General features: G+C 48.2%; 200 protein-coding genes, 8 pseudogenes and 1 riboswitch (2 of these 209 running past the window's edge). Of the genes and pseudogenes, 137 read left to right on the forward strand and 71 right to left on the reverse strand.

The genetic code is table 11. The features are described from left to right. From ABID47_RS06990 to ABID47_RS07035, 11 genes and pseudogenes are all read left to right on the forward strand, one after another. Positions 1-1,218: the 3' portion of a glutaminase domain-containing protein gene (locus ABID47_RS06990; protein WP_354495437.1), read on the forward strand. Its footprint begins 711 nt before the window's first position; 1,218 of the gene's 1,929 nt are visible here — the last part of the coding sequence; its start codon lies beyond the left edge, outside the window; it ends in the stop codon at positions 1,216-1,218. A gap of 150 nt (positions 1,219-1,368) precedes the next feature. Next, positions 1,369-1,617 (forward strand): hypothetical protein, encoded by a 249-nt coding sequence (locus tag ABID47_RS06995; RefSeq protein ID WP_354495438.1) that lies wholly within the window; start codon positions 1,369-1,371, stop codon positions 1,615-1,617. A 222-nt stretch (positions 1,618-1,839) separates the two neighbouring features. Continuing rightward, positions 1,840-2,139: an IDEAL domain-containing protein gene (locus ABID47_RS07000; protein WP_354495439.1), complete on the forward strand. Its 300-nt coding sequence runs from the start codon at positions 1,840-1,842 to the stop codon at positions 2,137-2,139. A gap of 221 nt (positions 2,140-2,360) precedes the next feature. Then, positions 2,361-2,843: a DUF2975 domain-containing protein gene (locus ABID47_RS07005; RefSeq protein ID WP_354495440.1), complete on the forward strand. Its 483-nt coding sequence runs from the start codon at positions 2,361-2,363 to the stop codon at positions 2,841-2,843. 1 nt (position 2,844) lies between these two features. Then, positions 2,845-2,919, forward strand: a pseudogene (locus ABID47_RS33575) (helix-turn-helix domain-containing protein); the annotation flags it as partial. Positions 2,920-3,012: 93 nt separating this feature from the next. Beyond that, the gene (gene rarD / locus ABID47_RS07010; RefSeq protein WP_354495751.1) at positions 3,013-3,891 is read left to right on the forward strand and encodes an EamA family transporter RarD; all 879 of its coding nucleotides are present in this window, start codon (positions 3,013-3,015) and stop codon (positions 3,889-3,891) included. Between the two features lie 285 nt (positions 3,892-4,176). Continuing rightward, positions 4,177-4,635 (forward strand): MarR family winged helix-turn-helix transcriptional regulator, encoded by a 459-nt coding sequence (locus tag ABID47_RS07015; protein ID WP_354495441.1) that lies wholly within the window; start codon positions 4,177-4,179, stop codon positions 4,633-4,635. 78 nt (positions 4,636-4,713) lie between these two features. Beyond that, positions 4,714-5,697, forward strand: coding sequence for an aldo/keto reductase (locus tag ABID47_RS07020; RefSeq protein ID WP_354495442.1), 984 nt, complete (start codon positions 4,714-4,716; stop codon positions 5,695-5,697). A gap of 34 nt (positions 5,698-5,731) precedes the next feature. Further along, complete coding sequence (locus ABID47_RS07025) at positions 5,732-6,610, forward strand: SDR family oxidoreductase (RefSeq protein WP_354495443.1); 879 nt, start codon at positions 5,732-5,734, stop codon at positions 6,608-6,610. A 259-nt stretch (positions 6,611-6,869) separates the two neighbouring features. Next, the gene (locus ABID47_RS07030; protein ID WP_354495444.1) at positions 6,870-7,394 is read left to right on the forward strand and encodes a GNAT family N-acetyltransferase; all 525 of its coding nucleotides are present in this window, start codon (positions 6,870-6,872) and stop codon (positions 7,392-7,394) included. A 126-nt stretch (positions 7,395-7,520) separates the two neighbouring features. Then, positions 7,521-8,063, forward strand: coding sequence for an SDR family oxidoreductase (locus tag ABID47_RS07035; protein ID WP_354495445.1), 543 nt, complete (start codon positions 7,521-7,523; stop codon positions 8,061-8,063). Between the two features lie 263 nt (positions 8,064-8,326). Here the strand turns inward: ABID47_RS07035 and ABID47_RS07040 are convergent, their stop codons facing one another. After that, positions 8,327-9,682 carry an MFS transporter gene (locus tag ABID47_RS07040; protein ID WP_354495446.1) on the reverse strand — a complete coding sequence of 452 codons (1,356 nt, stop codon included), beginning with the start codon at positions 9,680-9,682 and terminating at the stop codon, positions 8,327-8,329. A 356-nt stretch (positions 9,683-10,038) separates the two neighbouring features. Between ABID47_RS07040 and ABID47_RS07045 the strand changes: the two genes are divergently transcribed. Both ABID47_RS07045 and ABID47_RS07050 read left to right on the forward strand, forming a co-directional pair. Next, the gene (locus ABID47_RS07045) at positions 10,039-10,461 is read left to right on the forward strand and encodes a hypothetical protein (protein WP_354495447.1); all 423 of its coding nucleotides are present in this window, start codon (positions 10,039-10,041) and stop codon (positions 10,459-10,461) included. A gap of 252 nt (positions 10,462-10,713) precedes the next feature. Next, the gene (locus ABID47_RS07050; protein ID WP_354495448.1) at positions 10,714-12,204 is read left to right on the forward strand and encodes an alpha/beta hydrolase family protein; all 1,491 of its coding nucleotides are present in this window, start codon (positions 10,714-10,716) and stop codon (positions 12,202-12,204) included. A 138-nt stretch (positions 12,205-12,342) separates the two neighbouring features. Here the strand turns inward: ABID47_RS07050 and ABID47_RS07055 are convergent, their stop codons facing one another. Beyond that, positions 12,343-13,053, reverse strand: a complete 711-nt coding sequence (locus ABID47_RS07055) for an SDR family NAD(P)-dependent oxidoreductase (RefSeq protein ID WP_354495449.1) — start codon at positions 13,051-13,053, stop codon at positions 12,343-12,345. Positions 13,054-13,156: 103 nt separating this feature from the next. On the opposite strand from ABID47_RS07055, the gene ABID47_RS07060 reads away from it, so the two are divergent. After that, positions 13,157-13,516 (forward strand): MerR family transcriptional regulator, encoded by a 360-nt coding sequence (locus tag ABID47_RS07060; RefSeq protein ID WP_116230310.1) that lies wholly within the window; start codon positions 13,157-13,159, stop codon positions 13,514-13,516. Positions 13,517-13,817: 301 nt separating this feature from the next. On the opposite strand, the gene ABID47_RS07065 is transcribed toward ABID47_RS07060, so the two are convergent. After that, on the reverse strand, positions 13,818-14,426 hold the full coding sequence (locus tag ABID47_RS07065) for a TetR/AcrR family transcriptional regulator (protein WP_354495450.1): 609 nt from the start codon (positions 14,424-14,426) through the stop codon (positions 13,818-13,820). A gap of 123 nt (positions 14,427-14,549) precedes the next feature. On the opposite strand from ABID47_RS07065, the gene ABID47_RS07070 reads away from it, so the two are divergent. From ABID47_RS07070 to ABID47_RS07090, 5 genes are all read left to right on the forward strand, one after another. Next, entirely contained in the window at positions 14,550-15,110 is a 561-nt protein-coding gene (locus ABID47_RS07070) for a cysteine hydrolase family protein (protein ID WP_354495451.1), read from the forward strand. Positions 15,111-15,126: 16 nt separating this feature from the next. Further along, the gene (locus ABID47_RS07075) at positions 15,127-16,329 is read left to right on the forward strand and encodes a multidrug efflux MFS transporter (protein WP_354495452.1); all 1,203 of its coding nucleotides are present in this window, start codon (positions 15,127-15,129) and stop codon (positions 16,327-16,329) included. A 167-nt stretch (positions 16,330-16,496) separates the two neighbouring features. After that, positions 16,497-17,147 (forward strand): MBL fold metallo-hydrolase, encoded by a 651-nt coding sequence (locus ABID47_RS07080; protein WP_354495453.1) that lies wholly within the window; start codon positions 16,497-16,499, stop codon positions 17,145-17,147. A 429-nt stretch (positions 17,148-17,576) separates the two neighbouring features. Then, positions 17,577-18,554, forward strand: a complete 978-nt coding sequence (locus tag ABID47_RS07085) for a hypothetical protein (protein WP_354495454.1) — start codon at positions 17,577-17,579, stop codon at positions 18,552-18,554. Then, positions 18,551-20,230: an ABC transporter ATP-binding protein gene (locus tag ABID47_RS07090; protein ID WP_354495455.1), complete on the forward strand. Its 1,680-nt coding sequence runs from the start codon at positions 18,551-18,553 to the stop codon at positions 20,228-20,230. The genes ABID47_RS07085 and ABID47_RS07090 overlap by 4 nt, the downstream gene beginning before the upstream one ends. 631 nt (positions 20,231-20,861) lie before the next feature. Here the strand turns inward: ABID47_RS07090 and ABID47_RS07095 are convergent. After that, complete coding sequence (locus ABID47_RS07095; protein ID WP_354495456.1) at positions 20,862-21,230, reverse strand: MerR family transcriptional regulator; 369 nt, start codon at positions 21,228-21,230, stop codon at positions 20,862-20,864. Between the two features lie 42 nt (positions 21,231-21,272). Next, positions 21,273-22,172, reverse strand: coding sequence for an NAD(P)-dependent oxidoreductase (locus ABID47_RS07100; protein ID WP_354495457.1), 900 nt, complete (start codon positions 22,170-22,172; stop codon positions 21,273-21,275). Positions 22,173-22,860: 688 nt separating this feature from the next. On the opposite strand from ABID47_RS07100, the gene ABID47_RS07105 reads away from it, so the two are divergent. Continuing rightward, complete coding sequence (locus ABID47_RS07105; RefSeq protein ID WP_354495458.1) at positions 22,861-23,784, forward strand: alpha/beta hydrolase; 924 nt, start codon at positions 22,861-22,863, stop codon at positions 23,782-23,784. 202 nt (positions 23,785-23,986) lie between these two features. Here the strand turns inward: ABID47_RS07105 and ABID47_RS07110 are convergent, their stop codons facing one another. Then, entirely contained in the window at positions 23,987-25,483 is a 1,497-nt protein-coding gene (locus tag ABID47_RS07110; RefSeq protein ID WP_354495459.1) for a monooxygenase, read from the reverse strand. Positions 25,484-25,507: 24 nt separating this feature from the next. Further along, a complete protein-coding gene (locus ABID47_RS07115; RefSeq protein WP_354495460.1) occupies positions 25,508-25,909 on the reverse strand; it encodes a RidA family protein in 402 nt (133 codons plus the stop codon). A 457-nt stretch (positions 25,910-26,366) separates the two neighbouring features. Between ABID47_RS07115 and ABID47_RS07120 the strand changes: the two are divergent. Further along, a pseudogene (locus ABID47_RS07120) lies at positions 26,367-26,498 on the forward strand (ATP-binding protein); the annotation flags it as partial. Positions 26,499-26,856: 358 nt separating this feature from the next. Here ABID47_RS07120 and ABID47_RS07125 read toward each other — a convergent pair. From ABID47_RS07125 to ABID47_RS07135, 3 genes are all read right to left on the reverse strand, one after another. Beyond that, positions 26,857-27,255, reverse strand: coding sequence for a DUF4267 domain-containing protein (locus tag ABID47_RS07125; RefSeq protein WP_354495461.1), 399 nt, complete (start codon positions 27,253-27,255; stop codon positions 26,857-26,859). 160 nt (positions 27,256-27,415) lie between these two features. Continuing rightward, a complete protein-coding gene (locus ABID47_RS07130) occupies positions 27,416-27,967 on the reverse strand; it encodes a DUF6022 family protein (RefSeq protein ID WP_354495462.1) in 552 nt (183 codons plus the stop codon). Positions 27,968-28,049: 82 nt separating this feature from the next. Beyond that, positions 28,050-28,637 carry a TetR/AcrR family transcriptional regulator gene (locus ABID47_RS07135; protein WP_354495463.1) on the reverse strand — a complete coding sequence of 196 codons (588 nt, stop codon included), beginning with the start codon at positions 28,635-28,637 and terminating at the stop codon, positions 28,050-28,052. Positions 28,638-29,074: 437 nt separating this feature from the next. Between ABID47_RS07135 and ABID47_RS07140 the strand changes: the two genes are divergently transcribed. Beyond that, complete coding sequence (locus ABID47_RS07140; RefSeq protein WP_354495464.1) at positions 29,075-30,013, forward strand: phosphotransferase; 939 nt, start codon at positions 29,075-29,077, stop codon at positions 30,011-30,013. A 319-nt stretch (positions 30,014-30,332) separates the two neighbouring features. After that, positions 30,333-30,452 (forward strand): annotated as a pseudogene (locus ABID47_RS07145) (IS3 family transposase); the annotation flags it as partial. Between the two features lie 64 nt (positions 30,453-30,516). On the opposite strand, the gene ABID47_RS07150 reads toward ABID47_RS07145, so the two are convergent. Further along, positions 30,517-31,188: an ArsR/SmtB family transcription factor gene (locus ABID47_RS07150; RefSeq protein ID WP_354495466.1), complete on the reverse strand. Its 672-nt coding sequence runs from the start codon at positions 31,186-31,188 to the stop codon at positions 30,517-30,519. A gap of 141 nt (positions 31,189-31,329) precedes the next feature. Here ABID47_RS07150 and ABID47_RS07155 point away from each other — a divergent pair, with 141 nt between their 5' ends. Then, positions 31,330-32,727 (forward strand): MFS transporter, encoded by a 1,398-nt coding sequence (locus ABID47_RS07155; RefSeq protein ID WP_354495467.1) that lies wholly within the window; start codon positions 31,330-31,332, stop codon positions 32,725-32,727. Between the two features lie 670 nt (positions 32,728-33,397). Here the strand turns inward: ABID47_RS07155 and ABID47_RS07160 are convergent. After that, positions 33,398-33,790 (reverse strand): MerR family transcriptional regulator, encoded by a 393-nt coding sequence (locus tag ABID47_RS07160; RefSeq protein ID WP_354495468.1) that lies wholly within the window; start codon positions 33,788-33,790, stop codon positions 33,398-33,400. 117 nt (positions 33,791-33,907) lie between these two features. On the opposite strand from ABID47_RS07160, the gene ABID47_RS07165 reads away from it, so the two are divergent. Together ABID47_RS07165 and ABID47_RS07170 are read left to right on the forward strand one after the other, a co-directional pair. Next, entirely contained in the window at positions 33,908-34,762 is an 855-nt protein-coding gene (locus tag ABID47_RS07165; protein ID WP_354495469.1) for a patatin-like phospholipase family protein, read from the forward strand. Between the two features lie 379 nt (positions 34,763-35,141). After that, on the forward strand, positions 35,142-36,203 hold the full coding sequence (locus ABID47_RS07170) for a DUF4037 domain-containing protein (protein WP_354495470.1): 1,062 nt from the start codon (positions 35,142-35,144) through the stop codon (positions 36,201-36,203). Between the two features lie 290 nt (positions 36,204-36,493). Here the strand turns inward: ABID47_RS07170 and ABID47_RS07175 are convergent, their stop codons facing one another. The 3 genes from ABID47_RS07175 to ABID47_RS07185 all read right to left on the reverse strand — a co-directional run bounded on the left by ABID47_RS07175 (position 36,494) and on the right by ABID47_RS07185 (position 39,428). Then, a complete protein-coding gene (locus ABID47_RS07175) occupies positions 36,494-37,411 on the reverse strand; it encodes an AraC family transcriptional regulator (RefSeq protein WP_354495471.1) in 918 nt (305 codons plus the stop codon). A gap of 118 nt (positions 37,412-37,529) precedes the next feature. After that, the gene (locus ABID47_RS07180; RefSeq protein ID WP_354495472.1) at positions 37,530-38,312 is read right to left on the reverse strand and encodes a phytanoyl-CoA dioxygenase family protein; all 783 of its coding nucleotides are present in this window, start codon (positions 38,310-38,312) and stop codon (positions 37,530-37,532) included. A gap of 279 nt (positions 38,313-38,591) precedes the next feature. Next, a complete protein-coding gene (locus ABID47_RS07185) occupies positions 38,592-39,428 on the reverse strand; it encodes an SDR family NAD(P)-dependent oxidoreductase (RefSeq protein WP_354495473.1) in 837 nt (278 codons plus the stop codon). 176 nt (positions 39,429-39,604) lie between these two features. Here ABID47_RS07185 and ABID47_RS07190 point away from each other — a divergent pair, with 176 nt between their 5' ends. The 26 genes and pseudogenes from ABID47_RS07190 (at position 39,605) to ABID47_RS07315 (ending at position 71,317) form a co-directional block, all read left to right on the forward strand. Beyond that, entirely contained in the window at positions 39,605-40,516 is a 912-nt protein-coding gene (locus ABID47_RS07190) for an AraC family transcriptional regulator (RefSeq protein ID WP_354495474.1), read from the forward strand. A 141-nt stretch (positions 40,517-40,657) separates the two neighbouring features. Further along, on the forward strand, positions 40,658-41,383 hold the full coding sequence (locus ABID47_RS07195; protein ID WP_354495475.1) for a phosphotransferase enzyme family protein: 726 nt from the start codon (positions 40,658-40,660) through the stop codon (positions 41,381-41,383). Further along, entirely contained in the window at positions 41,361-41,675 is a 315-nt protein-coding gene (locus ABID47_RS07200) for a hypothetical protein (protein ID WP_354495476.1), read from the forward strand. The genes ABID47_RS07195 and ABID47_RS07200 overlap by 23 nt, the downstream gene beginning before the upstream one ends. Positions 41,676-41,854: 179 nt before the next feature. Further along, positions 41,855-43,726 (forward strand): heparinase II/III domain-containing protein, encoded by a 1,872-nt coding sequence (locus ABID47_RS07205; protein WP_354495477.1) that lies wholly within the window; start codon positions 41,855-41,857, stop codon positions 43,724-43,726. Between the two features lie 395 nt (positions 43,727-44,121). After that, positions 44,122-44,586, forward strand: coding sequence for a hypothetical protein (locus ABID47_RS07210; RefSeq protein WP_354495478.1), 465 nt, complete (start codon positions 44,122-44,124; stop codon positions 44,584-44,586). A 129-nt stretch (positions 44,587-44,715) separates the two neighbouring features. Then, on the forward strand, positions 44,716-44,943 hold the full coding sequence (locus tag ABID47_RS07215) for a GNAT family N-acetyltransferase (RefSeq protein ID WP_354495753.1): 228 nt from the start codon (positions 44,716-44,718) through the stop codon (positions 44,941-44,943). 142 nt (positions 44,944-45,085) lie between these two features. Continuing rightward, positions 45,086-45,721, forward strand: a complete 636-nt coding sequence (locus tag ABID47_RS07220; RefSeq protein ID WP_354495479.1) for a TVP38/TMEM64 family protein — start codon at positions 45,086-45,088, stop codon at positions 45,719-45,721. A 249-nt stretch (positions 45,722-45,970) separates the two neighbouring features. After that, entirely contained in the window at positions 45,971-46,801 is an 831-nt protein-coding gene (locus tag ABID47_RS07225; RefSeq protein ID WP_354495755.1) for a helix-turn-helix transcriptional regulator, read from the forward strand. Positions 46,802-47,059: 258 nt separating this feature from the next. After that, complete coding sequence (locus tag ABID47_RS07230; protein WP_354495480.1) at positions 47,060-48,211, forward strand: Gfo/Idh/MocA family protein; 1,152 nt, start codon at positions 47,060-47,062, stop codon at positions 48,209-48,211. Between the two features lie 199 nt (positions 48,212-48,410). Beyond that, on the forward strand, positions 48,411-49,580 hold the full coding sequence (locus tag ABID47_RS07235) for a dihydrodipicolinate synthase family protein (RefSeq protein WP_354495481.1): 1,170 nt from the start codon (positions 48,411-48,413) through the stop codon (positions 49,578-49,580). 38 nt (positions 49,581-49,618) lie between these two features. Then, a complete protein-coding gene (locus tag ABID47_RS07240) occupies positions 49,619-50,440 on the forward strand; it encodes a sugar phosphate isomerase/epimerase family protein (RefSeq protein WP_354495482.1) in 822 nt (273 codons plus the stop codon). A gap of 76 nt (positions 50,441-50,516) precedes the next feature. Beyond that, positions 50,517-51,758 carry a Gfo/Idh/MocA family protein gene (locus ABID47_RS07245; RefSeq protein ID WP_354495483.1) on the forward strand — a complete coding sequence of 414 codons (1,242 nt, stop codon included), beginning with the start codon at positions 50,517-50,519 and terminating at the stop codon, positions 51,756-51,758. A 405-nt stretch (positions 51,759-52,163) separates the two neighbouring features. Next, complete coding sequence (locus ABID47_RS07250; protein ID WP_354495484.1) at positions 52,164-53,114, forward strand: ABC transporter permease; 951 nt, start codon at positions 52,164-52,166, stop codon at positions 53,112-53,114. Further along, on the forward strand, positions 53,108-54,004 hold the full coding sequence (locus ABID47_RS07255; protein ID WP_354495485.1) for a carbohydrate ABC transporter permease: 897 nt from the start codon (positions 53,108-53,110) through the stop codon (positions 54,002-54,004). The genes ABID47_RS07250 and ABID47_RS07255 overlap by 7 nt, the downstream gene beginning before the upstream one ends. Before the next feature lie 86 nt (positions 54,005-54,090). Then, on the forward strand, positions 54,091-55,692 hold the full coding sequence (locus tag ABID47_RS07260; RefSeq protein WP_354495486.1) for an extracellular solute-binding protein: 1,602 nt from the start codon (positions 54,091-54,093) through the stop codon (positions 55,690-55,692). After that, positions 55,670-57,241, forward strand: a complete 1,572-nt coding sequence (locus ABID47_RS07265) for a response regulator (protein ID WP_354495487.1) — start codon at positions 55,670-55,672, stop codon at positions 57,239-57,241. Before ABID47_RS07260 ends, ABID47_RS07265 begins: the two co-directional genes overlap by 23 nt. 398 nt (positions 57,242-57,639) lie before the next feature. After that, positions 57,640-59,091: a sensor histidine kinase gene (locus ABID47_RS07270; protein WP_354495488.1), complete on the forward strand. Its 1,452-nt coding sequence runs from the start codon at positions 57,640-57,642 to the stop codon at positions 59,089-59,091. Between the two features lie 260 nt (positions 59,092-59,351). Beyond that, positions 59,352-63,977 (forward strand): family 43 glycosylhydrolase, encoded by a 4,626-nt coding sequence (locus ABID47_RS07275; RefSeq protein ID WP_354495489.1) that lies wholly within the window; start codon positions 59,352-59,354, stop codon positions 63,975-63,977. A gap of 966 nt (positions 63,978-64,943) precedes the next feature. After that, positions 64,944-65,432: a sigma-70 family RNA polymerase sigma factor gene (locus ABID47_RS07280; protein ID WP_354495490.1), complete on the forward strand. Its 489-nt coding sequence runs from the start codon at positions 64,944-64,946 to the stop codon at positions 65,430-65,432. Beyond that, complete coding sequence (locus ABID47_RS07285; RefSeq protein WP_354495491.1) at positions 65,429-66,505, forward strand: anti-sigma factor; 1,077 nt, start codon at positions 65,429-65,431, stop codon at positions 66,503-66,505. The genes ABID47_RS07280 and ABID47_RS07285 overlap by 4 nt, the downstream gene beginning before the upstream one ends. Continuing rightward, positions 66,487-66,822: a hypothetical protein gene (locus ABID47_RS07290; RefSeq protein ID WP_354495492.1), complete on the forward strand. Its 336-nt coding sequence runs from the start codon at positions 66,487-66,489 to the stop codon at positions 66,820-66,822. Before ABID47_RS07285 ends, ABID47_RS07290 begins: the two co-directional genes overlap by 19 nt. Positions 66,823-67,123: 301 nt before the next feature. After that, positions 67,124-67,990, forward strand: a complete 867-nt coding sequence (locus ABID47_RS07295) for a class I SAM-dependent methyltransferase (protein ID WP_354495493.1) — start codon at positions 67,124-67,126, stop codon at positions 67,988-67,990. A gap of 99 nt (positions 67,991-68,089) precedes the next feature. Continuing rightward, positions 68,090-68,971: a fumarylacetoacetate hydrolase family protein gene (locus tag ABID47_RS07300; RefSeq protein WP_354495494.1), complete on the forward strand. Its 882-nt coding sequence runs from the start codon at positions 68,090-68,092 to the stop codon at positions 68,969-68,971. Positions 68,972-69,693: 722 nt separating this feature from the next. Continuing rightward, the gene (locus ABID47_RS07305; protein ID WP_354495495.1) at positions 69,694-70,047 is read left to right on the forward strand and encodes a MarR family winged helix-turn-helix transcriptional regulator; all 354 of its coding nucleotides are present in this window, start codon (positions 69,694-69,696) and stop codon (positions 70,045-70,047) included. A 64-nt stretch (positions 70,048-70,111) separates the two neighbouring features. After that, positions 70,112-70,598: pseudogene (locus ABID47_RS07310) on the forward strand (NAD(P)H-dependent oxidoreductase). Positions 70,599-70,633: 35 nt separating this feature from the next. Then, positions 70,634-71,317, forward strand: a complete 684-nt coding sequence (locus ABID47_RS07315) for a short chain dehydrogenase (RefSeq protein ID WP_354495496.1) — start codon at positions 70,634-70,636, stop codon at positions 71,315-71,317. A 575-nt stretch (positions 71,318-71,892) separates the two neighbouring features. On the opposite strand, the gene ABID47_RS07320 is transcribed toward ABID47_RS07315, so the two are convergent. Continuing rightward, positions 71,893-72,813, reverse strand: coding sequence for an MmyB family transcriptional regulator (locus ABID47_RS07320; RefSeq protein ID WP_354495497.1), 921 nt, complete (start codon positions 72,811-72,813; stop codon positions 71,893-71,895). Between the two features lie 126 nt (positions 72,814-72,939). Here ABID47_RS07320 and ABID47_RS07325 point away from each other — a divergent pair, with 126 nt between their 5' ends. From ABID47_RS07325 to ABID47_RS07350, 6 genes are all read left to right on the forward strand, one after another. Further along, positions 72,940-73,881, forward strand: a complete 942-nt coding sequence (locus ABID47_RS07325; RefSeq protein WP_354495498.1) for a zinc-binding dehydrogenase — start codon at positions 72,940-72,942, stop codon at positions 73,879-73,881. Between the two features lie 713 nt (positions 73,882-74,594). Further along, entirely contained in the window at positions 74,595-75,788 is a 1,194-nt protein-coding gene (locus tag ABID47_RS07330; protein ID WP_354495499.1) for an aminotransferase-like domain-containing protein, read from the forward strand. A 96-nt stretch (positions 75,789-75,884) separates the two neighbouring features. Then, the gene (locus ABID47_RS07335; protein WP_354495500.1) at positions 75,885-76,853 is read left to right on the forward strand and encodes an iron-containing alcohol dehydrogenase family protein; all 969 of its coding nucleotides are present in this window, start codon (positions 75,885-75,887) and stop codon (positions 76,851-76,853) included. Positions 76,854-77,014: 161 nt separating this feature from the next. Continuing rightward, positions 77,015-78,043 (forward strand): ABC transporter substrate-binding protein, encoded by a 1,029-nt coding sequence (locus ABID47_RS07340; protein ID WP_354495501.1) that lies wholly within the window; start codon positions 77,015-77,017, stop codon positions 78,041-78,043. Between the two features lie 79 nt (positions 78,044-78,122). Next, entirely contained in the window at positions 78,123-78,917 is a 795-nt protein-coding gene (locus ABID47_RS07345; RefSeq protein ID WP_145019001.1) for an ABC transporter permease subunit, read from the forward strand. Between the two features lie 40 nt (positions 78,918-78,957). Beyond that, the gene (locus ABID47_RS07350; protein WP_145163973.1) at positions 78,958-79,701 is read left to right on the forward strand and encodes an ATP-binding cassette domain-containing protein; all 744 of its coding nucleotides are present in this window, start codon (positions 78,958-78,960) and stop codon (positions 79,699-79,701) included. A 277-nt stretch (positions 79,702-79,978) separates the two neighbouring features. On the opposite strand, the gene ABID47_RS07355 is transcribed toward ABID47_RS07350, so the two are convergent. Next, a complete protein-coding gene (locus tag ABID47_RS07355; RefSeq protein WP_354495758.1) occupies positions 79,979-80,293 on the reverse strand; it encodes a winged helix-turn-helix transcriptional regulator in 315 nt (104 codons plus the stop codon). A gap of 179 nt (positions 80,294-80,472) precedes the next feature. Here ABID47_RS07355 and ABID47_RS07360 point away from each other — a divergent pair, with 179 nt between their 5' ends. The 8 genes from ABID47_RS07360 (at position 80,473) to ABID47_RS07395 (ending at position 87,422) form a co-directional block, all read left to right on the forward strand. Further along, positions 80,473-81,378 carry an NAD-dependent epimerase/dehydratase family protein gene (locus tag ABID47_RS07360; RefSeq protein ID WP_354495502.1) on the forward strand — a complete coding sequence of 302 codons (906 nt, stop codon included), beginning with the start codon at positions 80,473-80,475 and terminating at the stop codon, positions 81,376-81,378. Positions 81,379-81,878: 500 nt separating this feature from the next. Further along, on the forward strand, positions 81,879-82,607 hold the full coding sequence (locus tag ABID47_RS07365; RefSeq protein ID WP_354495503.1) for a YheC/YheD family protein: 729 nt from the start codon (positions 81,879-81,881) through the stop codon (positions 82,605-82,607). A gap of 34 nt (positions 82,608-82,641) precedes the next feature. Further along, positions 82,642-83,541, forward strand: a complete 900-nt coding sequence (gene aepX / locus ABID47_RS07370) for a phosphoenolpyruvate mutase (RefSeq protein ID WP_354495504.1) — start codon at positions 82,642-82,644, stop codon at positions 83,539-83,541. Continuing rightward, positions 83,541-84,701 (forward strand): phosphonopyruvate decarboxylase, encoded by a 1,161-nt coding sequence (aepY, locus tag ABID47_RS07375; protein WP_354495505.1) that lies wholly within the window; start codon positions 83,541-83,543, stop codon positions 84,699-84,701. Before aepX ends, aepY begins: the two co-directional genes overlap by 1 nt. Further along, entirely contained in the window at positions 84,698-85,810 is a 1,113-nt protein-coding gene (locus ABID47_RS07380; RefSeq protein ID WP_354495506.1) for a 2-aminoethylphosphonate aminotransferase, read from the forward strand. The genes aepY and ABID47_RS07380 overlap by 4 nt, the downstream gene beginning before the upstream one ends. 13 nt (positions 85,811-85,823) lie before the next feature. Next, positions 85,824-86,624, forward strand: coding sequence for a YheC/YheD family protein (locus tag ABID47_RS07385; RefSeq protein WP_354495507.1), 801 nt, complete (start codon positions 85,824-85,826; stop codon positions 86,622-86,624). Between the two features lie 221 nt (positions 86,625-86,845). After that, the gene (locus ABID47_RS07390) at positions 86,846-87,040 is read left to right on the forward strand and encodes a hypothetical protein (protein ID WP_354495508.1); all 195 of its coding nucleotides are present in this window, start codon (positions 86,846-86,848) and stop codon (positions 87,038-87,040) included. 133 nt (positions 87,041-87,173) lie between these two features. Then, positions 87,174-87,422, forward strand: coding sequence for a glycosyl hydrolase 115 family protein (locus tag ABID47_RS07395; RefSeq protein WP_354495760.1), 249 nt, complete (start codon positions 87,174-87,176; stop codon positions 87,420-87,422). Between the two features lie 338 nt (positions 87,423-87,760). On the opposite strand, the gene ABID47_RS07400 is transcribed toward ABID47_RS07395, so the two are convergent. After that, positions 87,761-88,324: an RBBP9/YdeN family alpha/beta hydrolase gene (locus tag ABID47_RS07400; RefSeq protein ID WP_354495509.1), complete on the reverse strand. Its 564-nt coding sequence runs from the start codon at positions 88,322-88,324 to the stop codon at positions 87,761-87,763. 315 nt (positions 88,325-88,639) lie between these two features. Continuing rightward, positions 88,640-89,137 carry an arsinothricin resistance N-acetyltransferase ArsN1 family A gene (locus tag ABID47_RS07405; protein WP_354495510.1) on the reverse strand — a complete coding sequence of 166 codons (498 nt, stop codon included), beginning with the start codon at positions 89,135-89,137 and terminating at the stop codon, positions 88,640-88,642. A 66-nt stretch (positions 89,138-89,203) separates the two neighbouring features. On the opposite strand from ABID47_RS07405, the pseudogene ABID47_RS07410 reads away from it, so the two are divergent. From ABID47_RS07410 to ABID47_RS07435, 6 genes and pseudogenes are all read left to right on the forward strand, one after another. Beyond that, positions 89,204-89,391 (forward strand): annotated as a pseudogene (locus ABID47_RS07410) (class I SAM-dependent methyltransferase); the annotation flags it as partial. 314 nt (positions 89,392-89,705) lie between these two features. Next, positions 89,706-90,032 (forward strand): NIPSNAP family protein, encoded by a 327-nt coding sequence (locus ABID47_RS07415; RefSeq protein ID WP_354495511.1) that lies wholly within the window; start codon positions 89,706-89,708, stop codon positions 90,030-90,032. Positions 90,033-90,372: 340 nt separating this feature from the next. After that, a pseudogene (locus ABID47_RS07420) lies at positions 90,373-90,486 on the forward strand (IS1595 family transposase); the annotation flags it as partial. Between the two features lie 22 nt (positions 90,487-90,508). Beyond that, positions 90,509-91,087 carry a DMP19 family protein gene (locus ABID47_RS07425; RefSeq protein WP_354495512.1) on the forward strand — a complete coding sequence of 193 codons (579 nt, stop codon included), beginning with the start codon at positions 90,509-90,511 and terminating at the stop codon, positions 91,085-91,087. A gap of 622 nt (positions 91,088-91,709) precedes the next feature. Further along, positions 91,710-91,961, forward strand: coding sequence for a YolD-like family protein (locus ABID47_RS07430; RefSeq protein WP_089547439.1), 252 nt, complete (start codon positions 91,710-91,712; stop codon positions 91,959-91,961). 60 nt (positions 91,962-92,021) lie between these two features. After that, complete coding sequence (locus ABID47_RS07435; RefSeq protein ID WP_354495513.1) at positions 92,022-92,324, forward strand: hypothetical protein; 303 nt, start codon at positions 92,022-92,024, stop codon at positions 92,322-92,324. A gap of 421 nt (positions 92,325-92,745) precedes the next feature. Here ABID47_RS07435 and ABID47_RS07440 read toward each other — a convergent pair whose 3' ends face one another. Beyond that, the gene (locus ABID47_RS07440) at positions 92,746-93,132 is read right to left on the reverse strand and encodes a response regulator (protein WP_354495514.1); all 387 of its coding nucleotides are present in this window, start codon (positions 93,130-93,132) and stop codon (positions 92,746-92,748) included. 289 nt (positions 93,133-93,421) lie between these two features. Between ABID47_RS07440 and ABID47_RS07445 the strand changes: the two genes are divergently transcribed. Both ABID47_RS07445 and ABID47_RS07450 read left to right on the forward strand, forming a co-directional pair. Then, entirely contained in the window at positions 93,422-93,991 is a 570-nt protein-coding gene (locus ABID47_RS07445; RefSeq protein ID WP_354495515.1) for a TetR/AcrR family transcriptional regulator, read from the forward strand. A gap of 147 nt (positions 93,992-94,138) precedes the next feature. Further along, positions 94,139-95,053 carry an NmrA/HSCARG family protein gene (locus ABID47_RS07450; protein ID WP_354495516.1) on the forward strand — a complete coding sequence of 305 codons (915 nt, stop codon included), beginning with the start codon at positions 94,139-94,141 and terminating at the stop codon, positions 95,051-95,053. A gap of 566 nt (positions 95,054-95,619) precedes the next feature. Here the strand turns inward: ABID47_RS07450 and ABID47_RS07455 are convergent. Then, positions 95,620-96,171 (reverse strand): TetR/AcrR family transcriptional regulator, encoded by a 552-nt coding sequence (locus ABID47_RS07455; RefSeq protein WP_354495517.1) that lies wholly within the window; start codon positions 96,169-96,171, stop codon positions 95,620-95,622. 187 nt (positions 96,172-96,358) lie between these two features. Between ABID47_RS07455 and ABID47_RS07460 the strand changes: the two genes are divergently transcribed. Then, a complete protein-coding gene (locus tag ABID47_RS07460) occupies positions 96,359-97,213 on the forward strand; it encodes an SDR family NAD(P)-dependent oxidoreductase (protein ID WP_354495518.1) in 855 nt (284 codons plus the stop codon). A gap of 515 nt (positions 97,214-97,728) precedes the next feature. Here ABID47_RS07460 and ABID47_RS07465 read toward each other — a convergent pair. Further along, a pseudogene (locus tag ABID47_RS07465) lies at positions 97,729-98,055 on the reverse strand (winged helix-turn-helix transcriptional regulator); the annotation flags it as partial. A gap of 200 nt (positions 98,056-98,255) precedes the next feature. Between ABID47_RS07465 and ABID47_RS07470 the strand changes: the two are divergent. From ABID47_RS07470 to ABID47_RS07485, 4 genes are all read left to right on the forward strand, one after another. Next, positions 98,256-98,984 carry an SDR family oxidoreductase gene (locus ABID47_RS07470; RefSeq protein ID WP_354495519.1) on the forward strand — a complete coding sequence of 243 codons (729 nt, stop codon included), beginning with the start codon at positions 98,256-98,258 and terminating at the stop codon, positions 98,982-98,984. 786 nt (positions 98,985-99,770) lie between these two features. Then, entirely contained in the window at positions 99,771-100,478 is a 708-nt protein-coding gene (locus ABID47_RS07475) for a response regulator transcription factor (RefSeq protein WP_200633409.1), read from the forward strand. 71 nt (positions 100,479-100,549) lie between these two features. Continuing rightward, entirely contained in the window at positions 100,550-101,902 is a 1,353-nt protein-coding gene (locus tag ABID47_RS07480) for a sensor histidine kinase (RefSeq protein ID WP_354495520.1), read from the forward strand. A gap of 114 nt (positions 101,903-102,016) precedes the next feature. Continuing rightward, positions 102,017-102,739 (forward strand): hypothetical protein, encoded by a 723-nt coding sequence (locus ABID47_RS07485; RefSeq protein WP_354495521.1) that lies wholly within the window; start codon positions 102,017-102,019, stop codon positions 102,737-102,739. A gap of 208 nt (positions 102,740-102,947) precedes the next feature. Here the strand turns inward: ABID47_RS07485 and ABID47_RS07490 are convergent, their stop codons facing one another. Then, positions 102,948-103,634, reverse strand: a complete 687-nt coding sequence (locus ABID47_RS07490; protein WP_354495522.1) for an SDR family NAD(P)-dependent oxidoreductase — start codon at positions 103,632-103,634, stop codon at positions 102,948-102,950. Between the two features lie 155 nt (positions 103,635-103,789). On the opposite strand from ABID47_RS07490, the gene ABID47_RS07495 reads away from it, so the two are divergent. The 28 genes from ABID47_RS07495 to ABID47_RS07630 all read left to right on the forward strand — a co-directional run bounded on the left by ABID47_RS07495 (position 103,790) and on the right by ABID47_RS07630 (position 140,450). Further along, positions 103,790-104,368 (forward strand): TetR/AcrR family transcriptional regulator, encoded by a 579-nt coding sequence (locus tag ABID47_RS07495; RefSeq protein WP_354495523.1) that lies wholly within the window; start codon positions 103,790-103,792, stop codon positions 104,366-104,368. Between the two features lie 829 nt (positions 104,369-105,197). Next, positions 105,198-105,968, forward strand: a complete 771-nt coding sequence (locus ABID47_RS07500) for a nucleotidyltransferase domain-containing protein (protein ID WP_354495524.1) — start codon at positions 105,198-105,200, stop codon at positions 105,966-105,968. Between the two features lie 461 nt (positions 105,969-106,429). Then, on the forward strand, positions 106,430-107,395 hold the full coding sequence (locus ABID47_RS07505) for an ABC transporter permease (protein WP_354495762.1): 966 nt from the start codon (positions 106,430-106,432) through the stop codon (positions 107,393-107,395). 31 nt (positions 107,396-107,426) lie between these two features. Next, positions 107,427-108,305 (forward strand): carbohydrate ABC transporter permease, encoded by an 879-nt coding sequence (locus ABID47_RS07510; RefSeq protein WP_354495525.1) that lies wholly within the window; start codon positions 107,427-107,429, stop codon positions 108,303-108,305. 47 nt (positions 108,306-108,352) lie between these two features. Continuing rightward, positions 108,353-109,876: an extracellular solute-binding protein gene (locus ABID47_RS07515; RefSeq protein ID WP_354495526.1), complete on the forward strand. Its 1,524-nt coding sequence runs from the start codon at positions 108,353-108,355 to the stop codon at positions 109,874-109,876. 177 nt (positions 109,877-110,053) lie between these two features. After that, a complete protein-coding gene (locus ABID47_RS07520; protein WP_354495527.1) occupies positions 110,054-112,405 on the forward strand; it encodes a helix-turn-helix domain-containing protein in 2,352 nt (783 codons plus the stop codon). Between the two features lie 608 nt (positions 112,406-113,013). Continuing rightward, on the forward strand, positions 113,014-115,470 hold the full coding sequence (locus ABID47_RS07525; protein ID WP_354495528.1) for a cellulase family glycosylhydrolase: 2,457 nt from the start codon (positions 113,014-113,016) through the stop codon (positions 115,468-115,470). Between the two features lie 230 nt (positions 115,471-115,700). Next, positions 115,701-117,053, forward strand: coding sequence for an FAD-dependent oxidoreductase (locus tag ABID47_RS07530; protein ID WP_354495529.1), 1,353 nt, complete (start codon positions 115,701-115,703; stop codon positions 117,051-117,053). A gap of 59 nt (positions 117,054-117,112) precedes the next feature. After that, positions 117,113-118,081 (forward strand): ABC transporter permease, encoded by a 969-nt coding sequence (locus ABID47_RS07535; protein WP_354495530.1) that lies wholly within the window; start codon positions 117,113-117,115, stop codon positions 118,079-118,081. A gap of 2 nt (positions 118,082-118,083) precedes the next feature. Then, positions 118,084-118,953 (forward strand): carbohydrate ABC transporter permease, encoded by an 870-nt coding sequence (locus ABID47_RS07540; RefSeq protein ID WP_354495531.1) that lies wholly within the window; start codon positions 118,084-118,086, stop codon positions 118,951-118,953. A 64-nt stretch (positions 118,954-119,017) separates the two neighbouring features. Next, the gene (locus ABID47_RS07545; RefSeq protein WP_354495532.1) at positions 119,018-120,553 is read left to right on the forward strand and encodes an extracellular solute-binding protein; all 1,536 of its coding nucleotides are present in this window, start codon (positions 119,018-119,020) and stop codon (positions 120,551-120,553) included. Positions 120,554-120,627: 74 nt separating this feature from the next. Further along, positions 120,628-122,484: a sensor histidine kinase gene (locus ABID47_RS07550; protein ID WP_354495533.1), complete on the forward strand. Its 1,857-nt coding sequence runs from the start codon at positions 120,628-120,630 to the stop codon at positions 122,482-122,484. Next, on the forward strand, positions 122,459-124,060 hold the full coding sequence (locus ABID47_RS07555; protein ID WP_354495534.1) for a response regulator: 1,602 nt from the start codon (positions 122,459-122,461) through the stop codon (positions 124,058-124,060). The genes ABID47_RS07550 and ABID47_RS07555 overlap by 26 nt, the downstream gene beginning before the upstream one ends. Before the next feature lie 1,094 nt (positions 124,061-125,154). Then, positions 125,155-125,523 (forward strand): MBL fold metallo-hydrolase, encoded by a 369-nt coding sequence (locus ABID47_RS07560; RefSeq protein WP_354495535.1) that lies wholly within the window; start codon positions 125,155-125,157, stop codon positions 125,521-125,523. 183 nt (positions 125,524-125,706) lie between these two features. Continuing rightward, positions 125,707-126,879 (forward strand): FAD-dependent oxidoreductase, encoded by a 1,173-nt coding sequence (locus ABID47_RS07565; protein WP_354495536.1) that lies wholly within the window; start codon positions 125,707-125,709, stop codon positions 126,877-126,879. Further along, positions 126,860-127,141: a TetR/AcrR family transcriptional regulator gene (locus tag ABID47_RS07570; protein WP_354495537.1), complete on the forward strand. Its 282-nt coding sequence runs from the start codon at positions 126,860-126,862 to the stop codon at positions 127,139-127,141. The genes ABID47_RS07565 and ABID47_RS07570 overlap by 20 nt, the downstream gene beginning before the upstream one ends. Before the next feature lie 413 nt (positions 127,142-127,554). Beyond that, complete coding sequence (locus tag ABID47_RS07575; RefSeq protein WP_354495538.1) at positions 127,555-128,388, forward strand: diaminopimelate epimerase; 834 nt, start codon at positions 127,555-127,557, stop codon at positions 128,386-128,388. 31 nt (positions 128,389-128,419) lie between these two features. Beyond that, positions 128,420-129,211 carry a nicotianamine synthase family protein gene (locus tag ABID47_RS07580; RefSeq protein WP_354495539.1) on the forward strand — a complete coding sequence of 264 codons (792 nt, stop codon included), beginning with the start codon at positions 128,420-128,422 and terminating at the stop codon, positions 129,209-129,211. Positions 129,212-129,238: 27 nt separating this feature from the next. Continuing rightward, positions 129,239-130,540: an opine metallophore biosynthesis dehydrogenase gene (locus ABID47_RS07585; protein WP_354495540.1), complete on the forward strand. Its 1,302-nt coding sequence runs from the start codon at positions 129,239-129,241 to the stop codon at positions 130,538-130,540. Positions 130,541-130,586: 46 nt separating this feature from the next. Beyond that, positions 130,587-132,212: a staphylopine-dependent metal ABC transporter substrate-binding lipoprotein gene (gene cntA / locus ABID47_RS07590; protein WP_435530591.1), complete on the forward strand. Its 1,626-nt coding sequence runs from the start codon at positions 130,587-130,589 to the stop codon at positions 132,210-132,212. 32 nt (positions 132,213-132,244) lie between these two features. After that, positions 132,245-133,180 (forward strand): nickel/cobalt ABC transporter permease, encoded by a 936-nt coding sequence (gene opp1B / locus ABID47_RS07595; RefSeq protein ID WP_354495541.1) that lies wholly within the window; start codon positions 132,245-132,247, stop codon positions 133,178-133,180. Beyond that, entirely contained in the window at positions 133,177-134,064 is an 888-nt protein-coding gene (gene cntC / locus ABID47_RS07600) for a staphylopine uptake ABC transporter permease subunit CntC (RefSeq protein ID WP_354495542.1), read from the forward strand. Before opp1B ends, cntC begins: the two co-directional genes overlap by 4 nt. Further along, the gene (gene cntD, locus ABID47_RS07605) at positions 134,045-134,863 is read left to right on the forward strand and encodes a staphylopine uptake ABC transporter ATP-binding protein CntD (protein WP_354495543.1); all 819 of its coding nucleotides are present in this window, start codon (positions 134,045-134,047) and stop codon (positions 134,861-134,863) included. The genes cntC and cntD overlap by 20 nt, the downstream gene beginning before the upstream one ends. Then, positions 134,857-135,606, forward strand: coding sequence for an ABC transporter ATP-binding protein (locus ABID47_RS07610; RefSeq protein ID WP_354495544.1), 750 nt, complete (start codon positions 134,857-134,859; stop codon positions 135,604-135,606). Before cntD ends, ABID47_RS07610 begins: the two co-directional genes overlap by 7 nt. 46 nt (positions 135,607-135,652) lie before the next feature. Then, on the forward strand, positions 135,653-136,873 hold the full coding sequence (cntE, locus tag ABID47_RS07615) for a staphylopine family metallophore export MFS transporter CntE (protein WP_354495545.1): 1,221 nt from the start codon (positions 135,653-135,655) through the stop codon (positions 136,871-136,873). A 271-nt stretch (positions 136,874-137,144) separates the two neighbouring features. Beyond that, on the forward strand, positions 137,145-138,701 hold the full coding sequence (locus tag ABID47_RS07620; RefSeq protein ID WP_354495546.1) for a copper amine oxidase N-terminal domain-containing protein: 1,557 nt from the start codon (positions 137,145-137,147) through the stop codon (positions 138,699-138,701). Between the two features lie 359 nt (positions 138,702-139,060). Then, a complete protein-coding gene (locus tag ABID47_RS07625) occupies positions 139,061-139,249 on the forward strand; it encodes a hypothetical protein (RefSeq protein WP_354495547.1) in 189 nt (62 codons plus the stop codon). Between the two features lie 58 nt (positions 139,250-139,307). After that, positions 139,308-140,450 carry a copper amine oxidase N-terminal domain-containing protein gene (locus ABID47_RS07630; RefSeq protein ID WP_354495548.1) on the forward strand — a complete coding sequence of 381 codons (1,143 nt, stop codon included), beginning with the start codon at positions 139,308-139,310 and terminating at the stop codon, positions 140,448-140,450. A gap of 384 nt (positions 140,451-140,834) precedes the next feature. Here the strand turns inward: ABID47_RS07630 and ABID47_RS07635 are convergent, their stop codons facing one another. Continuing rightward, positions 140,835-142,229, reverse strand: coding sequence for an MFS transporter (locus tag ABID47_RS07635; protein ID WP_354495549.1), 1,395 nt, complete (start codon positions 142,227-142,229; stop codon positions 140,835-140,837). Positions 142,230-142,345: 116 nt separating this feature from the next. On the opposite strand from ABID47_RS07635, the gene ABID47_RS07640 reads away from it, so the two are divergent. The 7 genes from ABID47_RS07640 to ABID47_RS07670 all read left to right on the forward strand — a co-directional run bounded on the left by ABID47_RS07640 (position 142,346) and on the right by ABID47_RS07670 (position 151,858). Then, positions 142,346-143,233 carry a LysR family transcriptional regulator gene (locus ABID47_RS07640; RefSeq protein ID WP_354495550.1) on the forward strand — a complete coding sequence of 296 codons (888 nt, stop codon included), beginning with the start codon at positions 142,346-142,348 and terminating at the stop codon, positions 143,231-143,233. Between the two features lie 149 nt (positions 143,234-143,382). Further along, positions 143,383-143,532, forward strand: coding sequence for a hypothetical protein (locus ABID47_RS07645; RefSeq protein WP_354495551.1), 150 nt, complete (start codon positions 143,383-143,385; stop codon positions 143,530-143,532). 261 nt (positions 143,533-143,793) lie between these two features. After that, positions 143,794-145,272 (forward strand): amidase family protein, encoded by a 1,479-nt coding sequence (locus ABID47_RS07650; RefSeq protein WP_354495552.1) that lies wholly within the window; start codon positions 143,794-143,796, stop codon positions 145,270-145,272. Between the two features lie 524 nt (positions 145,273-145,796). Continuing rightward, on the forward strand, positions 145,797-146,666 hold the full coding sequence (locus tag ABID47_RS07655) for a phosphotransferase (protein ID WP_354495553.1): 870 nt from the start codon (positions 145,797-145,799) through the stop codon (positions 146,664-146,666). A 126-nt stretch (positions 146,667-146,792) separates the two neighbouring features. Continuing rightward, a complete protein-coding gene (locus ABID47_RS07660) occupies positions 146,793-147,305 on the forward strand; it encodes an AAA family ATPase (RefSeq protein ID WP_354495554.1) in 513 nt (170 codons plus the stop codon). Positions 147,306-147,569: 264 nt separating this feature from the next. Continuing rightward, on the forward strand, positions 147,570-148,307 hold the full coding sequence (locus tag ABID47_RS07665; RefSeq protein WP_354495766.1) for an alpha/beta hydrolase: 738 nt from the start codon (positions 147,570-147,572) through the stop codon (positions 148,305-148,307). Between the two features lie 887 nt (positions 148,308-149,194). Beyond that, positions 149,195-151,858 (forward strand): FIMAH domain-containing protein, encoded by a 2,664-nt coding sequence (locus ABID47_RS07670; protein ID WP_354495555.1) that lies wholly within the window; start codon positions 149,195-149,197, stop codon positions 151,856-151,858. Between the two features lie 241 nt (positions 151,859-152,099). On the opposite strand, the gene ABID47_RS07675 is transcribed toward ABID47_RS07670, so the two are convergent. Then, positions 152,100-152,924 (reverse strand): AraC family transcriptional regulator, encoded by an 825-nt coding sequence (locus ABID47_RS07675; RefSeq protein WP_354495556.1) that lies wholly within the window; start codon positions 152,922-152,924, stop codon positions 152,100-152,102. 124 nt (positions 152,925-153,048) lie between these two features. Between ABID47_RS07675 and ABID47_RS07680 the strand changes: the two genes are divergently transcribed. Both ABID47_RS07680 and ABID47_RS07685 read left to right on the forward strand, forming a co-directional pair. Then, the gene (locus ABID47_RS07680) at positions 153,049-154,863 is read left to right on the forward strand and encodes an alpha-galactosidase (RefSeq protein ID WP_354495557.1); all 1,815 of its coding nucleotides are present in this window, start codon (positions 153,049-153,051) and stop codon (positions 154,861-154,863) included. A gap of 109 nt (positions 154,864-154,972) precedes the next feature. After that, positions 154,973-155,626 (forward strand): rhodanese-like domain-containing protein, encoded by a 654-nt coding sequence (locus tag ABID47_RS07685; protein WP_354495558.1) that lies wholly within the window; start codon positions 154,973-154,975, stop codon positions 155,624-155,626. 330 nt (positions 155,627-155,956) lie between these two features. On the opposite strand, the gene ABID47_RS07690 is transcribed toward ABID47_RS07685, so the two are convergent. After that, complete coding sequence (locus ABID47_RS07690) at positions 155,957-157,696, reverse strand: HAMP domain-containing sensor histidine kinase (protein ID WP_354495559.1); 1,740 nt, start codon at positions 157,694-157,696, stop codon at positions 155,957-155,959. Then, entirely contained in the window at positions 157,693-158,427 is a 735-nt protein-coding gene (locus ABID47_RS07695; protein WP_354495768.1) for a response regulator transcription factor, read from the reverse strand. The genes ABID47_RS07690 and ABID47_RS07695 overlap by 4 nt, the downstream gene beginning before the upstream one ends. A 245-nt stretch (positions 158,428-158,672) precedes the next feature. On the opposite strand from ABID47_RS07695, the gene ABID47_RS07700 reads away from it, so the two are divergent. From ABID47_RS07700 to ABID47_RS07725, 6 genes are all read left to right on the forward strand, one after another. Beyond that, positions 158,673-159,932, forward strand: a complete 1,260-nt coding sequence (locus ABID47_RS07700) for a TraB/GumN family protein (protein ID WP_354495560.1) — start codon at positions 158,673-158,675, stop codon at positions 159,930-159,932. Between the two features lie 477 nt (positions 159,933-160,409). Further along, positions 160,410-160,721 (forward strand): YbjQ family protein, encoded by a 312-nt coding sequence (locus ABID47_RS07705; protein ID WP_354495561.1) that lies wholly within the window; start codon positions 160,410-160,412, stop codon positions 160,719-160,721. A gap of 90 nt (positions 160,722-160,811) precedes the next feature. Beyond that, a complete protein-coding gene (locus tag ABID47_RS07710) occupies positions 160,812-161,609 on the forward strand; it encodes a CPBP family intramembrane glutamic endopeptidase (protein WP_354495562.1) in 798 nt (265 codons plus the stop codon). 435 nt (positions 161,610-162,044) lie between these two features. Beyond that, positions 162,045-162,899, forward strand: coding sequence for an ankyrin repeat domain-containing protein (locus ABID47_RS07715; protein WP_354495563.1), 855 nt, complete (start codon positions 162,045-162,047; stop codon positions 162,897-162,899). A 364-nt stretch (positions 162,900-163,263) separates the two neighbouring features. Continuing rightward, complete coding sequence (locus ABID47_RS07720) at positions 163,264-163,443, forward strand: hypothetical protein (protein ID WP_354495564.1); 180 nt, start codon at positions 163,264-163,266, stop codon at positions 163,441-163,443. A gap of 105 nt (positions 163,444-163,548) precedes the next feature. Beyond that, positions 163,549-163,815 carry an NUDIX domain-containing protein gene (locus tag ABID47_RS07725; RefSeq protein WP_435530592.1) on the forward strand — a complete coding sequence of 89 codons (267 nt, stop codon included), beginning with the start codon at positions 163,549-163,551 and terminating at the stop codon, positions 163,813-163,815. Positions 163,816-163,925: 110 nt separating this feature from the next. Here ABID47_RS07725 and xerS read toward each other — a convergent pair whose 3' ends face one another. From xerS to ABID47_RS07800, 15 genes are all read right to left on the reverse strand, one after another. Then, positions 163,926-164,996, reverse strand: a complete 1,071-nt coding sequence (gene xerS, locus ABID47_RS07730; protein WP_354495565.1) for a tyrosine recombinase XerS — start codon at positions 164,994-164,996, stop codon at positions 163,926-163,928. Positions 164,997-165,469: 473 nt separating this feature from the next. Next, positions 165,470-167,734, reverse strand: coding sequence for a glycoside hydrolase family 3 N-terminal domain-containing protein (locus ABID47_RS07735; protein ID WP_354495566.1), 2,265 nt, complete (start codon positions 167,732-167,734; stop codon positions 165,470-165,472). Positions 167,735-168,020: 286 nt separating this feature from the next. Then, on the reverse strand, positions 168,021-169,844 hold the full coding sequence (locus ABID47_RS07740) for an APC family permease (RefSeq protein ID WP_354495567.1): 1,824 nt from the start codon (positions 169,842-169,844) through the stop codon (positions 168,021-168,023). 134 nt (positions 169,845-169,978) lie between these two features. Beyond that, a riboswitch (cyclic di-AMP (ydaO/yuaA leader) is annotated at positions 169,979-170,142 on the reverse strand. A gap of 205 nt (positions 170,143-170,347) precedes the next feature. Next, positions 170,348-171,379 (reverse strand): phosphotransferase enzyme family protein, encoded by a 1,032-nt coding sequence (locus ABID47_RS07745; protein WP_354495568.1) that lies wholly within the window; start codon positions 171,377-171,379, stop codon positions 170,348-170,350. 126 nt (positions 171,380-171,505) lie between these two features. Next, a complete protein-coding gene (locus tag ABID47_RS07750) occupies positions 171,506-171,835 on the reverse strand; it encodes a hypothetical protein (protein ID WP_354495569.1) in 330 nt (109 codons plus the stop codon). 1 nt (position 171,836) lies between these two features. After that, positions 171,837-174,008 carry a PrsW family glutamic-type intramembrane protease gene (locus ABID47_RS07755; RefSeq protein WP_354495570.1) on the reverse strand — a complete coding sequence of 724 codons (2,172 nt, stop codon included), beginning with the start codon at positions 174,006-174,008 and terminating at the stop codon, positions 171,837-171,839. 222 nt (positions 174,009-174,230) lie between these two features. Beyond that, positions 174,231-174,554 (reverse strand): hypothetical protein, encoded by a 324-nt coding sequence (locus ABID47_RS07760; protein WP_147306261.1) that lies wholly within the window; start codon positions 174,552-174,554, stop codon positions 174,231-174,233. 537 nt (positions 174,555-175,091) lie between these two features. Continuing rightward, positions 175,092-175,292, reverse strand: a complete 201-nt coding sequence (locus ABID47_RS07765) for a hypothetical protein (protein ID WP_354495571.1) — start codon at positions 175,290-175,292, stop codon at positions 175,092-175,094. A 38-nt stretch (positions 175,293-175,330) separates the two neighbouring features. Next, complete coding sequence (locus ABID47_RS07770) at positions 175,331-176,443, reverse strand: ABC transporter ATP-binding protein (protein ID WP_354495572.1); 1,113 nt, start codon at positions 176,441-176,443, stop codon at positions 175,331-175,333. After that, positions 176,440-177,438, reverse strand: coding sequence for an ABC transporter ATP-binding protein (locus ABID47_RS07775; RefSeq protein ID WP_354495573.1), 999 nt, complete (start codon positions 177,436-177,438; stop codon positions 176,440-176,442). The genes ABID47_RS07770 and ABID47_RS07775 overlap by 4 nt, the downstream gene beginning before the upstream one ends. Before the next feature lie 24 nt (positions 177,439-177,462). Continuing rightward, on the reverse strand, positions 177,463-178,317 hold the full coding sequence (locus ABID47_RS07780) for an ABC transporter permease (protein WP_076165305.1): 855 nt from the start codon (positions 178,315-178,317) through the stop codon (positions 177,463-177,465). 3 nt (positions 178,318-178,320) lie between these two features. Further along, complete coding sequence (locus ABID47_RS07785) at positions 178,321-179,322, reverse strand: ABC transporter permease (RefSeq protein WP_354495574.1); 1,002 nt, start codon at positions 179,320-179,322, stop codon at positions 178,321-178,323. Between the two features lie 39 nt (positions 179,323-179,361). After that, positions 179,362-181,335: an ABC transporter substrate-binding protein gene (locus ABID47_RS07790; protein ID WP_354495575.1), complete on the reverse strand. Its 1,974-nt coding sequence runs from the start codon at positions 181,333-181,335 to the stop codon at positions 179,362-179,364. A gap of 253 nt (positions 181,336-181,588) precedes the next feature. Further along, entirely contained in the window at positions 181,589-182,428 is an 840-nt protein-coding gene (locus ABID47_RS07795) for an AraC family transcriptional regulator (protein ID WP_354495576.1), read from the reverse strand. A gap of 175 nt (positions 182,429-182,603) precedes the next feature. Continuing rightward, entirely contained in the window at positions 182,604-184,391 is a 1,788-nt protein-coding gene (locus ABID47_RS07800) for an ABC transporter substrate-binding protein (RefSeq protein ID WP_354495577.1), read from the reverse strand. Positions 184,392-185,491: 1,100 nt separating this feature from the next. On the opposite strand from ABID47_RS07800, the gene ABID47_RS07805 reads away from it, so the two are divergent. The 4 genes from ABID47_RS07805 (at position 185,492) to ABID47_RS07820 (ending at position 190,637) form a co-directional block, all read left to right on the forward strand. Beyond that, a complete protein-coding gene (locus ABID47_RS07805; protein ID WP_354495578.1) occupies positions 185,492-187,264 on the forward strand; it encodes a sensor histidine kinase in 1,773 nt (590 codons plus the stop codon). Then, positions 187,257-187,994, forward strand: a complete 738-nt coding sequence (locus ABID47_RS07810) for a LytR/AlgR family response regulator transcription factor (protein WP_354495579.1) — start codon at positions 187,257-187,259, stop codon at positions 187,992-187,994. Before ABID47_RS07805 ends, ABID47_RS07810 begins: the two co-directional genes overlap by 8 nt. 265 nt (positions 187,995-188,259) lie before the next feature. Next, positions 188,260-190,053 (forward strand): carbon starvation protein CstA, encoded by a 1,794-nt coding sequence (gene cstA, locus ABID47_RS07815; protein ID WP_354495580.1) that lies wholly within the window; start codon positions 188,260-188,262, stop codon positions 190,051-190,053. A 206-nt stretch (positions 190,054-190,259) separates the two neighbouring features. Next, on the forward strand, positions 190,260-190,637 hold the full coding sequence (locus tag ABID47_RS07820; protein WP_163874752.1) for a hypothetical protein: 378 nt from the start codon (positions 190,260-190,262) through the stop codon (positions 190,635-190,637). 73 nt (positions 190,638-190,710) lie between these two features. Here the strand turns inward: ABID47_RS07820 and ABID47_RS07825 are convergent, their stop codons facing one another. After that, complete coding sequence (locus ABID47_RS07825) at positions 190,711-191,124, reverse strand: nuclear transport factor 2 family protein (RefSeq protein ID WP_076165324.1); 414 nt, start codon at positions 191,122-191,124, stop codon at positions 190,711-190,713. A gap of 132 nt (positions 191,125-191,256) precedes the next feature. On the opposite strand from ABID47_RS07825, the gene ABID47_RS07830 reads away from it, so the two are divergent. Beyond that, a complete protein-coding gene (locus ABID47_RS07830; protein ID WP_354495581.1) occupies positions 191,257-191,847 on the forward strand; it encodes a CGNR zinc finger domain-containing protein in 591 nt (196 codons plus the stop codon). 204 nt (positions 191,848-192,051) lie between these two features. Here ABID47_RS07830 and ABID47_RS07835 read toward each other — a convergent pair whose 3' ends face one another. Beyond that, positions 192,052-192,441, reverse strand: a complete 390-nt coding sequence (locus tag ABID47_RS07835; protein ID WP_354495582.1) for a MerR family transcriptional regulator — start codon at positions 192,439-192,441, stop codon at positions 192,052-192,054. Positions 192,442-192,598: 157 nt separating this feature from the next. Between ABID47_RS07835 and ABID47_RS07840 the strand changes: the two genes are divergently transcribed. Further along, entirely contained in the window at positions 192,599-192,955 is a 357-nt protein-coding gene (locus tag ABID47_RS07840; protein WP_354495583.1) for a VOC family protein, read from the forward strand. 367 nt (positions 192,956-193,322) lie between these two features. Here ABID47_RS07840 and ABID47_RS07845 read toward each other — a convergent pair whose 3' ends face one another. Then, complete coding sequence (locus ABID47_RS07845) at positions 193,323-194,279, reverse strand: acyltransferase domain-containing protein (protein WP_354495584.1); 957 nt, start codon at positions 194,277-194,279, stop codon at positions 193,323-193,325. Positions 194,280-194,389: 110 nt separating this feature from the next. Next, positions 194,390-195,520: a Gfo/Idh/MocA family protein gene (locus ABID47_RS07850; RefSeq protein WP_354495585.1), complete on the reverse strand. Its 1,131-nt coding sequence runs from the start codon at positions 195,518-195,520 to the stop codon at positions 194,390-194,392. Between the two features lie 161 nt (positions 195,521-195,681). Here ABID47_RS07850 and ABID47_RS07855 point away from each other — a divergent pair, with 161 nt between their 5' ends. Continuing rightward, positions 195,682-196,089: a winged helix-turn-helix transcriptional regulator gene (locus ABID47_RS07855; protein WP_354495586.1), complete on the forward strand. Its 408-nt coding sequence runs from the start codon at positions 195,682-195,684 to the stop codon at positions 196,087-196,089. A 32-nt stretch (positions 196,090-196,121) separates the two neighbouring features. Here ABID47_RS07855 and ABID47_RS07860 read toward each other — a convergent pair whose 3' ends face one another. Next, positions 196,122-197,762 (reverse strand): catalase, encoded by a 1,641-nt coding sequence (locus ABID47_RS07860; RefSeq protein ID WP_354495587.1) that lies wholly within the window; start codon positions 197,760-197,762, stop codon positions 196,122-196,124. A 314-nt stretch (positions 197,763-198,076) separates the two neighbouring features. Between ABID47_RS07860 and ABID47_RS07865 the strand changes: the two genes are divergently transcribed. Further along, positions 198,077-199,801 (forward strand): glycoside hydrolase family 2 protein, encoded by a 1,725-nt coding sequence (locus ABID47_RS07865; protein ID WP_354495588.1) that lies wholly within the window; start codon positions 198,077-198,079, stop codon positions 199,799-199,801. Between the two features lie 66 nt (positions 199,802-199,867). Here the strand turns inward: ABID47_RS07865 and ABID47_RS07870 are convergent, their stop codons facing one another. Next, positions 199,868-200,524, reverse strand: coding sequence for a carboxylesterase family protein (locus ABID47_RS07870; RefSeq protein ID WP_354495589.1), 657 nt, complete (start codon positions 200,522-200,524; stop codon positions 199,868-199,870). 22 nt (positions 200,525-200,546) lie between these two features. Continuing rightward, positions 200,547-201,077 (reverse strand): GNAT family N-acetyltransferase, encoded by a 531-nt coding sequence (locus ABID47_RS07875; protein ID WP_354495590.1) that lies wholly within the window; start codon positions 201,075-201,077, stop codon positions 200,547-200,549. Between the two features lie 262 nt (positions 201,078-201,339). Here ABID47_RS07875 and kduI point away from each other — a divergent pair, with 262 nt between their 5' ends. From kduI to kduD, 3 genes are read left to right on the forward strand one after another with little or no spacing between them, the layout of a single operon-like run. Then, a complete protein-coding gene (gene kduI / locus ABID47_RS07880; protein ID WP_076165337.1) occupies positions 201,340-202,173 on the forward strand; it encodes a 5-dehydro-4-deoxy-D-glucuronate isomerase in 834 nt (277 codons plus the stop codon). Between the two features lie 31 nt (positions 202,174-202,204). Next, positions 202,205-202,969 carry a DeoR/GlpR family DNA-binding transcription regulator gene (locus ABID47_RS07885; RefSeq protein WP_354495591.1) on the forward strand — a complete coding sequence of 255 codons (765 nt, stop codon included), beginning with the start codon at positions 202,205-202,207 and terminating at the stop codon, positions 202,967-202,969. Positions 202,970-203,006: 37 nt separating this feature from the next. Next, complete coding sequence (kduD, locus tag ABID47_RS07890; RefSeq protein ID WP_089547374.1) at positions 203,007-203,753, forward strand: 2-dehydro-3-deoxy-D-gluconate 5-dehydrogenase KduD; 747 nt, start codon at positions 203,007-203,009, stop codon at positions 203,751-203,753. A 561-nt stretch (positions 203,754-204,314) separates the two neighbouring features. Here kduD and ABID47_RS07895 read toward each other — a convergent pair. From ABID47_RS07895 to ABID47_RS07910, 4 genes are all read right to left on the reverse strand, one after another. Next, a complete protein-coding gene (locus ABID47_RS07895) occupies positions 204,315-205,145 on the reverse strand; it encodes a sugar phosphate isomerase/epimerase family protein (protein WP_354495592.1) in 831 nt (276 codons plus the stop codon). Between the two features lie 274 nt (positions 205,146-205,419). Beyond that, a complete protein-coding gene (locus ABID47_RS07900; protein WP_354495593.1) occupies positions 205,420-206,133 on the reverse strand; it encodes a 2OG-Fe(II) oxygenase in 714 nt (237 codons plus the stop codon). Then, the gene (locus ABID47_RS07905; RefSeq protein ID WP_354495594.1) at positions 206,123-206,695 is read right to left on the reverse strand and encodes a methylated-DNA--[protein]-cysteine S-methyltransferase; all 573 of its coding nucleotides are present in this window, start codon (positions 206,693-206,695) and stop codon (positions 206,123-206,125) included. The genes ABID47_RS07900 and ABID47_RS07905 overlap by 11 nt, the downstream gene beginning before the upstream one ends. Then, on the reverse strand, positions 206,661-207,299 hold the full coding sequence (locus ABID47_RS07910; RefSeq protein ID WP_354495770.1) for a bifunctional transcriptional activator/DNA repair enzyme AdaA: 639 nt from the start codon (positions 207,297-207,299) through the stop codon (positions 206,661-206,663). The genes ABID47_RS07905 and ABID47_RS07910 overlap by 35 nt, the downstream gene beginning before the upstream one ends. 169 nt (positions 207,300-207,468) lie before the next feature. On the opposite strand from ABID47_RS07910, the gene ABID47_RS07915 reads away from it, so the two are divergent. Continuing rightward, positions 207,469-208,587: an Ada metal-binding domain-containing protein gene (locus tag ABID47_RS07915; protein ID WP_354495595.1), complete on the forward strand. Its 1,119-nt coding sequence runs from the start codon at positions 207,469-207,471 to the stop codon at positions 208,585-208,587. A gap of 132 nt (positions 208,588-208,719) precedes the next feature. Here ABID47_RS07915 and ABID47_RS07920 read toward each other — a convergent pair whose 3' ends face one another. The 12 genes from ABID47_RS07920 to nirB all read right to left on the reverse strand — a co-directional run bounded on the left by ABID47_RS07920 (position 208,720) and on the right by nirB (position 222,327). Then, positions 208,720-209,241, reverse strand: coding sequence for a GNAT family N-acetyltransferase (locus ABID47_RS07920; RefSeq protein ID WP_354495596.1), 522 nt, complete (start codon positions 209,239-209,241; stop codon positions 208,720-208,722). Positions 209,242-209,417: 176 nt separating this feature from the next. Continuing rightward, positions 209,418-210,716 (reverse strand): CehA/McbA family metallohydrolase, encoded by a 1,299-nt coding sequence (locus ABID47_RS07925; RefSeq protein ID WP_354495597.1) that lies wholly within the window; start codon positions 210,714-210,716, stop codon positions 209,418-209,420. Positions 210,717-210,741: 25 nt separating this feature from the next. Continuing rightward, entirely contained in the window at positions 210,742-211,617 is an 876-nt protein-coding gene (locus ABID47_RS07930; protein ID WP_244169143.1) for a carbohydrate ABC transporter permease, read from the reverse strand. Continuing rightward, entirely contained in the window at positions 211,618-212,496 is an 879-nt protein-coding gene (locus tag ABID47_RS07935; protein WP_105442891.1) for an ABC transporter permease subunit, read from the reverse strand. Between the two features lie 45 nt (positions 212,497-212,541). Further along, positions 212,542-213,963, reverse strand: coding sequence for an extracellular solute-binding protein (locus tag ABID47_RS07940; protein WP_105442892.1), 1,422 nt, complete (start codon positions 213,961-213,963; stop codon positions 212,542-212,544). A gap of 165 nt (positions 213,964-214,128) precedes the next feature. Then, positions 214,129-215,151, reverse strand: a complete 1,023-nt coding sequence (locus ABID47_RS07945) for a LacI family DNA-binding transcriptional regulator (RefSeq protein WP_354495600.1) — start codon at positions 215,149-215,151, stop codon at positions 214,129-214,131. 261 nt (positions 215,152-215,412) lie between these two features. Beyond that, positions 215,413-215,727 (reverse strand): DMT family transporter, encoded by a 315-nt coding sequence (locus ABID47_RS07950; protein WP_354495602.1) that lies wholly within the window; start codon positions 215,725-215,727, stop codon positions 215,413-215,415. Beyond that, a complete protein-coding gene (locus tag ABID47_RS07955) occupies positions 215,727-216,107 on the reverse strand; it encodes a DMT family transporter (protein ID WP_212983820.1) in 381 nt (126 codons plus the stop codon). The genes ABID47_RS07950 and ABID47_RS07955 overlap by 1 nt, the downstream gene beginning before the upstream one ends. Continuing rightward, on the reverse strand, positions 216,100-216,915 hold the full coding sequence (locus tag ABID47_RS07960) for a MerR family transcriptional regulator (RefSeq protein ID WP_354495772.1): 816 nt from the start codon (positions 216,913-216,915) through the stop codon (positions 216,100-216,102). The genes ABID47_RS07955 and ABID47_RS07960 overlap by 8 nt, the downstream gene beginning before the upstream one ends. 164 nt (positions 216,916-217,079) lie before the next feature. Beyond that, positions 217,080-217,934, reverse strand: coding sequence for an NAD-dependent epimerase/dehydratase family protein (locus ABID47_RS07965; RefSeq protein WP_354495604.1), 855 nt, complete (start codon positions 217,932-217,934; stop codon positions 217,080-217,082). 152 nt (positions 217,935-218,086) lie between these two features. Further along, the gene (nasC, locus tag ABID47_RS07970) at positions 218,087-220,204 is read right to left on the reverse strand and encodes an assimilatory nitrate reductase catalytic subunit NasC (RefSeq protein WP_354495606.1); all 2,118 of its coding nucleotides are present in this window, start codon (positions 220,202-220,204) and stop codon (positions 218,087-218,089) included. Next, positions 220,201-222,327 (reverse strand): nitrite reductase large subunit NirB, encoded by a 2,127-nt coding sequence (gene nirB / locus ABID47_RS07975; protein ID WP_354495608.1) that lies wholly within the window; start codon positions 222,325-222,327, stop codon positions 220,201-220,203. The genes nasC and nirB overlap by 4 nt, the downstream gene beginning before the upstream one ends. Before the next feature lie 410 nt (positions 222,328-222,737). Here nirB and ABID47_RS07980 point away from each other — a divergent pair, with 410 nt between their 5' ends. Then, positions 222,738-223,982 (forward strand): nitrate/nitrite transporter, encoded by a 1,245-nt coding sequence (locus ABID47_RS07980; RefSeq protein ID WP_076169287.1) that lies wholly within the window; start codon positions 222,738-222,740, stop codon positions 223,980-223,982. Positions 223,983-224,009: 27 nt separating this feature from the next. On the opposite strand, the pseudogene ABID47_RS07985 reads toward ABID47_RS07980, so the two are convergent. Then, positions 224,010-224,132: pseudogene (locus tag ABID47_RS07985) on the reverse strand (dihydrofolate reductase); the annotation flags it as partial. Positions 224,133-224,180: 48 nt separating this feature from the next. On the opposite strand from ABID47_RS07985, the gene ABID47_RS07990 reads away from it, so the two are divergent. Continuing rightward, positions 224,181-225,086, forward strand: a complete 906-nt coding sequence (locus ABID47_RS07990; protein ID WP_354495611.1) for a helix-turn-helix transcriptional regulator — start codon at positions 224,181-224,183, stop codon at positions 225,084-225,086. A 31-nt stretch (positions 225,087-225,117) separates the two neighbouring features. On the opposite strand, the gene ABID47_RS07995 is transcribed toward ABID47_RS07990, so the two are convergent. The 5 genes from ABID47_RS07995 to ABID47_RS08015 form a co-directional block, all read right to left on the reverse strand. After that, positions 225,118-225,912, reverse strand: a complete 795-nt coding sequence (locus tag ABID47_RS07995) for a GNAT family N-acetyltransferase (RefSeq protein ID WP_354495613.1) — start codon at positions 225,910-225,912, stop codon at positions 225,118-225,120. Between the two features lie 12 nt (positions 225,913-225,924). After that, positions 225,925-226,422: a helix-hairpin-helix domain-containing protein gene (locus tag ABID47_RS08000; RefSeq protein ID WP_309545742.1), complete on the reverse strand. Its 498-nt coding sequence runs from the start codon at positions 226,420-226,422 to the stop codon at positions 225,925-225,927. A gap of 187 nt (positions 226,423-226,609) precedes the next feature. Next, a complete protein-coding gene (locus tag ABID47_RS08005) occupies positions 226,610-228,025 on the reverse strand; it encodes a DHA2 family efflux MFS transporter permease subunit (RefSeq protein WP_251677578.1) in 1,416 nt (471 codons plus the stop codon). Positions 228,026-228,158: 133 nt separating this feature from the next. Then, positions 228,159-228,773: a TetR/AcrR family transcriptional regulator gene (locus ABID47_RS08010; protein WP_116230413.1), complete on the reverse strand. Its 615-nt coding sequence runs from the start codon at positions 228,771-228,773 to the stop codon at positions 228,159-228,161. A 177-nt stretch (positions 228,774-228,950) separates the two neighbouring features. Further along, positions 228,951-229,574, reverse strand: a complete 624-nt coding sequence (locus ABID47_RS08015) for an FMN-dependent NADH-azoreductase (RefSeq protein ID WP_354495615.1) — start codon at positions 229,572-229,574, stop codon at positions 228,951-228,953. 455 nt (positions 229,575-230,029) lie between these two features. Between ABID47_RS08015 and ABID47_RS08020 the strand changes: the two genes are divergently transcribed. Further along, positions 230,030-230,686 carry the beginning of a lytic polysaccharide monooxygenase gene (locus ABID47_RS08020; RefSeq protein WP_354495617.1) on the forward strand. It continues 699 nt past the right edge of the window, so only the first 657 of its 1,356 coding nucleotides appear in the window; it begins with the start codon at positions 230,030-230,032; the stop codon falls past the right edge of the window.

Here is a 230,686-nt window from a genome sequence, read left to right on the forward strand (position 1 = left end):
CACGAAAAGCTGGATGCCTATTGGAGAAAAGACGGAGAGACGATTGAAGAGGCGATAAAGCAGGCGCTAAAAGAATATGATACATTGTATGAAAAATGCGAACGGTTTGCTGAAAAATTGTATCAAGACGCCTCGGCATCGGGAAGCGAAAAGTATGCAGACCTGGTATCCCTCGCTTACCGGCAAGCGATTGCCGCCCATAAAATCGTAGCGGGTCCGGATGGAGAAGTTCTGTTCATTTCCAAGGAGAACTTCAGCAATGGCTGTGCGGCTACGCTTGACGTGACTTACCCATCCATTCCACAATTTTTGCTATATAATCCCGAATTGGTGAAAGGGATGCTTCGGCCGATATTTAAGTACGCATCAACCGATGTTTGGCATTTTGACTTTGCTCCCCATGATGTGGGCACCTACCCGCTTCTGAATGGGCAAGTATACAGCAACGGAACTACGCCCGACTGGCAAATGCCGGTTGAAGAATGCGGCAATATGTTAATATGCGCTGCGGCTGTCGCGATAGCGGAGCAGGATGTTTCATTTGCGCAAGAAAACTGGGGACATCTTGAAACTTGGTGTCAGTACTTAATCCAAAACGGCATCGATCCGGATAACCAGCTGTGTACGGACGATTTTGCAGGGCACTTGGCCCATAACTGCAACTTGTCGCTTAAAGCGATTATGGGTATTGCCAGCTTTTCTATCTTGAACCGCATGGCAGGAAACGAGGAAAAAGCAGAGGAACTCATGGAACTCGCCCGATCGATGGCGGAGCAATGGAAGTCCATGGCTGCAAACGATGACGGTACGTTCCGTCTGGCGTTCGATCGCCCCGGCTCTTTTAGCATGAAGTATAATGCCATCTGGGATAAAATCTTCGGCCTGAACTTATTCCCTGAAGATACGTTCAAGGCAGAGACGCAAGCCTATATCGAGAAGCATTCGGGTGCCTACGGCCTTATGCTGGACAATCGCAACACCTACACCAAATCCGATTGGATCGTGTGGAGTGCCGCGCTCTGCGAAGACAAGGATGATTTCAATACGATCGTCGATCGGTTATGGCTCGCTTACGATCAATCGGAGAGCCGCGTTCCGATGACCGATTGGTTCCAGACGACGGACGCGAAGATGGTTGGTTTCCAGAACAGATCGGTACAAGGCGGGTTATTTATCAAGCTTCTTATGGATAAGGAGATTTGCAAGCTTCAATCGTAGTCAACGACTTGCATTAGAATAGCGAAATAGTCAAATCCCCCTTTGAGTATTTATTCTGAAGGGGGATTTACTGTCTTCAGAGGACAAGGTAGATATCAGCTGAAATTGCATGCCTGGATGATGAGAGAAATAATTATGGAGGTGTGCTTCATGAAAGTTGAAATTGAAGTGAGGGCATTTGGGAAAGTGGAAGTTCAAGGTACAGAAGAGGCTTATCAGAGTACGGAAATAGCACGTGTTTTCAAGCTACCAAAAGAAACAACCCTAGGTGAGCTTGAGTCATTATTAACCAAGTTATTTGGTGAAGTTGAAAATGGGTATTCGAATCCAAAACAGTGTTTAGGTAAAATCACCATGCGTGCCAAGAAGGCCAATGGTGAAAACGTTTATTTGAGTTAGATTACATTAAGCTAAAGGGGAACCGATAGCTCAATGAATACAGGTGAAGGTTACAGCGAACATGATGATCCGCGATCCAATAATATAAACTGACCAGACGCTAACCAAAGGTAACTAGGAATATTCAGGCGCTTTTTTCTAATTTGATGACATGAAGCATAAACATAAACAAAGGCGATCCTTTAATTCTAAGTAACAGACTCATTGGAGGCTGATGGGATTATGACCGAAGGAGATTGGGTATTTGCCTGCTACAGAGGGCAGAAGGTAACCGGCTTTTTGTTGCTGATGCGGGAATCCACGGTTTTGGTTCAAGCCACAATTCCACATGATTTGGGAATTATCGAAGTTTCTACGGATCGGGTTTCTTGGAATAACGACGCTGTAATATGTATGGACGATTTACCGGAACTTATAGATCTCTCCTTGGATTGGAAAGATAAAGAATGGTTTGAGAAGTGGACACACGAACTATCGTTATGGAAGCGGTTAACGGATCAAAATGTATCGTTGAGGTCGTGAATGAGCAGGCCTGGTGTTAAACCGATACTATATCTGGGCTGCAGTCGTTAAGCTAACGGACAGTTTTGTTGAACGAGTTGTCAATTTAACATTTTAAAGGAAGAGCATTTCTTTGTAATAAGAAATGCTCTTTATTTTTATATATAACGATATTAATTTATTGTAAAACAATAAATTTTGTGGCAAAGTAAAAACTGACATTAAATAAGTGAGGTGCACTTATGAAACGAGGAACAACACTCTTTTTGAAGATGGTTGTTATTATGATTGGAATACCAGTTCTCGCATTGTGCATATTTTTAGTGCCTAAGATCGGGAATTTTGCTGGAGAATTGTATCCCAAAATAGCTTATATGAAATCTCTCGTTTTAATGGATATGTACGCAGCAGCGATTCCTTTTTACTTTGCTCTGTATCATGCCTTTAAACTTTTAAGCTATATCGATAAGAACCAAGCGTTCTCGGAATTATCGGTAAAAGCATTAAAAAGTATAAGATACTGTGTCATCACAATCAGTACCCTGTACCTGTTAGGTATGCCACTCTACTATCTCATGGGAAGGAGAGTTGACCCTCCAAGTTTCATACCGATGGGATGGGTCATTATTTTCGCTTCTATGGTGATCGCCGTTTTTGCTGCTGTTCTCCAAAGACTTTTACAAGAAGCTATTACTATTAAATCAGAAAATGATTTAACGGTCTGATGTGGAGCATATGGCGATTATTTTTACTATTGATGTGATGTTAGTAAAACGAAAAATGAGCGTAACCGAGCTTTCGGGGATTTGGGCTAAAATATTAATCCCTTTACTAAAACGATGATCGAGGCGTATAATCCGTTAAGACATCGGAGTAAGGAGAGGGAAAGTGATGATGAACAACGGGTTGGTTAATGCTATTATCGCGTATATTATGTGGGGGGTTCTCCCGCTTTATTGGAAGTTGTTTAATAATGTGCCGGCAGGCGAGATACTGTCACATCGGGTTGTCTGGTCGTTCGTCTTTATGGGAATTTTCGTCGCAGCCCAGCGTCGCTGGGGTGACATAAAGCGGATTGCGGCTAGCCGCTCGCTCCTGCTGTCGCTTACCACTAGCGGACTGCTGATCGCTGCCAATTGGCTCATCTTCATCTGGGCGGTCAACAACGACCATGTTGTTGAGACAAGTCTCGGCTATTATTTGAACCCGTTGGTGAACGTGCTGCTTGCGGTTGTCTTCCTTCGTGAGAAGCCAAACCGTGGTCAATGGCTCGCGATTGCCATCGCTGCCGCCGCGGTTCTCATCATCGCCATCGACTACGGACGGTTCCCATGGATCTCAATCTCACTGGCCGCGACGTTTGGCTTGTACGGCCTCGCGAAGAAGAAGATCGGACAAGACGCTTCTGTAGGCTTGCTGTCGGAGACGGCTGTAGTCCTGCCCGTTGCGCTTGGCTACTGGATCTATTTGGCCGCCGTGGGAAAAACGACGGCATGGACGCTGCCTATGTCCACATTCGTCGAACTGCTTCTTTCCGGCGTGGTAACCGCGCTACCGCTGCTTTTCTTTGCGCGAGCGGCAGCCCGGATGGCGCTGTCCACACTCGGCTTCGTACAATATATCGGGCCGACGATCATGCTGTTACTGAGCGTATTCGTGTTCAAGGAATCGGTCTCGCCGGTTCTTCTCATCGGCTTTGCGCTCATCTGGACAGCGCTTGTCGTATATGCTACGGCATCGGTTCGCGGCACGAAACTCGCGAAGGCGCGCTGACGGCGGCAAAACGTCTACCCGGTACCGTTATATCAGCCATTTCCGTCCGTTGGGGGGAGATGGCTGTTTTCTGTTCGGGGTTAAACTAACGGGCAGGATAGTTTAAGGTTCATGTGCGGTGAACGTTATCCTAAGTAACTGCGAAAAATTCAGTGAATAAAAGGTTAAAGAGGCCCTGCAGGAGAGCAGGAATGAGGGCAGTGGCGTACAATACATACGAGTTATTGACAAAAATAACTACCCCATATATAGTGTAGTCATCTACATAAATGAAAGGAGAAACCTATGCCAAGCTTTTTCGATATGTACCCCTATAGCCTATACATCAAAGTTATTGCACAACGGGTCCGGGAAATCATCGACCAGCTTCTGAAGGACCATGGCTTGAATAGCTCGCAAGCGATTCTTCTCTCGCATATTCATCAATCCATTGAGGAGCATATAGAGATCAATCGAAAGTATCTTGAAAAAACAATGGCTTTAAGCGGTCCGTCTGTGACGAATTTATTGAACGGTTTGGAAAAGTCCGGATTTATCACGCGAAGTAGCAACCCTAAGGATGGACGCAACCTTCGTATTGACATAACAGATAAAGCCAAACAATTTCTTAACGAGAGGAGTGATGCCTTCTCGAAATCTGAAGAATTGATCACACAAGGGATGTCGGATGCCGAAAAAGCTATGTTTGTTTCTTTGCTGACCCGTGCATTTGAAAACGTCGAAAAACTGCCGCCGAATGGATGAATTTACCACATTTGATTATTTTTTTAAACAAATATGTAGACGGCTACACGATTTTATTTTAAAGCTCAGGAGGTTTCCATGATTAATGATCAACCAAACGGACTAGGGTTATCCAGAATCGGACTCGGCTGCGGCCATATGTCAAATGTCAATGTAGCTGTCAAAAGTGCAGGCGTTGCTGCCATTCATACCGCTTTTGAGAGCGGAATCAATCATCTCAACACAGGGGACTTTTACGGTGCCGGCCGAAGCGAGATGGTCATCGCCGAAGCGCTCAAGGGGTACAAAAGGGATGACTATTTTATATCGCTGAAGTTCGGAGCAATGAATACGCCGAGCGGCTCCTTGTACGGACTGGATGTTTCCCCCCATCATGTTAAAAACTATCTTGCCTATTCGCTCACACGACTCAATCTTGACTATATTGATCTGTATCAGCCCGCAAGAATTGATCTGGATATTCCTGTAGAAGAAACGATCGGCGCTATTTCCGATTTGGTTAAGGCCGGCTATGTCAGACAGATTGGAGTCAGCCAGGTTGACGCAGAGACGTTGAGAAGAGCGCATGCCACGCATCCGATCAGCTGGGTGGAAGTCGAATACTCGCTTTTTAACCGAAGTATCGAGAAAGAACTTTTGCCAACTGCAAGGGAATTGGGCATCGGCGTAGTTGTTTTTGGAGCATTGGCTCATGGTCTTCTTGCCGGCCATTGGACAGATGAGCGGATCGAAAAGAGCAAGGGCGGCTATGTTCCGTTGTTTTTTGAAGAGAATATAGGAAAGAACGTTGCCCTGGCCAAAAAACTAGAAGAGATCGCCGTAAACAAACAAATGACGTTATCCCAACTGGCGTTTGCATGGATATTATCCAAAGGCGAAGATATCATACCGCTTATCGGTACCGTATCGCCGGTTCATCTTCAAGAAGCTTTGCAATCACTCGATATTCAATTGACCGAAGAAGATATCAGGGAAATAGAAGATGCAATACCAGAACAGGAGATTGCCGGCGCTTCGTTTCCCAATATGCAATTTAGAAACGGGAAGACTGTTCGCGTTTAAACACGGTCATACAAATGAAAGGATGTTGTTTGTTATGATTATCGTTACCGGAGCCAATGGGAAATTGGGGCGGGCCGTAGTAGAACAACTACTCCAGCGTGTACCTGCTGAGGAGATCGGTGTCAGCGTCCGTGATCCGAATCAAGCACAAGAGCTTCGGGAACGTGGAGTTCGTGTCCGTCGGGGAGACTACGACGATGCCGAGAGTCTGTACCACGCTTTTGAGGGGGCGTCACAGGTTCTTATCGTTTCGTCCGGCATCATGGGCGAGGCTGACATCCCGCATGGCATTCAGCAGCATCAAACCGCGATTGACACGGCAAAGAGGGCAGGAGTTACTCGGGTGCTATACACAAGTCATATAGGTTCTTCCCCAACATCACACTTCGCCCCTATGATTCATCATGCGGCTACGGAAAAACTGCTGAAAGCTTCAGGTATGGCCTTCACATCGCTCCGTAATGGCTACTACGCCGCATCGGCACTCCTGTTGATCGGTGGAGCCATAAAAACAGGGGAACTGATCGCACCTGAGGATGGTCCGGTTGCCTGGACAGCCCACTCCGATTTGGCCGAGGCTGCGGCGGCAATCATCAGCGAGCAGAAACTGGATGGCATAACCCCCAATCTTACGGGATCCGAGGCCATTGACATGGAAGGGATTGCGTCAATCGCTTCCGAGGTCTTGGGGCGAACCATCCGCCGAATCGTTGTGTCGGACGAAGAATTTCGAGACCGCATGATGGCTCAAGGCGTGCCGGAAGCGAGTATAAATATGCGGATGGGGATGTTTCTGGCAAGCCGTCAGGGCGACTTCGCACAAGTCGATCCGGCTCTGGCTGATTTGATCGGCCGGCCTCCGAAAAGTTTTAGAGAGGTCCTGAAAGAGTCGATTTCTCAACTGCAAGGTTGATTGCGTTAAAACCTGCTTATAGGTGTAAGACAACAAGAACATATACGCTTAATAGCCGCGTAACTGCGGCTTTTTTTGTTTTAACGATATATGTTCTTGTCAAACCCGACGACAAGAACATTACGGTTTAATTATAACCATTCTTGACCCACCTATTTTTTAAACCAAAGTATATACTAATGTTAATATGCACGTGTACAGTACTAAATATAGTTTGCACTAGGTTAATGCCTTTATTAGTAAAGGAGATAAGGAAAAGATGACTGATATCAATAAAATATTTATTCGAAATGCTGTGGAATCTGAGCAAGACATCATAAGAGCAATAGTGGAAGAGGCGTATGAGGAATATGCCCGAACAATGAGTGATTCAATGCGCGAAGAGTATAATCGGAGATTAGTGACAACGATTGGAATAAAAGAATCTGTCGAGCGAATTGTCGCTGAGTCTGGCGGAAATATCGTGGGTTGTGTTCTTTTGTATCATTCGACATCTAGTGCAAGTGAAAGGGTAGTTCGTAATCCTGGTTGGGCTGAGTTACGATTGCTTGCCGTGCATCCGTCGACGCGTGGCCATGGAGTAGGAGCTTTGCTTGTACAGGAATGTATACGGCGTGCTCAAGTTAATGGCGAGAGGGCAATAGGATTGCACACAAAGGACGAAATGCATTCTGCTGTTCGTCTCTATGAGCGTCTTGGCTTTACTCGCTTTCAAGATCTTGATTTTAGTCCAGCCTCAGGGGTACTATTAAAGGGATATTGCTATAATTTGGATAATCGATAAGTCAGTCTCATGAATCCATGACGGTTTTTTGTAAGAACACAAGTAAATTTACGTTTAAAAGCCGCATGTCAGCGGCACTGTGCTGTCTCACGTTTGCCTGAAGGTACCCAGGGATATGCGGTTGTTATGACAAATGAGGAACAAGTTCGTCAATTTTTCAGCGAAATCGGGGAATTCGATCACTTGGTCTTTACTGCCGGCGATACATTGATGGTTGAAAGTCTGGACGCCACCGACGTCGACACAGCGCACCGATGGTTTAACGTGCGATACTGGGGAGCGTTTATGGCCGTTAAATACGGCAGCCGAAATATCAGACGGGGAGGGTCAATCACGTTGACTTCCGGTGTTGCCGGAGTTCGTCCACAGAAGGGGTTTACTATCCCAGCCAGCATATGCGGCGCCGTTGAGTCCCTCACCAGGGCGTTGGACGTCGAGCTGAGCCCGCTTCGTGTCAACGCCGTTTGCTTCGGACTTATGCGTACCGAGTTGTGGGATGGTGTTCCTGAGGAACAACGGAACGCAATGTATGAACATACTGGGAAATCATTGCCGGTTGGGCGAGTCGGTGAACCGGAGGACGGCGCTGAGGCGTTTCTCTACTTAATGCGCGAGAAATATTCCACCGGTCAGATCATTGTCGTAGATGGCGGTTCTACTCTGGTTTAAGTTTCTTGAAATATGAACGGTGAACGTAAGTCACTTCCATCAAAACCCACCGGAAGAGGCTCTACCTCACAAATATCTCCGCTTTACACTTACACAAATTGTTAATTCCATACGATGTATTGATAGCTAGAGGGCTCCTGGAATGTAATCGAAATAAGCATTCAGTGTTACATGAACTTTCAGGCAAGAGCATAAGCTGGAGGGATACATCGGGTCACAACAAGAAGAGCTCCGGGAACACCCGGAGCTCTTCTTCATCACTGTCAATTCCGCTTATAAAGCACAACGAAGAGTATGCCGCCAAACACACTAAGCGCTATAAAAATCAGCATCATATTGCTGTACAGCGCGGCCGTTTGGCTCGTTAAGGTCCCAACTATCGGAGCTTTCAACCACGGCTTCGTCAGCAGTCCGCCGACACCGGCTATGCCGATCCCTTCCGCGAGGAAGCAGGTGAAGTTGAGCATGCCAATACCGGATCCCGTTTCATTTTCTTCCAGCGTATTTGCGACACTTGCGGAAACCGCGGTTTTTACAAACGATAGGCCACCAAATGTCAGAATCATCGATGCTGAAATAACCCATGGTGTCCGATCCGTCAAGAACAGGACGACTAGAAAACCCGTGCTAATCATGCACAATCCGGTCAGCATCGCAGCTATATGACCGCGGCGGTCAGCAAGCATCCCGCCAAGCACCCCGAACAGAATGACGCTCAGAGTGCCTGGGAACAATATTGCGCTTCCGATGAGGCGCGTCGGCATATTGTACACTGAACTCATCAGATAAGGCACCATGGAAATAAAGCCTGCGACTGTGCCGAGAAGCAGTGCGCCTGTAAGCACGGCCGAAAGGTACCTTTTCTTCCGGAACAGGAACGGTTCCAAGAACGGCTCCCGGTGCCGACGAATATGACAAGCAAGAAGCGCAAACAAAACAATAGTTGTAGTCAAGTAGATCCAATGAAGCAGCGTCATAAACAGCGCAAAAGACAAAATGCCTGAAGACAACAAGATCGCTCCAGTTATATCAAATGCTTTTCCCTCTGTCGGCTCGTCAGGCAGCGTTCGAAGTACGAACGGCAGGGCCAGAAGCGACAGCAGCGGCAGCGCAAACAACAGCGACCAATGCATGTAGCCGGAAACCGTGCCTCCGATGACCGGGCCGAGTCCCTCGCCAAAGGCAACGACTGAGCCAATCAGGCCGAAAGCTTTGCCCTGATTTTCCGCTTGAACAACCTTGACGATCATCACCATAATGAGCGACGGAATGGCCGATGCCCCGATTCCCTGAAAAAAACGCGCGGCCAGCACGCACGGATACCATCCATAACCCAGCAGGCCGAGTAACGAACCGAAACCGTAGGTTAGCATACCGAACAATAGCAGCTTCCGAATGCCTGCGTGCTCTGATATTTTGCCATACACAGCGACGCCAATAGCGAAAGAAATTGAAAAGCAGGTGTTGGTCCAATTTGCAGCTGAAGGTGCGATGTGGAAATAAGTGGCGATTTCCGGTAACGATACGTTAAACATGGTCTCGTTCATGACACTGAAAAACGTCAAAATGCTCAACCACAGGATGAATCGCGACACTTGAACTTCGTTTCTGTGTTGCACTTGAATATAACCCCTTTGAATGAAGGGGAATCGCAGTTTATAGGGTCAATGATGCGCTTTCCCCTAAATGTTGTACCCTTGCTAAATTGTATTGCCGCATGATACGCTACGCCTCCAAATTAGAAAAAATGTAAAAAAACAGTTCAATTATATCATAACCGCTCAAACGACATAAGCGTTTTTGTGCCAGGGATAAGTTGATGTTCCTGTTGACGGAGTTACATCGCTAGATCTGCACAGCAGGAGTTACGCTAACGGGCAGGATAGCGTGATGACTTTCTCGAAATACATCATCTAAGATTATCTGCCCATATTTTTGAAGCAGAGTGAACAAGGAGGAAAAGATAATAGAGTTTATGAAAAATCGACTAGAACAAGACATCATTTCAACAGCGGAGAGCTTTGCGGAAAATTTTTCGGATCGGGGTCATTTTGATTTTAGTATTCAAAGTCTACGGATACTAGACGATATTCTCGAAGAATTACGTGATTACAAACTAGATAACGACGCATTGAATTCTGTTTCATCTATGGCTGGAAGTTACATCTTTGAAGTGGCAAGAAGGAATTATGGAGGCCAGTACTATTGGGTACAGGATAGAGAACAACCTGTTTTGGTTACCGGTGAGCCTGATTATTCAATTTCTATATTTGCATTTGATAAAGTTAAAGGCAGAATCCAGAACGGTAATGAGGATGAGATTCCATATTATTTTGACGGCTATATTGAGGCAGTTACAAAAGGTAAGAAAACCGGGTACCGTGCTATTATAGTTTAGATGATATGAGATGAAGCGAACGAGCAGTCGTAGCAAAAAGCAGGAAAAACAAGCACCACTTTACATTCAGGGCTTTTACACTGACCCCGACTCATCATCGGGGCTTTTTTTGTTTTGTATGGATGATTGCTTAGAAGTTAGCGTCTTACTAAATTGAAAGGGAGATGTAAGGAAAGTCGATAGCTTAGGCCAGCCTCGCAGGATAACATTGGAGCAAACGAAAACCGCGATTTTCTATAAGGAGGAATCGAGATGAGGCTGTTTGAACTGTTGCTTTTGTTGTCGAATATCGGCTTATTTGCCTTAACAGTCCTATTGAAAAAAGAACGGCGTAAAGTTCCAGTATTCGTTGTAAGCGGGATCGCCACACTTTTACTGGTCATTCATTGGACGGTGGAAGGATACAGAGTTCAGCTCCTATTCTCATATGGTATTACGATCATATATTTAGCCATTTCAGGTTATCGCTATTTTAATAAAAAAGGCCCCAGAAAAATCCCTCGATTCATGTTGGGTTCAGTTTATACCGCAATAGTGATCATGCTGGTCATCACAGCGGGTCTCATGTATGCTTTCCCGGTGTTTAAACTACCTGAGCCGACAGGCAATTTTAAGGTGGGTACTCAAACACTTCATCTCGTGGATACAAAAAGGGAAGAGATTTTCGACGAAACCAGAGATCGTAAGAGAGAGTTGATGGTTCAGGTATGGTATCCAGCTCAAGCAGGTACTGGTAAATACGCTCCCTTTATTCCTGATACCCCGATTTTACGTTATATGGCTGCGAACTATGGCCTTCCCGGGTTTACATTTCAACACCTGAAGTTTGTATCCAGTCATGCCTATTCGGGGGCTGAAATCTCATCGGCACAGACATCATACCCGCTGATCCTTGCGAATCCCGGCAACGGCTCTTCCAGGTTCCTCCACACGTCGCAAGCCGAAAATCTCGCGAGTCACGGATATATCGTAGCCGTGATCGACCACACCTTCAATACAATTGCAACCGAGTTTCCGGACGGTCGAATCACGACTAGCACAACCGACCATTTATTCTCGCCCGACCATGATTACGCGACGGAAAGAGAGAGTCGCGACAAGTTGGGAAAAGTGTTAACCGACGATGTGGCTTTTGTGCTGGACCAATTCGAGCTCATCCAATCTGGGCAGATTCCAAGTCAACTACATGGGAGGATTGATCTCGATCATGTCGGAGTGTTCGGTCATTCCATCGGCGGAGCGACGGCCTATGATGCTGCTTACGATCCGCGCATTGCGGTGGGAATAGACCTTGATGGAGGGCTTTATCGTCTGCGTGACAAAGAGGGGCTGCGAAAGCCTTTTTTATTCATCAACTCGGAAAGCTATTTCGAACAATTAACAAGGGTGAAGAATAACCAAGTCTACTCGGATGAAGAGCTTAAACGTATGGGGTCAACAAGAGAGTGGGAGGATCAAGTAGCGGCGGATAAAAAGGTGGAGCTTGAACGGATGCGCGAAACGGTCGATGAGGGGGGACAAGTCCTCTATATCGAGAATACGGAGCATTTGAATTTTACGGACATACAGTTCATTTCTCCGATTTTTAAGATCCTGGGCATTACAGGGAAAATGGCGCCGGAAAGAGCGAACACCGTTATCAATGCCTATATGCTGGATTTCTTCGATATGTATCTGAAAAATCAAGGCGGATCCTTAATGAAAGGAGAGGATAGCCGCTTTCCGGAGGTGAACCGGATGTGATAATGAAACCAGTAAAATTTATAACGAGGAGAATGGCATCCTAAATAATACGAAGAAGGGAAATCCCTCTAGGATCTCCCTTCTTTGAACTACATGTTTTAGACCAGGAGCCTGCTAAACGCAAGGCTTAGAAGTTGATTACCAAGCGTAAATACCTTTCTCATCCAGAAACTCGCCGTTATGACGTTTGCCATCTATGGCATAACCCACGATAATGGCAGCAGCGGCTTCCTTGGATTTACCGCCTGCGGCATTGCCGTTGAGATCAGTGGTTGTGAACCCTGGCGTTACCGCAAAGACTTGAGCGCCGCTGTTTCTAACTTCATAAGCCATCGATAATGTCATGGCATTGTTTGCCGTTTTGGAGGAATTATAATCAAAAGCGTTTAGAGTGGATTCCGCATTTTGCATATGGTCCAAGGAGGCCATGTCGGTTGAGACGTTGATGATGGTTCCTTCGTTGTCCTTGATCAACGGGAACAGACGCTGGTTCAATCGGAAGGTGCCGAAAAAGTTAACTTCAAAGGCGTTCCGCAAATTCTCCTCTTTAGTATCCATAAACGAGCGGGAGAATGCACCAGGCATGCCAGCGTTGTTAATCAGCAGCTTCAGGTCAGGATAGTTTTGTTTGATCGTATTGGCAGCTTGTTCAATAGACTCTAGGGATTCCATGTCTACTTGTACAAATTCTACGTCGAGCCCTTTGGAAGTCAACCCGGATACGGCTGCTTCGCCGCGTTCGGTGCTGCGGGCGCCTAGAATGACTTTCCAGCCGGCTTCACTCAGCTGCTTAACGATTTCAAATCCGATTCCTTTATTTGCTCCGGTTACAAAAGCGGTTTTTTTCATGCAAATCCCTCTTTCTTTATAATGGTTATGTTACCTGATTTATAAGTTACTATGCTACACTTAGTGTAGGTCAACAGAAACTTTTTAATAAGTGAGGGGTTATATGCTTACAATCGGAGAAGTAGCGAAATCAGTCGGAATCAACATTGGTGCGATCCGTTTTTACGAGAGAAAAGGATTGCTGGAACCGGCTGCGCGCAGCGAGCAGAATAACCGTTTATATACGGAGAACGAGTTGAATTGGCTGGTGTTTATCAAATGTCTGCGTGAAACCGGAATGAGTGTGGATGATATCAAAATGTATTACGACAAGGTCAAAGAGGGTACCTCGACCCTTCCGGAACGAATTCAGCTGATTCAAGACCAGAAGCAAAAGCTGCTGGATGACATTGAAGCGAAAAAAAACCAGCTCGTCCATTTGGAACGAAAGCTTGAACGGTATTATCGCGGGGAAAATTACTAGAACACTGGGGTGAAAATCGGTATAGGTAAGATACCAAGAGCAGACACACTTGTAGCGATGTTATCGATTAGGCACCGAAAGAGCTTCTGCTGCTGCTTGGGCGATGCACTCCTCAACAGCGAACGGATCGACATATCGATGTAAATGTCTTCACTCGAATCACGTTGATATTTTGAGGAAAATAAATAAGGGATTGATACGAGTTTTAGATAAACTGCCCCTAGACTTGAACGTAACTGTTCGAGCGCTAGGGGTTGTTTATTAGGGAGAGCTATTCGGACGGTTCTTAAGAGAGTCTTTATCACAAGTGGAAAATGAAGCAGATTTTTTCAAATATCGACTCGGGCGAAAGGCCGCGGACATCTCTTTGGATAGAATAGAAGTCACGGCTCAGCACCATCTGGAGCATATCGGCTTTAAAAACACTGTCGCTGTTTGCACTTAATGTTTCGGAAGCCGCCATTTTGTCGAATAACGACACAAAAATTTTGTTCAGCTCATTGTAGATGGGGCTGCTTGTCCGCGACTTGGGTCGGCTTGTCTGCGAGGAGTCTTCGACGCCGATCAAGAGCTGCGATTTCTTCTCCCTGAACTGGATGAACAATCGGATAAAATATTTCAACTGCTCTTGCGCCGGCTCCATTCGGTGTTGCTCCAAGTAGGACTCGTATTCCTCGAATAGAAGGTCGGCGCTGTCGCGGATCAAATCCAGGCACAATTCGCTCTTGTTCTTGTATCGGCGATAGAGCGTTCCGGGCCCGACCTGCGCTTCCGATGCGATCTGGTTCATGCTGACGGCTTCTACACCATGCTGTTCAAACAGCCGAAGCGCCGCATCCAAGATGCGCTGACGATTCGCCGCCGCGTCGCGGCGTTCGGACCGGGCTGGGGATGTATCGGTTTCTTTCATATGCACATCACGTCCCTTGAATTTTAATTTCGATCACGGTTGACAAGTGGAGACATCTCCGCTTAATATGAAGTGGAGGGTTCTCCGCTTAATCATATCATATGGATTAGGAGTGTTCAACGAATGACACAAATCAATTCTGCTTTGTTAATTATGGACTTGCAGAACGCTATTGCCGGGCACCTCGGCGACAAGCAAGCGCTGTTCCCATATAAGATGGCGCTGGAAGCAGCACGCAATCACAGCATTCCGGTCATCTTCGTTCGAGTCGCCTTCCGCGAAGGCTATCCGGAGATCAGCCCGATGAACCAAATGTTCGCGAGAGCGGCTCAATACGGCGGCATGACGCTGAACGACGAGACGACGCAAATTCATCCGGAGCTGGCTCCTCAGCCAGGAGAGCCGATCGTTACCAAGAAGCGCATCAGTGCCTTCACCGGCAGCGATCTGGAGATGATTCTTCGCGCTAAGGGCATCAATAAGCTTATTCTGAGCGGCATCTCCACGAGCGGTGTTGTACTGTCGACGTTGACGGAAGCAGCGGACAAAGATTATCAGCTTACCGTTCTATCCGATGCTTGCTTCGATCCCGATCCAGAAGTCCACCGCGTTCTGCTCGAGAAAGTGTTCACCAAACGGGCGGATGTTATGACGGTAGACGGGTGGGTCGATACTTTGGTGTAAAGAAGGCGCATTTGTAATGCAGATATGGAAAAGAAATTTATGGGTCTGCTGGTTCGGCATGTTCATGACGGGTGTAGGCATGAGCCAGATCGCGCCTGTCTTGCCTCTCTTCATTAAGCAGCTCGGCGTTGAGAACGCATCCTGGATCTCCCAATTGTCCGGCGTCGCATTCGGTGTGACTTATATTATCTCCGCCATATTCTCGCCAATCTGGGGACGCGCGGCTGACAAATACGGTCGCAAGCCTATGTTGCTCAGAGCCAGCCTTGGCATGGCTATCGTCATCGGCTGCATGGGCTTCGCGCCGAATGTCTACTGGCTGATCGGCTTAAGGTTGTTGCAAGGCGTCATTACGGGCTATGGCACGGCCTGCACGACGCTGATCGCGACCCAGACGAGCAAGGAACATTCGGGTTGGGCTCTGGGCACGTTATCAACGGCCAACATCGCGGGCTCCCTGCTCGGACCGTTGATCGGCGGCTTAATCGAAGAGCATTTCGGGATGCAGAACATTTTCTACATCACGGGTGGCTTCATGTTCATCGCCTTCCTGACGACCTTATTCTTCGTGAAAGAGACGTTCGTCCGTACGGAAAAAAAGGTGCCGAGCTTAAAGGAAGTCTGGGCTCAAGTTCCGCAGCCAAGCTTAACGATCACCTTGTTCATTACGTACTTCGTAATGTCGATCGCCACGTATTCGGTCCAACCGGTGCTTACGGTCTTTGTCGATCAAATAGCACATCATCTGGGCCACGTCGCATTGATCTCAGGAGCGATCTTCTCGGCTTCGGGATTGGCTAATATCATTGCTGCTCCTCGGTTGGGGAAGCTGTCAGATAAGATCGGGGCACATCAGATCATGCTCTTCACGCTGATCGTGGCAGGTATATTGTTCATCCCGCAGGCGTTCGTCCATAATCCTTGGGAACTGATGGCGCTTCGCTTCCTGCTAGGATTGGCGGCAGGCGGGCTAAATCCTTCGGTCAACGTCTTACTGAAGAAGATCACCCCGTCCAATCTGACCGGCCGCGTGTTCGGATTGAATATGTCGGCTGCCTATCTCGGCGTCTTTGGCGGTTCGGTGCTTGGCGGTCAAATCGCAGGGCATTTCGGCGTCCGATATGTTTTCCTTGTCACTGGCGCATTGCTGTTGATGAATGCCTTTTGGGTTTACTTCAAAGTGTACGGCAAGCTGCAGAGGGAGAAATTGCTAGAATAACGCCCAGAAACAAAGCAAGGAACAAAGCTTAGAAACAAAGCTTAATGTACAAATTGCATGCACAGCCAAAGCTAAAAACGCCCCAAAGTGAAATATATTTACTTTCTGTTGCTGGGGAACAAGGGGCCGGAGTCGCGACCCGATAAACGAAAGGAGCGCATCAAATCATGCAGATCAAGTGGTATGGCCATTCGTCATTCCAGCTCACCTCGGACGCCGGAACCAGGATTCTTATCGATCCCTACTACAAGTTCCTCGGCTACCGCATGCCGGTCCCGATCCAATCGGACATCGTCGTCGTGACCCACGATCACGGCGATCACAATAAGATTCAAGCCGCCTCAGGCGATTACTTGGTCGTGAACGAGCCGAAGGAGTACAGCGTAGGAGACGTGGATATTAGCGGCTTCCGCACGTTCCACGACAAGGTGAACGGTCAGAAAAGAGGCCCGAACATCGTGTTCCGCTTCCGGATGGACGGGTTGACGATCTGCCACTGCGGGGATCTGGGTCATCTGCTAACGGAGGAGCAAGCGAACGCCATCGGCCCGGTGGATGTCCTCCTCGTTCCCGTAGGCGGAAGGATGACGCTGGACGGGGCGGAGGCGGCACAGGTGATGCGGCAATTGCAGGCGACTGTGGCGATTCCGATGCACTACAGCACGAAGGCGCTCGGCCTACTCGGACGATTGTTCTTCGCCAAGGAGGATAAGTTTCTCCAGGCTGTAGGGGCGAAGACGACCCACGTTCAGGCGCTGAATTTGTCCAAGGAAAACGTGCCCCAATATGCCGGGACCGTGACGATGGATTATAAATAGCAGCCAACCAGCTTCCGCGCGGAAGCTGGTTTTTAACTTTTCTCCTCAAGCTTGGCTGCTGCCTCCGAATGAACTCTGCGAAGAGCGGGGGCAAACTTTTAAGCCGATCGGTCTCCCTTATCCTGGCTTTGTTTGAGCTCGATCCAAGTTGAAGCAAGAATTGTGGATGCGTCGTTCGGTTTAATCAAAGTTTCATATTAGTTGATTTTTTTAACTGAAATAACTTACGACTCCATTGTCATCATTCCACACCTTTCGTTAGACTTAATAACGGAAGGTGATGATAATGAGAGAAATCAATATAGCCGAGGTGCTTGCTCGAAAACGAAAAGAAAAGGGCATGACCCAGGAGGATGTCTCCAATTTTATAGGAGTATCGAAAGCCCGGTCTCCAAATGGGAAACAGGCCAAAGTTACCCGGATATTACAATGCTGCCGCTTCTTGCCTCATTCTTTAATACAACCATTGATGATTTAATGGATTATCGACCGCAATTAGAACCGGATGATATTCGAAAACTATGCGATCAGTTATCCAGTGCTTTCGATTCACAACCATTGGATGAAGCTTTGAACCAATGCCGTGAAATAACGAAGAAATACTGCGCCTGCTTTCCGTTGCTAAAAAAAGTGGGAATGTTGATCCTAAACCACAGTACACTTTTGCAAGATGTTTCTGAGATGAATGTGTTGATCCAAGAGGCAAAGAGGCTTTTTGTACGAGTGAAAGAAGAAAGTGACGACATAGAGCTCATCCATCAAGCCGTGTATTTGGAAGCAAGCTGCTGCATGGCCCTTGGCGATCCTAATAAGGCACTGGACCTGCTCGGGGAAATGAACCCGCCACTCATGCCCGTCGAATGGATCAAGTCTTACGCATACCAAATGCTGGGTAACACAGACAGCTCGAAAGCTTTCCTGCAAATGGGCATGTACCGGCATGTCGTTACATTGTTCGGACTTATGATCTCTTACTTAATGTCTTCGGCGGATCATATTAAAACATTCGAGGAGATCTATCGAAGAGCACTTGCCATAGCGGAAGCTTTCGATTTTAAGCATCTAAACCCTAACCTGTATGCAAACCTTTTTCTTACAGCTGCTCTAGGGTATACGACTCTAGGAGATAAAGAGCAGGCGCTGGATAACCTCAAACGATTCACGGAACTCGCAGCTCGTCATCAGAAGCTGACTGCAGCAGGCGGGGACTCCTTTTTTGACTTGATCCATGGTCAGTTAGCAGAGTGGGGTTCGGCGATGTGGTTCATGGGCAATACACAGCACCAGCGAAAAAAGATGTACGAAATGATTGCGAATCATCCCGAGCTATCTGCGTTTCTGGATGATCCCCGTTTCAAAAAAGTATTGGAGAAGCTCATCTGCAACGTTTGGGGGGAATTCCGTTGAATTTGACGATCCCTGCAAATGTCATGAGTAGAATCGGACCGTGGAAGAATCTTTTTAAACTAGTTCCCTTTATCGGAAAGTACCGATTGTCCTTTATGTTTGGGGTAGGCGCTGTTTTGGCGAGTTCTATTTTAACAGTTCCCATCCCGTATCTAACAGGGATATTGCTTGATCGGGTTTTATTAAAAGATAAGAACATCAACGACATGTTTTTGTTGTTAGGCATGATGGCTGTTCTATATCTGGTGCAGTATGCATTTTCTCTTTTATCTGGATGGCTGTTTGTTAAAATAAGTTATTCGATCGTTAACGAGTTAAAGTATTCGGTCATGTCAAAAGTATTATCATTGCCAATGAGTTACCTCTCAACCACCGAAAAAGGATACCTCCAAGGGCGAGTGGCCGAATGCAATTCAGTTGGAAATGCCTTTTCGCCAGTCATTATCAGTATGGTGCTTAGCGTATTAAATGCAATGTTTGCTGTGATCACGATGTTTGCGATTAATTATAAAATATCTTGCGTAGTTATTGTTTTAGTACCTATCTTTATTTTTTTATCCAAATCATCCAACAAAAAATTTTTGAACAGCACAAGGGAAATGATGGAGTCGTCCGCCGTTTTAAGCGGGGAAGTCTTTGAATCCATGAATGGCATTGAGGACATTAAAATTCTCGGCGGCAAAGAGACGCAGCTCTTCAAATTTAAATCCAAGATGAATGAGCTGTTTCACCATAGCGTCAAACAAAACAAGTCATTGATTTTTTTAACCGAAAACGTCAGCTTATTAAACAACATGTTCACCCTAATCATATTGTTAATCTCCGGCATCCTTATCTTTAAAGGGCAGTTTACTGTCGGCATGTACACATCCTTTTCCCTATACACCACGAAAGTGTTTGCCAGTGCACAAAGTATCACATCCTTAAATACGATCTTGAAACCGGTTTGCTTGAGTGTCGAAAGAATTTACCAGCTATTGGACATGGAGGACGAAAACAGCGGTAAGGTTGTCAAGTTGGATTCAAGGATTGAAACGATAGAATTCCTCCGTGTAGGTTATCGATATCGAACGGATCTGCCTCTGGTCTTTAATGACTTGACGTTCTCGTTCATGAGGGGGGATAAGGTTCTTCTTCTTGGGGATAACGGTACGGGAAAAACGACGCTTATTAAACTTTTATTAGGGTTGTACCAGCCTGCTTACGGAATCATTTCCTATAACGGAATCCATGCCTCATCGATTCAAAGCGACTCCTTAAGGCAAAAAATTGGTGTGGTATCCCAGAGTACCTTTCTCTTCCGCGGGACTGTGTTGGACAATATTCTATACGGGCAAAATTGTAACCGCAGCACTGTTGAAAACCTGATTGACGAACTTGGGTTGAAAGAGTATATAGACAGGATGCCCAAAGGGCTGGATACCGAAATCAATCAAAACACTTCAGGTGTCTCGGGTGGTCAGGCTCAAATCATCGCTTTTATACGAGCCATGCTTGCCGAAAAGGATGTATTAATATTAGATGAACCCACTGCTAACGTCGACGAAGAGACTCGTCGCACCATCATTCACGCCTTACGGGAACAGCGATATATGGGTATATTGATTGTGATCTCGCATCAAATGGACGGAATGGACTTTTTTAATAAAACCATTCATTTGACGAAGACCTTATAGAACCCAGAGAACTCCTTAATGGGGCTCATCTACAGAATCACGGTAATTGGTCAAACGAGCAAGTGCCGTTAATAGCCGCGTAAAAATGCGGCTTTTTCCGTAGCCAATAAAGCTACCGTCCAATGAAATGACAATAACGGTAAATTATAGAAAATGTCCATCGACTGAGCAGAGGCGAAAGAAGAACCGAGTGCGATCAGCTGATATCCGCATAAACCGAGTTACAAAGCTAAACTGGCCTCAGGCGTAAAGATAACCGGACAGGATAGTTCAGGCCGAACTATTTGAGAATTTTATGGAGAAGTACATAGCATTGTTATCGTTATCATGATATGGCACCATACATTGTAAATCAAGGAGGGATTAATCAATTCTAGAACAGGAGCTGGCAAAAAATTGGCTGCTGTTTTTGTTGCTAACGGGGAGGATAGTTCAAGACCATATAGGTAAAATATCCGAACATATCGTGGGAATCCTGATGTGGTGGGGAAGTGATCATATGATTTTTTTCAATGGGTGGAACTGAAACAAAAACAAAAAATCCTTTCGGAAGCGAGCTCCGAAGGATTTGACGTCTGTTCTATCGAAGCCTAATTCAACATTATATCAAAGCGAATGCAATCAGTAATGTTTAGCTATATAAGCTATCCTTCATTTGCCGGACTTGATCTTCCATCTCTTGCTTGACGACAGCCAATGCATTCATTTTTCTGTTGACTTCTAACAGCATTTCTTCATACATTTGGATCATTTCCCGACAAACCTTCTCTGCTTCATCTTTATAATAACCGTCCGTACACTTTAAAGTTTTTTCTATTTGTTTTGTCGTCAATCCTAAGTTCAAGTAAGTTTTGATCGTTTTGATGCGCTCTATGGAAGCTTCATCGAACTCCCGAAAACCATTTTTTAGACGGGAAGCAGTGAGTAAATTGGTTGCTTCATAATGTCGGATTGATCGGATACTAGCGCCGGTTATTTTAGACAATTGGCTTATTTTCATAGAAATGGCTCCTTTCAAGTGGTATGCTCGGACTAACGTTAGTTATCGCGGTTTACGAATCAGCTCTGCTAAACACGAGAAATCTTGCTTGCCGTAGCCCAAATCGATCGCCTGACGGACAAGATTTTTCGCGGCGACTAGTACTTCAACTTCGATGCCGCGGGCTTTGGATGCATGGATAATGTTATCCATTACAGCCTCAGTGGAGATGAGGTTGGATTCAATTCCTGGATAATGGCTGTTATCGACCTGATTTGCAAATTCAACCATTATATCGGGCATCATGCCGATAATGTTTCGAGCATAAGGCACGAGATCCGTCGCCGTGATATTCTCCGCATTGGCAATGGCAAGGGCGTGGATGTAACCGGTCATCGATGTCCAGAAAATATCCAGTAATGCTACATCGTATGCTGCTGCACGGCCTGGATCAATACTAAGATATGAGGCAGTGCCTCCCAGACTCATTAGTGTTCTCTGGTGTGTAAGATAGGCATTCTCAGAACCGCTGTACAAAATAGACGCTTCCGGTTGACCAACTGCAGGGACTATAATCGCACCGTCGAGGTAGTTAAATCCGCCTTTTGCAGCCCATGCAGCCATTTGCCTTGCTCCATCCGGGGAACCGCTGGTGAGATTTACCAAAGTTCGCCCTTTCAGAGAAGCAGCCGAATACTCAAGAATAGAGTATACGGCATTGTAGTCGAGCACACAGACGATTACCAACGGGCTTGCCGCAACCGCATCGGCAACCGTATCTGCAACAGTCGCTCCTTGGCTGACAAGCTCGTCTGCTTTACCATTTGTGCGGTTCCATACCGTAGTCGGATGGCCATTTTGTAAAAAAGCAGCAGCCAACATTCGGCCCATTGGACCAAGACCAATGACCGTAACCGGAGAGCGATCAGCAGGGGGGTTCATAGTTTGGTTATTATCATACATACAAATATCTCCTCTCCAACTATTGTTCAGAGTTAATTTTAAATTATGACACTAATGTAATAGCAACGGTAAAGTTCGATGTGAAATATCTATCTCAATCAAAGAGGATTATTGGGCCAATGCCTTCTGAAGTAGCTTTAATTATTTCTGAGGCAATAAGACAAGGATGGAAACCCAAGGAGCAAGGTGCTTTATTAAGTTCAAACTTTCTGAAAACAAGCTTATGGCCTAAACTAAGGGGAAAAGTTAGCTGTAGTCCGTTACGCTAACGAAATACGATTACTGAATAATAAACCATTAAAGAGCAGGCTGTGGTAGCTGCTCTTTTTTATTAAACTAACGGGCAGTTTAGTTTGGTTATAGTCATCTTTTTCGACGATAAATGTGGTAAAGTTACCCAAGTATGTGAAACCACTGAAAGTAAAGGCGGTACGTGATATGTTTGAATTGTCTCGAAATCAGTTTTATAAAGCAATACCCCTTCTCGAAAACCACCACACGGGAACCGCTAATCCAAGGATAACATTGGAGGCTGCTGGCTTTTTGGTCAGCTTCACTTCGCTCCCTTTAATCGAACATACATTTTGTGTATATTTAACACACACCAATAAAAGGAGGTTAAATATGAGATCAATTGATTTAACAAGAGTTTCCTTCAACAAGCAATAGTTAGAGGTGTAGAAAATCTATGAACGTATTTTTTAAAGAAACAAAAATGGTTTTTATATTGCTCATTTTGTTAGTAACTATTACAGGATGCACCACTAAAAAGCCTATATCTCCAGATGAAAATCAATCTCTATCTAATCAACCTCAAAATACGAAACCTATAGAAAATGCTGTAAATGAAACACCGGTTTCCGAAGTGAAGAACATACCATCAAACCCACCGGTTGAGTATGATCCTGCCTGGCCAGATCAAGCGGTACGCTCTTCTAGCGGGCATCTTGTGAACAGTTGCGTTCCAGAAGAGCTACGCGATAAATCCACTACGTTGACAACTAGCGATGGGGTGCATCTGTCTGCACTTGTGCTTGGAAGCGGAAATAAAGGAGTCTTGCTTGCACACGAGCAAGGGTATAACATTTGCTCTTTTCTTGACACGGGAACTGAACTGGCAGACAGCGGATATCTGGTTATTATTCCTGAATATCGTAATCATGGTGCCTCACAGAATATTCCGGAGGATAATCAGAATATAGATCGTGATGCAGATGCTGCCTTAAGCGAACTCAAACGATTGGGTGCAAAAAGAGTGTTTTTGGCCGGAGCATCATGTGGCGGTAGTACAGCAATCATTGCAGGTGTTCGTCAAGCGCTGCCTATTGAGGGGCTGATTATTCTTTCTTCTCCTGCACAATGTGGGCCCCTTGATGCCATTCCAAGCGTCGAGAAGATTAAAGCACCATCCATGTTTGTTTTTTCACCTGGCGATTATGGAGGCTCAATTGAAAAAGAAGTGCGCAAATTATATCTAGCATCCGGAGCAACGGATAAAGAGCTGATTGTGGATGAGAGTGGTTATCACGGAACAGATATGTACCAAAGGGGAGAGCACGGTGATGTATTAAAGTCCAAGCTTATTGACTTTGTTAAAAAGGTATTTAATTAAAGTAAATCAGGCGGAGTGTTGTAAGACGACAAGAACATACACGCTTAAAAGCCGCATAAAAGCGGCTTTTTTTGTTTTAACGATATATGTTCTGGTCAGAACCCGAAAACAAGAACATATATATTCTGCCGTTCTGAGTGGGCCTCATCCTAAAGAAGTGGGGGACAGGGTCTCAGTTGGCAGATTTATGATGCTCGTATGGCTAATCCGTAATGTCTCCGCACCAGCGAGTGATACCTTCATTTATTTTTTGTATTGGATTCGGATCAGATAGAGAAATCGCCCAGGCAATATGTCCATCCGGACGAATAAGTGCCGTGTGGACGTCGTTCCAATCCGCGTCTGCCTCAGCCAAAGATGCATGTAACACTTGAAGGTTGCTATACGTTTCCCATTGGCCACTATTCTGTTCATTAGAATGGAAATACAACAGAAGAAAAGTACCTTTGTGCAGGAGCGGATAGGAGTTCATCCATTGCCCGTCTTTCAGTTTTAAGCGGAGATCTTTGAACCGTTTCCCGTTTAAAGGATGGGAAGGCACTTCGGCATCGGGAGTATAGTGCACATCTATTGCGGAAATTTGTGCAGCGATTTGATAATTAGCCTCTGGTATTTGAATCAGATCAGCCAGCATGCTTCGCAGTTCCGTGATGGGAGGAGTCACGTCCAGAAGCAGGGTTTGGACCTCGGTATTCCGGAGCAAGGCCGTATTCCATGGAAAACGTTCGGTATGATAACTGTCCAAAAGCCAGTCCGGAGCCCAGCCTTTGATCGCTCCTGCAAGCTTCCAGCCTAAGTTCATCGCTTCTTGTAAGCCGACGTTCATTCCCTGTCCACCCGCTGGAAAATGAATGTGCGCCGAATCTCCCGCTAAAAACAATCGACCATTTCGATAACTTCCCGCTTGCCGCGTAGCATTTCCGAAACGGGACATCCATTTCACATCGTTCAATCCCAGGTCGCTTCCGGTCGTTCGGATGAGCGATGAACGAAACTCTTCCAATGTAACGGGCTCATCCTTAGAGATATTACGTCTCTCCATATCGATAATTAAGACCCGATAAATATGATCATTGATCGGCATGATGCTGACCAAACCTTTTTCTGTAATTCGGGATACGACACTCATAGGAGCCAAATCAGATAGAACAGCATCCCCCAAAATTGCCGTGAAGGTTGCGTTTGTACCTTCAAAGGATATATTTGCATGTTTGCGAACCAAACTTCTGGCTCCGTCCGTACCTACCACATAAGCTGATCTTAACGTTGTTTCTCCATGAGGTCCCGCGATCTTAACGTCAACCCCATCCTCATCCTGATGCACAGATAGAGCCTCAAACTCTCTCCAGACCTCTGCGCCAAGACTAAGAGCCCATTCCTCCAGCACCTTCTCCGTCTCACTCTGAGGTAAAAAGAGAGTGTGATTGGAAGAAGAATCCAACACAGAGAAATCCAAAGGAGTTTCTAATCCGGCAAAATGTCCTCTCGAAAGTAAGCGGCCTTTACTAATTAATTTTGATTTCACTCCACGCATATCTAATATTTCAAGGGTTCGTGGATGTACGGTAAGCGCACGTGAATATGGGGTTGTCTCATTTAATCGCTCAATGACGCAGACCTTTACACCGGCTAATGCCAATTCTCCAGCTAACATCATGCCGACAGGTCCGCCACCGATAAGGATGACTTCATATTTCATATCAATAACCTCTTTTCTTAAACATTATGGGAAGATCACGATAGCGTCTATTTCGATAAGCCATTCAGGATCGGCTAGTGCTTGAACGCCTATATAGGTGCTTGCTGTCTTCGGCCAGTTAGGGCCAAACACATGAAATCCGGCGTCAAAAATAATCGAAATCAATTCCGAGTGGTGGTTTACCACAAAAATATTCATTTTTGCAATGTACAATGGATCCGCTCGCACGGCTTCCAGTGCATACTTAAGATTGGTGAACACTTGAATCGCTTGCGCGTAATAGTCCCCTGAACCGACCAAAACGCCTGTTTCATCTACAGCAACCTGACCTGAGATGAAGGCCAGTTTAGAGGCAGTAGTTACTACGACATGGGAAATGACAGATGTAACCTTATCCGTCAATGTCCTGGGATTCACGATTTCCATAGGCAGGCATGAACCTCCTTCATTAATTATTGTTTCACTTGAACCTTTTTTGGTATTTATAAAAAAAGGGGGTATTAAAATTATATATAATTATTGTTTCAAATGAAACAATGTAATTGTACGTGGTCACTCTTTATCCTGTCAACTCCAATCTCAATATATGAGTATACCTTTATTTCTCTGGAAACAATCTGTGATATGATGAGGCAAATTAGTCGAGGAGCCAGCATAATCATGGATACTGCCAGTAAGAACAAAACTTCCATTCATGAAATTTTCGTTCAGTTTCTTGAGCAATAAGAGCAGCCCAATCGCTGGCCCGGAGACAGGAGCAAATCGCTTCACACCCGTTCGCCTGGATCTAGCTTCGCTGGAATCGGTCCGACAGTTCGCGGAGCAATAGCCGTTACAGGGTCTTCCTCCTTTGCATGCATTAATCTGCAATGCCGGAGTCCAAAAGGAACAGGGGACAGGGCTTGGATTGATGATGTGCTATAAAATTATTCATGACCACAAAGGGAACTTGAGCATTCGAAGCGCCGTTAATCAAGGAACCACGGTCGATATCAAATTGCCTGTTACGGACTAACTACTCTGGAATATCGATGCGGTGGTTTAAGTGTAACAGTAAAAATAGTCTAAGGAAAATAGAGGCGAGAACTATAGCTGAAGTGTATTACGACAAGAACCTCCATACAGTCTCGCCGTGGGAAGAGAGGCTGAGGTTCGACGTCTTCTCCAAGTGCTGGGGCCAAGCCCCAAGCATGTTACATTAGAAAAGACGACGATGGACGAGATCATCCGACCCATTAACCCAAGCCAAAAGATTCCTAAGCTAAATAAAGCTATTCTTTCTTTGGGAACAAAAGGAAGGATTGCGCATGAAAAATGCGAACTCATGTAGAAAATCAGGAGATTATCCTCCTGCTTTCTTATTCATTGGAGTATTAAGCCTTTTTCTCTTGTTGGTACAACATCCAACTCACGATCAACATGTACACTACTGTTACAATGTGAATCCATGATGGCGTTTTATCTAATGCATGTTGCAGCACTACAGTCGCATCCACAACAGGCATACCTGTTGCGGCTAATAAAAATACCATGGATGCTTTTCTCATCCGGAGCCCCATCAAAGCTAGTAAAAATACCCCCATAAATAAATCACGGTCTGCTTTAATCCAAACAACGGATTTGTCCGAGGCATCTTGCAATGGCAGGCCAAAACTTTGTATTGCCGTTTCTGGAGTAAGAAACCCTTCTACTCCTATATACAACATCAATAGTGTGACAACGCCAACCAACCAAAACGTTACAGCCTTTGGCCCCCAATAGGATGGACTCATTTTATCGATCTCCTTTTTCAGCTTTATGAAAATCCATCTTCTTTTAAGCGTTGATTGATCTGATTCACATGCTTCTTTGCTTTCTTGGCCGAACCCCAATGCAAGTTTTAGGATATTGAACCGATGACTCACCCGTTAGAGTGAGGTGAAGGTTAAACTATTATTTCTTTGATCGGCCTCTTAACTGAGCGATATAAACATGGAATTCAGGAAGATTAGTAAAATCAAATGCTGCATACCGTTTGGACAGAGTTGCTACAACTTCTTCTTTGGTTGTTTCTGCTAAAGCGAAGACAGGCGGTTTTGTGGGTACGCGAAACTGTGTATGATCATGCGGCAAAACAGTAACGATGGTTCCAAGTGGCTCATCCGTTTCATGTTCATACAATGTACTCCACATGCAGCGATACTGATCTGTTTCCTCTGGGTTTGTTCCCCATTCTCTCGAAATTTCCATATCACCAGGGAGTCGGGTAGAGACTCGCAGTCCAGCATCTTTCAACTGGGAATGGATATTTTGATAAAGGTAGTTTAAATAGGTTCCATACGAAGGTTCACCTGCGATTGCAAATGCATGCTCCAACCGTGCTTTCTTCTCTGTTAAGATAACATCCCAGTTTGCGGTTACATGATCTTCTAGAAATTGGCCAACAGTAAAAATCTTGGCTCTATCTTGATTGTTTTCAAGATAGGAAACAAGTGTTGCAGTCATGACACATCACTCCTATAAGGGATTGGTTGACAGCAGGAATAAGTGATAGTTATTAGTAACTAACATTTTCGAGTAAAAAAAATTATGTGATCCCACGACAATAAGTTTGCACACAATGTTGAATAAAATCTTCCTTTGAATCCGTAATAAATTGGTTTCCAAGGAATGTTAGAGAAGAAAAATATCCAAATAAGAAAGTTAAGAAAGAGATGGCTTGTTTATCTGGGTCTTCGATCTTTGCTTTCTTTTTTTCACTCATAACTTGAAAATAGTGAGCTAAGAATTGTTTTAGTTTCTTTGGATTATGTGATACGTGATGACTTAACTCAGGCATTGTCGTTCGCTCTTGGACAGAAATAAGGAAAATAGAACGGTTTGCTTCCATTTGATCCAAGTAAGTCGAAGCGATGAGATACAGATCTTTTTCCAGATCCCACGTAATTTGGGTTTCAAAAAGATTTTGGAATGACGTTACAATGGAGTGTTTTTCAATGGCGGTCTCCAATAGCCTTTTTTTCGTCTCAAAATGCCGAAAAATTGTCATTTCGCTTACTTGTGCACTTTGTGCAATTTCTTTAATGGTAACAGCTTTAAAACCTTTGTCCTTCATCAGCTCTATGGCTGTCTGTAAAATGCGGTCTGCGGTTCCCGCTTCTGATTTCTGCATCATTTCCACCACCCTTCAATGTTAGTTATTGGTAACTATCATAATGTTAGCATAATTTGGAAAGAAGTCAAGATGCTGAATTGAAATTGCTGCCAAAGCAACAAGTCGAACGTTTTAATAAAAACATGGCCCAACACGCCCAACTGGAGCCTGAGGCGTTGGAATAGTGGTCGAAGAATCAGCCGCGGAGCTTGCGGCTCTTGCTTTTTGTGTTTTAACGCCGAAAATGCAAGAACTTGTATGGTTACCCGTGGTTGATGTGCAGGGTTAAAAGAAGAACCGAAGCCGATAAGTTGATGCCTGCAAAACCGGTTTTACAAAGCTAAACTGGCTTCGGGCATTAAGCTAACGGGCAGTATAGTTTAGTTATAAACATACTTTCCAAAAAAGCGTGTGATAAACTGTTCGAAGCACGACACCTGAGGGGGATGAAAGACACGATGGAAGAATCAGTAGTTATACAAGCAGAACGAATAGCATGCGATTTTCTTCTGGATCAAGTAAAAACTTCATATCAAATCATAGGTAAAGGCATCATCAATCAGATTTGCGTAGTCGAAACGGAGAGTCATAAAGTCGTTGTACGGATGAACGATAAAGATTCATTTCCAGGCTTTATCAAGGAAAAGTGGTGCATCGAGCAAGCAGCCGCAGTTGGCGTTCCAGGACCTGAGGTGTTGTCCATTGGTATAGTTAATGAAACCGCATATATGATTCAAGCCTTTATTGAGGGAGACAACGGGGTAGACAGCACTGTTCCCACGTGTGAAGTTTGGAGAAAACTGGGCGCATATGCCAAGCGTATTCATTCTATTCAAGTTAAAGGATTTGGAGGGAATCTGATTGATCCAGTCCAAGGTGAGTTTCAGTCACCTTCTCATGCCGGATCAGACGGCAGTTGGCAAGGGCATGTGCAATATAATATCAATTGTTTAACTGAGCATGATCGCTTGATTGAGCTTGGAGTAATTACTCAGATGGAATCCCAGAGAGTAAGAAAACTGTTTGAAAATCTAAAGAGTGAACCGTTCCGCTTCGGCTTAAACCATGGAGACATCTCTTTAAAGAATACGATTGTCAATCAGGCAAACCAAGTTATATTGCTGGATTGGAATCCAGAAGTAAGCGTGGTACCGCATGCAACTATTGCTCAATTGATGCATTACCAAATCCTTGGATTAGAAGAAAGCGCTAGTGTTGAGGAATTCAACGCGTTTATGGATGGGTACGGAATTAGCGAAAAAGACCTTTCTGAAACGAAGCATTTCCTGTTATTAAGGGCTTTCGACAACCTCAGGTGGGCTATTGATCGAAGTCCTGATCTGATCAAACCCTATGCTGCGTTTACGAAACAAGTCATTGACATGATTATGGATTAGCAGAAAATGATCGGTGTTTCTGTATCTTGATTCAACCAAGTGTGAAGAACAAGATTGAACCAAGGGACGGAACAAGATAGTTTAATCCCGTCTCGAATTTGTTCTTCGTGCGATGGATCGTTCCGCTAACGGGCTGGATAGTTCCAATATTGTGACACTATTCCGAGGTTTTTTACTACGTATGAAATTGAGACAGATAATATTGAGAAAGATAAAATTGAGCAACTTATTCGACGTAATCTCCTTTCTTCTGATAATCGATTAGGATAGCTAAATTAAGGAGGAATAGCATGGCTATTAAAGCGAAGGATTAACATGCACAATGGCGGCCATCGTTGAACAGATCGTTCGAGACCATATTCACTACTATTACTCAATTCGGATTCAAACAAAACTAAATAACCAGTCGCCGATTGGTTACCGACGTCTGGCTGTTTAACTTACAATGTTTTTTGATTGCTGTCTCACAAACGGGGGGCAGCCCCTTTTTAACGATGGGTATTCTATAAGTTAACGTCCAATTGATTATGAAGTGCGGACCTCCCGGCATCCGTCAGTCTAACGGACCTCCGAATCTCTCCCCGTACGATCCACTTAAGTTCAAAAAGCTTTTTGGTTATTTCTACGGCAACAGGTCCTGCTAAATGACGAACCCTTTCCGTCCAATCAATATGGTAAGGTATTATTTTATGCTTACTGTTAGTCTTAATCCCCAAGCGTTCCAGCCACTCTTTACCGTGTGCAGTCAGAATATAGCCTTCCTCCAACTCATCTAAATAACCTTTATAAACGAATGCCTGCGTAAGTCCTACGCCCAATTTTCCGGCGATATGGTCATAGCAGGTTCTCCCCGAGCTCAATGCTTGGGCTTGATTGGACTGCCGTAAGGAACGAACAGGTGCAGGAGGGGACAGGGCGGCCAAAGACTCAAGCGCCTTCGCCACATCTGCATGAGCCAATCGATAGTAACGATGACGTCCTTGCACTTCAACGGCAATCAGATTTCCTTCCAGCAATTTGGTGAGGTGGGCGCTTGCCGTTTGAGGTGTAACCTTCGCGATAGTTGCAAGCTCTCCTGCCGAATGAGCTCTACCATCAATCAGGGCGATAAGAATGGCCGCTCGGGTCGGGTCTCCAATAAGTGCCGCCGCTGCCGTTATATTATCGTTCATCATTCATCCCTCCATCCTAGAATTACCATCGCAGCATCCATTCTCCCATTCTAGCATTTGGACATTTCGACGGCACGTGAAATATTCCCAGGTTATACTTTTGGAACAAGAAGATGATTGTAAATTCGTACCGAGGTGATGGGAATGAAAGAAACAGATATTTCACAGAGCACGCCCAAGACGGGAGACTTGCTTGTCGTTTTTACAGCAGGGATCGGACTATTTCTGTCTACGCTAGATTCAGGCATGATTAATATTGCGTTGCCGACACTGTCGCAAACCTTTCATTCCAGTTTAACTACAATGGCTTGGACGGTAACGTTGTATTCCCTTACTTTGACAGGAACGATTATTATTTTTGGCAGGCTGAGCGATCGATTCGGCCGGCTACGGATTTATTCACTCGGGTTGATTCTATTTTCCGTTGCTTCTGTATGTTGCGGGTTCTCGCGTACGGCAGGCCAGTTGATTGCATTTCGAGCCCTGCAGGGCATCGGCGCAGCCATGCTTCAAGCGACGGCAATAGCGATCATTACGACTACGATTCCAGAAAAGCGCAGAAGTACGGCGTTGGCTTCACTAGCAGTCATTATGGGGATTGGACCGGTTTTGGGTCCAAGTATTGGGGGGGTTATAATTTCGCTCGGGGGTTGGCCTTGGATGTTTTGGATCAACCTCCCGATTGCTGCTGCAGGTCTTGTGGGCTGCCGGTCATTATCGGTGGTAATCACGGAAAAGCACAGTTCAATTGAGCTCCATATCAAAGGCAATCTATTGCTATCTTTCTCGATTCTCTGCCTTTTACAGGGATTTTCTACGTGGTCTTCGACCGGTTTTTTCAGTCCGTGGACTTATGGATCTTTCGGTGCATTTATCGTGCTATTCCTAGGGTTTGTTGTATACGAATTACACGTTAAATTCCCGATCATCGATCTCCGGCTTTTTCGAAAAGGAGCGTTCACTGCCCCGATCCTTGCGATATTTATTTTTGGTGGAGCAACTTCCATAGGATTCATCGTTCCGCCGTATTTTTTGGAACGAGTTGCTTGCCTTGAACCTTGGAAAGCAGGTCTGGTGAACTTATTCGGTCCTCTGGGACTCGTATTGTGCTCAAGCGTCTCGGCAAGGCTCATCCCTCATTGGGGGAATACCCGTATGATGTTAAAGGGCATGTTTGCGATGTTCATTTCATATATTGTTCTCGGCCAAATGCAGGCGAACTGGAGCCCTTGGGTCATTGCGGCATTCATGTTTCTTTATGGCTTAGGCGGAGGCTTGTTTTTAACGCCCAATATGAAGAGCATAATGGAGTCAGTTGGGCAAGAAATTCAGGGAACGATCGGAGCAGTGCAGCGGATGGTGCAAAACCTTGGGATTGCCATTTATACAGCAATTGCTATCGTTCTTATACCGGGACATTCGTCAACGGGAACGGCAGATCTGCTGGCAGGACTGCAAAGATCGTGGGATTTTGCGGCGTTAAGCATTTTGGCAGGTATTTTAGTGTTCCTTGGTAACCGCCGGAATTCGAAAAGTTCGTAGCATTGTTATGTACATATGAGTATTCGAGGTCCCGGATTCCCGCAGTGCTGCCCGAAGCATTTTCTAATGAAACAGGAACACTGCAGAAACTTGTTTTATTGGGTGCTTGCGCTTGACTTCCGTGGTGACAACGAGCGAACTGCTAAACTGTACAATCTCTAAGGTTGACAGAATACGGAGTATTACCCTCTTTCGTAGCCGTCGGCACTGCCCGATACGACAAAATATTTTACGCTTTTGATCTACGACAATCCAGAAACGAGCTTTCAGAAATACAGCATCCAATTTTAAACAATTACAGATCTATCATGTTTTTTTATACGGTTGACCCTGGAACCGCCGACGATATAACTACCCAATGGAGTATGCATAATGGCCCATGTGAACAACCAAGACAGCATAAGTGCGACGACTCCCCCTTCAGGGGGCTATTGCCTTGGGGATTTTGCAGTATACGAGGCCTGTGGATCTCAGGATCAAACAGCTGTGACAGCCCAACAAACTTGACAAGTGCGGCAAAGACGGACACAACGGTCAGCAAGTATCGTTTGCCGAAAAAGACAAGAACATATATGGTTAACCGTGATTGATAAAGAACCTCAATACATATGTAGTTTTTAGCGTCAAAACGAGTTATGGTTACAGAAGTCTATCCTTCATTACGAACGGTTTATTTACTATTGTTCCCTTCTTCGGTTCCCTTCTTCGCCAGCAGCGCCAATTTGTTGTCTAGCATCCGGGCGAGAAGAGACTGCGATTGTTCCAATTCTCTTTTCCTATGGTCCATTTCCTTCATCTTCTTCCGCAAAAATTCAATGGCCCGGGAGAGCTCAAGTTTGTTCCCGTCTTCTTCCTTCAAAATAACTTTGATTTCCCTTATCGTAAAACCCGCAGCCTGAACCCTTTTGATCAGTAAAAGGTGTTCGACCGCTTCCTCGGTATAATCACGATAATTATTGTCCCTGCGCTCAACGTGGCGTCTATCCAGCAATCCTTCTTTCTCGTAATAACGAATGGTCGGCGGATTTAACCCGGTCTTCTGCGCCAGCACATGAATTTTCATATTTCCTCCCGCGTAAGGCTTGACCTTCAAGTATACTTTATAGTTTATACTTTAGAGGTCTAATGGAACCTTGTCAAACCTATTGGCACAATAGTCGATCAGAAGGAGGAGCTGTGAATGAACACTCAGAAAAGGAATTCACCGACCAGAGCTGTAGTTTTGGGGGGCGGTGGCGTGACGGGCATCGCATGGGAGGTTGGCGTCTTAGCGGGACTGCTCGAATCCGGAGTAGACCTCCATCAAGCTGACGTGATCATCGGAACGTCCGCCGGTGCCTTTGTCGGAGCAGCCCTGGCCAGTGGGTACGACATGAATAAACTGTTTGCCGCCCAGTTGGAGACGAACTCGGCTGAGATACCGGTTGCCGCGTCCAAAGAATTGATGCAAGCGTGGTATAAGGCATTTGACACGGGAGGAAGCGATCCGCGAAAAGTCGGGGCAGAATTCGGGCTTATCGCCAAAAATAATCCCTCCCCTGTGTCGCCTGAACAGCGGCGCATCGTGGTCGAGAGTCGCCTTGTGACCAGAAAATGGCCGGCGAATCTTAAGTTGACCGCTATCGATGCCGATACCGGGCAACTTCATACTTTCGATCATCAATCGGGAGTTTCTTTGCTCGATGCCGTGTCGGCCAGTGGGGCCGTTCCGGGAATTTGGCCGCTTGTATCGATCGGTGCCCGCTTCTGGACCGACGGAGGAATGGTGTCCACGACCAATTCAAGGCTGGCTGAAGGTTACGAACGGATTGTGATTCTCTCCCCGATGCCAAATGGTTATGGCTCCATCCCGGGAGCGGCGGAGGATGCGGCAAGCATGCGTACAAGCGCGGACGTTTATCTCATAACACCCGATGAACGCAGCGTTGTGGCCATCGGCCCGAATCCGTACGACCCGGCTCGCAGCAGCGTAACAGCGATCGCCGGGCGGGAGCAGGGATGCTCTATCGCCGAAGCTGTTCTGACTATGTGGTAAGAAGCCGCTTCTTTCTGTCCTAACGGACAAAAGGGTGCAACAGATGGCGGCTATTTCGCTCGTTCATCTTATACTTAAGTACAGCCGACAAGGAAAGGTGCTTATCTTGCGAATCCATCGAAGCGTTAAGCTATTTCAAGGGCCGATTGATCTCTACGTCTTGTTTGCGGGAAATAAGAGGACCGTAACGGCATTTGGGCCAAGCTTGGAAGCGCCGTCGTTTTGGACAGTGATGTGAATCAGGCTCATTAAGCTAACGGGTAGGATAGTTCTACTATAATGTTTTTTTAACTATACATTGCATCCAGATTATGTTGAAATAATGAGTGAATGAGCTTAAAAATGATAATTGTTGTTGATGGACTTGGAGGAATGGGGAATGTCTTTTATAAAAGGAATAGAATTATGCCGTCGATTTCATATGGAAATTGTTGAGCCTGTAATGACGGACAATTACTCTTTCTTGTCCTATTCATCGGCTCTAATTGGTCCCGGTAGCGAAGTGCTCGGATATGATACGGAAATGTCGACTGATCACGATTGGGTTCCCCGGGTATATCTTTTTCTTAACCAACTAGATATCGGGTATTCCGAACACATACGATCAACTCTGCAAGAACGAGCTCCAGAACGGTTCTATGGCTTTCCCGTAGATATAGGGAGGAGCGTAATTACCACGGTGCCGAGGTTCATCGAAAGTTACCTTGCTGTAAACAAAATTGAACGATTAGAACCTGTAGATTGGCTAACCTTTCCTTCGCAGTCACTTCTCGAAATAACACGGGGGGAAGTTTATAGGGACGATAACGGTCAACTTTCCACATTACGCAAACGATTCGTATATTACCCTCACGATATTTGGTTATACCTTATGGCATCCAGTTGGCAGCGAATCGGTCAAGAAGAACATCTGATGCATCGTTCGGGTTTTATAGGGGACGAACTTGGCTCAGCTATTATTGCTTCTCGCCTTGTCCGCGATATTATAAATCTCTGCTTTCTCATGGAGCGTCAATATGCACCTTATCCAAAATGGTTTGGTACTGCATTTAAACGTTTGAAATGTTCTGATCAAATACTTCCTTACCTTTGGACTGCTCAAACGGCAGTTACATGGAGAGAACGCGAATGTGCTTTGAATAATGCTTACAAACATCTATCAAATATACACAACGGACTAAAGATCACTGAAAAGATCCCTGATGATGTTTCATACTTTTTTGATCGTCCTTTTAAAGTAATGAGCGGTGGAGATATTGCTTGCCTCATCGCAAATCAAATTGTCGATACAGACATTCGGCAGTTATCCAAAAAACGCTTGATTGGTAACATTGACCAGATCACAGACAATACAGATTTCAGGAACATGAATAAGTGGTCTGAGGGAGAAGGAGTATACGCAAGAAAAGCTTTGAAAAAACTATTTAAGCCCGGTTTGTAATTTAAATCCAAAAGGATTCCACGGTGACCGTTATGCTAACGGGTACAATAGATCAATGAAGACATTTAAGGGCAGCCGGCTTTTTGGTCGGCTGCTTTTTTTTACGCATTCAAAAGCAGCTAGGAAATATAAAGATCCGGGATGAGGCGCAGCAGGCTGTACTTTACAGAATCGACCCCTACGGCACTGTGCAAGAAGTTTTTGGAGGGCACGTTGGTCGCGGATTCCATTGAATATTATAAGCAGAATAAAACTTGCCCATATGCCATACGGCCAATCGATGACGTTGCTTATGATGGTGGAGAGTTAGAAACATGTGTATCTGTTGTGGCTGCATTGCGGTATTGGCTGGGTGAGAACCCAACCATATTCTTAAACATTTTATTGAAGAAACTTAAGTCCTCGTAGCCGACATCCTGGGCAACTTCCATAATTTTGCGATCGGACTGCTCCAGCAGTTGCTTCGCCACTCGAATGCGTGTTTCGTTGCGGAATTCAGTGAATGTCTTGCCGATATATTGCTTAAATTTGGTTGAGAATCCGGTCTGACTCATCCGGCACATCTCGCTGACCTGAGCAAGCGTTAACGGCTGTGCGTAATGCTTGCGAATAAACTCGCTGATGTGCAGGATGACCTTCTCGTCAGACGATAATTCCTGCAGGGGGGAATGCTTCCGGTCGTGATGGCAGCGGCTCAAAAAAATAAAAAGTTCAATCAGGCGCGTTTTCGTCAAAATACGATATCCAAGCTTCTTCTCTTTGAAATCAAGTATCAAGTGATGGAGAAGGGATTCCATTTCAATCTGTTCATAAGGCTTCAACCGGAGATGCCCTTGGAAACGAACTGTCTTTCGAAGAAAGGGTTCCAAGTAGAAGAAGTCTACGAAGGAGGCGACATCGGCGAGCGGCTCCAATTCGCGCCGTAACAACTCGGGTTGAAAGAGCACGTTATATACGACCGGGAGATGCGCATTGCCCGCTCGATAAGGATGCTCCTCTTCAGGCTCGATCATGAAAACGTCGCCTTCCGCAATATTGTAGTATTCTCCCTTATAGTAATGTTCTCCTTGTCCTTGGGCGATATAAGCAAGCTCGATGAAGTCATGCGAATGGGAGGGAACGATCTCTCCCGAATTGAATCGGTAGGGAGCAGCATAAAACAGGAAATCACGGCTTTCTAGGAACTTTCCGCTGTCCATTCGTGTCATGTGATCATCTCCAATATTTAACAATAGGACTGTTCATGACTAAATTATAACGCTATGCAGGCAAACGGGTAAGACAGAAAAGGCGGACTGGATCGAATGACCCCGCCCGCTTTCGTGTCTATGTCTGTTTGGCGACCAAAGGAAATAAACCGCCGCCGAACGGTTGCCCTCCCTCAAGACCTGCATGTTCTGTTACTAGATGGCTTTTGCCGCTATAAATGGTCCCGTCCGGCATGTAAATGATTGCCAATACACGCCTTGGTTCGTCGCTTTGATTCGCGTGCGCGAAGTGGAAGGTGAGACCATCGTGGAACGTGCAGCTGCCTCGTTTCAATGGGACCTTCACCGGCTTAGTTTTCTCCAGCTCTGTTCCCCTGATCTGATCATATAAGTCCTGAGGGTCTGCTAAGTTAATCCCCCGCAGCGTGCCCACCTTATGGGAGCCCGGAACAAACATCATGCAGCCGTTGTGTTCGTCGACATCATGCATTGGAATCCAGACAGATAAGGCGCCGGGTGCGGTCATCGGCCAATACGGAAAATCCTGATGCCAGGCCGTCGGCTTGGAATCCTGTGGCAACTTCCATAATCCGTGGTCATGGAAGAGGCGAATGCCGCTCGCGCCGCTTAGCTTCATTGCCATCTTAGCCAGCTTCGGGTGAAATGTGTAACGGCTCATGCCGCCATGATCGCGCCAAAGGTTTACCTTCTGGTTTAATACCTTGTAGTAGCTCTCGCCTTTGACAGAGGTGGCTACCGAATGATTACTTTCCTGTGTCATGGCTTCCTCCAAAAACTCGGATAATTCATTCATTTCTTCTTCCGTTAGGGCATTCTCGATTTCAACGAAACCATTCTCCTGATAAAAATCAATTTTGCTTTGCGGTAACAGTACATCCATCGCGATAACTCCTTCCAACGTATAGGATGGTCATCTTTGATAACACATTACCAGAGGAATATGTTCTAATTCTTGGGTTTTTCTACAATACAGTAAGGTTATTTTTTAAAGTGAAAATGTAAGAATCACCACATACCCATTTTATTTCCGACTGCCCGTTCCAGCGATCTGGATAAGCTCCAATAACGTATGAAACCAGCTACATGTGCAAGCAGAAAAAAACGCTCATTAAATGAGCGTCAACCAATCAATGACTACAACGGTTATTGATAACGAAGATTAGTTACTATCCGTTCGTTCACTTATTTTCTTATTTGCCTGCATATCTGCAAGCAGCTTCTTATATTTTTCGGTTGCCCGCTGGTATGCGTCGGATCCTAGAAATAAGCAGGTCGGTGGATTGTTGGATTCTACCAGCTCGATAAAAACTTCAGCAGCCTTTTCCGGATCACCAAGTTGCTTGCCATGATTCGCTGCAAATTGTTTAATGCCTTCGTGGAGAGGAAGATAATCCGCTATTTTATAATCCGCGACAACAAGAGATTCGGCTGAGTTAAACTCAGTTCTAAATCCCCCCGGCGCAACAACCGTTACATTAATGCCCATAGATCTAACATCCTGGGCTAACACATCAGACATCCCCATAATAGCCGACTTTGTGGCAGCATAAATACTCCATCCCGTGTGTGGAGCAACTCCAGCGATGGATGAAATATTAATGATGTGGCCATAGCGTTTCGCCCTCATGTAGGGTAAAACACTTTGGATGACGTAAATACTGCCAAACACATTAACTTCGAAGTTTGACATGATCTCTTGTTTGGAAAGCTCCTCTATTGCTCCTCCAATTCCGTATCCGGCGTTATTAACCGCTACATCGATTTGCCCGAAATATTCGTATGCCAATTTCACGGATTGATCAATAGACTCGGAACTTTTCAGATCCACTTGCAGTGGCAAAAAACGACCCTCTGGGACCTGGCCAACAGCTCGTTTCAGCTCCTCTAAGTTTCTTGATGTAGCAGCGACCCGGTAATTGTTACTTAACAACTTTTTTACAAGAGCAAGTCCAAGACCTTTCGAAGCCCCTGTAACATACCATACCTTTTGATTCAACAATGATATCTCATCCTTTCATTTAAGATGTGTTTATTATGTATCAGCACCTGCTCTGACCTGTATAAGAAAACTTTCAACATTATGCCTATTCTTGTCATACTATTAACAAACAGAATGCTTTACTTTATATTTAAAAGCATGAGAGACATCATATTAGAGCAGAGGTGTTCCGTGTGACCGAAATCGCTTTGCAACAACACGAGTTAGCGGGACTCATCAAAAAGTTTACAGGAAAAGATGGGGACCATAAAACCCTAATTCCTTCACTCCATCTCATCCAAGACTCCAAAGCATTGGTCCCAATATGTAGGATTCAAAAGCCCTCCTTATGCATTGTTGCCCAAGGTGAAAAAGTAATCATTCTGAGCTATGAAAGTTACAAATACGGTGTTAGCGATTATTTAGCTGTGTCTTTAGACGTGCCTATATCGGGACAGGTGATCAAACCTTCGCCGGAAGCTCCCTTTTTGTCAATCAGGCTTGATCTTGATGCAGGAGAGATTTTTGAAATCATGAAAGAGACCCATCTGTTACCAGAAAGCATAGAGCATTATCCGAAAAGTTTATTTGTTGGTAAATTGAACATGAATCTTCTTGATGCAGTGATTCGGCTAGTAAAACTATTGGATACTCCAAAAGATATTTTAGCGCTAGCACCATTAATAATTAAGGAAATCATATATAGGTTACTTACTGAAAAGGAGGGGGATGTTTTCAGGCAAATTGCTACATCTGGTAGTCATTTTGCAACAATTGCAGAGGTCGTAGAACGGATTAAAACAAACTTTGACAAACCTTTACGCATTAATGAATTAGCGCAGATCGCCAATATGAGTACTTCATCTCTGTATCGACATTTCAAGCAAGTCACTGCGATGACACCCGTTCAATATCAGAAACAGCTGCGATTACAAGAAGGGCGGCGACTTTTAATAACTGATAAATACAACGTCGCAGATGTCGCATTTCATGTCGGCTACGAAAGTCCTTCTCAATTCAGTCGCGAATATGCCCGATTATTTGGGTGTCCTCCGACTACCGATATTTTACGGATGCAGTCCACAACTAATTTGTCTACTAGTTAAAAGATCAGTTGATTAAACATAGGTCCCGAGCTTGTTCGCACTGCTCGGGACCTTTCATATTTGGTTAACTGTAATTGACGGTTAGGATCATTTGAAAAGCTATGCAATTACTTAAATTATGAATGAAAGAAGGCATAGAAAATGATACGAGAAATTAAAGAGCAATTCACTGAAGAGATCCTTACCGAAGCAATACAGCGATATGACCTTAATCAAGACACTGTTCGTTCATTGGGAGGTTATGAAAGCTTTGTTTATGAATACCAGAAAAACAATGCATTTTTCATATTAAAAATCTCACATACAAATAGAAGAACAAGAAATAATATACTGGGTGAACTTGAATTTTTAAATTTTTTGTCGAATAAAGGACTGGCAGTTTCAAATGCTGTTCCATCGACCAGAGGTAATATGGTTGAAGAAATTGCTGCAGAAAATGGTTCGTTTCTAGCCATTTCATACGAAATGGCTCTTGGAAAAGAAGTGTCGGATGAAGATTGGAATGAATCGCTTTACGAAAAATGGGGCGAATTTATGGGGAAAATCCATCATGCCACAAAGGGTTATGGATGGAGTAATCCGGCGTTTAAACGACAAGCCTGGGATCAAGAAGTTCAATTAAAGGCGGAGAAGTACCTGCGACCTGATGATGTAATGATTTCAATTCTAAAAGAAAGATTAACAAGACTTACTTCTCTGCCCAAGTCCAATGATACATACGGTTTGACTCATACTGATTTTCATCAAAGTAATTTTTATCTGAATAACGGCGACATTTATTTGTTCGATTTCGATGATTGCAGTTATACGTATTTCGTAAACGATATTGGGATTACATTGTGTTATGCACTTTTTTTTTCCGTATAAGGAATTTGAAAATAAAACGGAATATTATAGATTGTTTTTCCGCCATTTTATAAAAGGATATCTAAAGGAAAATACAATCCAAGAAGAAGAAATAGAATATTTACAAGAGTCTATTAAACTTCGTTATGTATTGCAGTATATTTATTTTCATCAAGCAAACGATGTGTCAAATTTGGATGAAGAATCAATGAACAGTTTAAAAGAGATTCAACAAATAGCCGCTTCTGATGAGCCTATGCTGCCGATTGATTTTGTTCAAGAATTTAAAAATATTTATAATAGTATTCATTAACCTGGGAGCATTGTATTTTACCGGCTGCCGGGTAAAACTGAAAACATCTGTAATTGATTTTGGAGTGGATGATAAATTCGTGAACGAAAGTTATGGGTATGCACCGGTATAACAAGTATCTTTATTGGGCTAATGTAAAAGGCTCTCATAATTGATATATTGGGAAGAGGTTGACGTTCATGTTAGCAGAGCGATTTATTAATGACAATCTTGGAAAGTGTTTGCTTAACCGGAATAATTACCGACCGTTTCCTACAATCGAAGACCGAAATCAATGGAAACAGCTACCATTGAATCTTAGGTCTTTTTGGATCAATGAAGCCGCAAGTAAGCTTCATTATGCATGGCCTACTATAACTGCCACTCAATATATGGATTATAGCAGAACGGGTAATCGGGTCGATTTTGACAATACTTCGTGGAAAAGAAGAGAGGTGCTGGCTTCTTTAGTCATCGCCGAATGTTTTGAAAATCAGGGACGCTTTATGGATGATGTCATAAATGGAATATGGTGTATATGTGAAGAAACATTCTGGGGAATCCCTGGTCACGGTTATATGATGAAGAGGCAGGATCCACTTCCAGACATATCGGATCAGATTATTGAATTATTCTCTGCCGAGACGGCCGCGCTGCTTGCATGGACTTATTATCTGCTGAAAACCAAATTGGATGGAATAAGCATTATGGTAAGCGAGCGTATACAGTACGAGGTGAAAAGGAGGATTCTTGATCCTTATTTACAGCGGAATGATTTTTGGTGGATGGGTTTCAATCAGGAGAAGATGCTGAACAATTGGAATTCATGGTGTAATTCAAACTGCTTAGCGGCGTTTTTGCTGTTGGAAGACGACCCCAATCGACGAGAAGCAGCGGTGGTCAAGGCGATGAGAAGCTTAGATATGTATCTACATAGACTCCCTTCAGACGGCGGTTGTGAGGAAGGTCCGAAGTATTGGATGTATGCCGGAGGAACGATTTTTGATAGTCTGGAACTGCTTCACGGCGTTTCCGGCGGTAGAATTGATGTATACCAAGAACCTCAAATTAGGCAAATAGGATGTTATATTTACAAAGCTTTTATCGATGACTCGTATTTTGTCAACTTCGCTGACAGCCAGGCACAAGTCCATCTCCCCGCGGAACTTACATATCGATATGGACGCCGTATTGGAGATTCGAGGTTGTGTGAGCTTGGAGCAAGGGTCCAGAGAATGAAGCGGGAAGAAGGGACCCGCTTAGAGTTTTCATCCATGTTTCGCCTTTTGCCGGCTTTATTTAATTATTCGGAAGTAGAGCAATATTCCGGAAAATCTCCTTATATTCGAGATGCATGGTTTGACAGCATTCAAATCATGGTGGCACGAGAGCAGGAGGGTTCGTCCAAAGGGCTATTCCTGGCTGCCAAGGGCGGGCATAACGGTGAAAGCCATAACCACAATGACATTGGACAATTCATTGTATATTGTAATGGCTCTCCGATGATCATTGATCCCGGATTATTGACCTATACATCTAAATCGTTTTTCTCGGAGCGGTATACCCTATGGGCGATGCAATCAGGATATCACAATCTCCCTATTGTAAATGGCGTACAGCAACAGGACGGAAGACAATTTAGGGCCGATGAAGTCGAGTATAACCTGAATGATAAAGTTACATCGTTATCCATGAATCTCGCGGGAGCCTACCCAGAATTCGCCGGAATAAGAAAGTGGATAAGATCAGTTAATTTCTATCGTGGTTTGTCCCCGAATATTGAAATCAGTGACAATTTTCTTCTAAATCAAGTGACGGATGATATCACACAGATTCTAATCACGCCTCACCCTCCTCAAACCCAAGAAATTGGGGATATTATCCTTCAAGATAAAAATTACAATAGGGTAAAAATACAATATGACAGCGAAATGTATGCGTACTCCGTAGAGAAAATTTTACTCGAGGACGAAATCATGAGAGAGATATGGGGAGATGCCTTGTATCGGATGAAGCTTACAGCCATTATACCCGCCGCGCAGGGTGAGTGTGTAATCAGGATAAGCAGATAGTGGCGTTATGCTTAAATGATGAGCAGGGAAACTAAGCTCAATGAGGGCGATATGAGATTGGAGAAGATCACTTCACCATCGGGATTTACCATAATTAATGATGCATGGAATGCTAGTCTGGATTCGGTAAAAGATGAAGTTTTAGCATTTTATAATACGTGGCTAAGCAGGGTAGAAAGAAGAAGCTAGTGCGATAGGCTGATTCCCGCATAAACGGAGTTACAATAAATAATTATTAAATTGGAGGGTTATCGAATGAGTAAATTGATGTTACAGAACGTTTGACATTACGGCAACTTGAATTTGATGATGCTGAAGCTTTGGGTAGGGATTGGTGTAGTTTAACAGGCGGGGTTAAAGATCAGGAGTTGGGCAGATGAAAGGGTGATATTGCAATGCAATTCAAGTTGTATACGGATGTGCATGAGTTTTTCAATGACACCTATGATGTGCTGATGCGTCATGAAGCACAAAATTTGATTCCTCTTGGCAATATCATCATTGGGCATGAAGGAAAAGACAAAACAGACTGGCGTAACCCTGTAAATTGGCTTATGGCAACTATTACGGATGCTAAGGGCATACAACTTACCGCCATAATGACACCGCCATACAATATTACGCTTTATGCAACAGACAACATCATTAACCCGTATGCTATAAACTGTCTGATAGATGGTCTGAAAGACCGTGAAATTCCAGGTGTGATAACTGAAAAAACCTTGGCAGAATATTTTGCCAAAGAATATACCTTGCGCAAGGGTATAACCTTTAAAACAACCATGAGCCAACGTATATATGAACTTACGGCAGTAAACCCAGACATTCAAAAGATTGGTATCTGTTCGATTGCTAGATGAAAAGGATATTCACTTTTTCCCATACTGGGCTGAAGCATTTTATGCAGCGGGGAGTTATGGCAAAACAGAAATGTCCATCCCGCAGATGCAGACCCTTACCTCTACCGAATAGCATCAAAAAAGCTCTATATTTTAGAGGACAACGGGATACCCGTTTCTATGGCAGGATATACAAGGGAAATGCAGACGGCTATTGGCGTGGCATTTGTATATACCCCTCCATATGAGCGCAGGAAGGGTTACGCTACTTCAATTGTGGCGCAAATAAGCCAACTTGCATTGGATAAAGGGTTTACTAAGTGCGTCTTATATACGGACCTAGCAAATCTCACATTAATAGCATCTATTAAAAGATAGGCTATCTGCCAATTTGTGATTCGCTCCAGTTAAGATTTGAACAGTAGAATGATGCGGACAGAATTTCTGCTACCTTAGAAAATAAGAGCATAATATAGAGTTATAATGAAATCACTTGGAGTTGTAGGGGGAAACACATTCTATGTTAGGCGCTGAGATCAGTATAATGGAGTATTTTACGGAGCAAAACATCGAACTCCTTTTGGAGCGTTTTCGCTCGCTGGGGCCGCTGCCCGGCATGCTGCTAACTTTTCTAAAGTCTTTTGTTCCGCCACTGCCTACTATCATGATTGTCGGCGCCAATGCCGCCATCTATGGATTGTGGCTGGGTTTTTTATATTCGTGGATCGGCCTTGTAACGGGCAGTTTTTTTACGTTTTGGCTTTTCCGTAAAGCGTCGGATACACCATTTATTCAACGCTGGGCGGTCAGGCCCAAAGTACGGATGGCCATGGTATGGGCGCAGAGGAACGGGTTTAGCTTCGTTTTTCTCTTAAGCATGCTCCCGATAGGACCGTTCGTAGTCATAAACATGGCCGCGGGATTAACGCGAATGCCGACAGTTTCCTTTGCGGTAGCCGTAACTCTAGGCAAAGGTGTCATGGTATTCTGCGTTTCCTATATCGGAATGCATCTGTCCGATTTTATTGCGCAGCCCGTAAAGTTAATCGGTGTAGCGTTGTTTATTGCGGCTTCCATATGGTTGAACCGGAGGCTGCAGGCCTATTTTTCGTCCTCGGCAGCTGTAGCATCCGAGCCATCGAACACAATGGAATAAAGCGGGGAGAGAACTTGGAGTTAGATTATAAATATTAGAACAATGAAGGGGTATGTTACCAGATTGATTTGGTCATGTAAGACGACAAGAACATACACGCTTATTAGCCGCGTAGCTGCGGCTATTTTTGTTTGAACGATACATGTTCATGTCAGCTTCACTTATTCTAAAAGGTTGTATCGAAACCGAAGATCGCGCTAAAATGGCTTTAAATGTAACGCTCAAAAAAACGGGGGCTTCGCCGTGACAATGAATTGGATCGACTTGTCCAGGAATGCGATAGACTTATACGAGCAGAAACATAGGGGCGGGCATCTCGTGTCCGAGCACTATCACCAGACGCACCAGCTGCTATTTGTGCTGGAAGGGGAAGGCACGATCCGGCTAGAGGGTGAAGTACGGAAGTTGACGGTCGACGATACGGCGCTGATCGTTCCGTATTCCGTCCACTCCGTCATGTCCGACTTCAGGCTGACCTTGTTAGTGTTGGCGTTTGACGAGGCAGTGCTCGATCCGGATATGAGGGCGCAGCTGCTCCACGCCTACTTTCCGGCCTCCTGCCTGATGAAGCCGGGATTGTTTGCTGCGAGCGAACTGCGTCAGCTGCTGAGGAAAATGCTGTTCGAGCAGTCCCGGGAGCTGTCGCCGCTCGTCAGGCTTTCGCTTAAGGTCCAGCTGTCTCAGTTGCTGCTCTTGCTGGTTCGATCGGCCGGAACGGAGGCCGCCGGAGCGGGCTCCAGCTCCAACAAGCTGCGCGCCGAGAAAATTCGCAGCTACATCGATTCGAAGTATTTTGATCCGCTGACTGCGGGGGACATCGCCTCCAAGCTGGACATCAGCACGCGGCACGTGAACAACATTTTCAAGGAAAGGTACAACATGACACCGATGCAATATTTGACCGAGGTACGCATCCGCGTCGCCCAGAAGTTGCTGGTGGAAACGGGTAAGGACATTATTTCGATCTGCTTCGAGGTCGGCTACGATTCTGTTTCTACGTTTTACCGGTCGTTCAAAGCTGTCGCCAAGCTGTCGCCAAAGGCTTACCGGGAGATGAACGCGCCCGAGCAAGCTGAGTAGGCAGGGATCCTTCCGTCAAATGGACAGCGAGTGCACAATGTTCGATCAAACGCACAAGATAACGATCAAAGGACGTCCGTCCAATTGATCGAAACATATTTTCCCCTTCATCCCTCATCGGCTAAACGTCGGCGGGGATTTTGTTTTTCGCTCGGATAATTCGCTTCCAAAATTGAGAATCGTGTTCCCGTAATCGTAAGAAAAGCGGTTTTGCATCGACTACAATACGGTTATACGAAGCGAAGGGAGCGATGAACGATGGCAGTTCGCAACATCGGCATTATTATGAACGGCGTTACCGGACGGATGGGAACCAACCAGCATTTGGTCCGTTCAATTCTTGCGATTCGCAAGCAAGGGGGCGTCGCGCTACCGGACGGCGACGTCATCATGCCCGACCCGATTCTGGTCGGCCGGCAGGAGAGCAAGCTGCAGGCGTTGGCCGCTGCCCACGGCGTCGAACGTTGGAGTACCGATCTTGAAGCATGCCTCGCCGATCCGTATTATGAAATTTATTTCGACAGCCAGACGACGGTGCGCCGCGCCGAAAGCGTCAAGCAGGCGATCGCCGCGGGAAAGCATATTTATTGCGAGAAGCCGACGGCAGTCGATTTAGAAGGGGCTCTTGAACTGGCCCGTTTCGCCGCTGAGGCCGGGGTGAGAAACGGCGTCGTACAAGACAAGCTGTTTTTACCAGGATTGCTCAAGCTGAAACGCTTAAACGACTCTGGCTTCTTCGGGCGTATCCTGTCCGTGCGAATGGAGTTCGGCTATTGGGTATTCGAGGGCGACTGGCAGCAGGGTCAGCGTCCATCGTGGAACTACCGCAAGGAAGACGGCGGCGGTATTATCGTCGACATGTTTGCACACTGGCGCTATGTTCTCGAGAATTTGTTCGGGGGAGTGAAGGCTGTCTCCTGTCTTGCCGCTACACATATTCCGAAACGTCTGGATGAGCAGGGCGTTCCGTACGAATGCACGGCGGACGATGCGGCATACGCCATATTTGAGCTGGAAGGCGGCATTATCGTGCAGGCCAACTCGTCCTGGGCGGTGCGCGTAGACCGCGACGATCTGCTCACGGTGACGGTCGACGGCACCGAAGGCAGCGCCGTGGCGGGTTTGCGGGGCTGCAAGACGCAGCACCGGGTCAATACGCCGAAGCCGGTATGGAATCCGGACATTCCGAACCCGTTCCAGTTCCGTGACCAATGGGTGGAGGTGCCGGACAACGCGTCGTACGACAACGCGTTCAAGGTGCAATGGGAACTCTTCTTGAAGCATGTCGTCATCGGCACGCCGTTTCCGTGGGATTTGCTTGAAGGCGCGAAGGGCACCCAGCTTGCCGATCTAAGCTTGCAGTCGTGGCAGGAACGCCGCTGGATCGACGTGCCGAAGCTGAGCCTGTAAAAATAAATACTAAAAAAATCGGCTTTTCAGCACCGAGAAGGTTGGATGAAGCTAGGGACTGAGCAACGCAGCGTAGGTTAGCCTACGTGAGTAGCGGAAGGCCCGGCTGAATTCAAGATTCGACGTCGAGTAAGCTTCATAGCTATACTTCGTGATCAAAAGCCGATTTTTTAATTACCTCTTAAGGAGGGGAATACAGATGGCCAAATCGCTGCTCCTCCCCCGTGCAGGGGGAACGTTGTATGAATATACTCCGGGCAAAGCAGGCTCGTTCTCCGTACCGGCCAAGCCGTTTACGGGCCGCATCGCCTTCTCGGCCGCCCATGTCGTCTGCGATCCGTTTGCGGACGCAGATCCGCTGCATCATTCGCAGATTGATTGGAACTCGACGCTCGCCTACCGGCACCATTTGTGGTCGCTCGGTCTGGCCGTGGCGGAAGCGATGGATACCGCGCAGCGCGGCATGGGCCTCGATTGGAACCGCTCGAAGGAGCTTATCCGCGCTTCGATCGCGGAAGCGCGCTCGGTCGGTGGCAAAATCGCCTGCGGCGCGGGAACCGACCATCTGTTTCCGGGACCGTCGGTCACGATCGCCGACGTGGAAGCCGCCTATGAAGAGCAAGTAGGCTTCATCGAAGGCGAGGGCGGTCAAGTCATTCTGATGGCGAGCCGCGCGCTTGCCGCCTGCGCGAAAGGGCCCGAAGACTACGAGAGGGTGTATGGGCGCATTTTGGGGCAGGTGAAACAGCCGGTCATTCTGCATTGGCTTGGCGACATGTTCGATCCCGCTCTGGCCGGCTATTGGGGATGCAAGAACGATCTGGACGAGGCGATGGACGTTTGTTTGCGCGTCATTCGGGCAAACGCGGACAAGGTCGACGGGATTAAAATCTCGCTGCTCGATGCCGGCAAAGAAATCAAGATGCGCCGGCTACTGCCGGAAGGCGTCAAGATGTACACCGGCGACGACTTCAACTACCCGGAACTGATCAAGGGTGATGAGCAGGGCTACAGCCATGCGCTGCTCGGCATATTCGACGCGATCGCGCCGGCCGCCGCCCAGGCGCTTCATGCGCTAGACGCAGGCGATCTGGTCAGTTATGAGTCGATTATGGAGCCTACCGTTGCCTTGTCGCGTCATATTTTCCAGAAGCCGACATACGCCTACAAGACGGGAATTGTGTTCATGGCCTACTTGAACGGCCACCAACCGCATTTCCGCATGATCGGGGGAGCGGAGGGATCGCGCTCGATCGTCCATTTGGCCCAGCTGTTCGTGCTTGCCGACAAGGCCGGGCTATTGGCCGATCCGGAGCTTGCCGCCGAACGGATGAAGCCTGTCTTGGCGCTTGCGGGTATTCGGCCGTAATCATTTATAGAGATGTTTGAAAGCAAGGAGGGATCAGTATGGAACCGCTTCGTTCCATAGACAGACTCAGCTTGAACCAGATTACGACCGATCGGCTGAATATGCGTGAGGCCGTGGAAGCATGCGTTCGAGCCGAAGTGCCTTGGATAGCGCTGTGGCGGCATAAAGTGGCCGAAACCGGCCTGGCCGAGAGCAAGCGGCTTGTGCGGGACGCGGGCCTGCGCGTCTCCAGCCTGTGCCGTGGGGGTTATTTTCCGGCGGCCACCGCGCCTGCGCGCAAAGAGCGGATGGACGACAATCGCCGCGCTGTCGAGGAAGCGGCCGAGCTCGGCACCGAGGTGCTCGTGCTCGTTTGCGGACCGGCGCCAGACCGGGATATCGATTTCGCCCGCAAGACGGTCGAAGAAGCGATCGCGGAACTTGTGCCGTTCGCCCGCTCGCACGGAGTCAAGCTCGGCATCGAGCCTTTGCACCCGATGTACGCCGCTGAACGCTCCGTCATCAATACGCTGGCGCAAGCCAACACGCTCGCGGAGCAGCACGACCCGCAAGACGTCGGCGTCGTCGTCGATGCGTTCCACGTCTGGTGGGACCCCGAGCTGTACGCGCAAATTGAGCGGGCCAGGGGGCGTATACTCGGCTTTCACGTCTCCGATTGGATCGTGCCGGTACCCGACCTGCTGATGGGCAGAGGAATGATGGGGGACGGCTTTATCGAGTTGCGCCGGATGCGTCATGCCGTTGAAGCGGCCGGTTACGTAGGGGCGATCGAGGTGGAAATCTTCAACCGGCAGGTATGGGATATGCCGGGAGACGAGGCGCTCACGCTTATCAAGGAACGTTATTTGCAGCATGTATGAATTATAAATTTGCAGCTTTGGCGGGCCGGGAGAATCGTTCCCGGCTCGTCAAGGCATAGCTTTGGAGGGAAGGAATGTGAAGATTTGTCGCACCGCGCTGATCGGGATCGGGGGATTCGGCGCTGAACATGTGAAAGTCATGCAGAAGCTGGTCGAAGAGGGTAGCCTGCAGGTTGCTGCTTTTGCGGAGCCGAATGTCGGCGCTCATCAGGAGTCTTACGGCAAGCTGACCGCGCTTGGGGCCGTCCATTATATAGACTACGTGCAGATGCTCACGCTGCATCCGGATATCGATTTCGTCGTAATCGTCACGCCGATCTCCTCCCACAAGCCGATGTGCATCCAGGTGATGCGGATGGGCTTTCACGTGCTGGTCGAGAAGCCACCGGCGGTAACGATTCAGGACTTGGACGAGATGATCGCGGTGCAGCTGGAGACCGGGCGCTTGTGCCAGGTGAACTTCCAGAATACGTCGGGCCAGGCGTTCCGAACGCTGCTGGAAAGGATCGGCTCCGGTGTGCTCGGGCAGGTGGAGCAGGTGGTCGGTATTGGCATGTGGAAACGGCTTCGCTCTTACTACGATCGAACCCGCTGGGCCGGCAAACTGGTCAGCGACGGCCAGTATGTGCTGGACGGGACGTTCAACAATCCGTTCGCCCACTTGCTGCACCATAGCTTGCTGGCGGCCGGAGGAGGCGCCACAGACTTGTACCCGGAATCGGTGCAGGCCGAGCTTTACCACGTCAATGACATCGAGGGGGACGATGTCTCCTGTATTCGCGCCGTTATGGCTAACGGTGTGAGCGTTCATTTTTACGCGATGCTTTGTCACGAATCAAGTGAAGTGCCTTCGATTGCCGTGTACGGAACGCGAGGGGAAGCTCATTGGAATTACCAGAACAAGCTGACCATTCGCGCACAGGACGCCGAAGAGGATTTGGCGTTTGGTCCGACCGATTTGATGTGCAGCATGTATCTGAACCTGATGGAAGCGATCGAAACCCCAGGGAAACCACTCTTCTCGCCGCTCAAGGCAAGCCGAAGCTTCGTGCTGGTATCCAACGGCGCCTATGAGTCGGCTCGCGCCGTTCGTGCCATTCCCGGCCGATTCGTGACCGAGCGGGAGGATGGAGATTCCACGGTGCGCCTGCTGCCCAGCTTGTCCGAGAAGATGAGAGACGCGGCAGCGAAGCGGCAGCTGTACAGTGAATATCCGCTTCCTTGGGCGACGCCGACCCGGCTGTTCCGGATGGAGGGCTACAGCCGATTCGAGCTGCCTGCCACTATGCGCACAAATAACGGTAGACCGACCAATTAGAGGCGTTCCTTCAGAGCTCTTCTTTTTACAATGTCGAGGTTTAATCAAGAGATAAACCATAAATCAATAGTTTCCCGAGGCAACCCCACTTTTCACTGTTTTTTGGATTCCAAAACAGTTAAAGTTGGGGTTTCTTGTTGCAAGGGGAAGCCGACAAGTTACATGTATTAAAAACTTATTCTTATGTATTTTTGGAGGCATGATGCCTATTTAAATGAATCAGGACCTAATGGTCTCTGGTTCTTTATTTTGTTTACCTGACTAATTCCTCACTCTACAGTTTACATACAACTACCTTTTTAAGTTATTACCAAATTGATTTAAGGGAGTACATTTTTTTATTTCATCCTGAAGGTAAAATGATAAACATGAGAGCTCCTTATTACAGGCGGAGGGATGGGAAAAATGAAAGCGGTTTTAGACAGCTCCCGAAAGTACGGCGCAACAAAAAGGAAAAATAACTTTCTGTACTACATCAAAAGGGACGGTCTGTTATATTTTCTTTTGCTGCTGCCTATGGCGTATATCCTGATTTTCAAGTATGCACCCATCTATGGCCTTGTGATGGCATTCCAAGATTACAACATTTTTGAAGGAATTAGAGGGAGCAAATGGGTAGGACTGGATGTGTTCCGGTTTATTTTTGAGCAGGACAGCTTCTACCGTGCATTGAAGAATACGCTGGTCCTGAATGTTCTGGACTTGATCGCGGGTTTTCCAGCGCCCATTCTCCTGGCGATTTTGCTCAATGAAGTAAGACAAGCAAAATTCAAGAAAATGACCCAGACCGTGTTGTATCTGCCCCACTTTTTGTCCTGGGTTATTATTGGCGGTATGGTCTATCTGATGTTTTCTAACGGAGGCATGATCAACAATTTCCTGTCGAGCTTTGGTTTGGAAAGAATCGAGTTTCTGTCGCGGAAAATACCTTGGCTGATTACTTATATTGCCGTTGGCGTATGGCAAAATATCGGATGGGGCACCATCATTTATTTGGCGGCCATTACCGGAATCAATAGGGAGTTGTATGAGGCCTCCGATATTGATGGCTGCAGCAGGCTTCGCAAAATGTGGCATATTACACTGCCTGGCATTAAGTCAACCATCAATATTTTGTTGATTCTCCAAATCGGCAGAATGGTTTCTATCGGATTTGATCGTCCCTTTGTGATGGGGAATTCACTGGTTAGCGATTACTCTGATGTTATCAGTACTTTCGTGTATAGAGTTGGTATTAGTTCGGGTGATTTCTCCCAGGCAACGGCGGTAGGATTGTTCCAATCCGTGGTCGGCCTGATCCTGCTGTTATCTGCAAACTTTGTTGCGAAAAAATTAGGCGAGGATGGGATATGGTGAGGATGGCGATCAATAGGGGCAAGATGAAAAAAATGACTGTAGCGGATATGGCCATCATTGTATTTATCGCGGCATTGTCCTTCACATGTATCGTACCGTTTCTGTATATGATTGCGCTTTCTTTCAGTTCCAACGAAGCAATTATTTCTCAAAAGGTAGGACTGTGGCCAGTAGACTTCACAGCAGAAACGTACAAAACCATATTGAGCGATATGGATATGCTTTATACGCTTGGATACAGTATTGTGCTTACGATATTTTACACTTTGGTATGCATGTTCCTGACCATATGTGCAGCGTACCCCTTAACGAAGAAGCGGCTGAAGGGAAGAAACTTTATTTTGACAGCGTTGGTCTTCACCATGTATTTCAGCGGCGGTTTAATTCCTTCTTATATTCTGGTTAAAAACCTGGGCATGATGAATTCGGTTTGGAGCCTGGTTTTGCCGGGTGCCATGAGCGTGTTTAATTTGATCATCCTGAAAACCTTCTTCAGCAATCTTCCGGAGAGTCTAGAAGAATCGGCAGCCATTGACGGGTGTTCGGATCTGGGCATTCTCCTCAAGATCGTGCTCCCCCTTTCGTTGCCATCGATCGCCACATTAAGCCTTTTCTATGCGGTGGACAGATGGAATGGATTCCAGGATGCGCTGTTCTACATTACGAAAAAAGAGCTGTACCCTATGCAGATGAAGCTATACCAGATCATTTCGGCCAATCAGCAGTTGGATAGCCAACAAGGAGGAGAAGGAAGTGTCGGCTCCTATATTGTCCCTGAGTCTTTGAAAGCGGCCAGTGTCATGTTTACAACGATTCCGATTTTGCTGATCTATCCTAAACTGCAGAAGTATTTCGTGGATGGTGTGATGACTGGGGCTATCAAGGGATGATGGGGAAACAGATTATGATGAAGGGGGGATCCCGGCCTCGCGGATGATTTAAGAGAATCAATCACAAGAACGAAAGGGTGGTTAAAGTGTATAAGGGCATAAAGAAGAAAGCAGCAATTCTATTTAGCACAGTGCTTCTAGCCGTAGGAGTGGCAGGCTGTGGTGGCGCAGGCAATAACAATGGGGAGACGGTATCAAAAGGGTCCAACGCATCGGAAACGGGCTCCGGTTCCCCAGTAACCTTGACAGTGGAAGTGTTTGACAGAGGTATTCAGGGACAACCGGACTTGAACAACAACACGTGGACCAAATATGTCAATGAAAAATTCGGGAAGCCTAATAACGCCATTGTAAAATTTGTTCCTGTCCCCCGTTCCCAAGAAGTCGACAAGCTGAATGTGTTGATGGCTGCCAACGAGGCTCCTGATATTTCCTTCACTTATGACGGGAATACCGTAACCCGTTTCGCAAAAAGCGGTGGCCTTTATACACTGGACGAATTGTTGGAGAAGCATGGCCAGCAATTAAAGTCTTATCTGGGCGAGAAAGTTCTTTCCTACGGGAAATATGAGGGCAAACAAATCTCGATCCCAGGCAAGCGGACTCTGATTGCTTGGAACGGCATGTTTATCCGCAAGGATTGGCTGGATAAGCTGGGAATGCCTGTTCCAACGAATCGGGATGAATTATATAATACCCTTGTTGCTTTCCGTGACAAGAACCCGGGTAATGTGGATGGAGTCATTCCGTGGGCAACAGCGGCTTCCGGCATGAACTACACCTTTGGCAATCTGATTCCTTCGTTCTGGGGTCCGATGTCGGAGGAGGAATTCGTTACCACCACCAATTGGCTGAAGCCCGGCACTAAGGATGCTTATAAATGGCTGAACAAACTGTATAACGAAAAGCTGATCAGCCCCGACTTTGCGCTGGATAAAACAACCAAACAAGCGGATGCCGATGTGACCAATGGCAAGGTAGGCTTCTACGCTGCCAACTGGGATTATCCACTTTCACAAAAAATTCGTGAACCACTGAAGCAAAATGCACCTGATGCCAACTATGTTGCAGTAGATACCTTCAAAAACGACGAGGGGAAATATCTGAAAGAGATGTACAATGAAAACGGGATTTTCTCCTTCATCCCGAAAAGCAGCAAGAATGCGGAGCTGGCCATCAAGTATCTGAACTGGATGGCTGATCCGGAGGTGATGTTCTTCCTTCAGTTTGGCGAAGAAGGCGTCAACCATAAGCTTGTAGACGGCATCCCGCAAGGGATTGCGCAAACCGGCGAAAATATGCAAACGAGCAATCTGAATATGGATTATACTCTAATTGTTAACGGTGCAGAGCTGGGCGATACCGAAAAGAATGTCCGAACGTACGCAGCAGCCTTAGCAGCCGGAGATCAGAACTATGAAAAACTGGCTGTCGATTCCTACAAGATCAATACGACGGATGGTTATACAGGCTTCTATTACGGCGTCTCAAACGAATCTAGTATCAAGTACGGCAAAACGTTGGGTGACATGAACAAGCAAATGAGTGACAGGCTGGTCGTTGCCAAGCCGGCAGAATTCGACGCCTTGTATGACAAGCTGGTGAAAGAATATATGGACGCCGGCGGTCAGGCTGTTCAGGATGAGAATATAAAGAATTATAGAGATGTCAAAGCACAGAGCAAGTAATCCATGGCATAAGGATAAACCAGTCTGTGGTTTATCCTTTTTTCGTTGCTGTTCCCGAATAATTTTGCTATTATTCGGGGGAATCCATATGTTCAGGAGGATACCCATGTACAAGGTCATGATTGTAGATGATGAGCCGTGGGCAATTAAAGGAATCCGCAACGCCTTCGATTGGGATAAATATGGATTTGAAATTATCGGACAATTTAAAAGCGCTTACACGGCGTGGGATGCCATAAAAGCGAATGAACCCGATTTGGTATTTACGGATATCCGTATGCCTGAGATATCCGGACTGGATCTGATGAAGAGGGCCAAAGTAGAAGGGCTGGACATTGAGTTTGTCATCGTAAGCGGTTATGCGGAATTTGAATATGCCCAGGAAGCGCTGCGCTATGGCGCGCTGGATTATTTCCTGAAACCTTTGGATATCGATAAGGCTGACCCCTTCATTGCGAAGCTGGCCATGCACTTCTCCCGAAGAAGCACAGCACGCAACCAACTCCTTCTGGATGCACTGACCTCGGCGAATGAGGACGAGATCAAGAGCTTCCTACCACTTCCCGATGATGCAGCTGTGTACTATTATCAGGTGTTGACCATCTATTTCGAGGGAGAAAATAAAAATATTAAGAACCTGCTTTCTTTGGAGGGAAAGCCTGTTCATGTTGTGGAAGTTGAAGCCGGTGCCCGAAAAATGCTAGTTGTCCTGATGACGGAGCATAAGGCTTGTCTGGAAGGACTTTCGGATAAATGGTTTCTGAATAAGACGGGCATCCATGTTATGGGCGTCAGCAGCATCTCTAATCAACTAAAGCACATGAGCAAGCTCATTAAAGAAGCAGACCTGTCCGCTTCCCAGGTTTTTCTTGAAGAAGCTGGGGGCGTCGTTCACTACGAGCCGAAGCTTCATCTGGTGAAGCCATGTATCGATGAAATCCACCACATCCTACAGGGAAATCAATTTGACGATGTGGATGCGTACATTAAAGGGCTGCAGGCATATTTCAGGGATCATCATCTGGGCATGTCTGAGGTTGTCTACCTGTGGAATCAAGCCGTCGGGATCCTTATCAAAGCATATTCTGAGGAATTGAAGGATATGGAACTGGAATTCCTGAATTATTCCGAGATCAAGGAACGATTTGAACACTTTCAGTCACTATGCAGCTTTTTACATGAGGTTCTCGACTCCATCAGGATAGGAAACAGCCGCTCTGTGCAGGAAGGGGACATTCAGTCCTGCTTCAACAGGATGATCCATTATATCAACCATCATTTTGAGCAGAAGTTGTATTTGAAGGATTTATCAGCCCAATTCTTCATTAACCAGGTGTATTGCTGTCAATTATTCAGAAAAAATCTGGGCAAAACCTTCTCAGAATATGTGTCGGAGCTGAGAATCAAGAAAGCCCGTCAGCTCCTGAAGCGAACGGATCTATCCATTGAAGAAGTGGCTATTCAGGCCGGGTATGTCGATTATTACTATTTCAATAAAGTGTTCAAGAAGCATTGCGGGATGACCCCCACCAGATTCAGAAAAAGTTGATATGAACGGAGCGGCGGGCCATGAAGATCAGTAAACTGAAATTGAAGCATCAGATATGGCTTATCTTTTTTTTCTCAATCATCATTTTTACTGTCATGGAATTTTATTATTATTATAGTTTCTCTAATTTAACCCAGAAGAGAGCCGCCCATTACAGTAACCAGATGATAGAACAAACACGCCGCAAAATTGATTCTGCATTTAGTGATATCAGGGTCAGCACCAGCATTGCGGTCAATAGCAGACGGGTTCAGGAATTTTCTGTAGTGGATGATGATTACCAAAGGGCGTTTAACAGCGGTCCAAATGCATTGGATCTCATGGAATATATGAGATCCTTTAATTCGTATGTGGACGGAATTGTAATTAATGACATTCGGGGAAGACGGCTTTACAGTTTGGCATCAGCAAGCGGAGATATTTTTTTTCTCAATCGTTACGATACCTTTATCCAGAAGTATAAGGAGGATCCTTCGCTGCGGGACAAGGGGATGTTCACCTCGATTCTAAAAGACGACAGAACAGGAACGGAACAGTTCTTTTATATAGCGCCGATTGTGGAGGCCATCGGGGGAATCTATTTCTCCCAAATTACGGGTTACTGTACCGTTTTGGTCAATATGGACAAAATGCAGGGGCTTGTAGAAAATACGGAATTAACACCCAACTCCACCTTGTACATTCTGAATAGCCGGGATGAGGTGATTGCTTCCACCAATTCCAATGCCCGAGGTGCGTTATTCAGGGAAGTTCTGTCTATGGATAAGGGCATCCTGCTTAACGGGGTCAAAACAACGATCGATGGGGAAGATATTCTTGTCCAGGTTAAGGGTTTGGAGCAGGCAGACGGGTGGCGGGTTGTGAGTATGATTCCAGTTCAAGAGCTTACTGCGGACATGAACCCGATACGGAAAGTCAGCATTATCGTGGGGATGGGGATGGTTCTAAGCATGCTTATCATGGGCAGTTTCTTTATGAACAATCTGATGCGTCCGGTGATGGGACTTGTTCTGGATATGAAGAGAGTGGGGAGCAGGGACATGGGCTTCCGCATTAAAGTCCGGTCTACCAATGAAGTAGGCATGCTGGCCGACGACATTAACCGGGTAATCAATGAAAGGGAACAGATGGCAAGAGATATGATCAATACCCAGGCCAGATTATATGAATCTGAGCTGAGTCAGAAACAGGCGGAGTTTGCTGCCCTGCAAAGCCAGATCAACCCCCATTTTCTCTATAATACGCTCAATTGCATCAGCAGCATCGGATTGGAATACGGAAGCAGGGAGATCGCGCAAATTGCATCTTGCATGTCCAAAATATTCAGATACAGTATAAGAAAAGATGATCTTGTACGGATAAGGGAAGAGCTGGACTGTATTCAGGCTTATATGAACATTATCGCCATCCGGTATGAAAATAAATTTATCATCGAGATCGATGTGGACGAGGGACTCCTGGAGATGCAAACCCCCAAGATGATTCTCCAGCCCATTGTGGAGAATGCGGTCTATCATGGGCTGGAGCGGATGGATCAAGGGGGCCGGCTTCAAGTCACCGGGAGCATGGATGCGCACGGAGACGTGTGCTTCCAAATCACGGATACCGGGAAGGGAATGGACCCGGAGCAATTGGCTTCCCTTCAGGCTAAGCTGGGCATGGCATCCCCGGAGCCTGCACCAGATGGCCAACCTGCTACAAGCATCGGACTTTCCAATATCCATAACAGGCTCCGGCTATTGTTTGGAGAGGGTTACGGGATCGCTATACAAAGCCAGTTCGGCCATGGGACGACCGTGACCGTGAGGATTCCAAAGCTGTTAAACAACCTCAAACCTTCGGAAGAGTAAGGTTATGTCGATAGCCGGACACACTACAATGTAATGTTATTCTTCAGGATACATTCCTTAATTGGGGATTGTGTCCTTTTTTTATTTGAATTTCCGGCGATAACAATCAGACGTTGAGAGGGTTAAGAATAATCCGAGGGTCAAGACACTTTTTCTAAAACGGTTACCAAAACAATTTAAGATAGTACATTTTTTAAATTTTCTCTGAAAGTAGAATGAGGACATGGCTGAAAAAATCAATGACAGGGGGATGGATGAAGTTGAAAGCGGTTTTATGGGATAGGAAAAGATTCAGGTATTTGCTGTTTTGTCTCACCGTGCTGCTGATGCTGCCGCAATGGAACGGAGCGGCTATGGCGGCAGAGCAAACGCCAGATAGGGCGGATTTGACATCCCGGCAGGAGGGAAAGGATGTGTCTGATTTCTACAATGTTATCATGCAGACAGGGGCCGACCCTTGGGTTTACAAGCATACGGACGGCTACTACTACAATGTCTTTGTCAATGCCAGCGGCATCATGATCCGCAGAGCGAAGACGATTACCGGCATTGAGGCGGGCGAGAGAAGCCTAGCCTGGACACCGGTTAAAGGTACCATGTACAGTTCCAATGTTTGGGCGCCTGAACTGCATTATCTCAGAGATAACGATGGCCTATTCAAATGGTATATCTACTTCGCAGCTGACGACGGAACCAATGCAAACCATCGCATGTACGTGCTGGAGAACGCCAGTGATAATCCGATGACGGGAACCTGGGAGTTCAAAGGGAAGATTACCGATTCCACCGACCGTTGGGCAATTGACGGCACTGTGTTGACTGTAAATGAGGATCACTATTTTATTTGGTCCGGCTGGGAGGAAACCGACGGAAGCTTTCAAAATTTATATATCGCAAAGATGAGCGATCCACGGACCATCAGTTCGGAACGGGTCCTGATTTCAACGCCTGAATATGACTGGGAAACTTCCCCGGGGAGGATCAATGAAGGCCCCGAGGTCACGGTAAAGGGCGACACGATCAATCTGATCTATTCAGCCAATGGAAGCTGGACAGACAGCTACTCCCTCGGGTTGATCACGGCCAAGATTAGCGACGATTTAATGAACCCTGGCTCCTGGGTAAAGCGGGATAATCCGCTCTTTTCTAGCGCCAATGGTGTTTACGGACCTGGCCACCATAGTATCGTCTCATCTCCTGATGGTGCGGAGGACTGGATCATTTACCACGCTGCCCGCTGGCCGGGGTCAGGCTGGACCCGCAAAGTCTACGCACAGAAATTCACTTGGAATGACGACAATACGCCGAATCTGGGAGAGCCGGTAGATCCGAACATACCGATTGCCATACCTTCCGGCGAACCGATGCGGAAGCGCTATGAAGCGGAAAATGCGTTGCTGGTGAAGGATCCGAATGGAGAAACTTCTCCGGCTGTCCTGCGGGAAAGCACCGCATCAGGCGGGATGAAAATCGCGGGTATCAAGAACGCCAATGATTATGCACAGTTTACAGTAAATGTGCCGGAGGCGGGATTCTATAACCTGTCCGTGCGCAGTGCCAACGGTTCCCCCAATGCGGCGGATGCCTCCCATATATTGTCGGTCAACGGCAGCTCCGGTGCCAAATTGAACATCGTCTATTCTGGTCCGAATCGTTGGGGAGCCTCCACGGCGAAAGTCTTCCTTAAGGAAGGCGAGAACATCATCCGTTTCTCGAAAGGGAACAATCTGGCCGAAATCGACAGTATGGATCTATCTAAGCTGGATACATCGGAAATTTTATTTGAATCCCCGGGATTCACCCTGGGGTTGAACGAAACCCTCAGTTTGCCCCTGTATACGGTAACGGGAGCTACCTATACCGCTATCGATACAGGAGCTACCTTCAGTTCTTCCGACACGAAGGTAGCCATTATTGATGAAGGGGATCAGATTAAAGCTGTCGGGGCGGGCAGTACGACAATTACCGCGACTTATAATGGGAAAACAACAACGGCCGCGGTAACCGTAGTCGCAGAGCCCAAATCGGTGCAGTCTCTTGTCATGAGCGGATTGGACAGCGTCCTGACCAGCGGACAGCGAAGCCTCCCATTGCAAGTAACTGCTCGCTATAACAACTATGAAATGAAGAATGTGACAGCTGATGCTCAGTATACCAGCAGCGATCCTGAGGTGGCCCGGATTGATACTGTCTCGGTCACCCCATCGGTATACGCAGATAAACCGGGAACAGCTCTTATTACAGCCGAATACAACGGCAGCAAAACGGCAATCCATTTGACGGTAATCGAGGCTTCTGATGCGGTTCAGGTGGATTCCGAAGTAAAGACTCCTTCCGGGGTGACTCCTGATCCGCCAAGCGTTGTGGATGTTGTCTATCAAAGCGAGTCGATGACGGCGGAAGTTGTCAGCTGGAAGCCGGAGGGAATGGACTTCAGCTCTCTTGGTACGGTTCAGGTGCCAGTCATTCTGAAGGTAGATGGCCGAGATATTCCTTCCACTGTATCCGTAGAAGTTGTTGCAGGATGGGGCCTTGATGACATTGTGAATCAGCTCCGCAATAGACTGGCGAATTTCTCTTATCCGTTGGGCACTGGGTTAGGCAACTATAGCCAATCCAAGTATGACGCTTTTGTGGCCGAGGTGGATAAAGCGGAGGAGATGTCCTTCAACCCGGATCTGAGTAAAGAGCAGTTTGACCGGGAACTGGATAACCTCGCTCAGGCGGAAAAGGCTCTGTTAGGTTCGCTTAACAGCGTGCAGGATGGCGTAGTCTATAACGCTTACCGGAATTTCTCCGGCGATACGGTAGGCAAATACCCTTACGGTATCACCACCGAAGATCTGACCAATGGAGCTACTGCAACGGTAAAGGATGAGGACGGGAATAAATTTCTTCGACTGACCACGACCGCTACCTCGGGCAAGGCAAACCTGTTCCTGCCATATACAGGGGAGGTAAAAGCGGAGGGGGATCAACGCATCGTCATCGAATATCGCGCCAGATTAAACAGCAGCTTCCAATACGCGAATGGCGCCATGATGCGAAACGACAGCGGTACCGGCAATTATTCGATGGTCACTGCTTTTGATAACGTTAAGTTTATTGTACAGAACGGTGGATCCAAGAAAGCAGTCCAAAACGTGTCCTACAATACATGGTACAAAATCAAAATGGTGGCCAACTGGGATAACAAAACCTATACCGTTTATCTCGACGATGTTCCGGTAGCTACGGATTACAATTTCCGCCATACAGGCGGTGACAAGCTGATCGGACAACGGTTCGGTATTGACGGATACGCCAATGCCTCCATCGATTTTGATGATTTCAAAGCTATGGTCATAGGAGGACCAAAGGCTGCGCCAGAGGGCCTTGGGAAAGTCGATGAAACAGCGGCTGGCGCCAATGATGGACGCATCACCGGGGTGAATGATTCCATGGAATGGTCTTCAGATCATGGGGGCACCTGGCTAAATGTAGAAGGTGATACACTTGCCAATCTGCCGCCCGGAACGTACTGGGTTCGATACCGCGAAACGGACACACATAAAGCAAGTCCTTATGTGGAGTTCACTATTATGGCTTTTAATCAATCGATTCCTGTCACCGGTGTAAGACTGGATCAAACGATTGCGCAATTGTATACCAATTATGGGAGCTCCACTGTCCAGCTCACCGCACATGTAGAACCCGCTAAAGCATCTAATAAGACCGTGATTTGGAGCACGTCAAACCCGGCTGTAGCTACTGTGGATGAGCACGGTCTTGTGAGTGCCCACGCCTCTGGCACGACTGTGATTAAGGCGACTACTGCAGATGGCAGTTACACAGCATCTTGCGTTGTGACTGTCGGTGTATATACGACCAGCGGCGGCAGCAATTCTGGCGACGAGCCTGCCAGTTCGACTGCCCCACCTACGCCTGCCCCGATCACTAAGAATGGGGACGGCAGCACAACGACTATCGTCACAGACCAGAATACCGGAACGGTTACGGAGACCACCGTCTGGCCGAATGGCGACCGTAAAGTCATCACGAAGGAACGCAGTGGCACTCTGACTGAAGTCGTCACGAAGCAAGACGGCAGCAAAAGCGAGACAGTGAGCAAGCCGGACGGAAGCAGCCGTTCTGTCGTCACCGATCCGCAGGGAGTCAAGGTTGAGACAATCACGACCTCCCTAGGGGAAGTAACGGCTGAAGTTCATCTGCCCGAAGGAGTGGCACAAGCACGGATTACAATTCCCGTCAAGAAAGCCTCCGCCTCCACTGTAGCCTATACGGTCAGAGGTGACCGCTCCAGAACAATCATCGGGACCTCCGTAATAACGGAGAATGGATTGAGTATCCTAGTCAGGGGTGATGTAACGGTGAAGCTGGTAGACAACAAGATCACCTTTAAGGATGTGCCTGACCACCATTGGGCTGCGGAGTCGATTGCTTTTACTGCTAGCCGTGAATTGTTCCTAGGGACAGATAAAGAGAATTTTGCCCCCAATGCATCCATGAGCCGCGCAATGCTCTTCACCGTGATGGCCCGGCTGGACGGCGCAGATACCGAAGGGGGCTTGTATTGGTACAGCAAGGCGCAGGACTGGGCAGTGGCTGAGGGGATCAGCGACGGCAGCGTTCCGGAGGCTGCCATTACCCGTGAGCAGCTGATCACACTCCTGTACCGGTACGGCGGGCAACCTGCTGTGGACAGCATCGGCAAGAGCTTTGCGGACAGCGGCGAGATTTCCGCTTGGGCAAAGGACGCCATGAGCTGGGCTACAGAGGTGGGAATCCTGAACGGCAAGCCAGGGAACCTTCTGGACCCTGCCAGTGTTGTCTCGCGGGCTGAAGTGTCCGCCATACTCGCGCGCTTTATAGCTTGGCTAAAGTAATGCATCTTGTTAGAAATTCGATTTACGGAGGTGTTGTTCCGATTGTTGTACCGAGACAAAACTCGAATGCTTGTTAACAAACGGCGCGTGAGTACATTGGTCAAATCTTCGATATGATTCATCCTATCTTGGTTATCTTTTCCCATTCGATGGGCCTATTCGAACCTGTGTCTCGGATCGATGCGTGCTCCAGCTTGAATACGAGAATCGATATCCGAACTGCGGATCTTGAGCGATCGCGCCTCGAATATGTTGCTCAAGATCCGCTTAGTATTCTCCCGGCAAGGATATTTTTCTTGCATTATTGAAACCCAAATGAAAGTTCTTGCGAAAGGAGGGGAAAGAAAAAAATATAAGCGTAAACAAATTGAATCTTGAGGTGGTCTAAAGTGGTCAGGTATGCAAGTCGTATGATTGCGGTGATGATCATGATCGCCTTTTTTGCCGGGATGTTGCCCGCCTATGCACCACTAATCCATCCCCTAGAAACGAGTGAATGGTTTCGGAGACGGGGAAAGAGGGGGGCTTTCTCTTTAGCATCTCAATGTGCTGGGCAACATTGAACTGGTGCAGGAATACGGGATTGTGCAGGGCTCTAGTCATTGAGTAACCAAATATATGCAAAGGAGAACAATTCCTTATCAGGAGCCGTATCATACTTCTTTCTACTACAAAGGGAAGCATCTTACTTATACCTTATCTTCCGAATCGAACAGACCGAGAATCACTAAAATCCATTATCATTTCCTTCTTTTAAAGAAGGTCTGATTTTGGGTTCTTTTTAGTTTATTGTGATTTTTTATGGTTGGGCGGTAACTGTTTCCTGTTTTCAAGAAGTAAGCCGAATTGGATTCGGGAATATAACCAACAAAACATTGGGTTTGCAGTTAAATTTTTTAAAAAAATACATAATTTCATGCAACTTTATTAATACGCTAAACGTGGATACATTGAAAGGAGTACACAATGGATTTAGAGCTTCTTTATCAACGGTATGTAAATGATTTATACCGATATTTATTTTCCCTTTCAAATGATCATTATTTAGCGGAGGATATGGTGCATGAAACATTCTATCGGGCTTATTTATACCTAGAAAGTAGTGAAGTTGATGCAATTAAGCCATGGCTATTTAAAGTAGGTTACCGAGTGTTTATTGACTATACGCGTAAAAGAAAGAGGTTAATTTTAAAAGAAAAACTAAATGAACAACTAGATTACCGGACACCAGAAAAACATACTATCGACAAAGATGGTTTACAAAATCTCCTTAGATTAATACGAACTCTGTCTGACAATGAGGCCCAAGCTATTTTACTCTGTGATTTTCATCAGCTAAAACTGATCGAAGCTGCGGATATACTGAATCTTAATTTAAATACACTAAAAAGTCATCTAATACGCGGTAGAAGAAAATTAAGAGAAACACTTCAAAAAGAGAGGTCAAGTAAATGATGAAGGACGATGACGATAAGAAGAAGGACGATCAATCGGGATCTGATGATACAAATCAAAATGTAAAAGGACCTAAATTTAAAACTCATGACGATTATTATGATACCCTTAATGATTTTGTTAATGACTATAGATCAATTCAGAATTTCGAGGGATTCCAAGAACAGAAAATAATAAAAAAGGCAAAATTCCACTCGAGAATGACAACGATAATAAGTGTGCTTGCAATTCTATTATTATTAAATCCAGCTCTTACTATTGTCACCTATATGTATTACTCGGGAAAAGCGAACCAGATGTTAGACACCATCAGCAAAGCTGCATATGTTACAGAACCAAACACTAAAATAGAAGGGCAGGGTATAAGCAGTAAAATTGGGATTTTTTCTATGGATGCATATTTTTACACTCTTAAAAGGGTAGGGAAAGAAGACTTTAGAACTGCCGAATATAATATTCATTTTCTAGGGAATCATGTTTCTTCAGTCGATCGAAGGAATTTACTTGATAAACCGGTACCCGAAGCTTTTGTTTCATCTGAAAGCACTGGATTTCTTCACCCTGATGCCCCTATGACTTTTGATGACTTTAGGGAGCGAGAAGTCCTTAATGGCCTGGCCTCTGATACTGTAGCAGAAGTTTATATTTCCTTTGATAAAGATTACACACCAGAAGAAATCAAAAATTTCTTTCCGAACCTTGATGTTGTTTGGGTAGCGGTTGACACCGGGGAATCTGGTGAAAATGCAGAGGGCATATATACATCGCCATTAGGCTATCCCTTTATGAAAGATAGCGATCCCTGGTCACCATTTATTGGGTCGAAATCAAATGAAGAAATTTTTATCAGTATATTGAAGTCACTGTCCAAAAATGAAAAGTTAGCAACCCAAGTTTCTAGGGCAAAAGCCCTTTCTATATCCAATGGATTAACTTATATAGAGAAGAATGGTATTAAAATATATGGTGCAGTCGTTACCGGCCCAGTCAGTGAGTTAAGAAAAATTGAAGACAAGCCTATGATTCGTACCATAAAGGTGGAGGATTCTAAATTATGGAATTGGTATTCTTAAAAGGAAAAGATCCTAACAAGAAGGAATGGACTTGGAAGTGGCAGATATTTAATATCTTAGGCATGATATCTTCATTCTTAGGAATTTTGGAATTGGCTATCATTAATATTGGTTTAATACAACAAGACTTGTTAGTAATGAATATATTCCCGTTAAAGGAAACTGGGATTATAGGATTGGTTTTGGGAGTTCTGGGTCTTTTTAAGAAAAGGGGAACAAGGTCATATGCGTGGTGGGGAATAATTTTAAATGCATTTATCTTATTTTTTAGCTATACTATTTTGATTTCTGCTTTATTCATAAACACAAAACCATGATATAAGAAACTTCTTTTTGACGCTTAAAAGCCGCTAAACAGCGGCCTTTTTTGTTTTAAAGAAATTGTAGTTTTTAGCATTTTATATTACGTGGCAGAGCAGGGTCCAAAGAAGAACCGAGTACGATAAGCTGATGCCCGCAAAAAAGGAGTAACAAATCTATAGCTGGCTTCAGACATTTGGGCAGGATAGTGCTAATTAGACTACAGGAATATCGACAAATTCACCCCCTAACTTTTATTGAGAATTTAATTTATATTGAAATTGTGAACAATTAAAGTACGGTTAGGAGGGCGAGAAAATGAGTCAAGTCCGGAACTACTACGAGAATTCACAAAATAAAGAAAGCATACAATTAATTTATAACACAGGTAATAATCTTAGTGCTAAGTATGAGGTCATGGGTAAATACGGAATATCAAAAGAAAAGTTTGAAACTTGGACAATAGAGAAGCTTAACTTGTTGGGCAGTGAACGCGTTCTTGATATTGGAACAGGGAATGGGAGGTTCTCGATCCCCACCAGTAAAATTTTGAAGAATAATGGCGGGTTTATGGTTTGTTGTGACCTAACAGAAGGAGTTATGAATTCAGCACGTATTCAGGTAGAACAGGAAGGGCTACCTATCCTCCACATGATTACTGACGCTGAGAAATTGCCGTTTCTTTCTGATGAGTTTGATGTCGTCATGGCTAATCACATGCTTTACCATCTACCTGATTTGAGGAAAGGATTGAAGGAAATTTGCAGAGTTTTAAGAAATACAGGACAATTTTTAGCTACGACTAATAGCAGCCGAGGGATGCCTGAATTCTTCGCACTGCATCAGGAAACAATGCATCAGTTACATATACCATTTGAAATTAAAGAAGACCCGGTTCCTTTTTCCTTAGAAAACGGAGAAGCCATACTGTTAGAGCACTTTAATCGAGTAGAACTATTAACTTATGAGGCAGGATTCAAGGTAACAGATCCAGAGCCTGTGTTAAAATACTATATGGCAACTCAACTCTATCAAGGTCCTTTTCATGACAAATCATTAAGTCGCGAACAACGGGAAGCAATCTCACACACTTTCCTTACTCTAACTAGACAAAAAATTGAATCATGTGGGGGAGAATTGATCATTTCAAAACCAGTTGCGGCTTTTATTTGTGAATTGAATTAACTAACGGAAACGATAGAACCGAAGTTCATGATGGGCTTGCCACTCTACATCGATGGCGTCCTCGTCTTCGGAAAAAATGCTTAGGGAGGACCATAACCTATGAAACTGCTAACCTATCTTGAAGGCAATACATACCGCCTCGGTGTCGCTACCGAGGTAGGCATCGTTGACGTTGCGGCGGCGCTTGGTGACGGCCCGGGACCGCGCACCGTGCACGAAGTAATCGAAGGCGGGGAGGAAGCGATACGGACGCTGCAGCAAGCAGTTAACCGCACACTGGCGTCTTGCAGCGACGTCCTGCTCGGAAAATCTGGTCTCAAGCTCGGACCGTGTGTTACACACCCGAACAAAATCATTTGCGTCGGCCTTAATTACCGCAAACACGCCGAGGAGACAAACGCGCCAATCCCGGAGTCTCCGATTCTGTTCAGCAAATTCAGCAACACGTTGGCTGGTGACGGCGAAGACGTGCCGCTGCCGCGAACATCGCAGAAAGTTGACTACGAAGCCGAACTCGTCATCGTGATTGGCAAGACGGCCAAATATGTCGCCAAGGAAGAGGCGCTGGACTACGTATTCGGCTACTGCGCCGCCAACGATTTGTCCGCGCGTGACCTGCAGATGCGCACTCAGCAGTGGCTGCTCGGGAAGTCGTGCGACAAATTTTCGCCGCTCGGGCCGTACCTCGTTACCGCGGACGAGGTCGGCGATCCGAACGCATTAGACATCAAATGCATAGTAAACGGCGAAGTGCGACAGCATTCCAACACGTCGGACATGATTTTCCGCTGCGACGAGATCGTCAGCTACATTTCGCACCATATGACGCTCGTGCCCGGCGACATTATTTTGACCGGGACGCCGGAAGGCGTCGTGCTCGGCAAAGCGCCAGAGAATCAGGTCTACTTAAAGGCTGGCGACATCGTCACGATCAATATCGAGAAGCTGGGCAGCCTCACGAACCGCATGATATCCGAATAAGCCTGCACTTGAAAAAGGGACCCGACGCAGCGCCTGAGCCAGCAGCGGGTCCCTTTTGCCATCGTAAGCGGCGCTTCCTAATACATTCCCGAAAGCAGCACTCCAGTTAGAATTTACCCGAAACCTGCAATAAGATCGATTGAGATGAAGTTAATGGAAAGCGCTGACATGAATAATTCGCTGAAATTTTCGGTTTTTCACCCATTTTAACCATGATATTTATGATATAAAAATCCTTATTGTAAGGCGACAAGAACATATATCGTTTGCCGAAAAAGACAAGAACATATATGGTTAACCGTGGTTGATGAGAACTATCAATCACAGATGTGCTTGTTTGATAATTTGAGATATAAAGGGCGAGAATGGATTGCTGTCCCGGGAACTTTTATATTTGAGCTACCAGGCGACATTCATACGCTTATATCAGAAGACGAAGAAGTTGTTTTGATGAGAACGATTAAATAATTGGGCAAGACGACATCGCAGTCGATTCGTTGTCAACCAGATTTGGAGCTAAACTGGCTTCAGAGCATTAAACAAACGGGCAGGATAGTGAAGCAACACATGTTATGGAAATTTATGGTTGACATGAGCTAAATAATCCTTTATTTTGTATGTACAACTAAAAAATGTGAGGATTGTGATCGTTATTGGAGGATAAGATTTTCAAGGATTGCATGTACTTCACAGCTACCCGTCTATATAGGGCCATTTCAAGGATGGCTGAAGAGGCATTTGTTTCTACCGGTCTCAGTCCAACTTATGCGTTTCTCATGATGATGGTATACAAGGATCCCGGCATTTCCCAGAGAGACTTGGCGGAGCAGCTGCACATTACGCCGTCGACACTGACCCGACTAATAGATAAGCTGGAGAACAAAGCATTGGTTGAAAGGCAAATTGACGGTAAGAAAACTAATGTCAAACTGACGTCTGAGGGAACAGATATGAATCAAACGATCATGGAGTGTTGGAACAAGCTATACGAACGGTACTGCGAGGTACTTGGTGAAGACAAGGCGAAATTTATGACAGAACAGCTCTACGCAACCAGCTTGAAATTAGAGCAATAATTTTTTTGGGAGTTATTTTGGTTGTACAACTAAAATATGACGTTATGAGAAGGAGGTCCATTTGATGAAGGTACTTGTCTTGATCGCTCACCCTAAATTAGGAAGTTCACGGATTAACAGAAGGTGGAAAGAGGAACTCGAGCGGACACAAGAAATAACCGTGCACGACCTTTATAAGGAGTACCCAAATGAGAACATAGACATTAAACACTAGCAAGAACTGCTGCGCTCGCACGACAGAATCGTCTTTCAGTTCCCGTTATAATGGTACAGCTCACCGCCTCTTATGAAAAAGTGGATAGATGAAGTTTTCACATCAATACACGATTAGCGAACTAACCAGACCGCTTCAGGCAATGGCCAATTAGACAGGAATGCATTACCTGCCTCATTTTGTTCAACATAGTGTTGTCATTGCTGAAGCGGAGGAAATCAATCATGGTGCTGAAGCCTATGTAAAGCATATTACTAATGCAGAACTAAATCCGCAGGTCCGTCTTAGGAGGAAGTTGGAGGAGATGGAAGGGGATTTCCCTCTAATAGGAATGTGATCACGATAAAATATTCAGCATAAAGGAGTGTTCAAATGAATAACCAACATATGTATTCAGAAACTAAAGCAACAAAAAAAGTTCTCGTGATTGGAGCAACTGGTACCATTGGTGCCGCAGTCGTCCATGCTCTTGAAGAAAAAAATTATGAAGTGATTTCTGCATCACGTAATGGGGAATTTCAAGTCGATCTGGAGAATCTAAGTACAATTAACAAATTGTTCGTATTGGTTGGTAAAATTGACGCAGTCGTCGTCACTGCCGGAAGTGGTAAACTAATTCCATTTTCAATTCTTAGCGAGGATGACTTTATAGATGGGCTGAAAGACAAAGTATTAGGGCAGGTTGCACTCTTGCTCCGTGCTGTCGATCATTTAAATGATGGCGGATCTATTACCATCACAAGCGGTAATATGTTCGAAAACTTCATCCCAGGGAGCTCAGTTGGCGCCTTTGTGAACAATGGTCTAGATGGATTCGTTCGTGCTGTTGCGCCGGAGTTACCGCGAGGAATTCGAGTTAATATTATCAGCCCTGGCTGGGTAAGAGAGTCACTGGAGCGGATGAATTCGGAGGAAAGAACGACCTTAGGTTTGGAGAACGTAACTGGTACAGCCGCGTATGATGTTGCACAATCCTATGTTCAGGCTATTGAAGGTACAATGCAGGGACAAACAATTCGACCATTGAATCAGCTAGAAGATGAATTATTTAAGTAGTCAAATAAGATCAGGGATTTTGCTCACCGATTCACTTGACCCATGATCCATGTTAATTGTCCAGAAATCTACGAAGCAGACGTGGCTATTGTTTCTAGAAGGACCAAAATACTGATTTGCGGGAGATGTGTATATAGAACCCCGTTTTCGGAACTGGAAATATGCAAGAGAATTAACTAACATTGTATTGAATTGGTTACGGAGGAAAATATTCGAACGGTAAGGTTAATTGTTAGTCATAATGCTCGTCATTTATACGAATCAGTTGGTTTTAAAGGAACGACGGAACGTTAGTTGAAATTTTCTTAGCTGCGATTTACGAAAGGCGAGCCTCTTGTAGAGATAGTGAGAGCTAACGAAGGGATAAAGAGAAGGGGACACGGAGACATTGCCGTTATTAGCGTGGAAAAAACCTCTGCAGCAGCCGTGCGGGAATCGATATGAGCGGTGGCAGGATTAGTTTGATCTTCTGTAAGACGACAAGAACATACACGCTGAAAAGCCGCAAAGCTGCGGCTTTTTTGAGTTTAACGATTTATGTTCTGTGCTAGCAAAATGTATTGCCCGTTCAATGTTTATATTATCACTTGATAACGGTCAAGCATAGATTCAACGGGACAACCCAGCCACTCAAACATGTGTCTCGCCGGAAGGTCTTCGGGCAAAAAAGCCTCAATTCGGGGAAACATGTAGCTGCTGACGGATATGTGGATCTGGCGCACGCGAATGGGAAACCATTCTGAATCTTCTCCTTTACGAACGAGGAGCATTTTTGGCTCGGAAATAGGGTCTATAGGTGACTCCGCTTCATAATCCCAATAGGTTCTAAATTCTTCAAATCGGTTAAAATCTTGCAGTAAGTCACGATACCAAGCGTCGTGACGAAAATACATATTAATCAGCTTAAAGGTCTGAATTCCGTATATGGCATGAGATTCCCATTTCTGGAATGATTCCTCGTTGAATGAGGACCGTTTACGAATGGGTAAATCGGGACTGAAATGATTGTGGATCATATTAAAACGACCATGGTGAAGCGTATCATAACTCACGCCATACAAACCCTGAAACATGGGGTTCATGTCGGTAATATCAAACTTGTGGGTCGCAATGAAGGCGGGGAGAGGAAGACCACTCAGGATCAGCTTGGCTTGTTCTAAGGCTAGTTTAAGAGCTGTTCCCGTCAATTCGTAATGTTCCGGGATATAGCCTGCGGCAAGCAGAAGATCATTTCGTTCTGCTGATGTACACTCCAGATAATCGGCAATATCCATGATAGCCGTCCGGCTTGGAATGCGTCTTGAGCGGCCGGATAATATGTTTTTATACGATGTAAAGGCTACATCGTTTAGCTCTTGCTGAGTAAATCGTTTCAGTTCCGGGTGGGACTCGAGTTCGCGGTATTGCTGTTGGCGCTTGCTTCTGACCGCTTCGATTTCACCGATTACCGCTTTAAGAACTTTTGTCTCCATATGAGCATTGGATGAGTGAATCATGGTTCATCTCCTCTTTCCGGGAGGTGTATTTTTACTCTTGGTCAAAAGATGTTAGAGAATTATACTCCTAGGTAAATCCCCTGTCAATTTGGGGTTTTATCCAATATACGCCGAGGAGGAGCAATCATGATACGAGCAATCATTGCAGACCCGTTAGTTACAGAGCGGCTTATTATAAAGGAAGTGGAACCGCCGATTCCCCAATCTAATGAGGCGATCGTTCAAGTAAAAGCCATTTCTCTAAACCGTGGTGAAATCAGGGATTCCTTGAGCGGAGACATTGAGCAACGGCTAGGATGGGATTATTCAGGCATCGTGATCGAACAGGCTGCAGACGGATCGGGGCCGGCAAAAGGGAGCCGTGTCGTCGGACTACTCCCATTCGGTGCCTGGGCGGAACAAATTGCTGCCCGGACTTCCTTGATGTCTGAAATACCAGATTCGGTTTCTTTTGCACAAGCATCCACATTGCCAGTCGCCGGGCTCAGCGCCCTCTATTCGCTTAAAAAAAGGGGGCTTCTTCTTGGGAAGAAGGTGTTGATAACTGGATCTACGGGCGGGGTTGGCGTTTATGCCCATCAGCTCGCTGCCCGGACAGGAGCATTTGTGGTCGGAACAGCCAGATCGGAAGAGAAGGCTAATCTGGTTCGTGAAGACGGGGCAAATCGGATTATTGTTGGTGAACTTTCCGAAAGAGCGGGGCAGTTTGGACCTTATGATCTGATCATAGACACGGTTGGCGGGAATACGCTTGCGAGTCTTTTATCCCATCTGGCTCCTGAGGGTGTTGGAGTAACGATGGGGTATTCCAGCTCACCATTTACATCCATCGACGTAAGGTACTTAATTCATACGGGCCGGACGACTTTATATGGATTGTATTTGTTAGAAGAATTAAAGGGCTATTCCGTTCCGGATGATTTGCGATATCTTACTGAGCAGATCGCGAAAGGAACACTGATTCCCAGAATTGAGGTGGAAGCACCATGGACAGATATCAAACAGGTAGCGGGTCAATTAATGGAACGGAAGTATAGCGGAAAAGCAGTCCTGCATTTAGAAAATTAGTACTCCCAAAATGGCCTTGGCTGAACAGGAGCGAAAGAAGAACCGACAACGACAAGCGGAGGGTATTGAGGTTGCACGAAGTTACATTTGGAAGACCTCGAAAGGAAATCGATGATCGTTTTCTTCGGGTGCACCAGGAGTGGAAGGACGGACCGATAACTGCAACCGAGGCTATGCGACAAATTGATATGAAGAGGACGACTTTTTACCGACGGGTCAAAGAAGTCGAAGAGCAGGGGAGTCACGGAGTACAAGAAGCAGGAACTGAAGTTTAATAACAGTTAAAGGCAAGGCGTTAATATTTTTGGCATCATCGCTTTTAAGCTAACGGGCAGTTTACAGCAACATGAGTTTAATAAAGAAGGCAAGAAGGCAGTCGTCCAATCTCGGTCGGCTGCCTTTCCGTACATATGGGGGAGATTTAATTTCACCAGAGAAGCTCCTACCAAATAATTGTTTCCGGGTTACGTCAAGAAAGATGCCCCACATAGATTCCTTTGGGTGCACCCTAAACGGGTGCCTTTTCTTATGCCTAGACGATCATCAAGGCCGGATAAGGTTCTCCTTTTTATGTCACTGATAAAAAATCAATCCTTATATTTGATTGTTCTATTATGAAGCATGGTTTTGTTCGATTATCATAAAACATATCGGAATTATTGGTTTTATCATTCTACATTTCAATGATGATTAGAAGGAGGGGGTTATTATTCATGGGGAACCTAGCTTATCCGTCCCGCTTTTCCAACCATTTACCGCCACCGTCCATAGGTGGCACGAAATCGGCAGAACCAGAGCATGTCCATCTATCGTATGGTTTTCCGGCGTCGGATCTCTTGCCTATCAGGGAATTAAACGAGGCGGCTAATGCCGCCCTTCAAGTGGCCCGGGTTGATCTGCTGCATTATTCGGGGGCTCAAGGGCCTGTTAGAGTCAAGTCTTGGGTGCTAAATCGTGTTCGCAAATTTGGCTTGCTTGCGGAAGGAGGCAACTTTCTTCCGGTGTTTGGGGCGATTCAGGGGATTGATCTGACTGCACGGATTCTGATAAATCCCGGGGATGAAGTGTGGGTGGAAGCGCCGACCTTCTTCAATGCCCTGCAATCCTTTCGAGCTGCCGGCGCACAAATCTGCTCCTTTCCTGTAGACGAAGAAGGTCTGCAGGTGAATCGGGTTGAAGAGGCTCTACAGAAGGCATCGGCAGAAGGCCGCAAATTACCTAAATTTATCTACATCATGCCAACCTTTCAAAATCCTACAGGCTCAACGCTACCTATTGGGCGTAGACGGCAGCTGGCGCAACTAGCCAAAGATTATGATGTGTATATCTTGGAGGATGATGCATACGCTGAGCTGAGTTTCAACGGGACCACCCTCCCTGCTGTGTACTCGTTTGCTCCGGAACGGGTAATCTACGTCAGTACCTTTTCAAAAACGCTGGGTCCGGGGCTCCGGCTGGGTTGGGTTATCGCCCCGGAAGAAATCATCCAGTACATGGCTACTTTATCGCTGGGGAGCCAGCTTAATCCATTTACGCAGGAGATCGTAGGGGAACTTCTTGAACACTATGATTTTGATAGGCAGGTAGAGCGTCTGAGCGATCGTTACCGCAGTCGGCGGGATACGATGATCCGGGCTCTGCATGAAGAACTGGGTAGTGAGATCCAGGTATCCGTACCAGACGGGGGATTCTTCATCTGGGTTACGTTTGGTGAACATGTGGATGTAAATGCCGTAGCTCCTTTGGCACACAGAAGAGGTGTAAGCTTTGTTTCCGGAAATGCATTTTTCAACGATGGAAAAGGGGCCAGATACTTGCGACTTTGCTTCAGTCATTGCAGTGAGGAGCAAATCAGAAAAGGATTACGAAGCCTGGCTGAGGCTTATTATTCTATCTATTCGGGATAGAATCTTTGACCTTTTCACATCCGTTTAAAAAACCGGACACCAATACCTTATCGAGTTTTATGTATAAAATCCATTTTACTTAAGGAGGTCAACTACATGGTCAACGTCAAAGCCCCTGCAATCTATATTAACGAGCCTGATATCCTCGCCAGCGGCGGAGAGAGGATTACATTGATCAGCAGAAAGCTTCTTATTATTGGCGGCAAAACAGCATTGACGGCAGCGGCTCCTCTTCTAGCTAGTCTTGATGAAGTAAAGGCGGAGTATGAAATCCATACGTTTGCCGGGTATCCAACGTTGGAGCAGATTGCCAGGTATGTATCAGTAGCATCCGGCAAGGGATACGAAGCCGTTGTGGGCATTGGTGGAGGCAAAGCACTGGATGTGGTAAAGGCAGTAGCCGAACGCTTGGAGTTGCCGAGTATTACGGTGCCTACGGTGGCCGGAACATGCGCAGCCTGGTCGGCGCTGACGGTTCTTTATGATAACGAGGGACGTTCTGCAGGTTATCTGCCCCTCAATCAGTCCCCACAGTTGGTTCTCGCGGATACCCGTGTATTGGCAGCGGCCCCAAGACGATATTTGGCATCCGGTATTGCGGATACGTATGTGAAATGGAACGAGACTGCAGTTAATATGAAAAATCTTCATTCAGATCTAGATATACGGCTTAGCGTACATACATCCCTATTAGCTGTTGAAGTGCTTGACCGATATGCGCAGGAGGCTTACGAAGCAGCATATGAGGATGAGGTTACTTGGGCGTTTCACGAAACTAGTCAAGCCATAATCTGGCTTGCAGGACAGGTAGGTAGTGTCACTGGGGGACAGCCACGCATCGCGCTGGCCCATGCCCTTCACGACTGCCTTACCCAGTTTCCCGTGACGAAAGACACGCTGCACGGCGAGAAAATCGCCTTTTCCTTAATCGTCCATTCGATACTACAGGGACTTCCGCATGAAGACATCCTGCAACTGGCTGGCAAACTGCACAAGCTCCACCTGCCGATTACTCTAGAGCAGTTGGGATTTTGGGAAATGCGGAGCAACATGCGGAGGCCATAGCCAAGGTGTTTCCGTTGGAGAAGGTACAGGCGATAAAGTTGCCATTCATTGTGGACCGGGAAAAGATTGCATTGGCGATTGTTCAGGCTGACCTTACCGGCAAACGGGTTATAGGACTGGCATCATCTGTATCCTAATAGACATGGAGAGGAGAATCTACTGTGAACAAGAGGAAGCTGTCAATTCTATCTGTCGCGTTACCTTTCGTCATAGCTGTCATCCTGGCCGCTTGCGGAAATGAGAAAAATAGAACCGGAAATGAAGCGGAAGCTGCTGCTGCGGCAGGTTCGCCAGATTTGAGCAAAGTGACCTTAAAGGTCGGACAGACGGGGTGGGGAAATCTGGAGGCTGGATTTAAAGAGGCGGGTTTGGACGACACACCGTACAAAGTAGAGTTTAGCGTTTTTCAGGGTGGGAATCTGCAGTTGGAAGCCATGGCGGGAGACCATTTAGATATTGCGCTTACCAGCGAAATTCCGCCGATCTTTGCCAGTCAAGCCGTGGATGGAGGTAACCTCCAAATCATCGCCATCCAGAAATCCGATACGCTGGAACAAGAACTCGTGATTCCAAAGGGTTCAACTGTAAGACAGGTATCGGATCTGAAAGGTAAGAAGGTCGCCTATGTTAAAAGCACGACAGCCCATTATTTTCTCGTAAAGATGCTGGAAGAAGCAGGACTAAGCTGGAGCGATATTGAGCCAGTCGCGCTCTCAACATCCGATGGACTTAGCGCTCTGATCGGTGGGAGTGTGGATGCGTTGGCAAGCTATGGCAATGCCATTATTTCGGCTCACCAGAACGGGGCGACGACGCTGGCCAGCGCTAAGGACATTTTGTCAGGCAATTTCCCGGTGATTACGACTAAGGCGGATATTGCTGATCCAGCAAAACACGCAGCGATTGCCGATTTTCTAAACCGTTTAAATCAATATAATGAATGGATCCACAATAATCAGAAAAAATGGGCAGAAATCGTAGCTGAAAATACAAAGCAGCCGCTTGAACAGGCGCTTGAAACGTTGAAAAACAGCCAGGAGCAGCGACCAACAAAGGTAACTGCCATTTCAGATGAGGCTATCGCCTCGCAGCAGGATGTCGCAGATACACTTCAATCTGTAGGGTTGCTGACGAAAAAGGTGGACGTGAAGTCGCTCTGGAGCGATGCCTTTTCGCAAATGATTAAATAAAAAAGTAGTTCTGAAAAAAGCGGAATAGGGCTGGTAATGTTATTAGCCAGCCGTTCCATTTGAAAGGAGCCGCCAAACTATGAGTAAACCAAAAATCAAATACAACTTTTGGGTCTCGCCCATTACCCCTTGGCTGCTGCCTGTCGTTCTTCTTTTGGCTTGGCATGTTCTGACCGTTACTGGGATCATCCCGGCGAATAAACTTCCGCAGCCGCTGCAAGTCGTTAAAGAGCTTATTATTTCTGTTAAAAGCGGTGTGCTGCTTGATAATATTGCGATCAGTGCAAGGCGGGCCTTGCTAGGATTTTTGATTGGGGGCGGAATCGGCTTTGTTCTCGGGTTAATCAACGGCTTCTCCTCCAAAGCAGAGATATTGATGGATTCCTCGGTGCAGATGATCCGGAATGTGCCGCACTTGGCACTAATTCCTTTAGTGATTATGTGGTTTGGGATCGGTGAGGAAGTTAAGCTGCTGCTCGTGTCCCTCGGCGTGTTTTTTCCTATCTATCTCAATACCTTCCACGGAATAAGGTCAATAGACCGCGGGCTGATCGAAATGGCCAAGGTCTATGGACTGAAGGGCCTCGATCTGTACAAGGAAGTCATTCTCCCGGGTGCACTGCCTTCCATTCTGGTGGGAATCCGTTATTCACTCGGTATTATGTGGCTGACGCTCATTGTGGCCGAGACGGTGGCCGCAGACTCGGGCATCGGTTACATGGCCATGAACGCCAGAGAGTTTATGCAGCTCGATATTACCGTTCTTAGCATTATCATTTATGCGCTGTTGGGCAAGCTTTCAGATAGCATCGCCAAGGGGTTGGAACGATGGCTACTCCAGTGGAACCCGAATTATAGTGTGGCCAAAAAGTAAAAGGGGGTGTAATGCGGTGTCTGAAATCGGAAAGGGAGCAATGCTGTGCCTAAACCATGTCCGCAAATATTTTGGTGAAAAGCGGATTCTGCAGCAAGTTGATCTGACGATTGAACGCGGAGAGTTTATCGCCGTCGTCGGGCGGAGCGGTTGTGGCAAAAGTACACTGCTCCGGCTGATTGCCGGGTTGGAGCAGCCGTCGGAAGGACTTATTTCCATCAACGAGAATGATCCTGCTACTTCTGGAAGCGGGCATACAAGGGTATTGTTTCAGGAGGCAAGACTCCTTCCATGGAAAACTGTATTGCAAAATGTGAGGATCGGTACTCCGGGAAAAGATAAAGCTAAGGCTGCGGAAGCGCTAAACCTAGTTGGTCTATCCGAACGAGAGGATGATTGGCCGCATTTTCTTTCGGGCGGACAGAAGCAGCGCGTTGCACTGGCACGGGCACTGGCAAGTAAGCCTACCCTTTTGCTGCTGGATGAACCGCTAGGCGCCTTGGACGCATTGACTCGGATTGAAATGCAGCAGTTGATCGAACGGCTCTGGCTTGAGCAGGGCTTTACCGTCATTCTCGTCACGCATGACGTCAGCGAAGCGGTTGCCTTGGCTGACAGGGTAATTCTGATTGAAGATGGGGTCATTTCATTGGATAAGCGAATTGCGCTGGACCGACCACGTGAAAGAGATAGTGGTTTTGCTTATTATGAAAATTTGATCCTCAACAAGGTACTTGGAAGGGAGGAGCCGCTGTTCCAGCGAACGGCCGGTTATACGATATAACGGCGTTATTCAAATAAACTTCTTAAGCGTTATTTTTGGAAAGGGTGAAGCCAAATGAGCAAATGGGGAGTTGTTAATATGATTAGTCATGGAGCTAATCAATAATCGCAGTTACGACTGGAACAGTCTTCACGTAATTGTAATAGTAAAAAGGACTTCCAATTAGATTGGAGGTCCTTTTTATTGTCATTGCTAGATATGACATAAGATTTTATACGGTGAAGAGAAAGAACAATAGCACGGAAATAAATGATTCGAAAACCATTCTTTTTTCAGCTCATTTTTGATCTGCGGAGTTGTCGACACATCTGTTTAAGGATCGCGCTCGGTTTAAATGATCTTTTCCCCATTGTTCGAGACAATCCAGAACGGGTCCAAGACTTTTCCCGTGATCTGTAAGTGAGTATTCAACCTTAGGCGGAATTTCCGGAAAGACGGTCCGGTGAACGAGTCCGTGATTTTCCAAGTCACGCAAATGCTTTGTCAATATTTTTTGTGTAAGTCCGGGAATAAGCTTCGGAAATTCGCAAAAACGTACAGTCCTTTTTCGTAAATGACACAAAATCAGTAGACTCCATTTGCCGCCGATCATGTTCAGTGTGACGTAAGCGGCATAGTCGTTTTCTTGGTTTTTCACGGTTCTCCCTCCTGTTTAATACTTTCTTATTGGAAACTAACGCAATTAAAAGTGCCTACTTAACAAGCATGCATGTTCCCTTTATGTTAAGGATTGAAATTAATTTTATTTTATTATATAGGGAGGCTTCTCAAATGAACAAGAAGGTGTTCGTGACCGGCGCGACGGGCTATATCGGCGGGTCGGTTGCGCTCAAGTTGCGTCAGGCGGGCTTTCAAGTAACAGGGTTGACCCGAACAGACGAGGGAGCTGTCAAGTTAAGGGAATTGGGGATTTCACCATATATCGGCACTCTAAACGATTTCGAACCGCTCATACAGGCGGCAAAGGAAGCTGACATCGTGGTTAACGCTGCGGACTCGGATAACATCTTCGCGGTGACGACGCTATTAACGGCGCTTGAAGGAAGCGGCAAAACGTTCGTTCATACGAGCGGTTCCAGTATTGTCGGGGATAAGGCGGCGGGAGAATACACCAGTAAGGTGTATCATGAAGAAATCATCGAAGCACTCCCCGAAAAATTGGCGCGCGTCACGATCGATCGGACAGTGCTCGCGGCCGCCAATCGAGGCATACGTTCGATGGTCATTTGCCCCTCGCTGATTTATGGCACAGGCTATGGTATTCATAAGGATAGCATACAAGTTCCTTGGCTGATCGAGCTTGCATTGAAGCGTGGGGCAGCGTGTCATATCGGAAAAGGCGAGAATGTCTGGTCGAACGTTCACATCGACGACCTTGTCGAGCTTTATCTATTAGCGATAGAGCGCGCGCCGGCCGGTTCTTTCTTTTTTGCCGAGAACGGCGAAGCCTCCATAAGAGAGGTTGGTGAGGCGATCAATCGGGCATTCGAATTAGGGCCGGAAACGGAAATGATGAGTCTAGATGAAGCGATTAATCAATGGGGCCCTGAAGCTGCTCATTTTGCTTTCGGTTCCAATAGCCGCGTTCGTTCGACTAAAGCACGAAAAATGCTGGGATGGAACCCGAAAGGGACTGCGCTGCTCGAAGAAATTGAAAATGGGTGCTATAAAAAGTGACGTTCTGATATGAGCATAGGAGAGCTTCCGATAGATCGGATTCAAAGAGCAAGGGGAGAATAATATACAGAAACAGAGCCTCGAATGTAGCTCACAGATGGTTAGAAACCCTTTCCTTTTTTAAGGAACAGGGTTTTTAACAATTCAAGTCTTCAGATGATATTGTGAGGCTAGCTCTTCAATAGATACAAATACATAAGCACGTTGTTTTTCTCGATCTGAACTCATCATGTTTGGACACTTTCCGATTCCTATAATATTATCCTGCAGAGAGTCTTGGATGTCTCACATTAGATCATGCTTCATCCGTAGTAATTAATCCAATGTACATCATGAATTGCACCGTGTTCGGTGCCTTTTTTTGTTTTCTGGAACGTAATCAAAAATTTCGGCGAGAGTGATTGTATTATTTTCCCTTTATGGGAAGTTAGTCTATACAGCAGGGCTTTTTAATGAATATGCTCTTGGTATCTGGATCCCAACATGAGAAGGGGATGTTAATGACCATTGGAAAAATGAAGAAGTATAGGGAAATGTTACAGGTCCCTGTCTTACGTCCACATTTGCCTGAAACTGTCTGGATGACGGATTCAAGGATTTTACGGATGCTCCAAACCTATCCATCTATCTTTATAAAGCCCAATCACGGGAGCGGTGGTAGCGGAATTATCCGAGTCAAGAGATTGGGAAGGGGATTTGAGGTTCGTTGCGGCTCAAGTCTGAAGATTGCGGGACGTTCCTCTGTCCTAAAAGCGATTCGCTCGTACCGGAAATCAGGGCATCGGTATCTAGTGCAGAAAGACCTGCGATTAGAGAAGTATCATGGGAAAATTTTTGATATCCGTGTATACCTGCAAAAACCAAAGAGCAAATGGATCATTTCGGGTATGGCCGCCCGTGTTGCCGCCCCTCATAAATTTGTGACCAATTATCATAAAGGAGGGCATGCGCAACCTTTGCGAAAGGTCCTCATGAGTCTTTTTCAGAATGACCACTCCAAAGTGGACGCCTGTTTTCGGAAAATAGAACAATTATCCATTACCATTGCCGAAACGGTTAATAAATGGCACCCGATACATGAATTAGGGGTGGATCTTGCCCTAGACAAGAACGGCCACATTTGGATTATTGAAGCGAATTCACATCCGGGCCATATGTTGTTTACTCAACTCTCCGATCACACCATGATCAGAACCATTATGGAAAACAAACGATCGATGGGAATCTAGGCTCATTTTTTTAAAGGGAAGGAGAAAAGTTCCAATGAAAAAAACAAAGGAGCTTAGAAACTTGATCAACTCCAAAAAACTGGAATTTATTATGGAAGCTCATAATGGTTTGTCTGCCAAAATTGTTGAGGAGGCGGGATTTAGGGGGATTTGGGCGAGCGGATTATCCATCTCTGCAGCGATGGGAGTAAGAGACAATAACGAAGCCTCCTGGACCCAGGTGTTGGATGTTCTTGAATTCATGAGTGATGCGACGTCCATCCCGATTCTGCTGGATGGGGATACGGGGTATGGCAACTTCAATAATGCAAGACGCCTGGTCAAAAAGCTGGAGCAGCGGAATATTGCAGGGGTTTGTGTCGAGGATAAGCAATTTCCCAAAATGAACTCTTTCTTAAATGGACAATTGCAGCCGATGGCCGATATCGAAGAATTTTGCGGTAAAATCAGGGCCATGAAAGATGCTCAAACCGACGACGATTTTATAGTTGTAGCCAGAGTGGAAGCTTTTATTACAGGGAGGGGACTTGGCGAAGCGCTGCGGCGGGCGGAAGCGTACCGGAAGGCAGGCGCCGACGCGGTTCTTATACACAGCAAGAGGCCGGACATCATGGAGATTGAGTCATTCATGAAGGAATGGGCGGGAAGATTGCCCGTAGTTATCGTACCTACAAAGTATTATTTGACGCCAACCGACAAGCTTCGGGAGCTGGGGATTAGCCTTGTTATATGGGCGAACCATAATTTACGATCATCCATTCAAGCCATGAAACAGATATCCCGCAGAATTTATCAGGATGAGAGTCTTGTTCAAATCGAAAAGGATGTTGCAACGCTGGAAGAAGTATTCAGGCTTCAAGGTGCTGAAGAGCTGGAAGCTGCGGAACAAAGATATCTTCCGGCATCACAGTGCGACTCGAATGAGGAGATATAATGGACACTAGGATATTTGGGGAAGAACTCCGAAAATTAGGATTTACTTTTTTCAGCGGTGTACCTTGCTCCTACCTGAAAAATTTAATCAATTACTCCATCAACGAATTCGATTATGTTGCAGCAGCCAACGAAGGTGATGCGGTAGCCATCGCATCCGCGGCTTATATAGGGGGGCAAAAACCCGTTGTACTCATGCAAAATTCAGGGCTAACCAACGCTGTTTCGCCGTTAACATCCCTTAACTACCCCTTTCGAATTCCGCTGCTTGGATTTGTCAGCCTTCGCGGAGAGCCCGGGGTTCCTGATGAGCCCCAACATGAGCTTATGGGCAAGATCACGACGAACCTGCTGGAATTAATGGACGTGGAATGGCAATATCTATCCAAAGATTTGGAAGTGGCCAATAAGCAGCTGATTCAGGCCAATGAGCAAATTTCCCGGAATCGGCCATTTTTCTTTGTGGTCAAGAATGGGACCTTTGACGCAGAGCCTTTGAAAAAGCAGCAAAACTCCATTCGTTCAAACCAGATTCTGCGGTGTGCCCATCAAGACAACCAAATGCCTGCGCGGCATGAGGCATTAAGTGTAATCAATTCGGTGAAAGACGGGGATACGATTCAGCTTGCAACCACGGGCAAAACAGGACGGGAATTATATGAAATTGAAGATGCAAGCAACAATTTGTACATGGTCGGCTCTATGGGGTGCGTCAGCTCTTTCGGACTTGGGCTCGCCCTTAGTCAACCTAGCAAGAATATTGTCGTGATTGACGGAGATGGCTCTTTATTGATGCGGATGGGAAGTCTTGCGACAAATGGGTATTACAGTCCCAATAACATGATTCATATTCTTCTCGATAATAACGCTCACGAATCAACAGGAGGGCAAAGGACGGTATCTCATAATATGGATTTCGTGAACATTGCCGCTTCCTGCGGTTATACGAGGGCCATCCATGTCCACAACCTCGAAGAGCTGAAGGCCAGTTTGCAAGAATGGAAAAAGACTAAAGGTCTTACCTTCATTTATATGAAAACATCCATGCAGTCCAAAGATCAACTTGCTCGCCCAAGCATAAAGCCTCATGAAGTAAAAGAACGTCTACAGCGATTTATCAATAACGACCCCTTAACGATCAAGGAAGTGGATGGTTCATGAGTTCTACCGTAAAGAGAAACATTTTGCTTACTCCAGGCCCGGCAACGACTACAGATAGCGTGAAATGGTCACAGGTGGTTCCGGATATATGTCCTCGTGAAGCCGAGTTTGGCGAAATCATGGAGCATATTTCCACAGAGCTTACCTGTTTGGTTGCGGACCCGAACCATTATCAGACCATATTATTTGGTGGGTCGGGCACTGCAGCGGTTGAATCGATGATCAGTTCCGTCTCTGGAAATGAAGCTGTAGTTATCGTTAATAATGGCGCTTATGGAAAACGGATGTGCGAAATCGCCGCGGTTTATGGAATCGATTATTTGGAATTTAAAAGTCCCTTCGACGATGCGATCCATTTGGCTGACTTAGAGCGTTGCATTCAATCTTCCGGACGAAAGATATCCCATCTTGCCGTCGTGCATCATGAGACGACGACCGGCCTTTTGAACAATGTGAAGGAACTTGGGGTATTATGCAAAAAGTATCATATCGACATGATGGTAGATGCCATGAGTTCATTTGCTGCCGTTCCGATTGACTTGAAGGAAATGAACATTTCCTTTTTGGCATCCAGTTCGAACAAGAATCTGCAGGGATTGCCCGGGGTTTCGTTCGTAATCGCTGAGAAAAGTAAGTTGGAGAGTTTGAAGGACAGGAAACCCAGAAGCTATTATTTGAATTTGTACGCCCAATATCAATATTTTGCGGAACATGCGCAAATGCGGTTTACACCGCCGGTACAGGCATTGTATGCGCTTAGGCAGGCCATCGAAGAATTAAAGCAGGAGGGTGTGGCAAAACGTTACGAAAGATACATGGCATCCTGGACAACTTTAATCACCGGTCTAAAAAGGCTGGATTTATCCTATTTGGTCCCCGAAGCGCATCACTCCAAGCTGATTACATCCATTCGTGAACCTTATTCAGATTTTGACTTCCAATCCATGCATGATTTTTTCTATAGCAAAGGCATTATGATTTATCCCGGCAAATTGGAGGGTTTAAGGACGTTTCGAATTGCCAATATCGGGGACATTACGTCCAAGGATATCGAGTTTTTTTTGGAATTGCTTGAAGATTTTCTGGATGGCATTGAAGTGAACAAGTGAAAGGTGGAGTCCAATGGGATCGGTAACAAAAAATAAATGGCTAAAATACTTGTTTTTGAAAAGGTATCCCCCCCTTGCTCCTTATTTACCTGAAACGCGGAAGATGAGTCCACATTCCTTCTGGACGCTTTTGGGAAAATACCGGCATGTCATTGTTAAACCCGTTTGGGGGAGCCGCGGACGGGGCGTCATTCAAGTCTCAGATTTGGGGAATGACAATTATGCCATCCATTACGAGCGTATGGAAACGGTGAAACAGGGAAGAGAGAATACCTATCGGTATATTAAAAGAATAATCAGGTCTGCCGCCTATATGGTTCAACAGAGAATTACTCGGCCGACGATAAATAATCGCCCCTTTGATATGAGAGTCATCGTTCAACGGAAAAAACATTCTTCAAGATGGGTAGTTACAGGAAAGGTAATCAAGGTGGCAGGCAAAGGGTACGTTGTGTCCAACAATACGCGGAGTCATGGACAACTGCTTAGGTTTAAACCGGGCATCCAACATTCTTCCATCGGACACTTGCCTATAGCCGCATTAGAATCCCAAATCGATAAGGTTTCGCTTCGTTCCGCGAAAAGATTAAACGCATTGTTCCCCGGACACCGAATTTATGGCCTGGATATAGCAACTGATCCGTATGGGCGTGTTTCCATTATTGAAGCCAATCTTTATCCGGCAATGTCTCATTTCCTTAAACTGAAGGATGGGGTAACGTATCGCCGAATACTCTCTTATAAAAGAAGTAAATATATCCACTACAGAAGTAAGCATATCCACTACAGAAGTAAATATATCCACTATCGTTAAGTAATCGAATCATAATATGAATAACCTTTATTTTTTCGACTTATCCAGCCATCTCGAACCAAACTCCACATATTTCTCAATCAGATTATTTAATTAACCATTAACGCAACGACGAAAGATAATAGGGGCTGCACGATTTATTACGAGGCAGCCTCTATTTGTTTTAACCACTTAAATCTTACGTTTGATTAGAATACAGTAGCAACGCGGGAGGAGAAAACATGCGTAGAATTATTGCCGTTATCTTGCTTATCATCGGAACGTGCTTTCTGATTTATGACTTCGCCAGACAACAAGTGATCATAAAAGAAGAACTAAAAGAAACCAATATACTGACTACGCAATCATCAGGAACAGCAAATCTGGAAGAAAACAGTACGAAGGAATGTATCACACCTCACTCCCACGGTCAGTAAAACGGATCTAGAACAGAATGATCTCATTGGGTTATACTATCACGTTTCCTAATTGGCTCCGGTCGACCGAAGCTATTCGTGACGCAGTCAATACCCCTTGCCTTGATGGGGGAGGAGATCAGCAAGTCCTGGGATCAGCAAGTCCTGGGATCATCATATCCGGAAGTCCTGGATACTGAATGTGGGGGATATCAAGCCACAGGAAGCCGAGATGACGATTTTTATTCGTTATGCACGTAGAAAAATACCTATCCGCTTGTTTTCAGGGGCATTTTTTATGGGGGGGCTGGCATCATTTTTAAAATATTTTGATGAGAACGATCAAATAATTGAGCAAGACGACATAGCACACGATTTATTGTCAAATCAGATATTGAGCTAAGCTGACTTGAGGTATTAAGCTAACGGGCAGATTACATCAAAGGTATTGGAACTTGCTCATTTACCATCCTCAATGAAGCTACCGAAACCTGGCATTTGGCAACTTAACGCTTATATTGATGAAAAGTTGTTCGGTAGTATTAATATCGAAGTCAAATGATTATTGAACTAACGGGTACGATAGTTGAATAAACTAACTAACAGGAAGAAGCTGCCGGTGTCGAGGGACAAGAACATAGTCCCATTGAGAGTCGCTATTATAGCGGCTTATTTGTTTTATCGGAACAAGTTCTTGTCCCGGGTCGAAGATAAGAACTTGTTCCGATTACCGTAAACGAATCATAATGTAACTTGCTCGTTCAAGCATACATCAAGAATCCACGGCCACGGTCCGTAGCCCGTTTCAACGTTGATATGTCCCATTTTAGGCAACATAACGCAAGGAACCCCTAGATCAAAGTACTGTGATGCATCTTCCACCGAGCAATAAGGATCTGTTGACGATAAAACCAATAGCGTTTTTTCCGCAATCTTTCCGATCTCATGCATGTTTTCCGGTACAGGGAAAAAAGTCATCACTGGTTCATATTCCAAAAATGGCGAGGGTGGGGCTATAAGAATGGCTCGCTGAATTTTTCGTTTCGGATTTGAAGCCGCGTAGTGGAACCACATGATACACGCTAGACTATGAGCCACGACGATGACTTCTTCATCGTTTGGAATTTCTTCAAAGACAGAAGATAAATGATTGAGCCAAACATCCCTGTCAGGTTGATCTTTGTCTGGAAAGTCAGGAAATCGGACTGTTATACCTCGTTTTACTAGCTCTTGATGTAACCAAGTTTGCCAATGATTGGGGTCACTGCCGCCGACCCCATACAATAGCAGAAAACTTCTGCTCATGATGAGAGACACCTCCAAAATGGTCGTTGTGATCATTGCACACGATTCCTATCACTTTAATCTTCTTGTTCACCGGCGAACCGCTGAGTATCGTAAGCAGCTGTACCGGTACGTCCTCTGCCTGCCGCCACTGCTATGGAAAGCGACTTTTTTGTCCTCTCCGTACGCTTTGGTAATCGCATGGATGGCATCCCGGAGTAGTTCAGCTTGTTGGGTACTGGCTTCATCACGAAGAGGGATTTCAACCCACTCGACATCCCCCTCTGCCGCACACTGTGTGTCTTCTTCACGCAAATCAACAATTACCTTTACGCCCTAGAGAAGCTTCTCCATAATCATGACATCAACAAACCTTCCGTCCAAGATCCCTTGGTCCTCAAAGAATCCAACCTCACGGTATCCACTTTTACGGTATAGTCCTTGTCCATGATCGTTAAACGGGAAGGTAAACAACAGAATTTTGCGGAAATTATGTTGTTTGGCTACCTGTTCAAGAGAAAGGAGCAGCGCACTTCCAATCCCTTTTCCCCGAAAGAGCCGATCAATATATATCGAGAGGTCGGCGACTCCGTCGTAAGCTGCACGGGGAGAATAGCGGTTCAAGGAAGCCCAGCCTACTAAAGAATCCGCAATTTCAGCAACGAGAACAGCATAGCGTCCTTGATGCTGCTCGAACCAGGTTTCCATGTAATCAAGGTCTTTGGGTTCCGTTTCAAGTGTAGCAATTCGGTCTTCAATGCCTTGGTTATAGATCCGTAATATGCTGCTTAGATCTTCAGCAGTCGCTTTTCTTATGGAAATGTTTGCACTCATATTAACTCATGTCTCCTGTAATTATAGTATTAATGTATCTTTTTATATCATGCTTCCTCGGTACGTTCAATGCTGAAAGAAGCTGGTTTTAAAGTGAATCTTCTAGAGTATTGCGATGAAAATGGAGAATTCCATTACACCGATTGGGATGAGAAAGAGGGTTTCATTTACCGATCGAAAACTTTGTTCACCGCAACAATGAAAATTCTTGGGGATTTGTATCTCTATTGGTGGATGCTGTTAAGCCAACTTAAGCCCGAGAATGAAATACAAACGTATTTTAAGCTAACGGGAGACGTTAATTCAAAATAGCATGGAGCAGTTCGCCGGTTGTCAGCTGCTCCTTTTTCGTTAAGCTATCGGGCAGTATAACGAAGATGACATCTTTACTTCAGTGAATATTCTAACTATAATTACAGTAAATTTTTGGTATGTGTGACAGGCGTAAACGTGGATACCCACGAGGGAGCACATGATGGTCCAGAGAGAATGGCTCGATCTGAATTTTAAAAAGTCGAAATAGATTTGTGCTGGATTACCAATCAGATTCATTCAGGGAGGAAATAACATGCTATATGAGTTGCGAATCTATACGATTTACGAAGGTCGAATGGATGCCATTCAAGACAGATTTAAGGAGCATACGTTTAGAATTTTCACAAGATTGGGAATGAAGGTCGTGAATTTCTGGATAGATGCAACGGGCCAAAATAAAATATATTACGTGATGGAATATGAGGATATGGCGCAGCGTCAAAGTCTATGGGAGCAGTTTAAGAAAGACATCGAATGGATTCAAGTAAAACGCAATTCGGAAGAAAACGGTGGGCTCATCGTCGAAAAAATTGATGAATATTTTATGAATCAAGCTGAATTTTTCAGATTGGGAAATTGAACTAACGGGAAACGATAGTGAATAAACGAACAGGAAGAGCTGTCGGTGCTGATCGGCAGCTTTATTACGCTAACGGGCAGTTTAGTTCATTTGTTATACTTGATCTATGTAATTAGTGGGGCGAAAAGGAATGGGAATAAGATTAGCAACTAAAAATGAACTCCAATGGATAAATAAACAGTATCAGAAAATAGGCTTTATGCCGAGTAATTTAGAAAATGAAAAAATTGCAATAGTTACACATCAGGATGAATTTGCAGGCGTTGGAAGGATTGTTTATCTTAATGCAGAAGAAGCTGAAATTGGCGGTATATATATATTAGATGAGTTCAGAGGACTATCGCTTGCAAACGAAAGCACAAAACACAATATTAAAGAATTTCTATTAACATCATTTGTATTTGAGATGACCGACACCTATGATAGCCTGCGTTTATCTCGTTTTGCTACCTAATTAAAGTTGATACAAATAAGGAATGGAGGTTAATTTTACGAGTGAATATAGTGAAATAATCAAGAATTTAATTCAACTAAATCTTCTAACGAAAAAATCAGGCGAAGAAATCATCAATGAGATTGCGTTGAACTTATACAATGAAGAGAATTATCATTTAACCGAAAGGGATACATTTGATAAATTGCCTGCTGTAATAAGGGATATAATACTTGTAATTAACTTAGATACAGAACTGAATATGCAAGGTATATTGGGCTTCTTAGAGAATTCAACAGGATTATTCTTAAATGATACGATTGAAACTTTACAACGGATACAGGCAGAAGAAGATTACGATATACTAAAGGCAATAAAATCTATACTGGAACAAAACAATGTATCGACACAGGATTTAAGAAATAATGTTGATAATCAAATGGAATATTCTATAACTTCTTTTTCTGAAACTCACAGTTCTAAATATGATGATATGGTATCAGAAATTAGTGAAGTTGCTGATAAACTTTATCTTTATGATGGCGATAGAAACTTATTTGATTACCTTATACAATACGTTGATAAAAACAAAAATAATTTAGTAGGTGAGCTTAATAAATAGGTAGAACTCTTATTACGGGAACCTCCTCGAAGTTAAGACGGGAATCATACAGTTATTGATTCCCGATTTATTTTTATTAATTATCAACATTAAAATTTAACAGAGCCTAAATTATAAATAATGATAAAAGCCACCTGTAAGGCGACAAAAAGCCGCGTGGCAGCGACATTTTTTTTTTACGATAATGAGCCAAGATTGGCTCGTACTTTCTCGGAGACTCCGATCAGCGAAGCGGCCGCCCGGTATTCTCCCAGCCCGCACAACGCGCTTGCAGGCCCCTCGACTCCTCGCACATGAACCACGTTCCCGGATACGTTTGGCAGATGGCGATGCCATTCTTGAAAAAAGTGCCAACGCTTCTGTGGGCTTCTGCCGGTTTAACGCAATATATCTCAAGGCCCGAAAAGGTCCCGACAACTCCAAGTCGTCTTTTGCTTTCTCGAATAGCGTGTCACTTTCGATCCAAGTGCTTTTTTATTATTGGGCTTTGTTATATCAGTAATATTGTAGATTTGCGTAACGCTGTCCTTAAGTAACTTTGTAATGTAAAATTATACTAGTTATTAATGTATTGGAGCGCTCCTATGCGGACTGCGCATTTTACAACGAGGAGGAGAGACCGATGATCAAATCAAAAGCTCCCAAGAGACCGACAAGGGATGAATTTGTATTAGAGGAGATAGGCAATCAACTTACAGAGGCTTATCAAGAAGGGTCAGAAATTCTACTTACTGTGTGGGGTTGGGAGGAGCCAGTAAGGGGTCAGATAGATCAAATGGATTCTCGGACTGGAAAAGTACACATCAAAAAGGATGGAGTTATTACCAAGGTCCCTTTTATGGATATCATGGAGATTAACTATCCTAGAGATTAGATTTAGTGAAAGGGAAGTTTTGTAGATGAGTAATCTTAAAGTGGATCTTGGAGGGATCAAATGACCGAAGTAGGGCGGGAAACGAATTCCTTTTATCGTATGTTTCAATTAACCGAAACTGGATTTGAATTCATAAGTATCTTACTAATTGTGACAATTATAGTAGGATTTATTGTTGCAGTTTTATTTTTTCGCCATAATTTAACTGGAAAAAAGATCATGATCATTGGTGGGGAACTTATTTTACTTGGCTTAGTTTTTAATTTAATTGTAGATTTTAAATTTCGATTTCCAAGCTTAAGCTTCATAGTCATTTTGTTAGGTACCATTACTTGTTTCATTGGATTATGCAGAAAAGATTAACATAGCAGAAAAGATAAATATAAAGAGAAGAAGTATGTCGAGGGACAAGAACATATTCCCATAGAAGCTGCATTTTTGAAGTGACCCCCAAAAGCTAGACACGGTTATTTCGTCAAGCAGCTTTCTCAAAATGAGTTCGGTGCTGTACCGGACTCATTTTGATTTTTGCTTTTAAATTTATATAGCCGTTAGTAAAGGCACACTCACCATGCATCTCATAAAGCTTTAACCAATATTGGAATTGGGACTTGTTAACGCCCATTTCGATTGCGTATTCCCCTTCCAAAGTAAGACTGGTGCCGTTTAATTCACAAACCTCATAGGAAGGTCCCCCCCGACCTGTTATACCAATTCTTTTGGAATCGCGTGTATGGTGGAATAGGAGATGAAAGAGCTGGCTTTTTCTTTAGGAAGTGTTTGACTACATATCAGTCAGGATTTCACGATCCGGCCAAGGAAATAAGGAAAGAGAATCTATGGATTGTCTAATTCGCTGAATCCCAATGGGTTTTTCGATGAAGTCCACCATGCCAAGTTCTATGCACCTTTTGCGTTTATATCCATCTCCCGTAACTGCGATGAGAAGTGGAGGGGAAGGAGTAGAAGAAAGGATTTCCGAGGCTGCCGTAATACCATCCATGTCGGGCATGTGAATGTCCATGAAAACAAGCTGATAAGGTTTGGATTTAACTAATGCTACAGCCTCCAAGCCATTTGTTGCAATATCCGCTGTATAACCTAGCTTTTGAAGAATTCGAACTAATACCGTGCGATCAATTTCATGATCATCTACAACGAGTATAGTCATGAGCACATCATCCTTTTTGGATTAGAAGAACTGGTTAGAGGGATAATCGGTGTATGAGGCGTTAAGTTAATATATAGAGTTACCACCTTAGAGTTAAGTTGAATCAGTAATTACAATATTGTGATAATTTTTATCACCACTCCTAAATGTGTAGTTATGTTTTGAGTTAGGAAATTCAGCTTATTAAGCTAGCGGGCAATACTGTTATAATAAATTTTATTACCGAAGTAATGTAATTCATTTTCCTTGATAAATGATTTATAATAGGTCAAGGGGGTTGGACGCGAATATGAGTGCCAGAGGTGCAACCAAAGAAGCTATTTTGACTACAAGCATAAATTTATTTAATCAATATGGATTCGAAAATGTAACGATCAATCAGATTTGTCAAGAAATCAATGTGACCAAAACCGCGTTTTACTACCATTTCAAATCTAAGGACGAATTGATTTCTGAATTTTTTTCGTTTGACAACTTCGTATCCAACGACGATTTGTTGAACATTCTTGCCGTTACCGATTTTGCCGAGCAGGCCATCAAAGCGATGGAAATATTCGTGAAGCACATTGTCCGATCGGGTGTCGAAATGACGAAGGAAAATTATCGGGTTCACTTGCGAAATCAAATCCTTCCGCTCGATAAGAGCAAATCCGCGCTGCTCGGCAGCATTATTCCTGCGTTGCTTCAACGGGCCAAAGACGCGGGCCAGATCAAAAATCCGGCGAGCGCCGAGGAACTGCTGGACACTATGTGCAATCTGGCCAACGGGGTTATTCTGAATTGGGCCATGACAGGAGGCAGCTTCGATATTCTGGAAGAAACAAGAAAGCAATTTGAAATTTTGTTGGTCGTCAAATGAGAGAAGAGGCAGGCAGAACGCTCCGCTCAATAGAGGGGGCGTTTTTTAGTTTGTTTTCCACGCGCAAAATATACATAACCATAGTGTTGACATTATATTACCGCGGTAATATAATTCGATTATTCGAAGCGGATGGAGTGATCAGATATGGAGCAAAAGGAAACGAGAACGATATTGGTGTTAGGCGGTACCGGTACACAAGGCGGCTACGTAGCCCGGGAGTTGTTACGGCACGGCCATCGTGTTCGTATTCTGACCCGCAACCCTGAATCCGAGGCCGCCCAAACGTTAGCTGCCCAAGGTGCGGAAGTGAGCCGGGGAGATTTAGCCGATCCGGTATCGCTCGGACCAGCCATGCATCAGGTAGCGGCGATTTTTTCTGTGCAGTACGCCGATCCATACGACCAGACGATCGAGCCACGGAACGCCGCCAACATGGTGCAGGCCGCCAGGGACGCCGGAATCAAACAAGTCGTCCATACCTCGGTCGCCGGCAGCAATTTTTTCCCGCGCTGGGATAAATACGAGTATTTGGCTCGGACATGGGACAATAAATACGACATCGAAGAGTTGATCCGTGGCGGCGGTTTCCGGTATTGGACGATCCTGCACCCGTGCTGGTTTATGGAAAATTTCACGGAGCCCCTTTCAGCCTTTATGGCACCGGAATTGAAAAAGGGCGTCTTGTTCGGCACGATGCATAGAGACACGCCGTTGAAGCTTAATTCGGGAGAGGATACGGCCCGATTCGCACGCGCGGCGTTCGAAGATCCACAGAAGTTTCATGCCAAGGATATTAATGTCGCAAGCGACGAGCTGTCCATGTCGGCAATTGCCGATACGTTAAGCCGGGTGCTTGATAAGAAAGTGGTTTTCGAAACAGTCGGCAGCGAGGAAACCCGGAATCGCGGTATGCTGGAAGGCACGACTTATTTCATGGAGTGGTTGGAGGAATTTCCCGGATTCGGCTTCAATATGCAGGAAACCAGGCAGTATGGCGTGGCGCTGAAGTCGTTTGCGGAATGGGTGGATGAGAATAGAGATCGGTTCGACATTCAGTAAGTAGCGGTTGTTGACGGTGGAAGGGAACGAACATGTGCGGCGTGATGGCACATTAAAAAGATAGCCTATCTCCTGGTCAATCAGAAGCTTTCTCTGGAAATGACGTTCCAACTAAAAGGTACTCCTCTCATTGTGAGTGATGTTCTCGACAAACACCAATCTACCCAAAATTAGAGCCCTTTTTTTATATTTTCAGTCAGCGGTACTTCTGAAATTCAGGTTGAAAACTCATGATGGCAAAAGAACAACATTGGCAAGAAAGGGCAGTTACACATTGTCGAGTTCCAGGCAAGCGTCTCCAAGCAAAGGAGGGCGGTGCCCATGGGTGGCAGCAGTTTACAGCGGCTTTTGTCGAAGGACAAGAACATAGTCCCATTGAAAGTCGCTATTTTAGCGGCTTTTTGTTTTATCGGTACAAGTTCTTGTCCCGATTGCCATAATGGACAAGAACATAAGCCGATTACCGATAAGATAAGTATCTAACATTGTTTCCATGCAATCTCATTAAGCTAACTTGCAGGAAAGTTGGAGATTAAACACGGCGAACCAGGCGAAATTTTTGGTGTTCAATCCACGCAACAAAACGAGTCTTCATACAACTCATAAACGGCGAGCAGCTGCTCCGCAAGGCTTTTCTCAGCGCTTTTAATCCATTTAATAAATGCCATGTGAAAAATTTCAACCGCAAATCGCGCAGCAAGCTCCGACAGATCGCTATTATAATTGGCAGATAACGAGTTTGTGATAGACGCAATGAGCACCTGCCCCTTCAACAGCTCCCGTTCTTGCAAATCAGGATTACTTTGAATAATTTGATTCCGCGCTAGTACCCTCTCCCGCGAGCTCTCGAAAAACTCGGAAGTCGACACAAAGCCTTCAACCGCAAGCTTCAGCGGTTTTTTCTCGACGTCAAAATTGGCCGTGATAAAAGCCGCGAGCTGCTGCCCCATCTCATTGTTCGTGTCAAAAAGCACATCCGACTTGTCCTTGAACTGCCGGAAAAAGGTTCGCTCCGTAACACCGGCAAGACTCGCAATCTCCTGCACAGTCGTGTTTTCATAGCCTTTTTCCATAAATAATTTGGCGGCTGCCGCCTGTAATTTTTCTTTGCTTTTCATTTTTATCATTCCTATTTATGGGATTAATGGAGGAAACATGATATGGTCAGTTTCTGACATTTTTTATTGACAATAAAAACCCAGAGGCATACAATGATCCTAAATGTCAGTTTGTGACACTATCTTATCAAAAAAAAGGAGAATACACAATGAAAATAACAGCTGTTGCATACAAGGGGGAGAGGCGATGAACGCAATACGTACGGATATTGAGAATAGAGTATTTTTAGTTTCGGGGGGAACATCTGGAGTAGGTAAAGCAATCGCAACGGGACTAGCCAGACTTGGCGCCAAGGTCGTGATCATCAGCAGAAGTGCGGAGAGTGGAAAAGCTGCATTAAAGGATATTTCGGAAGCTACAGGCAACAGCAGGGGAGATTGGGTGGCGGCGGACCTTTCCCTACAGTCATCGATCCGGGAAGTCAGCGACGTGATCAAGCGGAAATACGATCATTTGCATGTGCTTGTTAATGCTTGTGGTGCAATCCATTTTGAGAAGGAATTGACGGCAGAGGGGATTGATCGTATGTTCGCGGTCAATGTGCTTAGTCATTATCTGCTGACTAACCGGCTGCTCGACATCCTCCAAGAAAGCGGACCTGCACGCGTTATCACAGTGTCGGGTAACCCTAGATTTTTTAAGAATCCCGTCATTAACTTCGAGGATATTCAAATGGAGCACCAGTATAGCGGGATGCGTGCAGCCAACCAGTCGCTGTTCGCCAAGACGCTGTTTGCTTTCGAATTGGCAAAGCGTTTGGAAGGAACGGGAGTGACCTCCAACGCTTTTTATCCGGGGTTTGTGAAATCCAATCTTTCGAGGAATGCGCCTTGGTATTTGAGGGCCGCTGCTCCTCTCTTCAACGCAATTGTCAAGGCGGAATGCGAGATCGGGGTTTATCTGGCCTCTGAGAATGAAATAGAGCGCGCAAATGGCGTGTTTTTCGATGATAAGAAGCAGATCGTACCGATCCACACCAAGTTTGATGATGGAGCAGGCAACAAACTGTGGACCTTGTGCGAAGGGCTGAGAATTTACTAACCGAGCCGCTTGTCTAGCGATTGAGAGTGCTTTGACATGGGCACTTGACGAGTTTAGTAGTAGAAACATTGAACTGATTAATGCACAAGTTGTGACACGTAATCCCGCAGAAATTCTAAATAATAAGTTTGGGATCGAAACAAGAATTCATCTTATGACTCGAACTACTAAGTAAAATATATGCTTCTTCAGAGACAATCGGAGCGCTAATGGATCAATAAAAAAACCTAATTTCTCTTTTAAATGCTGAGAGATTAGGTTTTTTTATGTTGAAATATTAACGTTGTAATCCGCATTTTACTGACGCTACCCCAAAAAAGACCGAGTGATTGTTTATGTATTTTCTAAGAATAAAAAAGGATGATGCGTTGTATATGACTGAAAAAAAGACTGTCGCCCTGCTTCTATGGGTCAAATCCGTTAATTCATGGCTGAGCTCCGTTAGTGTTATCGGAGTCTTCGGTATGACCCCCTTGGAATGATGCATTCGGGCTGCTCTCCTTCTTCAAGGAACGCATATATGCGGTATGCTGTCGCCCCCATCCGCACATTGCATCTAGCACGGAAACAATGCTATGACCGTGATCGGACAGCCGATATTCGACCCGAGGAGGCACCTCTGGATAAAAGATACGATCGATTAGCCGAGCCTCTTCCAGTTCCCGCAGCTGTTTGGCTAAGGTGCCACGGGATACATCCGGAATAAGGCGCATGAGCTCTCCGAATCGCTGGGTCCCGTCAATTAACAAAATGAATAAAATGAGCGTTTTCCATTTTCCGCCGATCATCTCGAGGGTTGTAAGCACCCCTTGAAGCCGCGGTTCCTGCAAATCCCTAATCATGTCGTCACCTCGATTCTATCATACATGTGCACCGAACTGTTTGCCAAGCATGGTGGGGCAATCCCCCCCGGCAGCAGCAATAGTACGAATTTTCGGACTTGGTCCGATCAAAGTGACGTCTTGGCAGAGGCAGCTTTTTAGCCAATAATAGTCGAACAGAGGAGGAGATAGTCTACTCGCGAAAAGGAAGGGATGAGAATATGTCTATGTATTCAATGGAACATCAACGCGTTGTCATTATCGGTGGCAGTTCGGGTATTGGGCTCGCAGCGGCCCGGCAGGCCGTCGAGCTTGGGGCTTCTGTCGTTCTGGCCGGACGTTCGCAGGAAAAACTGCAGCAGGCCAAGCGGCAAATCGGACCGGCACACGCCGAAATTGTTTCTCTAGATAACCGGGATGAAGAGCAGCTGAAGTCCTTTTTTGCGCAGGTCGGGAGCTTTGACCATTTGTTTACTCCGGGCGCCTCGTACGTCAGGGGACCGATAACGTCCAGAGCGGAGGTGGCGCGCAGCAGTTTTGACGCCAAATTCTGGCCGCAGTATAACGCCGCGAAATATGCTATGCCTTACATTCGTCCAAATGGCTCCATTGTCTTGATGTCAGGAGCTTTCGGCCAACGTCCTCCGGCTGACGGCGCTTCTTACGCCGCCTGCAATGGAGCGATAGAAAGCCTCGGTAAAGCCTTGGCGGTTGAACTTGCTCCGGTTCGGGTCAATGTGATTTCTCCGGGAACGATTCGGACATCGTTCAACTGGGAAGGGACGGAGCAGGAAGTACGAGAGCGGGCCTACGAGGAATACGCCAGGATTAATCTCGCCGGTAGAGTGGGTACGGCTGATGAAGCGGCCCATACCGTTATCTACCTAATGACGAACACATACACGACCGGGAGTACGCTGTTCCCTGACGGGGGATTTATTTTGCGATGAGAAACCAGTTTTCATTGAGAAGTGTACTCCCACATGCATTTGTACGCGGGCGGTCATGGCGACGTTACAGCGATCTTCCCCTCCGGCTGGGGGACAGCCAATCCTTACGTCGATTCTACCCACTCTATGACCACTTGGGTGGAAAGATGAAGTTCGCCATTTACCACAGGTTCGGTTATGGCTACAGCGACACGACGGGCAAGGCGCGCGATATCGATCGGATCGTCAATGAAATCGGAGCACTATCTGCATCACTATCGACCGGACTTGGTGGCACAAGAGATTTTGACTCTGGCCGGAAAGTGAGAGGGCTGCGTGGTTCGATCAGATATGTTCTTGTTATAACTCTACGACTGTAAGACGACAAGAATACATAAGAGCCGCTAATTGTCGAGGGACAAGAACTACTTATTCCATTGAAGCTGCTTTTTTAGCGGCTTTTTTGTTTTATCGGTACAAGTTCGTGTCTCAAGTAATGGACAAGAACATAGTCCGATTACCGATTAGATGAGTCTAAATGAAAAGCGATGTAATTAAATCCTCGTTAAGTAGCATTATGCAGGACAGTTTTCTCATCCCCAAAACGTTTCGAAAGGCCGTGAGGAGACGTGTATGTCCATTGACTAGGAATTGAGTGAAGATCCATGGATTGTTCTCCTTTCTTCGGGTTTAATACTAGTTATGTTGGGCTCAGTGGAGTATACCTCATCATCCAGTTGGTGGTCTGTGCTAAGATGAGGGTAAATGATGATCAAAGCTGGGGAACAAGGCTAGAAGGGGTGCACATTGAAGAAAATACTTGTCATTGACGATGAAGTCGCAATCAGAGATTTAATTGAGCTCGTATTGAGAAGAGAAAACTACGTCGTTCAAACGGCTGAAAACGGTAAAGTAGCCCTGCAGCTGCTGGATGCTTTTGGGCCGGACCTGGTGGTCCTTGACTTGATGCTGCCTGACTGCTCCGGATATGACTTGTGCAAGGAAATCACCGGGAAACGTGCCGTTCCAGTGATCATGCTCTCTGCCAAAAATGAGGTAATTGACAAGGTGTTGGGACTAGAGCTAGGGGCGGAAGATTACATGACCAAGCCCTTTGACAATCGTGAATTGCTCGCTCGGATCAAGGTGATTCTGAGAAGAAACGAGAGCAAGGAGGAATCAAGTGAAGGAACAGAAGTGAAATCTACACGCATCATTCATGAAGAGCTGACATTTGATCTGGAAAGCCGAAGGGTGCTGAAAAACGGTGTGCCCGTGTCTTTAACGGCCAAAGAGTTTAAAATTCTGGAAACGTTACTCAAGAGGCCAGACAAAATCTTTACCCGGGATGAGCTGCTGCAGATCGGATGGGGATATGACTTTATGGGAGACAGTCGCAGTGTGGATATGACCATCATGCGATTACGGAAGAAGCTGGAGGATAACGCTGACGAACCGAAGTATGTCAGGACGATCTATGGATTTGGCTATCAACTTGGAGGTGGCGAGGCCTGAAGTATGCAACCCGGTTACTGCTGAATTATTTATTTTTCTCCGTGCTGTCCTTTGGCATCATCATTTTTGCGGTGAATAAAGCCATCGATTACTACAGCTTCATTACCATTGAAAAACAGATGATGGAGAAGGCGGATCTGTCCGAATTGTCCTTCCGTGAGGTGTTGGCACAGCATAGATCATCGACAGGAGAGCCGCAGACAAAAGAAATCGTCAGACTTGCTCTGGAGAAGCTAAAAGCTTCAGGCAAGGAAGTACGTATCTATGATAGCTCCAAGCAATTGCTGGGCTTGGCTGTGGATGGCATCATCATTCATGATGGCAAACCTCTTATTTTTGAAAAGAATATTGAGAAAGCGCTGAGCGGCAGATACGCCTACACCGTAACGGAAAATCATCTGCTTTATTTTGCCACTCCCATTCAGGATCAATACTACCAAAACGCTTATGTGTATGAGTTCGTGGAGGACATTTCCTACTTTTATGCGATTATGGATCAAATTCGTTATATCCTGTTTGCGGGTGCAGGCGGATTTATTGTACTGATTACGTTATCCAGTCTGTGGATTGCCCGCAACACAACCAAGCCGATTAAGCTGTTGCTTGGCGCTGCGCAAAGTTTCTCTAGACAGGAGTTTCGGAGGGTTCATCTAAATCGGAAGGATGAGCTGGGCATGCTGGCAGATGGGCTGGATTCCATGGGGCGGCAGCTTCATGATTACATTCAGTACCAGAAACAATTTGTCTCCAACGTATCTCACGAGTTAAAAACACCATTGGCAGCCATTCGTGGTTTCTCTCAATACTTGTATGATGGGGAGAACGAGAACAAGGAGCTGCAAAAAATCTATGCTCATCTGCTTCAGGAATCGGATCGGCTGACGCGCTTGATTAATGAACTGTTGTTGCTATCCCGATTCGACAAGGCTGGTTCTAACGAACTGGAAGCCCGGAAGACGGAAATGAACGAACTGATTCAGCAAGTCGCAATGAGTATGGGTGCCAAGGCCAAAGATAAAGGAATCGAGATTATGTTCAGGGAGGCGGAAGCGGGACCGGAGAATAAGCTTCTGACGAGAGTCCACGCCAACGTGAATCCAATGCTGATGTCCCATGCGATCGCCAACCTTGTGGACAATGCCATCAAATATTCAGGCAGTTCATCCCTAATCGAATTAAAGTTGGAACATACGCCAAGCGAGGTAGTTATACGGATACGTGATCAAGGTATCGGTATCGCGGGTGATGAGCTTGAGAGAGTGCAGGAACGCTTTTACCGGGCGAAAAATGCAAGCACAGCGAACGGTTCAGGTCTTGGACTTTCGATTTGCAAAGAGATTGTAGAGCGGTTTAATGGATATATCGACATGGAAAGTCAAATCGGAGAAGGAACGACCGTTACGATTGTGTTACCCCGTGCATAAAAAACGCGCGTAAATAGTTACGTTACAAGATTAATACAATTCTGTTATGAGATTAATAAATGCTTTTTTTATAATCACTTCATAAAGAAGAAATCACACTTTTATGGAGGGATCATGATGAAATTGATAAATAAAGCCGCAGCTGGTATCCTGCTGAGTATTTTACTAACGATGGCACTGACGGGCTGTCAGTCCAATGGTGCCAAGTCGCCAGAAGCGGCGCAGAGCTCGGCTGAAAATAACACGTCGAACGAACAGGCCAAAGTCGGTGAAGAAGCATCAAATTCTACTGCGCCTGCTTCAGAAGATTCAGAAGGACAGAGTGCTGAAGCGATTAAGGAAGGTTCGATGGAGAAGGAAGGCAATGTGGTGCTGAAGGAGCTTGCTTTTGTCTATAATGAGCACACCATTGCGATTTCGGATACAGCAAATGAAGATCAGATGGAACAGATGCTGGGCAAACCGGATAACCTGAAATCTCATACGTACAGTGCCGGCGATGGAACAAACATGGATACGTTAATCGGTTTTACAGAAAAGGTTTATACGTATCCTGGTCTGGAGATTAAAACAATCAGTATACCGGAGGGGAAACAAGACTCCATCTTTCATATCGGAATTACAGATCCTAAATACGCAACAGTACGAAACATTAAAGCAGGAGACAGCCTGGATACACTCAAAAACGCCTACCCTGAGGGTAAACTGCTTGGTGATGGAGCCCCTAATGAGGAGGATGAATTCCGTTACGAGCCATCCAATTATGTGGATGTGATGTCGTTTCATATCAAGAATGCCAAGGTGGAGAGCATTCAGATCTACAGCCTTCTGGACTAATATTTAGTGATCGATGTTGGTAAGCCATTCATACGATTCGCCTTTAATACCTGCCCGGGAGTGGGGCAGGTATTTTCTGATAAAACAAAAAAACGCTATGTTAGCGGGTTTCAATGGGACCATGTTCCGATCGTCGACTAGAGATTGCACTAGGCATTAAAAGAGATAAGACAACTATCATTTTAATAGTTGTCTTATCTCTTTCGTATTAATTTTCACCAAGAATTTTAGTTGGATTAAGCCCTGGAGGGAATATTTCTTCAAAATGGTCCTTTTTCTCATATAAATTATACCAAGCTTCAGCAATAACATCTGGATCCCCTGCTGTTCCGGGTTGTATCATGGCTCCGATTGAAAGATGTCCGACAAATACACCTTTTTCTTTTAACTCATTGTACAGGTTTGCGGCGTAATTACGAATACCAGCCCCAACGATTCCGGCATTCCCGGCATAAGGCAAAGGGAATATAGTAGATACGCCTGTTGTAAATAAAATTGCACCAGAACCGTTATTTATCATATCCGGTAGAACTTCATTAACGGAAAGAACACCAGCCAGCAAATAGCTTTTCATTATATCTAATACACTTTGAGGCGTAGTTTCTAGCACGTTTGTGAACTTATCCTCCCTGGCATAGGGGCTAAATTCTAGTACATCAATCGAACCAAACTCTTTTTTAGCTGCTTGAATGGCTTGTTTTAAAGCAGCTAAGTCCGTGACATCCGCTACAAAAGATTGCGTTTCAATATTTAATCCTCTAAGTTCACGTTCGATCATTGCTAATTTCTCAGGGTTACGTGCAATCACTGCTACCCTAAATCCATTTTTTCCAAATTTTTTTGCTAGAGACAAACCTAATCCAAGACCTGCACCAACTATGACAATAGTTTTCATTTTTCGTTAGCTCCTTATTTATGATATATTAAAAGAAACATGTGTTGCTTTAATGAAAACTATACAGCCAAAGGTTTAATGCAACAATCAACAACCCTGTGCGATTGTTGCTATAGCCACAAGAGTAATAAATTGTTGGGTTAGAGGTGAAGGAAATGGCCACAAAAGCAAGGAATATACGAATGACACAAACGAAACAATCATTGATTAATGCTTTTTTCCATTTGGCTTCTAAAAAGGATTTTGAAAAAATTACAATAGCGGATATAACAAGGGGAGCGCAGGTTAATCGGGCTACATTTTATGCGCACTTTAATGATAAATACGATTTAATCGATTTTATTATGGGGGATTTCGCCTCAGCATCTATCGAAAACCATACTTCAGGTGTTGTGAAATTCGATCTGGATAGCATAAGACAACTCATTTTTGCGGTATGTGATTTTTATCAACAACCGAACATTGAATGTCGCAGCAGCTATGGTGGCTTGGTCCTACCGCAAATGAAAGAAAAAATACTAAATGAATTGAAGGCTTTTTTGTCGAAAAGTTTGGAACATATTTTTACAGATAACGAAAAGAACATGTTTGTGCCTATTTTTGCACAAATCATTCATGAAGGTGCCTTGCAATGGGCCACTGGTAGCATCACCACGAATAAAGAGGAAGTCGCCAACAAGATTGCATTATTTGTAGTGGGTGGATCTCAGTCTTTCGAAGGAGCATTACGCTAACGGGTACGGTGAGCCTGAGCGGATGTTGACTGCCGACATTGCTGTCCGTGGTGTAATGGTCCCTTGACCTATGATGATCGACCTTGATGCGAAGCCATCCGGCATTGGCCGGGCTTTCCTGGAAGGCGGATCTGTATGTAACATGAGCCGATTACCGATTAGATAACCATATAAATATGTTTCTAATGCAATTTCATTAAGCTAACGGGCAGTTTACGTTAATTACGAGTGGGTTTTCGAGTATTATGCAGTTTTCTAATATACAAGATTGACATCTAAATTCTAACTGGATAAAATGAAAATAATTAGGAAAAAACACGAATGAAAACGATGAATGAACAAGATATGCTACATTTCGTTCAGAGAGGGATGTTTTGGTGTAAAATCCCACGAAACTTAGTATATTGCCGGTTCAGGAGTGCGGTTAATACCCGCCGGTTTGACTCGTTATAGTCAACAAGAGCTGATTGTATCGCTATGCGCGAGGACAATAACTTGGGTGGTACCGCGATTAAAATCGTCCCAATTTTTGGGACGGTTTTTTTGTTGTAAAAATATTCGGAATGGAACGGGGGAATATTGATGAAATTGTATACATCCGATGAAATTAGAACACCGTTTATTCGGTTTTTCCAAGCGAAGGGTCATGAAGTCATTTAAAGTGCTTCTGTTATACCCAATAACGATCCAACAGTTCTGTTTACGACAGCGAGAGAATAATCGTGGTTATTCAAGAAGTCGACGGCATTACATATCACCATATTCATGCATTGGGCCTTCGCCCTCGGTCCGGTAGACGTTAGAAGTTCTTAGTTTAGGAGGAGTCTATATGATATTAGAAAAAGTTATAAACAGAATTGTAATACAAAGTGAATATAAGGATTTTGTTGATAAGTATATAGATCATATACTTAACGAATTTAAAGGTAAGATTCATAGCATTTATATGTGTGGCTCGATTCCAAAAGGAACGGCTAAACCTTTTAAGTCAGATGCAGACTTTACTATTGTATGTGTAAATCCCAAAGATATTGATTACGAAAGATTGTCAAATATTAAAGACAGGTTTTTAGAAGAATACCCACTATTAACTAAGATTGATACGACAATTTGCTCGATTGACGATGTATTAAGTAAACCAAATGAGTGGGGTTTTTGGGTTAAGATCATTTGTGTTTGCATATATGGTGATGACGTTGGTGAAAAAGTACCACCGATCATGATTTCTCCAGAGTTCATTTTAGACTTAAATACAGAAACCAAGGACGAAGTAGATCGTATACATAGTTTACTTTCTAATGCTAGTGATAACACAATGAAGAATAGATATATTAAAGGTTACTCTAAGAGATTAATTCGTGCATTATACTCTTTGGTTTTAGAAGATACAGGTGTATGGCAAGATGACATTATTAAGATGAAGAATGCCATATTAAACTATTGTGAGATTGACTCCGCTTTAGTTGATTATCTGTATGCTTGTTACTTGGATAGTAATAATGTACTTGTTGAAGAGTTTCTGGGAATTGCAGATGAAGTATATAGCTATTTTGAGAACACGTTAAATGCAATGGCTGCTTCCAGAAATTACTTCGACTAACACCCTATTGACGCTTCGGGTCACTCTGTGAAGCGTGTGATCGCATCCAGCCCCATAAGCCCGTCGGGACGTCACGGCATTAGGTGTTCGGCAAGCCTCACTGAAAGAAGACGATGAAAAGTTCATTAGTCTACTATTAGCTAAGGTTAAAGAATATATTGAAGAAAGCATAAGTATTATTAAAACCTACCCTCTTTAAAATTTGATGGTCATTGATTAGACCGGGTGGCGCAGCGATGCGCCGCTTCCTTCAAAAAAACAGCCAGCTGCGCGCCGGCTGTTTTTTTTGCCGAATAGTCCGCTTGCAGAGGGCTTTTCGGGCCCCCGCAAGAATGGTCAACGCCAGGAAACGGGCTGACAAGAATGGGCATTTGCCAGAAACGGGGAGGGCATGTACCCTTGCCTTAAGACGCATGAAAGCGTTGACAATCATTTTTACCGATTCGAAGGAGGAATCCATGATGGACGTGCCTGCGGATAAGGTTACCGCGGCCGCCGAGGGCAAAGCCGTCGGCTCCCCGCCCAGCCTCGTCTGGGGGGGCCTGAAGAGAGACAAGTATTTGTATTTGCTGGCGCTGCCGGGACTGATTTATTTCATCGTTTTCCGGTACGTGCCGATGTGGGGGGTGATCATTTCATTCCAGGAGTATTCGCCCTATCAAGGCGTCCTAAACAGCCCGTGGGTCGGATTCGATCATTTCGCACGGTTTTTCTCGAATCCGGATTTCCTTCTGCTGTTCCGCAATACGATGGCGATCAATCTGCTAAGCCTGATCTTTTTCTTCCCGCTTCCGATTCTGCTCGCCGTGCTACTAAACGAAATTCGCGTTTCGTCTTACAAAAAAGTAGTGCAATCGATCATTTATTTACCTCATTTCCTGTCCTGGGTCATCATCGTCGGCATCACGTTTCTGCTTCTGTCCACCGGCGACGGCGTCGTGAACAAGCTGCTCGTCGCCTTTGGCTTCGATAAGGTCGATTTTCTAACGAACAAGAACTATTTCTGGGGACTGCTGACGCTCCAGTCCATCTGGAAGGACGCAGGATGGGGCACGATCATTTTCCTTGCCGCCATCGCGGGAGTCGATCCGCAGTTGTACGAAGCAGCCAAGATGGACGGAGCGAGCCGACTTAGGCAAATTTGGCACGTGACGCTGCCGGCCATCCGTCCCGTTATCGTCATTCTGCTCATTCTGCGGATCGGCCATATGATGGACGTTGGCTTCGAGCAGGTGTTTCTGATGATGAACGGCGCCGTCTCCGGAGTCGCGGACGTCTTTGATACCTACGTATACCGTCTCGGCGTCAAGCAGGGCCAGTTCAGCTTCAGCACCGCCGTCGGCTTGTTCAAGTCTGTCGTCGGCCTGCTCCTCGTCATCGGTGCCAACCGATTGGCTAAGAAATTCGGCGAGGAAGGCGTCTACTAACCCATTTCACCTGCTGGAGGCGAACGTTCCAATGAGAGAAAGCTTGGGAGACCGCGCGTTCGGCGTCATCAACGTCATCGCGCTCGGCTTGATCAGCCTGATTACTTTCTTCCCGTTCTATTATGTATTTGTCGTGTCGTTCACCGAACCGTCGGAATATATCCGGAGAGGTCTGGTGCTGTTCCCGCAGCATTGGAGCCTCGTATCCTACAAATATTTGCTCTCCACCGACGCTTTCATGAGAGCTATCGGGAACAGCGCGTTTTTGGCGATCGTCGGCACTGCGCTGAGCCTCATCGTTACTTCAGGACTATCCTACGCGATATCCCGCAGAAGGCTGCAGGGAAGGCGGTTCATCATGCTGGCCATCCTGCTGACAACGCTATTCAATCCGGGCATCATTCCACCGTATCTGCTTGTGCGGGACCTGCATCTGATCAATAGCATCTGGTCGCTTATCTTGCCGGTGCTGACAAGCGGCTGGTACGTGCTGCTGATGAAGGGCTTTTTCGACAGCATCCCGTCCAGCCTGGAGGAAGCAGCCCGGATCGACGGCTGCAACGATCTCAGCGTCTGGTACCGGGTCATCCTGCCACTGTCGCTTCCCTCCATGGCGGCGTTCGGCCTGTTCTACGCCGTCGCGTACTGGAACACCTTCTTCACGGCGCTACTGTATATTAACGATTTCGCGAAGCATCCGCTGCAGGTGCTGCTGCAGAACATGCTGATCGACGCGTCCACCGCGGCGGGAGGCTCGGCCGCGGCTGAGATGATGTCGGAGCAGCGCATTCCGCCAGAGACGCTCAAGATGGCCGCCGTCGTCATTGCCACGGTACCTATCCTACTCGTCTATCCTTTCTTGCAGAAGCATTTCGCGAAAGGAGCTTTGGTCGGTTCCGTCAAGGAATAGACGAAGGCCAGACTACTAGAAGCAAAATAAAAAGGGGAGGTTCGCGTATGCGAAAAAGAAGGTTCAAGCTTGACAAAACGAAGATTGCCGTTTCAGTGCTTCTCATCGCCGCCCTGCTGGTCGGCTGCAGCGGCGGAGGAGGCGGGGGAGGAGCTTCCGGCGACGGTCCGCTGAACGTCAGCATCATGACGATGTATTACACGCCAGAGCCGCCGGGCAAGGATAACGTCGTCGTCAAGGAAATCGAGAAGCGGACCAACACCAAGCTGAACATTACATGGGTCTCGCCGAACAATTATGCCGACAAGGTGAACGTTACGCTCGCTTCGGGGGACATTCCCGATCTGATGCTGCTGGATAACGCCTTCACCGCCCAGGTTCGGACGATGGTGGCGCAGGGGGCGTTGTGGGATCTCACCCCATATATCAAGGACTACCCAAATTTGATGAAATTTCCGAAGGAAACCTGGACCAACACAAAGCAGGCTGACGGCAAAAACTACGGAATTCCCCGGGTCCGTCCGGTCGAAGGCGGCGGCTTCGTTTACCTACGCAAGGACTGGATGGACAAGCTGAATCTCGAGGTTCCAAAAACAATCGACGAATTTTACGACGTCCTTAAAGCATTCGTTGAAAAGGATCCGGACGGCAACGGCAAGGACGACACGATCGGGTACGCCAGCTTCGTCGACCAGTCCGGCATGGCTTCCCTTGGCCAGCTGCAGAACGTCTTCACAAAGACGAACGGCGATTGGTCGCTGGTAGACGGCAAGCTTGTGAACGTCAATCTGCTACCTGGTGTCCGAGACGCTCTCGTCTGGATGAACAAGGTGTACCGGGAGAAGCTCCTTCCCGAAGATCTCGCGACGCTAAAAAACTCGCAGGCGAAGGATATGCTCAAGGCGGGCCGGGCGGGAGGCTTCCAGGATACGGTCGAAGCTGCCTGGGAACCGACGGAGGAGCTGCGGAAGACCGATCCGAAGGCGGACTTCCTTCCGCTTGTCTCTCTGAACGGCTACGTCAACCGTGATTCCGGCTTCTTTGGAATGTACGCAATTCCGAAGACTGTGCCCGAAGCGAAGATGAAGAAGCTGCTCGAGCTGATGGACTACGGCGCTTCTGACGAGGGCAGTGATTTGGCAAGCTTTGGCATCAAGGACGTACATTACAAGGAAGAAAACGGCGTGAAGGTGCCAACCGAACAGGCTAAGACCGATATCGTCGCACAGCAGGCGCTCGGCCAAATTTTCATCAAATACGACAAGTATTTACGCGCCTACCGTTCGGGTATGCCAAGCGACGTACTGGAGCGGAACAAGCAAATTATCGATGAGCGGGCCAAACTGAGCGTGCCGGAGGTTGCGGTCGGTCTCAATTCCGATACGAATACCAAGGTCGGCACCGAGCTGGGCAAGAAAATTCAGGACATGAAGACGAAGGTCATTTTGGGGAAAGCGCCGATCGAAGAGTGGGACAGATTCGTTGGAGAACTTAAGAACGATCCCGACCTGCTTAAAATCACCGAGGAAATCAATGCGTCCTATCAGCAGCGGATATCCAGCTCCGAGTAAAGGTTTGGAAAGCACCACCCTCTTTTTTCTAATTTGGAAAAAGAGGGTTTTTCCCGTTCATCTCGCGAGAATCGGTTACTCTCGGGGGTAGGCCTGTTAAGGCGTTTCGGTCGGCAAGTGAAGGTTATCGGACCACGGTCCGGGCAGCTATTGAAAAAAAGAAAGGCAGGGAGCGTCATGAACCATTTCGCCCAAAGGGATTGGCCGGATCGGCCGCCGGCGATCAAAGGCCGTTTCTACCGAAAAAGCCTATTGATCGTGCTGAGCATCACATGCCTACCGACGGCAATTATCGGAATAACACTCTATCTACTCGGCAGCTCGCATATCGGCAAGGAGGTGACGAGCTCGAACGAGGCGCTACTCCTGAACGCGGTAAAACGCATTAACGGCGATTTGAACCAGCTCGAACTGACAGCGACGCAGTGGGCGTTCGACCCGCGGTTCGACGGAAGTCTCCGGAACGTCGATCTGAAGGACCAATATAAAGTTACTCAAAACCTGTACCGCACCTTGACGGTTATGAAAGGCTTCTATCCGCTGGTCGATCAGGTGCATCTGTTCGTTGACGGCAAGTCGCCCGTCGTTGTCTCCGACTTCGACGGGATCGAAGCCGTCTCAAGCCCAGGCGATCTCGTCGGCTACCGGGCGGTCATGTCCAGCAAGCAAGGCGCGTTCTGGCTGAACGGCTTCCCGCGGGTCAACCGGTCGGACGATCATACGGTGGCGCTCGTACATAAGGTTCCGGGCATCGGCCAGCCTTACGGTACCCTGATTTTCTATCTGGACCGGGATAAGCTCGTAAGCCTGGTACATGAGCTGTCGCTCGGCAAGGCCGGCAGCTCCTTCATTATCGACGAGAAGGGCCGCTTCGTCGTGACCGAGAAAGGGGCGGGCCTTCCCGAAGGAACGCCGTTCGAGACTGCGCTGGCTGCCGAGATCAAGCAGCGTGAAACGGGTTCCGGCACGTTCCTGTACAACTTTCAGGGTGAAACATATACCGTCACGTTCGGCGATTTTACCCGGCTTGGACTGCACTGGACCTACGTCACTGCCGCTTCGCTTTCCTCAATGACGGCTCCGGTCAAAATGATGTCTAGGATGATTGTCGGTGTCAGTCTGTCGGGCTTTGTCGTCGCGCTTCTTCTGTCCTGGCTTGCCTCCAAGAGGATCTATCATCCAATCCACCGGCTTGTCGGCTTGTTCCATGACGAGAAGCGAGCGCCCGATCCGCCCAGCGACGAGATCGGCTTTCTCGAGAAGCAGTGGCGCCACCTGAACCGAGAAAGCCGCGAGCTGCGGGAGAAGCTGGAGCAGGCGCAGCCCTGGATGCGGTCAAGCTTTTTGCTTCATCTCATACAGGGACATTATTATTCCTTCACGGAAGAGGAACTGCGAGAGAGGATGAACGCCTACGGCTGGAGCATGGACGGCAAGCGGTTTCTGCTCGTGCTCCTCCAGGTTACTGGGCTTAGCCGGCTGAAGGGGCGCTTCACGGACGGCGATGCTCAGCTCGTCTCCTTCGCGGCAGCGAATATCGCGCAGGAATTGACCGCCGCTCGCGGCGAACAGGCGGATATCGTCAATTTCCAGGATCTATCCGTAGGCATTCTGTTGTCCTTCGGGCGGGAGGAGCCGGAGGAGGCGGCACGCGGCAGCGCCTTCCAGCTGGGGGCTTCGCTCGCGGAGACGATCTGCGCCGTGCTGAAGGTGCAAAGCACAATCCTGATAGGTCGGCCTCTGCCGAGAATTGCGGATTTGCCGGAATCGTTGCGGCAACTTCGGCAAGCCGCCCGCTACCGCGATGTTCAGGAGGAGACGCAGATTCTTTCCCTGGAGGACCTTCTTCCTGGCATGGGAAGGGAGACGGTGCCGTATCCGTTTGCGGCGGAGAAGGAGGTGAAGCAGGCGATCCGGATGGGGCTCCCCGAGGAGGCCGCCGCCGCCGTACACTCTTTCGTGGAAATTCTCGTGCAGGAGGGAGGCAAGGAAATGTTCGTTCAGGACGGCGCGCTCCAGCTGCTCGGCAGCATCCAGCACGCGATTCTGGAAGCCGGCTACCAGCCGCGCGGGCTGTACGGGGACGATGATCTGTACGACGAGCTTCGCGGAATGCGGGATCCCGATAGGATGACTGAATGGTTTCGTGTCCGTGTAATCGGACCATACGGGAAAGCGCTGGCCTGCGACAAGGCTTTGCATCAGCGTCGGCTCGTCGAACGGGCGATGGAGTACGTCAAAGGGAATTACGACTCTGACATCTCGCTGGAGCGCTGCGCCGAGGACTTGGGGACAAGCCCGTTCACACTGAGCAAGGCGTTCAAACATATCGCCGACATCAATTTCATCGATTACTTGATCCAGCTGCGGATCGAGAAGGCGAAGGAGCTGCTGGACGACACCGACATGAAGGTCGGCGAGATTGCCTTGCAGATCGGATATCAACCCTCTTATTTGAACCGGCTGTTCAAGAAGCTGGTGGGCGTTACACCCGGGCAATACCGTGAGCGGAAGGCGAACCTCGAGTGAACGCTCGCGATAGATAACGGCGATCCACCCCCACGGCTATGCCCTTTTCCGAACATTACGGGCTCTGAGAGTTCGAATGCGTAGAGCTTGAGTTTCCATATATACGCGGGCTATCACCCCGGAACGGTCTGCCAGACATCTGGGCGACGACTTTCGGAGATGGTTTTGCAGTGAACCCAATTTCATGGAGTTTATGTATAACTACGCTTGCTTGTCAAATCCCAAGTCGATATGGTTGAATTGAACCGACATCGGATGTAGGCTGATTATTAAAGTTGAAATCACTGAAATGACCATTTCATCAGCAATGTTCTGAAGAGCCCGCCTGAGAGAGATCTCAACGGGCTCTTCTTAGGTGCAACAGAATTTTACAGACAACACTCGGATAGATTGTGATAAAAAGTCATCAGCGGAACAGTAGATGTCATGATCGCATCCTAACAATTTTGCGCAAGTGTCCCTATAATCTAGATCAACAACGAGAATGACAACGCTTACAATTCTGAGTTTATTCTCGTTATTAATCCAAGTGGGGACAGGGGCGGTTAAGAAGAATGCGAGGACATTGGATTTCTGTCATGCTTGTATGTTTGCTTATGTTGGGAGGAATGGGTCGTGTAGGTTTAACCGCCGCAGCGGATGGCGTACCGCCAAAAGAATGGAACTTTATCACGCGCAGCGGGGATCGGTTGATGGATGGCGAGAAGGAGTTCCGGTTCATATCCATGAACGGCTCAAATCTCACGTATATGCCAGCTCCCGTATGGCATCGCCCTGATCCATGGGAACAGGAAGATGTATTTAGATCCTTGCAGCAAATGGGTGGCACTGTAGTCAGGCTTTATACGTTCACGATCAAGGGAGGAACCGCCAATGGGGATCAGCCAAGTCATGTAACGGGCTTAAGGCAGTTTAATGAAGACTATTTTCGGGACCTGGACCATGTGCTGAAACTGGCAAATGAGTATCATATCCGCGTCATTATTCCTTTTATCGATACATGGGAGCATGTCGGAGGGATTAAACAGTTTGCAGGTTTTCGAGGGAAAACCGCCGAGGAGTTCTACACCGATACCGAGTTGAAGGAAGATTATAAACACCTGGTTAGCTATGTGATGAACAGAACGAATATTTATACCGGCATCAAATATAAAGACGACAAAGCCATCCTTGCTTGGGAAACCGGCAATGAGTTATATCCAACGGACGCTTGGACACAGGAGATGAGTGCTTATATAAAAAGTATGGACTCTAATCACATGGTCATGGACGGACGGTACGGTATTAGTCAGGCTTCCCTTGAGGATCCCAATGTGGATATCGTGTCCAATCATTATTATGAGAGCGGAGGAGCTGATTATGCACTGCGTGCTGCTGCGGACCGAAACTTGAGTTTGGGTAAAAAAGCGTTTGTGATCGGGGAGTTTGGACACTCGAACAGGACAAATCTGACCCGAACGGCTGATGAGGCGATCGCTAATGGTACATCCGGAGCCTTGTTATGGACGCTGAAGTCTCACAACAAGGACGGCGGCTTTTACAACAAGGAAGGAGATTTCCGTTGGCCAGGCTTTCCATCGGGTGATATCTATGACGAAAAGGCGATTATGTCTATGATTCGGGAAAAAGCTCATGAAATCCGTGGATTGCCGGTCCCGCCGATGCCAATACCCGATGCACCACAGCTACTGCCAATTGAATCGGTGCTTGGCATCGCATGGAGAGGATCGGCCGGGGCGGAATCCTATCAATTCGAAAGAGCAGAACACCCGGATGGACCATGGGCCGTTATAGGCACTCAGGTACTGGATAGTGATATTCCTTTTCGTCCTTTCCAAGATTCGTCGGCTGCGGAAGGAATGAATTATTATTATCGGGTAAAAGGGATGAACGGAGCCGGAATCTCGGAGCCTTCGAATGTCGTTGGCCCAATTACCGCCTCTTCCGTTCCACCGGTACCGGATCAGCCGATGTGGATCCCATTTACCTCAGTTGCTTCCATGACCTGGAACCCGGTAAAGTGGGCTGAATCGTATGATATCGAACGGGCTGAAACACCAAACGGACCTTGGACGGTGGTTGGGGCGGATCTTGCGGAAGCAGATCAACCGTTCAAGGATGCTTCGGCAAGCAGCGGCATACCGTACTATTACCGAATTACGGCCAAAAACACGGGCGGTGCCTCTGAGCCGTCTGAAATATTCGGACCGATAACCGTGCGCAACATAGCCCAACTCGCAGCTTTGACTGTGGATTCAACCAACGGATCGAACGTTAAGGAATATGCCGTTGATGGAAATCTATCCACCCGCTGGTTGTCTCAAGGGCAGGAAGAGAGCCATTTTATTGAAATGGAATGGACGGTTCCGCAGAAACTCAACTACGTAAAAATTTGGAGCGGAGCCGCGAGCGGCGAACAATGGCATATCCGTGATTTTAGCGTTGAATATTGGGACGGAACCGTATGGGTGCCGGTGACATCCGTTGTCGATAATGACAAGGACGGCTTTTATGGCGAGTATAATGATATGCACTTCGAAACACTTCAAACGACAGCCTTGCGCTTAAATATTACGAAGCCTTCATGGCAGGGGATACCGGTGAATCCGAACGATAAAATTGCCAGGATTATGGACATAGAGACAGGCTACAACGACGACACGGTACCGAAGGAAGTGAATAGCGCGGCGGTAGTGGAAGGGGACGGCCAGCTGACCTTATATTGGACGGATCTGGAGGATGACGATTTCGCCCAAGTCGTCGTTTTGGAAGAAGGTGCAGCCGAAGCTGAAACGGTTCATGTAGGCAAAGGCGTACAAACCGTTACAATAAACGGGCTCGTGAATGGGACGGAATACGCGTATCGAATCCGAACGGTGGATGAGGCGGGGAATAAGTCTCCTGGCGTCACGGTTTCCGGTACGCCCGGAGTCGATCGTCCGGGTAACAGCTTTCCAGGCTGCGAGAAGTCTGATAGAGGCAAGCCGAGTAACCAACAAACTAACCACGGGAGCAAACTTAGGGATAAACCGTGCAATAATAAACCCGCGAGCGCTCAATCATAAAAGGAAAATAAGATTCAAACGAATTTGGATGAGTGTGTTCGTTAAAGAGCTGTTTTCACAGGTTCCTGCCTGTGAATTAGCTCTTTTTTATTTTAAGCCAATGAAAAGGTCATGATCCGAACAGTGAATGTCATCAGCGTGTGCTAATCATGACCGCCATTGGGATCTAAAATGTAGGTATACCCGAATGGATCGGGACATTTCGAGTTTACCAACTGGAGGGTCTAAACATGACATCGAAAAGAACATGGACGCTGCCGCCGGAAGAACTGCCTATTATGAACCAGGTTGATGTCGTCGTCGTCGGAGGAGGGCCGACCGGCATTGCCGCTGCCATCGCTGCCGTCAATAATGGAGCAAATACTTTGCTGATTGAGCAAAGGGGATTTCTAGGAGGTATGGGCACGACCGCACTGGTACCTGCCTTTTGTCCTTTTACCGACCATGAGAAGCCCGTCATTCGCGGTATCGGGCTGGAGTTGATGGAGCGAATGAAAGCGAATTGTAAACCTTCTTATATCACGGAATATAAAGAACAGCTGGATTGGGTCCCGATTGACGTTGAGGTATTGAAGCGGGTGTACGATGAAGCGCTGCTTGAGAGCGGAGCCAAGGTTTTGTTCCATACATTTGTTGGACAGCTGGTCATGAATTCTGGGGGGCACGGCGTGAACGGTCTGGTGCTTCTGAATAAGTCCGGAAGATCGATCGTCGAGGCCAAGTACGTCATAGATGCCACAGGTGACGCCGATATTGCGGCGCTGGCCGGCGCTCCGTTCCAGAAAGGTGGGGATGGCGGCGAGCTGCAGCCGGGGACGATGTGCTACCTGTTAACCAACGTGAACCGGGAGCGCTTCAGGCAATATATGAGGGATAGCGGTGACACCGGACAAATTCCGCAAGCGGTTCAGTTAGCACAGAGCAACGGCGATCTGCCTCCCGGCCGGAAAGAAGTCTCCGGCTTTGCCTGGGTCTCCGATTACTTGGTTGGGGTCAACTTCGGGCATGTGTTCGGCGTGGACGGAACGAAGGCGGAAGATCTCACGAAGGCTGCGGTAGAAGGCAGAAAGCTGGTCAAAATACAGGTCGAATTTCTGCGGAAGTATGTACCCGGATTTGAAGACGCCCATTTGGTCAGTACAGGCGAACAAATCGGTATACGTGAAACCCGCCGCATCGTCGGTGATTACATGCTGGTTCAGGACGACTTTATATCCATGCGAAGCTTTGAAGACGACATTGCAAGAAATGCTTATTTTATTGATATCCATATGGCAACCAGCAAAGAAAACATGGAAATTCGCCATCTTCCCCCCGGTCGGTCGCATGGGGTTCCATACCGTTCCCTTCTTCCTCAAGGTTTGGCAAATGTGTGGGTTGCGGGACGGGCCGCCTCCGCTGACCGAGTCGTACAGGGCTCGCTTCGGGTAATGCCCAACTGCTTTGCAATGGGGCAGGCAGCGGGAACAGCCGCGGCCATCTGTGCAAAGACAGGCAGTACATCACGGGAGGTCGATATCAAACAATTGCAGCGTCTTCTCATCGAGCAAGGCGCCTGGCTGGGCGAGCTTGCAGAAGTTTAGGCGGAAGCGAATCCATTCTTTTATCATAGCGACAAGACAACTAAAGAGAGGTGAATCCCGTGGCACAACATAAGGCTGTTACCGTGCCCAAACCGTCCGGCACCAGCACCGATACGGTCTTAAACAAAAAACGTTTCGCAAACCTCAGGCAATATTGGGATTTGTACTTGATCATGGTTCCTGGTATCGTGTATTTTCTCGTTTTTAAGTACCTTCCGATGTGGGGGATTGTGATCGCCTTTAAGGATTACAGCATATTTGCAGGATTTAATGCCAGCGAATGGGTAGGACTCGACCACTTTGTACGGCTGTTTCATGATCCCCAATTCTATCAGGTGTTCTGGAACACGGTCATTATCAGTTTATATAAGCTGTTCTGGGGGTTCCCGGGTCCCATCATCCTAGCACTTCTGCTTAATGAGATCCGCAGCATGTTTTATAAGCGGACGATCCAAACGCTTGCTTACTTGCCGCACTTTCTGTCTTGGATCATTTTAGGCGGTATATTGGTAAACGTCCTGTCTCCCGCAACGGGTGCAGTCAATGAAATCATGAAATGGCTTGGATTCGAACCCGTGTTTTTCTTAGCGGATCCGGCTTGGTTTCGATCGGTGCTGGTCATCAGCGATATTTGGAAGGAGGTCGGTTGGGGGGCCATCATCTATCTTGCGGCTCTAGCGGGCATTGACCAGCAGCAGTATGAGGCAGCCGTCATGGACGGTGCAGGGAAGTGGAAGCAGCTGTGGCATGTAACCCTTCCTTCCATTAAGGGGACGATCATCGTGCTGTTCCTGCTTAGGCTTGGCAGCATCCTCGATGTAGGGTTTGAACAAATATTCGTTCTGTATAACTCGCTCGTATATGATGTTGCCGACGTCATTGAGACCTATGTGTACCGGATCGGTATCGGTCAGTCCGAGTTCAGTTATTCGACTGCGGTTGGATTGCTTAAATCCGTCATCAGTCTGGTGCTGGTCGTTATCGTCAACAAAGCCGTTAAAAGAACGGGTCAAGAAGGGATCTACTGATTATGAAAATGTCAAAGGGTGAAAAATGGTTCAGCAACATCAATCACTTTGCGCTTGCCTGTTTTGGGCTTCTGGCTTTGGCGCCCTTCATTCACATTCTGGCCCAGTCGTTCAGCAGCTACCGGGCAATTGTATCCGGCGAAGTCTCCTTCCTGCCGGTAGAATGGACGACGGAAGCATACGTGAAGGTGTTCAATGACCCGGGGTTCGTTCAATCTTTTCTCGTCAGCGTGCAGCGAACGGTTGTGGGAACCCTCATCAGCGTAGTCATGACCATGCTGCTTGCGTATCCTCTATCAAGATATTACATTAAAGGCCGCGGTCCTATCATGTTCCTCATTGTCTTTACCATGATGTTCAGCGGCGGGATGATCCCGACATACCTGGTAATCAAAGAGCTGCATCTGATGAACACCTTCTGGGCCTACGTCATTCCGGGTGCTGTTAACGCATTTCATGTGGTCATCATGAAAAATTTCTTTCAGTCCATTCCGAATGAACTGGAGGAATCCGCAAGAATCGACGGTTCGTCCAATCTCGGGATTTTATTTCGCATCGTAGTACCGCTGTCCATGCCGGTGATTGCCACGATCGCCTTGTTTAATGCGGTCGGACAATGGAATTCTTTCTTCGATGCGGTCATGTACGTTACCGATTCTTCTTTAAAGCCGCTGCAAATCTATTTGCGGGAGCTTGTGATGTCGGGGCAATCGAACATTAATACGACGGATAGCCTGGAACGGCAGCTCCTGGCTGTGGAGTCGCTGAAAGCCGCAGCATTGATAGCGAGCACATTGCCAATATTGCTCGTGTATCCGTTCCTTCAGAAATATTTTGTGAAGGGAATTATGATCGGCTCGGTCAAGGGGTAATAGGGCATATTTTCCTTGTATCCGTTTACATTTCGTAATATTTTTATATAAAGGGGCTGAAAGTATGAAATTGCGAAACATGTTGTCAGTATTGGTGATCTCCGCTATAGCGGCTGGTTTACTCAGTGGATGCGGAGGCCGGAAGGAATCTTCGGGCAGTCCCGAGTCAGGAGAAGTCGGCAAAAGGCCGACCATCAATATTGTGCAGCCTAACTTTGGTCGTAAATTTTTGGACGGTATGAACGAGAACAACAACCCCTACCAAAAATACGTCAATGATAGCGTCAATATCGACGTGCACGTGGTATACCCGCCCTCCGACGGCTATCAGGACAAGCTGAATGTGATGATGTCATCCGGCGACGATATAGACATGGTATTTACGCAGGATGCTTCCTGGTTCATAAACATGGTAAACCAAAAGGCGCTGCAGCCGCTGAATGATGCTATTGAGGCGTCAGGTCCCGATCTGAAGAAGTCGGTTCCACAGGAAGCATGGGACTCCGTTACGGTGGACGGTAACATCTACGCGGTGCCAGCGGTCAATTATATTCTAGGTAACGATTTGATGTATGTGCGTAAAGATTGGCTTGACAATCTGGGGCTGCAGCCGCCGAAAACGCTGGATGAATATGTGAATGTGATGCGTCAATTTGCCCAGAATGATCCGGATGGTGACGGCAAGGATGACACGGTCGGCTTGTTGATGGGGGAAAATCTCATCCGATCGGCACCATTCTTCGGCTCTTTCGGCGTACCGTTCAATGGTACATCTGCGGTCAATCAATGGGTGATGAGAGACGGAAAGCTGGTGAATGCCACCATTCTGCCAGAAACGAAGGAAGCTCTCCAGTTCCTGGCGGACCTCTATAAAGAGCAGCTGATTGATCCGGAATGGGCACTGAACAAAAACAACAATATCGAAGAGAAAGTAGCCAGCGGCAAAGCCGGACTGTTCTCGGCAACTTGGTTTGATACGCGGGGGCCGATCTTGACGAATAAGACAAACGATCCGAAGGCGGAATGGATCCCGCTTGACTATCCGGTGGGCCAGGGCGGGAAGAGCGGCGTCGTTGCCTCCAGCATGGTGATGGGCTACAGCATCGTGCCTGCAAAAAGCAAGAAGGCGAATGAAGTCATCAAAATGTTCAACTTTGCCAATGGCGAAGGCCATGAGCCAATCAAACTCGGCTTGCCTGAGCACAACATATCGAAGCGGGAAAACGGTAAGCTGGTCATGGACTTTGAGGAGCACAACAAGCACGTCTACCGCAACAATATTTTGGACTATGCCGCTCCATGGGATCAGGAGCTTGACTATCAGCGGCTTGATGCGCTCGGTCCTGAATTCAAGCTAAAGGATAACGTGACACGGATCAGCAGCAACCTGATCCTGAACGAATACAATGGACCCCCAACGCCAAGCATGGGCAAGAACGGGGTGCAATTGACCAAGCTGATGCAGGAGACATTTACGAAGATCATCATGGGGACTGTGCCGGTCGAAGCATTCGATCAATACGTGTTGCAGTGGCAGAGACAGGGCGGTGAATCCATCACCGCTGAGGTGAACGAGAATTATGCAAAGATGAACAAATAAGCTGAATAACAAAGTGAAGGGGCTTCCTCTAGAGGCACCTTCACTTTGATTTATGTAGACAAGGATGATGCTGAATGATCAGAATATGGAAAAACCGTTTCAGGCAATCGATTCAGCTGCGGCTTACCGGTTATTTTATTCTGATCCTTATCCCCCTCGTTGTGATATCGACCTTTTCCAATCATCGCTCGCGCACGATTCTAAAAAATCAGATTGGCGATCGTACGCAAAGCGCCATGCAATCCGTCGTCCATTATGTGGACCTTACAATGCAGGGGGTGTATGAGCTGACAACGGTCCTTGCGAACAATTATGATATTAACCGCAGATTCGAATACGCCGGCAAAGTGCTCACACCGCAGTCTATTTTGGATTTCCAGTGGATTGATCAGCAAATCGCTGCTATCTCCTCTGTTAACCGGATGGCTCCAAAGGCGTCCCTATTTCATTATGATTCCGGCATATTATTGTCAACCACCGGATATCAAAAAGAACAGAATCCGGAGCAGCTGGAGTGGGTCAAGCAGGCCATCGAAGCCGATGGGAAAATCACGTTATTTTTCCCGGAGGAGAACCGGTACAATGCGAACCATATGATAGACCCGATCTATAACGAGAACGTCATGGTGGTAATGAGGCGGATGAGTTTGCTCAATCCTGAACGGAACAAAAATATCGTTATACTGCCGCTGAGCAAGGATTATTTTGTCAGCCAATTGAGGCGTTTGCTCCCAAGTAGCCGTGCAGAGGCCTTTCTGTTTACCCAGGACGGGAAATTAATTGCTACGACGGCAAGCAGCACTGCAACTCCTCCCTCCTGGCCGGACGAAGGCAAGGATCTGATTGCAGGCCATCTACCGGGTTATCCTGAGCGGATGCTTATGGTTCGGGTAACGTCACAGGACTCGGGCTGGAAACTCGTCATGATACAGCCCGAGAAGGATATTTTGCAGGAATCGCGCACTTTGCAAAGGTGGACGTACTTGATCATCGCCGTAAGCGTGTTGATATCGTTATGGATATCGTGGATCGTTTACAGCGGCATATCCAAACCAATGAAGAAGATGGTAACCGCGATGAAGGAAATGAGGAGGGGGCAACTCGATACCCAAATCATCCATCGAAGGGAGGATGAATTCGGGTATGTCATGGATACGTTCAATCATCTGGCCAGTGCGCAGCGGCACCTGATCGAAGATGTGTATGAGAAGCAGATATTGCTGACGAAGACGGAGTTCAAACTGCTGCAATCGCAGATCAATCCTCATTTTCTTTACAATACGCTGGATTCGATCTATTCGGCAGCGGTATTAAGCGACGCTGACGATGTGGGAGAGATGGTCATCAATTTGTCCAAGTTTTTGAGATATAGCCTGGGTAAGGGAAAGGAACACTATACGGTCTCGGAGACTTTTAACCATCTGAACTATTATATTAAAGTGCAGCAGAGGCGATTTGATTTTGAAGTCACTTATCGGATGGGAGAAGGTACGGAAGATATCCTACTCCTTAAATTGCTGCTCCAGCCGTTAGTGGAGAATGCGATTTTGCATGGGCTTGAGCGCAAACACGGCGGCCGGGCACTCGATATTTCTGCAGTGAACGACGGGGAATGGTTCGTTGCCGAAGTAAAGGATAATGGTGTTGGAATGGCGCCGAATCGTCTGCAGTATATTCAACGGCAACTGGATGGGATTTCCATGATGAATTTGGATCTTTCGGCGGGAAGGGACCGGATGGACACGGAATTATACGGTTTGAGAAACGTGAAGTCCAGGCTGAAACTGCATTACGGGGAGAAGGCAGATCTAGTGATTGATAGTGATGAACTGGTTGGAACGCGTATTCGATTGTATATACCGCGGGTTGAATGCGGAAGTATCCGGTACATGGAGGGGACTGGGCATGAATTTAATGATCGTGGAAGATGAGATCGGTATCCGGGCAAGAATGGTGGGAACCATCCCCTGGGAAGAGAACGGCATCGACGTGGTTGCTCTTGCGGAGAATGGGAGTGAAGCACTTCAAATGATGGAACGTACCCACCCGGATATCATTGTGCTGGACATTCGGATGCCGGAAATGGATGGACTCACATTGGCGAAGCGGATTCACGAGTGCAACGAATTGGTGAAAATGATCATCCTCAGCGGTTATGAACATTTTGAATATGCGCGTTCTGCCATGGAGTCCGGCGTACTCAAATATCTGATTAAGCCTGCAAGCAATGAGGAGATCCTGCAGGCCGTTCTGGAAGCGGCAGCTATCCTAAAAATCGAGTTGGAGAAGCGGCATAACTATGAGATGCTGTTCTCGAAATGGAGGAATCATCTGCCGAGACTGCAGGAAACATTTTATAATAGTTGCATTTCCGGTGCCTTATCCGATTGGGAATATGAAAGCCGAAGCAAGGAATTGTTGATCCCGTTTGAAGCGGAACGACGATTATCCGTTGTTGTCTTGGAGCCGGATCCATTGATTGACGGGGGGAGATTTCGGGCAGAGGACACACCGCTGCTTCAATTTTCACTGCGAAGCATTGCGTTTGACGTGATATCAGGCATGGATTCTGAACTGTTTCAGGATGCGAAGGGCTCTACGGTTATTATTTTTCATAGCAGACCGGAGGAGGTCCCAGGTGAATTCAAGCTTCGTGTCAGCTTTACCACAACCAAAGTGTTGTCCACGTTAAAAGAGTGTTTGAAAGTGACAGCTAGTGCGGGAATCAGCAGTATCGCGACTGGACTGCAGCATCTGCCCATGTTATATGCCCAGGCGCAGAATGCACTTCGGAAAAGAGTCGTATATGGACATGACCTTGCGATCCCTTATGCGGATGAACTCGGGGAAGATGTTTCGGCGAATTTAACGATTGACTCTGATGAAAGAGCACTTGAAACAGGAATCGAGCTTGGAGATATTCAAATAGCGGAAGCGGCGCTTGATCGATTGTTGTTAAAGGTGTTCGGGCATGTTTCTGCGGTAGAGGAGGTACAGGAGAAGCTGCTTTATCTCATGCATGGTTTGCTTCGCATCATTCGCGAACAACAGTGGAACCTGCGCCAGATGATGGGGGAGGATGCCGTTTATTTTTACAGTATCCTGAACCTTCATTCAAGGGAACAAATTCAGCAAACCCTGCACCGGATCGTACGTAAGATTACGACCCATTCGCAAAAGCGCCTTCAGCCAAGCGGACATAAATTGATTCAGCGTCTACTTGTCCTTGTCGACGAGGAAATCAGTCAGGATATCAGCCTGAATTTGATCGCGGATCGGTTATATGTAAACAAGTCCTACTTAAGCCGACTATTCAAGCATGAAGTTGGTGAGTCGTTCTCCCAATATGTGCTTAAACGAAAGATGACGCTGGCCAAGCAGTTCATTCAGGAGGGAGGACAGGTTGGGCAAGCTGCGAGACAAGTTGGGTATATCAACAGCGGTTTTTTTTCGAAGGTGTTTCATAAGTACTGGGGGGTTCTGCCGAGCGAAATTAAGCAGAATTAGAGTAGAGGGCACAGTGTCCTCTTGGGAAGCCAAATGATAAGGAATGAGTATCGCTACGAGCAGCAAGGGTGCCGAGACACACCGAGGATAACGGCTGAAGACTGGTTTTCATAGCTTTGCAGAGATGATTCATTTTGAAAGTAGACCGATTACTTGTCAAAGGTGCGACTGTAAGACGACAAGTGTCGAGGGACAAGAACATATTCCTATTGAAGTCGCTATTTAGCGGCTTTTTTATGTTATCGGTACAAGTTGCCCAAAGCTAAGGACAAGAACTTGTACCGAAAGCCGTTTAGATAAACAAATAAAATTTTGGAACCATGCCTTCAAATTCAGAAAGCTAAAGATCAAAAGAACATATCGCAATATCGGTCTCGGGAGCGGCTGGAGCAGGCATTGAAGTGAAGTAAAGCTTTCTTGTTTTTTAAAATTCATAGGGGAACTCCTCGTTAGGCGGTTAATCAACGCTTACTGTGTCTATTTATTTTATATCAGGTAAATGGAGAATCGATTTCAAGAGTAGCTACTGAAAATGTGCCTATAAAGTCGGTAAAAACATATTTAAGCAATGTCTATTATCTAACTCAGTATCAACGTGGCTTGCAAGATGCCGATCAAACAACCAATTTGAAATATGCAATACACCGGATCGCCGGTGGAAGTGAAAATGCCATCCAAGGCGGTGAATAAAACCCAATGTAATCAGCTATGGGATATCAGTGAAAAATTAACCGGTGTGTCTTATGCGAAGCTCCTTCCTACTGATAGGTAATTTGCAGTTGGACGATGATTTGAATGCTTTTAAACATCAGGAAGGAATGAAAAAATAATGTTTTATTTTTTCCTCGTTTCAGTCGTAGTCATCCTTATCGTTCCATTGTTTATAGGCATACATCCAACGTTTGGCGGCAACTCATTAGAAAACAAAAACCGGCGTACGATGAGTTTGATAATTTTTCTAATGGGAAATTTGTCAATCAGGCTCCAACAAAGATGAGCATAAGTGCTACAGACCTTCTCTCCATGATTAAGGATTCTATTTTTGGAAGAAAAGATCGTAAACCTAGTGGTCCTACTCAGGTTTCAAGCTTGGATTGAAAAAAATAAACAGTAAAGAAGATAGTTTAACGTGGTTCGGACACTCTGCGTTCCTAATAAGTATTGATAATAATAAGCTACTTGTAGACCCTATGTTAGGACCTGTTGCTTCACCAGTTTCCTTCGCCGGCAGCAAACGATACGGTAAAGATATGCTGGATATTATTGATGAAATGCCATTTTTGGACGCTGTTTTTATTACACATGACCATTATGACCATCTAGATTATCACTCTATTAATAGACTAAAAAGTAAGGTCGGTCATTTCTTTGTCCCTCACGGAGTAGCTGCGCGATTCGCATGTTTCGTCGATAGACCCGTTAAGTTGATAAATCATACCATAAGTGACGGCGAAAAATTTTAATAATCCGCTCCTTCATTATTGAGACTGTCCTTCTTGAACAGGGGTCCTCGTTCGCAATTTGTGCGATTGGCCGCGCAAGACCTAATGGTCTTGCGCATTTTTTGTTACAGCCAATGAATTCATATTCAGTTCATAATAGCATGCTAGCGTATAGATCATGATTCGCAACATTATTTTGAGGAGATGGTTTGTGTGGCAACGAAAGCACAACAACATATTGCAATTATCGGTGGAGGTCCGGGCGGGTTAATGCTGGCTCTTGTTCTACAGAAAAAGGGTATTAGATCCACAATTTATGAACGTGAAATTAGCGACCAGAACGCTAAACGAGGGGGTTCACTGGACATTCATGAAGATTCCGGACAGCTAGCACTTCGAGAAGTAGGATTACTTGAACAATTTCAGGCGATAGCAAGATATTCAGGACAGGACCTTCGCCTTTTCGATAAGCATGGAAAAATCCATATCGATAATGTGGCGGACGACAATGCACCGGGAGATCGTCCGGAGATTGATCGAGGTAAACTATGTGAGCTGCTGTTGAACGCTTTAGAACCCGGATGCATCCGTTACGGCTATAAACTGGTTGAAGCATTGCCTCTGGATGAAGGCAAACATGAATTGCGCTTTGACAACGGACATACCGACATCGTTGATCTTGTCGTCGGAGCGGACGGGGCCTTCTCGCGCGTTCGTCCATTGCTTACGGATGCCGTGGCAGAATATACGGGAATCAGTAGGGTAGATCTCAGTATCGACAGCACAGCGCATCCTGAATTGGCTGCCTTTAACTCGCGGGGCAGCATGTTTGCTCTTGGCGATAATAAATCCATTAGTGGTCAACTCAATGGAGACGGCCGCATCAGAGTCGGATTATCTTTCAGAGCCGATCGGGATTGGCTGGATCATTGCGGTGTTGCGTTCGATCAACCCGGAGAGGCAAAACAACAGCTGCTGACTTACTTCGACGATTGGGCGGAGTCTCTGAAAAGTTATATTCGCTGCGCCGATGGAGCTATTATGACAAGACGCATTTATACGTTGCCCATCGGACTACGTTGGGATACCCAGCCTGGTGTTACGCTCATCGGCGACGCTGCCCATCTGGCCCCACCTGCTGGCGACGGAGTCAATCTTGCGATGCGAGATGCTATGGAGTTAGCCCTTTCGATTGTTCAACACAAAGGAGATCTAGTCAAGGCAATTGAGACTTATGAGCGCAAAATGTTCGCTTATTCTTCTGGTTCAGCCCAAATGTCGTATGAGAGCTTCAACCTCATGTTGTCCGACGATGCGGTAACCAAGGTGAAAAATCTGCTTGAAAAGTTCCTCGAGGGTGCTGATTCAAGCGAATAATTTTTACCATCAGGATACCGACTATAGGGGAGAAGAAGTTGTCGCAAATGATCCGCTGAACTCCCGCTCTGTGACCCCAAAAGAGTTTGATCCGGACGATATAGTGGATGCAGCCATGCAAGTTTTTTGGCAACGCGGTTATTCTGCGACCTCGATTCAAGATTTAGTCAAAGGCACCGAACTAGGTCGAAGCAGTATTTATAATGCCTTTGGTAGCAAACATGAACTTATGAGCACTCGCTTCGCCGATATCAGGAGTTAAAGGCATCGTACTTTTTTTGATACCACCAATTAAATAATTTTATTTATTTTGTTAACTATACAGGAAAAGACTTGTGGTAATAATATTCGCTTAAGTCGTCGCTAATGTCGAAGGACAAGAGCATAGTCCCATTGGAAGTCGCTATTTTAGCGGCTTTTTTGTTTTATCGGTACAAGTTCTTATCCAGAGCTAAGGACAAGAACTTGTGCCGATTCCGAAAAGGACAAGAATATAAGCCGATTACCGATTGAACTATTAATTAAATTTATTAAGCTAACAGGCCATAAATGGTTCCAAGAAACTTTAATGGAAATATATGTTGACCATTTCCGGAGTTCTATGATATATTTTTTTCGATGTTAATCGTAATCATTACGATTAACATCGAAAAATCCTAAAGTGAGGTCGTCGGCGTGAGAAGGGAGATCGATTTTGTTAAATTCAGTCCAACCCAAAACATGACCATTTTGGTGCAAACCCGTCATCCGGTCAAAGAATATGCCCTTATAGGATCCAAGATCATGTCTTATGACAGTGTGCATGCTGAACAAGTGGGGTTTATCGAGCCACCTAATCATGACTTGGCTCATGCCGCATTGAGAATGGCAGGAGGTGAATTTTGCGGTAATGCCTGCATGGCCTTGGCTGCCCACATTGCAACAGAAGAAGATGTACAGCCCCACAAGCTGCTCAGAGTTTTGCTAGAAGTTTCAGGAACGGATGAACTGGTAGTGTGTGAGGTTAAAAACAATGGAGATGCCTACGTCTGTCAGGTCATCATGCCTTTACCGAAGCAGATCGAACGGAAAACGATACCCTATGCAGATTCGGCTCTGGATCTAGCGATTATCAGATATCAGGATTTCATACATATCGTCATGGAAGTAGAGCAGTATGATGAGCCAACACGAATCACCGCTCAAACGATTGCTCAAGTGATCGGCGTAGCTGTAGGATCCAATCTGACCGGAATATTGCTATATAAACCCGTTACACATGAACTCCGGACCTTGATCTATGTTCCGAAACTGGACAGCTTAGTTTGGGAACGTGGATGCGGTTCAGGAACGGCTTCTCTTGGAGCCTATTTGGCATGGAAGAACAAAACATCCATCGAGTCCGCGATCCTGCAGCCAGGAGGAATAATTGATGTGGCAGCTGATTGGAATAATGGACGGCTGGCGACCCTTAAAGTTTCCGGGAACGTTAATATTGTAGCCAGAGGGAAAGCCTTTGTGGATATGTAACAATCTCACTAGGAGAAGAGAGGAAATCGTAATGTTGACAGCCGTGGATTTCCATAAATGCCTGCAAGAATACTTGGACAGATTTGTTGACTTGGTCAACAGGTACGATCAGACCGCCTCACATTTCGAGGAATTGCAGCTGATCATCGATAATTTTTCTGGATTTGTCACGGACAAAGAAAACAGTAAGGCGTGGGATCAACTAAAGCTGGATCAATCCGATGTACTGGCCTGCACTGCCGGGCAATTGAGAGCCATATCCGCACGCTGCGTCGCCATCATGGAAAAATACCGAGCCGTCCGTCTGCAGCAAGGGCATGCCGAAATCACCGAGTACTTCAAAAACATTGAAGCCTGCATCGAAAAAGAATTCGGCAGCTTTCAAATCACTTCCGCTTCCAAAGTGTTAATGGTGGGATCCGGCTCGTTTCCGATGACACCACTGTTGATCGCCAAGCGCACAGGAGCTGAGGTTGTGGGCATTGATATCGATGAAGAAGCGATTGCGCTTGGATCTAATGTCGTCAAGCAATTGGGACACGGCTTGAACATCCGTCTGGAGAACAAACACGTGGAGCAGCTCGAACATTTGAAAGGGCTGACCCATATCATTTTCAGCTCAACGGTTGAACAAAAATATGACATTCTGGACCAGCTCTATCCCTTGACCAGTGATGAGGCAGTTGTCGCGATGCGCTATGGCGACGGATTGAAATCGGTATTCAATTATCCCTTGAAACCATTGGACGGGCGAACCTGGAAGATTGCAGAGTACGTGCTGCGACCAGATGATGTGTTTGACATTGCGTTGTATCAAAAATGAAAGGGCAAGCCGGAAAGGAGACGCATCATGGATCATCTCCAGCGTATTTTGTTGCTGGGAACAGGCCCAGCGACCATTCAACTGGCGATCCTCTTCAAAAAGTATATGAAATGCCATGTGGGGATCGTAGGAAGAGATTCTGTTCGTTCCACCGATTTTTTCGAATCGCTTGAGCGCAGTGAACGACGGATCCAGGCGGATGTTCAAAATGAGCAGCATCGAAGGATGAAAGGTGAGTGCATCATCGATCAGGTTTTTCAAGGATATGAAACAATAGAAGGCGAATGGGACACGATTATTTTTGCGGTGACTACAGATGCCTATGTCGAAGTTTTGGACCGAATCCGTGCCGCGCTTCTGCACAACGTGAGGTGCATCGTGCTCATCTCCCCGACATTCGGGTCAAACTGCCTGGTCAGCCACTATTTGCGCCGTATGAATGTCGATGCAGAAGTGATCAGCTTCTCTACATATTTGGGGGATACCCGTTGGCTGCATGGCAGTCCATCCAATCAGGTCATTACCACTGGGGTCAAGAAAAAGGTGTATATCGGTTCAACACAGCAATCTTCGGCAGCTGTCCACAAGCTGTGCAGCATGTTTGAAACACTGGGCATTGCTTTGGAGGTGATGGCCACCCCGTTTGAGGCAGAGACCAGGAATATCTCGTTGTACGTTCATCCGCCGCTGTTCATGAATGAGTTCACTTTAGGGGCCATCTTCGATAAATCGGACACCCAAAAGTATGTATACAAACTATACCCCGAAGGTCCGATTACACAATACCTGATCCGTGACATGCTGTCCCAGTGGAAAGAAATTATGGACATTACAGACCGATTAAATATTCGGAAGTTAAACCTGCTCCAATTCATGACGGATGATAATTACCCGGTAAGAACGGAGAGTTTGTCGCGCCACGACATCGACCGCTTCAATGAGTTGGGGGCCATCCATCAAGAGTACTTGCTGTATATTCGGTATTCGTCGTTACTTATTGATCCATTTTCAGAACCGGACGCAGATGGGAAGTACTTTGACTTTTCGGCGGTGCCGATCCGATCGATGTTTCTTAATAAAGAAGGCCGCCTGGATATCCCAAGGATGCCCAAGGAGGATTACTACCGCATCAAAGTGATTCAGGGCATAGCCCGCTATCTGGAGTTGCGATGTCCCACCATAGACCAGTTCGTCAAAACGTATGAGCACAAAATTACAGAAGTGGCACAAGAACATCAGGGCGAGTTGTTGTCGGATGCATTCACCGTTCAGGATTTTCATGAACATATCAGCATGATTTGCCGGGAAATCGATCAAATCCGAATTTAGATCAATGACCATACGATCGTGATAGTAAAGTTCAGGAGGGTAACTTGTGAAAAAAATAGTTGCTGCGGGTCTGCTGATTGCATTTGCATTCCTTGGTGGATGCGGTACAACCGGTGAATCCCATGAAGAAGCGGCATCGGGAATCGGCCAAACGGAAAGTAAACCGGAAACGGAAATAACTTATGCTTCATCTAAAGATATCAATGACATGAATCCTCACTTGTACTTGGGGTCTATGCCAGCCCAAGGCATGGTATATGAATCTCTGGTCGAAAACACGAAGGACGGGATCATGCCGTTGCTGGCTGAATCGTGGGAAATTTCGGAGGACGGCAAAACTTATCTCTTCCACTTAAGAAAAGGGGTAACGTTTCACGATGGTGAGCCCTTTAATGCGGAAGCCGTGAAGCGAAATATGGATGCCGTTCAAGCCAACGCCGACAAACATTCATGGATCAAATTATCCAGCAAGATAAAGAGTGTCGAGGCGGTCGATGAGTACACCGTGAAGTTATCATTGACCGGGCCTTATGATCCGACTTTGGTTGAACTGTCCATGACCAGGCCCTATGTTTTCGTGTCTCCCAAGGATTTCAAGAATGGAGGAACGAAAGATGGATTGAACGGCTACCATGGTACGGGTCCTTACAAGCTGGCTGAGCACAAAGTGAATCAATATGCAGTTTTTGTTGCAAACGAAAACTATTGGGGCGGCCCGCCATCGATCAAACGCATCACCGCAAAAGTCCTTCCCGCCGGGGAGACTACCTTTTTAGCGCTGCAAAAAGGAGAAGTGAATTTTGTGTTCACCGATGACCGCGGCGCGGACAGCATTGATCCTGAATCTATGAAACAGCTGGCGGATTCCGGGCAGTTTCAAGTCATTCGAAGCGAAGCGATGAATACCAAGATGATCGTTGCCAACACCAGCAGAACTGATCGTCCTGTCCATGAGACGGCGGTCCGGGAAGCTCTCTGGTACGCAATAGATCGTGAAACTATAAGTCAGGATATTTTCGACGGAATGGAAACACCAGCAAGCACACTGTTCTCCTCCAATGTCAATTACGCCAATGTGGAGTTGAAAGAGCGCGGTTATGATGCGGAGAAAGCGGAACAAATTCTGCAGGACGCCGGCTGGGTATCCGGGAATGCGGGGAGTGCCAGAGTCAAAGAAGGAAAGCGGCTTGCCATGAGCTTGTACTACGACAGCAACTCTTCATCCCAAAAAACGGAGGCTGAATACATACAGCATGCCGTTAAAAACATAGGCATGGAACTGGAAATCATCGGTGAAGAATCCTCTTCCATCGCCAATCGGAGAGCCTCGGGGGACTATGATCTGCTGTTCAATCAAACCTGGGGACTCGCCTATGATCCGCAAAGCACCATTGCAGCCTTCACATCCTCATCGTCGTACCTGCATGCGACAAAAGGGATTACAGAAGCCGACGAGCTGTACGGCGATATCGAAGCGGTCATGGCGTCAACAGATGAGAATGATCGGAAAAAGCTGTACGCCGACATTTTAACTATAGTTCATGACGAAGCGGTGTTTATTCCGTTAACCCATGGCCGGGTTTCTGTGGTTGCTCCCAGCAGTTTACAAGGAATTTCATTCAAACAAACGCAATTTGAGCTTCCTTTTGAACAAATGCACTTCACGTCATAAATGGTAATGCAGTTTGAGCCAAAGGAGATCTTATGGGGATTTATATTGTCAAAAGGTTGTTGATGTCTCTCCCGCTTCTTCTCCTGATTTCATTTCTGACCTTCTTCCTCGTGAATTTGTCACCTATGGACCCTGCTGAAGCGGTGCTGCGGGCGCAGGAAGTCCCGGAAATCACTGACACGCTGATGGCCCATGCGCGAGAAGATTTGGGGTTGAATCAACCGTTTATCGTGCAATATGCGAACTGGCTGGTAGCATGCTTGCATCTGGATTTTGGAGAATCCTATGTGAACGGGCAACCGGTGCTGTCATTGATCGGTCCGGCGTTTCTCCATACGCTGCAGCTGACTCTCGTCTCGTCTGTCGTCATTATCGCGCTGTCGATCATTTTAGGCGTTCTCTGTGCCATCAAGGAAGGAACCATGGTGGATCATTCGGTCCGCGCGGTTTCTTTCTTCCTGATCTCCATGCCGTCTTATCTGCTAGGCACAGTGATGATTTGGTTTTTCTCGGTGAAGCTGGATCTGCTGCCGACAAGCGGGATGGAGACGATACGCAGCTATATTCTGCCTGTTGCCGTGCTAGCCGCTGGCTATGCCGGCATCTATTTTCGAAATATCAGGAGCTCCATGCTGAACAATTTAAATGAAGACTATGTGCTCTACGGAAGAGCAAGCGGATTACCGGAAAAGAAAATTGTTCTGCATATTTTGAGAAATTCGCTCCAAGTGGCTGTCTCCATCTTTTGCCTGTCCGTCCCTGCGATTCTGGGCAGCACGGTCGTCGTAGAGAATGTGTTTGCGTGGCCGGGCATCGGCAGGCTCAGTGTTCAGGCCATTCTGAGTAGAGATTTCCCGATCATACAGGCGTATGTTCTGGTATTAGCGGCGGCTTTCGTTCTCTTCAATGCTCTGGCCGATATCGTCAATGCTGCGCTTAATCCCAGACTAAGAAAGGAGATCGGATGAGAACCATACGAAGTCTAGGCCAAAATAAGCTGACACTGGCATCCCTGATGATTGTGCTTGCGATCCTTCTTGTAGGCATATGCGCTCCGATGTTCGCCCCGCATGATCCGAATGAAGTCAACATGAAGCTAAGATATTCAGGTCCATCCTGGGATTATTGGCTGGGGAACGATCATTTGGGAAGATGCGTATTATCCCGGTTAATCTTTGGCATTCGTCCAAGCGTTCTGTGGGTATTGATCACACTGGCCATTTCGGTAGGGATTGGGGCTGTCGTAGGATTTATCGCGGGTTATTTCAAAGGGAAGACGGATAACCTGATCATGCGAACTTGTGATGTCATGCTTTCGTTTCCCGGATATGTCATGACGCTGGCTGTCGTTGGCATTCTGGGTCCCGGCCTGGGGAACATTCTGATTGCCTTTGTCGTTATGAAATGGGCATGGTTCGCAAGAGTCATCCGCACATCCGTCATGCAGTATTCTGAGATGGGTTATGTACAGTTTTCAAGGGCAAGCGGAATCAGCCATGTCAACATTATAAGAAAGCACCTTATTCCTGTGACTCTTTCCGATATTGGCGTAATCGCGAGCAATTCCATAAGTTCCATGATATTGCAAATATCAGGCCTTTCTTTTCTTGGTATGGGCATCCAGGCGCCTAATGCCGAGTGGGGCATGATGCTGAATGAGGCCAAGTCCGTGATGTTCTCACATCCGGAGCTGATGCTGGCGCCCGGCGCGGCCATGGTGATTACGGTTGCAGCATTTAACTTTCTGGCAGATGGAATCCAGATTGCGCTGGATCCCAAACGAATGAGCTCGCAAGACATCCGTCAAGCGGAAAAGGTGGAGAAATCAGTTTATGAATATGTTGGAAGTTAACCATCTCAAGGTTTGGGATTCAAGGACCCATCATCCGATTATTCATGGCAGTTCTTTTCAAGTGGAGTCGGGAAAATGCCTTGCCATCATAGGGGAGAGCGGGAGCGGTAAGTCCGTGACGTGCCGGTCGGTAATTCGCTTGAACTCTCCGTCCCTTGCAAGTTCCGGAGATATCTTTTTTCAGGGGGAAAACCTGACAGACCTGTCCGACCAAGACATGCGGAAGCGGAGAGGGAAACAGATTGGCATGATTGTACAAAACGGCATGCGGGCGTTTGATCCTTCCTGTGTCGTTGGCGTTCATTTCAAAGAAACGCTGAAAACCCATTATGGCTGGAGCAAGAGCGAAACGGAAAGAAACATGTCCCGAGCCATGGAAAAGGTAGCGCTGAGAAATCCGCTGGACCTCATGAACCGGTATCCTTTTCAATTGTCGGGGGGAATGCTGCAGCGTATGATGATTGCCTTGACTCTCGTCCTGGAGCCGGACTTGATCATCGCAGACGAACCTACCACGGCACTGGATACGATTACGCAATTTGAGGTTGTCGAGCAGTTGAGGCTGCTGCGGGAACGATTGGATTGTTCCATGCTCTTTATTTCACATGATCTGGGAGTCGTAAAGAAAATCGCCGATGACGTGTTGGTCATGAACCAAGGAAAGATTGTAGAACGGGGGGCTGTTCAAGCCGTTTTTGAACATCCCAGCCATCCGCATACACAATTTTTGGTCTCGACGCGGATGGAGCTCGCCTCCCATTTCAAGCAGATTATGGAGGAGGACGATGCCCCATGCTGAACGTCGTGAATGTCGACAAGTCGTACAAGGCTGACGGGATGTTCACGGGGAAGCCCCGGAAGATTCTGAAGAATGTGAGCTTCGAGTGCTTCAGCGGCGAATGTCTCGGAATCCTCGGTGAAAGCGGTAGCGGGAAATCAACTCTTGGGCGCCTGCTGCTGGGATTGGAGAAGCCCGATCGCGGCAGCGTTTTATTCGAAGGGAAGAACGTAATCCATCGAACGGTGAGAAAAGGTAAGCTGAGTGCCGTATTTCAAGATTATACCTCATCCATCCACCCCATGTTTACTGTGGAGCAAGCCATTCTGGAGCCGCTGAATGCACAGCAATCATTATCTCGGAGCGAGAAACGAAGCAAGGTCGACCTGCTATTGACTCAAGTTGGATTGGACCCTGCCTACAAGAGCAAGTATGCGCATGAGTTATCGGGTGGAGAAGCTCAAAGAGTATGTATCGCAAGGGCGATATCGACCGAGCCCCGATGCATCGTATTGGACGAAGCGGTCAGCTCTCTGGATGTATCGGTTCAAATTCAGGTCCTGAAGCTGTTAAAACAGTTAAAGCAGCTGTACGCTATGAGCTACATTTTTATTACTCATGACATTATGGCGGCGTCCTACATTTGTGACCGTATTCTTGTTGTCAAGGATGGCCAGATTGAAGAAACCATAAGAGTGGAGAACCTGAAAGAGGCGAAGTCCGCCTATACGCAGCGATTGTTGAAATCCTTGATTTCGTTTTAAACGGGAACATGTATCGTCCAGATGTATAAGAAGGGAGGGAAAGCGGTTGAATCAGGCAATGTCTTGGCCCTTTATCCGGTTGTACCTGCTGGCACTGCTTTACTTTAGCGCCAACGCGATACTGAATGTCATGATTCCGCTGCAGGGGAAAGCGTGGGGAGCGAGCAGCACGTCCATCGGACTGATCATGGGAGCTTATATGTTCACGACGATGTTTTTTCGGCCGTGGGCAGGCCGGATCATTCAAAAGCATGGACCGGTGAAAGTGCTGCGTCTCATCCTGGTCATCAATGGCATTGCTTTGATCCTGTACACCATCACGGGATTTAGCGGTTATTTGGTCGCGCGGATTTTGCAGGGCGTATCGACTGCATTTTTTTCCATGTCGCTGCAGATTGGCATCATCGATGCTCTCCCCGAGAAGGAACGTTCGCAAGGCATATCCTTTTATTCCTTGTTTACCTATATTCCCGGTATTCTTGGTCCGCTCCTGGCATTGGCATTGTGGCAAAGCGGAGGAATGAACTTCTTTACCATAACCATGATCGCCATAGCGATCATCACGGGAATGTTTGGTTACAGTGTAAAAGTGGAAAGAACCGGGGATTCGCAAACACTACCGGCTGAGCAGGGTGCAGGTCTATTGAAATCTTATGCCCAATTGGTCAGAAATCCGTTCCTGTTTCAGTGCAGCCTTCTCATGCTGACGGCCTCCATGGTATTCGGAGCAACGACGGCCTTTATTCCTGTCTACGCTTTTTCGCTGCCGCAGGGGAATGCCGGCATCTATTTGGCCATCCAGGCAAGTGTCGTCGTGATTGCTCGATATACATTGCGCAAAAGAATTCCGTCAGATGCTCAATGGCGCTCTTCCTTGATGATGGGAATGATGTTGATCCTCGCGTTTGCGGCCGGAAGCATAAGCTATTCGATCCATGGAGGGGCTGTTTTCTTTTACGCCGGTGCGGTTCTGATGGGCGCTGCCCAGGCCATTATATATCCGACGCTCACAACGTTTTTATCCTTCGTCCTGCCGCAGACGGATCGCAATGTGTTGATCGGTTTATTTATCGCCACGGCCGATCTCGGTGTCTCATTAGGCGGTGCGGTGATGGGGCCGGTCGCTGATCTGACTTCCTATTCATGGATGTATATGTTTTGTGCACTTCTGGCCGGGGTGATGACGCTTGCCGCCTATGATCGACGCAAGTGGTTTCGGGCGGGAAAGCAAGCGGAGGAACTGAGACATCCGGAGCAGATCCACTAATATGTCTGTAAGGGGATTACATCGATGGCAGATGATTGCCGTAATGGACAAGAACATAATCCGATTACCGATTAGATAAGCATCAAACTACATTTCACTACACTAATTCATTAAGCTAACGGGCAGGATAGTGTAAACATATCGCTAATTATCAAGTATTTAGAACCTTGCTCAGTCATAACCACGGATGAAACATTCCCGCTCCCCCAGCCGTCTATAAGAATAACTGGCTTCATGGCCTATAGATCTTCCTGACGGAAGGGACGATGAGATGAAAATGAAACAGTTCTATATGTTCACTCTGGTGGTGCTACTCACCGTTGGAGTTCCCGTCTGGTCGGGCGGGAACTCATGGGAGGCTGAGGCGGTAGCTTCAACAGCCGCCAATGAGCCACCTGCCGCCGAAAACGATATTGTGACCGTGCCGGCATCATCGGCGCAGCCGGCGGCCATTCAAGCGGATAATGTTCGGCGGGTCCAAATGAGTCACGCCGATCTGGAGTGGGTGCCACTGTTCGCCTCGCGCGCAGCAGATCAAAGCGCTATTACGAAGACGGCTGGCTTCGTTAACCGGCTGCTTAAGAACGCAAAGCCGTCGACGGAGCAGTTGGTCGGAGAGGATGCCTTTTTCGCCACTAGTGTAGATGTCATGCTAACCGACGGGACCGATATCTACTTGCAATTCAAGGATTCGAAGCACGTTCTCATCCATATCGGCGAAGATAAATATATCGCCCAGGATGCCACAGCCCTCAAAGATTTTTACGAATTGCTGGCGGTATCTCCGCAGACCGATATAAGCACGCTCAAGCCGGTCATTGGACAGACGGTTCGTATTACGGGCAATGACGCGAGTAACTATGAAGGAACGGTTCGGATCTTCATTGAGACATCCGGCTCATCCGGAGGCTATATGACAGCGAAGGGCGTGGATTATCCATCCAAAAGAGCACTGCTCGTCCATACCGCGCCTTACTCTGAAGCACGGTACGATTTTCAATTCACGATGCCGGCCTACGGCGAGGCGATTGACGGTACCTTCAAGCCGATCGCACCTGGCACTTATGACCTCTACATCGACACCGGCTCGAGAACAACCATACGCAGCGTAATGGTCGCTCCTGCAGCCGCTCCTACGCTGGCCATCAACGGTGTCACGGTGAACGATCCGGCGCTTGCGCCGATCGTCTCGAACGGCGTCATGCTGCTGCCGATGCGCGCGCTTGCGGAATCGTTCGGCTGGTATGTAAGATGGGACGCCGCGTATAAAGCCGCCTTCGTTTCTACACAGCCTGATACGCAGGGAATCAACCTAGGAAAAGGCGCAGCGTTGTCGCTATGGGTGAACGGCAAGAAGCTTACCGGCGCGAACGCCAAACCGGTGATTGTGAAGGGACGTGTTTATTTGCCGCTGCGCGCGACGGCGGAAGCGTTCGGTTTCCAGCTGACGTGGACGCCAAGCGTTCGCGGCGCGCTGCTCGTATTCATGCCGCAGTTACTCGATGAAGGCGTGTATGCGGGAGAAGCGAAGAAGTTGGCCGCCGCGAAGCTGCTCAACGGCTATGTCAAAGCCATGAATGGTCGCGACGCCGCTGCGCTCGGCCGGCTGTTCGTGAAGAACGGCACGCCGGCGCAGTCGTTCGAGATCATCGGCCAGCGATTCATTACGGGCGTCCGCTCCGTGACGTTCGAAGACCGTCCCGGCGGCGCACTGCTGGCGTATGTGACGTTCAGTTACCTGTTCGATCAGCACGGCAATAAGTCGGGCACTACAGGAATCGTGTTCATGCAGGAAAATGGCGAGTGGAAAATCGCTGACGTCGACTGAGGGAACAATAGTTCAAAACAACAAACAGCAGCCGGCAAGTAATTGGCTGCTGTTTTTGTTAAGCTAACGGGCAGGTAAACTCAATATAGAAAGTGTGATGATAAATGTTAGTACTGGAAAGGTAGGGGGTGTAAATATGTGCTCAATGAAGACATTGAAGGTAGCCGGTTTTTGGTAGGTTGCCTTTTTCTCAACTAACGGGCAGGATAATGGAAATGAATTGAAGAAATTTTGTTGTAAAATTCTATTTTAAGAAGAGTGTTTATATTGAGTCAAAATGAGCAATGGCATCGTCATCTGGATCGAAGATGCCGGTATGATATGCAACTTCGATGTACAATCAAGGAGAAACTACATTATTGCGGAAGGAGGAATGTCCAGAGGCAAATGACGTACTTAAAATCGTTTTTCCTGCATGGGATGATGAAACCATTGATAAATTCTTTCAGCTGCAATCCTATTACGTGATAGGTTTATTTCCTTATACATCGCCGGCACCGATCCAAAAACAAGCTATGGACAAGCCGGAATCCCTTAAGAATGTATAATACAGCTTATACATATATCGTTAACTTAAAGCTAATATACAAAAAGAGAGGTGTATTTATGAAGTCAAAGCTTTTATTAACTATTATTTCTTTCACATTATTTTTTTCCTTAATGGGTACGATAGAAGCAAAGAGTATTCAAACTAAAAATGATACGAGTACTGATCTTAAAAACACGATGGTTCTTTCCCTGGACAGTTCCGTGGCATTAATCAATGGTCAAAAGGAATCGGCTGTAAAACCGATTGTTAAAGATGGAAGAACATTAGTGCCACTTCGTTTGATATCTGAAGGATTTGGTGCAGTAGTAGATTTCAATACAAAAAGTCAGTCCATTCGCATTCAGTATTCAAATAAAACAATTTTAATGAAAATAAAAAATAAAAACATCACTATAGACGGTAAAACCGTTGCTATGGATGTACCTGCAAACATCTACAATGGCTCAACCTATATTCCTCTAAGATACATTGGGGAGGCTCTGAACAAAAAAGTAGTATATCAAAAAAGCACTGAAACTCAGCCATATCGACTTATTATTATAAGGGATGTCAATACTTCAACGATTGAAGAGTCCAAACTAATTCGCGTCTATGGGCTGACCTACGAAGGTAAGAATGTTATTTATAGTGATAAATATTTAGCTGTAACAAAAGAGAACAATAAATTACGGGTAAGCCAAGATTTCTATACGTTCAACGACTTTAGTTATCATGTAACAAATGACGACAAGAAAACAGTTCATCTTGGAGATATTTGGTTCAAAACTGAGAAGAGTGACTTCTATCTGATTTATGACTACAATACAACGCAAAAATTTATTTTATATCAGGTAAATGGAGAATCGATTTCAAGAGTAGCTGCTGAAAATGTGCCTATAAAGTCGGTAAAAACATATTTAGGCAATGTCTATTATCTAACTCAGTATCAACGTGGCTTGCTAGATGCCGATCAAACAACCAATTTGAAATATGCAACATACAATAATGGACAATGGTCTTCAGATTATTTAGGTAAGCCTGGATTTTATTATGGGTTTGATACCTTAGGTAAGGTCTATGATTGGACCATTGACAAAGATGGGATCTCTACATTCGGTTATCAACGCGCTGGAAATCTAAGTTCAGATGAAAGGAAAAAAACGTTTGGACAGTACAAAATCAAGCTGAGTGGGCACCAACACGAGCTTTTGAAGCCATAATGAATTACCATCTTGAGTATAAGAGGGTGTCCCAAAAGTAAACTTTGGAACACCCTCAGCAACAAAATAGGATGTTGCTCGTAAAAAACCAAGGAGCTAGGCGTCTATTCTCACTTAGCTAATTTAGCTAATAAGAGCCGCCTGTCGGGGGACAAGAACATAGTCCCATTAGAAGTCGCAATTTTAGCGGCTTTTTTATTTTATCGGTACAAGTTCTCGTCCCGAGCTAAAGACAAGAACTTGTACCGATTGCCGAAATGGACAAGAATATGTTCTCATTTACGATTAGGTATATATCTAATTCGTATTCTGCTTAGCCGATTCTCACGATCAGCTACCGCTTTCTGTTGAGGTAACGAAGGGTAAGCTACATCTGTCAGATAACTAGGACTCATGCAACTGCCCGGACTCCTTGTGACGCCAATTTACGAATACCAAGGACAATGCAATTAACGTGAGGATAATCCCAAGTACTCGAAATCCCTCGAAGCTGAAGTTATCTCCCATTACGCTGCTAATGAGTAATGAAGAGAGAATGGTTCCCAGGTATCTTGAGGTATTAAATATACCAGATGCTACACCTATAAATTCTTTTGGTGAACTTTTGAATAAGGCCGCTTGCATAGCGACACTGTTTAACCCGTTGCTAATACCGAATGCAGCTAAAGCCAGACACACACTGATAACCGGTGAAGTCTGATCCAGTGTCATGATCACGATCCATACGGACCCAAATGTCATCAGGATTCCGGACAGAAGCAATGCTGGTCGAGGTCCTGATTTATCGATCCATCGTCCTGCCATTGGAGAAGCAACGAGCGAGCACAAGCCTAAGCTTAGCATGAGCATCCCGGTATGGAACTCGCTGACATGACGTACGATTTGCAAGTAGGACGGAAGCCCGAAAAAGAGAGAGTAAAAAAGCAAGTTAACGACCATGAATTCGACATTGACCCAAGTCATTGCAGGATATTTAGCGAAAGTGCGTAAAGGAATAAAGGGTGCCTTCGCTTTTAACTCATGTCGCACGAAAGCTACCAGTCCAACGAAGCCAATCAGCCCGACAATAACGTTACTAAATGAAATTTGACCAGATGATTTTGCGGACAATAATCCAACGAGCAGAGCAACCAGACCCACGGTGAATAGCAGAACTCCTGGCGCATCAATCAAATCAGACCATCTGCGAAAGGACATGTTGCGAGCAACGGATGTCATAGACGGAGCATCATTAGGAATATGCCTCCAAGCTAATAAAAAGCTTGTCACTGCGAAGGGGATATTAACCAAAAAGATAGCAGGCCAGCCCCACCAGTGAATAATGACCCCGCCAATAAAGGGGCCAATCGCTGCCGCTCCGGATAGGAATATGGACAAGACTGACAGTGCAGTCGCTTGTTTCTCCCTAATATGAATTCGCACAATGGCCATTCCAACCGCAACCATCATGCTTGTTCCTATGGATTGCACAATGCGGAACACGATGAGCCAACCAAAGTTTGGGGATAGTGGAGCTAATAATGATGCAACGAAGGATACAACAAGCCCACTAAGAAATATCCTCCTCCTACCGAATAAATCGCTGGCTTTTCCCATGATAGGTTGAGCGATAGCACTCGCAATGTAGAAAGAAAAAATGATCCAGGATACCACTGTAAAGTCGAGTTGGAACACATTTTGTAGCCTTGGAATAGCAACTGAAATCATTGAAGAATTTAATGGGTTCAATAGAATCCCTAATCCAACGGAGATCATCAACCACCTATTGCGAATACTCATTTTTATCCCTCCGATCTGTATGTTAGTGTCATCATCGTACTTGAAATCATTTATTTATTCCAACGCATTTTGTGTTATGATTTCATTGACTCAAGGGAATAAAAGGAGAGTGTGAAATGGAACTTCTTCAACTGAAATATTTTCTCGAGGTAGCTCGTTTGGAACATATGACTGAAGCAGCACGAAGTCTGCATGTCACTCAATCGTCACTAAGCAAAACGATTGGGCGCTTGGAGGAGGATTTGGGGGTCCTGTTATTCGATCGAATAGGGAGGAAACTGCGATTGAATGAGTTTGGAAGCAGATTCTATCGCCGTGCTGAAAGGGCGTTGTTTGAATTGGAACAGGGGAAGCAGGAGATTAGCGATGTGTCCAGCCAAGAACATGGCACACTCGAATTGGCAGTGACCACCGCAAGCACATTGCCTCAGATCCTTCGAGAGTTTCGGAACAAGCGTCCCGATATCCAATTTCATGTGCAAATGCTCACCACGCAGGAAATGGTTACGCTTCTTCATAGAGGAGAGGTTGATTTTTGCTTGTCCTCACCTCCTATAAAAGGGGAAGACATTGAATGTCAAATCATGTTCATCGACCCGATTCTTGTAGCTGTTCCCAAAGGGCATCGGCTTGCTAACCGAAACAGCATATCTTTGACTGAGCTAAGGGATGAATGTTTTGTTGGTGTAAAAAGAGGCTACGGTACTCGTGATCTGGTGGATTCTAAATGCAAATCGGTTGGATTTGTACCTACATATGTGTATGAGGGTGACGAACCTGCAAGGCTAAGTTCTCTAGTAGAAGCGGGAATTGGCATAGCCTTTATACCAAGTACGGCAAGGTATTCTGGGGAACACATCAAATATCTCAAAGTGGAGAATCATGAATTGGTACGAGAAATAGCTTTGTTATGGCACAGAAGTCGGTACATTTCGCGGGCTGCTCTCGAATTCCGTGAGGTAGTTGTGGAATATTTCGGGACGATATCCAGACAGACAAATTAATTATCCTTCATAAAACCCAGAGAAGCAGTTCACCATCAGGGGTAGCAAAATCTAGAAATGGACATCATTGATAAGATAGGAATTTTTTTCGCAAGAATCAATATTGTTTGATCAATCAATGTTAATTTCCTGAAGTTGCCGGGACGGAGTTGGCCCACAGTCTAACGGAGCTCGGTCTCGTTGATGAGTATCGACTCTATCTCCATCCAATCGTGCTGGATCACGGCAAGCCGTTCTTCGCCGGTCCGCGGCCGCCGCTGCGCCTCGTGGCAAGCGATCGAATAGGCGAGAAGGGGTGAATCACTTGATGTTGCAATTACTCGTGAAGTGTCGAGGGACAAGAACATGGTCCCATGAAAGCCGCTATTTTAGCGGTTTTTTTGTTTATCGGTACAAGTTCTTGTCCTGAAGAATAAAGTTCGGGAAAAAACAAGCTCTATTGCGATGTCCAACTGATACTTTCTTAACTAATCAAAACTTTACCTATACCCATGGTAAGGTAGCATGATAACATATTACTGTTGTCCAAAAAATTTCCATTTCTGGAGGTGTGTTAATATATGAGCACCAACTTACAAGATTGGATTCAGGAAGCAGATTTGGTCAGGATGCAAAAGGCAATGTCATCGGGTGAGTGTACATCCGAAGCTCTCGTACTTGCATATATCGAGCGTATTCATAGGTATAATCCTCTGATCAATGCCGTATTAGAGATCAATCCAGATGCGCTTGAAATAGCAAGGAACCTTGACCATGAGCGAAATACAACAGGTAGTAGGGGGACGCTGCACGGAATCCCAATCCTGCTCAAGGATAACATCAATACGCACGACCGGATGCACACGAGTGCTGGTTCAATCGCGTTGGCTGAGTCATTTGCTCCTGGAGATTCGTTCATAGTTGCAAAGCTCCGCGCTGCAGGCGCAGTTCTTCTGGGTAAGGCAAATATGACCGAGTGGTCGAATTTTATGTCCAATAGTATGCCAGCTGGATACAGTTCCAGGGGTGGATATGTATTGAATCCATATGGACCTGGCAAGCTCTTCGTCAGTGGGTCAAGTTCAGGATCGGCTGCAGCAGTAGCAGCAAACCTGGCTGCGGCAGCTATTGGAACAGAAACCGCGGGTTCTATTGTTGGGCCAGCCAGCCAACATTTTCTCGTCGGAATAAAGCCAACTGTAGGGCTTGCGAGCCGCAACGGCATTATTCCGATCTCCATAAGTCAGGATACACCAGGGCCAATATCCAAGACAGTCACTGATGCTGCGACACTACTCGGGGCAATCGTCGGGATTGACGAAAACGATAAGGCAACATGGTCTAGCCCCCATCGTACTTTTCACGACTACACATCTTATCTCGACCGATACTTTCTGCGTAAAGCTCGTATAGGGATTCCCAGACATTACTATCGGTCGTTGGATGAAGAAAGACTTTCCATCATGGAATCTGCCATCGAAGTTCTGCGTGAGCAAGGTGCAACAGTTATCGATCCTGTGGACCTTCATTTGGAACAGCATCCATGGAACAATGATGTTATCTGCTACGAATTCAAAACAGGCCTAAATCGCTATTTATCAAAGTTGAACTCGGATATACCCGTACATTCTCTTAAAGAACTGATTGATTATAATCAGAAACACGCTGCATCTGCATTGAAGTTTGGCCAAGACAATCTGATTCGCTCGGAAGAAAATACGTTAAACGAGATAACTTATCAACTTAAACGTCAAGAATATAACCATCAAGCTGTAACAAAAGGGATTGACTATGCACTCGATCAACACGGCTTAGATGCATTAATGTTACCCGGTGACATTGATGGCATGTACATCGCTGCCAGGTTAGGGTATCCTCTTATCACGGTCCCTGCCGGTTATTCAGTCAAAGGAACAATTGATGCGGATGGCGATTCGACTAAGGGTCCATTTGGTGTTGTCTTTTCCGGGGGGGCTTACAGTGAGCCCACGCTAATAGGAATCGCCTATAGTTTCGAGCAAGCGACACTTTCCTGTCGTCCGCCAGATCTGGTGAATTGATGTAATTACTGTTTCTAATTCACACCATTGGAATTATCAAATACATACTGAACGTTCATGGGGTTGGACTTAACCATCGGGAAACAGAAGCTCAATAAAAACAAGAAGCCAGCCGATCACTTTGACCGGCTGGCTTTATTTCAACTAACGGCAATTTATAGCGGACAGAATGTTATGCGCAAGCCATGTCGAGGGACAAGAACATGGTCCCAATGAAAGCCGCTATTTTAGCGGTTTTTGTTTATCGGTACAAGTTCTTGTCCCGAAGAAAAGACAAGAACTTGTACCGATTGCCGAAAAGGACAAGAACATAATCCGATTGCCGATTAGATAAGCATCAAACTACATTTCACTACACAAATTCATTAAGCTAACGGGCAGGTTAGTTGATTTAAACAAAACTTTACCTTGAACTTCCTCCAGGTCAACTATACGATCTTTATAGATGAAGTTATAAAAAAAGGAATTTTATCAAGAGTTATTCAGTCACATATTCGCCTAATCGATTGTTAAGGGGGAATTAAATGTTTGAACAAGTAGATATAAACAGTATCCTCAACGATCTTCATGAAAAAGGCTTAATTGATAACACTGTTATTGCAACTAAAAATAAGACTGGTTCTACAGATGGGCGGGTTTATATTCTTTCAGAGCACAGCGAATCGAAATACGTTTTAAAAATAGATCACTCGAACCAAATTATCTTGGCGGAACAATTTCTTAATACACATCGGCACATTAATCTTTTACCTAAAATTCTCTATACTAATCCAGCAAAAGAGTATATCGTATATTCATACATTGCGGGTACAACTCATACTGCCAGCGGTTTAAAAATCAATTGGTTGACAACTTTGGTAAGAGAGCTCTTCAATCACTACGAAAAACGTCTACATACAGACAAGTGGGGAAGACTGGGGTCACCGGTTCAATCCTGGCGTGAATGGAACATTCGGAGTTTAGAAGATACGAGAAATAATTGGGGAAGTCTTTTACCAATTGAGGATTATTATAGATTGGAATCCATTGTTGAAAGAATATCCAAAAGTGCAGAGAATGAAGCAAGATTTTTCCTCCATGGAGATACTGGTGTCCATAATTTTGTATTTCATGAACACTCATTAGTTGGAGTTATCGACCCTTCGCCAATGATTGGCCCTTTGTTATACGATTTTACGTATGCTTTTTGTTCTTCTCCAGAAGATTTAAACCTAGAGACCATATTGCCTGCATTCAATTTGCTGAATCATGAACCTTTGGAGAGATCAAGGCTTATTGAAGAAGTTATCTTTCAACTTTATTGCCGTATTGGTATCTGTATTCAATTCCATCCGCATGATTTAGAAAGCTATCTAAAAGCGTGGAAGTACTGGAAGGCCCTCCCCATCAATTAATCTTTGACCTCGCAATTTGTTTTATAGCGTTTTTTGGCATAAATCGTTTATTAAGCTAACGGGCAGTTTAGTACAGATAGAAACATCTAAAATATTGTGCTTATTCAGTTGAATGGAGGGTCTGCTATGGGCATTAGGAATTATCTGATTGGTGGCGTTTCCGGCGCTGGCAAAACTACGGTCTGCAACGAATTGCAGCAGCGCGGCTACCATGCTATTCATGGTGACCGTGAATTGGCTTATCAAGGCGATCCGGAAACGGGTACCCCGACGGATGGCTTTAAACCCGAACACCACATTTGGCGTGTTGATAAAGTAAAAGCATTGGTGGACAATCAGGAAGAGGCGGTAACATTTTTCTGCGGTGGTTCGCGGAATTACCCCAAATTCATCGACCTCTTCGACGGCGTGTTTGTCCTTGAAGTCGACCTGGAAACCTCTCTCCGGCGGATTGATGAGCGAGTGGCGCTGGACCCAACTGACTGGGGTGGCAGACCAGAGGAACGGGAAATTAGTGCGCGCTTGCATCAAACGAAAGAAGGCGTTCCTAAAAACGGGATTATAATCGACGCCACCGCACCGATCGCGCACGTCGTTGACGAAATTCTCCGTCAAATCGAAGCAAATGAACGCCAATGACAGTAACTTACGGGCGCTCAAGGACACAGCCCAATACATCAGTGCACCCGGATATGATTAGCACCATCCACTGCGCTAACGGGAAACGATAGTTGAATAAACGACTAAAACGAAGCTGCCGGCACTGATCGGTAGCTTCGTTATTAGCAGTTGTAGTTATCATTCTAGTTGTTTTTCTAAAAATTAATGAAGGTGGCCGCCAAGAGGTATGGTAAGTGGTAAGATAGAGGTAAACCATGAGATATTGGATGTGACAAGACCGTGATGAAGATAGTTCAACCCAAGTCCTTCTTCCTAAAAGGAGGAGATCAAGCGGTATTATTATTACATTCTTTTACAAGCAATACTCGTGATGTAAAAGAACTGGGAAAATTCTTAAACCTTCATGATTTTTCATGTTATGCCCCTGTTTATGAAGGTCATGGTTTAACTCCTGAAGAATTAATTTCCACCAGTCCGACGGAATGGTGGAGGAGTGTAGAAAAAGGGTATCACTTCTTGATCAAGGAGGGTTATGCGCAAATTGCGGTTATAGGTATATCTTTAGGGGGAATACTTGCTTTAGACGTAGGAAAAACATTCAATGTTAATGGTATCGTAACCATGTCTGTACCATATAAAAAAGAAATGAGTTCCTTAAAAGATCGGCTAATCAAATACGCAAGAGCTTTTAAGCAATTTGAAGGAAAAGATGAAAAAGAAATATCCAGAGAAGTGGACGAATTGGAAAAGTCTTCAACTCCATGTTTAATCCATTTTAAACGTTATATTGACAAGACCATGAAAGAGTTAGATAGAATTAATCAACCAATAAGGATCTTGTACGGAGAGTTAGACGAATCTTTGTATAAAGATAGTGCACATTATATACATGATAGAGTGTCTACAAATAATAAATCAATTCACGGTTATCCTAATTCTGAGCATTTGATGACACTAGGAAGTGACCAGAAATTAATTCATGAAGACATCCTATCTTTCCTCAAGCAATTAAATTGGTAAAAGAGGGGCCTTTTATGCTGCAGCTGCACGTGCCAGATGCTGGACTGGCGGAAGATCGGTTCATACGGCAGCACGATTTTGACCGGCAGCGGGAAGGGATCCCCGGTGATCTGCAGAATCGTTCGTGCCGTGTCGGAGGACAAGTGTCGAGGGACAAGAACATGGTCCCAATGAAAGCCGCTATTTTAGCGGTTTTTTTGTTTATCGGTACAAGTTCTTGTCCCGATTCAAGGACAAGAACTTGTACCGATTGCCGTAATGGACAAGAACATGAGCCGATTACCGATTTGATAAGTATCTAACTATATCACCTACGACAGTACATTCATACGTTTATTTATTTTCTACCTATTTAGCAATTTCCACACAACATTTTCCTCTTTATAGATTCATGCGCAGGGTTAGATAAGTGGCAGCAGCAGAAAATCAACAGCCTATGGAAATATGTAACTTTACTAAAAAGTAAAGCGGTTTTTATACTAAAGAGCCTACGAAGTCTGATGCTCGCTTGGAGTTGGTGAATTGCACAATAAACTAACCAACCACAGAGCGAATGACCGTAATGGCAATAAAATGAGGATCATGGTGATAGCAATCGTGATGGCCGTGATCAAGAGGGGGGATTGAGCAGTAACCTGACATCGATCGAGTTTTACGTATGATCTTTACTGTACCAGGAAAAGGAACTAGAGCATGAGCAGGTTTAAAGATGTATAGTCCCAACCTTTGACGAATCAATTTAAAGCGCTTTCAATCATCATAAGAAACGGGTGATTACATTAATGCCAAAAAGGATTGTTTACGCAAAAAGAAGCGCTATATCCATTCTTTCACTCATGTTGGTTATGGTATCGCAATGGTGGCTAGCGGCTCCGGCAGATGCACGAGTGGACAAAGCATTCGGAGAGCCGGTCTCCATCGGTTCCCCGATTGAGAACGTAGCTGTTTTTGACGCGGCTTTCGGAAACGAAGATGGCCGAGATGTCATGTATACGACGGTAACTGGTAAGCCGGCCATATTCCAGGTGGTAGATCTGGTGAGCAGGGAGGTGCTGCGCAAATTCAGGCTTGAAGGAACCGAAAGCTCCTGGACGCATATCACTCTGCCGGACGGTACGGTCTATATTGGTGGTAATGGTAAGCTGTATACGTATTCGCCTGTAACGAAGGAGCTGCGCGACCTGGGCGGGATTGGAGAAAGTGTCGTATACGGACTGACGTATGACGAACAGGGCCGGGTATATTTCGGTTCTTATCCAAATGCCAAGGTTGGACGCTACGATCCCTCCACCGGCGAGATGAAGGATTACGGCAACGTAATGCCTGGTCAAAGTTATACCCGGGCCACAGCCTATCATAATGGATATCTGTATGCAGGTATCGGTATTCAGGGAAGCCTTGTAAAGGTGAACGTGGATACGGGGGAAAAGGAACAAATTCCGCTGCCGACATATGGTGGTGCGGTGGAGACTGCGCAAGTGTATCAGCTTGATGCAGCAGGAAAGTATATCGTAGCTGGCTTGAGCGGAGGGAATAACGCTCTGCTGTTCTATGACACGGAGGCCGGGGATTGGAGTGATACCTATTTTTTGGACAATAAGGGAATTCGATTATCGTTTGGCGAGCCGGGCAGCAACAAAGTATATTTCGTACAGAACAACCGGTTGATGGAGCTCGATCTCATCACAATGGACGCGGTCGACACCGGAATCGAATATACCACCTACCTTCGCAATACCGCGTGGGTCGAGATGACGAACGATCCGGAGCTCCCGGGAAAATCGCTGGCTACCGTCATGTGGTCGGGAGCGGTGGCTTACATGAATATGGAGACGAAGAAGGTAAAGTCGGTTACCTACCCGTTCTCCGGTAATCCGATTCCGATTCAGACGCTGGAGAAAGGGCCGGACGGTAAGCTGTACATGAGCGGTTATCCGGGTGGGAAAGGGGCTGCATATTCCCCGATTTCCGGTGAAATTGAAACATTCTCTTTAGGACAGGCGGAAGGCATGGCTGCACTCGGAGACAAAATGTACTTCGGTCTTTATCCGGGAGGTTACATCCGGGAGCTGGACGTGAACCAGCCGATTCAGGATGGAGTCAATCCGAAGGAGATATATAAAATTCCTCACGAGGACAGACCGTTCGCCATGACGTCTGGCGAAGGTAAGCTGTATATTGGCACGATTCCGGACTACGGAGAACTCGGCGGCTCGCTGACCGTGTATGATCCGTCACGCGGTCCTGAACAAGGATTTACTGTCTATGAGGACGTTGTACACAACCAGTCGATCGTCGGCCTTGCCGTCCACAACGGAAAGCTTTACGGTTCGACTACCATAGCTGGCGGCCTTGGAATCGATCCGACGGAGACAGCGGCCAAAATATTTGTATGGGATATCGCCAGTGGAAGGAAGCTTCAAGAATTCGTTCCCGCCATCCCGGGTGCATCCGTTCAACCTAACATGATTGGCGGACTAAGTATCGGTCCTGACGGATTGCTCTGGGCAGCGGCGGATGGGACGATCTTCGCCATGGATCCGGAGACAATGGATATCGTGAAAAGCGCCAATATTTATCCGTCCGTATCCAATTATGGAAGATGGCGTCCGGTTCACATCCGGTGGAGCGAAGACGGCTACATGTTCACGACGCTTGCGGGCAGGATAACCGTAGTCGATCCAGAAGATCCGGAAGCTGCGGTCACGCTCTCGTCAACGCAATTGATGACACTTGGCGAAGACGGGCATATCTATTATTCAGATGATACATTACTTAAAAAAATCGAAGTGACGAAGGGAAGCGGAGCTGTTCACATCCCGATCGAGATCCCTCTATTGAACGGAAGCTTTGACCAGCCTCTTGATTCCGGCGTGATCCCGGGCTGGAGCTCCTTGTTTAATATAACGCCAAACGTGTCTTTTGGGCTGAGTGATGAGCAGACCGTAAGCGGGCCGAGTAGCCTGAAGATAACGGATACTTCCACGACGGAAACGGTTGCGGTCGCATCCGATTCCGTTCCCGTGAAACCGGGTACGGCGTATTCGGCGAGATTCCAGGTTTACTTGCAGGAAGGACGTACCCTCGCTTCATTGAATTACTATGATACCAACCATAAGCAAGTCGGCGGGACTTCGCTTCAAATTACCGCAGGAAACGGAAAATGGCAGCAGCTTGAGATGAGCACCGTTGCTCCGGAGAATGCAGCTTACGTCAGGCTGGTCTTTTTCTGTTCCCAGTTATGGATGACGAAGGCGTATTATGATGATGCATTCATAACCTATATGGAGACGGTCACGCCGGATCAGCTGCCGGAATTAATCGAATCTCGAATCGATCAAGGTGAGATACAATACCCGCTGTCGAAGCAGCTTTCTAATGCAATCCGTCAAGCACTGTTTCACTATAGAGAGGGCCGCCTCGAACAAGCGGTTCATCAGTTGGAGAATGCACTGAAGCATCTGGATCGTTCGGGGGAAGGAGACATCGAGGAAGGAACCCGGATATACGTTCAAAGCGTAATTCGCGCGTTCATCCAATCCTGGCGTTAAATAGATAAACGGATCAATTATCGTTGATCCAATGAAGAGAGCTGGAATTCACCCTTCCATGCTCTCTTTTTTGTACGAGCTAATGTTATGCGCAAGCCATGGAAAGGCGCCCGCTATGAGGTAGAATAAAACGGCGGACTGCCCCAAGAAAAAATCCTCTGACCAATCATTCTCGACCATGTACACTTCGTCGTAAAATGTCACAAAAAAATGACGCACCAATTGTGCGTCATTTACGTTTTCATTCATAGTTATTTATGGATTGTTGATAGAAAACACGTTCTCTCCATTGCGTGGGGGTCATATTAAAGTGTTTTTTAAACTGCTTTGAAAATTCCATCTGATTGTCATATCCGACACTATTGGCAACTTCTTTTATGGTCATGCTGCTCTTCTTGAGAGATTGCGAAGCCATCTCCATTTTAAGAGAAATAATAAATTGCTGCGTGCTTATGCCGCAAATGCTTTTGAAGATGCGTGCCAGGTGACTGCGGTCTATGTTTAAAAAATGGGCAATTTCGGAAACGGCTATCCGTTTGTGCACATTGCTTCTTATATAGTTTTTGGCATAAGAGACATAGGTTTCTGCCGTATTCTCATCTTTCGTCAATAATTTGCCCTTCGTAAGCGCCGCGATAAACGGCCAAAAATGGCTCATGATCGTTTCAAAGTCAGTCCAGCCTAAATCGATTATATTCTTCAGCGCGTTTCCGACGCCGTTATCATCATTTATGACGTGGTTCTCGTGCGAGAAGCCTGTCACGGACATCATCTTCTCCGAGAAGGTGCCGTCAAACTCTATCCAGCGATACAGCCACGGATCATGGTCATCCGCCTTATAATAAGCCGTTTGTTTCGGATAGATCAGGAAAAACTGTCCCGCGTGTACTTGATAAACTTTTTTATTAATATGCAACTCGCCATGCCCGCTGTAAATGTAATGGATGAGATAGAAGTTACGCGCCGCGGGCCCGAAGGAATATCCGTTATCGCACTGCTGTTCCCCATATTGCATGGGATAAATATCGGATGAGATTAAAGGACTTTTAGCATAATAGAGTTTCATTGCATTCAGCTCCCGGAACTACTATATCACATTTCCCCATAATCACTCGATAAAAACACATTTATCTACTCCACTATTTATCCTATCATAACAATAAAAATGCAACTTGCGAGGAGGATTTCTTATGGAGAAAGTATCAGCTAAGGTTACATCAAGGACAGCGCCGGACAAGATCACGGATCCCGACTACATGTTTCCGGCTTTCTCGAACGGCAAGGTGCTTCTGAATAAAAAGCAAGGACGCCTCCCTGCCATGGGCTGGAACAGCTGGAATGCCTTCGGCAGCAAGAACAACGAGGCTCTCACAAAGACGATGGCGGACGCGATCGTCGATTTGGGACTTGCGGAGTTGGGATACAAGTATGTTGTGCTCGATGACGGCTGCTATAAGTCCGAACGCGTCAACGGATTGCTTTCTAACGAATCGATTAAATTTCCAAGCGGCTTTAAGGCGCTATCCGATTACATCCACGGCAAGGGACTTAAATTCGGTATGTACAACGATATAGGGACACATCTTTGCGCAGGCTCCGCGGTAGGCACTTGCGGCTTTGAGGATGTCGACACGAGGTCTTATATAGAATGGGGGGTTGATTTTATCAAGGTTGACAATTGCTACTACCTTTGGGATAACGCCACGTTCTCGGACTCGGCAAATGCCAAATATTCCTATGCCCCGAATATCAGAAGCATAACGGTTATGGGCGAAAAACTGAATATTACTTTAAATGCGGTGAAGGACGGTGTGCTTCTAGGCCAGGGCGTATACAAAAACAGTGGCGACTATGTAACAAACATCGGTACCTTCGACGGAACAAACGTGGGGACAACACCTGTGGGCGACCGCTGGGGAGAGCTGGCGTTTACCGTGAACGCGCCAGCTGGCGGAAACTACGCCATAACCGTCAATTACGCAAGCGGCGAGGAGAATGGCACGGGACGCTGGCTTCAGCTGGCGGTTGGAAACGCAGAGAATGAAACCCGATATTTTGATGATTTGCTTCCTCTTACCGAAAGTACGGCTGCCTTTGCAGATTCGGAAGAAATAACGGTTTCCCTAAATGAGGGAGAAAACATCATCCGTCTTATGAACCATAGAAGGCAGGAAAATACCCTTAATTCCTATGCGGTTTTGCTGGAAGGCTTGAACAAGGTTGACCCTAACCATGATATTGTATTCTCCATCTGCGAATGGGGGAAAACGCAGCCGCAAAACTGGGGATATAAGGTTGGAGACTCCTGGCGCATTCTTAACGATATAACCTTCAGCGTCGGCTCCGATGGCAATCCGGGCTCCGCCGAATGGAGTTCAAACCATACCGCAAGCATAACCTCGCAATATAGCAAGGCGGTCATTATGGATGAGTTTGCCGGGCTTGATAAGGGGTGGAACGATTCCGATATGCTTGTCATCGGTATGAACGGGATCACGACGACCATGAGCAAAACGCATATGACGATGTGGTGCATGATGAATTCTCCGATTATGCTTGGAATGGATTTAAGACGGATTGCAAAGGGCGACGAGCTATGGAGGATTATTGCGAACAAAGAGGTCATCGCCTTGAATCAGGATCCCCTCGGTGTCCAGGCCAAAAGAATTTATTGCTCTATCGACCATGACAATCCCGATACGGCCTATATTGCGAATATCAACCGGGTTGATATTCTGGCAAAGCCTCTTGCGAACGGAGATATGGCCATATCCTTTATCAATCTCAGCGACTCGAAAGATACGAAAATGCACTCCGTTGATGTAAGCCGCATTATCGATTATCTTGGGCATAAAATGGTTGATGCTGAAAAATTCAAACATGCAGCAAGCTATTGCCTAAAGGATTTATGGACAGGCGAGGTTACAACGAGGATATCAGAGACCTTTTCTGTTACAGGCATTGACGCCTATGACAATGTTACCCTAAGAGTTACTCCTGTATAGTAAGCTGATGATTGAGGATCTTGTTACTACCGAACAGTTTGTGATCATGGTCATTAGAAGCATAAAAGGCCATATAGAACCAACGCGCGGCAGTTGGTCGTCAGGCTATATGGATTACGCGTTGTATAAGGGAATAATCGAGGACTATGATCTAACCAACATAAGCAAACCCATTGAGCGCCGTTCCGCTGCAAGAATCGTTCACGAGACCCTGCTGACAGAATTCGGAGAAAGAGACGAGCATGATTGGTCGGCGGCAGAATATCTTAGGGACTTGTATTCCTGCCGTACCTGCGTCATGCATATAGCGCAGATGTATGTAAAAGGTATAATGCACGGACGTGACCCATACCTGTTCGATACAGCGGGCAGCTTAAATCGTGTTGAAGCCGAAGAAGTTGTTGCGAGAATGCTTGATAGGGAGCAGCGTATGCCTCACACAGGGGGCAGAGTATTTCAAAGTAAACATCTGACCCCCGAGGAAGCATGGGAGCTTATGGTGAATGACCCTACGGCTATGCTAGTAGATGTGCGGACGAATGAGGATTATCGAACAGGGCATATCCGGGGAAGCATTTGTATACCGTTACAGGATATCTCCAATAACCCGTTCTCGGTATGCGTGCGAAAGGATACTCCAGTAATCCTTTACTGTCAAATGGGGTATAAAAGTTCTATAGCGGCACAAGCCCTTATAGATGCAGGTTATAGCAGAGTTTATACGATTCCAGGAATAGAGCAGTATTCGTATCCTTTAATATAGGAGACCGGCTGCTTCCGCTGTCCTCATAATAGCCCCCGTCTTGCATGGCAGGCTTCGAGGGTGCGGGATATGTGACGGGCTACGGCGGATCAATTCAGAACTTTGAGAAAATCTACTGAAGGATATTATGAATAATTCAACTTTCGCATACGGAAGGAAAATCATCCATGCAACCATTAACCGCAAGCGGGCTTCGCTTTAACATCGCTCTTTATGGGCAGTAGCTTAGGGAAAGTGAACGGCAAAGGTGGTTTGCCATCTTTATTTTGGTTAATGTGGGTTTCCCGGATTCCCGATTGCTTACAGAGCAGACAGTATCTTACTGTGCGTTCAGCAGGACAATAAGATTTCAATTTTCGTTCCCTGCCATACTTTGGATTGCACTTGGATTTCGCCACCGTGCGCTTCCACGATGGCTTTGGCGATGCTCATTCCGAGACCGGAGCCAAACGTCGATTCTTCTGTATTCGTTCCCCGGTAGTAGCGATTGAACAAATGTTGCAGGGTATCCTCGTCCATTCCTTTACCGTTATCGATCACTCGTATGCAAGCCTTGTCGTTGATCCTACCGACAGAGACAGTGACAACTAGGCCCGGGGGATTATGCTTAACGGCGTTGGACAGCAAGTTGTCCATTAGCCGCTGCAGCCAGGTCTCATCTGCTTTTACCATTAAGGGACGCTCATCCCCAACATAGTGAAACTGATACTCGGACATTGTGGCGTCGTTGACGTACTCCAGAACGGAGCGGCGTACTAACTCATCCAAATCCAACTCCCGAAGACTCATGATAGAATCTCCCTGCTTAAGCTGATGAATCATGGAAAAGTCGGAGATCAGCTCAAGCATATAACCCCCTTTTTCCCGAATCGTCGTTCCCATGATCTGCATTTCTTCCTGACTCCATTGCTCAGGCAGACTCTCCAGCATATATCCGTAGCCTTGAATGGTGGACAGGGGGGTACGCAGATCGTGGGAAATTCCTGACATCCACTCCGCTTGTGCCTTTTCCAGCCTTTCACGTTCCTTCTCGGTTTGTGCCAGTTGATGAGTCATCTGATAGAAGGATTCAATCACTTCCTTATACAGTTTGTACCTGATTCGCAATGTGCCGTTGCGGCGGAATACCTTGCGCTTGTCCTTGGTGGTCAGCACTTCGTCGTATTGCCCCTTACGCATGCGCTCGAACCAGCCTGCGAACAGAATGAGCGGCTGACCGTAGCGGAATCCATGCCATATGGAGACCGGAACCGCCAAGAGAAGGATTAGACCAGAAAACCATAAGAGACCACGTGTTGCCGTATCGAGCACCGGATGCTTCATGGGACTTCCGGTTGGATTAGGCGTATAGAGGATCCAGGTCCTTCCGCTCAGCTTGTCCCGTTGGGAGACAATATTTGTCTCATAATTGCTGGGTGATTGCTGGATGGCCAGAACATCCAGCGGACGATATGCCTTCTTTATGATTGCTTCATCGCCGATGCCTTGTATGGTATTGCCTGCGGGGTCAATCACCTGCAGATAGCTGCCGGTGTCGCGCAGTCGCTGTTCCAAGGTGGGGACCGCTTCACTTCGCACCATCCCCTGCAAACCGTAATCGTCAAACCAGGCCATAAGCTGGTCGAGATTGGGACTATGGTAGCCCAGCATATATAGGTGCGGCTCGTTGAAGGCAAAATTTAGCTCTGTGTTTACGGCATACGTTCCAAGTGTACGTGTCTCTTGAATATCAAGCAATTGAGCGACGGAGTAGGAGGTCGGCAGCACATGCTGCGGAGTAGAGTTGACATTGTAAACAACTTTTCCTTCGGCATTAACAACTTGCAGCCACATTCCTTTTTCTTCGATAAGCTTCACCCACTTGGACGAAATCTGAATGGTCCCATCCTTGGAGTTAGCTTCTTGAGCGATCAGCTGCAGGGCGCCTGCCGGAAAGTTTCGGCGCATTTCATTGTTCTTCGCATTCTGAAAGTACAGGATGCAGGCTACCAGCGTAATGGCGAGAATCAGCAGGGAATAGAAGATCAATTGATACGTAAAGTGGAAAGCCATGCGTTGTTGTATTTTCATCGCTCCTGCGACTCCTTCGCCAGCTTGTATCCTAGCCCGCGGACGGTAACGAGCAGCTTCGGATCACCGGGATCGATCTCGATCCGCTCCCGTATGCGCCGAATATGTACCATAACCGTCGAGTCATCGCCCAGACCGTTGATCCCCCAAACCTTGTCGTATAGCTGTGTTTTGGAAAAAACGATTCCGGGATGCTTGCAGAAGTGCAGCAGCAGTTGGAACTCCTGCGCGGGGCATGGAACAGGCTGTCCATCCACGATCAGCTCGCCCTCCGCCTCGTTAACGGTAAAATGGCCAAACCGATATACTCCCGGATCAGGCCGCTTCACCGGGTTGGCTGGAGGAGCATCCGGCTCCAGTCGCCGGATGCGCGCCTGAATTCTCGCAGCCACCTCCAAGGGATTGAAGGGCTTGGTGATATAATCGTCCCCGCCCATAGCGAAGCCTCGCAGGACATCGAGATCGGAAGCCTTAGCCGTCAGGAACAAAATATGCGGATTCCCATATTCGCGGAGCTTCGAGCAGAGCTCTAGTCCGCTGCCGTCGGGGAGCATAATATCGAGCAGGACGATATCGGGGGCAATGCGCGTCGCTACATCGAGTGCTTCTGCACAGGTTGACGCTGCGTACAAGCGATGAAACCCTTCCCTGCGGAGCACCATTTGGAGCATCGTAACAATCGAGGGCTCGTCGTCAACGATTGCAATTTTAATATCTGATAGATTAGTCATCATGTTCACCCTTTCCCATAGTAGCATACTCACATTAACAGAACCTAAACAGCTGGGGGCAATATTAAGGTATTGTTCATCTCTTCGTTTAGGTTCTGTTTTAGTAGCGTTGATAAGATTAGAAATGAGGCTGCTAAGCTGCCACCAAACGCGCAGCCCCAGGAAAGGCTTGAGAAACGTGACCTGTAGTCGCAGAATTCGTTCTTGCTACATTTATCAAATTAGGAAAAGGAGATTTTATGCAAATGAAAAAAATAAGCGTATCATTGTTGTCCCTAGCCCTGCTTACCTCTGGATTCTCTTCCGTGCATGCAGCAGAGAAAGCCTCTACTGTATGGCTTAACGGTGAGCAAATCCAATTCAGCAACTCGACATCGATCGTAGAAAAAGGGGTGACACTCGTTCCGATGCGTCCACTATTGGAGAAGTTGGGTGTCAAAGTGAACTGGAATGGAGCGGCCCATACCGTTAATGGTACCAAAAACGGCTTATCCTTGTCCCTGAAGATTGGCATTGCCAATGCAACTGTAAACGGCAAAACGGTCAAGCTGGGTGTATCTCCAAAGCAAGTCCGGGATGTAACGTATGTGCCACTTCGCTTTATCGCGGAGACTGCAGGCTATCAAGTGGCCTGGAATCAATCCTCTCGCCAGATAAGCCTTACTTCCAAGCAGCAAACGGAAGGCAGTCGTGGATATTTGTGGAAGGTAGAGCATAAAGGCAATACGGTGTATCTGCTGGGTTCACTTCACTACGTGCTTGAAGGAATGTACCCGCTAAGTCCAGAGATTGAGAATGCCCTCAAAGCAGCTGATTACTTGGGTGTTGAGGTCGACTTGTCAAAGGTCACTCCCGAAGAATTACAAAAACTAGTGTTGGAACTGGGTGTTTATAAAGACGGTACAACATTGAAAGATCATATCTCCGCTGAAACGTATAAAAAAGTCACCGCCCTTCTAAAAGAAAATGGAATGTCAGTGAACAGCTTCGACCATTTCAAACCGTGGTTCGTCCAACAAAACGTTCTGGGCATTATCGCTGGCAAAGAAGGATATCAGTCAGACATTGGGATTGACCAGTACCTGATCGATAATGCCAACAAAGCGAAAAAACCGGTTGTTGCTTTGGAAACTATCGATTCCCAATTCCAAACGAACAATAACTACTCAGACGCGCTGCAGGAAAAATTGCTGCTCCAAACACTGGACCCATCTGCTGGGGTCACCCTTGCTCCGGATGGAGGGATCGATACTTTCGCCAAAATGTGGAGAGAGGGAGATGATAACGCATTGAATGCGTATATCAACTCTTCAGATTGGGATGCTGAATATCACAAAGCTTTGCTGACTGACCGCAATGGAGAAATGGCAGACAAGATAAAAGACTATCTGAATGGTGATAAAAAAGAAACCTATCTAGTCGTCGTCGGAATGCTGCACGTGTTAGGCGACGAAGGGGTCGTTCCATTGCTGAAGATGGAAGGCTATAAAGTGGAAAGACAGTAGTCCTTATACGATTTGGTACACAAAAGTTACCAAAATGATGTTCTCAGCAACTCTAAGGATAAAGAGACGCTAAGGGGCCAGCTTATCAATAGACGAAAGAGGAGCCTACGAGAGCCGAAGCTTCCAAGCCGGCACCAACCCAAACAAAAGAAGAGAAATCAAAAACCAAAACAGCCAAATCACTAACCAAATCTTCGAACAAATCACCAGCTGAAAGCAGACAAGAAAAAGATCAAATAAGACTTTAGATATTAGAGCTTTCAAGAAATTTCCTAGCTTATGGCACTTCACTTGGAATGGCCAGAAGCTCCACTTTTAACAGAACCTTAACGACGGGAGATTAATTTAGCTGATGTTTAACGGTTCGTTTAGGCTCTGTTTCAATAGAGCTGCTAGGATAATGAATAAGCAAAGCAATCAACATCCCAAAAGGAAAACAGAGGCGACATTCCATAATGAATTAAGGAGGGATAATGTATGATCATGACCACTACGTCTACTATTGAAGGTTCACCGGCCAGGCAGTATTTGGGCATTGCCACTGGTGAAGTGATCATGGGGGCTAACGTATTCAGAGACTTCAAGGCTTCCATTACCGATCTGGTAGGGGGGCGCTCGCGCGCTTATGAAGGTAAGCTTCAGGAAGCAAGGGATGCGGCATTTGCTGAGATGACCCAGAAAGCTTCGAGGATGGGAGCTAACGGGATTGTTGGAGTCGATATTGACTATGAAGTTATTCGCGAGGGCATGTTAATGGTCGCTGTAAGCGGGACTGCGGTAATCTTATAAGCCCACTTAGCAGCATTGCTATGATAGTTGGCATGGATTGTGCAGGAGCGCGCGCTAGAAAATATTAATTTATAATGGGAGTTGTTTTTGATGTCAACCAAAAGGGACTTGCAGCAAGAATCTTTGGATCCCGCCCTTCGAGTTCGTCCCCGCATGCGATGGGGTGTTCTCGCATATTTCCTCTACATTGCAGTCTTCTACGGTATTTTTGTGCTCAACGGCATCGACTATATGCAAGTGGGCGAGAGTGAGCGGACCCTTCTTCTCGGGTACGTAGCAACGCTGTCCGGCGGTGCTATACTAACCCTCACAGTCGTCTCGATCTACGGATGGTGGCTCCCCGCCCTGGTAGAAAGGCAGAGTCTTTCTCGATGGACGATGACGTTCCCGATTATCATGGCGGTCATCGCGATCTTGAACATGCTGACCGGAGATTTCACCCGTGTTACACCCCTCATGTGGCTGTATCTCATCATCGGCAGCATCCTGGTCGGCTTCAATGAGGAGATGATTCATCGCGGTCAATTGATAGTCGCTCTGCGCAGCAGATTGGGTGAAACTGGAGTCTGGCTGCTCTCAACAGCTATGTTCGCAGTCTTCCACCTGCCGGGTATGTTTTTGGGCCTCGGAGCTGGTGCGCTATTCCAGGTAGTGATGGCATTCGGCCTCGGTTCGATTTTCTATCTTGCCAGGAGGTCGACCGGATCGCTCGTGGCCTCCATGTTCCTGCACGGACTTTGGGACTTTAGCGTTTTTTCTACACATAACTCGTCGTTTCACCTGGCTGGTATATTAGCACCGTTGTTGGCGATCGCTGCGGCGATCACGGTTCCGATCATTCTCTACCGTGAAAAGCGACGCGATAGTATGAAACGTGTAAAGAAGTAAACTGAAGAATGGGTAACTTCAACTGACTAAACTCATCCTGTATAGGATGTTGGTCGAAAAAAACCAAGGAGCTAAGCGTTGCAACTGGTGTCGGGGGACAAGAACAAAGTCCCATTGAAAGTCGCTATTATAGCGGCTTTTTTGTTTTATCGGAACAAGTTCTTGTCCCGAGTCGAGGACAATAACTTGTTCCGATTACTGTAATGGACAAGAACATAGTCCGATTACCGATTAGATAAGTATCCCAACTGGGTACCCATGCAAAAAGTCATTAGGCTAACGGGCAGGATACCACGCGACAGTTGCTTTTTCTGTTATTTTTGTGCTGCGGCATCGAAGATCCTATGGGCTCAATAGATAATATCTAATTTTCATCCAAAATCAGGCCGATATATAGTTGAGATTACTACTATTATTGGAAACTTGGAGGATTCTATGTCTAAAAAAATTATGTTGTTAATTTCCTTGGTTATATTACTTACTGCTTGCTCTAACGAATCGAAGGTAGCAGATGAATCAAATGTCCCACCATTATTTAAAGCTGTTCGAGATAAAGATACAGCTAAAGTTTATGAGTTAGCTAAAGGTAATCCAGAATTAATAAATGAGCTTTACCAAGGAGAATCTGCACTTCATGCAGCGGTTTTCTCCGGTGAAATCGAGATCATTCAATCGTTGGTCGAAGCGGGTGCCGATATTACATTGAAAAATGAATCCGGAGAAAGTCCTTTTTTTGTTGCAGCAGATTTAGCCAATGTAAAGGCGATACATTACTTTTTGGATAAGGGAGCTAATCCAAACGAGGTGAATTTAGTAGGCGATACTCCATTGATGAAATTTGCCGCTCGAGGAGGCATTCCTATTGATGTATTTCTAGAAGTATTGGATCGAATGATAGATGAGGATGCGGATTTAACGATAAAGAATAATCAAGGAGATACCTTTTATTCTATGGTTAAGCCAATGTTAGAAACACAGAACTCCGTAAATGAGATAGAAAAGCGGCTAGGAGGAGTTCAAAGTGATGAAATTAAAGTATTGGATACACTTGTAAATCATCCAGACTCTAGCGCCTATAGAACTATTTACGGAGACATTATAGGGTGCCCGAATAGTGGGGTGGGGGCAATGGTTGTAAGTATCGATGGAGTTGTTCATGCTATTAACGGTATTGCGATTGGATATTATAAAAATCTCCCTGCATATACTGGAGAACACTTTGATGAGTATGTGTCGGCTTGTAAAAAAGGGTTAGAGGAGACCAAACTGGATCCAGTAATTGAACCTTGAACAGGAATTATAAAGTAAATTGAGGAACTTGAGGAGTTGAGAAGAAGATGAGGATATAGATCGGGTATAATCAATCCTCGCGGAACTGGGGGGGGCTACTTCCGTAACGGAAATACTCCTGGTGGGCAGGCTGGTACTTTAGGACTTGAAGTTTTTGACCAAAATAATAATAGTGTAAGAAGGATCTTATGGTATAGTCAGACATGGGAATCTTGGGGGGCTAAATGGCTAAGATGCGGCCAAGATTACACTTTTTCCTTTTATGAGGTATGAATTCGTATAAAGTCAAAGTTCACAATTATTAGTGCCGACCAAGACGGTTCAAAATAGAAGGAAGAATAAACGAACAGGAAGAAGGAAGAAGTTGCCGATCAGCACCGGCAGCTTATATATTGTCGGGGGACAAAAACATGGTCCCTTTGAAAGTCGCCAAAATAGCGGCTTTTTTGTTTTATCGGTACAAGTTCTTGTCCTTGGCTCGGGACAAGAACTTGTACCGATTGCCGAAAAGGACAAGAACATGAGCCTATTACCGATTAGATAAATATCTAACTAAGTTTCCATGCAATTTCATTAAGCTAACGAGCAGGGTAGTGTGAGAAGGCTGTGGAATAAATATACAAACATTACTACATGAGGAGGTCGTAATATGCCATTCCCAACGCATATCGTTGCCACAGGTGGATTTGTAGAAGATGGGCAAGGAAATATACTTTTAGTAAAAACTCGTGACGGTGGTTGGGTATACCCTGGAGGACAAGTGGAAGTTGGAGAAAATCTGATAGATGGTTTGATTCGCGAAATCAAAGAGGAAAGTGGAATTGACACTACGGTTAGCTACTTAATTGGTGTCTATTCAAATACAGGGATTTTTATTAAATGGTATGATGGTGTGACTGATGTTCCTTGGGTTTGATTTCGTATGTAAAGACATATGTACAAAATACGAGTTTTGTGAAAATGTGTCAAAAAAACGGCCGGATGACGGCCCAATTTTTTATTTTTATATAATTTACACTACTTCAATCACTTATCCATATTGTTAACGGCTTTTCTCATCTCTTCATCCGTTAAATGCGTATAGATCATCGTCGTCTGGATTGATGAATGCCCCAGCTGGTTCTTTAGCCTCGGTACGTCGTTGTTCTCCAGGTGGTAGCGGGTTGCGAAGGAATGTCTCAAGGAATGCACCGTCAGTGCCGGTTTACCAAACGCTGCAGCGTATTTTTCGATCAGCTTTTCAATCGATCTCGGCGTTAACCGCCGGCTTTTGCCTTTGCGGCCGATTGGCGCTGCTATAAATAAGTAATTTTCTGATTTTTCCGGTACATATCGCGTTTCCCGGATTTTCAAGTAGCTTTCCAGGTCTAATAAGGCTTGCTGGCTAAAATAAACATATTGTTCTTTGTTGCCTTTACGCAGCACGCGCACTTGGCCTTTGTTCATATCCAAATCCTCAATATTGATTCCCGCTACCTCGGATAAACGCAGTCCTGACCCGAGGATCAGCGATACGATGGCCGTATCCCGCTCACGGTTAAATTCGTGGAACCGGACCATACGTTTGTTGCTTTTGTTCAGTTCCCCGAAATCATATGCCACAAACTGCCGGAACTTCTCAAAATCGTCTTCACGTAAGATTTTGCCCTCAATGCGGTTCGCGACAGTTTCTTGGCTTTCCTTAATGGAATTAAAGTCGATCTTAGCCATCACATTTCGTTGAATATACGGCTTGAGATCTGACGTTTCAGCCTTGTTTTGCAGGTAATCAAACAACGACTTTAACGCCGACAATTTCCGGTTGATCGTGTATTTGTTGTTGCCCAGCTGATACTCCAGAAATGACAGAAAATTTTCGACTTCGCGCACGGTCAGTGATTCCAGAACATTCAATTCAATGTCTTTACGATCATCCGCAGCGAGTTTCTCAGCCACAAGCCAATCAAAAAAGATAAGGTAATCGTGGCAGTAATTCAGCAGCGTCGTGTGCAACAGCTTGCGTTTGCGGCTATCGATGTATTCGGTCACGTACCAGGGAAGCTCCGCACATTTATCATCAACGCGTTTCATGTAATGCAGCTTCGTGTTTTTATCCATTTATTGCTAAACCTCCTTATGTACAGAATAACTTATATATATTTATTCGTCAAATTATTATTTTACGTAATTATAAATTATAAAGATGGCCATATAGAATTCAGTATGCGGCGCTTTTTCCTATCACATCCTCTATACCCAGGTTCCAAAAAGCTCCGCGATAAGATACTTATTATCATTACGAATGATCTTCATTGTGCTTTAGTGTTAGTGTAGTTGGCTTAGCTTATAATTTATATATTACGTCATCGAACAATCGCCTAGTTATAGATTTGCACCGCTGATATTCATGGACAGCAACTCCATCTAAATCGTTAAATCGTTCTTATAATAATGAACCTGATCATTTATTTCCGATTATTTAAAAAAGTACAATAAAACCGCGCTTATGCGCGGGCTATTATTGCTAAGTTGTTCTTATTGACCCAACCACTTAAACCCGGTTAGGTCAATAACCACCATCTTGATCATAATTACTTAATTGTCACCGGCAGCACCCCACCGGCTTTCAGTTGGCCTAGAAGCACTTTGATCCCGGCGGCTGTATTTGGCTCCTGCTTACCGTAAACTGCGATACCAGAACGGATGTTCTGAATGTAAATCTTCTCATACGGATTGCCCAGCGATAACAGCGTATAACGCTTGTTACGTTTGTTCATCTCATCGATCAACGTTTGATCATCGGCCCAGCCAAACTGACTGGCCACGTTACGGAACTGATATGAAGCCAGGATGACGTAATCCGCTTGATCCACCGCCTGAAGCGCCTCATTCGTTTTTCCTTGCCCGACTAGGGCTGTTACTGTTTTCAGCGATAGGTTATTTGCAGTTTGCTTCAGCTGTCTCTCGAGCTGCTTCACCTGCTCCTCATCGGCTGCGACAATCGCAACCCGATCGCCTTGACGAATTTGATCCGGCTGCGCACCGTCACGGCCGGCTAACAAGGTGACCGCTCGCTCTGCGATTTCCCGCTCCACTGTACGATGCTTCTCGGAACCAATGACACCATTAAGCGCGGCCAATTGCTGCGTAAGGCTTTCGCTGCGGTCAAACAAACCGTATTTCGCTTTCAGCTCCAAAATCCGTTTCACTGATGAATGGATGGTTTCGATCGGTATCTCCCCGCTCTTCACTGCGTTCACCAGCGTTTGGTGCGCGGTTGCCGGATCTTGCGGCATGAGGATGATATCCACACCTGCGGAAACGGCACGTACCACAGCTTGATTTTCGCCAAAATGCTCCGCGATCGCATTCATCGTGAAGGCATCGGAAATGATGACGCCTTTGTATCCAAGCTCCCCCCGGAGCAATCCGGTCAGTACCTTCTTGGATAACGTAGCAGGAATCGGCACGCTGCTTCCGTCCTTGAGCGATGTGACGTGATCGTTATCTACAGCTGGAAACGCTATATGTGCGGTCATGATCATCTCTACTCCGTTATCGATGGCAGACCGGAACGGTTTGAGCTCCACCGCATCGAGCCGCTCCCGATCATGCGAAAGCACCGGCATTCCCAAATGGGAGTCTACAACCGTATCCCCATGGCCGGGAAAATGCTTGACCGCCGCGATCACTCCCGATTGCCGAAGTCCTTGGATCTCGGCAAGACCCATTCGTGTCACCAAATCCGGATTCGAGCTAAACGACCGCATTCCGATAATCGGATTATCCGGATTGCTGTTAATGTCGAGCACCGGCGCAAAATTGACCTGCAGCCCGAGCGCCTTCAACTCCTCCCCGGTCAGCCGTCCGGCCGCTTCGGCGAGCGTTGTATCTCCAGTTGCACCCAGCGCCATTTGACCCGGCAGATTCGTACCTCCGGGGATTCGTTTAACGACCCCGCCTTCCTGGTCGATGCCAAGGAACAGCGGAATGTCGCCTGCCTCCATCTGCAGATCATGCGTCAGAGTGGTGACCTGCCGAACGTCTACGATATTTTTATCGAAAAGAATAAGTCCGCCCAAATCCTGATCATGAACGCTGCGTTTGACCCCTTCATTGACCGTAGTCGTCACTTGCCCGTTCCATTGCCTGATGTCAGGCATGAGCATTTGGCCGACCTGCTCGCTTACGGTCATGTACGACATCAGCTTATCCCAATCCTGTGCCTGAATGGCTCCTTGACGTTCGAAGCGAATGACCCGTGACATAAATACGGCAAACTCCGCTCGCGTCACAGATCGGTCCGGACGAAAGGTGCCATCCGAATATCCGCCGATCAATCCGTTGGAGCTCATCATGAGAATAGGCGCTGCCGCCCAATGCTTTGCTGTATCCGTCAATGTTACGGGGTGCTGGCCTTTTACGAGTGAATAGGCCCGTGTAAGAAACGCCGCCGTTTCGGCACGGCTCATCGGTGCATCCGGATGGAATGTGCTGTCAGGAAATCCGCTGGCCAGCCCATGTTTTGCGGCGATGGCAATTTCAAGATAAAAAGGATGGTTCTTAGGCACATCTGTATAGGCCATGCCGCCGTCCGCTTCTTGCTGCAGCTCCTGCGGATAAAGTTCCCGCACCATGAAAGTAACGGCCTGCGCTCTTGTGACTTGCCTTTCAGGCATAAATTTCCCATTGCCATATCCGGCGACGGTTCCCCGTTCGGCCATATAGGTGATGCCGTCTTCCGCCCACTTCGAGTGCTGCAGATCAATAAATCGTTCTTCCGCAGCTGTGCTTCCTGCCCATACGAGCACAGAACCGAGTACGGCACCGAATATCGTCATCAGTTTTACATTCATCTGCTCCACTCCTGTTGCTGTTCTAGGTACGATGATTAGACGCGAGTGACATACCGTTTGTTGCGATATTGCCTCGACTCCAGACACATCATGAAAAAAGGCATCCCCTACTCTGCAGGAAATAAGCCCTTACTCATAAGCCCTTACTCATAAGCCATTACGCTCAAGCCATTATTCCCACGGGATTACCCTTTCCCTTCATATATATCCGCTGCATTTACGCAAAAAAAGACCGCCGGCACAGATGCCGGGGCCTGATTACGAATGGTTTGAACCATCTGAATCGCTATTTTTTTAAATGATACGGTACCGTCGTCACAACAACATCTTTGCGGAATAAAAGATAAGTCCGAATCATCAAGCTCGTCTGGTTGTGCAGCAGATTGTGCCAGCTTTTCTTTGGAATAAACTGCGGAATGATCACCGTGACCTGGTAGTTGGATTCGCTCGCTTTCCGGTGCACCGTATCGATAAATTTGCTAAGCGGATGAATGATGCTCCGGTACGGAGAATGCAGCGTCACAAGGCGCACGTCGGGCCGCCATTTTTGCCATTTTTCCTCAAACCGGTTCTCCTCTTCACGTTCAAACGGAATATATACCGCAATGATCTGATCCGCCGCCAGTGACTTCGCATAATTCAGGGAATGCTCCACGACATGCGTTATGCCCGAAACGGGGAGAATGATCACATTGCCTTCAATCGGTACCGCCGGCTCACACGTCGACAGCCGCAGCTGCTCGCCAACCGCCTCATAATGCTTCTTGATCCGGTGGATCAGATACACGATCAGCGGCAAAAAGATCAGTACCGGCCAGATCTGCGCAAACTTGGTTGCGAAGAACATCACCGACACCGTGAAGCTGATCAGCGCGCCGATCGTATTGATCACGAGCTTCGTCACCCAACCCTGCGGTTTTTCCCGGATCCACTTGACGATCATTCCCGTTTGCGAGAGCGTGAAAGGGATAAATACCCCTACCGCGTATAGTGGGATCAAATGTTCCGTCTGTCCGTGGAAGGCGACGATCAGCACGATGGACAGTAGCCCAAGAATGATGATTCCGTTCGAATATCCCAATCGGTCGCCACGGACGGTAAACATCCGGGGAATAAACCGGTCTTTGGCTAAATTGACCGCCAGCAGCGGAAACGCCGAATATCCGGTATTGGCCGCCAGGATCAAGATCAGTGCCGTCGTGCCCTGGATGAAAAAGTACATAAAATTCCGTCCGAACGTCTGATTGGCAATCTGAGATACGACCGTCTCCTGGGAATTTGGGGATATGCCCAAATAATAAGCAAGAAATACGATGCCCGAGAAGAGTACAGCCAGCAGAATCCCCATTGCCATCAAGGTTTTCGCCGCATTGTTCGGGGCCGGATCTTTGAAGTTCGGAATGGCGTTCGAGATCGCTTCGACCCCGGTCAGGGCGGAGCTGCCCGAAGCAAAAGCTTTTAAGAGCAGGAACAGGCTGATCCCCGCCACCGGCGTCCCGACCGGCGTATGCAAATGCGGTGAAACGTGACCGGTCACGATGTTGTACATACCGACGCCGATCAAGATGAACAGCGCGAAGGCGAACAGATACACCGGATAAGCCAGGATGGAGGCCGACTCGGTGACGCCCCGCAAATTCAGCAGCGTAATGAGGATGACGAAGGTGACGGCAATCCCCACCGTATGCTCGTGCAGCGCCGGAAACGCCGAAGTCAGCGCGTCCGTGCCAGCCGAAACGCTGACCGCAACAGTCAAAATGTAATCTACCAGCAGCGATCCGCCGGCCACCAGCCCGGGATAGATTCCCAGATTCTGTTTGGAGACGACGTAAGCGCCGCCGCCATGCGGATAAGCGAAGATGATCTGCCGGTAGGATAAAATGAGTGCAGCCAGCAAAATCAATACGCCGATTCCGATCGGTATCGAATACCAGAACGCCGCCGTGCTGATTGTGACAAGAACCAGCAAAATTTGCTCCGGCCCATACGCTACGGACGACAGCGCATCGGAGGATAGAATGGCCAAAGCTTTTTTCTTGTTCAGTTTTTGTTCTCCCAATTCGGTAGACTTCAGCGGCCGTCCAATCAGAAGTCTTTTCAATGCTGCCATAAATGTTTGTCACCGCCAGTGTTAGAGTTGAAATGCTCATGATGTACCCGTTAGACACGTGCTCAACCCTTTTTGGGCACAACAAAAAAAGCCGCAGGAAAGCTGGACCTTCCCGTGGCTTTACGCGCACGACAAATCCCTCTTTCAAAACGCTTACGAGGTTAGCTGACGGATTCGGGACCGAAAGTATCCCTACACTTAATAAATGAACATCAAGTGATTCACCCCTGGGACGAAGGCTTAACTTCCTCCCTTTGGTTCCCCCGCTCCTGATTTCAGAATTCAGCGATCAAGGAGTATTACGTTTCAGGTTCACAAGTTCACGATTACGAATTGAATCTTACTCCTTCCGGATGCCTGCTGTAAAGAAGCAAACGGTTTGAGATACGTATGAAAAAATTCAAAAGAACTTCATGTCAACGCTTACAAAGGCGGTAATCTATTAATTTCTGGCTGTAGCTGTGCATATCGCTTGTTTACGCTATTAAATTCATATCAGGCTTCTAAATATTTCGATCCGCCGCATTCCTCAGTGAAGCCTCTACGTTCTCCAAGCGGTTCAAGCAGTGATGCCGGACCATTTCGAGGTCGTTATCCAGCTGGTCCGGCTCCAGGTCGCGATGCAAAATATTCATGCACCAATGGGTCAGGTTTCTCAAATGATGGCGGTATGCATAATAACGCAGCAAATCCGGGTTCAGCTCCATCTGTTGTCCTAGTTCCTGCTCATACCCTGTGAGAAAATGACCCAGTCCGTCCCCGATATACCCCACGATATCCAGCTCTGGTGGCGCAAGCATGGCTGCTTCCCAATCCAGAACGACCAGCCGGCCGTCCGCGGTCTCCATCAGATTCCCTCCCCACAGATCACCGTGGCAGAGCACATTGGGGGGCGGGTCAAGCACGAGACGTTCACGAACCCCTGTTATCTGGTGCAGCAGCTCGGTTATGCGCGTTTGCTGAGGGATAACAAGCTCACGCAGCAGCTGGCTAGCGGGACTTGCACCGGGCTGAAGATGCTCAAGCTGCTCCAGGCATTGGATCAAATGTTCGGAGAAGGAGACATCATACGTTTCACTCGAAAGGCCGGATGTGGCAGTAAAGGGAATCAACTTCCGAATCCGCGCAGCCAGTCGTCCAATACGCTCCAAGTTATGCTTGGAAAACGGGTAAGCTTCAGCCCAGGTCTCCCCTTCGATAAATTGAAACAGCACCGCTGTGCAATCGGAGAGGGAAAGCAGGAAAGCACCGCTTAAGGTTCGAAACGGACAGGGCAGCTCCACAAAGCGGCCGGTCTGATGCAATTCCCACATAAACGGCACATAACGGCTGCACCGAAGGATGCCTTGGCGGTGGCTGTCATTGCTATGGTCAAACAGTTTCATATAGTATCGCGTTCCGTTTTCTCCCTCCACCCGGTAAGAATAGGCTGAATCTCCATAAGGGATAAAAATAAGCCTCCGGGCAGCGATTCCGTAAGCTTCGTTCAAGTGATGCACAAAAGCCCCTTCGTCCATTCGATAAGACTGCCTCACTTCGCTCTCCCCTTTCCCTTTTCATCACGTAGCGCGGATAAAAGCAATCAAGCCCGGTGTCTGTGTAACCCGGACTTGATCGCAATCACCTCGTATGAGATTAGAATCATCTATTATTCACCAATGCTAACCGATGTAGACAACCGCACCGCGGCGCCTGTACGCTTTCGGCAGTTCCGTCTCGAGCAGCTCGAGTCTGCGTAACATGTGGTCGAGGTCATCCCCATGCATGTGGCTTCGCGCCCATTCTTTAAGCTGGGACACTTCGCCCAAGACAGCTGGGATGTCCTCGGACTCAACGTCCGTACCGTCCTGGAAAAGCGCGACCCACTGCAAGTTCAACTCTTCCACCGCCGGCACCCAGTATTTCTGGAAAAAGGATTCCGTCGCCACCGGCAGCATAAAGGACCGTTCAAATTCGTCTTCCGGGTCCACGATAATTGCGCTGATTGACATGTTATTTCACCCCAAATCGAATGTTGAATGTATAATCCGGGAATTCTTGACGCAGCTTGTTCAAGCTGTTCTCCGCGGCTGCCCGTAACGCCGGCGAGTCCCCGTCCAGCTGAAACTCGAAATGCCGGATTCCTTTGATTTGCTCCAGCGTCGGGATCTCCGTCGTTCCGTCAGGCGTTGTTCGCGTCCCAACCGCCTTCTGCATCAGGTTGTTGATCCGCACCTTCGTTTTCTGGTACAACTGCTTATCTGTAAATTGCTGCGGCGTCTGCTGCGGCTTGCCCGTTTTTGGATGGATGCGGTCGAGCCCTTGCGCCGACTTGGCTTCATAGAAGATGCCCTTCTCCAGATCGACGCCGTCAAACTCCCCAAGCGCTCCGTTCTTGGCATCGTGGAGCTCTACCCCGCGGTACTTCGCTTTGCTCCAATGCACATAATCGTCTGCATCGTTCTTCGGCGGCTGCTCCTCGGGATCTTTCTCTTTCTTTGGCGGAGGATCCTCCCCATCCGGCTTATGCGGCTTCTTGGGCAGGTCGGGTTCCGGCTTCGGCTCCTTTCGCCGTTTAAGCAGCTTCTCCAACCAATCCTTCAGCCTGCTGCCGCCTTTCTTACCGAAGCGTTCGGCCAGCCTGCCGAACGGAACACGGCTCAGCGCCAGCGCAAGCAGCGTAGAGATCGCATTTTCGGGGGTGAGCAGCCTTTTCGGATCGCGGATATCCTTAGCGATTTCGTGGCCGCTCGCCGGTATGCTCGCTGCTGTTAAGGCAATACCGAGTGCCGGCCAGAAGCTGACGAACATTAACGACAAAGCGAACGCTCCGAGCACGATGGCGCTTTTTTCCCAGAAACCGAGGCGGTCCCACCAGTTCTGCAGCGAATCGAACATGCATGAGAAGCAAGCCGGGTCGGCGGGATGGACGTGCGCCTGGAAATAAGCGGCGAAGCCCACCAGCCCGGCGACCACCAGAAGGAGCGCGGTTACACCGGCGGCGGCACGGAAGTGCTTCAGCATCCTCGTCTGCAGGTCACCCTGCAGCGCGGCGGCTTCCTGGTTGCCGTATAGGAGCGAGAAGCCCAGCTCCCTGCGCTCCCGGGTCCAGGACATGACGCTCGCCAGCCGTTCCCTGCGGGTCAAGAGAGACTCCAGCATATACCACAGCTCTGACACCGGGTTGATCCATCCTTCGCCTTCCATTCTCGGCAGCCGGCTTTTCACCCGATTCAACGAGACGTAATCCAGGACGAGCCCAATCACCAGCATCAGGAGGAACACGCCTTTCGTCCGGTATCCGCTGCCGGTCAGGTCGCTGATTTTCATAAACCAGTCCGGCAGTGATCCCTGACCGTTATAAGCGGCGTGATCGATGATTGACCAGACGAGCAGCAGTGCCGGCAGGGCGAAGATGGCGTCGCTCAGCCGCTTGCGCAAACGCACGGCTAAACCGAGCCCTAAGGTTATCATGCCGGTGTGCACGGGATGACTGACCGACATGATGGTCGGAAAGATGCTTTCTTCAAACCGGCCGGGGAACAGCGTCCAAAAATCCCAATGGATCGTCTCCCCTCCAAGCATCGTCACACTGTAGCCGTACGTCCGTCCGATGATGCCAGAGTTCAGCCAGCGTCGCGTCAGCTCTTCCATCAATTGAAAGCCCACGCCCGCCCCGGCTCCGGCCAGTGTATAATCGGCAAGGCTCATGGAAGAGGCGCGCCGTGAAAAAAGCAGAAACAGACCGAGCGGCAGCAGCTTCCACACTTCCTCGAAGATCGGGGTCAAGACGGCCTGGGACCAGGTGTCCCGCGTATCCCCGCCAAACAAGCCGTGAGCCGCGAGCAGCGTCAGCGCCGTGACCGGGATGACGAGAAAGATGCCCAGCAGCATAAACATGGCCGCCTGCTTCCAGGTAAATGTTTTGCTCCGGCAAAGAAACCAAAACTGCAGCATGACATAAAAAGACCATAAATACTGGACGAGCATCGTGCGTGAATCCCGGTACAGGAACAGGCCCAGGATAAAAAACAAAAGGGATATCCAGCACCATATCGTATATAAGGTTTTGAGCCAGGGGAGGCGCCGGAGCGTTTCCTGCACCCACCGATACACCCCTTCGGCGATATCCCTGATTCCGTTTCGGATGTTCCAGATCGTATCCGTTTCAATCTCCTCCTTCATGGCATCACCCTGATTCTGAGGGGCTGTCGTGACAAGAGCTGTGAAGATATAAGATCCGCTTCTTCCCAATATACCTTATATTCGTCTTGGGTTGGGCAGTGAATATGGGGATGCAAACCAAAACTGGACCATTTTCCCCCTCCAAGGGGACTAAGGCCAGCCGAAAGACCGCCGCTAACCGGCGCGAGTGGTGCATAGCTCCTATAATCAATCCGCCCCTGTTCACTCGTTTCTGAAGATCTGCAGGACCGTGTCCGAAATAACCTGCTCCGGGACGTCCCCGTGCAGCGTATACAGAAAATCATCCTTCACGAAACGATACACCACTTTCTCCGTTTGGTCATCGCGAAGCTCCTTCGTGGATGGAACGGCTTTCTGGTGTGACAGAACCGGATAAGGGGACGGACTACGCAGCCGGGTGACGGACAAGCGTAATCCATTCGGGTAACGGATTCGAATCTCTGGCTCCATAAATTTATCGTCATACACCTGGACCGAGCGAATCTGATCTTCATCAGGAAAACGAAGCTCGCTTCGAAGAAGCACCCTCGCCTCCTGCAACGTACTTGAGCGCAGGTTTCGGTCCAAAAAAAGGCCTGCACTCAAAATCACCAGTACGACCAAGGCTGTAACAGACATTGCACTGATCAGTATAAAAAGAAGCCGTCTGCTTTCCTTTTCCAACTTCCTGCTCCTTCCCTCTACGGCTTGAATATACGTGTGTTTATATTAACGACGTGAGTATACGGGCAAGAGTTACGGGGTTTGACCCGATGCGAAATAGAAATTTTACATTGTTGGACGCGGATACTTCTGAAGGATCAGTTAAATAGGATTTCAACTTGATATTAACCTGTATATGCGGGGCAAGACTCTGCCGGGTCATGACGGGGATGGACATTTATTAATGATGTTTATAATTAATGTGATTAAATAAAAATGGTAACATCTTCTTTTTCCTTTAACATCGTGCCTATGAAACCGAAAAGCACGCTCCCCACAACGGGAATCGTGCTTTTTAAGGGTGATTCGGTAATTAATTCATGCCATTAATCATTACATATCCACCTGTTCAACCGGATTTCATTTTCCTTCCGGCTCCTGAGCCTCTTCCAACCTGCGGCGCTTGGCATCCCGCATTTTCCGCCAGACGGAAACGAGAATAATGCAGCCGGAGAGAATGATATTGATCCAGACCGACAGAACAACCACTACATACGGCCCTGTGCCTGGCTTTACCGCCGTCAGGGAGACGAAACAGAGCAGCAGCAGGACTAGTGACATTGAAAGAACGATTCTGGACAGTGCTCCGAAGTCGCCCATCACACGCTTTTGATGGCGCCGATGTCAGCCATCTTGCGCTGCCACAGCTCATGCGCCTCCTCCGCGTAATGACAAGCCGTCTGCTCCGAGCCCACCAAGCGGAGCTGGGGCTCTTCCGAGGAGCAGCGGTCCGTGGCCATCGGGCACCGCGGATGGAAGCGGCAGCCAGTCGGCGGTTTGGCCGCGTTCGGCATCTCCAGGCTGCGCAGTGGCAGCTCCGCCATCGCTTTGGCGATTTCGGGATCGGGCGTCGGAACGGCGGACAGCAGCGCCTGCAAATAAGGGTGCTTCGGATGGCTGAGGACATCGTTGACCCCGCCAAGCTCCATTACGCGTCCGAGGTACATGACGGCCATGCGGCCCCTTCCGGCGATGTAGCGGGCCGTTGCCAGGTCGTGCGTAATATAGATGATGGCGATGTCCAGCTTGCGGTTCAGCTCTGACATCAGGTTCAGGATCGAGATGCGCAGCGACACGTCGATCATGGAGACGGGCTCGTCGGCCACGATAATCTTCGGATTCAGCGAAATGGCACGGGCCATCAGAATCCGCTGGCGCTGGCCGCCTGACAGCTGGTGCGGGTATTTATCGAGGAAGCGTTCCGGCGGCGTCAGGCCGACGGTCTGCAGCAGCTCGATGACCCGCGCCCGGGCCGCCTTGCGGCCGCGGACGATTTTACGCTGCAGTATGGGAGCCGACAGCGATTGGTAAATGGTCCGCATCGGGTTCAGCGCGGCGTAGGAATCCTGCTGCACCAGCTGAACGTCGCCGCGGAATTGGTTCGCCTTCTCGCCGCTCAGTTTCGTTATCTCCTGTCCCTTGTACAGCACCTTGCCTGAAGTCGGCTTCTGCAGGCCCGTGATGATGCTCCCGAGCGTCGTTTTTCCGCATCCGCTCTCGCCAACCAGTGCGATGATTTCGCCGGGATGAATGTCCAGGCTGACATCGACGACAGCTCCCACTTTCTGGGGGGGACCAAACATGCCCTGGCTCCGTTCAAAATACATGCTTACGCTGTCGAGCCGCATCAGCACCTCGGAACTCTCCGTTCTGGCCGCTTCCCGCAGCCGCTGTCTGGGTTCTACCTCAAATTCGATATTTCTGGCATTCATGACGTACGCACCTCCGCAACCGACTCGGGATTCGGATATAAATGACAAGCGACTTCATGCCCAGCGGGCGTATACACTTTGATCGGATTCTGTTCCTTGCATTTCGCGTGCGCATATTCGCACCGCGGGTGAAACGGGCATCCCGGCGGCATGTTGAGCAGATCCGGAGGAGATCCGGGGATCCCCTTCCGTTCCGACACGTCTTCATACAAGCTCGGGACAGCTTTCATAAGCTTCGCGGTATAGGGGTGTTTCGGCCGCTTGAACATATCGTAGACATCGCCGGCTTCGACGACGTTGCCTGCATACATCACACCGACCCGGTCGGCGGCTTTGGCGACGACGCCGATATCGTGGGTCAGGAGCAGCATGGTAATATTCATATCTTTGTGGATCTTTTTCAAAATATCGAATATATAAGCTTGAGTGATCACGTCCAGCGCAGTCGTCGGCTCATCGAGGATGACGAGCTGCGGATCGAGCAGCAGGCTGAAGGCGATCATGACCCGCTGCTTCATCCCGCCCGAGAGCTCATGGGGGAACGAATTCAGTACCCGGTCCGGATCAAGCCGGACATAATCGAGCAAATTCCGTGCTTTATCCACTATCTGCTTCTCCGTATACGATTTGGAATGGGCCCGAAACGTCTCGATGATCTGATCCTTGATTCGGGCGACGGGATTCAGCGCGTTCTGCGCCGCCTGAAACACCATCGACACTTGCTCCCATTTATAAGCCTGCAGTTCTTTCTTACTCAAGCTCATCACATCACGGCCATCAAACGTAATCGATCCGCCGGCAACGCGTCCGGGAACCGAAATCGCCCGCATGATGGCGGATGCCATCGTGGATTTGCCGCTTCCGCTCTCCCCGACCAGGGCCGTGATCTGTCCCTTGGGGATGACAAAATCGGCTTCATTGACGGCTCGCAGCAGACCTGCGCGCATCGGGAATTCGATCGTCAGCCCCCTCACTTCGACCAATGGTTCCATCATTTTCTCCTCCTTCATCGCCGGCCCTTACGATCTCAGTCTCGGATTCAGCGCCTCTTCCAGCCCGTTGCTGAAAAAGATGCAGGCCATTTGGAACAGCCCCAGGCACATGATCGGCGAGATCAGGTAGATATAGCCTTTGGGGTTGAAGATGCCGCCGGTGTTCTGTACGGCCAGCTGGATCATCATCCCCCAGTTGGTCGGGGAATATGGAGCAAGACCGAGCATCATCAGACCGACGCTGGCAACGATGGCCCCTTGGGCCGCCATAATAAAGTTGATCGCCAGATACGGCGTCAGGTTCGGAAGAATCTCCCGGAACAAGATATAGGGCGTTTTCAGGCCCATAATCCGGCAGGCGATAATAAATTCGCGATTTTTCAACGACAGCAGCTGGGACCGGATCGCCCTGGCGAGCGGCGCCCATGACCATGCCGCCAGTATAAAGGAGAACATGACCGGATTCTTGATCTGCACGAGCGCGGCGACGATCATCAGCACGGGAAAGCTTGGAACGGTCAGAAACAGGTTGGTGATGAACATCAGCACCGTGTCGGTTTTGCCTCCGACAAAGCCGGATACCGCCCCAATCACGAATCCGAGCACCAGCGTAAACAGGGCGGCGAACAGCCCGATCGACAGCACGTCCCGGGAACCGTACACCAGCTGCAGGAATGTATCCCTGCCGCCGTAATCGGTGCCAAGCCAGTGGGCGAAGGACGGGCTCTTATACCGGCCGTCGAAGTTGACGGTCATGTCCAGCGAGGCCATCATGGGCCCGAAGATGGCCATAAAGATGAAGATCGCCAGGATGATCATGCCTGAGAACGCTTTCTTGTTGCGGTACATCGTCTGCCAGAAATCGATAAATCCTTGACTCATCCGTCAGCCCTCCTCCAGCTTGACGCGCGGATCCAGCTTGGCATAAATGAGGTCCGAGGCCAGGTTGGCCAGAATGACCGCGATGCTGGTCACGAGCAGCAAGCCCTGCATCAAAGTATAGTCGCGCTGTTGTGTTGCCTGCCCGATGTAATAGCCCATACCGGGATAACTGAACACATTTTCGATCAGCGGCGATCCGCCGAGCATAAAGCCGAAATTGACGGCCAGCGACGTAATCAGCGGCAGCATAGCGTTGCGCTTGACGTAACGGCTCATCAGCGTCCGTTCGGAGACCCCGCGGATGCTGGCGGCGACGATATAATCCTCACCCAGTACGTTGACCGCGCTCCCCTTCATCGTCAGCGCCCAGGTGCCGATCGTCGTAATGACGTAAGTCAGAATTGGCAGCGCGCCGTGATACAGCACGTTTAGGATGAACGGAAGGTTAAAGCCGGGCTCCACGATCGGGTCATAAGCCCCGTTGACCGGGAACCAACCGAATTGAAAGGCGAAAATAACGAGCAGCAGGATGCCGACGATAAAGTTAGGCACCGAAGACGTTAGGATCGCATAGATCGAAATGATCGGATCCAGGACCGTCTTGCGCTTGAACGCCATCATGGCGCCCAGGTTAATGCCGATCAAGAAGCTGATGACGAGCGACACGCTGAGCACAAACAGCGTCCATGGCAGCGCGTTGGCGATAATTTCGTTTACCGAAACGTTCTGATAGATCATGGACATGCCCAGATTGCCGTGCAGCAGTCCCCCCAGGTACCGTCCCAACTGGGTGAATATCGGCTCTTTCGGATTATAATTGATCATGGCCGTAATCTGGCGGTACGCTTCCTCGAGACTCATCCCGCGCTGAGTGGCAAAGTCCCTCGCCCACGTATCGATCGCACTGCCGGGCGTCATCCGCAGCAGGAAAAACGTAAGCAGCATCGCGAGGAAGACCGTGATCAGGGAAACACCGATTCTTTTTAAGACCCCTTTCAGGCTCATTCCTGTCACCTCCAAGTGTTTATCCGGCTTGTGCGGCCGTTATCTCGGCCAATACTCTTCCGGCATGTACGTTGAGTTGAAGCCGTGGTTCAGGTGGGTGATGGCCAGCTGCTCATCCGGATCGGTAGCGAGCGGCATATCCCGGTTGTATTGAACGATTTGGTCCATCATCGGGAAGTTCCCGGACATCGTTTTGGTATTCAGCCAGGCGCCTGTGGCGTTCTGGAAGAAGTTCACGCCCCAGCAGTTTTCGTTGGCGATCCAGGCCAGGTTGTCGATGATTTTGCGCCGCTCCTGTTCGTCCTGAACATAAGGGAACCGTTTCATCTCCTTGTCGATATCGTATACTTTCCCGTCAATGCCCTTCAGCTTCAGATCGAGTTTGCCGGTATCGACTTCGTTGCCGTCCGCGTCCTTCTTCTTGACGTTCGGGAAGCCGACCTTCGTTTTCGTTCCCTGCCAGAACAGCACCCGCATCGAGCTCCACGGATTCTGGAAGCCCCAGGACACGTCAACCCAGTCCATGGACATATCGTACTGTCCCTTGTCGGCGTTGGAGAAGTAGATGGTGCTGTCCACAGCCTTCAGCTTCGTAGGTATACCGAATTTAGTGAACTGCTCCGCGGCGATCTGCGCCGAGTTCACGCCGGGTGCCCAGTTGTTCGGCGCACCGATGATGAAGGAAGGCACCTTACCGTCAGGATCGCGCCACAAACCGTCGGATCCTTTGGTCCAGCCGATTTCCTTCAGCAGCTCGGCCGCCTTATCCAGGTTCGTCGTATAATCGGTCATCTGATCAAGGACGGATTTGTCGACTTCTTTTTCGAGTGACGAAGGCATGATGCCCGTCATCGATATTTTCGGGTATTCCTGGCCGTAAAAGTTGCCGATTTCACGCAGCTTTTTCTTATCCAGCACATAGGTCAGCGCCTGCCGGAATTTGAGGTTGTCGAACGGCTTGTTGCGGATGTTGTACATCAGCCCCACGCTCGCCGGATCATACATCCGGTAGTGAACCAGATCTTTGTTCTGCTTCAGCAGCGATTCCAGGATGTCCTTCGGCGGGGTGCCGTCGTACCAGTCGAGCTTGCCGGCCTTGACGAGAGCGTATTGGGCCGAGAGCTCCGGCACATTTTTGATCCAGATCTTGTCAAAATGGACCGCATCGGGTCTCCAGTAATCTTCAAACTTATCCAACAGCATATCGGTCGTCGTCACTTTTTCAAACTTATACGGTCCGGTGCCGACCGGAATTTTCGGGCCCGCACGGGTGAATTCATTCCAGTTCAGGGCGATTTTTTTGCTGAGCTCATCCGTAATATCCAAGTTGAACGGTCCGTCCTTGGATTTGTCTGTAAGCGGTTTCGCTACTTTCAGCAAAGCATCGGCCTTATCCACGTATTTCTTGTAGATGTGGTAAGGGATTTGGCCCTGGAGATCCTGGGCGAGGAGCAGCTTTCTAAGTTCAGGATACGGCGCAGGGTTCATCCAGTGAAAAACAACGGTGTAGTCATCGGGGGTTTCGATCGAAGTCAAATACTTCGTCACTTCGGCCCCGTTGTTCAGCCGGTAGTACGCCCATACATCTTTACTGGTAAAAGGGGCGCCGTCATGCCACTTTACGTTCTGATGCAGATGTACGGTCGTCGTTTGCTCGGTATCCTCGGAGGATTCCGCCAGCCGGTTGTACACATTGTTCATTGACCGGATAAAGAAGAAGAGGCCCTCAAACATGTAGCGGTTGTTCGTATCCCCGGTTCCTCCGGAGCCGAACGGGTTGCCTTGGTACAGCGGGGGCTTGGGCCATCCGCCCAAGACGTGGAAAATCTTGTCCTTGTTGTACTTGATCTGCGCATCCGGAACCGGCTGCTGCATATCTTTCACTTCGCCGGCGCTGAGCCGGTCGACCAGGCCGGGAGCTGAGGTGCCGCAGCCTGAGACGATCATTACGGCTCCGAGCACAATGCTTAAACAAAGGCCTGATAATCTTTTGCGTCCGCTCAAGACGTTCATGCAGTTCCTCCCGTCTAGGTTATCTTCTCCAGAAGATTGGCTCCTGGAGTATTCCCTATTATAGCGAACGATTTCAAAATCAAGTTCATAAAAACGCTTACATACTCTCCCGAAAATGTATAGAATCGTTTCGTTTTCGACGGTCGAAAACTTTTATATTCATTCTTTACCAGATGCCAGCAAACGGCTGGCACAGCCCCTGTTAACAGCAAAAAGGCCCTTTGGACAAGGACCTTCCGAGTTATTCACAGCATTAACTTTCTCCGCTGCGCCTCCATTCCATCGGCGTCATGCCCACATGCTTGACGAACAAGTCATGGAAACGGCTGGACGAGCTGAAGCCGACTTCGGAGGCGATAAATTCAACAGGCTTGCGCGAGGTGTGCAGCAGCCGCTTGGCTTCGTCAATTCGCAAAGAAATAATGTACTGTTTAGGTGACATGCCGATGCGGTCGGTAAATTTTTTGCGGAAAATGCTTTCCGACAAATAGTGGTTCGCCGCCAGATCCGACACTTTCAGCGATGTATGGTAATTCTGGTGAATTTCCTTCAGCGCTTCCTGAATCATTTGCTCTTCAGGATGCTCCGAGAGGGCTTCAGCCGCTTGGTCGCAAGTTCCCGTATGATAAGCGAGCAGCAGTGTCTCCAGAGCATTGCGCAGCAGATCATAGGAATATTCGGTCTTCTCTTCCCGCCTGCATTCTTCCTCAATCTGGCGCATGCCGGCTAACGCGCGCTCCGTGGCGCCAGGGGTCAAAGACGCTTTCAGGATCGGACCCGGACGCTGCGAAAACGCATGCGACAACAAGTACTGGCAGTATGGCGGAAGGTTCTGATCATAGATGTGAAGTGAATAGCCTTCCCAGGCTTTGACACAGACGTAGCTGTGCTTCAGATCCGGCGGAATGAACAGTAGATCCCCCGGATGTGCTTCAACGTTCTGTTCCCCAGCGGCATAATAACCCTCTCCCCTTACGAGGAGGGTAATCTCCGCAGATGGGTGGGAGTGGGATAGAAATAAGCCCTCCTTCTGATCCTTGTCGCTCGGATTCGTATGAAAATACACGATGCTGTCCATAAATCCGATATCCATCAGCGATCCCTATCCTTTTCGAATGAAATTGGTTGAAAACGGTAGCCTTACGATAACACATACCCTTAAGACTGTATGTCAGGCGGAAGTATGGGGACGAATGGCCCCTGCCAGCTTTGAAAAAGGGTTCTCTACATGCATTGACGCCCGTCACGCCTTGCATGCACCTGCAACCTCAGCGCTTGACCCACACATCTTTGTAGTTGATTTTACCCCAGGTATCCAAGGTAATACCGCCTAAGGATTGATCATGTCCGATGATGTGGATGCTGTGGTACATAAATAACAGATGATGGTCTCTCTTTAACTGATCTTCAATCCGCCTCAGCAAAATCCTTCTTACGGTGTAATCCGGTTCTGCCAGAACCTCGGACAGCGCCCGGTCTACCCCATCCCTCGCGGCTTCGTCCAAGTGGTTGCGGATATATCCGTAATGGGAACGGTACATTTCGATCAAAGACACGGAAGGTTCGTTACCGAGTACCTCTCCGGCATAAATCATATCGGCTTGTTTCAAGACGGATGGATCCGTGAGCTCACGGATCGGCATCACATGGACTTCCACCTTCACCCCGATGTCTTCGCAGGCCCGACGGATCCATTCGGTATCCAGCTCGTTACTGGTCATTTCGTAAGTGTACAGGGTCAGCGTTTCTCCGCGGTAGGCGGATTCGGCCAGGCAGGCTCTCGCGAGCATCAATTCCCCGCCCCGCCCGTACGCCTCGTCATGGTCATACGGATTAAAGCCCGAGGAGGGCTGTTCTCTCTTTCCTCCCAGCTCCTTGACCATCTGTTCGCGGTTAATAGCTAAATGAATTGCCTCCCGAAGCTTCATGTCATGAAGTATTCCGTCCCTCGACAGATTAAAAGTCAGATAAGTACTACCCTCTTCGAGCCGGGTCAGCAAAGTTCCCGTTTTCTTCTTACCTGTCGGTTCAAAATAGAGCACCTGCGTGTCACGTTCCTGAAGTCTGTCGGGCTTCAGATGCTCCAAATAGTTCGGCCAAACCCAGATCTCGATTCGGTCCATCATCGGCCGGCCCTGGAAATACCGCTCGTTCGCTTCGAGGATCATGCCGTTATCGCTGTTCTCCTTCATGACAAATGGGCCTGTACCTACCGGCATCCGCCGTATATCCCGGGTCGCCGCAATGCGGTCCAGATCCTTAGGCACGATGGAGAAGCGTTCCGAAGCCAGTAGATGCAGAAACAGGGCGTTAGGTTCACTTAGGTGAAAACGTACGCTGATATCGCTGAGGACCTCAACCCTTGCCAAGTTCGCCATGAACCAGTCCGGCGGATTCAGCTGCCCAAAGCGCTGAAACGTAAATTGAACGTCTTCGGCCGTCATCACCTTCCCGTGATGAAACAGCACGCCTTTACGCAAATAAAAGGTCCATTCGGTGTACTCGTGATCCGATTCCCAGTAGTGGGCGAGCCCCGGCTTGATCACATGACCTGCCGTGTCGAACTCCACCAGCGTGTTCAAAATCTGTCGAATCAGGTGGGTCTCCGTGCGGCGAATGACGAACAGCGGCTCGAGATCGGGCACCGGCCGGTAAAACGGGAAACGGAGAATGTCCTTATGGTCGGAAGCCTTCTGCGCACCAAACTGCCCGGCCAGCCAATCGGAAAATTGGGATTCGGCCAAGGGATCCGTATGCGCATGCAGCAGCCCGAACGCCTCGCCGACATGTCCTTTTAAAGCCAGTTCTTTGGCTTTGTCCAGTAGCAGCTCCTGTGCATCGGCAACCAGGACGAGCCGCGACGTATTGCCCCGGCCCAATCCGCTCTGCCAATCAATAAGCCCCAGTTCCTTCATTTTCTGCACGAGCAGCTGTGCATTTCGCCGGGTGCATTCCCATATGTCCTCCAGCTCCTGCATCGTCACCTGGATCGAAGAGCCTCGGGGCTCGGAAGCAAAGTGTTGATTCAGTTTATTGTAGTAATGGACAACGTCCATATGAATTCCCCTCCTTTGCCATGAAAAGGTGAAAAATAAGCTTGCAGCTTTCGCCTTTCCCTTCGCCTTTTTCAAAATTATAATTTGACTTGTATGAAACGTAAAGAGGAGGTATTGAAACATGTTTGCGGCTGAGCCCCGGCAAGGTCCGGGCGCCTACTATCTTACGGAACACTTCTTACTTGATGCTTTCTTGCATCCGTCACCATCCCGGTTCCGGAGGAAATAACACACTCCCTTGATGCTTCTTGCCTCCGGCTCCATTACGGCTCCGGAGGAAAATGTATGAACTGGCGCTGCGCTTCTATGTATGATCTTACATAATCTTCGCTCGTCATGTCTATGTGCGCGGAATTGATGTTCTCCCCCATACCGTTCATTTCCCTGGAAACCGGTCACCGTGGGTGATCAATACAGCCGGGTTTTTGCTGATGACCTTCGAACGCTGGGCCGAGCTAGGCCGCGGGCCTGCTGCTGTGAACGTTGAGCATCTTGGTGATCTACACAGCCAATGGTGCTTCCGGGATGATGGCTACAAACATCATTTTGTACGCCAAAGATCACTCGGAGTTCTCGTGCTATTGTATTGGGATTCGTTCTCTCTGCAGCTGGAGCAGACTGGATTCATGACGCCGCTGGTTCACACCCAATAACATAACGCATCTGGTGTACACATGTCTTGGACGACTTTAGGGGAAATTCCGGTAGCTTCAACTTAAGCTAGCCCCATTTAGGTCAGACGGTTAAGTTCGGTGAGATGTTGCGCTTGCTGGTTACCCTGACTGCGCCATATGCCGCCTAGGCTTCATGTTCTTTTTCGCTTAAGCGGTGGCAAATGAGATGATGAAGCCCTACCCAACGAAGCTCTACCCAAACGGGAAATCCGCGCTCCTAACGATCAAATTATTTCTTGGGTAATCGCAAAATGTTCATAGGTTCGACATCCGCTGATGTCCCTCTATGTCGTTCATGCCGTTAAATGATTGAGGCAATCTGTCGAAACAGCACCGATTGAAAACGCTCCAATTTCCGATTATACTAGCTCCGCGGGTAAATCAACGAACAACGAACAACGAACGATTGCGGAGGATGATGCTGACATGTTCTATTTATTGCCTCTTATGCTGGAAAGAGTCGGCATCCTGATTATCGTCGCCTTTCTGCTGTCCAGGATGACGTCGTTCCGCCAGACGCTGCATCATGAGGATCGGCTTCCCGCGAAGCTGCTGCTGATCGTCATTTTCGGCGTGTTCGGCATGATCAGTAACTATACCGGTGTAGAAATTCATGGAGGTGCCATCGGCTCCGAAATCTGGCAGGCTGGCGTGCAGGTTGACAGCGCACTGGCCAATACGCGGATTATGGGCGTGGCCATTGGCGGCTTGCTTGGCGGACCGCTGGTCGGACTTGGGGCCGGGCTGATCGCCGGTCTCCATCGGCTGACGCTTGGCGGATATACGGCTGCCGCCTGCTCTATATCTACCATACTCGCAGGTGCGGTCACCGGCTGGATCGGCAGGCGGTTCCGGAGGTCCGATCCCGGCGCGCCATGGCGTGCGGTTGCCATCGGAATCTTGATGGAATGCGTACAGATGGGGATTATTTTGCTGATAGCCCGCCCTTTCGACGCCGCAGTTCAATTGGTTTCGGTCATCGCCCTGCCGATGATCGTCATGAACGGATTCGGCACCCTGATGTTTATGCTGATCATTCAGTCTATCCTACAGGAAGAGGAGCGGACTCGCGCCCTGCAGACGAACCAGGTGCTTCATATTGCCGACCGGACGCTGCCCTTTTTCCGTCAGGGCCTGAACCCGGCATCGTGCCGGGAAGCGGCAAGCGTCATTCTGGAGGCCACTGATGCGGATGCGATCTCGATCACGGATCGGGAGCAGGTGCTTACGCATGTAGGTGCCGGCTCGGACCATCATGTCCCGCTCCACAGCCTGGCGACCCAGCTTACCCGGTCCGTACTGGAACAGGGACGAATGTCTGTTGCGACATCGAAGGAAGACATTCAATGCTTCCATGATGGCTGCAGCCTGCAGGCTGCGATCGTGCTTCCGCTGCAAGTGCGGAGCGGCACGGTCGGGACGCTGAAGCTTTATTATACGAACCCGGCCCGGCTGGACCGTGTTCAGCGGGAAATGGCGGAAGGCCTTGGCCGCTTGTTCTCCACGCAGCTTGAGCTGGCCGAGGCGGAGATGCAGAGCAGGCTGCTGAAGGATGCCGAAGTCAAAGCGCTCCAAGCGCAGGTACATCCCCATTTTCTGTTTAACGCGATCAATACCATTTCAGCGCTGTGCCGGACCGATCCGGACAAAGCACGGGAGCTGCTCATTCAGCTCGGAGTCTTTTTCCGCAGCAACCTTCATGGCGCACGGCAGATCCTGATCCCGCTCAGCCAGGAGCTGAGGCATGTGGAAGCCTACTTGACGCTGGAGAAGGCGCGCTTCCCTGATAAATTCGAGATGACATTCGATATCGAGCCGGAACTGGCGAATTTGGAGATACCGCCGTTTACGCTGCAGCCCTTGGTCGAAAATGCCGTGCGCCATGCCTTCCATGGACTCGGTCCCCACCATAAAGGGAGCGTATGTATTGCCGCGAGCCAGAAAGGCCATGAAGTCATGATTGTCACGGCAGATAACGGCAAAGGAATCCCGGCTGAGCTGCTGGACCGGCTTGGTGAGCAGGCTGTTCATTCGGAAGACGGTACCGGCACGGCGCTGCATAATATCCGTAAGCGGATCGCGGAAATCTACGGCAGTGAGGGCTCGTTCCGGATCGTAAGCGATGCCCATACTCCCGGAACCCGAGTCGTGATTACGCTGCCTTTGCATCTTGCACATAGGAGGGAAATGCATGCTTAAAGGATTCATTGTCGACGATGAGCCGCTCGCCCGGGACGAACTGGCTTATCTGCTCGGGCGTACCAGACAGGTTCATATTGTCGGAGAGGCCGCTTCGCTGGAGACGGCGCTGCAATCGATTGCGGAGATGGCGCCGGACGTCGTGTTTCTTGACATCCAGCTGGCGGAGGATAACGGCATGGAGCTTGCCAAGCAGCTCTCGGTTCTGGAGCAAGTCCCCGATATCGTCTTTGCCACGGCTTACGATGAGTATGCGCTGCAGGCATTTGAAGTCAATGCTCTGGACTATATTTTGAAGCCGTTTGAGGAAGAGCGGGTGCGGAAAACCGTCGACAAAGTCATGAAGCTCCGCTCCACCCGCGAGAAAAGGGCAGCCCCTTCTCCCCCGCTGGGACCCGATCGTACAGGCAAGCTGGCGGTCAGCGCGGAAGAGCGGATTCTGCTTATTGATATCGACAACATCGTCTATGTGGGTTCCGAGGACGGCAAGAGCGAGCTGGTCACGACAGGCGACCGTTACAAGCTGAACGAGCCGCTGGTCAATCTGGAGCGCCGGCTGGCCGGAACTTCCGTCGTCCGGGTGCATCGGTCGTACCTGGCGAACTTGAACGCGGTCACCGAAATTCAGCCGTGGTTCAACTCTGCCTGTATTCTCGTCATGAAAGACGAATCCAAGGTTCCCGTCAGCCGATCCTTCACCAAGGAACTGAAGCAGCTGCTCGGATTGTAGCTGAGGATTAACAATCAATCCTCTTTCTGAGATCATTCCTTTAACGGCGGCAGATGGCCGGCAGTCCCTTTCCTGTCTGGCTTATCCTGTGGGGGCTCACCCGAAAATATATCTGCCTGCCATTCACCGCCTTCTTTTGGCCGTTCATCCTTTCCTCCCGACTTTTCGGCCTGAAAACACCTTGAATCGGTTTTCATCAGGTATAGTACGGATAAAATCTCTTCACCCGTACTAGCGGGGTGTGAATAAAGGAGGAACTCCTAAAATGAATGCGGTTACAATCGTCATAGCATCCATCTGTATTCTCATGATCGCCTACCGCCTGTATGGGACGTTCATGGCCGCCAAGGTGCTGAAGCTCAGCAACAGCACGCCTACGCCGGCCCATGACCTCGAGGACGGCAAGGACTACGTACCGACGAACAAATGGGTCACCTTCGGCCATCACTTCGCCGCGATCGCCGCCGCGGGGCCGCTGGTCGGGCCGATCCTGGCCGCCCAGTTCGGCTACTTGCCCGGCCTCTTGTGGCTGCTGATCGGAGCCGTCATCGGCGGTGCGGTTCATGACGCGGTAGTGCTGTACGCGTCCATGCGCAAGCAAGGCAAGTCGCTGTCCGAAGTTGCCAAGGATGAGCTTGGACCGGTCGCCGGCTTTTGCACGGGTCTGGCCATGCTGTTCATCATCATTATTACGATGGCGGGCTTGTCCATGGTCGTGCTCCATGCGCTCGAAAACAACCCTTGGGGTACCTTCGCCGTCGGCATTACGATTCCGATCGCCATGGGCGTCGGCCTGTACTACAAAAAAACCGGCAAGCTGAAGACCGCGACCACCGCAGGATTTATTCTGCTTATGATCGGCGTATTTGCCGGTCCTTATATTCAGGAAACGTCCTTCGCCCAATGGCTGACGCTGGATGCCAAGACGCTGGCCGTGATTCTGCCGATTTACGCTTTCTTTGCAGCGGCGCTGCCGGTATGGCTTCTGCTCGCTCCCCGGGACTATCTGAGCAGCTTTATGAAAATCGGCGTGTTTGTTGCCCTTATTGCCGGCGTGTTTGTCATTAACCCGGTGATCCGCTTCCCGGCTTTTACCGAATTTGCTGGAGGCGGGGGTCCAGTCATTGCAGGTCCTGTCTGGCCTTTTATTTCCATTACGATCGCCTGCGGAGCCATTTCCGGTTTTCATGCGTTCGTCGGCTCCGGGACGACGCCGAAAATGATCAATCAATGGACCGACATCAAGGTTATCGGCTTCGGAGCGATGCTCGTCGAATGCGTGGTCGGCATCATGGCACTGATCGCCGCTACAGCGCTGCACCCGGCCGACTATTTCGCCATCAATTCCGCCCCGGCCGTGTTCCAGACGCTTGGGATGCATGTGGAAAACCTGCCGCAGCTGAGCAAGGAAATCGGAATGGATCTGGAAGGCCGCACCGGCGGAGCGGTCACGCTTGCGGTCGGCATGTCGTATATTTTCACAAAAATTCCGTGGTTCAGCCATCTGGCACCGTTTTTCTTCCAATTCGTCATCATGTTTGAGGCGGTGTTCATTCTGACCGCGATCGATTCGGGGACCCGCGTCTCCCGTTATCTGATCCAGGACTTTTTCGGCGAGCTCTATAAACCGCTGAAGCGGACCGATTGGCTGCCCGGCAATATTTTTGCGAGTGCACTCGCCTGCTTCATGTGGGGATACTTGCTCTTTTCCGGTGATATCAGTTCGGTATGGGCCTTGTTCGGCGTCTCCAATCAGCTCATGGCTTCCATCGGCTTGATTATCGGAGCAACCGTTATTTTGAAAATCGCCGATAAGCCGATCTACGCTCTGACATGCATCGTGCCGCTAGCGTATCTATACGTTACGGTGAACTACGCAGGTTATTGGATGGTACGTCATGTGTACTTGAACCCGCAAGCTTCGGGGTATAACGTTCTCAATGGTGTGCTTTCGATCATTATGCTGATCTTGGGCGTCATTATTTTAATCACAGCCATCAAAAAATGGATGGAGCTGTTAAGCTCGCCGACGTTACACCATGGATCGTTGATTCCGTAATCCGTCTAAAATTTTTTTCATCTGCATACCAACCTGCCGCAAGGTCCTCCACTAAAGGCCTGGCGGCTTTTTTTGAATCATCCCCTGACATGGCAAGCCAATAATTAGCATTTGCTTCCAATATCAAGGAGTGATAATATGTATAGCGGCCATTCTGAGGCTGCATGAAATCATGATTATACAGGAAGAAGGAAGTAATTAATTACATGAATAACTCGATTCGTTTATTTAAGGTGTCCGGCATTGTGCATAAGGATCAACTTGTCGTTTGCGTCAAGGAATGGAAGCTCCTGAAGGAAACCGGGCGTTATTACGAAATTAAATCAGAAGATGCCTGCGTCAAGAGAGTGTATAAAGAAAAGCTCGGTGTGATCCATGACGACACCAAGGCATACGCGAACGGGCTGATTTCAAGCCACACCTTTTGTGCACATGAGGACATTGAAACCATGAAATCGCTCATTATCACAGAACTGGACTCCAAAATATCTTCCTACCTGCAAGACCTGCTGCTGAACAGAAAAGCACTGGAAAACTCGGACGAAACCTCGATTTCACTTCATATTACTGAGCTGAAACGTTAATTTATAATGACATGAATACTTATGCAAGGGCGTCCATCCACTCGGTTGGCGCCCTTGCTGCTTGTAACGAGAATCATCTGTACCTGCGGTCCGATTCCTGAATCGGATAATCGTTGCCGCTCATATCCCGTCTTCGCATCAGCCCTTCTTCATCAAACTCCCAATGCTCGTTCCCATGCGTTCTCATCCACTGTCCCGTGTCTGCGTCCCGCCATTCATACTCGAAACGCACCGAAATGCGATTGTCCGTGTAACACCATAGCTCCTTCATGAGCTTGTAATCCAGTTCTTTCGCCCACTTTCGTTTCAAAAAATCCCGGATAGCCTCCCTTCCCTTAAAAAACTCGGTGCGATTCCTCCACTCCGAGTCGGGAGAATAAGCCATCGCCACCTGATCCGGATTTCTTGTATTCCAGGCGTTCTCGGCAGCTTTTACCTTGGCAAGCGCTGACTCATGGTTAAACGGGGGTTTAATGATATTAGACATGGACTCCACCTCACGATATGAACTAACCACAAAAATGCAGTTGTTATGGTTAGTATGATATGTACTTTCCATTAACCTGTCAATCCATTATTATTAGGTTAGTTAAACAGAATGTCAGTTGGAGGAAATTTCATGACGTTAAATAATACAGGTTCGTTTCCACTGCTCTCTGGTCATCCTTCACTGGATTTGGTCAACACCGAGCTTGTTCGCAGAGGCATCCGCCATGATTTACTGATCCGTCCGGAAGATCTAACCGCTTGGCTTGAAGCATTACATATGAAGGAAAGTCTGCCTTCACTTCAGCATGCATCATCGGAGATCACGAAAGAAGCGCTGAATAAAGTTAAAGAATTTCGGATTGTCGTCAGAGACATGTACGAGCGGCTGGCTGACGGCCAAGAGGTTACCCGCTCATGGATCCGCCTCATGGAAGCGTGCATTGCCAACGCTCCATTGTCCTATCACTTCATCGACGGAAGACTCGTTCCCGTTCCGCGAGGCTCTGATATCGATGCGATCCTGTCCCTGGTCGCCCTGGATGCGCTCCGGCTGCTGGAAGCCGGTGAATTGGCGTTTCTTCATCGGTGTTCCAATCCCGAATGCGTCCTGCTCTATGTTGACCGTTCGGGACGACGGAAATGGTGCTCCATGAAGATTTGCGGAAACCGGATCAAAGTGGCGCGAAACCAGGCCAAAAAAGACCACAATCAAGATATGTAGTCACTAACACCACCACCAGCACAAACACCAATACGAACCAAACAAACTTTTTTTGCATTACATTGAATTTCTACGGGGACACAATAAAGGAAGTGGTTACGTAATATATATTATGTTAACCGCTAATTTCGCGGATAACCAAGGCGCACTTTCAAAATGTCCTGGCTCCACGAGTTTAACCTTACAATAATCATTTTTTCCTCGTTAGGATTGCATAAGCTTTTCGTAATAGTCCAATTTGGTCCGTGCCTCCGCGATCGTTTGGTCCAGCGCCTGCCGCTGCTCCTCCAACCGGTCCAATTGGGCCGCTAGAATAGACATCCGGCTTTGGGTTAACTTCATCTCTTCATCGTCCAGAGCTTCCTTGTTTCTGAAACACTGCCCGTCGGCAATAAAATCCTTAATGTCTTCCAACGACAAACCGCTCTGTTTTAAGCATTTGATCGATAAAATTTGGTGGACATTTGCATCGCTATAGCTCCTGACACCACCCGTTCCACGCGAAGCTGGTTGGATCAGTCCCATTTTTTCATAATAACGTAGTGTGTCCAGACTAAATCCAGTCATTGTGGAAGCTTCCCGAATGTTATACATAGAAAATCACCGCCTTTCCCCCTTATTGTAAACGCTGGAGCTGACTCCAGGTCAAGGGGAACGTCAATCGAAATGAGGTGATAGAATCAATTTAATATTAATGACATGAAATACTTTTGCTTTCAGAATCGTGTCAGAAAGAGAGGAGAAATGCAGGATGAAGGTACTTCAAGTGTACACACGAGTGTATGTGAATGATATGGAGACGTCCCTTAAATTCTATGAGAACTTGTTGAGTGAAGTTTCAACTTTTAGATTCAAGTATGAAGCAGCGGGATTGGAATTAGCATCGGTGGGCAACATTTTGATTTTGGCTGGATCGAATCAATCATTGGAGCCATTCCGTAAGACCAAGGCAACATTCAAGGTGGACAGCATTCATGAGTTTTATGACTACCTAAAGAGTTCAGGCTGCCAAATAATCCGGGATCTCACAAAAGTTCCAACGGGCACAAATTTTACGGTACAGCATCCGGATGGCGAAATTTTTGAATACGTTCAACATCATGATTAGGTAATCGCCCGCTATTGTCCGGGTTTCTCTTTTTCCGTGCTTGGTCCAATGTTCATAATAACCAGTCAATACTCATAAATGATAAATGTTTAAAAAAGAAAATGATATTAGGTTTACATAATAAATATTACGTTAATTAGATGCTATTCCCAACCTCTTTGATGCTGCCCAGCGTCATTCGTGAATACTTGAATCACACTTCTTTTCATAAAAAAAACGTCTACCGACGTACCTTTCAAAGATGACAGACCGCGTTTAGCGAAAATTTTTCTTGCGAGATCAGGAAGCGGAAGCTCCGAAACTTGTACTTTCTGATCTCTTAAAAAACCCATCCCCGCAGACGGGAATGGGTTGAAATCGTTCTACGCTATGCTTTCTGTATTCGTCGTATCGTCGTTTGGAGCCGGTCCAGATCTTTTTGAAAAGGACTGAGCACGCTGTAAACGTGAGCGCCGGATCCTTGTTTCCACAAATGCTTCGTGAAGTTGGCCAGCGTTCCGGACGGCCCTAGATCAACGCAAATATGCTCCGATGGGTTTAGGCGCTGCATCGCTTCCCGAAACCGGATCGGATGCCGAACTGCATCCCAGACATAGTCTGAAGATAATGACGTGATGCCCATTCCGTACAGGCCGGAAACCAGCTTCACCTGCGGCCGGTTCACATGGATTCCATTCAGGTAAGGTTTATAAGCCGTCTCTGCAGCGTCGATGGCTGCGGAGTGAAAGCCGTAGCGTACAGGCAGCACCTGGTGAGCGATCCGGTTTTGCTGTAAATACGTTTCCGCCTGCCGGATCCCTTCGGCTGTACCGGAAACGACGAAGTGGGACTGATAATTGACGGCCGCCAGCTCGGTATTCGTATGAAGCTCTGCGGCTTGCGTGAACATCGCGGGATCACTTGCGATGGCGATCATGCCACCAGGCTCACTAGTATTCTGGACCGCATCGGCTTGATTCGCAACAAGCTCCAAAGCCGTTTCCCAATCGATGACGCCGGCAACGGCGCAGGACGCAAATTCGCCCAAGCTCGTCCCAAGCACGAGATCTGGATCGATTCCGTTTTCCATCATCACCTGCGCCAATGCATATTCCACCATAAAGATGGCCGGATGGCTGTAGGATAAATGATCCAGCGGTTCCTCTGATTTTCGGCCGCTGCCGTACAATTCCAGGACGACAGACCTGCCTGTCGACTGGTACAGCCGCCGATCCATGCGGTTCATCCATTCCCGGAATCCGGAATGCCGTTCGTAGAGTTCGATTCCCATCCGGTAATATTGGGAGCCTTGACCGGGAAACAAGAAAACGACGGATTTTGACATAATCGAATTGACCTCCGTAAGGTAGAAAAAGTCTTGAGGATGTTATTCTTCTACCAACTTACCATTTCATGTTTCCTCCGTCCATCTCCCTTACAAGCGGTGGCCCTTGATCAAACCGCATAACCGGGTTCTAGCCGCACGGTTGTCCCTGTCTCCCCCGCCTTCCGCACTTGGTCCAGCAGCTCGTGAACCGCAAGTGCGGTTTGAAAATCCGGCGCCTCGTGTGTGTCTTTCGCCAGATCCCGGTGGATCTGCTGGTAAATGCCCGCCACATTGAAAGCGGGTGTTCCCATCAGCTCTGCCGGAGGCAGATGGATATGCCCGGGCAGCGTCAGTTCCTTCAGCTCTCCCCGCCCCTGCGTGCCAAGCACGATCAGATCATCGATTTGGAACATAAAGTTTTGACGTGAGCGGATGTGTAAATCCCCTTTCGTGCCGTTGATCTCGATCGCGAAGCTTCCCGCGTGCGCGTTGCGGATGTGGGAGCTGAAAACGGCCTGGCCCGGCAGAATCCCGCTAACCACGACATGATCCGGTGCCGACGCACGGATGATTTCACCCGTCTCTTCCACAGGGACCTGCCGCGCTTGCGTCTTCAATATGGCCGATATTTCGGAAAATGGACCAAAGAGATACATGATCCCATCCAGAAGATGGCCGCCGGCGATCGTCAGCTGATTGGCTCCGTTCGCATCGTCCAGCAAATAAACATGGCTCTGGTCGATCTGCTTGGAACGGATCGGATACGTCGGTATGGCGTAATTAACGTGAACGGCAAGCACATCCCCGACGTAACCTTCTGCCAAAAGCTTCCGGACGTAGCGGATGACAGGATTGGCGCGCGACTGCAGCCCGGCGAAATGGCGAACTCCTCGGTCGCGGGCCGCCTGCAGCAATGCTGACGATTCCGCGGTCGTCCGTCCGAGCGGGAACTCGCTGTACACATGCTTGCCGGCCTCAAGTGCCGCGCGAATCAGCCGGTCATGCTCCGGAACCCGGACGGACACGGTCACCAAATCGACCTCTGGATGCAGGGCCAGCTCAAGCGGATCGGAAAAGGCATGCTGAATGCCAAAGTGATTTGCGCTCGCTTCTGCGCTTTCCTGCCGCGACGTACCGACGGCGGTCACCATAAACTCGGGCAGCGCCTTCAGCGCCGGAATGTGTGCCCGGCCTCCCCACGCACCGTTCAAACCGGCACCGATGATTCCGACACGAAGAGGTTGATGATTTATATTCATAATTAAGCCTCCTAAAAAGTGGATAAGGGATCCACCCGACTACTGGCAAATTGTGGATGGGTTTTCGGGTTGGTAGACATAGATTAATACAGTGAGTACAATGTGAAAAGAAGGCACTTTTCGGTTCGTTACGAACCCGCAGGTGCGTTAGGAGGTGGATGATGGAAAACATAAGAGCAGCGGAACCCGCATTTTCGGTAACGTCCTGCACGGCTCGGCGTGTACTGGAAATCGTTTCGAATAAATGGGCGGTCCTCATCATTTTCGTATTGGAAAAAGGCACCAAACGGTACGGTCAGCTTCAGCGAAGCATCGCCGACATTTCCCAAAAAATGCTGACCCAGACGCTCCGCCAACTGGAGCGGGACGGATTAATTGAGCGCAGCGTCCTTCCCGAGGTTCCGCCTGTGGTGGAATATACCTTGACTCCGATGGGAGAGAGCCTGATCCCCTACCTGCGCCAGCTAAATCATTGGCTGAACGAGTATTATCCTCAGATCGAACAAGCCCGGAAAGATTACGATGCGAGAGAAAAGTTTAAGGCAGACAAAAGCACGCAGACCGTTTAGGTATGCGTGCTTTTTTAGATGCATGGATGGTGTCAATACGAGTCGGTGCTGTGGCCCTTCCGTTCGGCATCCTCCACCGCTTCATGAGTATGAGTGGCGCCCAGTGGGCCATGATGACTGCTCGAGCCATGCTGCTTGATCCCCTCGGCGACGCGCCGGCCGTATTCCTCATCGCACTGGGTCAGATGGTGGATCATCTTCTCCTGTATGACCGGGCTGCAGGAAGACAGCGCATTAACCAGATTGCTGATCAGCTCGTTCTTTTCAACATCGTCAAATGCACGGTACGTCTCCCCGGCTTGCTTGTAATCGTTGGTTCGTTCAATGCTGGCCCGCATCAGTTTGCCTTCGACATGCGGCATGTAGTCGATTTCCTTCCGTGGGGCTTCCTTCAAACCGTTCAGCGAGGACGGTTCGTAATTGATGTGAGGATTCTGTCCAGGCGCTTTATCTACATAATACGTCATCTGGCCGTCACGCTGATTGGTGGCCACCCGCTTCTTCGGCGCGTTGATCGGCAGCTGCAGGTAATTCGGTCCGACGCGGTAGCGCTGGGTATCCGAATACGAAAGTGTACGTCCCTGAAGCATTTTATCATCGGAAAAATCCATCCCGTCGACGAGCACGCCGGTCCCGAACGCTGCCTGCTCCACCTCGGCAAAATAGTTCTCCGGATTTTTGTTCAGCACCATCCGGCCGACCGGACGCCAAGGAATCTGCTCCTTCGGCCACAGCTTGGTATCGTCCAGCGGGTCGAAGTCCAGCTCGGGATGGTCGTCGTCGCTCAAAATTTGCACGAACAGCTCCCACTCCGGGTAATCGCCGCGCTCGATCGCTTCGTACAGGTCCTGGGTCGCATGGTTGAAGTTTTTACCCTGAATGGCTTCCGCCTCGGCTTGGGTCAAATTTTTGATGCCCTGTTTCGGCTCCCAGTGGTACTTGATCAATACCGCTTCTCCCTCGGCATTTACCCATTTGTAGGTATTCACCCCGGACCCCTGCATCTGCCGGTAGTTCGCAGGAATGCCCCATGGGGATTGAACGAACGTTACCATATGCATCGTTTCCGGCGAGTTGCAGCAAAAATCGAAGAACCGCTCGTTGTCCTGGATGTTTGTGACCGGATCCGGCTTAAAAGCGTGGATCATATCGGGAAACTTGATGGCGTCGCGGATAAAGAAAATTTTCAGGTTGTTCCCGACCAGGTCCCAGTTTCCGTCTTCGGTGTAAAATTTCACGGCAAAGCCGCGCGGGTCACGCAGCGTTTCCGGGGAATGGCCGCCGTGAATAACCGAGGAGAAACGGACGAAGACGGGCGTTCGTTTGCCCGCTTCCTGGAACAATTTCGCCCGCGTATACTTGGATACCGGCTCATCTCCAACCTTGCCGTAGGCCTCGAAGTATCCGTGCGCTCCGGCTCCTCTTGCATGCACGACGCGCTCTGGGATGCGCTCGCGGTCAAAATGCGTGATTTTCTCGATAAATTGATAGTTTTCCAGCGTTGCCGGTCCGCGGCTTCCCACCGTCCGCATGTTCTGGTTGTTCTTCACCGGATGGCCCTGGCGCGTGGTGAGAGACATTTCGTCTTCGCCCGGAGCCATGCGGTGGTCAAGGGCATCGCCGGAACCGGTCACCGAAGTGCCGTGCTCCATAGGCTTTTGTTGTTGGTCCATGCTGCTGTTCTCCTTTTCGTCTTTATATACACAAAGGCTGGTTAATTTTAGATGGCAAAGATATGAAGTAGCGTTTCCAGCCGATTCCGTTTTTATGCCTTGAGCCTTCCGCGCTACGAAAGTCCGGACATCAAGAAAATCCACTTTACATCAATTTATTCCGATTGATCCCCCGACTGAAATCGCTTAGCATGATTCTGAGCGCGTCCAATAGCGTGAGTCTCGAACAGCCCACGCCCGCACTCGACACAAATCAAGTGATGCGAAAGGGATTAGAAATAGGTACGTAAGTTGATCAAGGAGGAGCAACCGAAATGGAGAGGATGTTTCAAAACCACGAAGTCCGCGTCAGCCGCACTATAGAAGGCACCTGGGATTTTACCGTCGTCGACGAACCCGATTTGTCCGTCCAGGCCGGTCAGTCCTTCCCCTACCGGATGGCGGTGCCATCCTGCTGGGAGACGCATCCCGATTTCAGTACATACCAAGGCGTTGGCGCCTATCGAACGATCGTAAATATCCGGAGGGAAGCATCTGTCCGGCTTATTTTTAAAGGGGTAAGCCACACGGCCCACATCTACTGGGACGGGGTAAAAGTTGAGCAGCATTATAACGCCTACACTGCGTTTGATGTGGTCATTCCGGATGTACGGCCGGGTGAGCATACGCTGATCGTCGCAGCCGACAACCGTTTCAGCGAAGCATCCGCCTTGCATATTCCAAACGACTATTACACCTACGGGGGGATCATCCGCCCAGTGGTCCTTGAGGAGCTGTATAGCCCTTACGTGAGGCAGCTTTATTTCACACCTGAATATAAAAGCGGCGTATGGAGTGCCGAGGTCTGCGCAGTCGTCAGCAATCCGAATGACATGGAGCGAACGGTCAAGGTAATCGGTACTCTCGCAGGAATCGATTTTTCGCTTGGAACCGTCACCTTGGCGGCAGGGGCCGAAAAAAAGCTGCAGAAGTCGTTTGCCTTTCCGGACGTTTCTTCCTGGTCGCCGGAAGAGCCATCGCTGTATCAGCTTCATGTCCGGCTGTACGAAGACAAGGATGCGGGTAGCTCGCCTCTTGATGATCTGATCGAACGGGTCGGATTCCGGACGGTGACCACCCGAGACGGCAAACTTCAGGTGAACGGCAAAGATGTGGTACTCCAAGGCTTCAACCGGCATGAAGATCATCCGATGGCCGGAGCGGCTCTTCCCGTATCTTTGATGCTGCATGATCTCGACCTGATGCGTGATATGGGTGCCAACTCTGTCCGGACGAGCCATTATCCGAACGACGAACGTTTTCTGGATTTATGCGACGAGCTAGGTTTCCTGGTGTGGGAGGAAAATCATGCGAGAGGCTTGTCCTTGGAGCAAATGCGCAATCCCAATTTCGTCTGGCAGTGCGAACAAGTCAACCGCGAAATGGTGGAACAGCATTACAACCATCCTTCGATTATCCTGTGGGCGATCCTGAACGAATGTGCCAGCGATACCGAGGAAGGACGTGAGCACTACAGCCGGCAGCTAGGGCAGCTGAGAGCGCTGGACGCCAGCCGTCCGCTGACGTTCGCTTCGCATCACAGGGAGCGGGAGCTCTGCTTTGATTTGGCGGATATCGTTTCCTTTAATCTTTATCCCGGCTGGTATACGGACGAGGATCCAAAGGCTCTCTGTGAACAGGCGCGGGCATGGGCCGACCGGGCCGGCGGCGCCGGCAAGCCGATGATCATGAGCGAGTTCGGCGGGGATGGATATTATGGTTTGCGCGACAAAGCGAGGGTGCGCGGCACGGAGGAGCGGCAGGCGGATATCATTGAAGCGAACCTGGCTGCATACACATCAAGCCCCTTCCTGTCCGGCATGTATATTTGGCAGTTTTGCGACTGCCGTGTCACCGATGCGACCGGCTGGCTGTTGTCCCGGGCAGGGGCCCAAAACAGCAAGGGCATCGTCGACCGGTATCGCAGGCCGAAGCTTGCGTACGATGTGGTTAAACGATATTTCAAGGGGTCGCAGAACGTTATATCGAATGAATCATGATGTTTGCACACTTAAAAAGGATGGGTATGTCCGGCACTGCACCGGGCATATCCATCCTTTGTTATTTTAAGATAATGAGTGGCTGAGCAGCCAGGTATACAATTCCTTGTTGGCGTAGGTCTCGGTCCATGAGTTGTGATTCGCGTCCGGATACACCGTAAATTTCACGTTCCCGCCGATCCCTTCCAGCGCCTTCACAATTTGTTCGGATTCCGATAGCGGAACGACATCATCCTTAGCCCCATGGAAGGCCCAAATCGGGATATCCTTGATCTGCTCGGCATATTTCGGTTCCATTCCTCCGCAAATCGGGACGACAGCCGCCCATTTATCTGGATACATCGCAGCCAGCTGCCATGCACCGTAACCGCCCATACTTAATCCCGTTAAATAAATACGCTTTGGATCCACGCGGTAGTGATCCTCCACCTCCTCAAGGAGAGCCATCAAGGCGTCTTCCTCCATCGCCCAGAACGAGTCTTCCGGGCATTGAGGTGAGATGGCGATGAACGGAAACTGCGGATCCTGATCCGCGATCTTCGGAATGCCATGCACCTTGACCAGCTCCACATCGCTCCCGCGCTCCCCCGAACCGTGAAGGAAGAGGATGAGCGGCCATTTTGTCTCAGGCTCGCTTTCATAGGCTTCAGGCAGGTGCAGCAAATAGTCCAGTTTGACCCGCTTCGTAATTTCTATATCCAGCCTCTTGGCACTTTGACTCATACTCTTGTTCCCCGCTTTCGATTTATGTATTGGTTCCTCGGCTCCCTGAAATGCCCGAACGGTGAACCTGCGCTTTCATCGTGATCGAAGTTCCGGACATGCCGACCTCCGTGAACCCAAATCGTTCATACAGCTTCATCGCACGGTTTCTGGGGTCCACGCTTAAGGATACGGACGGTATCCCTGCAGCGAGCAGCTCCTCGAACGCCCGCTGCATAAGCAGGGTTCCAATCCCCTTGCCGCGGTGTTCCGGCAGGATGGCCATGCCCAGCTCCGGCGTATTCTCGTCCACATACCCGTATCCGGGATGTTCCGGATCAAACAACCGGAGCGTGATCGATCCCAGCCGCTCTCCTTCGCTGGAGACGGCAATGAAGGCCATGTCGCCTTCCTTTCCCCAATCGTCCAGGTACTTCGATATTTCAGGGCGTGCAAGGATATCGCGGGATAATGGTGGCTCCCCTTCCGGCGTGTACATGGAAGCGAACAGCATTTCCCACAGAAACGGGAGATCCGAAGCCTCCGCCGGCCGGATGTTAATCGTTTCAGGCATATCTTCACCTCCATCATTGTAGGAGTTAAATAAGTTGAAACATCGAAATGGTTTATTGGTACACTCCGTATTCTTTAGTTCAACTTATATAACGCTCGATTTAAGAGATCTGCATTCCAAGTTCAACATAACAGATCGCTGAATCGCTGGTCAATTGTGGAAATGTATCCGCTTTAAATTATGCTTGAAATCCTAACTGGATGAACTATAATGAACATTATAGAACTGATATAAACCATTATGAACCTATGGAGGTACGAACATGGAAATTAGATACGCATCCCATCCCCAAGAAGTGAAAGCGTTTGATACGGCTCGCCTGCGTCAGGAATTTTTAATCGAGTCGATGTTTGTAGCGGATCAGCTCACGCTCTATTACACGCATGTCGATCGTTTCATCGTCGGCGGCGCGGTTCCGGTAAATCAGAGCGTCAAGCTCGAAGCCGACCCGAAAACGATGGGTGCCGATACGTTCCTGGAGCGCCGCGAGATCGGTATCATCAATGTCGGAGGACCGGGTACAATCAGCGTCGACGGCACGGACTATTCCATCGATTCGAAGGACTGCCTATACGTGGGACTCGGTGCCAAGGAAGTGGTGTTCAGCAGCAGCGACAAAGCCAATCCGGCTAAATACTACCTGAATTCCACGCCTGCCCACAAAGCTTATCCGACGGTGAAGGCGGCCATCAGCGAAGCTTCTCCGAACAACCTGGGCAGCTTGAGCAATTCCAATGAGCGCACCATCTACCGTTATATCCATACCGGCGGAATCCAAAGCTGCCAGCTCGTCATGGGCATGACGCTCTTGAAGCCGGGCAGCATGTGGAACACGATGCCGTGCCATACGCATAACCGCCGTTCGGAAGTTTACTTCTATTTCGACATGCCGGAAGACGGCAACGTCTTCCACTTCATGGGTGAGCCGCAGGAAACCCGCCACCTCGTCGTCCGCAACGAACAGGGTGTTATTTCCCCAAGCTGGTCCATCCACAGCGGCGTTGGAACAAACAGCTATACCTTCATTTGGGGCATGGCCGGCGAGAACCAAATCTTTGAAGATATGGACCCTGTCGGCATGGATGAATTAAAATAAGATAAAACTCGAACGAATGGATGAATAACCAATGAACCCTTTACGCCGCTACGAAAACATCATGGAACTGCTCCTGGCCAAACAGGAGGTGACGGTTGCCGAATTGAGCGAACGGCTGAACGTCACCGGCAAGACGATCCGCGAGGATCTGGCCAAGCTGGAGGACAAAGGTCTGCTTCAGCGGGTGCATGGCGGAGCGATTCTGGCGCAAAGCGACCAGCTCGGCATTTTGTCCACCAAGGAACCGCTGGCGCGCCACGCTTCGGAGAAGGCGGATATTGCCCGCCTGGCCCTATCGCGCATCGAACCGAATGACGTCATCGCGCTGGACGGCGGCAGCACGACGCTTGAAATCGCCAAGGCGCTGGACAACCAGCCCCTGACCGTCGTCACCAACGATGTCCACATCATTTCGGAACTTGCCCGCAAGGACGCCATCCGGCTTGTCGTCCCCGGAGGCTACCGCGTGCGGAACATGCTGGCGGGGCCGGAAGCGGTGACCTATGTTCGGCGGCTGAATATCCACAAGGCGTTTTTGTCGGCAACGGGCCTGCATCCCGAAGACGGACTGACGATCTACACCGGAGAACTTCTGGACATCAAACGGGCGCTCCTCGAGACCGCGCGTACCTGTTACGCTGTGGTGGACCATCACAAATTCGGACAAAGCGCCCTGCTGACGTTTGCGAAGCTGAACGAAGTCGAAGCGATCCTTACCGACTCAGGGTGCAGCCCTGAATTCGCTGATGCCGTTCGCCAAGCGGGCGCCCGTCTCGAAGTGGCGAATGCGCAGTGAAGCATCCAACCTATCCCATGCAAAGGACTGATATACGATGTTTGATTTGACGGGTAAAATCGCCCTGGTCACCGGCACCTCCGGCGGCCTGGGACAAGGCATGGCCGTTGGCCTGGCGGAAGCCGGCGCCTCGGTCGTATGCATCTCCTCGACGAACAGTGACCGGACGGTCGAGGAGATCCGCAAGCTTGGCGGGAAGGCGGAGCAAATTTCCGCCGACTTAAGCGACACGGACGCCTTGGATCAAGTGTTTGCGCAGGCGCTTTCCTTCTATGGCGGCATCGATATTTTGGTGAACAATGCCGGTATCATCCGCCGTACGCCGGCAGCGGATCATGCGCGCCAGGATTGGAACGACGTGATCAATTTGAATCTGAACACCGTGTTCTTCCTAAGCCAGCTCGCCGGACGCCACATGCTCGAGCGCGGCAGCGGCAAAATCATCAATATTGCGTCCATGCTTACTTTTCAAGGAGGCATTAATGTGCCGGGATATACGGCGGCGAAGCACGCGGTTGCCGGAATCACCAAAGCGCTTGCCAACGAGTGGGCTGGTAAAGGCGTCCAGATCAATGCCATTGCCCCCGGGTACATGGAGACGAACAATACGGCGCCGATCCGCTCGGACGAGCAACGTCTCCAATCGATTACGGACCGGATTCCGGCAGGCCGCTGGGGCACGCCGGAAGATTTGAAGGGTCCGGTTGTCTTCCTCGCTTCCCAGGCATCCGATTATGTCAACGGCCACGTCCTCTGCGTCGACGGAGGATGGTTGGCTAGATAACGGCATAATCAATAAAAGCTGCGCATTACAGAAAGGGAACCGTTCCCTTCCTCTGAAATGCACAGCTTTTTTATATGCTGAAGTCTCCCACTTTAACAGCATGCTCGAATTGTTTCCGAATGGAGCCATTTTCGAGATTCTGACCATGGAAGCTCTTCCGCCTTTCATTTTCATCATATGTGCCAGCATGACATCGCCAGGCAGGCTGAATCATCCGGATTTGTCCGCTCATCAGACGTAACAATGTTTCGAAAAGATGTACCGATGGGCTAAACAAATGGTTTATTATAAAAATGATAGTTTATCGATAAATTCCCCCTCCTCCTTCCCTTCGACATGTTGCGCGATGATGGCGCTTTTTATCGACAAAACGACAAACCGTGCTGAAAATACCTATTAGCCCGTAATTGTCCACATAATGGAACATAACAATGTTGCGTTATAATAAACAAGCATCCATAAAAAAGCGACCTGCCGCAGGGAATTTCCCCCGAAGCAAATCGCCTTTTGAACTTTCATATTATGTTCATGTTCAACCTCCAGCCATAGGAGACGTCATTGTCAGCCTAAGTACGGAGTAACTAACTTCCTTACCCGATCAATGCCGTCCCACATGTCGCCGGGACCATCATAGACGATCGTAATCGGTCCTTCATACCGATGCTCCTTCACCAGCTCCATGCACGAAATAAATTCCGCATCGTCGAGGTTACCCTGTTCGTCCTGCTGCGCTTTGGCGTGGATGGATTCGCTTCTGGCAATCGTTCTGGACAATTCCTGCAGCTTGGTCGGCCCCTTAAAATTGCCGAAATCCGACGTCAATCCTAGCTGGTTGCCGCAGGCATCCAGCAAAGCCAGGCAGTTGTCCGCCGTGGAGGTCATTGCATGAAAATTCTCGGTGACGATGCGGACCTGTTTATCCGCCGCGTAATCGATCAGCCGCTGGAGCTGGCTGGCGGCGAGCTTGAGCGCTTCGGCATCGCCGGGATCGGCATCGCCGCCGATAATCCGGATCCGTTCAGCACCCGCAGCAGACGCAATATCGATCCAGCGCTGCAGCCACTCCATATCTGCCTCACGGCGCGTTTCATCCGGATTCGTGATGTCGCCGTAATCGGCAAGCAGCGTATAAAAACGCATCCCCGCCTGCTGAATCGCCTCACGAAGCTCTTGAAGATAGCTGCTGCTCGTGTCCTTGAAATGAAAGTGGCAAATTTCCATCGTGGTGAAGCCCTTGTCTCTCAGCACAGCCGGCAGTTCAAGCAGTGAGAGCTTCTCCGGCTGCTCCTCTACCCGGGTGACATGTTCCTTCCGCTCATCATCCCACTGCGTCCAGCGCAGCGGTCCCAGATTACGGTGCAGACTCCACGTCGTCAGCGATAAATTTGGCATCCAATCCCCACACTTTCCTGTAGTTGCTGCCCGTATTGTGAAATATGGTAAAACCCATATTAACCCCTTAATCCATAAGGAATCGGGCAGTTCGATCGCGTTCCTAATGCGGTGTTAGCATAGGGTCTGACGATAAGACACGTTTGTGGACGATGCCCTGCCGCCCCAAAACCCACCTCAACCTGAAAGCGATTGCATCTCCCCTAATACTGTAACTTCCGATTAGCATTGTCAATACAGGCTCGCGACATTTCAAAAAAAGGAGGGGATACGCTCAGGTGGCGTCATGAAAAATAACACCGAGCGTATACCGAATACCAGTCTGTACCGTGCTCACCCCGTGACGGAGCGTGGTTCGGTAATAGCCTTTAGTCCCTTGAACCGGCCGGTAGTTCGTCGGGAAAATCAGCCCTTCACCCTGCTCGAGCGTGACCACATGCCCCCGGCTCTGCGCCCGCGGACGCTGCTCTACCAGCAGAAACTCTCCGCCGGTGTAATCCTGCTGCCTTTGATTCAGGGCGAACACGACTTGAAAAGGAAAATACGCTTCGCCGTACAAATCCTGATGCAGGCAATTATAGCCCCCGGCTTCGTACTTCAGGATCAGCGGAGTAGGCCGCAGCTGGCCTTGCCGATGGCACTCTTCCAAAAATTCGTCAAGGGACGCCGGATACCCCGCATCCATGCCGAGCTGCTCATGCCAACGGTTGGCGGTCCGGGATAGCTCCGGGTACAGGTATTCCCTGAGCTGCTGGACCGCCGCAGGCAGCGGGCGGTCATAGTATTTATATTCTCCGCTGCCGAAGCGATACCGGGCCATCGAAATCGTGCTGCGGAACAGTTCTTCGCTTGCGTAAGTTCCAATCAGTTCTTCGCATTCTTCCGGAGTTAGAATGGCAGGCAGCTTGGCATACCCTTGATCGTCTAACGTCTTCCGAAGCGCGCCCCAGTCCACCCCCTGAATCCGCTCCAGGAATCTAGCTGGCATGATGCGGTCCCCTAACCGGGATGGACTGACCCGCTTCGAGAGCAAGCAGCCTCTGCTTCATATCGAGGCCGCCGCGGTATCCCGTAAGCGCTCCATTCTTTCCGATGACACGGTGGCAGGGCACCATGATCAGCACCGGATTGGCTCCAATCGCCGCGCCAACGGCCCGCACCGCAGCCGGGCGTCCGATCTGGTGTGCGATCTCGGAATAGGTTGTGGTCTGCCCATAAGGAATGGAGCAGAGTGCCTGCCATACCTCCCGCTGGAACGGGGTTCCCCGGTCGTCCATCGGAATCGTAAATTCTTCTCTTGTTCCCTGGAGATATTCAGCGATCTCCGTAAGGTAAGGAAGCATTGTCACTTCATCACGAACCCATTCATGGTTCGGATAACGCTGCGCCGCCCAGGCTTCAAGTTCATCAAACGAACCGTCGTGGGAACCGACATAACCGAGCCCTTGGGCCGTAGCGGCTGCATAAAGGCTCCAGCCGTCTCCGTCGAGCCTGTCCCAATACAGGGTTACCAAGTCAGTTTTGCTTGCCGTGATCATGTTCATATTCATATGTTTGCACCTCCAGGGCAGCACCGTGCTGCCTTATTTGCCGGAATTCCAGCGGCGTTTGGCCCGTCATTTTTTTGAACAACGTAATAAAATACGGGACATTCGAATTCCCGACCCCCGCGGCAATCTCCGTGATGGATTGGTCCGTGTGGGCCAGCAGGTGTTTCGCTTCCTTTATCCTTTTGCGCTGGATATATTCAACCGGGCTGATACCCTGCACCCGCTTAAAGGTCCGCTGCAGATGAAAGGGGCTTCCGTGACAGACATCAGCCAAATGTTCCAAAGACAGCTTATCCCGAAAATGACGGTCGATATAATCGGTGATTTGGTTCACCCATTCCTGATCGGGCAGCTTCTCGCCGGTCGGCTTGCACCGCTTGCACGGACGGAAGCGGGCCGCCAGCGCCTCTTCCGCATGTTGAAAGATCCGTACATTCTCCTTATTAGGCGGTCTGGATTTGCAGGAAGGCCGGCAAAAAATCCCCGTCGTGCTGACCCCGTAAAAGAAACGGAAATCATACGCCGCATCGTTGGAAACAATCGCCTGCCACTTTTCCTCCGGAATATCCTCTTTTATCCGGCGCTTTATCTCGGTTTGGTCCATATCCCGGTCATTCCTGTGATCCTTCATCTGCCTCACCTCCACCCCCAGTATACCCTTCTTTGAGCCGTTTGGGATGAAGTTGGGAATGTAAAAGCAAGATAACGAAATGAAAGCGTCCAGGTTTCGGTATACACTGGTAAGGTAAGCAAGATGCAAAGGAGGACCTCTTATGTCTACAACATGCCGACAAGAGACGATGCATTCGGTCTGGGATGCTCCTTATTTTACGGGCGTCACCACAATGAACATTTATTGCACCCCGTGGTGCGGCGGTCATCCTAAACCTGAAAATACAATTCGCTTCCATACCCGGGAAGAAGCCGAGCTTGCGGGGTACCGGCCATGCAGAAATTGCTGCTCCACCCTTCCCCGCGGCTCCTGGGAAGACCATAAGCACGAGATCAAGCTCTTCGTCCCTGCTGAATTCAATTTCGAGGAAAACGTTAAATATTTGCTGCGCTCCTCCAATGAATGTCTGCACCGGATCGACAACAACCGGATTTACAAAGCGCTGTCCGTCGCAGACGAGACACCAGTGATCGAAATCCGTACCGGAGACTGCCGGGAGCTGGTAGTCCGTTTTCTTGGTGATACGGCCCCTTCCCGCAAATGGGTACGCGCCGAGGTGGCCCGTTATGTGCGGGAGTGGTTCGATCTGGACCGGGATATCGTCCCCTTCTATCGTTTGGCCGAATCCGATCCCCTCTTGAAAGGTCCTGTGCAGTCCTTCCGAGGCTTGCGGACCGTGGGCATCCCCGACTTGTTCGAGGCCGTCACCTGGGGAATCCTTGGGCAGCAAATCAACCTGACCTATGCCTATACGCTCAAAAGACGCCTGGTGGAGAACTTCGGAAGAAGTGTGGATTGCGAGGGAGAAACGTACTGGATTTATCCGACACCGGACAAAATCGCGGCATGTTCTGTTGAAGATCTTGCCGTGCTGCGGATGACCGTCAAAAAATGCGAATACCTGATCGATACCGCAAAGCGAATTGCCACCGGTGAGCTCAGCAAGCTGGGACTGCTTCAAACCGGAAGCCATCAGGCAGCTGAAAAGATGCTGACGAGTATCCGGGGGATCGGGCCTTGGACGGCGAACTACGTATCCATGCGGTGCCTGCGGTTTCCGTCGGCGTTTCCAATCGACGATGTCGGGCTGCACAACGCCATGAAGCATATTTTGGGAAGAGACAGTAAGCCGTCCAAGGCGGAAATCCGGCAGTTGTCCGCAGGCTGGTCGGGCTGGGAGTCATACGCCACCTTTTACCTGTGGAGAGTCTTGTATTAGGGTGCGCCAACAAATTAACGCTATAAAAACCGCTAAGCCATCGCAGATGATCGGCTTAACGGTTTTGTTTTTTTACTCTAAGACCAACGCAGATTGGCTAAAGTTCCTGCCAAAATATCTTACATCATATTTCTAATTTTCGAAAAATTCCTTTGCATATTCTACAACGCCATGGACATCGGTAAGACCACCCTCAATAAGCTCAACAGCCATGAAATGATCGTCAGAAACGTCGAATGGCGCTTTAACGCCATATGAATTGGCTTTCTTATAGCCAAATTTCGGATAATATTTGTCATGACCCATAACGACAGAACCCTTATAACCACGCTGTGCAGCGATTTTGTGGCCTTCCATAATCAGCAACTTCCCAATGCCCTTGCTTTGCATTTCTGGTAATACAGCAACAGGTGCTAGGGCAATCAGCGTATGATTCCCCACTTTTATTTCCGTAAAAAGAATATGACCCACGATTCTGTTCCTGCATTCGGCTACAAGGGACAATTCCGGAACATAGCTCGCCGAATTTCTAAGCCTTTTTACCAAATGATGCTCATCGTGGTCTGAATAGTAAGCATCTTCAAATGCTTTTTGAACGACATCGTAGACTTCGTTAATGTCTTCAAGTTTTTCTTGTCTAATGATAACATTCATGGGATTACCCCCTTGTTGATGATGATGCCGCTACATGCTGTTAATCATCATTTTAACGCTTTACAAAGAAAAAAGTGAATACGGTCAATAGACTGTACCCACTTCTATGATCGATTATAAACGCTAGACATTCTTGTGAAAAGCAATATACCCTCTTGAAATGTTCTATGATCAAATTATCTTAAATAGACGGGATTGGTCAGGCAGGTCATCACCTGTGCCCCCAGTTCCCCTATATCGCGTCTGGCCTCCATCCGGTAAAAGAGCCGGTCTTGGGGCAGCTCGCAGGTCAAGGTTAGCTCGTCATTCGCTGCCGTCCACTGCCGCTCCAATCCCCGGTCGGACCACAGGCTGATTTGATCTCCCTGGGCACGGCGGATCACGGCTTCCATCACAACAGTCCCACGCTCAGAGTTCCGCTGTACCTGATCCCCGGCGTAAGTGCCATTGATCTGAAAATCGATAAACGTGGAGTCCGGATCAAGGGTCAGCACCACATTTCCCCGGCGAATCCCTTCCAGAATTCCGGCTGCGGTCAGTGACTCCGACCGCACGTGCGCGGTCGGCCGTCCATGCTGAACCCATGGATGGGGACCGTGGAAATCGCTCCCTCCCACAGCCACGATCCGCCGGCCTTCGGCCAGGCGCTCCTGCCACCAGCTTACCGCCGTTTCGTTCAGCTCGCGCCACGGGCCGTTCCACACCTCGATCGCATCGAACGGAACGTCAAAGCCGAATTCCCACGGGCAATCCGGGCAGAAAGGATGATTCAGCACCGCAAGCGCTCCCTTTTCCCTTCCTTTGGCCAGCTGTTCCGAAGCTTGTTCCACCGTATACACCCTGAAGTCCTCCAGCGCATCCAGCCGTCCGAGCAAATTCGCATGACCCTTATAATTGGTCATCTCGACGCCTGGGATGAGCAGCAGCTCTTCCGTCTTCACCAGGGTGTTCCGGTTTTGGGAGAACGTATTATGGTCGGTCATGGCGAGAAAGGCAAGCCCTTTATCCAGACACGAGCGGGAAACCTCGCCGACGCTGTGTTTGCCGTCGCTGTAATAGGTGTGGGCATGCAAATCGCCTGGAATCCACCGTTTATGCTTGAGCTGGATCTCGATGGAGACCGAAACCTCCGTTCCTTCATCCGGCACTTTGTAGGCTCCCAGCAGCACGGCCCACTCTCCTGAGGCGATATCGCCCGAGGCATATCCGGGGGTCGCGGTTTCCAGTCCGACGAACATTTCGGTTCTGGCACCGCCGCTCCAGCCGACGATCCGCTCCGGGGAACGCAGGCCGAGGTCAATCACCGTCTTCCCGTCAGCGCGGTCGTATTGGTAAGCGACATGGATCCGTTCAGCATCAGCTGGAACGTGAAAGCGCACTTCCAGGTACGTTTTCTCCTCTTCGGGAGATATGTTCACTTGCCGCCCGATCGTTACGACCGGCAAAGGTTCCGTCTTATTCATATGTGCCTGCATGTCGTGTTCCCCCTCTTTCATCCTATTATTCTTTCGTGGCACCCAGCATGATCCCTTTCATAAAGAACCGCTGCACAAACGGATAGATGACGATCAGCGGCAGAATGGCGATCATGATTCCGGCCATTTTTACATTCGTGGTGATGAGGTAGTTGCTGGAAGACGTGCTTGAATCGATAATCATGGCTTTCAGAGCTACCTGCAGCGTATATTTCGAGCTGTCATTGATGAAAATCAGCGGTGCCGTGAACATGTTCCATCGTCCCACGAACTCAAACAGCGTCACCGTAGCCAATCCGGCGGTCGCCAGCCTCATATAAATGGCCGCGAAGATCCAGAAGTCGCCCGCACCGTCGATTTTGGCGGATTCCGAAATTTCGTAGGGGATGCTCATGAAGAAGTTCCGCATCAGCAGGATCGAAAACCCCGATACGAGTCCGGACAGCACCAGCACCGTCAGCGTGTTGATCAGGTGGAAATCCTTGTTGACCACATACAGCGGGATCAGCACCGCCTCTTGCGGAATCATCATCGTAATCAGGATGAAGGTGATCATCAGCCGTTTTCCCGGTACCCGTGGATGGATCAGCACATAGCCCGCCAGCGACGACAGCAGCACATGCAGCAGCGTTCCGAAGACCGTCACGATCGTACTGTTCAGGAAAGGTCTCCACAGATCCAGACTGTTCCAGATCGTGCGGTATCCATCCAAGCTGAATTCTTTGGGAAACAGGATGATATCCGGCCGCATGGACGCAACCCCGGAGGACAGCGAGAGCGATATGACGTTCAGGAAGGGAATGATCATCGTCAGCATCAGGCAGATAATGAACAAGGCGTTGAGCCAATCGAACACCGTCATCCGCTTCGCGTTCAAACCGTAATTCGCGTGTCTCATCATCTATTCCACCTCGTCAAATCGGGTTAGTGTCCGCACGGCAAGCGTCAAAATCAGCGTAAAGACCAGAACGAAAAAGCTCGCGGCCGCACCCACGCCAACCTGCATCTCCATAATGCCCTTCTGAAACGTGTACATCATCAGCACATCGACATGGGAAGAAGTCGACGGATTGCGGAGGACAAAGACCTGGTCGAAGATCCTCAGCACCCCGAGCGTATTCAGCAGGATAATGACTTTCATCGTTCCTTTCAGCTGGGGAAGTGTCACGAATCGCACAAGCTGCCACCTGGTAGCCCCGTCCATGCGGGCTGCTTCGTACAAGGACGGATTAATCGAAACGATCGCGGCAAGAAACAGGATACAGCTGTAGCCCATGTCCTTCCATGTGGAGACCAGGATCATGACCCATCTCGCCCAGGTGGACTCGGCCAGAAAATGGATAGGTTCGATGCCGGCCACCTTGTGAAGCACCAAATTGACGATACCGGTGTCGGGCGAAAGGAGGAAGATCCACATTCCCCCGATCACGACCCAGGACAGCAAATGCGGGATGTAGAGCAGCATCTGCGCCGTTTTTTTAAACCATGCCGTCATGACTTCATTCAGGGATAAAGCGATGACCAGGGGGGCGACAAATCCGAAGACCAGAATGCCTCCCCCGATCACCACCGTATTGCCCAGTGCTTTCCAGAAAAACGGATCATGCCACACTGCCGCATAATTCGCAAATCCGATATAGGGACGTTCGCCCATCAGCTTGTAGTCCTGAAAACTGATCTGCAGTCCCCGCGCGAGCGGATAATAACCGTAAATGATAAAGTAAATGACGACGGGAAGCATCATGGCATAGAGTACGCCGTATTTACGAATCGCTCTCATCTTGTCTAACTTCACATCCTATCGGGTAAAATCAAACCGCGGGAGCTATTCGTCGATCAAATTCGCGCTCTTCAGTTCCTCCCGCATTTTCTTGACGGCATCGGCGGCGGGCATTTCCCCGGACATGGCTTTCAGCGCGTAATTTTGTACGATTTTTTCCGCGTCCGGCCAGCCTGGAAGGGCTAGTTCAAGCGTCGCATGCTGTTTGACCAGTTCTTGGGCGGCCTCGACGCCCGGCAGTTTGTCAAACGGGGACTTGACGTTTTCGTTGTACCAGAACGGCACGCCATGGTCCATGTTGTGCTCCTTGCCCTCTGCCGTCAGCGTATATTGGCCGCCGCTCTCGGTATAATCGACGTCTTTAATACCAAGGCTGCCGAGGGTGATGCCGTCCTTGGAGTTCCAGAACTCCAGGAATTTCTCTGCCGCTTCTACATGCGGCGCATTTTGCGGCACGATCCAGAAGTCGGGGTCGCCCCGGCGCATCAGGATGTTGCCGTCCGGACCGGCGGCGCTGGCGATCGCTTCCGCCTGGAACGTTGTATTCGGATCCTGCTCTTTACGCAGGTTGTTGAACATGCCAACCCAGGCATCCCAGTACGTCACCATGCCGACCCGGTCGGTCAGGAACAGGTTGCGCATTTTGCCTGTATCGTTCGTTACGAAGTTTGGATCCATGATGCCTTCCTTGACCAGCTTGGCAAACCATTCATACATCGGAATCGCTTCGTCGGAAGCATACGGGATCGTCCGCTTGCCGTCCTTCATCACATAGCGGTACTTCAAACCGGCCGCACTCATGAACCCCTGAATGTCATATAAGCCGGACGTGCTCAAGCCGTAGGTGTCGTTTTTGCCGTTGCCATCCGGATCCTGCTCTTTAAAAGCTTTTAGCACCTGATAATATTCGTCCAGCGTTTTCGGCTCCTGCAGATGCAGCTTATCCAGCCAGTCCTTACGGACGATCGGCATCGTGCCGCCCTGGAATTTCGTGAAGACGGCATGGATTTTGCCATCCTTGTCTTTCAGCTGATCCCATTCAGCGGTGGGAATCACCTTCGGATCAGAGAGCGTGCTCGACCCCTTAACAAAATCGCTTAGATCCGTCACCGCACCCTGCCCGACAAATTGATCCAGCTTGCCAAGATCGCTGAGCTCGATCAGATCGTATTTCTCGCCCGAACCCAGCACGGTCAGCACTTTCTGGTCGTAGTCGCTCGCCGGCTTTTCGATCGTCACGTCAATGCCGGTTAACCGCTTAATCTCAGCCTCGAACTGTTTCATCTCATCCGGAGTTTTCCCGCCGACGTTAGCGGAGAGAATGCGAAGCTTCATTTCCGGCTGTTTGCCGGTATCCGCTCCCCCTTCCGCCGCCTTACCCGTGTCGCCTCCGCCGCTACTGCATGCCGAGACCAGGAGTGAACCTGCCAGCAGGGTTGCCATCAAAATACCTGACTTTCTTTTCATTCAAAACACCTCCAACCATGATTTTTTTTAGATTATAGAATGATAAATTTTCAGCGGAGCTGAACGATTCTATAATCGCAAGAAAAACTTCCACTGGACGCGGTCTGTCTTCTTTGAAGGTACGTCGATAGACGTTTTTCTTATAGATAGCAATGTGTAAACGGTTTAATGGGTGCACGCGCAGGAACCGCGCTCCACCAGTTCGGACGGAAGGAGTATCCGCTTAACCCCAACTGCGCCGGCAGTCACCTGCTCGATCAGCAGGCGGGCCGCTTCCATGCCGATTGTTCTTGCATCCAGCCTCATCCCGGTTAACGGTGGATGCATCGCGGGCGGGAAATGGTCGCCTCCGCTGAAAGCGATAACGGAAAGATCAGCGGGAATGACAAGTCCAAGCTCTTCCGCCGCTTGATAAATGCCCATAGCCATCGATTCGTTGTCCGCCAGGATGGCGGAAATTCCAGAATGTTCGCGAAGCATCTGCAGGGTCATCTCGTATCCGAAGCGGATCGAGGTTCCATCGTCATCCGGCTTGTTCAGGATCAGTCCTGCCAGCGAATCCACACCGGATTCGCGGTGGGCCAAATAATAACCCAGCTCCCGATCCTCCGCCACGGTCCGGTCCTTCGCCGAGTTGAGAAACAAAATACGCCGGTGCCCTTGCGATAGAAGAAGCCTGACCGCTTTGGCGGCCGCCGCGATATTGTCGTTATCGACGGAGCATACCTGTCCGGCCCGTTCACCTGATGGGCGTCCTACCACAACGATGGGGACGTGTCTCTTCAGCCGGTCTTCAATTCGGGGATCGTCATGAATCGGGTCGAGCAAAATTTCTCCGTCCACCGGATCTGAAGCGATAAGCTCCACCTGCTTCAGCAGGGAAGGCTGCAAAATGTTGATCAATATCCGGTAGCCATGTTCATAACAAACCTCCATCATGCCGTCGAGCAATTCGTGCTGGAACGCGTCCAGCGGCATTTTCTCGCTGCGCATGTTCAGCCCGATAATGTTGGTTTTCCGGTTTACGAGGCTCCTTGCCCAGTAATTCGGCCTGTAATTCAATTCCTCCGCCGCCTTAAGCACACGCTGCGTGACTTCTTTGCTGATGGGACGTTTCTTGCTGAACACGCTGGATACCGTACCTTTCGAAACCCCCGCAGCTTTTGCTACATCAGCAATCGTAACCACGTTCGCCTAATCCTCTCCTTCATGTCTTGGCTTGGAATTTGTCTCAAGTACAAGTCCTACATTAAACCGGTTTTGTTAAAAACGTTCCATGTTCATGAAATATGTATGTAAAACCTGAACATTCGATGATCAATTCCGGCATTAAACCGTTTTTTCTTGTCCAGCGGTTTGGCACATCCCGCTCCGCACGCTGGATTTCAGCACAAAAAAAACCCGCAAAGCGGGGTTTTGCATTGATGTCTTATTCAGATATGCTGCGGTTTACTCAACAAGCCGAAGCCCGATGACACAGCCGATGACGCCCATGATGCAAAACAGTCGAACCGGCGTTTTCGATTCCTTGAAAAACATCATGCCCACAACGGCCGCTCCAACCGAACCGATCCCGGTCCAGACCGCATAAGCCGTCGACAGAGGGATCGACTCGATCGCTCTGACCAGCAATGAAAAGCTTGCGATGAAACCGCCGATAAGAATGAGGTTGTTGGTCCAGTTATTATGTTCCGATACCCTTTTGATTCCGATCACGCCGACGATTTCAAGCAATCCGGCAGCAATAAGCAGCACCCAAGCCATTAGCTGTGTTCCTCCCCGCTGGTAAGTTTTAAACCGATGATAAACAGCAATAAGAGCAAAATAATGCCGACTTTCAGGAGGCCAATACCACCGGAATAAACAGCTTCCACAACCACGGTTCCGATCGTGCCGATCCCGGCAAAAACGGCGTAGGTTGTCCCGACCGGCAGAACCTTCGCTGCACGGATGACCAGCTCAAAGCTCGTCAGCAGGGCAATCAGTACGATGATGGAGGGAATCTCCACATATTTGAAGCCTGAAGCCCAGACGATTTCGAGGATTCCCCCGATCGCCACATAAGCCCACGCCTGGTTTTTGCTTAACGGTTTGCGCGGTTTCACGGGTTTCGCTGGCGTCGCGGTTTTTGCTTGCTCATTCATTTCGATCCCTTCCTTTCGCCTTATCCGTTTGCTGCTCTTGCTCGTGCCGCAAATACTCGTCGACGATGCGGTCGATGTAGTTTATCGTATCTTCATCCAGTCCGAGGACCTTTTCGCTTGCCCCGGCTTCGGGGCGAATCCACTCCCAATACTTCTCCAGCACGTCTTCCCGGCCATCAAACCACCCTTCGCCAATGGTCAGCAGCCGCTGTGCCAACTGTCTGGATGCCGGTGAATCCGGCGGCTCTTCGATGTGGCGATGAATGTCCCGCAGCAGGCCGATCCATTCATCCGACCGCGGATCATCCTCATCAATCTTCGGCAGCTTCTCGATAATCGGGAGCTCATCGGGAGCAAACTGCCGAACCCTGTTGTTCCGCTGGACGGATTTTGCTGCCGAGTCGGCTTCTCTTGAATGGAGCATCTGGATGAACAGGACCAGTTCTTCCACCGGCACGTCACCCCGGAGCTCGATCGTGCGCAGCGTCGTCAGCAGCCGGCGCTCGAGCAGCTCGAGGCGATGCTTTTCATCCTGGAGCAAATCAAGCTGCATCCGAATTGCGTGTGTCCATTTTTCGGCGTGAGACCCTCCGGCTTCTGCCTCTAAGACGTTTCGGATTTGTCCCAGTGTAAACCCAAGCTGCTTCAAAGTCGTAATGTGATGCAGCTTCATGATGTCGTCTTCGTTGTAGTACCGATATCCGGCATCAGATACGAAAGAGGGAGTCAGGATACCCATTTCATCGTAATAGCGCAGCGTGCGGATGGAGATACCGGCCTCCTTGGCCAATTGTCCAATTTTATACATCAACTTAAGCACCTCCCATATCCATACTAAACCCTCACGTATAGGTGAGAGTCAAGCACAAATACCGCTGGTTTCCCGACAAAAAAAGCACCCCTTATAGAGCATCGGAACAGCCCTGGCTGTCCAATGTCTGATAAGCGGTGCATTCGTGTACTTCGTAAGCTTTAATGACTCCCTCGAAAACCGGTTCGCCAAGAGGGGTACAGCGGTTTCCATCCCAGTCCGCGGGCTTTGGCATTTGCCGCACCACGTTCCCAAGGCTGCCCCTCACCTGCAGCGGTGTGCAGCAGGGAAACACCGACCGACTCTGCAAAAATCGGGAGCCAATCGGTACCCCGTGCCGGCTCGTCATCCACAATATTATAAGCACCGGACGGCCAATCCAGCGCTTGGCATGCGGCATGGGCGGCGTCCTCCACATGTACGAATGAGGAAACTCCTTTATTGGCAGACATTCGTCCTTCACGCACCTCTTCGGCCATATACCCGCCGCTCGTATACCATGTTCCGGGACCATAAAACAACCCGTAGCGAAGAATGACATGCTCCGGAATTTCCGCTGCGGTCTCCTCAAGTGCAGCAACGGCATCCACGGTACGTTTACGGGAAGGATCCGCAGATTCGACATCCAGAGGTACATTTTCGGTCGCCGGACCATTCCCCGGCTGATAAGCCCACGCAATGCTCTGGACAATGATTCGTTTCACGCCGGCTTCGCGGGCGGCATCGACCAAATGACGGGTTCCTTCCACCCGAATGCGGGAGTTTTCCGCGAAAACCCGGCTGCCGAGGGATGTCAGCTGGTGGATGACGACTTCCGGGCTTGTTTCGCGGACTGCTGCAAAAGTAGCATCCCGGTCAAATGCATCCGCGACGAGGGCTTTAGCTCCCAATGATTCAATGACTTGTATGTTTTCCGGCCGATGAGTCGTACCTGTCACCGTATGGCCGGCCTGGACCAGCCGTGGCACCAGCATACGGCCGACAGCTCCGGAAGCGCCTGCGATCAAAATATTCATGCGCCCTCTCCCCTTTCATGCATCGTAAATTCCATGACACGGCTATTGTAGCATGAGTCATTGACGGGAATAAGGGCCAATCCACAGCGGTTTGGAGCAGACCAATTTGAAAATAAACCTAAAGCTGAAGTCAGAGATGCCGTGTATTTTTTCTAGATGATCTCCCCTTCATCCTCTGGCCATTCTTCGGCAAGCGGCCGAACCCGGACAGCACTGACTTTAAAATCAGGCATTTTGCAGTATGGATCCAGCTCCGGATTGGTGGCCAAATTCACATTCTGAGCGTCTCCCCAATGCATCGGTATAAATACGGTATCCTCACGAATTTTGTCAGAATACCGGCTGCGTACGGTAACCGTCCCCCGTTTGGAACTGACGCGCACGAGCGCTCCGTCTTCAATCCGGTGCTTACGCGCGGTCAGCGGGTGAATCTCCATGAAGCTCTCCACGAACTTTGCGGCGAGCACCGGGCTGCGCCGGGTTTGAACGCCCGTCAAATAATGCGGAAGCACCCTGCCGTTGGTCATGATGAGCGGATATTCGCCGTCCGTTTCCTCGCCCTGTGAAGCAACAGGTACCGTCTGAAACCGGGCAAGTCCGTCGGAGTGAGCGAAAGAACGTTCAAATAACCGCCCTGTCCCCGGGTGGTCGGTTGACGGGCACGGCCAGTAAATGCCTTCTTCCCGCCGCAGGCGTTCGTAAGTGATCCCGAAGTAGTCGGCAATCCCGCCCTGACTGGCTTTTCTTAGCTCATTAAAAATTTCTTCTGCATCCTTAAACGGAAAATAAGTCCCTCTGCCGAGCCTTTCCGCAACCGAGCACAAGATCTGCCAATCATGGAGCGTCTCGCCCGGCGCCGGTCTGGCTGCTTCCCTCAGCAGCACGCGGCCTTCCAGATTCGTCAGTGTCCCTTCGTTTTCCATATAGGAAGTGACCGGCAGGACAATGTCCGCGTATTTTGCCGTTTCGGACAGAAACATATCGGCGACGACCAGAAAATCAAGCTTCCGGATGCCCTCCTCCACCATCGAAGCATGGGGATTAGAAACAACCGGATTCGAGCCCATGACGAATAACGCTTTGATCTGTTCCTTGTATACGAGCTCCATCATTTCATAGGCGGATACCCCTTTCCCTGGGAGCTCTTCGGGCGGAATTCCCCAAACCTTTGCCACGAACGCGCGGTCGTTTTCATTTTCGATCGAACGGTAGCCGGGCAGCTGATCCGCCTTCTGTCCATGCTCTCGGCCTCCCTGGCCGTTCCCCTGGCCCGTAACGGCACCGTAGCCGCAGCCTTCCCTGCCGATTTTCCCAGTGGCCAGAACCATATTCAGAAAATTCCGGACCGCCATATGCCCATCGGCATGCTGCTCTACGCCGCGCGCAGTAAACACCATGCCGGTGCCCGCTTTGGCGTAAGTTACGGCAGCGGCTCTTATCTGCTCAACGCTTACGCCTGTTAACTCGGCAATCCCTTCCAAATCTATTCGGAGCAAATCAGCCTTGAGCTGGTCAAAATTCGTTGTGCGGCTCTGAATAAATGCCGAGTCGATCAAATTTTCGTCCAAGATGACCTTCAGCATACCGCTCACCAAAGCGCTGTCGGTTCCCGGCTTCACCTGGAGATGAAGATCCGCCAGCTCTGCAGTCGCGGTTGCCCGGGGATCAATGACGATGATGAATGCTCCATTCTCTTTCGCCCGGATAAAATAAGGCATGAGGGTTGGCTGGCACTCCGCGATGTTTGTGCCGGCGAGGATAATGCATTCGGCTAGCGGGATTTCCGACAGCTGATTGGTCAGCCCCCGGTCGATCCCGAACGTCTTCACCCCGGCCGATGCCGCAGCCGACATGCAAAATCTCCCGTTATAGTCGATGTACCGGCTTCGGAGGGCCACTCTCGCAAATTTGCCAAGTGCATACGCCGTTTCATTCGTCAAAGAACCGCCGCCATATACACCGACGGCATCGCGGCCGTACGCCTCCTGAATGGCCGAGAACCGCGCTGCGACGGTGTCCAATGCTTCTTCCCAAGAGGCGCGGACCAATTCTCCGTTCTTCCGTACCAGCGGATACAGGAGGCGGTCCCGGCTTGAAGCATGCTGGTGTGCGTTCATCCCTTTCACGCACAGCCGCCCCTCGGACGCGGCATTGGGGACTCCCGTCGCCTGAAAACCCGATCGCTGCCTGGCCTCCCCGGGTGCAATCTCTACGGTCATTTTGCACTGCACGCTGCAAAAAGGGCATTGCGTATTCATCGTCAAGGTCATATGCCCACCGTCCTTTCTTCAGAGTGTATGTCGGATTGTGCGTCGATTCCTGTGGATTGAGTGATGCTTATCGTTTCGAGCAGCGATTCGCGCTCATCGGGATCGAGCAGCTTCTCCCGTAAACGATGAAGCCCGTATCGTTCCAGCCACTCCCACACCGGTTCCCGATAATAGGCGGAATCTCGGTACAGCGCAAGGCAGCCGAGAGCCATGTCGATGATGTCCCCGGCATTGGGCAGGACACCGACCAGTTGAGCCGGCTTGACCGGATGCTCCATATGTCCGCCGGCGTACAATTCCCATCCGGCCGGGGATGCACCGATCCCGAGATCATGTACAAGGATGCCCGCCGGGTCGCGCGGACCCGCAGACACCGCGATGCCTACCCGTGCCGGCATGAACCATCCTGTACTTCTTCGCTCCAGTTCGAGCGCGATCCGCCCGGCGTCCGAATGCGGAATTCCTGGTGAGACGACCGAGCTTGCCGACACGCGGATCATGGGCTCTCCGCCGTCGGCGGAGCGATGGATGCCGAGATAATAAGCGGCGGCCGATCGGCATACCGGGCAGCCGTCCGGGCGCTTCCAGCCCAGACGCAGCAGGGCCGCTTGGACGCTCGCATCGCTGCCCGGGTACAGTGCGGCCCTGATCGCTGCACGGTCCATGTCCGTGCAGCCGCAGATCGGCACCGGAGCAGCGGCCGGAGCCGCCTTCTTCCCTCCTGAGGACTTCGCCAGCTCCAGAATCGCGGCCACCATCGGCTTGCAGCCTCCGCAAGAACCGGACGCCTTGGTCCGCTCCCGGATCTGGTCCACGGTTTGTGCCTCGTCCAGACCGGCGGCTTCCATAATGGCAGCTTTTGTGACACTGTTGCAATTGCAAACCGTGTCCTGATCCCCCATAGCTTCGGCCGTTTTGGCCAGTGAAGAATTCCCCCCGGCAGGCTGAGCCTTCAAGGCGGACACCGGCGCCCGCCGCTTTAAATAGCCCAACAGCTCCGTCCCTTCCGAAGTGTCACCAAAGAGCACAGCTCCGGCTATCCTGCCGTTTTTCATCGTCACCTTCTTATAGGTCCCTTTCACGCCGTCGAAGTGCTGCAGCGCCGTTTCGCAATCTCCACCCTGGATCAGCCCGGCGGAAAATACCTCGACGCCTGACACCTTAAGCTGTGCATAAGGGACTGAGCCCGGATAGGGCTCCGTGTGCCGCCCGCATAAATGCATGGCGAGTACGCGTGCCTGCTCATATAACGGGGCTACCAGGCCGTAGACAATGCCGCGGTGCTCCGCGCATTCCCCAACGGCATATACATGGTCAGCACTCGTCTGCATATAATCATCCACGACAATCGCCCGGTTTGTGCGAATGCCGCTGGCTTCCGCTACGGAAATGTTCGGACGAATGCCCACAGCCAGAACGATCAAGTCAGCCCCAAGCCGGCTGCCGTCAGAGAACTGCAGGCCTTCCGCACGTTTCCTGCCGAGAATACGCTCCGTTCGTTTTTCAACCAGAAAACGCATCCCCTGCTGGGTCAGCTCCCGCTTCAGCATCTCCGCTGCGGAGGCATCCAGCTGCCGGTTCATCAGATACAAAGCGTTATGGATGACATCGACCTCCATGCCGAGGTTTAGCAGTCCCCTTGCCGCTTCCAATCCGAGCAGTCCTCCACCGATTACGGCTGCATGCTTATACGTTCGAGAAGCTTCCATCATCCGCTCACAATCTGCGATATTCCGGAAAGCCGTCACTCCCGGCTTATGAATGCCTGGGATTTTGGGCATAAAGGCCGAGGAGCCGGTCGCAATAATGAGCCGGTCATAAGGCTCCACACGCCCGGATGCCGTGTAGATCCGCTGCTGGTCGGGATCGACGCGAAGTACAGTTTCTCCTGTATACAGGGAAATCCCCCGTTCTGTATACCAAGCCCAATCATGGATCGTAATATCATCTACATTTGTTCCGCCTTGGAGCACTTTTGACAGCATAATCCGGTTGTAATTGGGATGGGGCTCATTTCCGAACACAGTGATTTCATACCGGTCGGGCGCAAAATCGCATATATGCTCCACGCATCTCATCCCTGCCATCCCGTTGCCGACTACGACAAGCCTGGGCTTCCCCATTGCAGTCACCTCCGCTAAAAAACTGTGTAGGCCAGGCCTAAAAATAAAAAAACCCGTCCCTTGGAGATCAAGAGAACGGGCGTCATTGCCAGTTAGCCAACAGGTACACCGTTGTACCGGAAAATGGATTTGAATTGAGCATAATCGAAAATGAAATTAATGTCAACATATATTACACGACATTCTAATATTCACCAAAATCACGATGATTCATGTCCCGATAACAAAATTTATGTATAGTTTATTGACACGCATTTTACATTCCACTATAATTCATTTCGAAATCACAAAGACGTGATCTTTCATCCGGGAAGAATACTTCCCATGGCAATGAGGCCGCTGGTTGTCCGCTTATGGGCAATCTGCGGCTTTTTGTATTGTATGCGATAAAAGATATGGAGGAGATGGAGATGAAAGAAGGAACGACGTTTTGGAAAAGTGGGCATAAACCGTCTTTATTCAGCGCATTTTTCTATTTTGACATCAGCTTTATGATTTGGGTGCTCCTCGGGCCGCTGAGCGTCATTATGATGGAAGATTATCCGATGACCGCGTCTCAAAAAGCGAACCTGGTCGCGCTGCCGGTGCTGGGCGGTTCGGTACTGAGGCTGGTCCTCGGTTTCCTGACCGATTATATCGGGCCGAAGCGCACCGGACAGCTCGGAATGCTGCTGACGATGGTGCCGCTGATCTGGGGCTGGCGGTTCGTAGACTCGCTCGGCGAGCTGCACGTCATCGCCCTGCTGCTCGGCATTGCCGGGGCTTCGTTCTCGGCTGCGCTTCCGCTCGCCAGCCGCTGGTATCCGCCGCAGTATCAAGGCCTGGCGATGGGCATCGCCGGAGCCGGGAACAGCGGTACGGTGCTGAGCACGCTGTTCGCGAACCGGCTGGCACAGCATTTTGGCGGATGGGAAGCCGTATTCGGCATCGCCTTGATCCCGATCGTCATCGTGTTTATATTCTTCAGCATTTTTGCCAAAGACAGCCCCAACCAGCCTGCCCCCAAAAAATTGTCCGAGTACGGCTCGGTGTTAAAGCAAAAGGATACCTGGCTATTTTGCTGGCTGTACTGTGTTACGTTCGGCGGCTTTGTCGGTCTGACCAATTACCTGACGATCTTTTTTCATACGCAATATAATCTTTCGGCTGTGCATGCCGCTGATTTTACGACCGTATGCGTCATCGCGGGGAGCCTCTTCCGTCCGGTGGGCGGGTATTTGTCCGATCGGATCGGAGGCGTCCGCATGCTGCTCATCTTGTATACCGGGGCAGCCATCATGCTCGCCTGCGTCTCCTCGCTGCCGCCGCTGTACGTGATCTCCATCCTTCTTTTTGCCGGAATGATGTGCCTGGGTGCCGGCAACGGCTCGGTCTTCCAGCTTGTGCCCCAGCGTTTTCGTGATGAGATCGGCATTGTTACAGGCATCGTCGGCGCTGCCGGCGGGTTCGGCGGTTATCTGCTGCCGCTTGTGCTCGGCGGATTGTACGAGTCTACCGGGTCGTATACGCCCGGGTTTCTGATTCTGAGCGGTGTGGCCGTAGCCAGTGTGCTGGTGGTGTTGGCGGCAAAAGGCCAATGGAAGAAAACTTGGTTTGCTGCGTCTTCCGCAAAGAAGCTAATAACGGATCCGGTGAATGCCGAATTCAAATCGTAATTCAAGATCGCTGGCGTATAACCTAGCGCCTTCAACGTCAAACAGCCAGTCCACCGATCCGTCGGAAGGTGCAATATATCCGTCCAGACTAACCGCGGGATACAGCACTACTTTCGAGCTTTTCATGTTTTTATCGCTCCCTTCTGTCATATGTTACAATGTAACTACGACATAACTTGACGTGATTAGGAGGATATCATGAATGAGCGGAGATTAGCCATGATGCGGATCATCGACTCACGGAAGAAGTTTACGGCCCGCGAATTAGCTGAACGTTTTAACGTCTCGGTCCGGACCATCCAGCGCGACCTGGATTACCTGCAGCAAATCGGTTTTCCGCTGTACAGCGAACAAGGGGCTCATGGCGGATACCGCGCGCTGGAGAACCGAATTCTGCCGCCGCTGCAGCTGACCCGAACCGAGGCGCTCGGTTTGTTTCTGATGCTCGAAATGCTGGAGAAGGTGCCCGATTTCCCTTTTGACGCGATCCGCTCCCACTTGGCCGTGCAATATTACGGGTCCCTGCCTTCCGACGTACAGACTAATATCGATCAGATGCGCAGCCATATTTCTTTCCGAATGATGCAGCTGCATGAACCTGCACCTTGGACGACTGAGATTTTAGAAGCTTCGATCGCCAAACAGGAAATCCGTATCGTGTATAGGTCCGCCAAAGGGTCTAAGGAGCACAACGTGTACCCCTATGGCATTTATTTTGAGAATGGCTATTGGTATATGCCTGCGCGAAATCCGGAGAAGACGCTGCTTTTTCGCGTGGACCGGATCCAGCATGTGGAGAAAACCTGTGCGAACGATCCGGAAGTGCCATCTTTGGCTGAGTGGATGCAGTCAACCGATGATCGGGACAAAGCCGAGGTGGTGCTGCGGTTTACCCCTTTTGGTATGCGGCTTGCCAAAGACGATCCGATTTTGCATACGGCTGCGGACGGACAGTGGAGCGGCCCGGTTCCGCTTGAAGAGTTCCCGTTTACAGCCCGGAGGCTGCTCCGCTTTGGCCCGGATGTTCAGGTTGTATCACCGCCCCGGCTGAGGGATTTGGTGCTTCAGCTGCTGCAAGACAGCATAAGCCAGTACAAGGAGTAGGCAAAAAAACACTCCCCGCAGGGAGTGTTTTTTACTGGTCTCTGACCCAAAAGGAATTGGTATACACATGCCTAAACCCTTGGACCAGCATATGGTTATGACTTGAAGAGCCGAACACCACATCCGTGTACACCGTCGACAGGCCAGTCCGCTTCGCCTCCGACAACCGATGGCGGATCAGCGTCGTCTGGCATCCCCTGCCCCTAAACGCGGGCAAGGTATAATCGTTGGCCAAATAGCCTTTTCCCGCATGGATGAACATTGATCCGATCCCGGCCAGCTGGCCATCCGAATAGGCGAGGTAATTCCGAAATTCTGGGAGGGTAAAGTACCGTTTTTTTCTCGCCAAAATATCAGCTGGGACGCCTCCCATCAGATCACTGACGGCCTCCAGCAAAACGTCGACATTGCCTTCGTCCACCGGTTCAATGGTAATATCCGGATGCACTGCTGCAGCCTCAGCCGGCTCGGCCTCTAAAAATGCCAGCTGATCTGTGGGCAGAAATCCCTTGCGGTGCAATGCCAGCGCAACCTGCTCGTTCAGCCGGGTTGGTGCCATATCAAAACAAGGACGGGTATTTCTTTGCTCGTATTCACTGACAATTTGGCCCAAATGCTCCAGATCCGCGATTCCGAATCCTTTCACCCGATTGTAGTAGAGCGAATCCGGACCGGTAGCTTCGACTAGCAAACGGGCACTGCCGATTCGAATTTCTTCCAGACGCTTGTCTTGCGAGGAAAGCGCCCGCCTTGCGTTAAATCGGGTCAGTTCCAGCTCTATTTCCTCGATATCGTTTACTTTCTGATGAACCTTTTGCTGAATCAAACCTATTCCCCCTTACTTGTTCCGGGTTGCCTCATTCCCCCGGTGCTCGTACCAGGCTGCTGCAGGCCTTGTTGCCGGATATCCGAATTGCTCCCGGTATTTTTTCCTTTCTTCGGTAAAATCAGGCCATTCCCGCTCGCTGCCCGGATGGTTGGCATGATGCACAAGACAGCGAAGAGCATCCTCCAGGCAAGGATCCTCCCAGTATCCGAGATGCACCTCCATTTTATCTATGAAGTCCGCACCGTCCAGGTCTTTAATCTCATCCAGCGAGTAGTATCCCATGTCAACCACCCTTGCGGCCACTTTCGGACCAATCGAGGGCACGGATTGAAACATGGCCAGCCCCTTTAGCATGTTGGCGCGTTCGCGGGTGATTTCCAGCATTTGTGATAACTGTGCGGTATCGAGGTTGGCAATATCGTTCAGTTTCACTTTAAAGGCTCTTAAATGGGCACGTTCCTCCGGGGTCAGCGGGAGTTTGGGCGGTGTTTGCTTCAAGTGTATCACCTCATGAATGGACTATCGATTCAGGCAGATCCGTCAATGAACGTCGATTGGACATCCACTGGAACCCCATTATATACCAGGAAGCTTCGGGCGACAATTTTTCTGACGACAGCCCGCTAAAGCTTAGCAATTCCTCAAATATAAACAAAGCCCGGTATCAACCGATACCAGGCTTCGTTTTCTATTGTCATTTCTGATGATTTACGGGTACACGCTTGATGAACAGGGCAATCACAAATCCGATGACTGCGATAATCATCCCGAACATAAACGCATTTGAAACGCCTGAAGTCAACGCGTCAAGCGGATTGCCGCCGGGGTGCGCCTCAGTGTAATGCTCCTGGCCTGCCGACATCACGCTGACGGCAAGTGCAGTGCCGATGGCACCGGCTACCTGCTGCAGCGTGTTCATGATGGCTGTGCCGTCCGGGTAGTATTCACGCGGCAGCTGATTCAGCCCGTTCGTCTGTGCCGGCATCATAACCATCGAAATGCCGATCATCAGGCAGGTATGAAGCACGATCACGAGGAACGCCGCTGAAGCGGCCGTTACGCCCGAGAAGAACCACAGGGATGCGGCAGCCACCAGAAATCCGGGGAACACGAGCCATTTGGGTCCGTATTTGTCAAAGAGGCGCCCCATGATCGGCGACATGATCCCGTTGATGATTCCCCCCGGCAGCATGAGCAGGCCGGCATAAAACGCCGATTTGCCAAAACCACCTTGAAGGAACAGCGGCAGTACCAGCATTGACGACAGAATGATCATCATGCTGATGAAGATCATCACTACGCCAACGGAAAACATCGGATATCTAAAAGCGCGCAGATTAATCATCGGCTGCTTCATCGACAGCTGACGCCATCCGAACAGCAAGAGGCCGACCACACCAATAACTAGCGACAAGATTACTTTGGTGCTCGTCCAGCCACCGCTCCCTTCACCGGCGCTGCTGAAGCCAAACACGATGCCGCCGAATCCGATGGTGGACAGCGCGATGGACAGCAGGTCGATCTTCGGCTTGGTGATGCTGGACACATTTTGCATAAACGCAATGCCGAATACCAGAGCCAGAATCAAAAACGGCAGCGACAGCCAGAAAATCCAGTGCCAGCTGAGGTTCTCGATTAACAGACCCGCGATCGTCGGTCCGACCGCCGGCGCAAACATGATGACCAGCCCGATGATTCCCATCGCGCCTCCCCGCTTCTCCGGCGGAAAAATGACCAAAATCGTATTAAACATCAGCGGCAGCATAATGCCTGTTCCGATCGCCTGCACAACGCGGGCCACCATCAAAAATTCAAACGATGGCGCAAGCGCTGCTATCAGGGTCCCGACAATCGAAAAGCTGAGCGCTGTAATAAATAGCTGCCTTGTGGTAAACCACTGCAGCAGCAATCCCGACACCGGGACCAGAATGCCCAAGGTCAGCAGGTATCCGGTCGTCAGCCATTGCGCTGTCGAAGGCGTGATATGCATGACCTGCATCAAATCACTGAGCGCGATATTCAGCGCCGTTTCACTGAACATGCCGATAAATCCGGCAATGAGAAGTGAAATCATGATCGGTAAAACTTTAAATTTTTTCTCCGTTTGCATTTGAGCTTGCGTATGCTGTACGGCTGCTTCCACAATCCCATCCTCCTGTCATATGTCCAATGTCTCGCTTATCTCTCTTTATATGTCTCTATCTATTTTCTCTAATATCTGTAATCTCTCTATTCATTCGGCCTTATTTTTCTTTATGTGCTTCATCCGATGTATTTTTGGCCAAAAGGCGGTCCAGCAATATGCCAACATATTTGGATGCAAGGAATATAGGTCCCGTATCCTTGTTCGTCTGGGCGATCAGCAGCGATCCTTCGAGCAATGAAAGGATGACTGTCGCGGCTTCCTGTGAACGGGACAGCTCTACCCCGGCATCCTGCAGCCGTGTGGTCAGGACTCTCTCCCACTCCTGAAGCACGCCTTGACAAGCCTCTCTCAGGGTATTGCTGATGCAGGAGGTTTCTACCGCATTCCAGAAGCTGAGCGGGATAAACCCTTCGAAATTGGTGGCTTTGGCATCGGCCGCAATCACATCGATACAATGCTGAATGGCCTGAGACGGATCGTCAAACCGGTTAAAAGCCTCTTCCCACTTGTCGGATACCGCACTTTTAATCCGTAAAATGCATTCTTGGGCAAGCTCCTCCTTACCCTCTGGGAAATAATAATACAGTGAGCCTTTAGGGCAATGGCTTTCCTTGATAATTTGGTTTAATCCCGTTCCGTGATAGCCCTGTTTGGCAAAAAGACGTGTTGCTGTTTCCACGATGGATTCACGGGAATTGGGCTTTTCCGTCATCGCGCTTATGACCTCCTTTCAAAATTATAACGAACGGTCTACATATTATAGTCGATGAAATGCGCTTTCTGTCAACTCATTTTTTTATGAAAAATGTGGTTAGCTTGAACTTTACCGAAGAAAATACAAAAAAGCATTCCGACTGCCGTACAGCCGAAATGCTTTCTTAATACTCGTTTAAAACGTCACAGCGTATTTTGCTGTTTGATCCAGTCCCTTTTGAATAATGTTCTTTGCTTCGGCAGGCATCTGGTTATGTCCCTCAATAATGATTTCTTCCGGCGTAATTCCCCACAGCATCAAGTTGGATTTAACGAAACGGATCGCCCCTTCAAAAGGAGCCATGTCCTCCGTGGAGTAAATGCCGCCCCGGGCATTCAGCAGAACCACTTTACGCCCCCCGGCTAGACCGACGGGGCCTTCGGGTGTGTATCGGAACATGGTTCCGGCTTGAGCCAAATAGGACAGATACGTAATCAGCGGTGCAGGCGCAGCGTAGTTCCAGAGCGGGAACGCGATGACCACCTTGTCGGAGGCGAGAAACTGATCGATATGAACGCGAACCAAATCGGCGATATTCGTCTCCTCTGGCGTCAACTCCTGTCCCTGGCTGCGCTTGAAGAGAGCGGTAAGTGCCGTGTTCCCATATTTCGGCAGGTTCAAGGCGAACAAATCCAGCTCGGTAACCACGTCATCCGGATGGGTGTCCCGGTACGTTTTGACGAACGTTTCATACATTTGAACCGTAACCGATTGCTCTAACGGACGGTCATTCGCTTTGATCATTAACACATTGGACATGTTGTTGTGCGGCCTCCCATTAACAATATAGGTTTCACAATAATTAAGCGCATGAGTTCGAAAATGAATACATTGCAGACTTGATTAGGTTTCCGCATTTCGCAATTTTTTATGAATGAACGGAAACGATTCACTCAAACACTACCTAAATCGTTGTTTTTTATTATTGAGGGGGATGCTTAATTGGTTTATCGTTGTGTTAAACGATACTAATTATTACTAAATATTGATTTTTTATGTAGTTTATTAATTAAAAAATCAACATCCATGTTCCGATATAAGCTCGCCTGCCGAGTTTATATAACCAACATTCCGAAAGCTGACCGATCACAAGGTCGGCCCTGGCCAAGCAAGTTGAATCAATTTTCTTATAAGGGGGTGGGACGGCCAAAGCGGTATCTGCAGCCAGAATGACACATGTTGTTTTCATATTCGGATTAGAGGAGGAAATTTGGATGACTACGATTCGGTTACGACAGCATGGAGTGCTTAAATGGCTGTTCGCAGGCAGTTTAGCTTTGATCACGCTGCTGTGCACGTTGATGATCGTGGAGCGTGCTTCCGCGCATGGTTATGTCCAGGCCCCCGGCAGCCGCGCTTACTTATGCAAAACGGGTGCCAACACCAATTGCGGCCCGATTGTCTATGAGCCTCAAAGCTTAGAAGCTCCGAAGGGATTTCCTGCCGCAGGCCCGGCAGATGGTAAAATCGCCAGTGCCAACGGAGCTTTTCCAACGCTGGATGAACAATCTCAGGCTCGCTGGAGCAAGGTTAACCTCTCTCCAGGCACAAATACCTTCAGCTGGACCCTGACGGCGAGACACGCGACGACCAGCTGGAAATATTACATCACGAAGCAGAACTGGAATCCCAATGCGCCGCTCACAAGAGATTCTTTTGATCTGACGCCATTCTGTTCGGAAAATTATAACGGTGTGCAGCCTGGAGCAACCTATACCAGCACCTGTAATGTCCCGAGCCGCACCGGATATCAGGTGATCCTCGCCGTTTGGGAAATTGCGGACACCGCCAACGCCTTCTACAATGTCATCGATGTGGACTTCGGCGGCGGCAGCGGCACTCCCGATACCACGGCACCCTCGGCGCCTTCC

The sequence above is a fragment of the Paenibacillus favisporus genome (assembly GCF_040545415.1).
Classification (GTDB): domain Bacteria; phylum Bacillota; class Bacilli; order Paenibacillales; family Paenibacillaceae; genus Paenibacillus_AQ; species Paenibacillus_AQ favisporus.

Coding starts and splice junctions, on each gene's coding strand:
- ABID47_RS06995 (WP_354495438.1), top strand. CDS start 1,369: ATGAAAGTTGAAATTGAAGTGAGGGCATTTGGGAAAGTGGAAGTTCAA.
- ABID47_RS07000 (WP_354495439.1), top strand. CDS start 1,840: ATGACCGAAGGAGATTGGGTATTTGCCTGCTACAGAGGGCAGAAGGTA.
- ABID47_RS07005 (WP_354495440.1), top strand. CDS start 2,361: ATGAAACGAGGAACAACACTCTTTTTGAAGATGGTTGTTATTATGATT.
- rarD (WP_354495751.1), top strand. CDS start 3,013: ATGAACAACGGGTTGGTTAATGCTATTATCGCGTATATTATGTGGGGG.
- ABID47_RS07015 (WP_354495441.1), top strand. CDS start 4,177: ATGCCAAGCTTTTTCGATATGTACCCCTATAGCCTATACATCAAAGTT.
- ABID47_RS07020 (WP_354495442.1), top strand. CDS start 4,714: ATGATTAATGATCAACCAAACGGACTAGGGTTATCCAGAATCGGACTC.
- ABID47_RS07025 (WP_354495443.1), top strand. CDS start 5,732: ATGATTATCGTTACCGGAGCCAATGGGAAATTGGGGCGGGCCGTAGTA.
- ABID47_RS07030 (WP_354495444.1), top strand. CDS start 6,870: ATGACTGATATCAATAAAATATTTATTCGAAATGCTGTGGAATCTGAG.
- ABID47_RS07035 (WP_354495445.1), top strand. CDS start 7,521: ATGACAAATGAGGAACAAGTTCGTCAATTTTTCAGCGAAATCGGGGAA.
- ABID47_RS07045 (WP_354495447.1), top strand. CDS start 10,039: ATGAAAAATCGACTAGAACAAGACATCATTTCAACAGCGGAGAGCTTT.
- ABID47_RS07050 (WP_354495448.1), top strand. CDS start 10,714: ATGAGGCTGTTTGAACTGTTGCTTTTGTTGTCGAATATCGGCTTATTT.
- ABID47_RS07055 (WP_354495449.1), bottom strand. CDS start 13,053: ATGAAAAAAACCGCTTTTGTAACCGGAGCAAATAAAGGAATCGGATTT.
- ABID47_RS07060 (WP_116230310.1), top strand. CDS start 13,157: ATGCTTACAATCGGAGAAGTAGCGAAATCAGTCGGAATCAACATTGGT.
- ABID47_RS07065 (WP_354495450.1), bottom strand. CDS start 14,426: ATGAAAGAAACCGATACATCCCCAGCCCGGTCCGAACGCCGCGACGCG.
- ABID47_RS07070 (WP_354495451.1), top strand. CDS start 14,550: ATGACACAAATCAATTCTGCTTTGTTAATTATGGACTTGCAGAACGCT.
- ABID47_RS07075 (WP_354495452.1), top strand. CDS start 15,127: ATGCAGATATGGAAAAGAAATTTATGGGTCTGCTGGTTCGGCATGTTC.
- ABID47_RS07080 (WP_354495453.1), top strand. CDS start 16,497: ATGCAGATCAAGTGGTATGGCCATTCGTCATTCCAGCTCACCTCGGAC.
- ABID47_RS07085 (WP_354495454.1), top strand. CDS start 17,577: ATGCTGCCGCTTCTTGCCTCATTCTTTAATACAACCATTGATGATTTA.
- ABID47_RS07095 (WP_354495456.1), bottom strand. CDS start 21,230: ATGAAAATAAGCCAATTGTCTAAAATAACCGGCGCTAGTATCCGATCA.
- ABID47_RS07100 (WP_354495457.1), bottom strand. CDS start 22,172: ATGTATGATAATAACCAAACTATGAACCCCCCTGCTGATCGCTCTCCG.
- ABID47_RS07105 (WP_354495458.1), top strand. CDS start 22,861: ATGAACGTATTTTTTAAAGAAACAAAAATGGTTTTTATATTGCTCATT.
- ABID47_RS07110 (WP_354495459.1), bottom strand. CDS start 25,483: ATGAAATATGAAGTCATCCTTATCGGTGGCGGACCTGTCGGCATGATG.
- ABID47_RS07115 (WP_354495460.1), bottom strand. CDS start 25,909: ATGGAAATCGTGAATCCCAGGACATTGACGGATAAGGTTACATCTGTC.
- ABID47_RS07125 (WP_354495461.1), bottom strand. CDS start 27,255: ATGAGTCCATCCTATTGGGGGCCAAAGGCTGTAACGTTTTGGTTGGTT.
- ABID47_RS07130 (WP_354495462.1), bottom strand. CDS start 27,967: ATGACTGCAACACTTGTTTCCTATCTTGAAAACAATCAAGATAGAGCC.
- ABID47_RS07135 (WP_354495463.1), bottom strand. CDS start 28,637: ATGATGCAGAAATCAGAAGCGGGAACCGCAGACCGCATTTTACAGACA.
- ABID47_RS07140 (WP_354495464.1), top strand. CDS start 29,075: ATGGAAGAATCAGTAGTTATACAAGCAGAACGAATAGCATGCGATTTT.
- ABID47_RS07150 (WP_354495466.1), bottom strand. CDS start 31,188: ATGATGAACGATAATATAACGGCAGCGGCGGCACTTATTGGAGACCCG.
- ABID47_RS07155 (WP_354495467.1), top strand. CDS start 31,330: ATGAAAGAAACAGATATTTCACAGAGCACGCCCAAGACGGGAGACTTG.
- ABID47_RS07160 (WP_354495468.1), bottom strand. CDS start 33,790: ATGAAAATTCATGTGCTGGCGCAGAAGACCGGGTTAAATCCGCCGACC.
- ABID47_RS07165 (WP_354495469.1), top strand. CDS start 33,908: ATGAACACTCAGAAAAGGAATTCACCGACCAGAGCTGTAGTTTTGGGG.
- ABID47_RS07170 (WP_354495470.1), top strand. CDS start 35,142: ATGTCTTTTATAAAAGGAATAGAATTATGCCGTCGATTTCATATGGAA.
- ABID47_RS07175 (WP_354495471.1), bottom strand. CDS start 37,411: ATGACACGAATGGACAGCGGAAAGTTCCTAGAAAGCCGTGATTTCCTG.
- ABID47_RS07180 (WP_354495472.1), bottom strand. CDS start 38,312: ATGGATGTACTGTTACCGCAAAGCAAAATTGATTTTTATCAGGAGAAT.
- ABID47_RS07195 (WP_354495475.1), top strand. CDS start 40,658: ATGATACGAGAAATTAAAGAGCAATTCACTGAAGAGATCCTTACCGAA.
- ABID47_RS07200 (WP_354495476.1), top strand. CDS start 41,361: ATGCACTTTTTTTTTCCGTATAAGGAATTTGAAAATAAAACGGAATAT.
- ABID47_RS07205 (WP_354495477.1), top strand. CDS start 41,855: ATGTTAGCAGAGCGATTTATTAATGACAATCTTGGAAAGTGTTTGCTT.
- ABID47_RS07210 (WP_354495478.1), top strand. CDS start 44,122: ATGCAATTCAAGTTGTATACGGATGTGCATGAGTTTTTCAATGACACC.
- ABID47_RS07220 (WP_354495479.1), top strand. CDS start 45,086: ATGTTAGGCGCTGAGATCAGTATAATGGAGTATTTTACGGAGCAAAAC.
- ABID47_RS07225 (WP_354495755.1), top strand. CDS start 45,971: ATGAATTGGATCGACTTGTCCAGGAATGCGATAGACTTATACGAGCAG.
- ABID47_RS07230 (WP_354495480.1), top strand. CDS start 47,060: ATGGCAGTTCGCAACATCGGCATTATTATGAACGGCGTTACCGGACGG.
- ABID47_RS07235 (WP_354495481.1), top strand. CDS start 48,411: ATGGCCAAATCGCTGCTCCTCCCCCGTGCAGGGGGAACGTTGTATGAA.
- ABID47_RS07240 (WP_354495482.1), top strand. CDS start 49,619: ATGGAACCGCTTCGTTCCATAGACAGACTCAGCTTGAACCAGATTACG.
- ABID47_RS07250 (WP_354495484.1), top strand. CDS start 52,164: ATGAAAGCGGTTTTAGACAGCTCCCGAAAGTACGGCGCAACAAAAAGG.
- ABID47_RS07255 (WP_354495485.1), top strand. CDS start 53,108: ATGGTGAGGATGGCGATCAATAGGGGCAAGATGAAAAAAATGACTGTA.
- ABID47_RS07265 (WP_354495487.1), top strand. CDS start 55,670: ATGTCAAAGCACAGAGCAAGTAATCCATGGCATAAGGATAAACCAGTC.
- ABID47_RS07280 (WP_354495490.1), top strand. CDS start 64,944: ATGGATTTAGAGCTTCTTTATCAACGGTATGTAAATGATTTATACCGA.
- ABID47_RS07285 (WP_354495491.1), top strand. CDS start 65,429: ATGATGAAGGACGATGACGATAAGAAGAAGGACGATCAATCGGGATCT.
- ABID47_RS07290 (WP_354495492.1), top strand. CDS start 66,487: ATGGAATTGGTATTCTTAAAAGGAAAAGATCCTAACAAGAAGGAATGG.
- ABID47_RS07295 (WP_354495493.1), top strand. CDS start 67,124: ATGAGTCAAGTCCGGAACTACTACGAGAATTCACAAAATAAAGAAAGC.
- ABID47_RS07300 (WP_354495494.1), top strand. CDS start 68,090: ATGAAACTGCTAACCTATCTTGAAGGCAATACATACCGCCTCGGTGTC.
- ABID47_RS07305 (WP_354495495.1), top strand. CDS start 69,694: ATGGCTGAAGAGGCATTTGTTTCTACCGGTCTCAGTCCAACTTATGCG.
- ABID47_RS07315 (WP_354495496.1), top strand. CDS start 70,634: ATGAATAACCAACATATGTATTCAGAAACTAAAGCAACAAAAAAAGTT.
- ABID47_RS07320 (WP_354495497.1), bottom strand. CDS start 72,813: ATGATTCACTCATCCAATGCTCATATGGAGACAAAAGTTCTTAAAGCG.
- ABID47_RS07325 (WP_354495498.1), top strand. CDS start 72,940: ATGATACGAGCAATCATTGCAGACCCGTTAGTTACAGAGCGGCTTATT.
- ABID47_RS07330 (WP_354495499.1), top strand. CDS start 74,595: ATGGGGAACCTAGCTTATCCGTCCCGCTTTTCCAACCATTTACCGCCA.
- ABID47_RS07335 (WP_354495500.1), top strand. CDS start 75,885: ATGGTCAACGTCAAAGCCCCTGCAATCTATATTAACGAGCCTGATATC.
- ABID47_RS07345 (WP_145019001.1), top strand. CDS start 78,123: ATGAGTAAACCAAAAATCAAATACAACTTTTGGGTCTCGCCCATTACC.
- ABID47_RS07350 (WP_145163973.1), top strand. CDS start 78,958: ATGCTGTGCCTAAACCATGTCCGCAAATATTTTGGTGAAAAGCGGATT.
- ABID47_RS07355 (WP_354495758.1), bottom strand. CDS start 80,293: ATGATCGGCGGCAAATGGAGTCTACTGATTTTGTGTCATTTACGAAAA.
- ABID47_RS07360 (WP_354495502.1), top strand. CDS start 80,473: ATGAACAAGAAGGTGTTCGTGACCGGCGCGACGGGCTATATCGGCGGG.
- ABID47_RS07365 (WP_354495503.1), top strand. CDS start 81,879: ATGACCATTGGAAAAATGAAGAAGTATAGGGAAATGTTACAGGTCCCT.
- aepX (WP_354495504.1), top strand. CDS start 82,642: ATGAAAAAAACAAAGGAGCTTAGAAACTTGATCAACTCCAAAAAACTG.
- aepY (WP_354495505.1), top strand. CDS start 83,541: ATGGACACTAGGATATTTGGGGAAGAACTCCGAAAATTAGGATTTACT.
- ABID47_RS07380 (WP_354495506.1), top strand. CDS start 84,698: ATGAGTTCTACCGTAAAGAGAAACATTTTGCTTACTCCAGGCCCGGCA.
- ABID47_RS07385 (WP_354495507.1), top strand. CDS start 85,824: ATGGGATCGGTAACAAAAAATAAATGGCTAAAATACTTGTTTTTGAAA.
- ABID47_RS07390 (WP_354495508.1), top strand. CDS start 86,846: ATGCGTAGAATTATTGCCGTTATCTTGCTTATCATCGGAACGTGCTTT.
- ABID47_RS07400 (WP_354495509.1), bottom strand. CDS start 88,324: ATGAGCAGAAGTTTTCTGCTATTGTATGGGGTCGGCGGCAGTGACCCC.
- ABID47_RS07405 (WP_354495510.1), bottom strand. CDS start 89,137: ATGAGTGCAAACATTTCCATAAGAAAAGCGACTGCTGAAGATCTAAGC.
- ABID47_RS07415 (WP_354495511.1), top strand. CDS start 89,706: ATGCTATATGAGTTGCGAATCTATACGATTTACGAAGGTCGAATGGAT.
- ABID47_RS07425 (WP_354495512.1), top strand. CDS start 90,509: ATGGAGGTTAATTTTACGAGTGAATATAGTGAAATAATCAAGAATTTA.
- ABID47_RS07430 (WP_089547439.1), top strand. CDS start 91,710: ATGATCAAATCAAAAGCTCCCAAGAGACCGACAAGGGATGAATTTGTA.
- ABID47_RS07435 (WP_354495513.1), top strand. CDS start 92,022: ATGACCGAAGTAGGGCGGGAAACGAATTCCTTTTATCGTATGTTTCAA.
- ABID47_RS07440 (WP_354495514.1), bottom strand. CDS start 93,132: ATGACTATACTCGTTGTAGATGATCATGAAATTGATCGCACGGTATTA.
- ABID47_RS07445 (WP_354495515.1), top strand. CDS start 93,422: ATGAGTGCCAGAGGTGCAACCAAAGAAGCTATTTTGACTACAAGCATA.
- ABID47_RS07450 (WP_354495516.1), top strand. CDS start 94,139: ATGGAGCAAAAGGAAACGAGAACGATATTGGTGTTAGGCGGTACCGGT.
- ABID47_RS07455 (WP_354495517.1), bottom strand. CDS start 96,171: ATGAAAAGCAAAGAAAAATTACAGGCGGCAGCCGCCAAATTATTTATG.
- ABID47_RS07460 (WP_354495518.1), top strand. CDS start 96,359: ATGAACGCAATACGTACGGATATTGAGAATAGAGTATTTTTAGTTTCG.
- ABID47_RS07470 (WP_354495519.1), top strand. CDS start 98,256: ATGTCTATGTATTCAATGGAACATCAACGCGTTGTCATTATCGGTGGC.
- ABID47_RS07485 (WP_354495521.1), top strand. CDS start 102,017: ATGATGAAATTGATAAATAAAGCCGCAGCTGGTATCCTGCTGAGTATT.
- ABID47_RS07490 (WP_354495522.1), bottom strand. CDS start 103,634: ATGAAAACTATTGTCATAGTTGGTGCAGGTCTTGGATTAGGTTTGTCT.
- ABID47_RS07495 (WP_354495523.1), top strand. CDS start 103,790: ATGGCCACAAAAGCAAGGAATATACGAATGACACAAACGAAACAATCA.
- ABID47_RS07500 (WP_354495524.1), top strand. CDS start 105,198: ATGATATTAGAAAAAGTTATAAACAGAATTGTAATACAAAGTGAATAT.
- ABID47_RS07505 (WP_354495762.1), top strand. CDS start 106,430: ATGGACGTGCCTGCGGATAAGGTTACCGCGGCCGCCGAGGGCAAAGCC.
- ABID47_RS07510 (WP_354495525.1), top strand. CDS start 107,427: ATGAGAGAAAGCTTGGGAGACCGCGCGTTCGGCGTCATCAACGTCATC.
- ABID47_RS07515 (WP_354495526.1), top strand. CDS start 108,353: ATGCGAAAAAGAAGGTTCAAGCTTGACAAAACGAAGATTGCCGTTTCA.
- ABID47_RS07520 (WP_354495527.1), top strand. CDS start 110,054: ATGAACCATTTCGCCCAAAGGGATTGGCCGGATCGGCCGCCGGCGATC.
- ABID47_RS07525 (WP_354495528.1), top strand. CDS start 113,014: ATGGGTCGTGTAGGTTTAACCGCCGCAGCGGATGGCGTACCGCCAAAA.
- ABID47_RS07530 (WP_354495529.1), top strand. CDS start 115,701: ATGACATCGAAAAGAACATGGACGCTGCCGCCGGAAGAACTGCCTATT.
- ABID47_RS07540 (WP_354495531.1), top strand. CDS start 118,084: ATGAAAATGTCAAAGGGTGAAAAATGGTTCAGCAACATCAATCACTTT.
- ABID47_RS07545 (WP_354495532.1), top strand. CDS start 119,018: ATGAAATTGCGAAACATGTTGTCAGTATTGGTGATCTCCGCTATAGCG.
- ABID47_RS07550 (WP_354495533.1), top strand. CDS start 120,628: ATGATCAGAATATGGAAAAACCGTTTCAGGCAATCGATTCAGCTGCGG.
- ABID47_RS07555 (WP_354495534.1), top strand. CDS start 122,459: ATGAATTTAATGATCGTGGAAGATGAGATCGGTATCCGGGCAAGAATG.
- ABID47_RS07565 (WP_354495536.1), top strand. CDS start 125,707: ATGGTTTGTGTGGCAACGAAAGCACAACAACATATTGCAATTATCGGT.
- ABID47_RS07580 (WP_354495539.1), top strand. CDS start 128,420: ATGTTGACAGCCGTGGATTTCCATAAATGCCTGCAAGAATACTTGGAC.
- ABID47_RS07585 (WP_354495540.1), top strand. CDS start 129,239: ATGGATCATCTCCAGCGTATTTTGTTGCTGGGAACAGGCCCAGCGACC.
- opp1B (WP_354495541.1), top strand. CDS start 132,245: ATGGGGATTTATATTGTCAAAAGGTTGTTGATGTCTCTCCCGCTTCTT.
- cntC (WP_354495542.1), top strand. CDS start 133,177: ATGAGAACCATACGAAGTCTAGGCCAAAATAAGCTGACACTGGCATCC.
- cntD (WP_354495543.1), top strand. CDS start 134,045: ATGAATATGTTGGAAGTTAACCATCTCAAGGTTTGGGATTCAAGGACC.
- ABID47_RS07610 (WP_354495544.1), top strand. CDS start 134,857: ATGCTGAACGTCGTGAATGTCGACAAGTCGTACAAGGCTGACGGGATG.
- ABID47_RS07620 (WP_354495546.1), top strand. CDS start 137,145: ATGAAAATGAAACAGTTCTATATGTTCACTCTGGTGGTGCTACTCACC.
- ABID47_RS07630 (WP_354495548.1), top strand. CDS start 139,308: ATGAAGTCAAAGCTTTTATTAACTATTATTTCTTTCACATTATTTTTT.
- ABID47_RS07635 (WP_354495549.1), bottom strand. CDS start 142,229: ATGAGTATTCGCAATAGGTGGTTGATGATCTCCGTTGGATTAGGGATT.
- ABID47_RS07640 (WP_354495550.1), top strand. CDS start 142,346: ATGGAACTTCTTCAACTGAAATATTTTCTCGAGGTAGCTCGTTTGGAA.
- ABID47_RS07650 (WP_354495552.1), top strand. CDS start 143,794: ATGAGCACCAACTTACAAGATTGGATTCAGGAAGCAGATTTGGTCAGG.
- ABID47_RS07655 (WP_354495553.1), top strand. CDS start 145,797: ATGTTTGAACAAGTAGATATAAACAGTATCCTCAACGATCTTCATGAA.
- ABID47_RS07660 (WP_354495554.1), top strand. CDS start 146,793: ATGGGCATTAGGAATTATCTGATTGGTGGCGTTTCCGGCGCTGGCAAA.
- ABID47_RS07665 (WP_354495766.1), top strand. CDS start 147,570: ATGAAGATAGTTCAACCCAAGTCCTTCTTCCTAAAAGGAGGAGATCAA.
- ABID47_RS07675 (WP_354495556.1), bottom strand. CDS start 152,924: ATGAAACTCTATTATGCTAAAAGTCCTTTAATCTCATCCGATATTTAT.
- ABID47_RS07680 (WP_354495557.1), top strand. CDS start 153,049: ATGGAGAAAGTATCAGCTAAGGTTACATCAAGGACAGCGCCGGACAAG.
- ABID47_RS07685 (WP_354495558.1), top strand. CDS start 154,973: ATGGATTACGCGTTGTATAAGGGAATAATCGAGGACTATGATCTAACC.
- ABID47_RS07690 (WP_354495559.1), bottom strand. CDS start 157,696: ATGAAAATACAACAACGCATGGCTTTCCACTTTACGTATCAATTGATC.
- ABID47_RS07695 (WP_354495768.1), bottom strand. CDS start 158,427: ATGACTAATCTATCAGATATTAAAATTGCAATCGTTGACGACGAGCCC.
- ABID47_RS07700 (WP_354495560.1), top strand. CDS start 158,673: ATGAAAAAAATAAGCGTATCATTGTTGTCCCTAGCCCTGCTTACCTCT.
- ABID47_RS07705 (WP_354495561.1), top strand. CDS start 160,410: ATGATCATGACCACTACGTCTACTATTGAAGGTTCACCGGCCAGGCAG.
- ABID47_RS07710 (WP_354495562.1), top strand. CDS start 160,812: ATGTCAACCAAAAGGGACTTGCAGCAAGAATCTTTGGATCCCGCCCTT.
- ABID47_RS07715 (WP_354495563.1), top strand. CDS start 162,045: ATGTCTAAAAAAATTATGTTGTTAATTTCCTTGGTTATATTACTTACT.
- ABID47_RS07725 (WP_435530592.1), top strand. CDS start 163,549: ATGCCATTCCCAACGCATATCGTTGCCACAGGTGGATTTGTAGAAGAT.
- xerS (WP_354495565.1), bottom strand. CDS start 164,996: ATGGATAAAAACACGAAGCTGCATTACATGAAACGCGTTGATGATAAA.
- ABID47_RS07735 (WP_354495566.1), bottom strand. CDS start 167,734: ATGAATGTAAAACTGATGACGATATTCGGTGCCGTACTCGGTTCTGTG.
- ABID47_RS07740 (WP_354495567.1), bottom strand. CDS start 169,844: ATGGCAGCATTGAAAAGACTTCTGATTGGACGGCCGCTGAAGTCTACC.
- ABID47_RS07750 (WP_354495569.1), bottom strand. CDS start 171,835: ATGTCAATCAGCGCAATTATCGTGGACCCGGAAGACGAATTTGAACGG.
- ABID47_RS07755 (WP_354495570.1), bottom strand. CDS start 174,008: ATGAAGGAGGAGATTGAAACGGATACGATCTGGAACATCCGAAACGGA.
- ABID47_RS07765 (WP_354495571.1), bottom strand. CDS start 175,292: ATGTCACTAGTCCTGCTGCTGCTCTGTTTCGTCTCCCTGACGGCGGTA.
- ABID47_RS07770 (WP_354495572.1), bottom strand. CDS start 176,443: ATGAATGCCAGAAATATCGAATTTGAGGTAGAACCCAGACAGCGGCTG.
- ABID47_RS07775 (WP_354495573.1), bottom strand. CDS start 177,438: ATGATGGAACCATTGGTCGAAGTGAGGGGGCTGACGATCGAATTCCCG.
- ABID47_RS07780 (WP_076165305.1), bottom strand. CDS start 178,317: ATGAGTCAAGGATTTATCGATTTCTGGCAGACGATGTACCGCAACAAG.
- ABID47_RS07785 (WP_354495574.1), bottom strand. CDS start 179,322: ATGAGCCTGAAAGGGGTCTTAAAAAGAATCGGTGTTTCCCTGATCACG.
- ABID47_RS07790 (WP_354495575.1), bottom strand. CDS start 181,335: ATGAACGTCTTGAGCGGACGCAAAAGATTATCAGGCCTTTGTTTAAGC.
- ABID47_RS07795 (WP_354495576.1), bottom strand. CDS start 182,428: ATGGATATCGGATTTATGGACAGCATCGTGTATTTTCATACGAATCCG.
- ABID47_RS07800 (WP_354495577.1), bottom strand. CDS start 184,391: ATGGACGTTGTCCATTACTACAATAAACTGAATCAACACTTTGCTTCC.
- ABID47_RS07805 (WP_354495578.1), top strand. CDS start 185,492: ATGTTCTATTTATTGCCTCTTATGCTGGAAAGAGTCGGCATCCTGATT.
- ABID47_RS07810 (WP_354495579.1), top strand. CDS start 187,257: ATGCTTAAAGGATTCATTGTCGACGATGAGCCGCTCGCCCGGGACGAA.
- cstA (WP_354495580.1), top strand. CDS start 188,260: ATGAATGCGGTTACAATCGTCATAGCATCCATCTGTATTCTCATGATC.
- ABID47_RS07820 (WP_163874752.1), top strand. CDS start 190,260: ATGAATAACTCGATTCGTTTATTTAAGGTGTCCGGCATTGTGCATAAG.
- ABID47_RS07825 (WP_076165324.1), bottom strand. CDS start 191,124: ATGTCTAATATCATTAAACCCCCGTTTAACCATGAGTCAGCGCTTGCC.
- ABID47_RS07830 (WP_354495581.1), top strand. CDS start 191,257: ATGACGTTAAATAATACAGGTTCGTTTCCACTGCTCTCTGGTCATCCT.
- ABID47_RS07835 (WP_354495582.1), bottom strand. CDS start 192,441: ATGTATAACATTCGGGAAGCTTCCACAATGACTGGATTTAGTCTGGAC.
- ABID47_RS07840 (WP_354495583.1), top strand. CDS start 192,599: ATGAAGGTACTTCAAGTGTACACACGAGTGTATGTGAATGATATGGAG.
- ABID47_RS07845 (WP_354495584.1), bottom strand. CDS start 194,279: ATGTCAAAATCCGTCGTTTTCTTGTTTCCCGGTCAAGGCTCCCAATAT.
- ABID47_RS07850 (WP_354495585.1), bottom strand. CDS start 195,520: ATGAATATAAATCATCAACCTCTTCGTGTCGGAATCATCGGTGCCGGT.
- ABID47_RS07855 (WP_354495586.1), top strand. CDS start 195,682: ATGGAAAACATAAGAGCAGCGGAACCCGCATTTTCGGTAACGTCCTGC.
- ABID47_RS07860 (WP_354495587.1), bottom strand. CDS start 197,762: ATGGACCAACAACAAAAGCCTATGGAGCACGGCACTTCGGTGACCGGT.
- ABID47_RS07865 (WP_354495588.1), top strand. CDS start 198,077: ATGGAGAGGATGTTTCAAAACCACGAAGTCCGCGTCAGCCGCACTATA.
- ABID47_RS07870 (WP_354495589.1), bottom strand. CDS start 200,524: ATGAGTCAAAGTGCCAAGAGGCTGGATATAGAAATTACGAAGCGGGTC.
- ABID47_RS07875 (WP_354495590.1), bottom strand. CDS start 201,077: ATGCCTGAAACGATTAACATCCGGCCGGCGGAGGCTTCGGATCTCCCG.
- kduI (WP_076165337.1), top strand. CDS start 201,340: ATGGAAATTAGATACGCATCCCATCCCCAAGAAGTGAAAGCGTTTGAT.
- ABID47_RS07885 (WP_354495591.1), top strand. CDS start 202,205: ATGAACCCTTTACGCCGCTACGAAAACATCATGGAACTGCTCCTGGCC.
- kduD (WP_089547374.1), top strand. CDS start 203,007: ATGTTTGATTTGACGGGTAAAATCGCCCTGGTCACCGGCACCTCCGGC.
- ABID47_RS07895 (WP_354495592.1), bottom strand. CDS start 205,145: ATGCCAAATTTATCGCTGACGACGTGGAGTCTGCACCGTAATCTGGGA.
- ABID47_RS07900 (WP_354495593.1), bottom strand. CDS start 206,133: ATGCCAGCTAGATTCCTGGAGCGGATTCAGGGGGTGGACTGGGGCGCG.
- ABID47_RS07905 (WP_354495594.1), bottom strand. CDS start 206,695: ATGAATATGAACATGATCACGGCAAGCAAAACTGACTTGGTAACCCTG.
- ABID47_RS07910 (WP_354495770.1), bottom strand. CDS start 207,299: ATGGACCAAACCGAGATAAAGCGCCGGATAAAAGAGGATATTCCGGAG.
- ABID47_RS07915 (WP_354495595.1), top strand. CDS start 207,469: ATGTCTACAACATGCCGACAAGAGACGATGCATTCGGTCTGGGATGCT.
- ABID47_RS07920 (WP_354495596.1), bottom strand. CDS start 209,241: ATGAATGTTATCATTAGACAAGAAAAACTTGAAGACATTAACGAAGTC.
- ABID47_RS07925 (WP_354495597.1), bottom strand. CDS start 210,716: ATGCAGGCACATATGAATAAGACGGAACCTTTGCCGGTCGTAACGATC.
- ABID47_RS07930 (WP_244169143.1), bottom strand. CDS start 211,617: ATGATGAGACACGCGAATTACGGTTTGAACGCGAAGCGGATGACGGTG.
- ABID47_RS07935 (WP_105442891.1), bottom strand. CDS start 212,496: ATGAGAGCGATTCGTAAATACGGCGTACTCTATGCCATGATGCTTCCC.
- ABID47_RS07940 (WP_105442892.1), bottom strand. CDS start 213,963: ATGAAAAGAAAGTCAGGTATTTTGATGGCAACCCTGCTGGCAGGTTCA.
- ABID47_RS07950 (WP_354495602.1), bottom strand. CDS start 215,727: ATGGCTTGGGTGCTGCTTATTGCTGCCGGATTGCTTGAAATCGTCGGC.
- ABID47_RS07955 (WP_212983820.1), bottom strand. CDS start 216,107: ATGAATGAGCAAGCAAAAACCGCGACGCCAGCGAAACCCGTGAAACCG.
- ABID47_RS07960 (WP_354495772.1), bottom strand. CDS start 216,915: ATGTATAAAATTGGACAATTGGCCAAGGAGGCCGGTATCTCCATCCGC.
- ABID47_RS07965 (WP_354495604.1), bottom strand. CDS start 217,934: ATGAATATTTTGATCGCAGGCGCTTCCGGAGCTGTCGGCCGTATGCTG.
- nasC (WP_354495606.1), bottom strand. CDS start 220,204: ATGACCTTGACGATGAATACGCAATGCCCTTTTTGCAGCGTGCAGTGC.
- nirB (WP_354495608.1), bottom strand. CDS start 222,327: ATGGGGAAGCCCAGGCTTGTCGTAGTCGGCAACGGGATGGCAGGGATG.
- ABID47_RS07980 (WP_076169287.1), top strand. CDS start 222,738: ATGAAAGAAGGAACGACGTTTTGGAAAAGTGGGCATAAACCGTCTTTA.
- ABID47_RS07990 (WP_354495611.1), top strand. CDS start 224,181: ATGAATGAGCGGAGATTAGCCATGATGCGGATCATCGACTCACGGAAG.
- ABID47_RS08005 (WP_251677578.1), bottom strand. CDS start 228,025: ATGCAAACGGAGAAAAAATTTAAAGTTTTACCGATCATGATTTCACTT.
- ABID47_RS08010 (WP_116230413.1), bottom strand. CDS start 228,773: ATGACGGAAAAGCCCAATTCCCGTGAATCCATCGTGGAAACAGCAACA.
- ABID47_RS08015 (WP_354495615.1), bottom strand. CDS start 229,574: ATGTCCAATGTGTTAATGATCAAAGCGAATGACCGTCCGTTAGAGCAA.